Annotated in this window: 220 protein-coding genes and 1 pseudogene (2 of these 221 cut by a window edge); 92 read left to right on the top strand and 129 right to left on the bottom strand. The window is 69.1% G+C overall.

The genetic code is table 11. The annotated features are described in order from the left end of the window. The 7 genes from OG205_RS02720 to OG205_RS02690 all read right to left on the bottom strand — a co-directional run. Positions 1-747, bottom strand: the 5' portion of a protein-coding gene (locus OG205_RS02720) for a hypothetical protein (RefSeq protein ID WP_330274626.1). Its footprint begins 153 nt before the window's first position; 747 of the gene's 900 nt are visible here — the first part of the coding sequence; the start codon lies at positions 745-747; its stop codon lies beyond the left edge, outside the window. Then, complete coding sequence (locus OG205_RS02715) at positions 744-1043, bottom strand: type VII secretion target (protein ID WP_330274625.1); 300 nt, start codon at positions 1041-1043, stop codon at positions 744-746. Before OG205_RS02715 ends, OG205_RS02720 begins: the two co-directional genes overlap by 4 nt. Continuing rightward, the gene (locus OG205_RS02710) at positions 1040-1384 is read right to left on the bottom strand and encodes a YbaB/EbfC family nucleoid-associated protein (RefSeq protein ID WP_330274624.1); all 345 of its coding nucleotides are present in this window, start codon (positions 1382-1384) and stop codon (positions 1040-1042) included. Before OG205_RS02710 ends, OG205_RS02715 begins: the two co-directional genes overlap by 4 nt. 13 nt (positions 1385-1397) lie before the next feature. Next, positions 1398-2015, bottom strand: coding sequence for an ESX secretion-associated protein EspG (locus tag OG205_RS02705; protein WP_330274623.1), 618 nt, complete (start codon positions 2013-2015; stop codon positions 1398-1400). Next, on the bottom strand, positions 2012-2314 hold the full coding sequence (locus tag OG205_RS02700) for a hypothetical protein (RefSeq protein WP_330274622.1): 303 nt from the start codon (positions 2312-2314) through the stop codon (positions 2012-2014). Before OG205_RS02700 ends, OG205_RS02705 begins: the two co-directional genes overlap by 4 nt. Then, a complete protein-coding gene (locus OG205_RS02695) occupies positions 2311-3387 on the bottom strand; it encodes a hypothetical protein (RefSeq protein ID WP_330274621.1) in 1077 nt (358 codons plus the stop codon). The genes OG205_RS02700 and OG205_RS02695 overlap by 4 nt, the downstream gene beginning before the upstream one ends. 93 nt (positions 3388-3480) lie before the next feature. Then, entirely contained in the window at positions 3481-5592 is a 2112-nt protein-coding gene (locus OG205_RS02690; protein ID WP_330274620.1) for an XRE family transcriptional regulator, read from the bottom strand. Between the two features lie 88 nt (positions 5593-5680). Between OG205_RS02690 and OG205_RS02685 the strand changes: the two genes are divergently transcribed. Continuing rightward, positions 5681-6280: a DedA family protein gene (locus OG205_RS02685; RefSeq protein WP_330274619.1), complete on the top strand. Its 600-nt coding sequence runs from the start codon at positions 5681-5683 to the stop codon at positions 6278-6280. Here the strand turns inward: OG205_RS02685 and OG205_RS02680 are convergent. Further along, positions 6243-6962, bottom strand: coding sequence for an SDR family NAD(P)-dependent oxidoreductase (locus OG205_RS02680; protein WP_330274618.1), 720 nt, complete (start codon positions 6960-6962; stop codon positions 6243-6245). The two genes, OG205_RS02685 and OG205_RS02680, sit on opposite strands and share 38 nt — an antisense overlap. Before the next feature lie 109 nt (positions 6963-7071). Here OG205_RS02680 and OG205_RS02675 point away from each other — a divergent pair, with 109 nt between their 5' ends. Beyond that, entirely contained in the window at positions 7072-7914 is an 843-nt protein-coding gene (locus OG205_RS02675) for an alpha/beta fold hydrolase (protein ID WP_330274617.1), read from the top strand. Here the strand turns inward: OG205_RS02675 and OG205_RS02670 are convergent. From OG205_RS02670 to OG205_RS02655, 4 genes are read right to left on the bottom strand one after another with little or no spacing between them, the layout of a single operon-like run. Further along, complete coding sequence (locus tag OG205_RS02670) at positions 7889-8992, bottom strand: macrolide family glycosyltransferase (RefSeq protein WP_330274616.1); 1104 nt, start codon at positions 8990-8992, stop codon at positions 7889-7891. The two genes, OG205_RS02675 and OG205_RS02670, sit on opposite strands and share 26 nt — an antisense overlap. Positions 8993-9024: 32 nt before the next feature. After that, positions 9025-9936, bottom strand: a complete 912-nt coding sequence (locus tag OG205_RS02665) for a Gfo/Idh/MocA family protein (RefSeq protein ID WP_330274615.1) — start codon at positions 9934-9936, stop codon at positions 9025-9027. Positions 9937-9940: 4 nt separating this feature from the next. Then, on the bottom strand, positions 9941-11008 hold the full coding sequence (locus tag OG205_RS02660) for an ABC transporter permease (protein ID WP_330274614.1): 1068 nt from the start codon (positions 11006-11008) through the stop codon (positions 9941-9943). Position 11009: 1 nt separating this feature from the next. Beyond that, positions 11010-11879: an ABC transporter ATP-binding protein gene (locus OG205_RS02655; protein ID WP_330274613.1), complete on the bottom strand. Its 870-nt coding sequence runs from the start codon at positions 11877-11879 to the stop codon at positions 11010-11012. 90 nt (positions 11880-11969) lie between these two features. Between OG205_RS02655 and OG205_RS02650 the strand changes: the two genes are divergently transcribed. Next, on the top strand, positions 11970-12443 hold the full coding sequence (locus OG205_RS02650) for an NUDIX hydrolase (RefSeq protein WP_330274612.1): 474 nt from the start codon (positions 11970-11972) through the stop codon (positions 12441-12443). Here OG205_RS02650 and fdhD read toward each other — a convergent pair. Together fdhD and OG205_RS02640 are read right to left on the bottom strand one after the other, a co-directional pair. Continuing rightward, positions 12440-13279, bottom strand: coding sequence for a formate dehydrogenase accessory sulfurtransferase FdhD (fdhD, locus tag OG205_RS02645; protein ID WP_330274611.1), 840 nt, complete (start codon positions 13277-13279; stop codon positions 12440-12442). The genes OG205_RS02650 and fdhD overlap by 4 nt on opposite strands. Before the next feature lie 390 nt (positions 13280-13669). After that, positions 13670-14911: an MFS transporter gene (locus OG205_RS02640; RefSeq protein ID WP_330274610.1), complete on the bottom strand. Its 1242-nt coding sequence runs from the start codon at positions 14909-14911 to the stop codon at positions 13670-13672. A gap of 62 nt (positions 14912-14973) precedes the next feature. Between OG205_RS02640 and OG205_RS02635 the strand changes: the two genes are divergently transcribed. Continuing rightward, on the top strand, positions 14974-16344 hold the full coding sequence (locus tag OG205_RS02635; protein ID WP_330274609.1) for a molybdopterin molybdotransferase MoeA: 1371 nt from the start codon (positions 14974-14976) through the stop codon (positions 16342-16344). Here OG205_RS02635 and OG205_RS02630 read toward each other — a convergent pair. From OG205_RS02630 to pcaH, 6 genes are read right to left on the bottom strand one after another with little or no spacing between them, the layout of a single operon-like run. After that, positions 16333-17421 (bottom strand): winged helix DNA-binding domain-containing protein, encoded by a 1089-nt coding sequence (locus OG205_RS02630; protein WP_330274608.1) that lies wholly within the window; start codon positions 17419-17421, stop codon positions 16333-16335. The two genes, OG205_RS02635 and OG205_RS02630, sit on opposite strands and share 12 nt — an antisense overlap. A 34-nt stretch (positions 17422-17455) precedes the next feature. After that, on the bottom strand, positions 17456-18625 hold the full coding sequence (locus tag OG205_RS02625) for a 4-hydroxybenzoate 3-monooxygenase (RefSeq protein ID WP_330274607.1): 1170 nt from the start codon (positions 18623-18625) through the stop codon (positions 17456-17458). Between the two features lie 14 nt (positions 18626-18639). Continuing rightward, positions 18640-18999, bottom strand: coding sequence for a 4-carboxymuconolactone decarboxylase (gene pcaC, locus OG205_RS02620; RefSeq protein WP_330274606.1), 360 nt, complete (start codon positions 18997-18999; stop codon positions 18640-18642). 25 nt (positions 19000-19024) lie between these two features. Further along, positions 19025-20140 carry a lyase family protein gene (locus tag OG205_RS02615; protein WP_330274605.1) on the bottom strand — a complete coding sequence of 372 codons (1116 nt, stop codon included), beginning with the start codon at positions 20138-20140 and terminating at the stop codon, positions 19025-19027. A gap of 2 nt (positions 20141-20142) precedes the next feature. Next, a complete protein-coding gene (locus OG205_RS02610; protein ID WP_330274604.1) occupies positions 20143-20637 on the bottom strand; it encodes a dioxygenase family protein in 495 nt (164 codons plus the stop codon). Beyond that, positions 20630-21367, bottom strand: a complete 738-nt coding sequence (pcaH, locus tag OG205_RS02605) for a protocatechuate 3,4-dioxygenase subunit beta (protein ID WP_330274603.1) — start codon at positions 21365-21367, stop codon at positions 20630-20632. The genes OG205_RS02610 and pcaH overlap by 8 nt, the downstream gene beginning before the upstream one ends. Before the next feature lie 108 nt (positions 21368-21475). On the opposite strand from pcaH, the gene OG205_RS02600 reads away from it, so the two are divergent. Both OG205_RS02600 and OG205_RS02595 read left to right on the top strand, forming a co-directional pair. After that, complete coding sequence (locus OG205_RS02600) at positions 21476-22048, top strand: TetR/AcrR family transcriptional regulator (protein WP_330274602.1); 573 nt, start codon at positions 21476-21478, stop codon at positions 22046-22048. 68 nt (positions 22049-22116) lie between these two features. Further along, positions 22117-22929 carry an alpha/beta fold hydrolase gene (locus OG205_RS02595; RefSeq protein WP_330274601.1) on the top strand — a complete coding sequence of 271 codons (813 nt, stop codon included), beginning with the start codon at positions 22117-22119 and terminating at the stop codon, positions 22927-22929. 33 nt (positions 22930-22962) lie between these two features. On the opposite strand, the gene OG205_RS02590 is transcribed toward OG205_RS02595, so the two are convergent. Beyond that, complete coding sequence (locus OG205_RS02590) at positions 22963-23781, bottom strand: cellulose binding domain-containing protein (RefSeq protein ID WP_330274600.1); 819 nt, start codon at positions 23779-23781, stop codon at positions 22963-22965. 223 nt (positions 23782-24004) lie between these two features. On the opposite strand from OG205_RS02590, the gene OG205_RS02585 reads away from it, so the two are divergent. Continuing rightward, positions 24005-24418, top strand: coding sequence for a ribonuclease domain-containing protein (locus tag OG205_RS02585; protein WP_330274599.1), 414 nt, complete (start codon positions 24005-24007; stop codon positions 24416-24418). A gap of 4 nt (positions 24419-24422) precedes the next feature. On the opposite strand, the gene OG205_RS02580 is transcribed toward OG205_RS02585, so the two are convergent. Continuing rightward, positions 24423-25553, bottom strand: coding sequence for a helix-turn-helix domain-containing protein (locus OG205_RS02580; RefSeq protein WP_330278083.1), 1131 nt, complete (start codon positions 25551-25553; stop codon positions 24423-24425). A 162-nt stretch (positions 25554-25715) separates the two neighbouring features. Here OG205_RS02580 and OG205_RS02575 point away from each other — a divergent pair, with 162 nt between their 5' ends. Further along, entirely contained in the window at positions 25716-27497 is a 1782-nt protein-coding gene (locus OG205_RS02575) for an FAD-binding dehydrogenase (RefSeq protein WP_330274598.1), read from the top strand. Here OG205_RS02575 and OG205_RS02570 read toward each other — a convergent pair. Continuing rightward, positions 27494-28096 carry an AAA family ATPase gene (locus OG205_RS02570; protein WP_330274597.1) on the bottom strand — a complete coding sequence of 201 codons (603 nt, stop codon included), beginning with the start codon at positions 28094-28096 and terminating at the stop codon, positions 27494-27496. The genes OG205_RS02575 and OG205_RS02570 overlap by 4 nt on opposite strands. Before the next feature lie 8 nt (positions 28097-28104). Next, complete coding sequence (locus OG205_RS02565) at positions 28105-30039, bottom strand: potassium transporter Kup (RefSeq protein ID WP_330274596.1); 1935 nt, start codon at positions 30037-30039, stop codon at positions 28105-28107. A gap of 650 nt (positions 30040-30689) precedes the next feature. Between OG205_RS02565 and OG205_RS02560 the strand changes: the two genes are divergently transcribed. From OG205_RS02560 to OG205_RS02540, 5 genes are all read left to right on the top strand, one after another. After that, positions 30690-30971, top strand: a complete 282-nt coding sequence (locus tag OG205_RS02560) for a metal-sensitive transcriptional regulator (RefSeq protein ID WP_330274595.1) — start codon at positions 30690-30692, stop codon at positions 30969-30971. A 56-nt stretch (positions 30972-31027) separates the two neighbouring features. Then, positions 31028-31870, top strand: coding sequence for a hypothetical protein (locus OG205_RS02555; RefSeq protein WP_330274594.1), 843 nt, complete (start codon positions 31028-31030; stop codon positions 31868-31870). Next, positions 31860-34067, top strand: coding sequence for a heavy metal translocating P-type ATPase (locus OG205_RS02550; RefSeq protein WP_330274593.1), 2208 nt, complete (start codon positions 31860-31862; stop codon positions 34065-34067). The genes OG205_RS02555 and OG205_RS02550 overlap by 11 nt, the downstream gene beginning before the upstream one ends. A 63-nt stretch (positions 34068-34130) precedes the next feature. Further along, positions 34131-34973: an SGNH/GDSL hydrolase family protein gene (locus tag OG205_RS02545; protein ID WP_330274592.1), complete on the top strand. Its 843-nt coding sequence runs from the start codon at positions 34131-34133 to the stop codon at positions 34971-34973. Positions 34974-35040: 67 nt separating this feature from the next. Beyond that, complete coding sequence (locus OG205_RS02540; protein ID WP_330274591.1) at positions 35041-35871, top strand: SGNH/GDSL hydrolase family protein; 831 nt, start codon at positions 35041-35043, stop codon at positions 35869-35871. Here OG205_RS02540 and OG205_RS02535 read toward each other — a convergent pair. From OG205_RS02535 to OG205_RS02525, 3 genes are read right to left on the bottom strand one after another with little or no spacing between them, the layout of a single operon-like run. Continuing rightward, positions 35852-37429, bottom strand: a complete 1578-nt coding sequence (locus tag OG205_RS02535; protein ID WP_330274590.1) for a sensor histidine kinase — start codon at positions 37427-37429, stop codon at positions 35852-35854. The genes OG205_RS02540 and OG205_RS02535 overlap by 20 nt on opposite strands. After that, positions 37426-38070: a response regulator transcription factor gene (locus tag OG205_RS02530; protein WP_330274589.1), complete on the bottom strand. Its 645-nt coding sequence runs from the start codon at positions 38068-38070 to the stop codon at positions 37426-37428. The genes OG205_RS02535 and OG205_RS02530 overlap by 4 nt, the downstream gene beginning before the upstream one ends. After that, positions 38051-38584, bottom strand: coding sequence for a hypothetical protein (locus OG205_RS02525; RefSeq protein ID WP_330274588.1), 534 nt, complete (start codon positions 38582-38584; stop codon positions 38051-38053). Before OG205_RS02525 ends, OG205_RS02530 begins: the two co-directional genes overlap by 20 nt. A gap of 170 nt (positions 38585-38754) precedes the next feature. Between OG205_RS02525 and OG205_RS02520 the strand changes: the two genes are divergently transcribed. After that, a complete protein-coding gene (locus OG205_RS02520; RefSeq protein ID WP_330274587.1) occupies positions 38755-39711 on the top strand; it encodes a class I SAM-dependent methyltransferase in 957 nt (318 codons plus the stop codon). A 15-nt stretch (positions 39712-39726) separates the two neighbouring features. On the opposite strand, the gene OG205_RS02515 is transcribed toward OG205_RS02520, so the two are convergent. Further along, entirely contained in the window at positions 39727-40338 is a 612-nt protein-coding gene (locus tag OG205_RS02515) for a TetR/AcrR family transcriptional regulator (protein WP_330274586.1), read from the bottom strand. A gap of 71 nt (positions 40339-40409) precedes the next feature. On the opposite strand from OG205_RS02515, the gene OG205_RS02510 reads away from it, so the two are divergent. The 3 genes from OG205_RS02510 to OG205_RS02500 are packed head-to-tail and all read left to right on the top strand — an operon-like array spanning position 40410 to position 43779. Next, the gene (locus tag OG205_RS02510; RefSeq protein WP_330274585.1) at positions 40410-41267 is read left to right on the top strand and encodes a metal-dependent hydrolase; all 858 of its coding nucleotides are present in this window, start codon (positions 40410-40412) and stop codon (positions 41265-41267) included. Then, a complete protein-coding gene (locus OG205_RS02505; RefSeq protein WP_330274584.1) occupies positions 41267-42163 on the top strand; it encodes a PDR/VanB family oxidoreductase in 897 nt (298 codons plus the stop codon). The genes OG205_RS02510 and OG205_RS02505 overlap by 1 nt, the downstream gene beginning before the upstream one ends. 2 nt (positions 42164-42165) lie before the next feature. Then, the gene (locus OG205_RS02500; RefSeq protein WP_330274583.1) at positions 42166-43779 is read left to right on the top strand and encodes an SDR family oxidoreductase; all 1614 of its coding nucleotides are present in this window, start codon (positions 42166-42168) and stop codon (positions 43777-43779) included. Here the strand turns inward: OG205_RS02500 and OG205_RS02495 are convergent. The 7 genes from OG205_RS02495 to OG205_RS02465 all read right to left on the bottom strand — a co-directional run bounded on the left by OG205_RS02495 (position 43765) and on the right by OG205_RS02465 (position 51253). Further along, positions 43765-44205 (bottom strand): tetratricopeptide repeat protein, encoded by a 441-nt coding sequence (locus tag OG205_RS02495; protein WP_330274582.1) that lies wholly within the window; start codon positions 44203-44205, stop codon positions 43765-43767. The two genes, OG205_RS02500 and OG205_RS02495, sit on opposite strands and share 15 nt — an antisense overlap. An 84-nt stretch (positions 44206-44289) precedes the next feature. Further along, a complete protein-coding gene (locus tag OG205_RS02490) occupies positions 44290-45741 on the bottom strand; it encodes a carboxylesterase/lipase family protein (RefSeq protein ID WP_330274581.1) in 1452 nt (483 codons plus the stop codon). 56 nt (positions 45742-45797) lie between these two features. Then, positions 45798-46766, bottom strand: coding sequence for an NAD(P)-dependent alcohol dehydrogenase (locus OG205_RS02485; RefSeq protein ID WP_330274580.1), 969 nt, complete (start codon positions 46764-46766; stop codon positions 45798-45800). A 66-nt stretch (positions 46767-46832) separates the two neighbouring features. Further along, the gene (locus tag OG205_RS02480; RefSeq protein ID WP_330274579.1) at positions 46833-48860 is read right to left on the bottom strand and encodes a hypothetical protein; all 2028 of its coding nucleotides are present in this window, start codon (positions 48858-48860) and stop codon (positions 46833-46835) included. A 10-nt stretch (positions 48861-48870) separates the two neighbouring features. Beyond that, positions 48871-49467: a VOC family protein gene (locus tag OG205_RS02475; protein ID WP_330274578.1), complete on the bottom strand. Its 597-nt coding sequence runs from the start codon at positions 49465-49467 to the stop codon at positions 48871-48873. Then, on the bottom strand, positions 49464-50807 hold the full coding sequence (locus OG205_RS02470; RefSeq protein ID WP_330274577.1) for a dihydrolipoyl dehydrogenase family protein: 1344 nt from the start codon (positions 50805-50807) through the stop codon (positions 49464-49466). The genes OG205_RS02475 and OG205_RS02470 overlap by 4 nt, the downstream gene beginning before the upstream one ends. Beyond that, positions 50807-51253, bottom strand: a complete 447-nt coding sequence (locus tag OG205_RS02465) for a VOC family protein (protein WP_330274576.1) — start codon at positions 51251-51253, stop codon at positions 50807-50809. Before OG205_RS02465 ends, OG205_RS02470 begins: the two co-directional genes overlap by 1 nt. Positions 51254-51360: 107 nt before the next feature. Here OG205_RS02465 and OG205_RS02460 point away from each other — a divergent pair, with 107 nt between their 5' ends. Next, positions 51361-54033, top strand: a complete 2673-nt coding sequence (locus tag OG205_RS02460; RefSeq protein ID WP_330274575.1) for a helix-turn-helix transcriptional regulator — start codon at positions 51361-51363, stop codon at positions 54031-54033. 7 nt (positions 54034-54040) lie between these two features. On the opposite strand, the gene OG205_RS02455 is transcribed toward OG205_RS02460, so the two are convergent. The 6 genes from OG205_RS02455 to OG205_RS02430 all read right to left on the bottom strand — a co-directional run bounded on the left by OG205_RS02455 (position 54041) and on the right by OG205_RS02430 (position 59994). After that, a complete protein-coding gene (locus OG205_RS02455) occupies positions 54041-55033 on the bottom strand; it encodes a hypothetical protein (protein WP_330274574.1) in 993 nt (330 codons plus the stop codon). 105 nt (positions 55034-55138) lie between these two features. After that, positions 55139-56095: a hypothetical protein gene (locus tag OG205_RS02450; protein ID WP_330274573.1), complete on the bottom strand. Its 957-nt coding sequence runs from the start codon at positions 56093-56095 to the stop codon at positions 55139-55141. A gap of 67 nt (positions 56096-56162) precedes the next feature. Next, positions 56163-57158, bottom strand: a complete 996-nt coding sequence (locus OG205_RS02445) for a hypothetical protein (RefSeq protein WP_330274572.1) — start codon at positions 57156-57158, stop codon at positions 56163-56165. Positions 57159-57287: 129 nt separating this feature from the next. Further along, a complete protein-coding gene (locus tag OG205_RS02440) occupies positions 57288-58034 on the bottom strand; it encodes an SDR family oxidoreductase (protein ID WP_330274571.1) in 747 nt (248 codons plus the stop codon). A 79-nt stretch (positions 58035-58113) separates the two neighbouring features. After that, on the bottom strand, positions 58114-58980 hold the full coding sequence (locus OG205_RS02435; protein WP_330274570.1) for an RNA polymerase sigma-70 factor: 867 nt from the start codon (positions 58978-58980) through the stop codon (positions 58114-58116). A 72-nt stretch (positions 58981-59052) separates the two neighbouring features. Next, the gene (locus OG205_RS02430) at positions 59053-59994 is read right to left on the bottom strand and encodes a hypothetical protein (RefSeq protein WP_330274569.1); all 942 of its coding nucleotides are present in this window, start codon (positions 59992-59994) and stop codon (positions 59053-59055) included. Between the two features lie 156 nt (positions 59995-60150). Between OG205_RS02430 and OG205_RS02425 the strand changes: the two genes are divergently transcribed. The 4 genes from OG205_RS02425 to OG205_RS02405 all read left to right on the top strand — a co-directional run bounded on the left by OG205_RS02425 (position 60151) and on the right by OG205_RS02405 (position 62728). Next, positions 60151-60657 carry a DinB family protein gene (locus OG205_RS02425; RefSeq protein WP_330274568.1) on the top strand — a complete coding sequence of 169 codons (507 nt, stop codon included), beginning with the start codon at positions 60151-60153 and terminating at the stop codon, positions 60655-60657. A 401-nt stretch (positions 60658-61058) separates the two neighbouring features. Next, a complete protein-coding gene (gene catC, locus OG205_RS02415; RefSeq protein ID WP_330274567.1) occupies positions 61059-61346 on the top strand; it encodes a muconolactone Delta-isomerase in 288 nt (95 codons plus the stop codon). Positions 61347-61400: 54 nt separating this feature from the next. Further along, positions 61401-61814, top strand: a complete 414-nt coding sequence (locus OG205_RS02410; RefSeq protein WP_330274566.1) for a hypothetical protein — start codon at positions 61401-61403, stop codon at positions 61812-61814. A 17-nt stretch (positions 61815-61831) separates the two neighbouring features. After that, positions 61832-62728: an LLM class flavin-dependent oxidoreductase gene (locus OG205_RS02405; RefSeq protein WP_330274565.1), complete on the top strand. Its 897-nt coding sequence runs from the start codon at positions 61832-61834 to the stop codon at positions 62726-62728. 37 nt (positions 62729-62765) lie between these two features. Here the strand turns inward: OG205_RS02405 and OG205_RS02400 are convergent, their stop codons facing one another. Beyond that, on the bottom strand, positions 62766-63683 hold the full coding sequence (locus OG205_RS02400; protein WP_330274564.1) for a trypsin-like serine peptidase: 918 nt from the start codon (positions 63681-63683) through the stop codon (positions 62766-62768). A gap of 97 nt (positions 63684-63780) precedes the next feature. On the opposite strand from OG205_RS02400, the gene OG205_RS02395 reads away from it, so the two are divergent. From OG205_RS02395 to OG205_RS02350, 10 genes are all read left to right on the top strand, one after another. Next, positions 63781-64461, top strand: coding sequence for a response regulator transcription factor (locus OG205_RS02395; protein ID WP_319981434.1), 681 nt, complete (start codon positions 63781-63783; stop codon positions 64459-64461). Next, positions 64454-66139, top strand: coding sequence for a sensor histidine kinase (locus OG205_RS02390; RefSeq protein ID WP_330274563.1), 1686 nt, complete (start codon positions 64454-64456; stop codon positions 66137-66139). Before OG205_RS02395 ends, OG205_RS02390 begins: the two co-directional genes overlap by 8 nt. Positions 66140-66179: 40 nt before the next feature. After that, positions 66180-66719, top strand: a complete 540-nt coding sequence (locus OG205_RS02385; protein ID WP_330274562.1) for a hypothetical protein — start codon at positions 66180-66182, stop codon at positions 66717-66719. Next, positions 66716-67741, top strand: coding sequence for a peptidoglycan-binding protein (locus OG205_RS02380; protein ID WP_330274561.1), 1026 nt, complete (start codon positions 66716-66718; stop codon positions 67739-67741). Before OG205_RS02385 ends, OG205_RS02380 begins: the two co-directional genes overlap by 4 nt. After that, positions 67738-68412, top strand: a complete 675-nt coding sequence (locus OG205_RS02375; RefSeq protein WP_330274560.1) for an ABC transporter ATP-binding protein — start codon at positions 67738-67740, stop codon at positions 68410-68412. The genes OG205_RS02380 and OG205_RS02375 overlap by 4 nt, the downstream gene beginning before the upstream one ends. Then, positions 68409-69635, top strand: coding sequence for an ABC transporter permease (locus tag OG205_RS02370; protein WP_442916731.1), 1227 nt, complete (start codon positions 68409-68411; stop codon positions 69633-69635). Before OG205_RS02375 ends, OG205_RS02370 begins: the two co-directional genes overlap by 4 nt. A 72-nt stretch (positions 69636-69707) precedes the next feature. Then, positions 69708-70079 carry a YciI family protein gene (locus OG205_RS02365; RefSeq protein WP_330274559.1) on the top strand — a complete coding sequence of 124 codons (372 nt, stop codon included), beginning with the start codon at positions 69708-69710 and terminating at the stop codon, positions 70077-70079. Continuing rightward, positions 70076-71269: an RNA polymerase sigma factor gene (locus OG205_RS02360; protein WP_330274558.1), complete on the top strand. Its 1194-nt coding sequence runs from the start codon at positions 70076-70078 to the stop codon at positions 71267-71269. Before OG205_RS02365 ends, OG205_RS02360 begins: the two co-directional genes overlap by 4 nt. Next, positions 71269-72060 (top strand): hypothetical protein, encoded by a 792-nt coding sequence (locus OG205_RS02355; RefSeq protein ID WP_330274557.1) that lies wholly within the window; start codon positions 71269-71271, stop codon positions 72058-72060. The genes OG205_RS02360 and OG205_RS02355 overlap by 1 nt, the downstream gene beginning before the upstream one ends. Before the next feature lie 66 nt (positions 72061-72126). Further along, the gene (locus tag OG205_RS02350) at positions 72127-72462 is read left to right on the top strand and encodes a VOC family protein (protein WP_330274556.1); all 336 of its coding nucleotides are present in this window, start codon (positions 72127-72129) and stop codon (positions 72460-72462) included. Positions 72463-72904: 442 nt separating this feature from the next. On the opposite strand, the gene OG205_RS02345 is transcribed toward OG205_RS02350, so the two are convergent. From OG205_RS02345 to OG205_RS02335, 3 genes are all read right to left on the bottom strand, one after another. Then, positions 72905-73837, bottom strand: a complete 933-nt coding sequence (locus tag OG205_RS02345) for a hypothetical protein (protein WP_330274555.1) — start codon at positions 73835-73837, stop codon at positions 72905-72907. 277 nt (positions 73838-74114) lie between these two features. Further along, positions 74115-74447, bottom strand: coding sequence for a hypothetical protein (locus OG205_RS02340; protein ID WP_330274554.1), 333 nt, complete (start codon positions 74445-74447; stop codon positions 74115-74117). Between the two features lie 338 nt (positions 74448-74785). Further along, positions 74786-75163, bottom strand: a complete 378-nt coding sequence (locus OG205_RS02335) for a winged helix-turn-helix transcriptional regulator (protein WP_330274553.1) — start codon at positions 75161-75163, stop codon at positions 74786-74788. Positions 75164-75249: 86 nt separating this feature from the next. On the opposite strand from OG205_RS02335, the gene OG205_RS02330 reads away from it, so the two are divergent. Together OG205_RS02330 and OG205_RS02325 are read left to right on the top strand one after the other, a co-directional pair. Next, a complete protein-coding gene (locus OG205_RS02330; RefSeq protein WP_330274552.1) occupies positions 75250-75639 on the top strand; it encodes a RidA family protein in 390 nt (129 codons plus the stop codon). Positions 75640-75698: 59 nt separating this feature from the next. Continuing rightward, on the top strand, positions 75699-76115 hold the full coding sequence (locus OG205_RS02325) for a hypothetical protein (RefSeq protein ID WP_330274551.1): 417 nt from the start codon (positions 75699-75701) through the stop codon (positions 76113-76115). Here the strand turns inward: OG205_RS02325 and OG205_RS02320 are convergent. Genes OG205_RS02320 through OG205_RS02310 form a run of 3 tightly spaced genes read right to left on the bottom strand, consistent with a single transcriptional unit; the run spans position 76112 to position 77724 of the window. Continuing rightward, positions 76112-76543, bottom strand: coding sequence for a hypothetical protein (locus OG205_RS02320; RefSeq protein WP_330274550.1), 432 nt, complete (start codon positions 76541-76543; stop codon positions 76112-76114). The genes OG205_RS02325 and OG205_RS02320 overlap by 4 nt on opposite strands. Further along, entirely contained in the window at positions 76540-76905 is a 366-nt protein-coding gene (locus tag OG205_RS02315; RefSeq protein WP_330274549.1) for a hypothetical protein, read from the bottom strand. The genes OG205_RS02320 and OG205_RS02315 overlap by 4 nt, the downstream gene beginning before the upstream one ends. A 42-nt stretch (positions 76906-76947) precedes the next feature. Further along, positions 76948-77724 carry a Tat pathway signal sequence domain protein gene (locus OG205_RS02310; protein ID WP_330274548.1) on the bottom strand — a complete coding sequence of 259 codons (777 nt, stop codon included), beginning with the start codon at positions 77722-77724 and terminating at the stop codon, positions 76948-76950. Between the two features lie 169 nt (positions 77725-77893). Between OG205_RS02310 and OG205_RS02305 the strand changes: the two genes are divergently transcribed. Continuing rightward, on the top strand, positions 77894-78925 hold the full coding sequence (locus OG205_RS02305; protein ID WP_330274547.1) for an NAD(P)/FAD-dependent oxidoreductase: 1032 nt from the start codon (positions 77894-77896) through the stop codon (positions 78923-78925). On the opposite strand, the gene OG205_RS02300 is transcribed toward OG205_RS02305, so the two are convergent. Next, positions 78922-79488, bottom strand: coding sequence for a TetR/AcrR family transcriptional regulator (locus OG205_RS02300; protein WP_330274546.1), 567 nt, complete (start codon positions 79486-79488; stop codon positions 78922-78924). The genes OG205_RS02305 and OG205_RS02300 overlap by 4 nt on opposite strands. A 104-nt stretch (positions 79489-79592) precedes the next feature. Here OG205_RS02300 and OG205_RS02295 point away from each other — a divergent pair, with 104 nt between their 5' ends. Continuing rightward, a complete protein-coding gene (locus tag OG205_RS02295) occupies positions 79593-80498 on the top strand; it encodes a TIGR03564 family F420-dependent LLM class oxidoreductase (protein ID WP_330274545.1) in 906 nt (301 codons plus the stop codon). Positions 80499-80505: 7 nt separating this feature from the next. Here the strand turns inward: OG205_RS02295 and OG205_RS02290 are convergent, their stop codons facing one another. The 7 genes from OG205_RS02290 to OG205_RS02260 form a co-directional block, all read right to left on the bottom strand. Beyond that, positions 80506-81009 carry an SRPBCC domain-containing protein gene (locus tag OG205_RS02290; protein WP_330274544.1) on the bottom strand — a complete coding sequence of 168 codons (504 nt, stop codon included), beginning with the start codon at positions 81007-81009 and terminating at the stop codon, positions 80506-80508. 80 nt (positions 81010-81089) lie between these two features. Beyond that, on the bottom strand, positions 81090-82163 hold the full coding sequence (locus tag OG205_RS02285) for a S1 family peptidase (protein ID WP_330274543.1): 1074 nt from the start codon (positions 82161-82163) through the stop codon (positions 81090-81092). A gap of 8 nt (positions 82164-82171) precedes the next feature. After that, complete coding sequence (locus OG205_RS02280; RefSeq protein ID WP_330274542.1) at positions 82172-84760, bottom strand: AbfB domain-containing protein; 2589 nt, start codon at positions 84758-84760, stop codon at positions 82172-82174. A gap of 133 nt (positions 84761-84893) precedes the next feature. Continuing rightward, on the bottom strand, positions 84894-85862 hold the full coding sequence (locus OG205_RS02275) for an ABC transporter permease (protein WP_330274541.1): 969 nt from the start codon (positions 85860-85862) through the stop codon (positions 84894-84896). Then, entirely contained in the window at positions 85859-86803 is a 945-nt protein-coding gene (locus OG205_RS02270; protein ID WP_330274540.1) for an ABC transporter permease, read from the bottom strand. The genes OG205_RS02275 and OG205_RS02270 overlap by 4 nt, the downstream gene beginning before the upstream one ends. Continuing rightward, positions 86784-88274, bottom strand: a complete 1491-nt coding sequence (locus OG205_RS02265) for a sugar ABC transporter ATP-binding protein (protein ID WP_330274539.1) — start codon at positions 88272-88274, stop codon at positions 86784-86786. Before OG205_RS02265 ends, OG205_RS02270 begins: the two co-directional genes overlap by 20 nt. After that, positions 88264-89304 carry an ABC transporter substrate-binding protein gene (locus tag OG205_RS02260; protein ID WP_330274538.1) on the bottom strand — a complete coding sequence of 347 codons (1041 nt, stop codon included), beginning with the start codon at positions 89302-89304 and terminating at the stop codon, positions 88264-88266. The genes OG205_RS02265 and OG205_RS02260 overlap by 11 nt, the downstream gene beginning before the upstream one ends. Positions 89305-89428: 124 nt before the next feature. Here OG205_RS02260 and OG205_RS02255 point away from each other — a divergent pair, with 124 nt between their 5' ends. Further along, positions 89429-90421: a LacI family DNA-binding transcriptional regulator gene (locus OG205_RS02255; RefSeq protein WP_330274537.1), complete on the top strand. Its 993-nt coding sequence runs from the start codon at positions 89429-89431 to the stop codon at positions 90419-90421. Continuing rightward, entirely contained in the window at positions 90418-90975 is a 558-nt protein-coding gene (locus OG205_RS02250) for a hypothetical protein (RefSeq protein WP_330274536.1), read from the top strand. The genes OG205_RS02255 and OG205_RS02250 overlap by 4 nt, the downstream gene beginning before the upstream one ends. Here the strand turns inward: OG205_RS02250 and OG205_RS02245 are convergent. From OG205_RS02245 to OG205_RS02220, 6 genes are all read right to left on the bottom strand, one after another. Further along, positions 90951-91490 carry an O-acetyl-ADP-ribose deacetylase gene (locus tag OG205_RS02245; RefSeq protein WP_330274535.1) on the bottom strand — a complete coding sequence of 180 codons (540 nt, stop codon included), beginning with the start codon at positions 91488-91490 and terminating at the stop codon, positions 90951-90953. The genes OG205_RS02250 and OG205_RS02245 overlap by 25 nt on opposite strands. Before the next feature lie 31 nt (positions 91491-91521). After that, positions 91522-92004, bottom strand: coding sequence for an NUDIX hydrolase (locus OG205_RS02240; protein WP_330274534.1), 483 nt, complete (start codon positions 92002-92004; stop codon positions 91522-91524). A gap of 160 nt (positions 92005-92164) precedes the next feature. Continuing rightward, a complete protein-coding gene (locus OG205_RS02235) occupies positions 92165-93430 on the bottom strand; it encodes a tannase/feruloyl esterase family alpha/beta hydrolase (RefSeq protein ID WP_330274533.1) in 1266 nt (421 codons plus the stop codon). 11 nt (positions 93431-93441) lie between these two features. Next, positions 93442-93810: an STAS domain-containing protein gene (locus OG205_RS02230; RefSeq protein WP_330274532.1), complete on the bottom strand. Its 369-nt coding sequence runs from the start codon at positions 93808-93810 to the stop codon at positions 93442-93444. Positions 93811-93905: 95 nt separating this feature from the next. Then, complete coding sequence (locus OG205_RS02225) at positions 93906-94823, bottom strand: helix-turn-helix transcriptional regulator (RefSeq protein WP_330274531.1); 918 nt, start codon at positions 94821-94823, stop codon at positions 93906-93908. A gap of 84 nt (positions 94824-94907) precedes the next feature. Then, positions 94908-95777 (bottom strand): SGNH/GDSL hydrolase family protein, encoded by an 870-nt coding sequence (locus OG205_RS02220; RefSeq protein ID WP_330274530.1) that lies wholly within the window; start codon positions 95775-95777, stop codon positions 94908-94910. Between the two features lie 186 nt (positions 95778-95963). Between OG205_RS02220 and OG205_RS02215 the strand changes: the two genes are divergently transcribed. Continuing rightward, positions 95964-98288, top strand: a complete 2325-nt coding sequence (locus tag OG205_RS02215; protein ID WP_330274529.1) for a hypothetical protein — start codon at positions 95964-95966, stop codon at positions 98286-98288. Between the two features lie 43 nt (positions 98289-98331). On the opposite strand, the gene add is transcribed toward OG205_RS02215, so the two are convergent. Continuing rightward, positions 98332-99336, bottom strand: coding sequence for an adenosine deaminase (gene add, locus OG205_RS02210; protein WP_330274528.1), 1005 nt, complete (start codon positions 99334-99336; stop codon positions 98332-98334). A gap of 189 nt (positions 99337-99525) precedes the next feature. Here add and OG205_RS02205 point away from each other — a divergent pair, with 189 nt between their 5' ends. Continuing rightward, positions 99526-99996 (top strand): nucleotidyltransferase domain-containing protein, encoded by a 471-nt coding sequence (locus OG205_RS02205; protein WP_330274527.1) that lies wholly within the window; start codon positions 99526-99528, stop codon positions 99994-99996. Positions 99997-100027: 31 nt separating this feature from the next. After that, positions 100028-100747, top strand: coding sequence for a class I SAM-dependent DNA methyltransferase (locus tag OG205_RS02200; RefSeq protein ID WP_330274526.1), 720 nt, complete (start codon positions 100028-100030; stop codon positions 100745-100747). Here OG205_RS02200 and OG205_RS02195 read toward each other — a convergent pair. Beyond that, positions 100744-101136 carry a nuclear transport factor 2 family protein gene (locus OG205_RS02195; RefSeq protein ID WP_330274525.1) on the bottom strand — a complete coding sequence of 131 codons (393 nt, stop codon included), beginning with the start codon at positions 101134-101136 and terminating at the stop codon, positions 100744-100746. The genes OG205_RS02200 and OG205_RS02195 overlap by 4 nt on opposite strands. 56 nt (positions 101137-101192) lie before the next feature. Between OG205_RS02195 and OG205_RS02190 the strand changes: the two genes are divergently transcribed. Then, entirely contained in the window at positions 101193-101765 is a 573-nt protein-coding gene (locus OG205_RS02190; protein ID WP_330274524.1) for a PadR family transcriptional regulator, read from the top strand. 15 nt (positions 101766-101780) lie between these two features. Further along, the gene (locus OG205_RS02185; protein WP_330274523.1) at positions 101781-102089 is read left to right on the top strand and encodes a hypothetical protein; all 309 of its coding nucleotides are present in this window, start codon (positions 101781-101783) and stop codon (positions 102087-102089) included. Here OG205_RS02185 and OG205_RS02180 read toward each other — a convergent pair. After that, positions 102086-102478 (bottom strand): GNAT family N-acetyltransferase, encoded by a 393-nt coding sequence (locus OG205_RS02180; RefSeq protein WP_330274522.1) that lies wholly within the window; start codon positions 102476-102478, stop codon positions 102086-102088. The genes OG205_RS02185 and OG205_RS02180 overlap by 4 nt on opposite strands. 73 nt (positions 102479-102551) lie before the next feature. Between OG205_RS02180 and OG205_RS02175 the strand changes: the two genes are divergently transcribed. The 3 genes from OG205_RS02175 (at position 102552) to OG205_RS02165 (ending at position 105572) form a co-directional block, all read left to right on the top strand. Then, complete coding sequence (locus tag OG205_RS02175) at positions 102552-103064, top strand: hypothetical protein (protein ID WP_330274521.1); 513 nt, start codon at positions 102552-102554, stop codon at positions 103062-103064. Between the two features lie 63 nt (positions 103065-103127). Then, on the top strand, positions 103128-104423 hold the full coding sequence (locus OG205_RS02170) for a PepSY-associated TM helix domain-containing protein (RefSeq protein WP_330274520.1): 1296 nt from the start codon (positions 103128-103130) through the stop codon (positions 104421-104423). A 129-nt stretch (positions 104424-104552) separates the two neighbouring features. Next, positions 104553-105572, top strand: a complete 1020-nt coding sequence (locus tag OG205_RS02165) for a YbaB/EbfC family nucleoid-associated protein (protein ID WP_330274519.1) — start codon at positions 104553-104555, stop codon at positions 105570-105572. Here the strand turns inward: OG205_RS02165 and OG205_RS02160 are convergent. Continuing rightward, entirely contained in the window at positions 105569-106657 is a 1089-nt protein-coding gene (locus OG205_RS02160) for an IS630 family transposase (protein ID WP_442916586.1), read from the bottom strand. The genes OG205_RS02165 and OG205_RS02160 overlap by 4 nt on opposite strands. Positions 106658-106756: 99 nt before the next feature. On the opposite strand from OG205_RS02160, the gene OG205_RS02155 reads away from it, so the two are divergent. Further along, positions 106757-108091 carry a M28 family peptidase gene (locus OG205_RS02155; protein WP_330274518.1) on the top strand — a complete coding sequence of 445 codons (1335 nt, stop codon included), beginning with the start codon at positions 106757-106759 and terminating at the stop codon, positions 108089-108091. A 30-nt stretch (positions 108092-108121) separates the two neighbouring features. Here OG205_RS02155 and OG205_RS02150 read toward each other — a convergent pair whose 3' ends face one another. Further along, positions 108122-110086, bottom strand: coding sequence for a putative bifunctional diguanylate cyclase/phosphodiesterase (locus OG205_RS02150; protein WP_330274517.1), 1965 nt, complete (start codon positions 110084-110086; stop codon positions 108122-108124). 240 nt (positions 110087-110326) lie between these two features. Here OG205_RS02150 and OG205_RS02145 point away from each other — a divergent pair, with 240 nt between their 5' ends. Next, a complete protein-coding gene (locus OG205_RS02145) occupies positions 110327-111274 on the top strand; it encodes a sugar ABC transporter substrate-binding protein (RefSeq protein ID WP_330274516.1) in 948 nt (315 codons plus the stop codon). 73 nt (positions 111275-111347) lie between these two features. Then, entirely contained in the window at positions 111348-112772 is a 1425-nt protein-coding gene (locus tag OG205_RS02140) for an amidohydrolase family protein (RefSeq protein ID WP_330274515.1), read from the top strand. Here OG205_RS02140 and OG205_RS02135 read toward each other — a convergent pair. The 4 genes from OG205_RS02135 to OG205_RS02120 all read right to left on the bottom strand — a co-directional run bounded on the left by OG205_RS02135 (position 112756) and on the right by OG205_RS02120 (position 118631). Further along, positions 112756-113739, bottom strand: a complete 984-nt coding sequence (locus OG205_RS02135; protein WP_330274514.1) for an alpha/beta fold hydrolase — start codon at positions 113737-113739, stop codon at positions 112756-112758. The genes OG205_RS02140 and OG205_RS02135 overlap by 17 nt on opposite strands. A gap of 40 nt (positions 113740-113779) precedes the next feature. Further along, entirely contained in the window at positions 113780-116350 is a 2571-nt protein-coding gene (locus OG205_RS02130) for a LuxR family transcriptional regulator (RefSeq protein WP_330274513.1), read from the bottom strand. A gap of 65 nt (positions 116351-116415) precedes the next feature. After that, positions 116416-117579 carry an RNA-guided endonuclease InsQ/TnpB family protein gene (locus tag OG205_RS02125; RefSeq protein WP_330274512.1) on the bottom strand — a complete coding sequence of 388 codons (1164 nt, stop codon included), beginning with the start codon at positions 117577-117579 and terminating at the stop codon, positions 116416-116418. 167 nt (positions 117580-117746) lie between these two features. Next, positions 117747-118631, bottom strand: a complete 885-nt coding sequence (locus tag OG205_RS02120; protein WP_330274511.1) for a DUF5829 family protein — start codon at positions 118629-118631, stop codon at positions 117747-117749. A gap of 59 nt (positions 118632-118690) precedes the next feature. Here OG205_RS02120 and OG205_RS02115 point away from each other — a divergent pair, with 59 nt between their 5' ends. Then, complete coding sequence (locus OG205_RS02115) at positions 118691-119755, top strand: class I SAM-dependent methyltransferase (protein WP_330274510.1); 1065 nt, start codon at positions 118691-118693, stop codon at positions 119753-119755. A gap of 131 nt (positions 119756-119886) precedes the next feature. Here the strand turns inward: OG205_RS02115 and OG205_RS02110 are convergent, their stop codons facing one another. The 6 genes from OG205_RS02110 to OG205_RS02085 form a co-directional block, all read right to left on the bottom strand. Next, entirely contained in the window at positions 119887-120594 is a 708-nt protein-coding gene (locus OG205_RS02110) for a MerR family transcriptional regulator (protein ID WP_330274509.1), read from the bottom strand. Positions 120595-120601: 7 nt separating this feature from the next. After that, a complete protein-coding gene (locus OG205_RS02105; RefSeq protein WP_330274508.1) occupies positions 120602-121906 on the bottom strand; it encodes a serine hydrolase domain-containing protein in 1305 nt (434 codons plus the stop codon). Positions 121907-121929: 23 nt separating this feature from the next. Beyond that, positions 121930-123567, bottom strand: coding sequence for a HEAT repeat domain-containing protein (locus tag OG205_RS02100; RefSeq protein ID WP_330274507.1), 1638 nt, complete (start codon positions 123565-123567; stop codon positions 121930-121932). A 24-nt stretch (positions 123568-123591) separates the two neighbouring features. Continuing rightward, positions 123592-125283 (bottom strand): glycosyl hydrolase family 8, encoded by a 1692-nt coding sequence (locus OG205_RS02095; protein ID WP_330274506.1) that lies wholly within the window; start codon positions 125281-125283, stop codon positions 123592-123594. A 117-nt stretch (positions 125284-125400) separates the two neighbouring features. Beyond that, positions 125401-127032 (bottom strand): glycosyl hydrolase family 8, encoded by a 1632-nt coding sequence (locus tag OG205_RS02090; RefSeq protein ID WP_330274505.1) that lies wholly within the window; start codon positions 127030-127032, stop codon positions 125401-125403. A 169-nt stretch (positions 127033-127201) separates the two neighbouring features. Next, positions 127202-128032: a patatin-like phospholipase family protein gene (locus OG205_RS02085; protein ID WP_330274504.1), complete on the bottom strand. Its 831-nt coding sequence runs from the start codon at positions 128030-128032 to the stop codon at positions 127202-127204. A gap of 158 nt (positions 128033-128190) precedes the next feature. On the opposite strand from OG205_RS02085, the gene metH reads away from it, so the two are divergent. From metH to OG205_RS02070, 3 genes are all read left to right on the top strand, one after another. Continuing rightward, positions 128191-131763 carry a methionine synthase gene (metH, locus tag OG205_RS02080; RefSeq protein WP_330274503.1) on the top strand — a complete coding sequence of 1191 codons (3573 nt, stop codon included), beginning with the start codon at positions 128191-128193 and terminating at the stop codon, positions 131761-131763. Positions 131764-131886: 123 nt separating this feature from the next. Then, positions 131887-132921 carry a sugar ABC transporter substrate-binding protein gene (locus OG205_RS02075; RefSeq protein ID WP_330274502.1) on the top strand — a complete coding sequence of 345 codons (1035 nt, stop codon included), beginning with the start codon at positions 131887-131889 and terminating at the stop codon, positions 132919-132921. Next, entirely contained in the window at positions 132918-134840 is a 1923-nt protein-coding gene (locus OG205_RS02070) for a putative bifunctional diguanylate cyclase/phosphodiesterase (RefSeq protein WP_330274501.1), read from the top strand. Before OG205_RS02075 ends, OG205_RS02070 begins: the two co-directional genes overlap by 4 nt. On the opposite strand, the gene OG205_RS02065 is transcribed toward OG205_RS02070, so the two are convergent. Next, positions 134831-135766 carry a phosphotransferase gene (locus OG205_RS02065; protein ID WP_330274500.1) on the bottom strand — a complete coding sequence of 312 codons (936 nt, stop codon included), beginning with the start codon at positions 135764-135766 and terminating at the stop codon, positions 134831-134833. The genes OG205_RS02070 and OG205_RS02065 overlap by 10 nt on opposite strands. 54 nt (positions 135767-135820) lie before the next feature. On the opposite strand from OG205_RS02065, the gene OG205_RS02060 reads away from it, so the two are divergent. From OG205_RS02060 to OG205_RS02035, 6 genes and pseudogenes are all read left to right on the top strand, one after another. After that, positions 135821-136264, top strand: a complete 444-nt coding sequence (locus tag OG205_RS02060; protein WP_330274499.1) for an NUDIX hydrolase — start codon at positions 135821-135823, stop codon at positions 136262-136264. A gap of 35 nt (positions 136265-136299) precedes the next feature. Continuing rightward, positions 136300-136515 (top strand): annotated as a pseudogene (locus tag OG205_RS02055) (ketopantoate reductase family protein); the annotation flags it as partial. Positions 136516-136535: 20 nt separating this feature from the next. Further along, a complete protein-coding gene (locus OG205_RS02050) occupies positions 136536-137423 on the top strand; it encodes a helix-turn-helix transcriptional regulator (protein ID WP_330274498.1) in 888 nt (295 codons plus the stop codon). A gap of 70 nt (positions 137424-137493) precedes the next feature. Further along, the gene (locus OG205_RS02045; protein WP_330274497.1) at positions 137494-139296 is read left to right on the top strand and encodes an FAD-dependent oxidoreductase; all 1803 of its coding nucleotides are present in this window, start codon (positions 137494-137496) and stop codon (positions 139294-139296) included. Further along, positions 139293-140300, top strand: coding sequence for a maleylacetate reductase (locus OG205_RS02040; RefSeq protein ID WP_330274496.1), 1008 nt, complete (start codon positions 139293-139295; stop codon positions 140298-140300). The genes OG205_RS02045 and OG205_RS02040 overlap by 4 nt, the downstream gene beginning before the upstream one ends. Next, complete coding sequence (locus tag OG205_RS02035) at positions 140297-141172, top strand: dioxygenase family protein (RefSeq protein WP_330274495.1); 876 nt, start codon at positions 140297-140299, stop codon at positions 141170-141172. The genes OG205_RS02040 and OG205_RS02035 overlap by 4 nt, the downstream gene beginning before the upstream one ends. Here OG205_RS02035 and OG205_RS02030 read toward each other — a convergent pair. Then, positions 141166-144177 carry an amidohydrolase family protein gene (locus OG205_RS02030; protein WP_330274494.1) on the bottom strand — a complete coding sequence of 1004 codons (3012 nt, stop codon included), beginning with the start codon at positions 144175-144177 and terminating at the stop codon, positions 141166-141168. The genes OG205_RS02035 and OG205_RS02030 overlap by 7 nt on opposite strands. Before the next feature lie 142 nt (positions 144178-144319). On the opposite strand from OG205_RS02030, the gene OG205_RS02025 reads away from it, so the two are divergent. Further along, positions 144320-144619: a hypothetical protein gene (locus OG205_RS02025; protein WP_330274493.1), complete on the top strand. Its 300-nt coding sequence runs from the start codon at positions 144320-144322 to the stop codon at positions 144617-144619. A 21-nt stretch (positions 144620-144640) separates the two neighbouring features. Here the strand turns inward: OG205_RS02025 and OG205_RS02020 are convergent, their stop codons facing one another. Further along, positions 144641-145030, bottom strand: coding sequence for a hypothetical protein (locus tag OG205_RS02020; RefSeq protein WP_319981050.1), 390 nt, complete (start codon positions 145028-145030; stop codon positions 144641-144643). Positions 145031-145219: 189 nt separating this feature from the next. Between OG205_RS02020 and OG205_RS02015 the strand changes: the two genes are divergently transcribed. Continuing rightward, on the top strand, positions 145220-146374 hold the full coding sequence (locus tag OG205_RS02015; RefSeq protein ID WP_330274492.1) for a metallophosphoesterase: 1155 nt from the start codon (positions 145220-145222) through the stop codon (positions 146372-146374). On the opposite strand, the gene OG205_RS02010 is transcribed toward OG205_RS02015, so the two are convergent. From OG205_RS02010 to OG205_RS02000, 3 genes are all read right to left on the bottom strand, one after another. Beyond that, positions 146361-146891, bottom strand: a complete 531-nt coding sequence (locus tag OG205_RS02010; RefSeq protein ID WP_330274491.1) for a histidine phosphatase family protein — start codon at positions 146889-146891, stop codon at positions 146361-146363. The two genes, OG205_RS02015 and OG205_RS02010, sit on opposite strands and share 14 nt — an antisense overlap. Continuing rightward, positions 146888-147802 carry a hypothetical protein gene (locus OG205_RS02005; protein WP_330274490.1) on the bottom strand — a complete coding sequence of 305 codons (915 nt, stop codon included), beginning with the start codon at positions 147800-147802 and terminating at the stop codon, positions 146888-146890. The genes OG205_RS02010 and OG205_RS02005 overlap by 4 nt, the downstream gene beginning before the upstream one ends. Before the next feature lie 322 nt (positions 147803-148124). After that, positions 148125-148877, bottom strand: a complete 753-nt coding sequence (locus tag OG205_RS02000; protein ID WP_330274489.1) for an FHA domain-containing protein — start codon at positions 148875-148877, stop codon at positions 148125-148127. A gap of 52 nt (positions 148878-148929) precedes the next feature. On the opposite strand from OG205_RS02000, the gene OG205_RS01995 reads away from it, so the two are divergent. From OG205_RS01995 to OG205_RS01985, 3 genes are read left to right on the top strand one after another with little or no spacing between them, the layout of a single operon-like run. Next, positions 148930-150621, top strand: coding sequence for a serine/threonine-protein kinase (locus tag OG205_RS01995; RefSeq protein ID WP_330274488.1), 1692 nt, complete (start codon positions 148930-148932; stop codon positions 150619-150621). Between the two features lie 42 nt (positions 150622-150663). Continuing rightward, complete coding sequence (locus OG205_RS01990; RefSeq protein ID WP_442916586.1) at positions 150664-151752, top strand: IS630 family transposase; 1089 nt, start codon at positions 150664-150666, stop codon at positions 151750-151752. A gap of 33 nt (positions 151753-151785) precedes the next feature. After that, on the top strand, positions 151786-152898 hold the full coding sequence (locus tag OG205_RS01985; protein WP_330274487.1) for a hypothetical protein: 1113 nt from the start codon (positions 151786-151788) through the stop codon (positions 152896-152898). On the opposite strand, the gene OG205_RS01980 is transcribed toward OG205_RS01985, so the two are convergent. The 6 genes from OG205_RS01980 to OG205_RS01955 all read right to left on the bottom strand — a co-directional run bounded on the left by OG205_RS01980 (position 152876) and on the right by OG205_RS01955 (position 158618). Further along, entirely contained in the window at positions 152876-154057 is a 1182-nt protein-coding gene (locus OG205_RS01980) for a sugar efflux transporter (RefSeq protein ID WP_330274486.1), read from the bottom strand. The two genes, OG205_RS01985 and OG205_RS01980, sit on opposite strands and share 23 nt — an antisense overlap. A gap of 64 nt (positions 154058-154121) precedes the next feature. Further along, positions 154122-155474, bottom strand: coding sequence for a gamma-glutamyltransferase (locus OG205_RS01975; RefSeq protein ID WP_330274485.1), 1353 nt, complete (start codon positions 155472-155474; stop codon positions 154122-154124). Between the two features lie 72 nt (positions 155475-155546). Then, positions 155547-156311 carry a hypothetical protein gene (locus OG205_RS01970; RefSeq protein ID WP_330274484.1) on the bottom strand — a complete coding sequence of 255 codons (765 nt, stop codon included), beginning with the start codon at positions 156309-156311 and terminating at the stop codon, positions 155547-155549. A 92-nt stretch (positions 156312-156403) separates the two neighbouring features. Beyond that, entirely contained in the window at positions 156404-157027 is a 624-nt protein-coding gene (locus OG205_RS01965) for a response regulator transcription factor (RefSeq protein WP_330274483.1), read from the bottom strand. Beyond that, entirely contained in the window at positions 157024-158076 is a 1053-nt protein-coding gene (locus OG205_RS01960; protein ID WP_330274482.1) for a sensor histidine kinase, read from the bottom strand. The genes OG205_RS01965 and OG205_RS01960 overlap by 4 nt, the downstream gene beginning before the upstream one ends. Further along, the gene (locus tag OG205_RS01955) at positions 158073-158618 is read right to left on the bottom strand and encodes a DUF1453 domain-containing protein (RefSeq protein ID WP_330274481.1); all 546 of its coding nucleotides are present in this window, start codon (positions 158616-158618) and stop codon (positions 158073-158075) included. The genes OG205_RS01960 and OG205_RS01955 overlap by 4 nt, the downstream gene beginning before the upstream one ends. A gap of 117 nt (positions 158619-158735) precedes the next feature. On the opposite strand from OG205_RS01955, the gene OG205_RS01950 reads away from it, so the two are divergent. Further along, positions 158736-159329 carry a DedA family protein gene (locus OG205_RS01950; RefSeq protein WP_330274480.1) on the top strand — a complete coding sequence of 198 codons (594 nt, stop codon included), beginning with the start codon at positions 158736-158738 and terminating at the stop codon, positions 159327-159329. On the opposite strand, the gene OG205_RS01945 is transcribed toward OG205_RS01950, so the two are convergent. From OG205_RS01945 to OG205_RS01935, 3 genes are all read right to left on the bottom strand, one after another. Next, positions 159236-160462: an MFS transporter gene (locus OG205_RS01945; protein ID WP_330274479.1), complete on the bottom strand. Its 1227-nt coding sequence runs from the start codon at positions 160460-160462 to the stop codon at positions 159236-159238. The genes OG205_RS01950 and OG205_RS01945 overlap by 94 nt on opposite strands. 29 nt (positions 160463-160491) lie before the next feature. Then, positions 160492-161703 (bottom strand): MFS transporter, encoded by a 1212-nt coding sequence (locus OG205_RS01940; RefSeq protein ID WP_330274478.1) that lies wholly within the window; start codon positions 161701-161703, stop codon positions 160492-160494. A 156-nt stretch (positions 161704-161859) separates the two neighbouring features. Then, a complete protein-coding gene (locus tag OG205_RS01935; protein ID WP_330274477.1) occupies positions 161860-162594 on the bottom strand; it encodes a carbonic anhydrase family protein in 735 nt (244 codons plus the stop codon). Positions 162595-162920: 326 nt separating this feature from the next. Here OG205_RS01935 and OG205_RS01930 point away from each other — a divergent pair, with 326 nt between their 5' ends. Then, complete coding sequence (locus OG205_RS01930; RefSeq protein WP_330274476.1) at positions 162921-163271, top strand: MmcQ/YjbR family DNA-binding protein; 351 nt, start codon at positions 162921-162923, stop codon at positions 163269-163271. On the opposite strand, the gene OG205_RS01925 is transcribed toward OG205_RS01930, so the two are convergent. Continuing rightward, on the bottom strand, positions 163268-164416 hold the full coding sequence (locus OG205_RS01925; protein WP_330274475.1) for a hypothetical protein: 1149 nt from the start codon (positions 164414-164416) through the stop codon (positions 163268-163270). The genes OG205_RS01930 and OG205_RS01925 overlap by 4 nt on opposite strands. Positions 164417-164426: 10 nt before the next feature. After that, positions 164427-165296, bottom strand: a complete 870-nt coding sequence (locus OG205_RS01920; RefSeq protein ID WP_330274474.1) for an MBL fold metallo-hydrolase — start codon at positions 165294-165296, stop codon at positions 164427-164429. A gap of 82 nt (positions 165297-165378) precedes the next feature. Between OG205_RS01920 and OG205_RS01915 the strand changes: the two genes are divergently transcribed. Continuing rightward, the gene (locus OG205_RS01915; RefSeq protein ID WP_330274473.1) at positions 165379-166203 is read left to right on the top strand and encodes a LysR family transcriptional regulator; all 825 of its coding nucleotides are present in this window, start codon (positions 165379-165381) and stop codon (positions 166201-166203) included. Here the strand turns inward: OG205_RS01915 and OG205_RS01910 are convergent. Beyond that, positions 166188-167885 (bottom strand): hypothetical protein, encoded by a 1698-nt coding sequence (locus OG205_RS01910; protein ID WP_330274472.1) that lies wholly within the window; start codon positions 167883-167885, stop codon positions 166188-166190. The two genes, OG205_RS01915 and OG205_RS01910, sit on opposite strands and share 16 nt — an antisense overlap. Before the next feature lie 70 nt (positions 167886-167955). Next, a complete protein-coding gene (locus OG205_RS01905; RefSeq protein WP_330274471.1) occupies positions 167956-168486 on the bottom strand; it encodes a class I SAM-dependent methyltransferase in 531 nt (176 codons plus the stop codon). Positions 168487-168553: 67 nt separating this feature from the next. Here OG205_RS01905 and OG205_RS01900 point away from each other — a divergent pair, with 67 nt between their 5' ends. Next, a complete protein-coding gene (locus tag OG205_RS01900; RefSeq protein WP_330274470.1) occupies positions 168554-169729 on the top strand; it encodes an SGNH/GDSL hydrolase family protein in 1176 nt (391 codons plus the stop codon). A gap of 9 nt (positions 169730-169738) precedes the next feature. Here the strand turns inward: OG205_RS01900 and OG205_RS01895 are convergent, their stop codons facing one another. Together OG205_RS01895 and OG205_RS01890 are read right to left on the bottom strand one after the other, a co-directional pair. Then, entirely contained in the window at positions 169739-171871 is a 2133-nt protein-coding gene (locus tag OG205_RS01895; RefSeq protein ID WP_330274469.1) for a TOMM precursor leader peptide-binding protein, read from the bottom strand. Beyond that, a complete protein-coding gene (locus OG205_RS01890) occupies positions 171868-172056 on the bottom strand; it encodes a hypothetical protein (protein ID WP_330274468.1) in 189 nt (62 codons plus the stop codon). Before OG205_RS01890 ends, OG205_RS01895 begins: the two co-directional genes overlap by 4 nt. 112 nt (positions 172057-172168) lie before the next feature. Here OG205_RS01890 and OG205_RS01885 point away from each other — a divergent pair, with 112 nt between their 5' ends. Further along, positions 172169-172726: a DUF4232 domain-containing protein gene (locus tag OG205_RS01885; protein ID WP_330274467.1), complete on the top strand. Its 558-nt coding sequence runs from the start codon at positions 172169-172171 to the stop codon at positions 172724-172726. Here OG205_RS01885 and OG205_RS01880 read toward each other — a convergent pair. The 5 genes from OG205_RS01880 to OG205_RS01860 form a co-directional block, all read right to left on the bottom strand. Continuing rightward, a complete protein-coding gene (locus OG205_RS01880) occupies positions 172723-173652 on the bottom strand; it encodes a hypothetical protein (RefSeq protein ID WP_330274466.1) in 930 nt (309 codons plus the stop codon). The two genes, OG205_RS01885 and OG205_RS01880, sit on opposite strands and share 4 nt — an antisense overlap. Beyond that, complete coding sequence (locus tag OG205_RS01875; RefSeq protein ID WP_330274465.1) at positions 173649-175685, bottom strand: PQQ-dependent sugar dehydrogenase; 2037 nt, start codon at positions 175683-175685, stop codon at positions 173649-173651. Before OG205_RS01875 ends, OG205_RS01880 begins: the two co-directional genes overlap by 4 nt. A gap of 126 nt (positions 175686-175811) precedes the next feature. Next, the gene (locus tag OG205_RS01870; RefSeq protein ID WP_330274464.1) at positions 175812-178718 is read right to left on the bottom strand and encodes a PQQ-dependent sugar dehydrogenase; all 2907 of its coding nucleotides are present in this window, start codon (positions 178716-178718) and stop codon (positions 175812-175814) included. 68 nt (positions 178719-178786) lie between these two features. After that, positions 178787-179581 (bottom strand): ABC transporter ATP-binding protein, encoded by a 795-nt coding sequence (locus OG205_RS01865; protein ID WP_330274463.1) that lies wholly within the window; start codon positions 179579-179581, stop codon positions 178787-178789. 11 nt (positions 179582-179592) lie between these two features. Beyond that, a complete protein-coding gene (locus OG205_RS01860; RefSeq protein ID WP_330274462.1) occupies positions 179593-180600 on the bottom strand; it encodes an ABC transporter substrate-binding protein in 1008 nt (335 codons plus the stop codon). Positions 180601-180674: 74 nt separating this feature from the next. Here OG205_RS01860 and OG205_RS01855 point away from each other — a divergent pair, with 74 nt between their 5' ends. Beyond that, a complete protein-coding gene (locus OG205_RS01855; RefSeq protein WP_330274461.1) occupies positions 180675-181808 on the top strand; it encodes an RNA-guided endonuclease InsQ/TnpB family protein in 1134 nt (377 codons plus the stop codon). 76 nt (positions 181809-181884) lie between these two features. On the opposite strand, the gene OG205_RS01850 is transcribed toward OG205_RS01855, so the two are convergent. From OG205_RS01850 to OG205_RS01825, 6 genes are all read right to left on the bottom strand, one after another. Further along, positions 181885-182706 (bottom strand): ABC transporter permease, encoded by an 822-nt coding sequence (locus tag OG205_RS01850; RefSeq protein ID WP_330274460.1) that lies wholly within the window; start codon positions 182704-182706, stop codon positions 181885-181887. Positions 182707-182822: 116 nt separating this feature from the next. Next, a complete protein-coding gene (locus tag OG205_RS01845; protein ID WP_330274459.1) occupies positions 182823-183500 on the bottom strand; it encodes a phytanoyl-CoA dioxygenase family protein in 678 nt (225 codons plus the stop codon). A 2-nt stretch (positions 183501-183502) separates the two neighbouring features. Further along, positions 183503-184486: an ABC transporter ATP-binding protein gene (locus OG205_RS01840; protein WP_330274458.1), complete on the bottom strand. Its 984-nt coding sequence runs from the start codon at positions 184484-184486 to the stop codon at positions 183503-183505. Then, on the bottom strand, positions 184486-185307 hold the full coding sequence (locus tag OG205_RS01835; RefSeq protein WP_330274457.1) for a carbohydrate ABC transporter permease: 822 nt from the start codon (positions 185305-185307) through the stop codon (positions 184486-184488). The genes OG205_RS01840 and OG205_RS01835 overlap by 1 nt, the downstream gene beginning before the upstream one ends. After that, positions 185304-186170 (bottom strand): carbohydrate ABC transporter permease, encoded by an 867-nt coding sequence (locus tag OG205_RS01830; RefSeq protein ID WP_330274456.1) that lies wholly within the window; start codon positions 186168-186170, stop codon positions 185304-185306. The genes OG205_RS01835 and OG205_RS01830 overlap by 4 nt, the downstream gene beginning before the upstream one ends. Then, positions 186163-187542, bottom strand: a complete 1380-nt coding sequence (locus tag OG205_RS01825) for an extracellular solute-binding protein (protein WP_330274455.1) — start codon at positions 187540-187542, stop codon at positions 186163-186165. Before OG205_RS01825 ends, OG205_RS01830 begins: the two co-directional genes overlap by 8 nt. A gap of 96 nt (positions 187543-187638) precedes the next feature. On the opposite strand from OG205_RS01825, the gene OG205_RS01820 reads away from it, so the two are divergent. The 6 genes from OG205_RS01820 to bla all read left to right on the top strand — a co-directional run bounded on the left by OG205_RS01820 (position 187639) and on the right by bla (position 197470). Next, entirely contained in the window at positions 187639-188037 is a 399-nt protein-coding gene (locus OG205_RS01820) for a hypothetical protein (protein WP_330274454.1), read from the top strand. Next, entirely contained in the window at positions 188022-188282 is a 261-nt protein-coding gene (locus OG205_RS01815; protein WP_330274453.1) for a prolyl oligopeptidase family serine peptidase, read from the top strand. Before OG205_RS01820 ends, OG205_RS01815 begins: the two co-directional genes overlap by 16 nt. Before the next feature lie 197 nt (positions 188283-188479). Continuing rightward, positions 188480-191956 (top strand): BTAD domain-containing putative transcriptional regulator, encoded by a 3477-nt coding sequence (locus OG205_RS01810; RefSeq protein ID WP_330274452.1) that lies wholly within the window; start codon positions 188480-188482, stop codon positions 191954-191956. 10 nt (positions 191957-191966) lie between these two features. Next, positions 191967-192614, top strand: a complete 648-nt coding sequence (locus tag OG205_RS01805) for a GntR family transcriptional regulator (RefSeq protein WP_330274451.1) — start codon at positions 191967-191969, stop codon at positions 192612-192614. Between the two features lie 31 nt (positions 192615-192645). After that, positions 192646-196569 carry an amino acid adenylation domain-containing protein gene (locus OG205_RS01800; protein ID WP_330274450.1) on the top strand — a complete coding sequence of 1308 codons (3924 nt, stop codon included), beginning with the start codon at positions 192646-192648 and terminating at the stop codon, positions 196567-196569. 4 nt (positions 196570-196573) lie between these two features. Further along, entirely contained in the window at positions 196574-197470 is an 897-nt protein-coding gene (gene bla / locus OG205_RS01795; RefSeq protein WP_330274449.1) for a class A beta-lactamase, read from the top strand. Here bla and OG205_RS01790 read toward each other — a convergent pair. After that, positions 197463-197864, bottom strand: a complete 402-nt coding sequence (locus tag OG205_RS01790; RefSeq protein WP_330274448.1) for an ATP-binding protein — start codon at positions 197862-197864, stop codon at positions 197463-197465. The genes bla and OG205_RS01790 overlap by 8 nt on opposite strands. A gap of 83 nt (positions 197865-197947) precedes the next feature. Next, a complete protein-coding gene (locus tag OG205_RS01785; protein WP_319981091.1) occupies positions 197948-198343 on the bottom strand; it encodes an ATP-binding protein in 396 nt (131 codons plus the stop codon). Positions 198344-198464: 121 nt separating this feature from the next. Between OG205_RS01785 and OG205_RS01780 the strand changes: the two genes are divergently transcribed. Further along, positions 198465-199634: an MFS transporter gene (locus OG205_RS01780; protein WP_330274447.1), complete on the top strand. Its 1170-nt coding sequence runs from the start codon at positions 198465-198467 to the stop codon at positions 199632-199634. Between the two features lie 31 nt (positions 199635-199665). Next, positions 199666-200232 carry a copper resistance CopC family protein gene (locus tag OG205_RS01775; RefSeq protein WP_330274446.1) on the top strand — a complete coding sequence of 189 codons (567 nt, stop codon included), beginning with the start codon at positions 199666-199668 and terminating at the stop codon, positions 200230-200232. Here the strand turns inward: OG205_RS01775 and OG205_RS01770 are convergent. The 5 genes from OG205_RS01770 to OG205_RS01750 form a co-directional block, all read right to left on the bottom strand. Beyond that, positions 200167-201354 carry an RNA polymerase sigma factor gene (locus tag OG205_RS01770; RefSeq protein WP_330274445.1) on the bottom strand — a complete coding sequence of 396 codons (1188 nt, stop codon included), beginning with the start codon at positions 201352-201354 and terminating at the stop codon, positions 200167-200169. The genes OG205_RS01775 and OG205_RS01770 overlap by 66 nt on opposite strands. Continuing rightward, the gene (locus OG205_RS01765; protein WP_319981095.1) at positions 201354-201701 is read right to left on the bottom strand and encodes a YciI family protein; all 348 of its coding nucleotides are present in this window, start codon (positions 201699-201701) and stop codon (positions 201354-201356) included. The genes OG205_RS01770 and OG205_RS01765 overlap by 1 nt, the downstream gene beginning before the upstream one ends. A 140-nt stretch (positions 201702-201841) precedes the next feature. Continuing rightward, on the bottom strand, positions 201842-202132 hold the full coding sequence (locus OG205_RS01760) for an HPF/RaiA family ribosome-associated protein (protein WP_330274444.1): 291 nt from the start codon (positions 202130-202132) through the stop codon (positions 201842-201844). 155 nt (positions 202133-202287) lie between these two features. Further along, positions 202288-202761 carry a redoxin domain-containing protein gene (locus OG205_RS01755; protein WP_330274443.1) on the bottom strand — a complete coding sequence of 158 codons (474 nt, stop codon included), beginning with the start codon at positions 202759-202761 and terminating at the stop codon, positions 202288-202290. An 8-nt stretch (positions 202762-202769) separates the two neighbouring features. After that, complete coding sequence (locus OG205_RS01750; protein WP_330274442.1) at positions 202770-203561, bottom strand: cytochrome c biogenesis CcdA family protein; 792 nt, start codon at positions 203559-203561, stop codon at positions 202770-202772. A 23-nt stretch (positions 203562-203584) separates the two neighbouring features. Here OG205_RS01750 and OG205_RS01745 point away from each other — a divergent pair, with 23 nt between their 5' ends. Then, the gene (locus OG205_RS01745; protein WP_330274441.1) at positions 203585-204214 is read left to right on the top strand and encodes a DedA family protein; all 630 of its coding nucleotides are present in this window, start codon (positions 203585-203587) and stop codon (positions 204212-204214) included. On the opposite strand, the gene OG205_RS01740 is transcribed toward OG205_RS01745, so the two are convergent. After that, a complete protein-coding gene (locus tag OG205_RS01740; RefSeq protein WP_330274440.1) occupies positions 204201-205328 on the bottom strand; it encodes a helix-turn-helix transcriptional regulator in 1128 nt (375 codons plus the stop codon). The two genes, OG205_RS01745 and OG205_RS01740, sit on opposite strands and share 14 nt — an antisense overlap. A 2-nt stretch (positions 205329-205330) precedes the next feature. Then, positions 205331-207355: an ATP-binding protein gene (locus OG205_RS01735; protein ID WP_330274439.1), complete on the bottom strand. Its 2025-nt coding sequence runs from the start codon at positions 207353-207355 to the stop codon at positions 205331-205333. A 447-nt stretch (positions 207356-207802) separates the two neighbouring features. On the opposite strand from OG205_RS01735, the gene OG205_RS01730 reads away from it, so the two are divergent. Beyond that, positions 207803-208321: a lytic polysaccharide monooxygenase auxiliary activity family 9 protein gene (locus tag OG205_RS01730; RefSeq protein ID WP_330274438.1), complete on the top strand. Its 519-nt coding sequence runs from the start codon at positions 207803-207805 to the stop codon at positions 208319-208321. Here OG205_RS01730 and OG205_RS01725 read toward each other — a convergent pair whose 3' ends face one another. From OG205_RS01725 to OG205_RS01705, 5 genes are read right to left on the bottom strand one after another with little or no spacing between them, the layout of a single operon-like run. Then, positions 208322-208729, bottom strand: coding sequence for a J-domain-containing protein (locus tag OG205_RS01725; RefSeq protein WP_330274437.1), 408 nt, complete (start codon positions 208727-208729; stop codon positions 208322-208324). Then, a complete protein-coding gene (gene pip / locus OG205_RS01720; protein ID WP_330274436.1) occupies positions 208726-209643 on the bottom strand; it encodes a prolyl aminopeptidase in 918 nt (305 codons plus the stop codon). The genes OG205_RS01725 and pip overlap by 4 nt, the downstream gene beginning before the upstream one ends. A gap of 18 nt (positions 209644-209661) precedes the next feature. Next, positions 209662-210669, bottom strand: a complete 1008-nt coding sequence (locus OG205_RS01715; protein WP_330274435.1) for a hypothetical protein — start codon at positions 210667-210669, stop codon at positions 209662-209664. A 12-nt stretch (positions 210670-210681) separates the two neighbouring features. Beyond that, positions 210682-211881 (bottom strand): MFS transporter, encoded by a 1200-nt coding sequence (locus OG205_RS01710; protein WP_330274434.1) that lies wholly within the window; start codon positions 211879-211881, stop codon positions 210682-210684. A 4-nt stretch (positions 211882-211885) separates the two neighbouring features. Beyond that, positions 211886-212878 carry an ABC transporter substrate-binding protein gene (locus OG205_RS01705; RefSeq protein ID WP_330274433.1) on the bottom strand — a complete coding sequence of 331 codons (993 nt, stop codon included), beginning with the start codon at positions 212876-212878 and terminating at the stop codon, positions 211886-211888. A 143-nt stretch (positions 212879-213021) separates the two neighbouring features. Between OG205_RS01705 and OG205_RS01700 the strand changes: the two genes are divergently transcribed. From OG205_RS01700 to OG205_RS01680, 5 genes are all read left to right on the top strand, one after another. After that, the gene (locus OG205_RS01700; protein WP_330274432.1) at positions 213022-213339 is read left to right on the top strand and encodes a hypothetical protein; all 318 of its coding nucleotides are present in this window, start codon (positions 213022-213024) and stop codon (positions 213337-213339) included. Positions 213340-213388: 49 nt separating this feature from the next. After that, on the top strand, positions 213389-213541 hold the full coding sequence (locus OG205_RS01695; protein ID WP_330274431.1) for a hypothetical protein: 153 nt from the start codon (positions 213389-213391) through the stop codon (positions 213539-213541). Positions 213542-213604: 63 nt separating this feature from the next. Then, positions 213605-214582, top strand: coding sequence for a C40 family peptidase (locus OG205_RS01690; protein ID WP_330274430.1), 978 nt, complete (start codon positions 213605-213607; stop codon positions 214580-214582). Positions 214583-214846: 264 nt separating this feature from the next. Next, the gene (locus OG205_RS01685; RefSeq protein WP_330274429.1) at positions 214847-215791 is read left to right on the top strand and encodes a C40 family peptidase; all 945 of its coding nucleotides are present in this window, start codon (positions 214847-214849) and stop codon (positions 215789-215791) included. A gap of 164 nt (positions 215792-215955) precedes the next feature. Then, complete coding sequence (locus tag OG205_RS01680) at positions 215956-216522, top strand: LysM peptidoglycan-binding domain-containing protein (RefSeq protein ID WP_330274428.1); 567 nt, start codon at positions 215956-215958, stop codon at positions 216520-216522. 113 nt (positions 216523-216635) lie between these two features. Here OG205_RS01680 and OG205_RS01675 read toward each other — a convergent pair whose 3' ends face one another. Beyond that, positions 216636-216938, bottom strand: a complete 303-nt coding sequence (locus tag OG205_RS01675) for an iron-sulfur cluster biosynthesis protein (protein WP_319981116.1) — start codon at positions 216936-216938, stop codon at positions 216636-216638. 141 nt (positions 216939-217079) lie between these two features. Continuing rightward, positions 217080-217724, bottom strand: a complete 645-nt coding sequence (locus OG205_RS01670; protein WP_330274427.1) for a hypothetical protein — start codon at positions 217722-217724, stop codon at positions 217080-217082. 179 nt (positions 217725-217903) lie between these two features. Here OG205_RS01670 and OG205_RS01665 point away from each other — a divergent pair, with 179 nt between their 5' ends. Genes OG205_RS01665 through OG205_RS01650 form a run of 4 tightly spaced genes read left to right on the top strand, consistent with a single transcriptional unit; the run spans position 217904 to position 221840 of the window. After that, a complete protein-coding gene (locus tag OG205_RS01665) occupies positions 217904-218605 on the top strand; it encodes a VIT1/CCC1 transporter family protein (protein WP_330274426.1) in 702 nt (233 codons plus the stop codon). 25 nt (positions 218606-218630) lie between these two features. Continuing rightward, complete coding sequence (locus tag OG205_RS01660) at positions 218631-218843, top strand: hypothetical protein (RefSeq protein ID WP_330274425.1); 213 nt, start codon at positions 218631-218633, stop codon at positions 218841-218843. 7 nt (positions 218844-218850) lie between these two features. Next, positions 218851-219528, top strand: coding sequence for an HAD family hydrolase (locus OG205_RS01655; protein ID WP_330274424.1), 678 nt, complete (start codon positions 218851-218853; stop codon positions 219526-219528). Then, complete coding sequence (locus tag OG205_RS01650; protein ID WP_330274423.1) at positions 219525-221840, top strand: glycoside hydrolase family 65 protein; 2316 nt, start codon at positions 219525-219527, stop codon at positions 221838-221840. The genes OG205_RS01655 and OG205_RS01650 overlap by 4 nt, the downstream gene beginning before the upstream one ends. Positions 221841-222215: 375 nt before the next feature. Here the strand turns inward: OG205_RS01650 and OG205_RS01645 are convergent, their stop codons facing one another. The 3 genes from OG205_RS01645 to OG205_RS01635 form a co-directional block, all read right to left on the bottom strand. After that, entirely contained in the window at positions 222216-222533 is a 318-nt protein-coding gene (locus tag OG205_RS01645; protein WP_330274422.1) for a hypothetical protein, read from the bottom strand. Between the two features lie 19 nt (positions 222534-222552). Continuing rightward, a complete protein-coding gene (locus OG205_RS01640) occupies positions 222553-223254 on the bottom strand; it encodes an SDR family NAD(P)-dependent oxidoreductase (RefSeq protein WP_330274421.1) in 702 nt (233 codons plus the stop codon). Positions 223255-223361: 107 nt separating this feature from the next. Next, positions 223362-224288: a LysR family transcriptional regulator gene (locus OG205_RS01635; protein WP_330274420.1), complete on the bottom strand. Its 927-nt coding sequence runs from the start codon at positions 224286-224288 to the stop codon at positions 223362-223364. A 75-nt stretch (positions 224289-224363) separates the two neighbouring features. Here OG205_RS01635 and OG205_RS01630 point away from each other — a divergent pair, with 75 nt between their 5' ends. Both OG205_RS01630 and OG205_RS01625 read left to right on the top strand, forming a co-directional pair. Further along, complete coding sequence (locus tag OG205_RS01630) at positions 224364-224654, top strand: muconolactone Delta-isomerase family protein (RefSeq protein WP_330274419.1); 291 nt, start codon at positions 224364-224366, stop codon at positions 224652-224654. Beyond that, on the top strand, positions 224651-225799 hold the full coding sequence (locus OG205_RS01625; RefSeq protein WP_330274418.1) for a YbfB/YjiJ family MFS transporter: 1149 nt from the start codon (positions 224651-224653) through the stop codon (positions 225797-225799). Before OG205_RS01630 ends, OG205_RS01625 begins: the two co-directional genes overlap by 4 nt. Here the strand turns inward: OG205_RS01625 and OG205_RS01620 are convergent. Continuing rightward, complete coding sequence (locus OG205_RS01620) at positions 225717-226688, bottom strand: alcohol dehydrogenase catalytic domain-containing protein (RefSeq protein WP_330274417.1); 972 nt, start codon at positions 226686-226688, stop codon at positions 225717-225719. The genes OG205_RS01625 and OG205_RS01620 overlap by 83 nt on opposite strands. A gap of 97 nt (positions 226689-226785) precedes the next feature. Between OG205_RS01620 and OG205_RS01615 the strand changes: the two genes are divergently transcribed. Further along, positions 226786-227532, top strand: the 5' portion of a protein-coding gene (locus OG205_RS01615) for a beta-1,3-glucanase family protein (protein ID WP_330274416.1). Its footprint extends 423 nt past the window's final position; 747 of the gene's 1170 nt are visible here — the first part of the coding sequence; it begins with the start codon at positions 226786-226788; its stop codon lies beyond the right edge, outside the window.

The raw sequence follows: 227532 nt of genomic DNA, 5'->3' as shown, positions 1-227532 counted from the left end.
GTCCCCGATCACCGACATCGCCTGCTTCACGATCTTCAGCACTGCCTGCGCGCCCTCGACCAGCTTGATCAGGTTCTCGCCGCTGGCCAGCAGTTCACCGAGCTTGGCCGCGATCTGCGCACCGCACTCCACGGCGATCTGCACGCACTGCGGGATCGCCACGGCGATGCTCTGCCCGAACGTCGCGGCCGCCGCGGCGATCGCCTGCGTCATGATCGGCACGATCTTGCCGACCGCCTCGGTGATCAGCCGCGTCACCTCGGCGACGACCTGCGCGACGACCTCGCCCGCCTTGATCAGCGCGGTGGCGTTGGTCAGCGCGGTCTCGGCGACGGACAGCACCCCGTCGACGAGTTCCTTGCCGGTCTTGGCGTACTCGGCCGCGCTGTCCCCGGTCCACTCGCTGGTCTCGCTGCCCGCCTTCGCGCCGTACTCGTCGGCCAGGGTGGTCGCGGCCTTGCCGGCGTTCTGGAACTCGCCCGCGCCCTGCCGCACACCGTCCGGGTTGCCGCGCAACTGGTTCAGCGGCTCCTCGAGGAACGAGATCATCGGCGTGAGGAAGCCGACGCCCGCGCTGTCCAGTGCCTGCAACGGTTTCCCGTTCGAACCCAGTTCGCTCATCTGGGCCTTGGGCGTGGCGGCGAGGTCGGACGACAGCCACTCGTCGCCCGCGATGGCGCTCGTGGTGGTGCGGAGTTCGTTCAGCAGCGCGGCGATCGTGCCCGCGTCCGCCGCGGTGGCGGTCATCGGCCGGCTCCCGTGATGCTCTCGGCGTTGCGCTCGTCGGTGCGCTGGTAGTTCTCCGCGGTGCGCCGCATGCCCTCCCCGACCTTGTCCATTGTGGACGCGACGTGCGCGAAGGCGCCCATCGTCTCCCCCATCGGGCCGCTCAGGCCCGTGGCGAGGAACTGGGCGAACGAGCCGAGCGACTCCTGGCCGAGCTGGTCGGGCAGCCGGGTTCCGGTCTCGGACAGCTGGTCGGCGTACCCGGTCAACGTCGTGGCGTGGCGCCGCAACTGCTCGTGGTCGGCGGTGAAGCTCATCGCACGGCCTCCGGCAGGTGCCTCGTGATCTGGTGCAGTGCGTCGCTCTCGCCGAGGTAGTCCGCCATCACCTCGGTCATTCGCGCGCTCGCCAGCCGTTGCGCCTCCCGCGCGGTGCTGACGATCAGCATGGCGAGCGTGTCGACGTCGAGCTTGCGTGCTGTCGGCGTCAGCACGACGTCGCCGAGCACTCCGCCCGCGTTCACGGTCACGGTGACCTCACCGCGTGGCGACGTCGCCTTGGCTCCGACCTCGGCCAGGCTCGCGCTCGCCGACCGTGCGCTGTAGGCGACGCGCTCCAGGCGTTCCTGGTAGTCCGCCAGCCACTGTGCTGGATCCACTTCTCCCCCTCTTCTAGGCTCGCGCGACCGCGGCGAGCTCACCGATCAGCCGGACCAGGTCGTGGTGCCGCAACGGGTTGACGCTGACCCAGCCGTCCTCGCCCACGTCGACCCTGACCCGTCCGCCCGCACTGTCCAACCAGGACACTTCCTGGCGCTGCCCGCCCCTGATCACGCCCGCCTGGCCCTGCCCGGTGACCTCCAGGTCGAGTCCGGCGCCGGGCGGCAGGGTGATCGGCATCAGTTGCGCGGGCCTCGACTCCGGGATCAACGCCACGAGCTCGTCGCCGAGCGTCTCCGCCTCGACGTGCGTGACCCGGACCGTGCTCTCGGACTGCGTGCACACCAGCGCGTCGTCGCCGTAGACCATCGCGACCGCACCCGTTCCCGGCACGACGAGGTCGACCACGGCGGTGTGCTCGTGCAGCGCGGTCACCAGTTCGGCGGCCATGCCCGTCGGGCCGTGCGGTGCCGCCAGTCCGCGTGCCTGCAACCCGTGGCCCGCCTCGGCGAGCAGCGTCGCGCGTTCGTCCGCGAGCCTGCCGAACGACGGCACCCGCAACGGGAACGGCCAGCGCACCCCGGCGTGCGTGGCGAGCAGGTCCATCTCCACGAGGTCGAAGGCGATCATCGCCCCGCCTTCCGCGCCTGGTCGTCGTCGGTCTCGGTGTAGGTGGTTCTGATCTCCGCGAGCATCTGCCGGAACTCGCGCACCTCGCGTTCGGCCGCGCTCACCTCGCCCGCGAGCCCCGACCCGGCGTCCTTGAGGCGACGCGACAGGTCCTGGGCTGGCGGGGCGGTTCCGAGCAACGGCGTCCGCTCCGCCAGCCTGCTCGCCGTCGAGACCAGGTCGCCGGTCAGCTCGGCCAGCCTCGTCAGCGTCTTCACCCGGTCCTGCAGCTGGTCGGGCGAGACTTCGTAGCCGGTCACCGGTCCTCCCCGATGACCGCCGGAGACACGCGCTCGGTCACCGCGAACAGGTCGTGGTCGAGCGTCGGCATCTGGTTCTCGTGGTGTTCGTCCTCGTCCTTGCGGGCGCCTCCCGGCGGCGGTGCACCCATCGCGTTGTTCTGGGCCGCCGTTCTCGGGTCGGCGGTGAGCGTTCCGGTCGCGGCGATCCCGCCGTGCTGCCCGAACATCACCCCCGCCCGCATGCCAGGGGTGAGCTGCTGGCTGACCGGGGTGGCGGCGCCGATCACCGGCCCACGGGTCGTCGCCACCGAGCCACCGCCACCGCCTCCTCCCACGAGGCGTTGCCACGGCACGCCACCTGAACTGGGTGTTTTGACCTGCGCCACGGCCGCCGCACGAGGCGTGGGAGCGGCCTGCGGGATGTTGCCGCGGGCGTCGTCGATGAGGCGGCCGCTGCCGTTGAGGCTGGACTCGTAGGTCTGCATCGCCCGGACCGCCTGAGCCTTCTGCTGGTCGGCCGAGGCGGCGCCGAAGTAGAAGTAGAAGCCCGAGGCGGCTCCGGCGGGCATGGTCGGAGCGCTCGGCAGGGCCATCGGTGCAGGTGCGCTGGGCAGCGAGAACGGCGCGGGAGCCGTCGGGAGCGCGAACGGGGCGGGCGCGAACGGCGCCGGTGCGCTGGGCAGCGCGAACGACGCCGGCGCGGTGGGCAGCCCCGGCACCGTCGGCAGCCCCGCGAACGCCGGCATCGTCGTCCCGGGAGCCGGTGGCGGCGGCATCGCGGCACGGGCCGCGGCCAACGCGTCGGCCGAGTCCTGCGCGGCCTTCTGCCCGGCCACCGCCAGTTCACTGATCTTCTCGACCCGCTCGGCCAGCGCCCCCAGCCGAGCCGAGGCCTCCTCCGCCGCGGCCCCCGCCCACCCGTCGAGCAACGCGGTCCGCTGCTCCCGGAGCACCTCGGCGTGCGCGTCCAACGCGGCGCGGTGCCGCGTCCACTCCTCGGCGACGGTGCTCACGTCCGCGACATCAGCGTCCTGCCACAGCATCCGGTGCAACTCTTCATGGCTGTACGCCTCCCAGTTGATGCCTGACACCCCTGGTTCCCCCTTCGTCCCGGCAAACGATCACACCGGGACCAAACGAGGGAACAGGCCAGACGACCGGCCACTTGTGGCCGGTCCACCTGATCAGCGCAAACGCGCGAAATGCTCCTGCAGGCGCGCGTGCCGGAACTGGTAGACCGCACCGGCCCGCCGCAGCACGCCACGCCGATAGGCGTCGTCCAGGAACGCCGGCAACCCCCACGGCAGCTTCCCGGTCAACGGCAACCAGACGCGCGCGAACACCACCCACTGCCCCCACGCGGTCAGGCTCAGCACGTACGCGAGCCCACCCCCGACGCCGCCGACGAGCCCGAGCGCCAGCGCCGTCGTCGGGCTCCACAGCACCTCGAACCGCAACGCCGTCAGCCCGCTCGCGACGACCCCGGTGGCTCCTGCGACGAACACCGCGAACACCGGCACCATCGCCGCCACGAGTCCGAGCACCGCGCGCCGGTTCGCCTCCAGCAACCCGTCGGGACTGCCCGCCGACCGCACGTCCAGCGGCGCCTCCATCGCGGCGACCACGGCGAACACCAGCGCGGCACCGAGCCCGAACACCAGGCCGAACACCCCGATGTCGACCAGCACCCCGGCAGACCACGGAACATCAGGCGTGACCAGCCAGAACGCCATCGCGCGCACCAGCCCGTAGGCGGCACCGACCGCCCCGCCGAACGCCAGCCCGAGCAATCCGCGCGACCACACCCGCCGCCCGGCCCTGCCACGCAACCGCAGCCGCGTCCGCACGGGTTCGAGCGGGGTCCTGCGCACCACGAACCGGTGCGCCACGCCGAACAACAACCCGGTGACCAGCCCGATCATCGCCGCGAACAGCAGTCCCCTGGCGGTCAGCCCGCCGACCAGGACCGTCTCCAGCCCCAGGTCGGCCACTCCGACCGTGATCCCGACGGTCAGCCCGGTCACCACCGAGGAGGTGCCGAACTGCCACCACGCCACGTCGTGCGTCCCGAGTCTGGTCAGGTGATCGGCGAGATGACCCAGCCAGGGCTGCACACGATCTGCATGCACCCCGTATACAGCCGGTACGAAGCTGCTGAGCAGGTGCCGTTCGATCTCGTCGGGCGCGTGCAGGTCCAGCAACGCGGCCGGATCGTGGTCAGGGGTGTCGCTGTAGATCCGCCGCGCGAGCGCCACCATCAACGGCGTCGTCAGCACCTCGGCGAGCGGGCCACCGTTGCGCACCTCGTCGAGAACGGGCTTCCAGACGTTGCCGCCCGGCCCGGTCTTGCGCGTGGTGCGCGGCAGGTAGTCGGCGAGGTCGTCGCACGTCAGATCGGCCAGCACGACCGCGACGGCCGACGTCAGCACGTCCGTGCCCTCGACCACGTCGCGATACTCGTCCACCCGGCTGGTCAGCAGCAACGGCAGAGTGGTGGTGTTCAACGCGGTGAGCGCCGGCCGATGCAGTCCGGTCGCGATCTCGTCGAAGCCGTCCAGCACCGGCAGCACCCGCTGCGAGTCGACCAGCGCCGCCGCCAGCGTCCCGCCGCTCGGGCCGGGAGCCGCGAGGAACGGGTGGTCGCGCGTGAGCTGGTCGGCGAGCCAGTCGCGCAAGCCGGCCCGTTCGGGATGCCACGCCCCGAGGCTGAAGATCACCGGCACCGGATCGGCCGGGTTGCGCGCGGCGAGCAGATCCAGCACGAACCGCGTGGTCAGCACCGTCTTGCCGGAACCCGCCCTGCCCAGCACCACCAGCCGCCGGGACCCGACCCCGCGATATACCTCGACGACCTGGTCCAGCCGTCCTCCGAGCGCGGCCTCGCCGCCGATGTTGAGCCAGCTGTCCATCAACGACGCGGGTGCCGCGTCCCACCGCACCGGCAGCGGCACCGGGTCGTGGATCTGCCGCTGCTCCTCTTCGCGCCGCCACCGCGCCTCGATGGCGACCTTCAACGTCTCGACGGCCTCGTGCAGCGGATCGAACCTCACGGGCTCCACGGCGGCCACGGGTTCATCGCGCCCAGCGGCGGAGAACAACTCGGTGCGCTCAGCGCCGGTGAGCTCCAGAGCATCGGCCAACGCGCGCACGGTGCCCATGCGTGGATCGGTCCGTTCGCCGGTCTCCAGCCCCCGCACCGTGCGAATGCCCACGGCAGCGCGTTGAGCGAGCGCCTCCTGGCTCAAGCCCGCTCGCTGCCGCCACTGACGCAGCAGTAAGCCGAACTGGCTCGCCACAACCGCCCCCTCGTCCTGATGATCAGCAGGGTACCGAGACGGCCGTGTCTCGTGGCCGATCCCATCCGGTTGGAGGAAGATCGCGGATGTGCTGACCGAGTGGCTCCACACCGTTCCACCGCTGCTGGTCTACGTCGTCGTAGGCCTGGTGGTCGGTGTCGAGAGCATGGGGATCCCGCTGCCGGGCGAGGTCGTGCTCGTCGCGGCGGCGCTGATGGCCTCGCACCACGACGGCATCTCACCGCTGTGGGTCGGCATCGCCGCGTCGTCCGGGGCGATCATCGGCGACAGCATCGGGTACGCGCTGGGCAAGCGGTTCGGGCAGCGGATCTTCGGCTGGGCCGGCGAGAAGTTCCCCAGCCACTTCAGTCCGGACAAGGTCGGCCGCGCCCAAGCGCTGTTCGAGCGCTACGGCGCCTGGGCGGTCTTCTTCGGCCGGTTCGTGGCGTTGCTGCGGATCCTGTCCGGTCCGCTCGCGGCCACGATGGGCATGCACTACGGGAAGTTCCTGCTGGCCAACGCAGCTGGCGGCATCGCGTGGGCCGGCGGCACGACGGCGGCTGTCTACTTCGTGGGAGAAGCCGCCGAGCACTACCTCGCGGAGTTCTCCTGGATCGCGCTCGTCGTCGTGCTGCTGGTGGTCATCGGGTTCAGCGTCCGAGGCCGGCTCCGCCGTTCACCCCGATGACCTGCGCGGTGATGTGCCCTGCCTCCGGTGAGGTCAGGAACGCGATCGTCGCGGCGACGTCCGCCGGGGTGCCCGCACGGCCGTTCGCCGGGTTGCCCACGAGCTTCTTGCGCCGTTCCTCACTCAGGGTGCCGCCGAAGAACTCGGTGTCCTCGACGACACCCGGCGACACGACGTTGACCGTGATCCCCCTCGCCCCCAATGCGAACGCGAGGTCCGCCGTCCACGCCTCCACCGCGGACTTGGCCGCGCCGTAGGCACCGGAACCCCGCCTGCCCGCGATCGAGCCGAGCGTCACCACCCGCGCGTTGTCGGCCAGCCGCGGTTCCAGCGCGGTCGTCACGAGGACGGCGCTGACCACGTTGGACTCGTAGTTCGCGAGCCACAGGTTCCGCACGTCGGTGAGGTTCTGCGGCGCGGGCAAGCGGCGGGTCATGTTGCCGCCCGCGTTGTTCACGAGGACGTCCACTGAGGACGGCAGGTCGTTCAGCGCGGCCTCGACCGACTCCGGGTCCGCCGCGTCGAACACGACCGCCCGTGCGCCGATCTCCCCCGCCGCCGCCTTGAGCACGTCCTCGCGCCTGCCCGTGATCACCACGTCCAGGCCCTGCTCGGCGAGCCGGGCGGCCACCGCCCTGCCGATGCCGGTGCCGCCGCCGGTCACCACTGCTGTTCGTGTCATGCGACCTTTGATAACAGGGGAATACATGCAGGTCGATCGGCCTGTTAGCCCATCGGGGTTCACGTCTGTGACTAGGCTGCTCAGACCCGACTCCACTGGGGAGAACCTCATGAAATCCCACGTTCTGGAAACCGACAAAGCAGCCATCACCTACGACGTCAGCGGCGAAGGTGGCCGTCCGTTGATGATGATCGGCCAGCCGATGGACGCGAGCGGCTTCGTGGCGTTGCGCGAGCAGTTCCCCGACCGCACGGTGATCACCTACGACCCGCGCGGTCTCGGTCGCAGCACCCGTTCGGACGGTCGCACCGACAACACCCCCGAAATCCAGGCGGCGGACGTGCACGCGGTGATCGAGGCCGTGGGCGGTCCGGTCGACCTGTTCGCGTCCAGCGGCGGCGCGATCACGGCTCTCGAACTGGTGGCGGCCTACCCGGACGACGTCGTCACGCTCGTCGCACACGAGCCGCCACTCATCGACGTGCTGCCCGACGCTCCCGCCGCGCGCCGGGCCCGTGACGGGTTCATGAACGCGTACCAGGCCAACGGCCAGGGCGCGGGCATGGCGGCGTTCATCCAGATGACCTCGTGGCAGGGCGAGTTCACCGACGAGTACTTCGCGCTGCCGCTGCCGGACCCCGCGCAGTTCGGGATGTCCGCCGAGGACGACGGCAAGCGCGACGACCCGTTGCTCGGGGCCGCCTCGCTCGCCATCACCGACTACTACCCGCGCGTGCAGGAGCTGGCGGCCGCGCCCACTCGCATCGTGATCGCCGTGGGCGAGGAGACGGGCGACGCGTTCACCGGGCGCACGGCCGTCCACACGGCACGCCTGCTCGGCCAGGAAGCCACCGTGTTCCCCAGCCACCACGGCGGTTTCATCGGCGGCGAGTTCGGCTACGCGGGCAAGCCGGAGGAGTTCGGCGTCAAGCTGCGCGAGGTGCTCGGCTGAGGATGATCTCGGCGGCCTTCGCGGCGCCGCCGCCGTGAGCGATGGCGGCACGCATCCGGTCGAGGTTCCGCCGGATCGTGCCGCTGGCCGCCACCCGTTCGACCGCCGCTCGCAGGTCCGCGTGGTCGTCGACCCGTTCGCCCAGGCCGAGTTCGGTCACGCGGTCGGCGTTCGCGGCCTGTTCCGGCGTCTGCGGGACGATGACCAGCGGCACGCCCTGATGCAGTGCCTCCATCGTGGAGTTCATGCCGCCGTGGCTGATGAACGCCTTGGCGTGCTTCAGCACCGCGGGCTGCGGGAACCAAGGTTGGACGTCGATGTCGTCCGTGCCCTCCACGTCTTTGGCGGTCATCGCGACCTGCCAGGCGCCGTCGCCGAACTGCGCGGCACAGGCCCGGTAGAAGCCGGCGTCGCTCATGATCGAGCCGAGCGAGACGAACAGCAGCGGCACGTCGTCACGGCGCGGTGACCACTCCTCGTCCAGCCTGCTGCCCAGCACCGGGCCGACGAAGTGGAACGACTCGTCGAACGTCTCCTCGTACGGCTGGAACTCCCGCGGCACGAACACGATGCTGCACGCCTCGGGTGCCTCGATCGTGCTCGGGATGTCGAGCTCCACGTCGTAACGGCTGGTGAACTTCGCCAGGTCGGCGGCGATATATCGCGCCAGGCTCGCGTCCATGAGGTTGTAATGCGCGTTGGATGCGGTGTGCGGCACCGTGCGCACAGCCTGTATACCGAGTGCGTGCGCGACCAGCCTGGCGGGCCAGCTCGTGGAGTCGTAGCAGATCAGGTCGGGTTCGGCGGTCCGGCAGTGGTCGAGCAGGACCGGGTAGGTCGCGCTCATCGCCCGGAAGTAGTGCGGAAACCACTCGTCGATCGGGTTGGCGGTGACGGGCCGGAAGTCGGGCAGCGCGGGGAGTTCCACCCATCGCGCGCCCGCTCCGATCACCGCCTCGGCGTGCTCGGCGCCGGTCGCGTAGTCGACCTCGGCGCCGCGTCTGGTCAGCTCCTCGACGACCGCGAGGGTCGGCGTGACGTGTCCATGTCCTGCGAGCGTGACGAACAAGATCCCCATTGGCCCGATCCTGCCGAACGGGGTCAAGCGGTTTATCGCAGGAAGGCCTCGATCACCTCGGCCACGCGCAGCCCGCTGGCGAAGTCCGCCAGGTCACGCGGGTGCTCGCCGCGCACGGCCTGTGCGAACAGCGTGAGCCGCGAGTAGTCGGACCCGGTCTGCTCCAGCGGCACGGGTTCCCACGCTCCACCGTCCGAAGTGGACAGCAGGGCCCACTGGTCGAGGCGCAGCGACCGTTCGGTGCCCCACGCGGTCCACTCGTAGATCTCGGGCCCGGCCAGTCCGGAGAACGCCGACACGTGCACCGGCGCGCCACTGCCCCGCAGCACACCGCGGGCCGCCACCTCGGCCGCGCCGGGTTCGGGGAAGTCCGACGACACCGACTCGACCGTGAGCGGCCCGAGCATCCGGTCCGTCAGGTAGACGAAGTGCGACAACACCTCGCGGACGAACCCGCCCTGCTCCGACCGCGACAGCCAGGTCGCCTCCGCCTGGAACGCCCTGGGCCAGCGCGGGAACTGCAGCCGGATCTCCACGCCCCGCAGCGTGCCCAGTTCGGGCAGCCGGCGTTCGATCTCGACCGTCGCGACCATGTCGGACAACGCGAAGTTCACCGCGTTCGGCCGGCCCTGGGCGGCTTCGGCCATCGTGCGGGCCTCGGCGAGGTCGACGGCGAGGGGCTTCTCGCAGAACACCGCCTTGCCGGCCTGGAACGCCTTCGTCGTCAGCTCGGCGTGCGAGGCGGGCGGCGTCGAGACGTACACCGCGTCCACATCGGACAGCACGTCGTCCAGGTTCGTGACGACCGGGACGTCGAGCGTGCGAGGTGCGACGTCGACGCCCGCGACCACGGTGAAGTCGGGATGTGCCAGCGCCGCCGTCAGCATCCGGGTGCCCATGGCTCCCAGGCCGACGACGGCGAGGCGAATCGGATCAGCGATCATGCGCCTATTCTGCAGGTGCCCAGGCCTTGGAGAGCTTCACCCGGCCGCCGGTCTGCAGCAACGAACCGGTGTAGAGCCGTGACGCGACCAGCAGGATCACCACGACGGTCACCGCGAGGATGCCGAGGGAGAGGATCGCCTCCCACGCCGCGGCCTGTTCGGAGAACAACCGGACCGGCATCGCGACGCCGGCCGTGAAGGGCACGAACGACATCCACTTGAGCACGACGGGGTTCTCGTAGAAGAACTGCACGCCGAAGTACGGTCCCATGACCGCGATCATGACCAGGCCCATCGTCGAGCCGAGGTCCTCCTGACGGCTGACGAGCGCGCCCGCCACGGCCCACATGGACGAGATCAGCACGAACCCGAGCATCAGGAACGGGATGAACCAGCCGAGCGCGGGCGCCACCACCCCCAGCAGTTCGCCGAGTCCCGCGACCCGCAACGCGATCGGTGCCGCGAGCGCCAGGACGACGACCTGGAGGAGCGTCAGGATCGTGTGCCCGAGGATCTTGCCGGCGAGCAGTGCCCGCACCGGCACGGTCGACACGAGGATCTCCACGATCCGCGTCTGCTTCTCGGTCACGGTGCTCTGCGCGATGGCCGCGCCGCCCATGCCGAACATCAGGAACACCAGCCCGAACACGATCACCGTGACGGACCGCTGTCCGGACGTCACCGCCGAGGCCTCGAGCAACTCCACCGGGGGCGACTCGACGAGCCGGCGGATCACGCTGTTGGGCGGGCTGTTGAGCGCGAGGACCTTGATCCCGGCGCCGTCCGGCACGATCGCGGCGTCGACGTCGTCAGCCCTGACCAGGTCGGCGGCCTCCTGCACGCTGCCGACCTCCTGCACGTCGAGTGCCTTGCCCTGCACCGCTTGCACGGCCGACCCGACCGCGGCGACCTTGGGGTCGTCGCCCCCGAACACCGTCGGCAGGATCGTGAGCGCGAACAACCCGACGACCGTGAAGAGGAAGCCGATCCAGAAGCCCTTGGTGCCGACCAGGGTCTTCATCTCACGTTCGGCGACGAGCCACGTCGCCTGGCTGAAGGAGGCGCGAGCCATGTCAGATCACTTCCCTGAAGATCTCGTCCAGCGTGGGCACGACCGGCGTGAACGAGCGGACCTCGCCGCGGTCCAGAGCCGCCCTGAGCACCTGCTGGGGTTCCGCCTCGAACACCGCGCGCGGCCCGTCGAGCTCCAGGATCCTGGCGCCGGGCACGTCGCGCACCCAGCCCGCGTCCTCCTGCACGACGATCTCGTACCGCTCCCCCGCGTGCCGGGCGCGCAGTTCCTCGCGTGACCCGTTGGCCACGATCCGTCCCTTTGAGATGATCACGACGTCGTCGCAGAGCCGTTCCACGATCGCCAGCTGGTGGCTGGAGAACAGCACCGGCACCCCGTTGGCGGCCCGCTTGCGCAGCACGTCGAGCACGGTCTCGACGGCGATCGGGTCGAGGCCGGAGAACGGCTCGTCCAGGATCAGCAAGGCCGGGTCGTGCACCAGCGCCGCAGCGATCTGCACGCGCTGCTGGTTGCCGAGCGACAACTCCTCGAGCCGGTCCCCGGCCCGTTCGGTCAGCTCCAGGTCCGCCAGCAGCGCGTCGGTGTTGCGCTGCGCGGTCTCGCGGTCCATGCCGTGCAACCGCGCCAGCCACGTGATCTGGTCGCGCACCTTCATCTTCGGGTAGAGCCCGCGCTCCTCCGGCATGTAACCGAAGTCGGGCCGGTTCTGCGGCCCGACCTCGGTCCCCTGCCAGCTCACCGTTCCCCCGTGAGCGGCGAGCACGCCCAGCACGATCCGCATCGTGGTCGTCTTGCCCGACCCGTTGGCGCCCAGGAAGCCCGTCATCCGGCCGGGCCGGACGTCGAAGCTCACCTCGTCGAGCACCCTGTGATCGCCGAAGCTCCGGCCGATCCCCCTGACAGTCAACATGGGGAGAACGGTAGGTCGTGGCGTTCAAGATCGCGTCCGCCGCGCGGCATCATCCTCGCGGAGGACCCCTTACGGGCTAACGTCGTCCGCATGACGACCTTTCGGCTGGCCGCCTACGCCGTGAGCATCGAGAACGACCGCGTACTGCTCGTTCGTTGTACATCAGCGTTCGACGAAGGCCATTGGTCGCTGCCCGGTGGTGCGGTGGAGCACGGCGAGGACCCGTTCGACGCCGTGGTCAGGGAGGTCGCCGAGGAGACCGGGTGCGACGGCGAGGTCGAACGTCTGCTGGGCGTGGACTCCCGGTTCATCCCCGCGGCCGAGCGGCACATGCCGGAGAAGGGGCCGCACCAGAACATCGGCGTCTTCTACCGCGTCCGGATCACCGGCGAGCCGCGGCCGGAGCCGAACGGGGCGACCGTCGATCCTGTGTGGACACCGCTGGCCGACGTCGCGGGTCTGCGCCGGGCGGCGCTGGTCGACGTCGGTCTCGCGCTCGCCCTGGGGAGGCCGCCGACCGGGCATGTCGCTGCGGTCCCGGTCGGCGGCCTGGTCATCCACTAACGTGCCCCGGCGGTGACCCCCAGCCGGTGCCCGCCGGTGTAGACGTTCATGGAGGTGCCCCTCAGGAAGCCGACCAGGGTCACGCCCATCTCCTCCGCCAGGTCGGCGGCGAGCGAGGACGGCGCGGACACCGCCGTGAGCACCGGAATCCCGGCCATGACCGCTTTCTGCACCAGTTCGAACGACGCCCGGCCGCTCACCATCAGCACGGTGCTCGTCAGCGGCAGCCGTCCGCCGCGCGTGGCCCAGCCGACGACCTTGTCGACCGCGTTGTGCCGGCCGACGTCCTCGCGCAGGCACAACAGGTTGCCTTGGGCGTCGAACAGCCCGGCCGCGTGCAGGCCGCCGGTGCGGTCGAAGACCCGTTGCGCGGCACGGAGTTTTGTCGGGAACTCGGTGACCATCTTCGGGTCGAGGCGGATCGGGTCGGCCGCGACCTGCCAGGACGCGGTGGTGCGCACGGCGTCCAGGCTCGCCTTGCCGCACAGGCCGCACGACGAGGTGGTGTAGAAGTTCCGTTCGATCGACGGGTCCGGTGGCGCGACGCCGTCCGCGAGCCCGACGTCGAGGACGTTGTAGGTGTTGCTCCCGTCCGCCGTGGCGCCCGCGCAGTAGCGGATCGACGCGATGTCGGACGGCGCGCGCACCACGCCCTCGCTGACCAGGAAGCCCGCGGCGAGGTCGAAGTCGTCACCCGGCGTGCGCATGGTCACGGCGAGGGACTTGCCACGCACGCGGATCTCCAGTGGTTCCTCGACCGCCAGCGTGTCCGGCCGCACGGTGACCGCGTCGTCCACCAGCCGCACCACACGCCGCCTGCTCGTCACTCGCCCCATGCCTTGCCTCCCAGCAGATCGCGACGCACTCGTCGAGCAGCCGCCGCAACACCTCGTCCCCGGACAGCGCCCTGACGGCCCTGGCCACGACCCAGTCGCGCGGCCACCACTTCGGCGCGACGATCCCGGCTCTCCTCGCGCAATGCGCGACCAGACGTTCGCCGGGCGCCTTCCGCGTCCCGATCACCTTGGTGGCGAACGGCAGGAGCTTCCTGCGTCCATCCTCTGTGGACTGATCGTTGACGCACCTCGCCACGCACGCCAGCACCGGGTGCACGCAGGCGGGCCGGTCCGACCAGACCTCGCCCGCGAGCACCGACGTCAGTTCCATCAGGCAACAGCCGTCCGCGGGCGTCTGGTGCCAGCCTGCCGAGAGCCGCGGCAGGCGGCTCACAGGCGCGGCCTGCCCGGTTGTGACAGGTGCCCGGTGAGCACCGCGCCCGCCAGCCCGAGCACACCCGCCGCGATGAACGCGAACGCAGGTCCCTGTGACGCAAGGACAATCGCGGCGATCAACGCCCCCGCCGCTTTGGCGGTGTAGAGGACGCCGAAGTTCCGCGCGCCGTTCGTCTCGCCGAAGTACTCCCTGGTGACGCCGACCAGCAACGAGTAGCAGCACCCGGTGCCGAGGCCCGCGAGCGTGGCGCCGATGAGCAGCCCCGTGACGTTCTGGGAGTACAGCAACACGAACTGCGCCAGCCCGCCCGTCGCCAGCGTCCAGACCAGTGCCTTCCGCCGCCCGACCCGGTCGGAGATCCACCCGACCAGCACGCGTCCGGTGCCCGTCGCCGCGGCCAGCGTTGCCAGCGCGACGGCCCCGAGCACCTCGTCGCCGACGAACAGCGGCAGATACGCGAGGTCGTAAAGGGACACGGCCGCCGCGAACGCCACGCCGCCGTACAGCCACCAGAACGTGCCGCACCGCATGGCCTCGTAGGTCCGGAACTCCTTGAGAGCAGACCGGTTCGGCACGCGCGCCCGGTCGAGCGCCCACTCGCGCGGCGGGATGTGCGGCGGCCACCAGTGCTCGGGCGGGTCCTTCATGACCGCGCCCGCCACCGCGACGACCACGGCGATCGCGATCCCGGCCTGCGCGAGGAACCCGCCGCCGAAGAAGATCCCGGCGGCCAGCACGAACGGCACCGACCCGTACGCGAACGCGCCGCTGACGAAGGCGACCTTCCTGGTCACGCGCTCCGGATACCAGCGGACGACCGTGCCGAGACACGTCGCGTAGACCAGCCCCGCGCCGATGCCGCCGAGAATGGCGTACCCGACCAGTTGCCCCTGCCCGAGCGTCAGAAGCCCGGCGCCGCAAAGGATCGCGCCGATCCACATCGCGCCGGTGGACGTCAGTCTCTTCTGCTCCCTGAGCCAGGCCACCGGAAACGCCGTGCCCGCCTGACAGACGGTCCACAACGCCAGTGCCCAGAACAACTCCGGCACACTCCACCGGTCCTGCAATTGAGGGATCAGCGCCCCGAACCCGTACTGCCCGATGCCGGCCGCGAGCATCGCCGCCCAAGCGGCCCACAGCACCGTGCGGCGCGAGCGCCCCGACGCCTCGACGTCGGTCTCCCCCACCCGGTAGAGCCTGCCGACGTGATCACGGACGTAAGTCGCGACCGACATGCCCTTCACCCCGTCCCGAGGATTGCATACAGTATTCGGTAGGCTATACCACGGGAGCCCTGATGAACATGCCCTGGACGCTCGCCCGCCAGACGGCACGCGACGCCGCGAAGCCACTGGACGCGGCCGAACTCGCCCTGCCCGACGCGCTGGGCCTCGCACTCGCCTCGGCCGTGCGGGCCCTCACCAGCCAGCCGACCTGTGACACCTCGGCCATGGACGGCTACGCGGTGGCGGGCCCCGGCCCGTGGACCGTCGTGGGACGCGTGGCCGCCGGGGACCCGGTGCCTGCTCTGTCGCTGGGGCCCGGGGAGGCGTTCGGGGTGGCGACGGGCGCGCCGGTGCCGGACGGCTCGGATTCGGTGCTCCCGGTGGAGCGCTGCGCCATCGACGGCACACAACTCAGGGAAGCCCACGCCCCTGACAGACGCGGCCGCCTGGACGACCCCAGACCTCGCAGCCACCAACGCCACGGCGCGTCAGCCGATCTTCACGTCCACCAGGACGCCGACCCGCCACCAGACAACCGCGAGACCCCGCCACCCGGCCCGGAGGCCGACCCGTCCGGCAACCACGCCGACCGACGGGACGGCACTCCACTCGACGGCCACGTCCACAGCCGCGAGGCCTCCCCACCCGACGGCCACCACGAGCCCCCGCCCCCAGGCAGACACATCCGCCGCCGAGGCGAGGACTGGTCAGCGGGCGACGAGCTGATCCCCGCCGGTTCCCTCGTCTCCCCTGCCGTCCTTGGCCTGGCCGCCGCGGCAGGCCACGACACCCTCTTGGCCCACCGCCGCCCGCGAGTGGCCGTGATCGTCACCGGCGACGAACTCCTCCACACCGGCCTGCCCAGGCCAGGCCGAGTCCGCGACGCCATCGGCCCGATGCTCCCCGGCCTGCTCACCAGAGCGGACCTGATCGGCACCACCCACCTGCGCGACGACCCGTCCGCCCTCGCCGACGCCCTCAGGTCCGGCGAGGCCGACGTCCTCGTCACCTGCGGCGCCACCTCGGTGGGCCCGGCCGACCACCTGCGCACAGTGCTGACGGGCCTCGACGCCGAGATCCTGGTCAGCGGCGTCGCCTGCCGCCCCGGCCACCCGATGTTGCTCGCCGTCCTACCCGACGGACGCTGCGTCGTCGGCCTGCCCGGCAACCCGTTCGCCGCACTGGCAGCGGTCCTGACCCTGCTCCACCCGCTGCTCGACACCCTCGGCGGCCACACCGCGCGCCCGCCGATCACGGCGTGGTTGGGCGATGTGAACGCTCACCCCCGCGACACCCGGCTGATCCCGGTCACCAGGTCCGGCAACGCGGCCGTCCCCGTCGGCCACGACCGGCCCGGTTCGCTCTGGGGCGCGGCACTGGCGGACGCCCTAGCGGTCGTCCCGCCCGGTCACCGGGGCGGCGAGGTGGAGCTACTTGCGTGAACGCCAGCTGACCTTCGACGAACCGGTCTCGGGCGCGTCCTTCACGACGGTCCGCACCGGCAGTCCGAGGAAGTCGCCGAACCGGGCGATGTGCTCGGCGAGCCGGTCGACGTCGAAGCCCGGCAGCGGCCGCAGTTCCACGTCCACCGAGGTCTTCTTCATGACCCGCCGCCACAGCCCCGCGATCTGGCCGTCCTCGATGATCGTCGCGTAGAACATGCCGTTGTACGTGGAGATCGGGATCTCGTCGTACCGGGTGAAGTGCGCGCTCCGGTCCTTGTACCCGATCACCAGCTCGTCGTAGGCGGGCAGCACGAACGCGCCCGAGGCCGGCTTGAGGTCCGGCGGCAGCCAGTACTCCTTGCCGTCGAACGTCTCGCACACCAGCTCGTGCTTCACCTCATCGAGTCCGCGGGAAGCCTCACGCATGCCGATGCCGCACCAGTTCGCGAAGTCCGCGAGCGTCGCCGGGCCGTGGCTGTCGAAGAACCGCGACGCCAGCACGGCCAACACCTCGTCGCCCTCCAGGGAACGCTGCCGGGGCGCCCATTCGTCCAGCAGCACGAACGTCTGCTCCTTGCCGCGCGGCGGTCCCGGCACCACCAGGCCCTCGTGGGCGAGGTGGATGAACGTGAAGTAGCTCTGCTGGCGGTCGTCCGGGATGCCGACGCCCGCCATCAGGTCGATCATCTCTCGGCGGGTGAGGCAGCCGCCACCGGTGAGCGCCTTCACGAACGTCTTGCGCGCCAACGACATCAGCTCTGGCGTCATGTGGTGGTACTGCCAGGCCTTGGGGGTGAGCCTGGCGAGGTAGCGGGCGCCGAACACGCCCAGCATCCACCGGACGTCCTCGGCCAGGACGTAGTGGATCGTGCCGCGCATCAGCCACGTGCGGATGACTCGTCCGGTCTGCAGCGCTTCCTCGACGTCGGCGATCCTGGCACCCGCCGTGCGCAGGCCGATCGCCCACAGCGACTGGCCGTAGTCCTGGCCCTGCAGGGCTCCGAGCGAGCCGACGACGTCCTCCGCCGACTTGAGCCGTCCGATGTTGCCGAGGCGCAGCGCCGCGATGTCCATCAGGACAGTCTCGCGGACCGCGCTCCAGTTTCACTCAAGCGGGCCAGCAGCCCGTGTACCCCTCGGCCAGGAACCTCGATCCCGCCTCCGACCCGACCACCGAACGCAGTTCGCCGAGTTGCCTGCGCACGTCGAAGTCCGTCGCGCCGGGCAGGGCGTGCAGCATCGTGGTCATCCAGTACGAGAAGTGCTGCGCCTTCCACACCCTGTCCAGCGCACGCGGCCCGTACTCGTCCAGCGCGTCGTCGTCGTTCTTGAGCAACGCGCGTTCGATGACCTCGGCGAGCACCCGGACGTCCTGCAGTGCCAGGTTCAGGCCTTTCGCGCCGGTCGGCGGCACGGTGTGAGCGGCGTCGCCGGCGAGCAGCAACTTGCCGTGGCGCATGGGTTCCGCGACGAACGACCGGAAGCGCAGCACGGTCTTCTCGGTGATCGGCCCTTCCCTGAGCGTGAACCCGTCCGGCCCGGCGACCCGTGCCTGCAGCTCCTCCCAGATCTGGCCGGCGGACCACGCCGCGGGATCGGTCTCCGGGTCGCACTGGAAGTACATGCGCTGATGCGTCTCGGTGCGCTGGCTGATCAACGCGAACCCGCGCGGCGAGTGCGCGTAGATCAGCTCGGGGGCGCTGCGCGGCGCCTCGGTGATGATGCCGAACCAGGCGAACGGGTACTCGCGGAAGCTGTGCGTGCGCAGGGCTTCCGGCACCTGGGCGCGGCAGATCGAACGGGAGCCGTCCGCGCCGACGAGCAGGTCGCAGCGCACCTCCTGCCGCACGCCGTCGCTGTCGACGAACCGGATCGCGGGCTCGGTGATGTCGACCGACGTGTCGCTGACGCCGAACCGCACGTCGCCGCCGTCGCGTTCGCGGGCGTTCGCCAGGTCCACGAACACGTCGGTCTGCGGGTAGAGCCAGACCGACTCGCCGACCAGCGCGCGGAAGTCGACGCGATGGCTCTCGCCGCCGAACCGCAGGTCGATGCCCTCGTGCGGATGCCCGTCGCGCAGCACCCGGTCCGACACCCCGGTCTCGGCCAGCAACCGCGCGCTGTCGGCTTCCAGAATCCCGGCGCGGACCGTGTTCTCGATCTCCACGCGCGTCCTGTTGTCGACAACGACGCTGTCGATCCCGTTGAGGGACAACAGATGCGAGAGCATCAGCCCGGCCGGTCCCGCTCCGACGATGCCGACCTGGGTGCGCGTCATGACAGCTCCTTCGTTCACACGTCCTCCTTCAGCACCGACCGCGCCACCGAGAACGCGTGATTGGCCGCGGGAACGCCGCAGTAGATCGCGCTCTGCAGGATCACCTCGCCGATCTCGTCCTTCGTCAACCCGTTGCGCACCGCCGCCGCGACGTGCAGCTTCAACTCGTCCCAATGCCCGCGCGCGATCAACGCCGTGAGCGTGATCGCACTGCGCGTCCTGCGGTCGAGTCCGGGCCGCGTCCACACCTCGCCCCACGCGTACTTGGTGATGAACTCCTGGAAGTCGCGCGTGAACTCGTCCGGCTCCGCCCGGTCCACGTGCGCGTCCCCGAGCACCTCACGCCGAACCTTCATGCCGTCGTCGTAGGACATCGCATCTCCTCCAGCCCCCGCCCATTCAACGGACATCGCGCCCCTCCCACCGCTTCAGCGCCTCGTCCACGAACACCTCGGCCGCCCCGAGATACGAGCCGGGATCATCACCACCACCGCGCTCCGCCAGCAACTCCCCGGCAACCTCACGAGCCCGCCGCGCCATCACATCGGCGTGCACCTCCAGTCCCTCCACCAACTCCGCGGCCTGCGAAGCCGCCACCACCGCCAGCTCCAGCAACGCCCGCAAGGCAGGCCACTCCGCGTGCCACGCCCCGTCCGGCCGCTCGTCCACCGCCCGCGCCGCACAGAGGTGCAACTGCGCTCCCAGCCCGGGAGCCTGCAGCGCCGCGCTGTTCACCAGCACCGACAGCACCGGGTTCCGCTTGTGCGGCATGGTCGACGAGCCACCCCGCCCCTCCACGAACCCCTCGCGGACCTCGCCGATCTCCGGCCGCCCCAGCGTCAGCAGGTCCGCCGCCATCACCCCGAGCGCGTCGCAACACCGCACCACCGCGTCGCCGAGCCGGGTGACCGGCGCGCGATACGTGTGCCAGGGCATCCCCGGCCACACGAGCCCCAAATGCCCGGCGAAGGCCGATGCCGAAGCAACCGGGTCCGCGACCCGCGACAACGTCCCCGCCGCGCCGCCGCACTGCACCGGCAGGTTCCGCGCCACGACGTCCAGCTCGTCCACCGAGTCCAGCACCCCGACCAGCCACCGCGCGGCCTTGAGCCCGAACGTGATCGGCACGGCGTACTGCGTCAACGTCCGGCCGGCCATCACGCTCGACCGATGCTCGCCGGCCAGCCGGGCCAGCGCGACGCCAACCCGTCGCAGATCCGCCGACACCCGCTCCAAAGCCCCGCGCGCCAGCAACATCAGCGCGGAGTCGAGCACGTCCTGACTGGTCAGTCCGGTGTGGACAGGCGAGGAAACCCTTGCGCGCAAAGCGGACACCAGCGGCAACACCGGATTTCCTGCCGCCTCGACCTCGACCGGGTCCAGCACAGGAACCCAGTCGCCCAACGAGAGCGAAGTCCCGAGCACGCGCGCCCAGGCGACCTCGACCTCCAGCATCGCGCGCACCAGCGCGGCATCGTCGACGAGGCCCGCGGCGCGATGAGAACCTGGAAGCACGATCACGTCCGCGGGAACTTGAAGAACACCGTCTCGGACGGCCCCTGCAGATGAAGGTCGAACCGCAACCGGCCGTCCTCCTCCCGCTCCGCTACCAGTCCCTCCACGGCGTCCGCGGCTCCGGGCAGGTAGATGCGCGTGAACAACCGGTCGAGCAGCCCACGCGCGAACACCGTCACCGCGAAGAACGGCAGCCCGGGCTCGACGGTGCTGAACCAGTAGTGCCCGGCGCCGTCGGTGCAGGACCGGCCCCAGCCCGTGAACCCCGCCCCGCGCCGCCGCAACGACCCGCCGACCCGCGGCACGACACCGGCGGCGTCGGACTGGCGGATCTCGATCATCGCGTCCGGCACGGGATCGCCCGCGCCGTCGTGGACGTAGCCGTGCAGCACCACGGATCCGGCCGAGCCGAACGGCACCAGTTCGGAGTCGCCGGGAAACGCCAGCGCGTGGTGGAAGAACGGGCCGACGGTCTGGCCGGGCGTCGAGTCAGTCATCGGACGGCTCCAGGTAGGTCGCGTGGCTGCCGGTCAGCACGATGTCCCAGCGGTACCCGAGCAACCACTCGTGCTCGGACTGCGCGTGGTCGTACGACGCGATGAGCCGGGCCAGGGCGGCGGGGTCGGTGATCGACTGCGCGATCGGGTCCAGCGCCAGCAACTGGTCGCCGGGGAAGTACATCTGCGTGATCAGCCGCTGGGTGAAGTCCGTGCCGAACAGCGAGAAGTGGATGTGCGCGGGCCGCCAGGCGTTGTGGTGGTTGCGCCACGGGTACGGGCCCGGCTTGATCGAGGTGAACGAGTACCAGCCGTCGTCGTCGGTCAGGCAACGGCCGACGCCGGTGAAGTTCGGGTCCAGCGGCGCGGGATGCTGGTCGCCCTGGTGCGAGTAGCGGCCGGCGGCGTTGGCCTGCCAGACCTCGACGAGCTGCCGGCGCACCGGACGGCCGTCACCGTCGAGCACGCGGCCGTGCACCCGGATGCGTTCGCCGATCGGCTCGCCGCCGCGCTGCAGGGTCAGGTCCGCTTCGACGGTGTCGACGTCCGAGTGGCCGAAAACCGGCGCGAGCAGCTCGGCGCCCTCGGGGTCGACGTGCAGCGGTTCCTTGGTGGGGTGGCGCAACGTCGTGCTGCGGTACGGCGCGAAGTCCAGCAGCGGCGCACCCCCCGGTGAGTCGGCCTGGATCTTCGCGATCTCGTCGCTGATCTCGTGCTGGCTGGTCGTCACGTCATCGAACGCTAGGCAAGCGCCTCGCCGGAGTCGACCGCGGCTTTCCACTGAACGGAAGCCTCGCACCAACTTGACGACTCCGAGACGACCGCTCATATTGGTGGTATGCCCAGGGCAAGTGTGCGAGAGCAGATCGTCGACGCCGCGTTCGAACAGTTCCACAGGCACGGCTACAACGCGTGCGGCGTCAAGCTGATCACCGACAGCGCGGGCGTGCCCAAGGGCTCGTTCTACAACCACTTCGAGAGCAAGGAAGCGCTCGCCCTCGTCGTGATGGACCGCTACGGCCAGACACGCCACTTGGACAAGCTCCAAACCCCGAAGACCGCACCGCTCGCCCGGCTGCGCGACCACTTCGACGCGCTGGCGCGGGACATCGTCGACTTCGGCTACGAACGCGGCTGCGTCTACGGCAACTTCAGCGTCGAGGCCGCAGACCACATCCCCGCCATCCGCGACGGGGTCAGGACCGCCTTCGACCTCTGGGGAAACGCGATCGCCGCCGTGATCCACGAGGCGCAGGACGCCGGCGACGTGGCGAGCACCCAGAGCCCGGAGACCCTGGCCAGGTTCCTGCTCAACTCCTGGGAAGGTGCCATCGTCGGCGAACGGGCGGCCAAGGACGGGTCGGCGTTCGCCGCCTTCTTCACGGTCGCCTTCGAGGTCGTCCTGCACTGAGACCCAGGTCAATATGACCGACCGTCTTACCTCTTGACGAACTCAAGACGACCGGTCATATTGGATTCATGAGCGACATCCAACCGAGGTTCCGCACCATCGACGGCCTGTCCATCCGCTACGCCGTGAGCGCCAACAGCAAACCGGCCGCGCTGCTGCTCAGCCCGTGGCCCGAGAGCGTCTACGCCTACGACCCGACCTGGACGAGACTCGCCGAGCACGCGAGCCTGATCGCGGTCGACCTGCCCGGATTCGGGCACTCCGACCTGCGCGAGGACCTGCTGTCCCCCAAGGCCATGGGCGACTTCCTCGTGCGCATCGCCGACGCGTTCGACCTCGAACAGCCCCACGTCGTCGGCCCTGACATCGGCACCAGCGCGGCCCTGTTCGCCGCGGCGAAGGCGCCGGAGAGGTTCCGCAGCATCGTGATCGGCAGCGGCGGCGCGGTGTCACCGACGGAGCTGGGCACCCCGCTGCACGAGTGGGTGCACGACGAGGACCTCTCGCCGTACCGGGCACTCGGTCCCAAGGACATCGTGAACGTCGCCATGGACGCCATCCAGGGCTACGAACTGCCGGACGTGGTGCGGCAGGACTACCTCGCCGGCTACCAGGGCCAGCGGTTCGTCGAACAGATGGCGTACGTCCGCGCGTATCCGGCAGAGCTGCAGGAACTGAGCAAGCTCCTGCCGAGCATCACCACGCCCGTCCAGCTGATCAACGGCAAGCACGACACGGTGGTGCCGGTCTCCAACGCGGAGTACCTGCACGAGCGGTTGCCGAACAGCAGGCTGGACGTCGTGGACGCGGCGCACTTCGTGTGGGAGGAGAACGCGGACGAGTACGCCCGCATCGTCACCACCTGGTGGCAGAAGAACTAGTGGTGTCGCCCGGCAACGTTCCGGGCCACACCACTAACCCGTGGTGCAGGCCGCGCCGTTGACGCTGAACGAGGTCGGCGGCGAACTGGGACCGGTGATGGAGCCGTTGAAACCGAACGACACCGAGCCGTCCGTGACGATCAGCGCGTTGTAGTCGGCGTTGGTCACGCTCACATCCGCGCCGGACTGGGCGACCGTGCCGTTCCACAGCTGCGTCACGGTCTCCCCGCCGGCGAACCGCCAGCGCACCGTCCAGCCCTGGACCAACGCGCCGCTGACGTTGCGGATGGTCACCTCCCCCTGGAACGCACCGGGCCACTGGCCGGTGATCCGGTAGACCACGACGCAGGGCGCCGCGGGCGTGGCGGCGGTCGAAGAAGGCGGCGGGACGGCCGACGCGGGACAGTCCTGCGCCCACAGACCGAGTTTCGCCTTCGAGGCCTTGCTCTCCGCCTCGACCAGCGGGCCGCCGTCCACGCCCGCGGTGCGCAGGATGCCGTACTGCACGGCCAGCAACGCGTAGTCGGTGCCGTCGGGCAGCGTCAGCGAGACCTCGCCGGGAGTGATGCTGCTCACCCGGACTTCCTTGTCCAGCAACGCCTTCGTGGCGAAGTCGAGGGCGGCCGGTGCGGCGCATGCCGGAGGTTCGGCCAGGCGCGCGATGCGGGCGCGCGTGCCGTCGGCCAGCTCGACGGTGCGGCCGTCCACAACGGCACGCACCTTTGTGGACGGCTCTTTCTCCACTGTGGAAGAAGAAACGCGTGGTGCGGGGAAAGGTCTGCCGTCCTGTGTGGCCGTGCACCCGGCCACGAGCAAGGTCAACAGCACCACCAAGTGCTTCCGTGCCGCCATTGGACAAACTTATCGCCGGTGGCAGCGTGCGCAATCCACTGTTCGGCGTTGATCAACTCCGGCGTTCAGAGTCGTCAGCGGTCCAAGCCTCGCGGGACGACGCCGTGTGTGCGAACGTGGAGAGGCCACAGTTGCGCGGATGGTTCCCTGCCGTTCATCGGCTCGTGGTGATCAACAGCCAGGATCAGGACGTTCCCTCGTTCCCTGCCGATGGAGGTCTGAAGTGCAAACCCTGCAACCGCACCGGACACGTCGTTTGTTCGCCGCTCTCGCGATCGTCGCGTCCACGCTCGGTGTGACCACGGCCGTCGCACCCGCCGCCGACGCCGCGGTCTACAACTCCTGCACTCAGTCTCGCTGTTCCGCGGCCGTCTCGGCCAACAAGACGTGGCAACAGAAGGGTTACCCGAGCACGCGCGGCTGGGTCAGCAACTGGTCGGGCAGCCAGTGCAACTACGCCGGCGGTGTCCACCAGAACCGCGAGGGCCAGCTGCCCGCCGGCCACAGCTACCTGGAGTTCGACGTCTACCCGCGTGCCTGTGGCGCGTCCCGGGACGCGTACCGGATCATCGTCGACCGCACCGCCGGCACGGTCTACTTCTCCCCGGACCACTACGCGAACTTCTACCGTCTCTAAAGCCTCACCTGGCGCTGCGGTCGATCCACGACCGCAGCGCCCACCAGGTGTGCAGCGTCGTCAGCACGTGTGAACGTCCCGTGACCGGGTTCTCGCCGAGATCGACCATCGTCAGCTCCACCAGCCGGTCGAGCCGGTACCGCACGGTGTTCGCGTGGATGTGCAACGCCGATGCCGTCGCGCTGAGCCGACCACCGTTGTCCAGGTAGCACAACGCCGTCACGACCATCTCGTGGTGGAACGTGCTCTTCGGATCCAGCTGGCCGAGCAGCGAGTCGGCGAGCGTGTCCGCCAGCGCCGGGACCGCCGCGAGAGCGGTCTCACCAGCGAGATCGGTCAGCAGCCGCACTCCCAGAGAAGCTCCTGCGGCCGCCAGTGCCCGCGCGCACAGGGAGTACGTGCCCCGCAACGACTTCAGCGCGGTCGCCGGTGACACCACGAGCAGGTCGTCCGACCACGACGGCGGCACGTGCGTCAGTCCCGCGAGCCGCCCCTCAACCAGTCCGTACACGCCGCCGAACGTGTGCAGCCGCTGTTCCAGCGTCCGCGCATGGCTCGGATCGGTCACCCCGGACACCACGCAGTGATAACGACCGTCGGGACGCAGACCGGTGCGTGCGAGCTCGGACGCGTCCGGGAACTCACCGGACACCAGCAGCCGCCGCAGCACCTGGGCGTTCAGATCGCGGGCCGTGCGGGACAGCTGCAGTTCGGCGGTGTGATAACCGCTGATGATGTGCCGCTCGACCGCGCCGACGTAGTGGTCCAGGTCGATCATGAAGTCCAGGATCGTGCCGTCGGCGACCCCCAGCGACCGCGCGAGCTCGACGCTCGCCCTGATCAGCTCGGTGCGCCCGGCGTGCACGCCGCGCAGCAGTCCCGCCATCGACACGCCCTGAGCGGCGCGGTCCGCACCCAGCGACAACGCGGCGGAGAAGTCGCCGTCGTCGGGCGAACCGCCGCGTTCGAGGTGCGAGATCCCTTCGGCCAGCAGGAAGGCGATGTGTCTGCGGTTCTCCTCCGCGGGCAGCCTGGCGACCTCCGGCGAGTTGCCGCGGGCGGCGTCGACGACCCGTTCGACCACCTTCTCGTCGGCGGCGACGGCCTCGAGCACCCGGCGGACCATCGCGGACATACCCGGCACAGCGCCTCCCAAACACCACGTTGTGTGACGGCCACAACACAGCCGTCGCCGTTTGGTGACGGGCCCCTATCCCCCGCTCTCCGGTTACTGGTTAGTTGCTTTACGCGAGAGTAATTCGCGTTGGCACCACCCTTCAACGAGGAAGGCCCTGGGATGTCGGACCGGAACATCAGCCGCCGCAACCTGCTTGCCGCCAGCGGCGCGATCGGGGCGATCGCCGCGAGCGGGACACTGGGGCAGGCAGTCGCCGGGGCGGCGCCGCGAGTCGACGCGGACGTGATCGTCATCGGGCACGGCCTGGCCGGTCTCGTGGCGACCTCCGAACTGGCCGCGGCGGGCCGCAAGGTCCTCCTGCTGGACCAGGAACCCGAGGCCAGCCTGGGTGGACAGGCGTTCTGGTCGCTCGGCGGCCTCTTCTTCGTGAACTCGTCCGAGCAGCGCACCGCCGGCATCAAGGACTCGCTGGAACTGGCCCGCGCCGACTGGTTCAACACCGCCGGGTTCGACCGCGGTGTGAGCGATCCCCTGGGCGAGGACTACTGGGCGGCGAAGTGGGCGGAGGCCTACCTGAACTTCGCGGCCGGGGAGAAGCGCGACTGGCTGTACGGCCTGGGCGTGCGCTGGGTGCCGATCGTCGGCTGGGCCGAACGCGGTGGCCAGCTCGCGGACGGACCCGGCAACTCGGTGCCGCGCTTCCACATGACGCTGGGCACCGGTCCCGGCGTGATGGAGCCGTTCGAGAAGAAGGTGCGCGACTCCGTCCGCGACGGCAAGGTCACCTTCAAGTTCCGCCACCAGGTCGACGGGCTGATCGTCAGCAACGGCGCCGTGACGGGCGTGCGCGGCACCGTCCTCGAGCCGAGCAGCGCCGCGCGCGGCACACCCAGCTCCCGCACCAAGGTCGGCGACTTCGAGCTGTACGCGCCGATGGTGGTCGTCACGTCGGGCGGCATCGGCGCGAACCACGACCTGGTGCGCCGCAACTGGCCTGCTCGCCTCGGCCCTGCACCGCGGCGGCTCGTCACCGGCGTTCCCGCGCACGTCGACGGCCGGATGCTGGCGATCACCGAACTGGCCGGCGGCCGGATCGTGAACCGCGACCGCATGTGGCACTACACCGAGGGCATGATCAACCACACGCCGATCTGGCCGGACCACGGCATCCGCGTGCTGGCCGCGCCGTCGTCGCTGTGGCTCGACGCGCGGGGCAAACGCTTCCCCAACCCCGGCATCCCGTCCCTGGACACGCTCGGCACGCTGGAGCTGATCGGCAAGTCCGGCTACGACTACTCGTGGTTCGTGCTCAACAAGAAGATCATCGACAAGGAGTTCGTGCTCTCCGGTTCCGAGCAGAACCCGGAAATCACTCGCAAGGACCTCGCCGCCTACATCGCGATGCGGATCTTCAACAGCACGCCGCCGCCGGTGAAGGCGTTCATGGACAAGGGCGTCGACTTCGTCATCAAGAACAACCTGCCCGACCTCGTCGCCGGGATGAACGCGCTGACCGGGCAGAACCTGATCAACCTCGACGACCTGCGCCGCCAGATCACCATCCGCGACCAGCAGGTCGACAACCCCTTCTCCAAGGACGTCCAGGTGATGGGGATCCGCAACTCCCTGGCCTACAGCGGAGACAGCCTCGCCCGCACGGCGGGACTGCACAAGCTCCTCGATGCCGGAGCCGGCCCGCTGATCGCGATCAGGATGAACATCCTGACCCGCAAGACGCTGGGCGGTCTGCAAACGGACCTGCAGGGCCGGGTGCTCGGCTCGAACGGCCAGCCGGTCCGCGGCCTGTACGCGGCGGGCGAGGTCGCCGGCTTCGGCGGCGGCGGCGTGCACGGCTACCGCGCGCTGGAAGGCACGTTCCTCGGCGGCTGCCTGTTCTCCGGACGCTCGGCAGGCCGTGCGGCAGCAGCGGAAAGCGCCTAACGGCCCACAATCACGGGGTCTGCGGTCTCCCCTGTTGACCGCAGGCCCCGCACCACCTCCAGGACGCGCTCCAGAGAGCTGTCCGGAGTCTCGACGGCCGAGTCGAGCACCAGGTGGTCGTCCTCCCACGGCTCCCACAGGCCACGCATGCGCTGGACGTGCTCCCACGGAACCGTTGCGTGCCAACCAGGAATCCCCCGGTCGCGACCGTCGATCCGTTCCCGGTGCAGGGCTTCGTCCGAACAAACGCACTCGACGCCGACGAACACACCCCCAAGCCGTTCGGTGAGCTCACGCCACCGGCCACGCTCCTCGCGGGTGTGCCCGGTGGCGTCCACGACAACATCGATCCCCAACTGGACGTGCCGGGCCACGGAGGCGCGGAGCTGCAGATCGCCCACCTCGTACGCGTTCTCCTCGGTGATCGCGCGCCCCAGGACCAGCGCCCCCATCACCCAGTCCATGGAGAAGATCGGCGTGCGCAGGCGACGGGCCAGCAACTCCGCGAGCGTGCTCTTTCCCGCCCCGGGAATCCCGGCGACCAGCACGACCACGGGCCTCTCGGCCGTCGGTTCCAGTTCCAGGTAGAGGTCCGTCATGGCTCTACCTAAACATCGATGTGCGCTCCCATGATCACTGTTCGCTCTCGGGGCAATCCGAAGTGCTCGGCCGCGTCGGCCGTGATGTAGGACGTCGCCACGAACAACCGCTTGCGCCACCCGGCCATGGTCCGCTTCGACCCGCGCTGCAGCTCGATCTTCGACAGGAAGTACCGCGCCTGCCCGAGGTCCAGCGCCCCTTCGGTCTGCGCCGGATCCAGCAACGCGAGCGCCGCGGGCACGTCCGGCGTCTCCATGTACCCGAAGCGAGCGCTCACGTAGACAATGCCGTCGTCGACGTACCCGAGCTCGTCAACCTGAACGCGCCGCTCCAGCGGCACCCGCGGCACAGGTTCGGTCTCGATGGACACGATCACCACCCGCTCGTGCAACACGTGGTTGTGCTCAACGTTCGCCCGCATCGCCAACGGCGCGGTCTCTTTGCCACGGTTGAGAAACACAGCACACCCCGGCACCCGCGTCGGCTGCTGCTCATGGAGCTCCTCGACAAACGCCTGCAACGACCCCTCAGCATCCCGGCGAGCCTTGGTGACGATCGCCCGCCCACGCTGCCAGGTCGTCATGACGGTGAACGCGGTCAGCCCGATCAACAACGGCAACCAAGCGCCATGCAGCAACTTCGTCATGTTGGCCGCGAGGAACAACAGATCCACACCCAGCAACAGAACGCAGCCGAGCCCGATCGCCCACGCCGGAGCACCGAACTTCAAGCGCGCGATGAACAGGAACAACGTCGTGGTGATCGTGATGGTCCCGGTAACGGCCATCCCGAACGCGAACGCCAGCGCAGCCGACGTCTGAAACGCGAACACGAGCGTCAACACCGAGATCATCAACATCCAGTTGATCCACGGCACGTAGATCTGCCCGATCGTCGACTCCGACGTGTGCGCGATCCTCAACCGCGGCAAATACCCGAGCTGCGCAGCCTGCGACGCCACCGAGTAGGCCCCAGTGATCACGGCTTGCGAAGCGATCACGGTCGCCGCCGTGGCCAGCACGACCATCGGCCACCGAGCCCACTCAGGCACCAGCAGGAAGAACGGCCCGCTGACGTTGGCAGGGTCGTCCAGAATCAACGCCCCTTGCCCCATATAACTGAGCACACAGGCGGGAAACACCAGAAACAACCACCCACGGGCAATGGCGGGCCGCCCAAAGTGCCCCATGTCCGCGTACAACGCCTCGGCACCAGTCACAGCCAGCACCACAGCCGCCAGCGCAAAGAACGCGATGTCAAAGTGCCCGAACAAAAACCCGACCGCATACGTGGGCAACAACGCCTTGAGGATCTCCGGATGCCCAGCGATCCCAACGACCCCAGCCACCCCGATCACACCGAACCACAGGATCATCACCGGCCCGAAGAACCGCCCGACCACCCCACTCCCCCGCCGCTGCACCAAAAACAGCCCAACGATGATCACGGCAGTGATCGGCACGACGAACCGCTCCAACTCCGGCTCGACGACCTTCAACCCCTCCACCGCAGACAACACGGAGATAGCAGGCGTGATCATGCTGTCGCCAAAGAACAACGCAGCGCCAAACACCCCCAGCGCAGCCAACGTAGCCGCAGCCTTCCGCCCCTGCTTGGCCTTCCACCGCCGCAACAGCGTGATGAGGGCCATGATGCCGCCCTCACCATCGTTGTGAACGCGCATGGCCAGCAACACGTAGGTGATGGTCACGATGATCATGACCGACCAGAAGATCAACGACACAACGCCATAAACGTTGTCCACGCTAACCGGCACAGGATGCGGATCAGCGGGGTTGAACACAGTCTGAATCGTGTAGATCGGACTAGTACCGATGTCACCGAACACAACCCCGAGCGCCCCAACAACCACAGCCAGCCGAACGCCATCATGAGCAAGCTTCCGCCGAGCCGGCGCGTCGGAAACCTGCTGATCAGCCACGAACAACCCCCTAAACCACCTGGTGCCCGCAAGATAACCGCACCCCAGGACAACCGCAGAGCGCTACCGGGTGATCTTTACGCGTTCCTGACGCACCACAGACCACGCGAAGCCGAAGGCGAGCAGTCCTTACCGCGCGGTCAGGGCGGTGGGGTCCCGTCACGAGTCGCGCCATAGCTCTTGCTGCATCAGAGAGGTCAGGTCAAGTCGACACGCTTTTCGTCGACTTGACCTGACCTCTCTGATGTGGCCCGCTCTTGGCTCGGCTCGTGACGGGACCCCACCGCCAACGCACCCCTCAAAGCAACAGGCAGCCGCCCAACGCAACAGGCGTGCCATCAACCCGCCCACGGCGCCACCCCCCGATCAGATTGCCGGGGGTCTGGGGGCAGAGCCCCCAGGGGAAGCACCCAACGCAAGCCGGCCGCCCGCAAGGTGACCACCCGCCCGGTCGCAACCCGCCAGCCCGCCGCCCGCAAGGTCGCCACCCGCAAGCCCGCCGCCCACCCGGTCGCAACCCGCCAGCCAGGGGGAGCACAACCGGCACCCTTTGACATACCCATACCCCCCTAGGGTATAAATAAGGCCAGAGCCCACCGCTCCCCCGGCATGACCACCCGGCCGCGCGGTGGCCGGAGAAGGAGCGAGACATGCACGGCTACGCCCAAACAAAGGCCTCCCACCTACGCCGCCTCCGGAGAATCGAAGGCCAGGTCCGCGGCTTGCAACGGATGATCGAAACAGACGAGTACTGCATCGACGTGCTCACTCAGATCTCCGCGGCCACCAGGGCGTTGCAGGCGGTCTCACTGGGGCTGCTCGACGAGCACCTCAAGCACTGCGTGAGCCAGGCCATCACAGCAGGCGGCACCGAAGCCGACGCGAAGATCGCGGAAGCCAGTGACGCAATCGCCCGCCTGGTCCGCTCCTAAACCGCGAGGAGAAGGCCCATGAGCAAGGCAACGATCACCAGCATCTCCCCGGTCCGATGAAGACCGGATACAAGGTAGCCCTCTACGCCGCAACGCTGGCGGCGATCTTCACCGGCACCTGGGCAGCAGGCGCGGCAACCGGCCCACCCGAAACACCGCCGACACACACCGAAGAAGCCTCACACGGCAGCGGCACCCACGACGAGACACAGTCCAAGCTCCCACCAGGACTGTCCGTTTCGGACAACGGCTACACGCTACGGCTGAACGAGAACAAGTCACTGGCCTTCCAAATCGAAGGCCCAGACGGACGACCGGTCACGAAGTTCGCCGTAGAACACGAAAAACGCCTGCACCTGATCATCGTCCGCCGAGACGGCTCGAACTTCCAGCACGTCCACCCGACCATGGCCCCGGACGGCACCTGGTCGATCCCTCTCACCCTCCCACAAGCTGGCAGCTACCGAGTGTTCGCCGACTTCAAACCAGAGGACGGCCCCAAGACCACACTGGGCGCGGACATCCAGATACCGGGCGACTACCGCCCCCAGAACCACATCAACAGCAGCACGTTCACCGTGGACGGCTACGAGGTATCCCTCACCGGAGAACTCAACGCGGGCAAGGCATCGACCGTCACGATAGAAATCACCAAGAACGGCAAGAAGGTGACAGACCTCCAGAACTACCTGGGCGCCAAGGGCCACCTGGTAGCGCTGCGGGCATCCGACCTGGCCTACCTGCACGTGCACCCCGAACAAAGCGACCAGGTGAAGTTCGCGGTCGAGGTGCCGACAGCCGGAAAGTACCGCCTGTTCCTGGACTTCCAGCACGACAACGTGGTCCGCACGGCGGAGTTCACGCTCACGACCCACGGGGAGGGCGGTCATGGCCACTGACACCATCGAACTCTCGATCGGCGGCATGACCTGCGCTTCCTGCGCGGCGCGGATCGAGCGCAAGCTCAACAAGCTGGACGGCGTCGAGGCCTCGGTCAACTACGCCACCGAGAAGGCACGCGTCAGCTACGCGGGAGACCTCACGCCCGCCGACCTGGTGAAGGTCGTCGAGGACACCGGCTACACCGCCGAACTCCCGGCCGCGCCGACTCAAGCCGCGCCGGCTCAGAACACCGAGGACGCCACGACGAAGACGTTGCGGCAGCGGCTGATCACGTCCGCCGTGCTGTCGATCCCGGTGATCGCACTGGCGATGATCCCGGCGCTGCAGTTCACGTACTGGCAGTGGTTGTCGCTGGCTCTCGCCGGCCCGGTCGTCACGTATGCCGCGTGGCCGTTCCACAAGGCGGCGTGGACGAACTTCAAGCACGGCGCCGCCACGATGGACACGCTGATCTCCATCGGCGTGGGCTCGGCGTTCCTTTGGTCGCTCTACGCGCTGTTCCTGGGCACCGCGGGCACTCCCGGCATGACGCACGGGTTCACGTTCACCGTCGAACGGATGGCCGGGACCGGCAACATCTACCTCGAGGTCGCGGCGGGCGTCACGACGTTCATCCTGGCCGGGCGGTACTTCGAGGCGCGGTCCAAGCGGCGCGCGGGTGCGGCGTTGACGGCGTTGCTCGAACTCGGCGCCAAGGACGTCGCGGTCATCAGGAACGACCGCGAAGTCCGCATCCCGACCAGCGAACTCGAGGTCGGCGACAGGTTCGTCGTCCGGCCGGGCGAGAAGATCGCCACCGACGGCGTCATCGAGGAAGGCAGCTCCGCGGTCGACGCGAGCATGCTCACCGGCGAGTCGGTGCCGGTCGAGGTCCGGCCCGGTGACGCGGTGGCGGGCGCGACGGTCAACGCGGGCGGACGGCTCGTCGTGCGGGCGACACGGATCGGGTCGGACACGCAGCTCGCGCAGATGGCGAGGCTAGTCGAGGAGGCGCAGAACGGCAAGGCCGAGGTGCAACGCCTCGCGGACCGGATCTCCGCCGTGTTCGTGCCGATCGTGATCGCACTCGCCGTGGGCACGCTGGGCTTCTGGCTCGGCACGGGCGGCGGTGCGGGGGCGGCGTTCACGGCCGCGGTGGCGGTGCTGATCATCGCCTGCCCGTGCGCGCTGGGCCTGGCCACGCCGACCGCGCTGCTCGTCGGCACCGGGCGGGGCGCCCAGCTCGGCATCCTGATCAAGGGGCCGGAGGTGCTGGAGTCCACCCGCCGAGTCGACACCGTGGTGCTCGACAAGACCGGCACCGTGACGACCGGGCAGATGAGCCTGGTGAGCGTTCACACCGCGGAAGGCGAGGACGAGGACGAGGTCCTGAAGCTCGCCGGAGCGCTGGAGAACGCGTCCGAGCACCCGATCGCCAGGGCCGTCACCCAGGCAGCGGGTGACGTGCCTCCTGTCGAGGACTTCCAGAACGTCGAAGGCCTTGGCGTGCAAGGGGTGGTGAACGCTCACGCGGTGCTCGTCGGCCGGGAACGCCTGCTGAACGACTGGAGCGTCAAGCTCGACGCGCGCCTCACCGAGGCCAAGCAAGCGGCCGAACGGCAGGGACGCACGGCAGTCCTGGTCGCGTGGGACGGCAAGGCCCGTGGCGTGCTGGTGGTCGCGGACACGATGAAGCCCACGTCGAAGGAAGCCGTCGAGGGTCTCCGCGGGCTCGGGCTGCGTCCGGTGCTGCTGACCGGCGACAACAGGGCGGCGGCGGAAGCCGTGGCCGCCGAGGTCGGCATCGACGAGGTCATCGCCGAGGTGCTGCCGGCCGACAAGGTCGACGTCGTGAAGCGCCTGCAGGACGAGGGGCGCGTCGTGGCGATGATCGGCGATGGCGTGAACGACGCCGCCGCGCTCGCCCAGGCCGACCTGGGCCTCGCGATGGGCACCGGCACGGACGTCGCGATCGAGGCCAGCGACCTCACGCTGGTGCGCGGCGACCTGAGGGCCGCCGTGGACGCGATCAGGCTGGCGCGGCGCACGCTCACAACGATCAAGGGCAACCTGTTCTGGGCGTTCGCGTACAACGTCGCCGCGCTGCCGTTGGCGGCGTTGGGCCTGCTCAACCCGATGATCGCGGGCGCGGCGATGGCGTTCTCGTCGGTGTTCGTGGTGAGCAACAGCCTGCGGTTGCGCGGCTTCCGCTGACAGGACCCACACGGGCGGTTCCGTAGCCTCGGTACATCAGCCTCCGAAGAACAGGAGTCAGGTGTGCCGAGGTTCGCCCTGGTCGCGGCGTTGCTCGTAACGCTGACGGCGTGCACCTCGACGCCGCCCGCGAACACTCCGGCGCCCACGTCCGGCAGCAGCGCCCCACCACCGGCCGAGCAGGTCTACGTGTCGATCGGTGACTCCTACGCGACCGGCTTCGGGCCGGGCGGCGCGAGCGAGAGCTTCGCGCAGATCGTCGCGAAGCAGTCCGGCCTCAAGCTGATCAACCTGGCCTGCAACGGCGCCACGTCCGCCGATCTCGCCTCCAAACCGGCCTGCGGGCCCGACGCCGGCGGCAAGACCCAGCTCGACGCCGCGGTGGAGGCGTTGCGCGGCAAGAAGGCGGGCCTGGTCACGGTGGTGATCGGCGGCAACGACCTGGCGCCGTGCGCGCTGTCGCAGGAACCGCTGGAGTGCGCGACCAGGACCGTCGCCGACATCCAGACCAACGTCGCCGGCACGCTCACCGAGCTGCGGGAGGCCGCGCCGGACGTCAAGATCGTCGGGCTGACCTACCCGGACGTGTTCCTCGGCGCGTGGGTGAACCCGTCGTTCCCCAACGGCAAGAACCTCGCCCGGTTGTCGGTCACGATGTTCCAGGACTTCAACACCAAGATCGCGGCCCAGTACGGCAGGTTCGGTGCCGAGTTCGCGGACGTCACGGACTCGACCGGCGGCTACGGCGCGCTGACCGAGCTGACCCAGGACCCGAAGTACGGCCAGATCCCCGCCTCCGTGGCCAAGGTGTGCACGCTCACCTACTTCTGCGACCGCACCGACGTGCACCCGACGCCCGCCGGTCACCAGGCGATCGCGGAGGCCGTCACCGCCGCGGGACGTTGATCACGACGGCCTCACGGGCGATCTCGTACCCTCGGCAGGTCGGTTCGCACGGGGACGAGGAGCAGGTGTGCAGAGGTTCTCGCTGGTCCTGACCTCTGCGTTGACGCTGCTGGTGGCCTCGTGTTCCGCGAGCGCACCTCCTGCGACCAGCACCGTCGAGGCCGGGCAACGGCTGTACGTATCGCTCGGCGACTCCTACGCCACCGGACTCGGGCCGAACGGCACCGGCGAGAGCTTCGCCCAGATCGTCGCCAGGCAGTCCGGTCTCGGGCTGGTCAGCGTCGCCTGCAACGGAGCCACCTCCGCCGACCTGCTCTCCTCGCAGGCGTGCGAACCGGAGGCAGGCGACCGGACCCAGGTCGACGTCACCGTCGACACGTTGCGCACCGGCCAGGTAGACCTGGTCACGATGGTGATCGGCAGCAACGACCTGCTGGAACCGTGCGCGGTGGCCCAGGACCCGGCCGAGTGCGCGACGTCGGCGATCACCGACACCAGGATCAACATCGCCACCGCGCTGACCAGGTTCCGCGAGGTGGCGCCGGACGTGCGGATCGTCGGGCTGGGCTACCCGGACGTGTTCCTCGGCGCGTGGGTGAACCCCGCGCTCCCGAACGGCGAGGACCTCGCGCGCACGTCGGTCACGTTGTACGAGGACTTCAACAGCGAGATCGCGGCGGAGTACGCGAAGTTCGGCGCGAAGTTCATCGACGTCACCGGCACGACCGGCGGCTACGGGGCGTTGACCGACCTGACCGAGGACCCGAAGTACGGCCAGATCCCGGTCTCGGTCGCCGAGGTGTGCACGCTCACCTACATCTGCGAGGACACCGACGTGCACCCGACGCCGGCAGGCCACCAGGCGATCGCGGACGCCATCACCGCCGCGGGTCGCTGAACTCCGCCCGCACCGAGGTCCCTTCACCCGCGACGGAGCGCACGGTCAGCCGTCCGCCGACCGCCGCCACCCGGTCGTCCAGCCCGCGCAGCCCGGAGCCGGACGTGTCGGCGCCACCGGTTCCGTTGTCGCTCACATCGACTGTGACCATGCCGTCCACGCAGGTGACCTCGATCAGCACCTCGCCGGCCCTGGCGTGCTTTGCCGCGTTGGTGAGCGCTTCGGCGACCACGAAGTAGCAGGTGCGTTCGGCGACGGCGGAGAGCCTGGCCGACGGGACGCCGGTGAGCACCGCCGGAACAGCCGACCGCTCGGCCAGCGAGAGCAGCGCGGGACCTAGTCCGGCGTCGCTGAGCAGCACCGGGTAGATGCCGCGGGCGAGTTCGCGCAATTCGTCCAGCGCCCTGGCCAGCTCCTCACGGGCGGCGGCGAGAAGCTCGGGCGAGTTCTCGGCCAGCCGCAAGGTGAGCAGCACCGACACCAGTCGCTGCTGGGCGCCGTCGTGCAGGTCGCGTTCGACCTGGCGGCGTGCTTCGTCGGCGGCCTCCACGATCCGCCGCGCCCGCGACTCGTTCTGCACGGCCAAAGCCGCACTCGCCGCGACCGCCCGCACGAACGACGGGTCCAGCGCCGGATCGTGCACGAGCGCCGCCAGCCGTGTCCCTCCCGCTTCGAGGTACGTGACGCCACGAGAGGTCGGCGCCATCTCGCCGTACACGATCTCCAACGACGGATCGTGCAACGTGCGCGCCAGCACCGAACGCAGGTCGTCGGGCACCCCGGCGCCGAGAGAGACCGCGAGTTCGCCCACCGCCGACCGGTCGAGCCGCGCCCGCACCAACCCGTAGAGCAACGCCAACGGCCACCCGACCAGCACGATCTCGGTCGACCACTGCAACGGCACCTGCACCGCGGCCGGCAGCCCGAGCAACGCCGCCGCGTACGTGACGACCAGCGTGAGCACGATCGCCGCACCGCCCCACACCACCGGCCCGAGATCACGCCGGGCCGCGCTCCCCGCACGCAGCCAGCGCGTGATCATGCGTGCCAGCAACGCGACGAACAACGCGATCCCGCCGACGAGCACGACCACCGCGACGGCCGGGATCCCCGGCGACGACACCTCACGGATCACCACGATGTTCTGCGGCCCGTCGAACGGTGTGAGCAGCAGGTAACCCACGTTGACCGGCACCGTCAGCAGATAGGCGACGCTCACGACCACGCGCTGCCAACGACTCGCGATCCGTCCGGTCGGATAGGTGACCAGCAGATGCCCGAGCACCGCCAGGTAGAGCGTCTTCGTCGAGACCCCGACGGCGTAGGCCCAGGAGGTCTCGACGGCCCCGGCCAGCCGCACGAACCACGCCAGGCCGACAGCGATCATCAGCCGGCCGGCGAGGCTGTCCGGACGCCGGTCCGCGGCCTCGATGCCGGCGCCGATGAACGCCAGCCCGACCGCGAGGTTCAGCACCACGGCGGGGACCGGGACCTCGTAGCCGCCCCACACCAGCGCGGCCAGGGCCAGGAACCCGGTGCCCAGCCAGAGGATCCTCATCGGCGCAGGTAGGCGAGCACGGCCAGCACCCGCCGGTTGTCGTCGGGTCCCTGGTGCAGCCCGAGCTTCGTGAACACCGACCGCACGTACGCCTCGACCGTCTTGGGACTGAGGAACAGCCGCTCGCAGATCGCCTGGTTCGACCGGCCCTCTGCCATCACGGCGAGCACCTCGCGTTCCCGTTCCGACAACGACTCCAGCGGATCGCCGGCCCGCCGCCTGCCCACCAGCGTCGCCACCACGCCGGGATCGATCACCAGCCCGCCCGCCACGACCCGCCGCACCGCGTCGGCCAGCTCCGCCGTGTCCGCGACGCGATCCTTGAGCAGGTAGCCGGCTCCTCGGGCGTCCGAGTCGAGCAGCTGCACCGCGTAGTGCGGCTCGACGTGCGCCGACAGCACCAGGATCCCGATCTCCGGGTGCGTCCCGCGGATCTTCCGCGCGGCGTCGAGGCCTTCGGTCGTGAAGCCCGGCGGCATCCGGATGTCCACGACCACGACGTCCGGCGGGTCGGCCTGCACGCGAGCCAGGAGTTCGGCCGCGTCGCCGACCTTCGCCACCACCTCGAACCCCGCGTCCGTCAGCAACCGCGCGACACCTTCGCGGAACAACGCAGAGTCGTCAGCTACTACTACGCGCATGCGCTGATGCAACCACGTGTCCCGCCTGCCGTCGCCGCCACACGACCACCATGACCACGTTCACCACGGTCAGCCCGGCCACCGCCGGCCACAGGTGCTGCAGCGCACCTGCGGTGTCGCTCACGACGAACGTCCACGCGATCTTGAACAGGCCGCCGCCGTTGATCGCGACCAGCGCCCACGGCAGCGAACGCCGCCACAAGGCCACGGCGAGACCGCCGAACGTCAGCGGCACGAGCAGGCCGACGGCGAGCTTCGCAGGCGTCCACTCGCCTAGCAGGTACTCGCGTTCTGCGGCGAGCATCTCGATCGCGCCGGCGGTCGGGTGCTCCGGCGCGGGGAACCACGCCATGCTCGTGGCGAGCGCCAACAACGTCGCCACAAGTCCCCAACCACTGCGTTTGTAGCTGAAGTACGCGAACGGCAGCAGGAACAACGGCCGGATGTACCAGCTGAGCTCGTTGTGATGCCGTGCCCACGCCCACGCGGCGAGCTCGTTCAGCCACTCCGTCATCTTCTGGCTCCTCTCGAGTGGCCTCCAGAGTTCGCTCTCCCGCACAGCGGGACCACGAGGCCAACCCGCGAACCGGAGCAGGGTTGTCCCCGTATTACCCGAAAGACTCTGTTGATCAGCGTCCGCGCCTGACAAGCTCTCGAACCGTTGCCGCACCGAGGAAGTGTTCGATGACCGTGCTCCCGCACACCACAGACGTCCTGCACCGGCTCAGCGACGCCGTTGACGGTTTCCTGCGCAGTGAGAGGGAGTTCAACCTCACCGACCCGTCGACGCACATGCTGGTCGGAGGCCGGTTGCGCACGCTCGGCGCGCAGATCGGCACCAGCGTGGCCGCGGGCATCCCGGACGAGGACATCGCCGCCATCGTCCAGCCCGCCCGGTCGGCGTGTTCACGCTCACCCTTCATGCGCGACGAGAACGAGTGGGCACGCGGCTACCCCAGCGACTTCAAGCTGGTGGAACACGTGATGGCGCAGGCCAACGAGGCCGCGCCGGGCACGCTCGGCTGGCACGTCGAGACGAACCTGCAGAACTCCGCGATCACCCAGCAGCAGCGCAACCGGGTGATGCACCAGGCCCGGCTGATCAGCGACACTCTCACCGCACCGCGCAACGGCCCGCGTTCGATCCTGGTGATCGCCGCCGGCGCAGCCCCCGACCTGCGGCTCATCCCGCCCGGCATCCTGCGGCCCGGCGACAGGTTCGTGCTCACCGACGTCGACCCGGACGCGCTGGAACTGGCCGAGAAGCGGCTCGGGCCGCTCAACGACGTCACGACCTCGGTCTCCGGCAACGTGTTCCGCGCGCTCCCGAAGCTCATCGAGCTCGGCCCGTTCGACCTCGTGCTCGTCAACGGCCTGTACGACTACCTCAACGACCGCGCGGCCGTGCGGCTGACCGAGGCCGTGCTGACCCGGCTCTGTCGTCCGGGTGGCACGTTCTACTTCTCCAGCATCACGTCCGGGAACCCGTTCCGGTGGTCACTGGAGTACCTGATGGACTGGTCGGTGATCGAACGCGACGAGCCCGCCGTGCGCGCGTTGCTGCCGGGCTGCGACGTGTCCGTCGGCCACGACCCGACCGGGCTGGCGCTGCTCACGCACGTCCGGACGCGGCGCGGCTGACGTCCCGGCCGCGACTCAGCGCAGGCCGTGCGCGATCCGGGTCACGAAGGCCGCCAGCCGGTCCGGCGTGAACTTGTCCGGGTCGGTGAGCACCAGGCGGCCCGACATCTCGGCCAGGGCGAGCATCGCGTGGCCGAGCAGGGCCGAGTCCAGATCGTCCAGGCGGCCCAGTTCCTTGAGGCCCAGCGCGGCCAGGTCCTCGATCTGGGCCAGCACGCCCGCTCTCACCAGCTCCACCTGAGCGCGGAACTCGTTCGGGGTGCCCTCGGGCGGGAGGAGCACGAGGCGCCAGCGGTCGGGGGCCTCCACGACCGCGTTCACGAAGACGCGGACGGCGTCGGCGAAGGCGTCGTCCGGGGACCGCGTGGCGAAGTCGGTGGGCAGGGCGGCGATGACCTGTTCGGTCGCGCGGCCCGCCTCGCGGTCGAGCAGGGCGCTGATGAGTTCGCCCCTGTTCGCGAACAGGTCGTACAACACGGGCTTGGTGACCTGGGCTTCTTTGGCGACCGACTCCATCGTGACCGTGTCGAAGCCGGCCGGAATGAGGCTCAGCGCGGCGTCCAGCAGCTGCTCGCGGCGCTGCTCGGGCGGCAGGCGGCGGGCGTACTTGCGACGCGTTGTGTTCACGGGACCATATTGCTACGGTGGCGTAGCTTTCACAAAGCTACGCTGGCGTAGTAATTGGCGGAGGTACTGCGATGGAGCCGGACAACCTCGTTCTGCAGCCGCGTGACGTGCAGTTCGACTGGTCGACCCTGCCGATGCACTGGGTCCCGGACGAGCCGGTGACCACGCACGTCATGAACGTCCTGCACCTGCTGCTGCCCGAGGGCGAGCGGTGGTTCGTGCGGACGTTCCAGCAGGCGGTGCCGCTGATCACCGACGACACGTTGCGCGAGGACGTGCTCGGGTTCATCGGGCAGGAGGCCATGCACGCCGAGGCGCACAGCGAGGTCCTCGACCACCTGCTGGCGAACGGGCTGGACCCGCGGCCGTACACGCGGCAGATGGAGCACGTGTTCCAGCGGATCCTCGCGCCCACACCGGGACTGAGCGAGGGACGGGCGCGGGACCAGTTGCTCGAACGGGTCGCGATCGTCGCCGCCATCGAACACTTCACCGCCTACCTGGGCGACTGGATGCTGAACGCCGACGCGCTCGACAAGGCCGGCATCCACCCGGTGATGCTGGACCTGTTGCGCTGGCACGCGGCCGAGGAGGTCGAGCACCGCAGCGTCGCGTACGACCTGATGTGCCACCTCGACCGCCGATACGTGCGCCGTGCGCGCACGATGTTGCTCGTCGCGCCGGTGTTGTTCGGGCTGTGGGTGCGCGGAGCGCGGTTCATGGTGCGCGCGGACAAGACCACGAGGGTGCGGCTCACCTGGCGCGAGTTCATGCGGGCGTCCCGGCGCGGACTGCTGCCGAAGCTGTCGGAGATCCTTCGCGCGTTCCTGCGGTACTTCCACCCGGCGTACCACCCGAAGCAGGAAGGCTCGACGACGCAGGCGATCGCGTACCTCGCCTCCTCCCCCGCCGCTCGCGAGGCGCACTGATGCTGAACGGCCTCACGCGGTTCGGCGCCCTCTACGACGCCGCGGTCACCCGGTTCGGTGGCCGGGCGCGGCCTGGCATCGCGCGGGATGCCTTGTGGCTCAACGTTGTCGAACGCTCACAAGTAGCGGACGGGGTGGTGAGCCTCCGGTTCGGCGGGACCGCGCTGCCCGCCTGGCAGCCGGGGTGCCACCTCGACCTGCACCTGCCGTCCGGGCTGCGCCGCCAGTACTCGCTGTGCGGCGATCCGGGCGAGAACACCTACCGGATCGCGGTGCGCGAGGTCGGCGCCGGTTCGCGCGAGGTGCAGGCTTTGCAGGTGGGCGACCGGATCCAGGTGCGCGGGCCGCGCAACGCCTTCCCGTTCGCCGGGCTCGGGCCCGTCGTGTTCGTGGCGGGCGGCATCGGGATCACCGCGATCCTGCCGATGGTGCACGCGGCCGCGCGGGCGGGCCTCGACTGGCGGCTCGTGTACTGCGGGCGGTCGATGGCGGCGATGCCGTTCCTGGACGAGCTACCCGTCGGACGCGTCGACGTGCGGATCGGACGGGGCGATGCACTGCTCGGCGACGCTTCTCCCCGTGGCGCGGTGTACTGCTGCGGGCCGGCGTCGATGCTCGAACAGGTGCGGGCCGAGTTCTCGTCGCGCTGGCTGCACTTCGAACGCTTCAGCCCGCCGCCGATCGTCGACGGGCGGCCGTTCACGGTCGAACTGCGCCGCAGCGGGGTGTCCCTCGACGTGCCGGCCGACCGGTCGGCGCTGGACGTGATCAGGGACTTCCGCCCGTCGGTCGCCTACTCGTGCCGGCAGGGGTTCTGCGGCACGTGCGACGTCGGCGGTGTGCGGATCTGCGTGGACCGGCCAACCGGTGATCGACTCGTCTTGGAGGAACTGTGAGGGTGCGTTCCGGGGAAGTCGAACTCGCCGTGCAGGTGCGCGGCACGTCCGGGCCGACCGTGGTCCTGGTACACGGGTATCCGGACACGCACGAGGTCTGGGATCGCGTGGCCGCGTTGTTGGAGAAGGACTTCCGCGTCGTCACGTACGACGTGCGCGGCGCCGGCGAGTCGACGCCGCCGTCCACTGAGGACGGTTACCGGCTCGAACGGCTGGCGGCCGACCTGTTCGCGGTGATCGACGCGGTCAGCCCTGACGAGCCGGTGCACGTCGTCGGCCACGACTGGGGTTCGATCCAGTCCTGGGAGGCCGTGACGACACCCGGCGCGCGGATCGCCACGTTCACCTCGATCTCCGGGCCGTGCCTCGACCACATGGGGCACTGGTCGCGGAAGGGCCTGTCGATCGCTCACATCAGGCAGTTCTTCCGGTCCTGGTACATCGGCGCGTTCCACCTGCCGGTGCTCGCGCCGCTGTTCTGGCGGCTGTACCTCGGCCCGCGCTGGGGCGGCGTGCTGCAACGGCTGGAGGGCGTGCAGGTCAAGCCCTCGCGCACGATCACATCGGACGCGGTGCGCGGAATCTCGTTGTACCGGGCCAACATCCGGCAGGTCATGCGCGCGCCGCGGCAACGCCTCGCACCCATGCCGGTACAGGTGATCCAGCCGACTCGCGACCGGTACATCCGCACCGAACCGCTCGATCTCGAACGCTGGGTGCCGTCACTGACGCGCAGGAAGATCGCCGCTGGACACTGGGCACCCCTGAGCCACCCGGCACCGCTCGCCCGGATGATCAGCGAGTTCGTCACCGACTCCACTCCCCCGCGCGAGCTCGTCGTGATCACGGGCGGTGGCAGCGGGATCGGCCGGGCGACGGCGGTGGCGTTCGCGAAGACCGGCGCGAAGGTCGTGGTGTCCGATGTGGACTTCACTGCGGCCAAGGAGACCGCCGGCATGATCGACGGCCACGCCTACGAGGTCGACGTGCGCTCCGAGGAGGCGGTACGGGCCTGGGCGCGGCAGGTCGCGGACGAGCACGGCGTGCCCGATGTCGTCGTGAACAACGCCGGTATCGGCCATTCCGGGTCGTTCATGTCGACGTCCACGGAGCAGTGGCAGCGGGTGCTGGACGTCAACCTGTGGGGCGTCATGCACGGCTGCCGGGCGTTCGGCGAGCTGATGGTGGAACGCGGAGAGGGCGGCCACATCGTGAACCTGTCCTCGGCGGCGGCCTATCTGCCGTCGAAGATCCTCTCCGCATACGCCACCAGCAAGGCGGCGGTGTTCATGCTCTCGGACTGCCTGCGGGCCGAGCTCGCGCCGCACGCCATCGGCGTCAGCGCCATCTGCCCTGGGGTCGTGAACACGAACATCACCGCGACCACGACGTTCTCCGGCGTCAGCTCCGAGGAGGAACGCCGCAAGCAGGACCGCGCGTCCCGGATCTACGCCCGGCGCGGCTTCGGCCCGGAGGGCGTGGCCACCCAGATCGTGCGTGCCGTGCGGCGCAACAAGCCCGTCGTGCCGGTGACGGCCGAAGCCAAGGCGGCCCGGCTCGCCAGCCGGGTCGCACCAGGCCTGTTGCGCGCCTTCGCCAAGCTAGACGTCGGCTAGTTCGCCACCGAACGCGGCGGCGAGCCGGAGCCAGGGCGCGGCCTCCTCAGGCCGGCCCTGCCGCTCCAGGGTGCGTCCGAGGAGCAGGTGGGCGTAGTGCTCGACCGGGTCGCGGTCCACGATCACGCGGAGCTGCGCCTCGGCCTTGCCGAGCTGTGCCGAGTGGTAGTAGGCGCGGGACAGCAGCAGGTGCAGGTCCGTCTGGAACGGCACCTCGCCGACGACCTCCGCCAACAACTGCGCGGCCTTGACGTAGTCGTGGGACTCGAACAGCAGCTGTGCGCGCTCCCACTTGTCAGCGGGAGTCTCGACGTAGCCGGCGTCGAACAGGTGCCTCACGGTCGCCCAGCGATCTGCCGCCACCTCACCGTTGGGCTGGTAGCTGTTGAAGCCGGCGCTGTCGTGCACCGAGAACTCGTTGTTCATCGATCCTCCCTTCCGGCGCGTACAACGCCTTCCGGGAGCAGGTATTCCCCACCGGCCCAGGACCGGCCGACTCGCAACGCGGGATCACTGTCGCGGATCGAGCGAAAGCGAGCGGAAAGCGTGGTTCCGCCAGATCATCCGCGAGACCTCCTCCGGATAGGCGGTCACCTCGTCCTCCACTCCGAACACTCGCGTGAGCCGGTTCGTCGTGTCGTAGGCGGGCCAGGGATCGCCGTGGATCGCGAACCCGCTCCACGCCGTCCGCATCCGCGCCGACACCTCCTCCGTCTCCGCCGTGACGTCACCCAGGATCGCGGCGGTCCCCCCGACCCCGAGGTTGCCGAACACCAGCGGAACGTCCAGCCCGTGGCACGCCCCGAACCGGTCGGCCGGCGCCCACGTCAGCTCGAAGACGTGCGCGCGACCGCCACCCGCGACCTGGGCCTCCGCGAGGTGCAGCGACGGCATGCGGAACAGCCAGTCCGAGCACACCACCTCGAACAGCTCCTCCGGCGCCAGTTCCGGATAGGTGAGACCGGGCGCGAACACCTCCAACGCCCACGCGGCCTGTTCCGCGGTCACCTGGCCGAGCATTCCTTCCAGCGCGGTGAGCAGTCGTTGCTCGTCCCGCGTGTGCCCGGCGATCAGCTCGACATCGCGCCCCGCACCCGACTCCAACGCCTCCCACGGCGTCATCGGCAGGACGTCGCCGTCCACCACGGCCGCGAACGGGATCTTCTTGTGCGCGGCCTGCCCCCACCGGAAGAACTGGCCGATCTTGGTCATGACCTCGTCGCCCGCGACCGTCAGCATCTCCGGATCCACAGTGGACAGATCGGCGACGGTGGGGCGCAGCCCGAGTTCGGCGGCGCACGCGACGGCGATGTCCGCGGCCAGGTCCGGCGCGAAGAACGCCACCGGCACGCTGCTCGCGATCGCGCGGTGGAACAGGCCCTTGGCGCGCGGCATGGCGAGCAACGCCGCCACCGAACCTCCGCCCGCCGACTCACCGAAGATCGTCACGCGGGCCGGATCACCGCCGAACGCGCGGATGTTGGCGCTCACCCACTCCAGCGCGGCGACCTGGTCGAGCAGGCCGCGGTTCGCCGGAGCACCCTCGATCAGCGCGAACCCCTCGACGCCGACGCGGTAGTTGAACGTCACCACGACGACGCCGTCCGACGCCAGCCGCGTGCCGTCGTACTCGGGCAGTCCGGACATGCCGATCATGTAGGCGCCACCCTGGATCCACACCATCACCGGCAGGTCCCCTGCCAGGCCGGGCGACCAGACGTTCACGGTCAGCCACTCGTCGCCGGCGACTCCGACGCCGTCCACGCCGAACACCCCGGCCTGCGGTGGCGGCGGCCCGAACGCCAACGCCTCCCGCACGCCGTCCCACGCCACCACGGGTCGCGGTGCGGCGAAACGTGCCGCACCGACCGGTGGCGCGGCGAACGGGATGCCGCGGAACACCGCCATTCCCGCCTCGGAAGCGCCCCGAACCGTTCCACCGCTGACTCGAACCTCGACCATGGCCGAATCGTCGGCGCACCGCTGCCGAAATAGCCAGGGATTTACCGCTGAGCGGTTCAGGCCGTGACGACGACCTTCGCCCGCGCGTGCTCCGACTCGACGTGCCGGATGGCGTCCGGCGCGTCGGTCAGCGGGTAGGTCCGCTCGATCACCGGCACCAGCTGCCCCGACTCGGCCAGTTCCCGCAACGCGGCCAGGTTCTCCTTGCTGGGCTTGGCCTCCAGCACCACGAGCCGCTGCCGGGAGAACGACGCGAGCAGCCTGCCCTGGATGATCAGCCGGTACGGGCCGAACAACGCCCCACCGCTGAAGCTGCCACCCCCGGACAGCACCAGCACGCCGTCCGGGGTGAGCAGCGCCCGCAACTCCCCCATCGACCTGTTCCCCACCAGGTCGAAGACGACATCGTAGTGCTGCCCGGTGCGGGTGAAGTCCGTGGTCTTGTAGTCGATGACGTGGTCGGCGCCGACCGAGCGCACCTGCTCGACGTTGCGCGTGCTGCACACGGCGGTCACGGTCGCCTTGCGCGCCTTGGCGATCTGCACCGCCATCAGCCCGACCCCGCCGGACGCGCCGTTGATCAGCACCTTCTGCCCCGCCCGCAGGTCCCGCAACCCCATCCACGCGGTGTTGCCCGCCAGCGGCAGCGTCGCCGTCTGCTCGAAGCTGAGGTTGGACGGCTTGTGCTCCACCAGGTTCGCGGGCACCCGGACGTACTCGGCGAAAGACCCCTCGACCTCGCCGAACACCTCGTCCCCGACCTGCACCATGCCGCCCACCCCTGGCCCGACCTCCGCGACCACACCCGCGAAGTCCATCCCCCTGATCCGCGTCTTCGGGCCCTTGAACCCGAGGAACAGCCGCGCGAAGTACGGGTCGCCGCGCATGATGTGCCAGTCGGCGGCGTTCACCGACGACGCCCGCACCCGCACCAGCACCTCGCCGGCCGCGGGCACGGGCCGTTCGACCTCCTGCAGCTCCAACACGTCCGCGGACCCGTATCTGTCCTGCACGATCGCCTTCATCGCGGCCTCCCTGCCTTGCGAAGGAAGGTAAGCGGCGGCGATGTCCCGGCACATCAGGGACGACCCCTAGGGCGGCCACCCGATGTCGTCCGACATCATCCTGGCGGCGAAGTCCTCGGCGTCCGCGAAGTCCTTCGCGTACTTGGCCATGCGTTCGGCGCGGAAGTCCTCCGTGGGCGGATCCGGATCCTGGTCCTCGTCCGGGAGGTACTCGAAGGGCTGGACGTGCGTGAGGAACGCGGCCAGCTCCGGTCGCCCGGTCCTGATCAGTTCCTCGTGCCGCTCAGCGGGAAACCCGCACGAGTAGCGAGCACCGTGGTAGCGGTCGATCACCCCGAGGTACAGCGCGTCCAGGTTCGGGAACGACTCCCGCGCCACGACCTCGGCCGGTAGCGGCACGCTGTCGCGGCGGTGGTGCGCGGTCCAGACGTCCTGTTCCAGGTCGAGTTCCAGCAGCCGTTGCGCCGCACGGGAACGGGCCAGGTCGGTCAGGCCTTCGTCGCCGATCACGTTGTCGTGCAGGCCCAGTTCCCACAACTGGGGCAGCACTGGCCACTCGGCGAGCACGCGGGCGCCGCCGGAGTCGATGTTGTTGTGCGAGAACGAGATGCTCTCCAGCAGCGGCGCTTCCGGCGGCAACGACGTCATGTCGCCGAGGGCGCAGTCGTCCAGGTTCAACGTCCGCAGGGTGCGCCACGCGGGCGCGTCCGGCACGGAAGGCAAGGCGCCCAACGGGTTTGCCGACACGGTCAGGGACTCCAGCGGCAGCTCCAGCACCGCGGTCAACCCGGCGGCGGTGAGTCCGGTCGCGGAGAGGTTCAGCGACCTCAGGCGCTTCGACTCCGCGACGGCCCGTGCGCCCGCGTCCCCGATCGGCTGCACGTCCGACCGGCCGTAGTGCGGCGAACCACCCGTGCCACCGCTCAGGTCGAGGTGTTCGAGCGCGGGCATGCGTGCGGAGAACAACTTCCGCACGCCGTCCGGGCCGAGGTGGTTCTGGTGGAGGTCGAGATGCCGCAGCCGGGGGTACTCCTCGGCGAACGCGCCGGCGGTGCGGTCGGTCGCGACGAGGTTCGTCAACACCATCTTCTCGATGATCGCGGCGTCGACGGCACCCAGCACGCCCGCGATCGTGTCGTCGCCGACGGGCAACGCCGCGAGGGTCAGTTCGGTGAGCTGTCCGAGCACGCCGCCGGCCACGATCGCCGCCACGCCTCGCGCGCCGAGTCCTTCGCGGCCCATGCCCATGGTGGTGCCGTGCACGGTGAGACCGCGCAGGTTCGTGAGCGTCGCGCGGGAGAAGAACTCCTCGCACGCGACGTCGTCCGCCTCGATGACGTTGCCGAAGTACGGTGCCCACAACGGCTGCTTGCCGTCCTTGCCGCAGCGGAACCCGATCTCGAGGTGGTTCAGCGCGGAGATTCCTTGGCACCCGGCCAGATCACGTGCGTCGTCGGCGCTCTCCACGAGCACGACGGCGGACTTCAGGTCCGGCGCGAGGCCGTTCCGCAAGAGGTGGATCAGGTCGGGCGCGAGCAGGGCGGCGTGCCGCAGCCGGGTCGGCCGGTCGATGCGCAGGGGCGGAATCTTGAAGTGCCACAGGTCTTCTGACACCCGCACCGTCGAGAGCGACTCGAGCCGGGTGACCACCTCGCTCGCCGCGAACCGGTCGATCACTTTCCCGTCCGATTCCGACAGACCCGCGAACTCGACCGAGCGCAGGTGTTCCCAGTGATCGGCGGTCTCCGCCAGTGCCGCCACCTGGTCGTGGTCGTACCAGGCGAGCCGCAGGCCGGTCACCGCACGCACCTCGGGACGGACCCGCGGGTCCGGCAGCTCCAGGTCGCGCATCCCGTCGCGGGCGCTGCGCAGGTCGAGCGAACGAACGAGCGGCCAGACCGGTGCGGCGAAACCGGAGTTCAGTGCGGCGATCCAGGAGTACGGCGCCTGACGTGTCTCATCGGGCCAGGAGACGAGCTGTTCCTCGCACCACCCGAGGAGATCCTCGTCAGATCTCGTCACGGCAGCACAAAGCGCGCGGAACGCCAAGGGGCTCGGCGTTCCGCGCAGCGCTCTTGCGATTTCCTCGTTCACCCGCCCGAACCTACTGCGGCAGCTGCTCGCCCGTCTGCGCTTTGACCATGTACTCGGCGTACCAGTCGGGCCAGTTCTCGTCGTACTCGCCGCCGTTGCGCTTCTCGTGCTCGCCGTGGGCGACAGCGGCCCTGCGCAACGCCGCGGCCAGGTCGGCGATCGACGCGTAGGACGTGTCGTCGGCGTCGACGCGGCCGGGCAGGCGGGTCGTGACCTCCTGCAGGATCCACGTGTTGCCGTCCGGATCGGCGAACTCGGCGCGCGTGAAGTAGCTGCGGCGCTCGGGGTCCGCTCCCTCGACGGGACCGTCCGGTCCGCCGTGGAACAGCGGACCGACCTTGACGCCGGCGGCGAGCAGGGCCTCGTGCGTCTCCACGATGTCCGAGACGATCAGGAAGTGCCTGCCGGAACCGGGTTCCGCGGTCGTCGCGCCCTCACCGAAGTGGATGGAGGCGTCCGATCCGCGAGGGGTGAACTGCACGACCCACGGCGGGGTGACGTCCAGGCGCCAGCCGAGGCGCGAGTAGAACTCCTTGGCGCGCTCGACATCGGTGACGGGGATGACGGTGACTTCGAGCAACATGTCGATCTGGTCGAGGTTCTTCACTTCGCTACTTCCTTCGCGAGATCGTGGAGAGCGTTGAGGAACGCCTCCGAAAAGGTGGGGAACGGCTGGATGACGTCGAGCAGCACGGCCAGCGGGACCTTCGCGCGGATCGCGACGGTGGCCTGCTGCAACCACTCGCCCGCCTCCGGGCCGACGGCGTGTGCGCCGGTGAGGACTTCGCCGTCGGACACGAGGGTCAGGAATCCGGGCCGCGTGGCGTACTCACGGGTGTAGGTGGCCGTACGAGCGACCCCGGACAGGTGAGCGGTCGCGGTGTACTTTCCTTCTGCCGCACCGACTGCGGCTACCTGCGGATCGGTGAACACGACCCGTGGCACGGCGTCGTAGTTGACGCTCGCGTGCTGGCCGAGGATGTTCGCGGCGGCCACCCGGCCCTGGTACTTGCCGACGTGGGTCAGGTTCCACTGGCCCGTGACGTCACCGACGGCCCAGATGCCGTCCGCCACGTTCATCCGCTCGTCGGTGGCGAGCCCACGCGGATCCGGTTCGATGCCCACGGTGTCGAGCCCGATGCCGTCGACGCGCGGACGCCGGCCGGTGGCGACGAGCAGCTTGTCGCCGCGCAACCGCGTCCCGTCCGAGAGGTCGAGGACGTACTCGCCGTTCTCGAACGAGGCCTTGTCAGCACGAACACCCAGGTGCAGCTCGACCCCGTCCGCGGTCAACGCCTCGCCCAGTGCGCGGCCGGCCGCTTCAGGTTCACGGGACAGCACCCGGTCGGCGCCGTCGACCAGCGCGACCGAGGCGCCGAGGTGCGTGAACGCCTGGGCCAGCTCGACCCCGGTCGGGCCGCCACCGAGGATCAGCAGCCGGCGCGGGATCTCCTGGACCCCGGTGGCCTCGCGGTTCGTCCACACGTCCAGGTCGCGCAGGCCGGGGATCGGCGGGATGAACGCCGACGAGCCGGTGGCGATCACGACGTGGTCGGCCGTGTAGGTCCGGTCGCCCACCGCGACGGTGCCGGGACCGGCGATCTTGCCGTCGCCCCGCAGCACGTCGATTCCCGCGCTCTCGGCCCATTTCTGGCCGCCCGCGTCGTCGTAGGAGGAGACCATGAAGTCGCGGTAGGCGAGCACGGCCTTCGCGTCGATCTCGCCGGTGACCGCCTCACGGGCGCCCGGCACCTGCCGGGCCGCCGCCACGGCCTCACCGGCACGCAGCAACGTCTTCGAGGGGATGCAGGCGTAGAACGAGCACTCCCCGCCGAGCAACTCGCGCTCGACCAGCGCCACGCGCAGCCCGCCCTCGGCGACGGCGGCGGCGAAGTGCTCGCCGGGTGAACCGCCGCCGATGACGATCACGTCGTAGTGCGAGGTCATCACACACGTCCAGGGAGGCGCGTCGTGACCTCCTGCAGCACCCAGCCGTTGCCGTCCGGGTCGCTGAACGAGGCGAACGAGCCGTAGCTGGTGCGGGCGGCGTCCGGGCCGGCGACGCGGCCGACCGTGCCGGCGTGGTGGAAGACGCCGGTCTTGTCGTGGAAGATCTCGCTGACGTCCACGCCGCGGCCGATCAGGTCCTCGCGGGCGGCCTCGATGTCGTCCACGATCAGGTGCATGCCCTCGGCGCTGCCCGGTTCCGCGTTCGAGACGCCGTTGCCGAAGATGATCGACGCGGGCGAGCCGGTCGGGGTGAACTGGACCAGGCGGTAGCCCTCGTCGTCAGCGAACTCGGCGTCGAAACGCCAGCCCAGCGTCTTGTAGAAGTGCACGGCCCTGTCGATGTCGCTGACCGGGATGACGGTGACCTCGAACCTGTAGTCCATCGGGTCCCACTCCTTCGTTTTGTCGATGACATGAGACTGCTCCCACCAGGGGCCGGTTCGAACCCGTGTAACCCCCTGGTCGATCCCTGGTGACTACGCTCGGACCCGTGTCGGACGAAGGTCTGCTGGGCAGACGCGCTGAGGGCGAGACGCTGGACCGGCTGCTCACGCAGGCGCGGTCCGGCGCAGGTCAGGTGCTGGTCCTGCGGGGTGAGGCCGGGATCGGCAAGACCGCGCTGCTCGACCACGTGTCGACGCGCGCCTCGGGCTTCCGCGTGACGCGGGCCGCGGGCGTCGAGTCCGAGAGCGCGTTCCCGTACGCGGGGCTGCACCAGCTGTGCGTGCCGTTCCTCGACCGGCTCGACAAGCTGCCGCCACCGCAGCGCGAGGCGCTCGGCACGGCGTTCGGCATGGCCACCGGATCCCGGCCGACGCGGTTCATGGTCGGGCTGGCGGTGCTGACGCTGCTCGCCGAGGTCGCCGACGAGCAGCCGCTGGTGTGCCTGGTCGACGACGCGCAGTGGCTCGACTCGATGTCGTCGGCGGTGCTCGGGTTCGTCGCCCGCAGGCTGCTCGCCGAACGGATCGCGCTGGTCTTCGTGCTGCGCGAGGGCAACGACTACCTCGACGGGCTGCCGGAGCTGTTCGTGCGCGGCCTGGACGACGCCGACGCCCGCTCGTTGCTGGAGTCGGTGATCAAGGGGCCGGTGGACGGCCGGGTGCGCGACCGGATCGTCGCGGAGGCCAGGGGCAACCCGCTGGCGCTGCTGGAGCTGCCGCGCGCGTGGACGACCGCCGAACTGGCGGACGGACTGGACGGCGGGCCGCTGACCAGCCGCATCGAGGCCGGTTTCGTCAGGCAGATCGCGCCGCTGCCCGCCGACACCCGGCTCCTGATGCTGATCGCCGCCGCCGAACCGCTCGGTGACGCGACCCTGCTGTGGCAGGCCGCCGGACTGCTCGGGCTGGGCGCGGACCCGGCCGCCGCTGCTCTGGGCACCGGGCTGATCGAGTTCGGCGCCCGCGTCCAGTTCCGGCATCCGCTGGTGCGATCGGCCGTGTACCGGTCGGCGTCCACTGTGGACCGCATGCGGGTGCATCGGGCGCTGGCCGACGTGACCGATCCGGCCATCGACCCGGACCGCCGGGTGTGGCACCGGGCGCAGGGCACCGCCGCGCCGGACGAGGAGGTCGCCGCCGCGCTGGAGCATTCGGCCGGTCGCGCGCAGGCCCGTGGCGGGCTGCTGGCCGCAGCCGCGTTCCTCGAACAGGCCGCCGTGCTCACCCCCGAACCCGGCCGCCGGGCCTCCCGCGAACTCGCCGCCGCGCGGGCCAAGCGTGACGCCGGGGCGCTGGACGCGTCGTTGCGGCTGCTGTCAGCGGTCGAGGCCGGGCCACCGGACGAGCGCCGCAGCGCCGAGATCGAGCACCTGCGCGGCCACATCGCGTTCGACCAGCGCCGGGTCGCCGACGCCGCGCCGCTGCTGTTCAGCGCCGCCCGCCGGCTCACGCCGTTCGACGCCGACCTGGCCCGCGAGACGCACCTGGAAGGCCTCTCGGCCGCGATCTGGGCCGGTGCGCCGCTGGCCGACGCCGCCCGCACCGCTCCCCCGGCGCGCACCCCGGCCTGCGCTTTGGACCAGGTGCTCGACGCTCTGGCGACCCGCATCACGTCGGGGTACGCGGCGGCCGTTCCACACATGGCGCGCGCACTGGACGAGGTGCGGGCGTTGAAGGTCGGCGCCGACGACATCAGCCGTGTGCCGTGGCTGTTCGGCAACCGCGCGGGCGGGATCGTCGCGAGCGAGATGTGGGACTTCGACACGCGCCGCGCGTTCGCCCAGCAGCAGGTCCGCCTGTCCAGGGACGCCGGTGCGCTCGTGCAACTGCAGTTCGCGCTGAACTTCCTGGCGGACAACGAACTCCTCGCCGGCGAGCCAGCGGCCGCGCAGGCGTTGATCGAGGAGGACCAGCGCATCTCCGAGGTCACCGGCATCCCGCCGGTCGGCTACGCGATGCTGCTGCAGGCCGCCTATCGCGGCCAGGACGTGGCCACCACGGCTCGGGCGGAGGCGCTGGCCGCGGGTCAGGGACGGCTGGCCGTGATCGCCGACTGGACCGCCGCGATCCTCCACAACGGACTGGGCCGCCACGACCTCGCCCGGGACGCGGCGCTGCGGGTGTTCGCGTCCGACACCCTCGTCTACAGCTGCCTGATCGCGTCCGAACTGGCCGAGGCCGCCTCCCGCACCGGCGACACGGCTCTGGTCGCGGAGGCCCTGGAACGTTCGGCACCGTGGGTCGACACGCACTGGTCGTCGGGCATCAAGGCCCGGCTGCGCGCGTTGAACGGCGACACCGCCGCGTTCGCCGAGTCGATCTCTTCCTTGGAGCGCACGGCTTTGCGCGGTGAACTGGGCCGCGCCCACCTGCTGTTCGGCGAGTGGCTGCGCCGTGAGGGCCAGCGCGTCGAGGCGCGTGAGCATCTCCGCACCGCGCACGAGATTCTGACGGCCAGTGGCATGACCGCGTTCGCCGACAGGGCTTTCCGCGAACTGCAGGCGACCGGTGAGACGGCCCGCAAGCGCACCGCCGAGCCCACCGACGAGCTGACCGCGCAGGAGTACCAGATCGCCCGGCTGGCCCGCGAGGGCTACTCGAACCCGGAGATCGGCACGCGGCTGTTCATCAGCCCGCGCACCGTGGAATGGCACCTGCGCAAGGTGTTCGGCAAGGTGGGCGTGACCTCGCGCCGCCAGCTGCGCGACGCGAGGTTCTAGCCGACGATCAGCTGACGGTCCACTTGTACGCGGCCACGTCTGCCATTCCGACGATCACGCCGTCGTTGTTGATGTCCCGCGGGTACGCGAACGAGTTGCCGGTGGGGACCCCGAGGTCGAGCTCCTCACCTTCGTTGCTCCAGCGGTACGGGACGTTCCGGTTCGCGGTCATGCTCCACCCGACCGCCACACCGTGGTCGTTGATGCTCCACGGCTTGAGGTTCGGACCGTACTTGGTCATCGACCCGTCAGCGTTCCAACGCACGCCGTAGGTCCCCTCGTTCCAGAAGTCGGCGGTGCCGACCACGTCACCGTTCCGGTTCACCGCCAGAGCCTCGGAGACGGCACCGTCGTCCAGCCTTTGCAGCGTGGTCACGGTGCCGCCGGGGTTCCACCGCACCGCCAGACGGTTCATCCCCGGCCCGGAGACCACCCCGGTCGCGTAGCCGTTCGGCGACGCGCCCGTCACGCGGCCCCAGGTGGCGCCCTCCGGCAACTTCAAGGCGGCGAGAACGCCGTTCAGCCGCCAGCGCACCGGGATCTCGCGATCGTCGCTGCGGCCCGCCGCGGTGCCGTAGACCGTGCCGGAGTCGTCGATCGCGACCGCGGACGCGGACCAGTAGCCGAACGGCACGGACAGCACCGCATACGTTCCGTCCGCGCTGTAGCGGAGGGCCCTGCCGGCGACGTCGGGACTGCTACCGGTGGCGGTACCCGCGGCGACACCGCGGTTGTTGATCGCTTGGAGCTCGGTGTGGCGGTCGGCCGGTCCGGCGAGCTCGGACACGCCGTTGCCGTCGAACTTCACCGGCCGGTTGAAACCGCCCCTGCCGGAGCTCCCGACCGCGACGCCCGAGTCGTTGATCGCCGCCGCCGTGCTGCCGTTGGAGCCCGGCAGGCTGCCCAGTTCGGTGATCGTCGTGGCCGCGTGAGCCTGTGGCGCGACGATGACCGACGCCAGAAGTGCTGTGGACAAAGCAAAGGAGAGTCTTCGACTCATTCCCAATCCCCCAAGTCAGTGAGCCATGCGGGGGTCACGATATAGAGGGAACGATCACGTTGGCCAGGTCACCGGGCAACACCCCGATGACCTGGCCGGTCCGTCTCAGCTGACGATCCACTTGTACGCGGTGCCCCAGACCGATCCCACGATCACGCCGTCGTTGTTGATGGCCAGCTTCTCGATGCTGCCGACGCGCGTGAAGAGGCCCAGATCGAGCTTCTCACCCTCGCGGGTCCAGCGGAACGGGCGCCACTCGTTGTCGACGTTGCCGTACCCGACCACGGTGCCGTGGTCGTTGATACCTGTCGGCTCATCCAGTGGGCCGTACTTGTTCATTGACCCGTCGGCGTTCCAACGCACGCCGTACCCGTCGCCTCTAGCGGTCTCGACGACGCCGACCACGTCACCGTTGCGGTTCACCGCCGATGCGCGGCTCCTGACGCCGTCGGCCGGCAGTGGGAGCACGGTCACGCTGTAGTCGGGGTTCCAGCGCACCGGCACCCAGTCCAGCCCAGGACCGAAAACGAATCCGGCCGCATACCCGTTCGGTGAGGCGCTCACCACGCTCCCGCCAGTGGCACCCGCCGGCAACTTCAGGGCGGCGAGGACGCCGTTCTGCCTCCAGCGCACCGGCGTCGTGCGGTCGTTGCCTTCGGCGACGCCGTAGGTGATCCCGTTGTCGTCGATCCCCACCGCCCTCGTGTAGTTGTGGCCGAACGGAATGCTGAGCACCGAGTAGGTCCCGTCCGGGTCGAACCGGATGGCGTTGTCGCTGACGCCGGGCAAGGTGCTGTTGCCCACGGCTGCCCCGTGGTTGTTGACCGCGGTGAGGCGGACGTCCACGCCGTCCGGCCCGAAGACCTCGGTCACCCGAGAGCCGTCGAACTTCACCGCGCGAGTGACACCCCTGACGATGGAACTTCCCACCGCGAGGCCGGAGTCGTTGATCGACATCGCCCGGTGGCCGACGCCTCCCGGCAGGCCGAAGAGGTTGATGATCGTCGTTTCCGCGTGGGCCGGCGCCGTGACGACCAGCGTCGACAGAAGTGCTGCGGACAAAGCAAAAGAGAGCCTTCGACTCATTTTCTTCCCCCAGTTTTTGTGCAGAACGGTGGCTCGCGACGACTCAGCCGACGACCCACTTCACGGCACGGGCCCCCGCCCATCCCACGATCACGCCGTCGCTGTTGATGTCCAGCGCGGCGGCACTGGTGACACCATCGGGGTGGCCCAGTTCGAGCTTGGTTCCGTACCGGTCCCAGCGGAACGGGTGCTGGTCTGCTCCGACGTAGTAGCTGCCGACGACCACGCCGTGCTCGTTGATGCCCTTCGGCAGGCTGCCCTGGCCGAAGTTCGTCACCGATCCGTCGGTGTTCCAGCGCACGCCGAACGTCTCCTGGTCGTTCGCGGAGTTGGCGTTGCCGGCCACCTCACCGACCTGGTTCACAGCCTGGGCGCTGGTCACCGCGCCGTCCGCCAGCCTGGCGAGCACGGTCACGGTGTTGTCGGGGTTCCAGCGCACCGCCGAGGTCGGGAGACCGGGACCGGAGACGTATCCGGCCACGTACCCGTTCGCCGCCGCGTCCGACACGTAGGCCCAGGTGGCGCCCGTCGGCAGCTTCATCGCGTTGAGGACGCCGTTCGGCCGCCAGCGCACGGGGATCTGCTGGTTGTTCGAGTTGGTGGCGATGCCGTACGTGGTCCCGCGGTCGTCGATCGCGAGCCCGAGCGAGTTCTCGAAACCGAACGGCACGGACAGCACCGCGTACGAACCGTCCTCGTTGAAGCGGATGGCCCTCGTTCCCGTGCTGGGACCGCTGGTGGTGCCGACGGCGACTCCGAAGCGGTTGACCGCCTTCACCGAGGTGCGTCCGTCGGCCGGTCCGGCGAACTCGGTCGCCCCGCCCTGGCCGTCGAACTTCACCGGGCGATCCGTGCGGCCGTCGCTGTAGCCGCTGCCGCCCACCGCCACGCCGAGTTCGTTGACGGCCAAGGCCCAGTTCGAGGTGGCGCCCGGAACGCCGCCGAGGTCGGTGATCGTCGTGTCCGCGCGCGCCGGCGTCGTGACGACAACGGTGGCCAGTAAGGCTGTGGACAGCACAAAAGAGAGTCTTCGACTCATGTCTTCCCCCAGAGTTCGTGAGCCAAGCGATGCCCACGCTACCCAGAGGTCGATCGAGTCGGCCACCCATTCGTACAACTGGCACGCGTGAGAGTGCGGCCGAACGGCCGCACTCTCCACGACGCAGTGTCAGTTCCCGGCGTCCAGCCACTGTTGCAGGCTGGTCGCCTGGAGCTGCGCGCCCGCGTTCGGCACGAGCTGCTTGCCGGTCAGGAGCGTGCCGAAGTACTTGGCCTGCGGGTCGCTCACGACCTCGCGCTCGTCCTTGCGCTGCGTCAGCACCGTGCGGATCCAACCGTCCATTGTGAACTCTTCGGGCCCGCCGATCTCCAGCACGCCGTTCACCGGCTCGGTCGCGGCGGTCCTGGCGACCACCGCGGCGACGTCCGAGGCCGCGATCGGCTGGACGCCACCGTGCGGGAGGTGCACGGCGCCGTCCTGCTCGGCGGAGTTCGCGATGGCACCCGCGAACTCGAAGAACTGGGTGGCGCGGATGATCGAGTACGTGAGGCCCGACTCGGTGATGAGCTTCTCCTGCGCCACCTTCGCGCGCAGGTAGCCGGACTCGGGCAGTTCGTCCGTGCCGACGATCGACAGCGCGACGTAGTGACCGACGCCCGCGTCGGCGGCGGCCTTGGTCAGGTTCGTCGTGGCGGTGGTGAAGAAGTTCATGACGTCGGCGTCGGCGAACGACGGCGAGTTCGACACGTCGATCAGCACGTCGGCGCCCTGCAGCACCTCCTCGACGCCTTCTCCGGTCAGCGTGTTCACGCCGCTGTTCGGGGAGGCGGGCACGGCGTCGTGGCCGTGCTCACCGAGCCGCTTCACGACCTGGCTGCCGATCAACCCGGTGCCGCCGATGACAACGATCCTCATGGGTCCGTCCCTCTCGTGAGCCCGCCGCGTGCGGGTGTTCACGAGCTAAGACAGGACAGCCCCCGAAGTTGTGACAGGCCTACCGGAACGCGGCCAGCTTGTCGGGGTTGACCAGCCACAACACCTGGTCGATGCCCTCGCCGGAGGCCGTCACAGTGATCACGGCGTAGGTGCCGGAGTCCCTGCGCAGCCGGATGGCGGTGAGCCCGTTCGCCTCCACGAACGACGCCTCGGCGCCGGCCCAGAACGACGGCGCCCACCCCGAGATGATCTTCGCCAGGGAGGCCGCGCCGACCAGCGGGCGACCGGCCGCCCGGATCGCGCCGTTGCTGTCGGACCAGCTCACGACGTCCTGCGCGAACAGCTTCTCGAGCCCGGCCAGGTCACCGGCCTGCGCCGCCGCCACGAACGCCTCCAGCAGTTTGCGCTGGTCCGCTCGTTCGACGGGCACGCGGCGTTCGTCCGCGAGGTGTTTGCGCGCCCGGCTGACCAGCTGCCGCGTCGCGACCTCGCTGGTCTGCACGATCTCGGCGATCTCCCGGTACGGGTAGTCGAACGCCTCGCGCAGCACGTACGCGGCTCGTTCGGTCGGGGTCAGCTTCTCCAGCAGCATCAGCACGGCGAGCTCCAGCACCGAGCCCTGTTCCGCACCGACCTGCGGGTCGGCGGAGGTGTCCACAGGCTCGGGCAGCCACGGCCCGACGTAGGTCTCCCGGCGGGCGCGGGCGGTCTGCGACTCGTTGATCGCGAGGCGGGTGATGGCGGTGGCCAGGTACGCCTCGGGGTTCAGCACGGCGGCGCGGTCCGCGAGCTGCCAGCGCACCCACACCTCCTGCACGAGGTCCTCGGCGTCGGCCACGCTGCCGGTCATGCGGTAGGCGATGCCGAACAGCCTCGGCCGGGCCGCCGCGAACACCGACTCGGCCTCGTCCAGCTGCTGCGTCATCCGCCACCCCTTCTCCCACCGGCCACCGTAGCGCCGATGGGAGAAGGCCGTGATGTGGCGCCTCACACGGAGTTACTCGCAGCTCCAGCGCAGGGGGCCGGAACCCGACTTGCTGAAGAGCGTTTCGTCGTCACCCGCCACGAACAGCTCCGACACGCCGGAAACCCCGCTCGGCAGCGGCAGCTCGGTCTTGAAGGTGGTGTCCCGCCAGATCGCCGCCTTGCCCGTCAGCGACGACCGCTGACCGGTGACCAGGCCGCCTCCGGTGATCGTGTACGCGGACGCGGCACCCGCGATGCGCTTCACCACACCGTTGCCGTCCCACAGCAGGGCCTGTGCGTTGGGCCACGAGCCTTCGAGCTGGTAGCCGACCACCTTGCCGCCCCGGATCGCCTGGACGTACTGGGGCTTGCCCTGGTGTTCGAGCGGCGTCACGACACCGTTGCGCCACAACAGTCCGCCGTTGCCGGTCGGGTGGCGCAGCAGCACCGTGCCGTCGTCGTCCAGGTCCTGACCCAGGCCGATGGACCGTTCGATGATCTGAGGCGCGGCCGGGTTCGCGGTCGCGGTCCACAGGACCGTCACCCCCTCGCCGTCGGAGATCCGCGTGGCGCCGCCCAGCACGTCGCCGCGTTCGTAGAGTGCGAGGGCGGGGTTGAGCTGATAGCCCTCCGGAGCGGGGAGCTCGGTGATCGTGCCGGTGGTCTCGTGCGCACCGGAGTACAACAACACCGCCGCACGGTCCGGGAAGCGGCCGAACAGCAGCACGGTGCCCGAACGGTTCTCGTCGGACACGTGCAGGTCCTTGAGGTTCTCCACCTCCCGGAGCGCCCTCGGCTGTCCGCCGGTCCAGATCACGGCGTCGTACGAGTTGTCCGTCGAGCCCTGCCGGAGCGCGTTGCCCGAGTAGTTGCCGTTGCTGTCCGTGCCCTTCACCGTCGTGAAGCGGGCGTCGTAACCGGACGGCACCGGCACGTTCGACACGACCCACTCGCAGGCTGCCTGATCGGCCACCGCCACAGGTGCCGTGAAAGCCGTGCACGCCAAGCCAATTGCAGCGACAAGCGCTGATCGACGCATCATTGATTCCCCCAGAACCACGTAGACGACGTGACTACACATACACCAAATCCGGATGCGCGAGAGCCTCTTTGTGCTCAAACTGACGCCGTGACCACCGAACGTCCGAGCCCGCCGATGCAGGCGGGCGAACGCGAGACCCTGCGCGCGTTCCTCGACTTCCACCGCGCCACGCTCGCGATGAAGTGCGACGGCCTGAACGACGACGACCTGCGCCGCCGCTCGATGCCTCCGTCCACACTGACGTTGCTCAGCCTCGTCCGGCACATGGCCGAAGTGGAGCGCACCTGGTTCCGCAAGGTCATCAACGGCGAGGACATCCCGCTGGTGTGGTCGGACGCGGGTGACTACCAGGTGGCTTACGACGCCTCGGAATCCACGCGGTCAGAGGCGTTCGAGGCGTGGCAGGCCGAGGTCGAGCACTCCCGCCGGATCGAGCGCGAGGCCGAGTCGCTCGACGTCACGGGCTACCAGCCGCGGTGGGAGGAGCACGTGTCGTTGCGGCTGGTGATGAACCACCTCTGCCACGAGTACGCCCGGCACAACGGCCATGCCGACTTCCTGCGCGAGGGAATCGACGGCGTCACAGGGGCATGAGGCTCCGCCGCCACGACTGCCGGGTCGCGCAGTGCACGTTGCAGGGCAAGCAGATCGGCCAGTTCGTCGTCCAAACTGGACGCGGCCGGACAGGTCGAACTGGGCGTCGCGGATCTCGACGGTCCGCCGGTACAGCCGCAGCTCCAGCTGGTCCTCGATGCCGCTGCTGTCGTCGAGGAAGTAGGACGTCGGCACGCCCAAGAACTGCGCGAGACCTTCGAGGTGGCGCTTCGTGGGGTTGTCGCGCTGGCCCTTGCTCAGCTGCCAGACGTAGGTGTGTGCGAGATCGAGATGCCCGCCTCGCGGATGGCGGCGACGGCTCCCTGCGTTCATCCTCCGTCCAAGACGGTTCAGCTCCCGGTCGTGGCGGGTATTCCCCGTCACGACCCCAGGAGGTGACCGTGCTCTTCCACGTGCGGATGGACGTTTCCCTGCCCCACGACATGGACCCCAACGATCGCGCCGAGTTGGTCCGAGCCGAGAAGGACCGGGCGTTGGAACTGCAGAAGCTGGGCGTGTGGCCGCATCTGTGGCGCGTTGTGGGCCAGTACAGCAACATCAGCGTCTTCGACGTGCCGTCCAACGACGAGTTACACGCGTTCCTGTCGTCGTTGCCGCTGTGGGAGTACATGCGGGTCGAGGTGACGCCGCTGGCGACGCATCCCTCCGATCTGGCGGCGCAACCGTGATTCACCGCTGACGTGATTTACCGCTGACTAACCGGCCCGCGGCACCGTCGGGACATGCGCAAAGTGATGTTGCTCCTGCCCGCGGTGGCGCTGACGGCCCTCGCCTCGGTCGGCACGGCCCAGGCCGAGTCGGCCCCCGGATGCGCCGGCACCGTGCAGATCGGCTCCACCGGCTACGTGAAGAAGAACGGCACGATCATCGCCTCGGTGAAGCAGTTCAAGGGCTGCGGCAAGAACTGGGCCTACACCTACGTGTGGGACTCCCACGCCGCGCAGCCCGGCAGCTTCAGCTCCAGCGCCGCCATGGTCGTGAACGGTTCGCGTGACTTCAACAGCAACGTCAACGGGACCAACAAGCAGGACGTCTGGTCCAAGGGCACCAACACGCTCACCAAGTGCACGCGTGCGTACGGCGAGGTGTGGGGCGACGGCAACGTCTACTGGGGACAGACCGACGAACGCTGCTGAGCCGTAACCTCCAGAACATGGGGCTGCGGTTGTCGGTGCTGGACACGTCACCGATCGTGCAGGGGTCGACGCCGCGCGAAGCGTTGCGCAACACGGTCGATCTCGCGGAACTGGCGGAAGAGCTGGGGTTTCACCGGTACTGGGTGCCGGAGCACCACGGCATGCGAGGGGTCGCCAGTTCCGCACCCGCCGTGCTTGTCGCGCACCTGGCGGCCGTGACCTCCCGCCTGCGCGTCGGTTCCGGCGGTGTCCTGCTGCCCAACCACCCGCCGCTCGTGGTGGCCGAGCAGTTCGGCACGCTCGCGGCCCTGCATCCCGGCCGGATCGACCTCGGCGTCGGCCGTGCGCCCGGTGGTCCGCCATCGGTTGTCTCGGCTTTGCGCCGCAGCGACCGGCCGTACCGCGATCAACTCGGTGAGCTGCAGGCGTTGCTGAACCCGTCGGACACCGTCGCCGTACCGGTGAAGGGCGGCAACGTGCCGGAACTGTGGTTGCTGGGCTCGTCTCCGAGCACGGCGACGCTGGCCGCCGAGCTGGGCGTGCCGTTCGCGTTCGCGCGGCACCTCAGCCCGGAGCTGACCTGCGCGGCGGACCTGGTCAGCGTCTCGGTGATCTGCGCAGAGGACGATCAACGGGCCGAGTGGCTCGCCGGACCGATCAGGACCAAGGTGCGCGGCAGGCGGGAAGGCAACCGGATCCTGTTGCCCAGCCCTGAGAACGCGGCCACGCTCCCCGATGACGGCCGCGTCCTCGTCGGTGGCCCCGAGACGATCGTGCGCAAGCTCCAGGCGGTGCTCGACGAGACCGGCACGTCCGAGCTGATGATCACCTCGCCGGTCTACCACCACGCGGACCGGCGCCGGAGTTACGAGCTGATCGCCGCCATCGCCGGCGATCTCGCACCCGCCGGGTGAGGGCCGCGATCCCCCGGCAGGATCGCGGCCGCTCCGGTTAGCCGCGCTGCGCCCGCTGGTACAGCGGAGCCGTGATCCTCCAGCTGAACTGGGCCCCACCGAGGTGCCGCACGCCCTGACCGGACGGGACCCACTGGCCGTTCGCGTCCAGGTTGAAGCTCTGGATGTTCACGCCCACAACGGCGTTTCCGCTGATCCGGGGCCCGCCGCTGGAGCCGCCGCCCATGTCGCACGGCACGCCCCACAGGTTCTCGTCCACCTGCTGCTCGGGATGGCCGGGGTTGTGGGCAGGCGTGCCCCAGCACTGCGCCAGCCGCTGACCGGTGAACTCCGGCCTGCCCTGGTGGCCGGGCTGCCCGGCGGCGCGCGGGTAACCGTACTCCCGTGCGAACCGGTCGGCTGGCCGGTCGAAGGCGATGTTCTCGCTCGCACCGGCAGGCTTGTCCAGCACCAGGAACGCCTGGTCGTACTCGGACTGCTGGTCGTCGGTGATCCAGGTCCTGTTCACGATCGCCTTGCGCACCACGAACTCGCCGAACGGCCGGGCCCCGTCGCGGAAGCCCGGCACGAAGAGCATCTTCGAATGCCACCGCGGGTCCTGGCCGATCAGGTTCGCCGTGTGGACGCAGTGCCCGCCGGTCACCGCTGTGCGCTTGTCAGCGCTCACCACGACGGTCGCCGTGCAGCTCGAGTCCTCGCCGTCGCGGTCGACGAAGAACAGGCGGCCGATGGACCTGCTGTTCGGTGCCGGTGCGCCGGTCGGGTCGTCGACGGCGGGCGTTCCGGGTGGCGCGGACGGCCCGGTCGGCATCGCCGCGATCCGATCCGGCGTCCAGTAGGCCGCCACGCCGTCCGTGCCGAGATCGTGCACGACCACGTCGGAGTCCGAAGGAGAAGCCGCCGCCAGGCCCGGCACACCGAGGAGCAGCAGCGCGACCACGCTGAGTATTCGCATGCAGCCGACCGTGGCAGCCAGTTGTGAGGATCCTGTGCGGAACGAGTCCTCATCCCGTGCGGCGGCGGCACGAGTGACTATCTTGCGACGCATGGGCATGTGCGTGCTGGTGGCCGAGGACAACGTGATGCAGGCCGACATGCTCGGGAGATACCTGCGCCAGGAGGGCTACCGGGTGCGGATCGTCCACGACGGATCCGCCGCGCTCGACGAGATCCGCCGCGATCCGCCGGATCTGCTCATCCTCGACGTGATGATGCCGAAGGTCGACGGGCTCGAAGTCGTGCGGACGTTGCGCAACGAGACGGAGATCCCGGTGCTCATGCTCACCGCGAAGTCCACAGAGGACGATCTGCTGCACGGCCTCGACCTCGGCGCCGACGACTACGTCACGAAGCCCTACAGTCCGCGCGAGCTGATGGCCCGCGTGCGCACGTTGCTCAGGCGCGTCCAGCGCACGGCCGCGAACGACATCGCGCTCGGCGACCTCGTCATCGACCCCGACCGCCACGAGGTGCGGGTGCGCGGTGACGCGGCCGAGTGCACCGCGTCGGAGTTCCGGATCCTGCACACGATGGCGGCGAGCCCCGGCAGGGTGTTCAGCCGCGCGCAGTTGCTCAGCGCGGTGCACGGGCTCGACGGGTACATCACCTCCCGCACCATCGACGCCCACGTCATGAACCTGCGCAAGAAGATCGAGGTCCTGCCGCGTAAGCCCGCGTACCTGCTGACCGTGCACGGCGTCGGCTACAAGCTGGTGGACGGATCCGGTGCATAGCGTCCTGGCGCGGCTGCTGGCCGCGTCGGTGCTCGTCGCGCTCTGCTCGATCACCGCGACCGCGTGGCTCGCCGCCCAGAGCACGTCGACGTCGATCAGGCAGGAGCTCGGCAACGCGCTGGCGGGCGACGCCGCCACGTACCGGGAACTGATCACGTTCGCCGTCGAGCACCGCGACTGGAACGGCGTCGCGCTCAAGCCGGGCAAGGGCCGGCTGATCCTCACCACGGCCGATCGCAAGGTCATCTCCGACACCGGCACGAACCTCGACCCGAGCCAGTTGCCCGCCGTGCCGTCCGCGGTGATCGACTCGCTGGAGCTCGACCTCGCGCAGGCACCGGACTCCCCCGCCGACCGGGTCGACGCCCGGATCTCCGGCCCGTTCCAGCTCACCGACCGCGAGAAGGGCAGCCTGACCCAGGACGCGGAGATCTACCAGACGCGCTGCCGGAATCCGAGCGAGGCGGCGCAGGCGGAGACGACGCCGACGACCGCCTGGGGCCGCCCGATCGTGAACGTGAACAGGACGACCGCCGCCCCGGCCACGCCGTCCTGCACCGAGATCCAGACCCGGCTGACCACGCTCACCCTCGGGGAGTCCGCGGCGTTCAACGAGCTCGACCTCCTCGTCAACGACTGCCTGAAGCAGCGCGGCCTGCCCGCCGAGCGGATCAAGATGAACGCGTCGTGGCAGCCCACCGCCACGAACACCGAGTGCCTGGTGAACGCGCGCCGGACCCAGCTGCGGCCCTACGTGGCGCCGCCCGCGTTGCTGTTCGTCACCGACCCCGCCGGCAAAACGACCCAGGCGACTGTCGTGAAGTTCGACGTCGGCCGGATCGTGCTGGTCGCCGCGATCGTGCTGGTGCTGACCGTCGGGCTCAGCATGGTCGTCGCACTGCGCATGACCAGGCCGTTGCGCACGCTCACAGCCGCCGCCGAGCGGTTGCGGCACGGCGACGACGCCCAGGTCGACATCCGGTCCCGCAGCGAGATCGGCCAGCTCGCGCGGGCGTTCAACGACATGGCCGCGCACCGCGCCCGCACCGACGCCCAGCGCAAGGCCATGACCAGCGACATCTCGCACGAGCTGCGCAACCCGCTCGGCACGATCCGCAGCTGGCTCGAGGGTGCCCGCGACGGCATGGTCGAGCTGGACCGCACGACGCTCACGTCGTTGCTCGACGAGGCCCTGGTGCTGCAGCGGCTCATCGACGACCTGCAGGACCTCGCGCTGGCCGACGCCGGTGAGCTGCGGCTGCATCCCGAGCCCGTCGACCTGCGGGACCTGTTCGACCAGCTGGTCGCCGCACATCCTGGTCTCGTCGCGGAGGGTGGCGGGGTGGTGCACGCGGATCCGGTGCGGCTGCGGCAGGTTCTCACCAACCTCGTCACGAACGCCTTCCGCTACACGCCTTCGACCGGCACGGTCCGGTTGTCCGCTCACGGAGGCCGGATCACCGTGAGCGACACGGGTTCCGGCATCTCCGCCGAGGACCTGCCGCACGTGTTCGACCGGTTCTGGCGCGCGGACCGCTCCCGCACCCGCGACACCGGCGGCAGCGGGCTCGGCCTGGCGATCGTGCACGCGATTGTGAGCGCTCACGGTGGCACGATCACCGTGGACAGCGCGGTCGGACGCGGGACGACGTTCACGATCACGCTGCCGGCACGCTGAGCGCATATTTTCCTCACAACCGCCCGGCAGCATCGCCGCCATGAATCCCAGGCTGTTGATCGGCGCCGCCGTGCTGCTGCTCTCCGCGTGCGGCCAGGCCGCGCCTCCGCCGTCCTCGAACGTCGCGTCCCTGCAGTCCTCCGGCGTCGCCGTGCCCTCCTCCACCGCCGCGACGCCCAAAGACGACGGTCAGCCGCGGTTGCGCATGGACATGACCGAGGAGGAGAAGCAGCGGTTGTACAACGCTCACACCGCCTGCCTCGCCGAGAAGGACCCGAACGCGACGGGAACCGGCCCCGGTCCCGCCGGCACCCTCCGGCCCGCGCAGTACAGCGACGAGGCGTGGAAGTTGTGCGCGAAGACGTGGCCGCTGCCTCCGTGGGAGATGGACTCGAAGAACCCGACGTTCGCGGACAACTGGCACAAGAACGTCCAGTGCCTCAACAGCCGTGGCATGAAGGTCATCGAGACCGAGCCCGGCAGCTGGACCTACGACGGCGAACAGACCCTGCCGGAGGACCAGCGCCGCAAGATCGAGGAGGACTGCGAGCAGGAAGTGTTCGGCGGAGGACGTAAGTGAAGCGGTGGATCATCGCCGGCGTCGTCGCTCTCGTACTGGTCAGCGGCGTGTTAGCGCTCACCTGGACGCGCCGCGCGCCCGCCCAGTCCTCGCCACCACCGGCACCGCGGACCGTCGCCGTGGTGAAGACCGACCTGACCGACGTCCGGGAGTTCAAGGCCACCCTCGGTTTCGGCGCCTCGCAGGAGGTGACGGGACGACGGGCGGGCACGCTCACCTGGCTCCCCGCTCCCGGCGCGGCCGTCGATCGCGGCGCCGCCGTGTACAAAGTGGACAACCGCCCGGTCTGGTTGTTCTTCGGCGACACCCCGTTGTGGCGCAAGCTCGACAAGGCCGGCACCAAGGGCCCGGACGTGAAGATCGTGAAGGACAACCTGGGCGCTCTCGGCTACAAGCTCGGCGGGGCCCCGGACGAACTGACGCCGGCCACGATCGACGCGGTCAAGCGGTGGCAGAAGGCCGAGAAGGTCGAGGAGAGCGGCGCTCTGGATCCCGGTGACGTCGTGGTGCTGTCCGGGAAGGTGCGCGTCGAGTCGGTCACCGCGAAGCTGTCGGCGTCCGGCGAGGGCCCGCTGATGAGCGTGACCGCGACCGGCAAGGCCGTCGACGCCTCGATCGACGCGCGGCAGGCCGAAGTGTTCAAAAAGGACCTGAAGGTCACCGTCGTGCTGCCGAACGGCACCGAGACCGCCGGCACCGTGCGGTCGGTCAGCACTGAAGCCAAGTCCGAGAAGAACGGCAACGGCGAGGAGACCCCGGTGATCGCCGTGGACATCGGCCTCGACGCCGAGGTCGGCGAGTTCGACTCGGGTCCGGTGCGGATCCGGCTGACCAGCACCGCGAGGCAGGGCGTGCTGGCGGTGCCGGTGACGGCGCTGCTGGCGTTGCGCGAGGGCGGTTACGCGGTGCAGACCGAGGAAGGCGGGCTCGTCGCGGTGAAGACCGGCCTGTTCGCCGGTGGGCTCGTCGAGATCAGCGGCGGTGGCCTCAGCGAGGGCATGCGGGTGGTGACGACGTCGTGACCCCGGTTCTCCAGATCATGGACGCCGTCAAGGAGTACGCGGGCGGTGTGCGCGCCCTCGACGGTGTTTCGCTGACGCTGCACGAAGGTGAGGCCGTCGCGATCGTCGGCCCGTCGGGTTCGGGCAAGTCGACGCTGCTCAACCTGCTCGGCACGCTGGACCGTCCGTCCAGCGGCACGGTGAGGCTGGACGGGCACGACATCTCCACGCTGTCCGACCGGCAGCTCTCAGCGTTGCGCGGGCGGCGGATCGGGTTCGTGTTCCAGCAGTTCCACCTCGCGGACGGCCTCACGGCCATCGACAACGTCGCGACCGGCCTGCTCTACGCGGGCACCCCGCGCAAATGGCGGGCCGCGATGGCGACCGAAGCACTGACCCGCGTGGGACTGGGTCATCGACTTCGGCACCGGCCGCACGAGCTGTCCGGTGGTGAACGCCAACGCGTCGCCATCGCCCGTGCCGTGGTGAACCGGCCCGCGCTGGTGCTGGCCGACGAACCGACTGGTGCGCTGGACACGGCGACCGGGCGCGCGGTGCTGGACCTGCTGCTCGACCTGAACAGCGAGGGCACGACGCTCGCGGTGATCACCCACGACCGGGAGGTGGCGGCGAGGCTGCCGCGCCAGGTGGAGATCAGGGACGGCCGCATCCGCGCGGAGGTGACGACGTGAGCGTTCACACCGCACGCCGAGCCAGGTCCGCGAACCCTCGTGACGTCAAACCCACCCGCCTCAGCCTGACCGACCTCCTGCTGCTCGGCCTGTCCCCGTTGCGGACCAGGCCGATGCGGGCCGTACTGTCCGCGCTCGGCATCTCCATCGGCATCGCCACGCTCGTCGTGGTCACCGGCATCCCGGCGTCGAGCCGCGCCGCACTGATGGAGGAGTTCGCCACGCTGGGCACCAACCTGCTGCGCGCCGAGGCCGCCACCGGTTCCGGCAACGAGGCCGCGTCGCTGCCACCGGACTCCGTCGCGATGGTCGAGCGCATCGGACCGGCCGACCAGGTCAGCGCGGTCGCGAACACGCACGCCGTGATCCGCCGTTCCGACCGGATCCCGGACTCGGAGACGTCAGGACTGACCGTGCTGGCCACGAAGCTCAACCTCCTCGACACGATCAACGGCCGCGTGCGGACCGGCTCGTTCCTCACCGAGGCCACCGAGAAGTTCCCGACCGTCGTGCTGGGCGACATCGCCGCGACCCGGCTCGGCATCACCGCGCCGGACGCCCAGGTCAGGATCAACGACACGTGGTTCACGGTGATCGGGATCCTCGCTCCCCTGCCGCTAGCGCCGGAGATCGAACGGTCGGCGCTGGTCGGCTGGGAGTCGGCGAAGGACCTCGGCTTCGACCAGCGGCCCACCGTGCTCTACCTGAGGGCGCAGGAGCCGTCGATCGACGACGTGCGGGCGGTGCTGCCGCAGACCGTCTACCCGGAGCAGCCGTCGCAGGTGCGGGTCAGCCGCCCGTCCGACGCGCTCACGGCCAAGCGGCTCACCGAGAACACCTTCTCGGCGCTGATGCTGGGCCTCGCCGGCGTGGCGCTGCTGGTCGGCGGCATCGGGGTCGCGAACACGATGGTGATCTCCGTGCTGGAACGCAAGCGCGAGATCGGCCTGCGCCGGGCTCTGGGCGCGAACCGCGGTCAGGTCAGGACGCAGTTCCTCACGGAGTCGGTCGTGTTGTGCCTGCTCGGCGGCATCGCGGGCGTGTTGTTGGGGCTGACAGGAACCGCCGGCTACGCGTTCGCGCACAACTGGCCCGCGGTGATCCCGATCGAGATGGTCCTGGCCGGACTCGGCGCGGCGGTCGTGACGGGCGTGGTCGCCGGGGTCTATCCGGCCGTGCGGGCGTCGCGGCTCACCCCGACGGAGGCGCTCGCCGCGCCGTGAGAAACACCGCGTGCTCGAATGTCGACTTCCAGGGATCTCGTTCGTCCTCGGAACGACGACTGGAGGGCACGCATGCACTACATGTTCCTGATCTACAACTGCGAGGACCGCCCGCACCCCGGCGACCCGCGGTTCGAGGAGATCCTCACGCGGGTCAACGCGTTCGCCGACGAGTGCCGGCGCCGGAACGCGTTCGTGTCCGGTGACCCGCTGAAACCCGTCACCACCGCGACCACGGTGCGGGTGCGGGACGGCAAGGCGCTGCTCACCGACGGCCCGTTCGCGGAGACCCACGAACACCTCGGCGGCTACTACCTGCTCGACTGCCGCGACCTGGACGAGGCGCTCGAGCTGGCGGAGATGATCCCGCAGGCGCACTTCGGCGCGACGATCGAGGTGCGCCCCGTCGACCACATCCCCGGCCTGAACCACGGGGTGACATGAGCGACCTCGCCTCGGCAGCGGTCGAACGGGTGTACCGCCAGCACCGGAGCCGGATGCTCGCGGCGCTGGTGCGGGCGCTGGGCGACTTCGAGCTGGCCGAGGACGCGCTGCAGGAGGCGTGCTCGCAGGCGTTGCGGAAATGGCCACGTTCACAAGTTCCGGACGATCCGTTCGCCTGGCTGCTCACCGTCGCCCGCAACCACGCCCTGGACCGGATCCGGCACGCCAAGATGGCCCGCACCAAGCTGCCGTCCGTGCCGGAGCCGGTCGCGATGACCGAGAAGCAGCTCGTCGACCTCGGCGACGAACGCCTGAGCCTGATCTTCACCTGCTGCCATCCCGCTCTGGGAGAGGATGCGCGGTTAGCGCTCACACTCCAGGCGGTGGCGGGATTCACGGCGGCGCAGATCGCGCGGACGTTCCTCGTCGCCGAGCCCGCGCTGGCCCAGCGGCTGGTCAGGGCCAAGCGCAAGATCCGTGACGCCGGCATCACGTTCGAGGTGCCGGCCGACCACCTGCTGCCCGAACGGCTGCAGGGCGTGCTCGGGGTGCTCTACCTGATCTTCACGCGCGGCTACACCACCGCGGACGCCTCACTGCGGCTCGAAGCGTTGCGACTGGGCAAGCTCGTCGCGACGCTCATGCCCGACGAACCGGAAGCGCACGGTCTGGTGGCGTTGATGCTGCTGCACAACTCGCGCAGTGCGGCCCGGATCTCGTCCGACGGTGACCTCGTGCTGTTCGAGGACCAGGACCGTTCGCTCTGGAACGTCGAGGAGATCTCGGAGGGCATGACGCTGCTCGACCGGGCGCTGCGGTTCGGTTCGCCCGGCCCGTACGTGCTGCACGCCGTGATCGCCGCCCTGCACGTGCAGGACCCGGTCGACTGGGCCCGCGTGGCGGCCCTGTACGCCGAACTCCTCGTGGTGGCACCGACTCCGGTGATCGAACTCAACCACGCGGTCGCCGTCGCGATGGTCGACGGCCCCGCGGCCGGGCTCTCGTTGATCGAAGGGATCAGCGGCCTGGACTCCTACCACCTGCTGCACTCCGCCCGCGCCGACCTGCTGCGGCGCCTGGACCGGCGCTCCGAGGCCGTTGCCGCGTACCGGCTCGCCCACGACCTGGCGGTCACCCCGGCCGATCGCCGGTTCCTCGCCGCCCGCCTGCGTTCCCTGGAGGTCCCCTGATGCGGCTGCGCGTGCTCGACCACGGCCACCGCCTGCCGGCCCGGATGTTCTTCGGTCTGACCGGGCTGGTGTCGCGCGTCCCGATGTCCGACGTGCCGAAGACCCTGTTGTACCGCCCGGACTTCTTCGGCGCGGTGTTCCTCGACCTGAGCGCGGAGGCGATGCGCGGGCCGTCGTTCTGGACGGCGGGCGAACGCGAGTACATGGCACAACGCACTGCCGAACGACTGCAGTGCCCGTACTGCGCCGTCACGCACACCGAACTGGTCAAGATCGCCGGTGATCCCTCGCCGTTGCGCCCGGAACTCGTTGCAGCGCTTGCATTCGTGGAGAACCTGACACTTTCCGGGCACGTACCTACCGACGCGATGGCGGACGCGTTGAACGTCAGCCTGATCTGGCAGGTGGTGAACAGGCTCGCGAACGCGTTCGGGTTCGCGCTGCTGCCCGGCCAGCTGGAGTCAGGCACGCGGTCGCTGCACCGGTTCGGCTACCGGTTCCCGCGCTTCCTCACCGGCCCCGGTTCCGGCTCCCCCGCCGAACTCCGCCGTGCCGTGCTGGAGGCTCCTGCCCGCACGCCGCCCGAGCTCAGGCAGGCGGCAGCCGCCGGTGACGCCTGGGGTTCTTACGCGGCAACGATTCGCACCGCCTCCTACCGCCTCACCGACGACGACATCGCCCGCCTCAAGCAGGACCACACCGAGGACGAGATCTTCGAGGTCACCGTCGCCGCTGCCGTCGGCGCCGCACTCGACCACCACGAAAGCGGCCTCGAAATTCTTCGCGGCTGATGTCGAGTGCGGTCCCGCTCGCTCGTCCTTCGCTCGTCAGTCCCGACAACCGAAGGAGCGATCGACATGTCCGGACAGGTCAACTGGTTCGAGCTGCCCGCCGAGGACACCGCGCGGGCAAGGGCGTTCTACGCGGGCGTGTTCGGCTGGGAAACCAGCCAGATGGGCGAGGACTACCACTTCATCACGAACGGCGCGTCCGGCGCGATCGCGGTCAAGGACGCCCAGCTCACCCAGCCGCGGATCTACTTCCACACCACGGACATCGACGCGTCCGTGCGCAAGGTCGCCGACCTCGGCGGCAAGAGCGACGACGTGCAGACCGTGCCGGACGTAGGCCGCATCGCCCACTGCTCGGACGACCAGGGCACCCCGTTCAGCCTGTACGAGCCGCGGGCCTGACTTCTGCCCACGAGGCGTGCCGAGTTCGTCCGTCCTCTTCGGACTCGGCCGCCGCCGGGTTAACCTCCTCCCCTGCCAGACGTCGGCGTCCTTTCCGCACACCTGCTCTCGGGCTTCCAGAAGGAACTGGTCCAGGCGCAAAGGATCATCGCCGAGATCGAGGCGCGGCTGGCCGAACTCGTGGGCGGCGAACGGTTCGCCGAGTTCAAGAAGGTGTTCGGCGAGATCGTGCGCTCCCACAGCAGAACCTGAGCCGTGGCGACTGGGCGCAGGGCGGGGACGGGCAGGGCACTCACCGCGAGGCCACGCCGGAGGCGTCGCCTACCGCTTTCATTTCGGAAGTCCTTTTCTCGCCGCCCTCCACCCGAAAAGCCGTGTCCTAAGTGGATCGTCTGGCCACCGTGCCGCCCGGCACCGCGACAAGATCGGCTGTGCGGCGGAACTAGCGCATGGTGCCGCGGAGAGCGTTGGTGGCTTTGGTCAGCGCGGCGCTCACCGTCGCCCAGTCGGCGTCCTGGCGCCAAGAGCTCATCAGTGTCACGGCATAGGTGTCGCCGAACTTGACCAACCCCGTGCTGTTGAGCACACGGCGGCCGCCTGAGCTGCCCCAGCCCTGCTTGATCGCCCACGTCGCGCCCGGCAGGCCGCTGGGAATGCCGAAGTGCTGGTCGAATCCGTCCGCTGCGGCGCGCGGCGCCTCGGCCATCGCCGACGTCAGCAGTTCACGGTCCTCAGCCTCGAGGGCACCGGCGATGTGGCGGTAGACGGTCGAGATGTCCGAGGCCGACATCGCCGTGCTCCCCCATTGACCCGCGACCGCCGGCGGCCGCGTGTTGCGCAGGTTGAGCGCCTTGACCTGGCGAGTGACGATCGCCGACCCTCCGCCCTCCTGCCACAACCGGCTCGCCACGCCATCATCGCTACGAGTGAGCATCGCGATGACGTCGTTCTCCACAGCACCGGAGTTCGTGGAGGTTCTCTGCAACAAGTCCAGCACGATGAGCAGTTTCACCACCGAGGCAGCGGGTTGAGCAAGGTCGCCCTTCCAGGACACGGCCGTCGCACAGGTGTCCAGGTCGACGATCTCCATCGAAAGCACTGGCTCATGTCCGACGCTCAAAAGCGCCTGGCGCGCCTTCTCCAAGGCGGGCACCACATCCGCGACCGGCGTGAACTCGGTGCAGTCGGTGCGCCAGTCGTCCGAGCCGACCTGGAACGCCACGACGAGGACCGCGACCAGCGCGGTCACCAGTCCCGCCGAAACGGCCCACTTGACCCGGCCACGCCGCTTCGGCGGCTGCTTCGGCAGCCGCTGCGTGACCAGATTCAGGGTTACTTCTCGGGAGAGCCGACTCGCATCATCCGAAATGACCATTGATCCTATCCAACCGAGCGAGGAGGAACTCTTCACGACGAGTTGCGCCATCTGTTGCTCGACGCCGCCGAGTGATTCCAGGTGTCCGGAAATCAGTGGAAGGGAGACGACGACGCCCTGCGCACGCCTTTGTGGCCGGTCGTGCGGGACCGCCTGGCAGAGCACGAGGTGACGTCCAGGACTACTCGGCCCCCAGGCCAAGCACTCCGGTCACCGTTACCGGGAACCGGATTCGGACACGACGAAGCGCTGTGCCGCAGCATCTCCGCGGCACCACTCAGCCTTCGCGGACCATGGACTCGCGCCGGGGTGTGGAAGCCTTTCCCTCCACAACGGACTCGTCGGCGACAGAGTCGACCAGGATGCGATGCAGCGCGGGGACTTCTCGATGCCGCCGTCGAACCGGACTCGGCCGTCCTCGATCACGCGCATGCGGTCGTACACCTCGCACCGGTTCACGAGCCGGCGCATCGAGGTCGGTCACCAGCTCACCCAGGAGAAGCAGCCGGCCCGGCGGTGGCGCGATGGCCACCCGGACGCGGGCGCCCGCGGACACGGTGCTGAACCAGCGGTCGTTCATGGCCGCGGCGAGGCGCACCAGTTCGCACACCGCGAGGCTGCAACAGAACGGCTGGTCCTGCTCCGGGGGCGACAACCCGGTTGTTCGGGATCCCCAGGAACGTCCGGCCCAGCGCCCAGCTCGTGCGGTGTCTCTTGCCCACACCTTCGGCGAGGACCGGAAGCTCGGACTCAGGATGCCTTCGCGTGTTCACGGCCACCTCCTTTCGCTGCCACCACAGCAAGGTAGCAACTTTCACTAGCCTCGTAGTGAATGTCGTGAAGTTCGCCTCGCGAAGGCAACCCACCGGCGGGACACGGCGTCCCAAGAAGGTACGGCGGCGGCCGGGCCCAGGCCCGCGATGCCCTGACACAGAAGGGGTAGCGCTCCTAACGATCGAAGCGGCCGCGAGCCTCCTCGATGTCCCCCAGGTACCGCGTCGTCCAAGCGCACATCGCGTCCACGGTCGCCCGCAACGCCTGCCCCGGCTCGGTGAGCGTGTAGTCGACACGCGGCGGCACCGTCGGATGCACGACGCGCGACACGAGCCCGTTGCGCTCCAGCAGCCGCAGGTTCTGGGTCAGCATCTTGTGGCTGATGCCGTCCACCTCCGTCTTGAGCTCGGTGAAGCGCTTCGTCGAGTCGCCGATGGTCTCGACGATCAGCAGCGCCCACTTGTTGGCGATGTCGGAGAAGATCTCGCGGGCCAGCGAATCCGCGCGGGCCAGATCGCCGCTGAGCTGCTTGCTCACCTTGTGGTGCCCCACTCTCGAAAAAGTGCGTTCTTCCAGGTCAGTGCTCACTCTCCTACGGTTACCGAGTAACCACAAGAGAGCGACTAGGGAGACCCGCAATGGCCGTCACGCTCATCAACTCCGACGAGCTGCCGCAGTTGGACGTCTACCACCACGTGGCCGTCGCGAGCGGCGCGAAGACGATCTACCTGGCCGGACAGGTCGCCTGGGACACCGAGCCCGACCTCGCCCTGCAGACCGAGCAGGCCTATGTGAACGTTCACACCGCGCTCAAGGCCGCGGGAGCGTCGTTCAAGGACCTGGTCAGGGTCCGGATGTACGTCGTCGGGTGGACGCAGGACCTGATGCCGGAGCTCCTCAAGGGCATCGAGAACGCCAGGGCGAGGGTCGGTGAGACCGCGAAACCGCCGGCCACGTTGATCGGGGTGGCCTCGCTGGACGTGCCGGAGCACCTCGTCGAGATCGAGGCCACCGCCGTGATCGACTGATTTACCGGCGGCTAACCGGACAAGCGCAGGCTCCGAACCAAACCCAGGAGGAGCTACCCATGCGCAAGATTCTGGCTGTGGCGGCGATCGCGGCAGCGGCGGCCACCGTGCTGACCGGTACCGCCCAGGCCGAGACCAACCCCGCGTGCCCTGGCGCCGGCCAGATCGGGTCGACCGCCTACGTGAACAACGGCAGCACGACGGTCGCCTCGGTCAAGCAGTACGCGGGCTGCGGCAAGAACTACTCCTACATCTACGTGTGGGACTCGTGGATTGCCAGTCATGGCAGGGATTTCACGCTCCGCACGTACGTTCAGACGCGGCCGAACAACTCGAACGGCTACAAGACCGGCGCTCGCGGGCAGCAGGAGTTGTGGTCGGGCGGGGCGGACACGCTGGACGTGTGCACGCGCGCTCACGGTGAGGTCGACGGGAGCAGCTACTTCCTGTTCGCCAAGACCAGCGAGCGCTGCTAGGACACCGAGCGGAACTCCACCAGTCCGTCCACCAACTCCACAACAGCGGTGGTGCGCCCGGCCGGACTGTGCCGGTCGGGCCCGTGCTCCGGCAGCCGTGTCTTGTTCACACGAAGACTCGTGTCGTAAGCCCGGACGTGGTGGCGACATTCGCAGTTGCCCGCCAGCGGGGTCGGGCAGGTGAAGACCGAGCGCAGCGAGTCGACGTCAGCAGCGGAGAGGACCGAGGACCAGACCATGACCTCGTCCTCCTCGCCGAACACCACGAAACCGTCGTAGCTGAACGACCGCAGCTCACCGACCGAGCACGCACGACAGAAGAGCACGCGGGTGTAGTCGTGCATCTGCTCGTAGGGCCCGCGTTCGCGGACGTTGACCACGAGTTCCTGCTGACCCGAGCAGATCAGGCAGTGGTCCGACCACCTCATCGACGCATGCTGATCAGCAACGCGAGCGCGGCCGACAGGGCGATGAGAGCGCCGACAACCAGTTGGTTGAGCCAAACGGCCGCCGCGCCACCGTCCGTTCGGAACAGTGCGACGACGATCAGGCCTACCGCCAGACCGATCGTGATCGGTTGCGCCAGCGGCACGTCCAGCGGCGCCATCGCCCGCACCATGCCGAGCAGCATCACGACCACGGCCAGGCCCATCGACCACCAGTAGGGCCGGAAAGCGTGTAGTGACGCGCCGAAGTGCAGGACCGGTGGTGCGGCGATGAGCCACACGCCCGCCAGGAACGCGGCGACACCGGCCCTGCTCTCGACAGTTCGTCCGTGAAGATCCCCCACGCGAGTAATTCTCACCTCTCGACGGCTTCCTGGGAACACCCACTATTCGTTTCGATACGCCTTCATGTTGCGGAGCAACAGGTAGGTGTCCTGCAGTTGCGCGGAGTCGTTGATGCTCCGGTAGATGCCCCACTTCGGATGCGCCTGGTCACCGCCCAGCCACGTGTCGAAGCCGGACCGCGAGGCGTTGACGACAGTCGTGCCGCCGTCCTTCAGCGAATAGCGCAGGCTGCCGGAGTCGGCGACCTTGATCTCGATCTCGACGTCGATCCACTTGTTGCGCAACGGTGCCAGCGGCGTGCTGCCGAGTTTCGCCTGGCCCGCGCCGAACAGTCGCATCTCGACGGTCTCGGTGGAGCCGGAGCGGAACAGCGACATGGTGACCACCGGCGAGTCCACGCCGGTGTGCTTGACCTGGAAGATGTGCGAGAAGCTGGTGGTGCCCTTCAACGACGCCGGGATGTACATCTGGTAGTTGAAACGCCAGGTCTCGCCCTTCTTCATGTCATGGCGGGTGCTGCCGGTCTGGATCGCGCGCACCTCGTTGCGCTGCCGGTCGGAACCGTCCCGATCGGACTTGTGCATCACGAACCGGTACTGGTCGCTCTCGGCGAAGATGTGCGTGGCCGAGGGATGCGAGTTCGAGCGGTCGTCCTCGATGCCGACGAACGCCTTCAGCCCGGCCGAGCCGGGGTTCGGGGCCCACTTCTGCACGAACGCCATCGCACCCACGTCAGCGGAGGCCACACCGGCGGCCAGTGGCGTGGCCGCGACGGCGAGAGCCCCTCGCAGCGCGGTGCGGCGGTTGAACAACTGCATGCGGTTCCTCCTCGAACCAGGGCGGCGGTCCGAGGCAGCGGTACCCACACGATCTGGGACAGACCTCCGACGTGTCAAGGGCTCACATTCGTGGAGAAACGGTGCAGATCCGGTGAAGGTGTTGCCGGGAAACGGGAACCGGTCCGGTGATCGGACCTAGCGTCGGGACATGGACACCGTGGACGTGCTCGTCGTCGGCGCCGGGCTGGCCGGTCTCAACACCGCGCGCCTGCTCGCGGAAGCAGGTCTCGACGTGGCCGTTTGTGAACGTAGGACAAGCCTGGAGACCGGAATTCGCACGACCGGGATCTTCGTCCGGCGCACGCTCGACGACTACGAGCTTCCCCACCTGGGGCCGGCGGTCCGGCGAGTGCTGCTCTACCCGCCGTCGCTGAAGGAACCGGTGGAGTTCGTGAGCGCTCGCGATGAGTTCCGCGTCGGCGACATGGAGGGCATCTACGCAGCGGCGGTCGAGGACGCCGAACGTGCGGGTGCGCACGTTCACCTGAACTCCAGCTATCCGGCGAAGTCCACGAAAGCCCGCTTCACGATCGGCGCGGACGGCGCCCGGTCCACGGTCGCGAAGAACCTCGGCCTGGACGTCAACCGGCAGCTGATCACCGGCATCGAGGAGGTCTACCCGGTCGCAACCGGCTCGACGCCGACGTTCCACTGCGTGGTCGACCCGCGGATCGCGCCCGGCTACATCGCCTGGGTCATCGACGACGGCGAGCACGCTCACATCGGGCTGGCCGGCCGCGCCGACCGGTTCACCGCACCGCTCCCCCAGCTGCTGCAACGCTTCCGCGACAGTTTCCCGGTGCCGGAGCCCGCCGGGCCGGTGAAGCGCCGGGGCGGGCCGATTCCGGTCGGCGGGCTGCTGCGCCGGATCGTGTCGCCGCAGGGTCTGCTGGTCGGTGACGCGGCGGGCGCGGTCTCACCGCTCACCGCGGGCGGGCTAGATCCGTGCATGCGGATGTCGGAGCTCGCGGCCTCGGTCACGTTCGACTACCTGCGCAGCGGCAACAGGTATGTGCTGGAGCACTACGACGGGGCGGCCATGCGGCGGCGCTACCGCACCAGGTCACTGCTGCGGCGTGGCCTGTCGCTCGTCAGGAGTCCGAACCTCGCCGAGTTCGCGTTCACAACGCTGCGCACACCGCCAGGAAAGGCCGTGGCCAAGCGGATTCTGTTCAACTAGACCGCCAGGAGACCGCCGGCGACCAGAGCCACCAGCACGTCCGCGCGTTGCGCCGGGTCGGGGAGGGACTCGACCGCCAGGGAGATCCCGTTCGCGAGTTGCAGGACGTCGTCCACGGTGACGTTCGGGCCGACCGAACCCTCTGCGTGCGCACGAGCCAGGAGCTGCTGTGCGGCTTCCCGGATCATGGTGTGGGGCGAGAACTCCGGATCGGACTGGTATCCCGTCAGCGCCGGCCCCAGCCCCCGCGCTGTGGCCGCGTGCGTCACCACAGCACGCAGCCAGGTCACCAGCGCAGCCCCCGCGTCCGGCGCCGTCAGCAGGTCCTCCGCTTGATCGCACAAGGCCTGCACGCGATCGCGGAGCACCGCTTCCAACAGCTCCGCACGGCGCGGGAAGTGCCGATGCAGAGTGGCCGATCCGACTCCGGCGCGGCGGGCGATCTCCTCCAGGGACGCTTCGGCTCCGGACTCGGCGATCACCACACTGGCCGCGGCCACCACTCGGTCGCGGTTGCGCTGTGCGTCGGCACGCCGACCTGACGAGCCGGGGGTTTCTCCCATGGTTCCGCAACCTTGTTGCTAAGTGGGGTGGGTCCCCCATATCGTACCGGACCACAAGTGGGGTGGTCCCTCCACTTAGATTCCTGGACAGGTGGAGACGAAGAATGAAGATCGGATTAGCGGTCGGCGACGTGCGCGGTCCCGCGACCTTGGACGCGGTCGTCGACCAGGTGAGGGTGGCGGCCGACGCCGGATTCGCCACCGCGTGGGCAAGTCAGGCGCTGGGCTGGGACGCGTTGACCGCCATCGCGGTGGCCGGTGCCACCGTCCCCGGCATCGCCGTGGGCACGGCCGTGGTTCCGGTTCCCCAGCGGCACCCGATGATGCTGGCAGGGCAGGCGCTGACGGCGCAGGCCGCCGTGACGGGACGCCTGACGCTGGGCGTCGGCGTAGGTGTCGCCGCGATGGTCTCGGGGATGTTCGGACTGCCCACCGACCGGCCCGTGCAGCGCATGCGCGACTACCTGACGGTGCTCGGACCGTTGCTGCAAGGGGAAAGTGTCGAGTACCGCGGCGATACGCTCACCGCGATGGGGGCAGTGACCGTCCCAGGCGACGTGCCGGCGCCCTCGGTGATCGTCGCGGCGATGGGACCGCGCATGGTGCGCCTGGCGGGAGAACTCGCCGACGGGACCGTGACCTGGATGACGGGGCCGAAAGCCCTGGGAGAGCACATCGTTCCCGCCATCACCAAGGCGGCGGCCGGAAGACAGGCACCGCGAGTCGTCGCCGGACTGCCCGTGTGCGTCACGAGCACCCCCGACGACGTCCGCGCCCGGATCGCCGAGCAGTTCGCGCTCGCCGCGCAGGTGCCCGAGTACCGCGCGACGCTCGACCGGGAAGGCGTGGCCGGACCGCAGGACGTCGCGATCGTCGGCACGGAAACCCAGGTGGCACAGGCACTCGCCCGGCTTCGCGATGCCGGCGTCACCGAGTTCATGGCCGCGCCCTACGGAACCGCCGACGAGCAGAACCGCACCATCGACCTGCTCGCCGAACTGGCCCGCTGACAGGTGATCAGAGTTCGGCGGCCCGCTTCAGAGCGGCGTTCTCGGCCTGCATGCCGTCCTTCATGGCCTTGCCGATGAACAGGTCCGCTCCCCCGGACAGCACGCCGTCGACCAGCAGTTCGTTGGTGACCAGCACGGTGCCGTCAGGCTGCGGTGTGAGCGTCCGACAACGCTGGCCGTAGACGAACCACGCGTTCCAGCCCGCGTCCTTCCAGCAGAAGCGCCGGCCCGGAACGCCGTTGAGCACGGTGTGCTTCGCGGCCATCTTCACCGAGCCGAGGAGCACGTCCACGCGAACCTCGTCGCCCGGCGCGGTGCCACCCGCCGCCTTGACGACCCACGGATTCCAGCGCGCATAGCCCGGGAAGTCGGTGATGAGGCCGTAGATGCGTTCCTGCGGCGCGGAGATGACGGTCTCGGCGCGATAGACCACCGAGTGCTCGCCGGGCTCCCTGGGATCGAGCGGAGAGCCGCTCGCCAGCATCGCGAACACCAGACCGGCTGCCAGCACGTGACCACCTCGACCAAGAGATCCACCGGGACGCAGACGTGAAGAAAATACGCGTTCGCGTCCCGGTGGACATCGGCCGATCAGGCGGTGAGGAGGGTCAACCCGTACGTGCGCAGGATCTCGTTGACGGGCTGGAACCAGGTGCGGCCGCCGCCGGAGCAGTTGCCGTAGCCGCCGGACGTCACGCCCTGCGCCTGGTCACCGGTGATGAACGAGCCGCCGGAGTCGCCAGGCTCGGCGCACACGCTGGTGCCGACCATCTCGTAGACCGCGCCCTGCTGGTAGTTCACGGTCTCGTTGCGGCCCTGGACCACGCCGCAGTGCCAGTGCGTGGTCGAGCCCGAGCGGCACACCGAGGTGCCGGGCGGGGCCTCCCACGAACCGCGCACGAGGGCGTCACCGACCTGACCCCAGCCGAGCACGACCGGCACGTTCCACCAGCCGCCACCGGTGCGCACCCAGCCGTAGTCGTTGGTGGGGAACGAAGAGCCGACGAACTCGCCCTGCCACGAACGGTCCCAGCCGTAGACGTTCCAGGCGCCGACGTTGCAGTGTCCGGCGGTGACGTAGCCGCCGTGCACCGAGAAGCCGATCGAGCAGCGGACGTTGCCCGTGTAGAACGGGTCACCGCCCACGGTGCCGGCCGCGAAGGTCTGCGGCCGCTGGACGCCTTCCGTGTTGACGACAACATCCTTGGGCAGGCCCGAGACATCGGCTCCCGGCAGGGCGTCGACCACCACGGTGCCGCGCTCGACGTCGACCCGCCACCCGGCGACGTCCTTCGACACCGATCCGGCCTTCGACAGTCTGTCGATGCCCGTCTTCACCGCGTTCAGGGACGCGAGTGTCTTCGTGCGCAACACCGGTTGCGCACCCGCGGCCTTGACCGCCTCGACCTTCGCCGGGTCGGTCACCGCGACCTGAAGCTTGCCGTCGGCGTACCAGCTGCCGCCGAACGCGTCGGCGGCGGCCTGCTCGGCGGCCGGAGCGATCTTCAGCGCCACCTTCTCGGCGCGGATCCTCGTCAGAGCCTGCGCCTGGGTGATCCCGAGGTCGCGGCTCATCGCGTCGACGACGTCCGCCGACGCCGTCACGGCAGGGATGGTGATCGTGCTCAGCACGATCGCGGACACGGAAACTATGCGTAGCAGCATGTTCTCTCCTACGGTGTCCAAGGTGAGCTCACGGCCCAGCTCACGTCCTGGTTGTACGAAGCAGGGTTGTCGTACACGTGCGCGCCGCCGTTCGAGGCGACCCAGACCTCCTCCGTGTAGTGCCGGATGTTGGTGCCGAGCTCGTTGACCGATTCGAGCCGGACGCCGCCAGTGCCCTGTTGCGCGCAGAACGTCGCGTCCCGGCGGAACAGGTCGGTGTTGTCGTTGGTGCCGAGGCGGACGCGGAAGTCCGCGTGCCGCAGGAACTGCCCGGAGATGTTGCGGGATTCGAACGAGTAGCAGGTCGGGTCGGCGAGCCCGCGCCGGACGACGAACGTCGCGTCCGCCTTGGTCAAGCTGTCGCTCGTGCTGGTCACGACGTCCGTGCGCGCCAACGACTCCCGGTGCCGCAGGTAGCGGTCCGTGAAGCCGGGCGAGGTGACGCGGAACGAACGGGCCTGGTCCAGCGGCAGTTCCGCGCCGCTGCGCCACAGCCCGGTCCCGATCGCCCACGTCGTGTCGGCGGCGAAGGAGTTCGCGGTGTCCCAGGGGTTCGGGCCACCGGAGCGTGCCAGGTAGACGCCCTCGTTGTAGTGCCGGACGAACGAACCGCGCACGTTGAACGACTCCAGAGCGGTACCACCAGAGCCTTCACGAGCGCAGAACGTGGCATCGGCGGCGATCGTGCCGTTGTTCACGTCTGTGCGGATGCGTCCGTTGCTGTGCCTGAGGAACTGGCCGGGGAAGTTCCGCGACTCGAACGAAAGGCAGGCAGCGTCGGCGAGTCCGGGCCGCGGGTGGAACGTGGCGTCGAGCTTGCCCAGGTCCGTGCTGATCACGTCGGTGCGGGCCAGCGATTCCTGGTGGCGCAGGTAGCGGTTGGTGTAACCGGAAGTGGTGACGCGCAACGACACCACGTCGTCCGGACTGACCGCCGTGCCACGCGCGACCGCGAGCACCCTCTGGTTGACGTCCCGCACCCGCGACTCGGTCATCTTCAGCACGCGCCGGTCGTAGGTGTAGAAGCCGTTGACCTCGTTCTCCACGTCGTACGGCTCGGTGTAGACCATCGCGGACAGCCCACGCGTGTGGACGAGCCGCTGCACCTGCTTGATGACCTCCTCGTACCGCTTGGTCAGCGACTGCTCGTCCGGATACAGGGCCCCGTAGGCGAATCCTGCTCCCGGCTGGTACTCGTGGCCGACGACCCGGCGGCCGAGACCACCGAACTCGCCGAGCATCGCGACCCGGTTGGCGTCGGGCTGACGGGTGTCGGCCGAGATCTGGTAGTGGTGGTCGTCGATCACGTCACCGTTGCCGGGGTCGGGATCCGAGACGCAGCAGTTGGATCCCGAGTTGTGGTTGACCAGGCGGGTGTTGTCGATCGAGCGCACCAGGTTCACGATCCGGCCGGCGTCGTACTCGCCCCAGCCCTCGTTGAACGGCACCCACTGCACGATCGACGTGATGCCCTTGAGCTGGTCGAGGATCCGGCGCAGCTCGGACTCGTAGTTCGCGTGCGAGTTCGGTGCCTCGTCGATCGAGTCGACGGACGGCATGTCCTGCCAGACCATCAGACCGAGCCGGTCCGCGTGGTAGAACCAGCGCGCCGGTTCGACCTTGATGTGCTTGCGGACCATGTTGAACCCCAGCGCCTTCTGGCGTTCGAGGTCGAAGCGCAACGCCTCGTCGGTCGGCGCGGTGTAGATGCCGTCCGGCCAATAGCCCTGGTCCAGCGTGCCGCTCTGGAAGACGAACTTCCCGTTCAGCAACGGCCGCATGACGCCGCCGACCATCGCCTTGCCCAGCGAGCGCATGCCGAAGTAGCCCGTCACGACGTCCCCACCGGCCAGCGTCACGCGCAGGTCGTAGAGGAACGGGTCGTCCGGCGACCACAGCCTGGCGTTCGGCACCGGCACCCGCAGCGAGCCACCGGTCGTGCCGGTCTGCCTGCCGACCACCTGCCCGCCGCTGAGCACCTCTGCCGTGACCGACTGGCCCGCGGTGCCCTGCACGACCAGGTCGAGAGCGCCCGCGCCGACGTTCGGCGTGGTGTCGAGACGCGTGATGTTCGCTGCCCGCACCGGTTCCAGCCACACCGTCTGCCAGATGCCGGACGCCGCGGTGTAGAAGATCCCGCTCGGGTTCCTGCGTTGCTTGCCGATCGGATAGCGGCTGCCGTCGACCGTCGAGCTCACACCGACGATGATCTCGTTCGCACCGGTGGTGAGTGCCGAGGTGATGTCGAACGAGAACGCGTCGAAGCCGCCGGTGTGCGTGCCGACCTGCCTGCCGTTGACCCAGACCCGCGTCTCCCAGGTCACCGCGCCGAAGTTCAGCTTGACGTTGCGACCGTTCCAGGTGGACGGAACGGTGAAGGTGCGGCGGTAGAACATGTTGTCCTCGTGCCGCTTGATGCCCGACAGAGCGGACTCGATCGGGTACGGCACGAGGACGCCTTCGGCCAGCGGGCGGCCGATGGGCGGACTGTTCAGGTTCGGTGCTCCGGCGAACTCCCAGACACCGTTGAGGTTCTGCCACTCGGTGCGCACCAGCTGCGGTCGCGGGTACTCGGGCAGGGCGTTCGTCGGCGACACCTGGGAGGTCCAGGGTGTCGAGAGCGGAGGGACTTTCGGTACCCACTCCGCCGCGTGCGCTGTCGGCGTTAAGAACGTTGCTGTGATCAGGATCGAGACCAATACGCCCAGGACGCGTCTGGTCATGGCTCTCCTATCTTCGCAATATTCGCTGCAGGACTACGACGATGAGCAAGAACACGCCGCTGACCACCGACTGGTAGTTGCTGTCGAGCGTGCCGATCTGGTTGATGACGTTCTGGATGACCTTGATCAGGCCGACGCCGATGACGGTGCCGAGGATCGTGCCCATGCCACCGGTCAGCAGGGTTCCGCCGATGACGACGACCGAGATGGCGTCCAGTTCGAGGCCGACGCCGATGACCGTGACGCCCGACTGCAGATAAGCGGCGGTCAGGGCGCCGGCGAGACCCGCCAGCGTGCCGCTCATCGTGTAGACGAGGATCTTGGTCTTCGCGACGGGAACGCCCAGCAGGACAGCCGACTGCTCGGCGCCACCGGTCGCGAACACGTTCTGGCCGAAGCTGGTGCGGTTCAGGATCATCCCGCCGAGGACGGCGAGGACGGCCGCGATGAAGATCGGATAGCCGAAGCCGAGCACGGTGCCGCGGCCCAGTTCGACGAACGCGCTGTCCGCCGGGATCTTGTAGGTGTTGGCGCCCTCGTCGGTGATCGCGAGCAGGAGTCCGCGGGCGAACAGCAGCGACGCCAGCGTGACGATGAACGGCGCCATGTTCGTGCGGGCTATGAGCAGTCCGTTGATCAGGCCGATCAACCCGCAGACCACCAGCGGCAGTGCGAGCGCCGCCAGGAACCCGTACTGCGAGCCCCAGGCCGCGAGCACGCCGCCGAGCGCGTAGAGGGAGCCGACGGACAGGTCGATGCCGCCCGTGATGATCACGAACGTCATGCCGATCGCGATCACCGCGAGGAACGAGCCCTGCAGGGCCAGGTCGCGCAGGTTGTCGAGGCTGCCGAAACGCGGGAAGACCAGCCAGGACACCGCGACCATCAGCACGAGCGCGACGGCGGCGCCCTGGCGTTGCAGGACCTTGGTCCGCGCGGCCGCCTTCGGAACGGCGGGAGTGGTTGTGGTGATCATCGGCGCTCCCGTGCCACGTACACGGCGGCGATGATGATCGCGGCCTGGATCATCTGCGCGATCGAGTCCGGCAGGTTGTGCTTGATCAACGTGGCCCTGACGAGCTGCATCAGGATCACGCCGAACACCGTGCCGAGCACCCGGACCTTGCCTCCGGTCAACGGGGTTCCGCCGACGACCACGGCGGTGATCGCGGACAGTTCCATGAGCAGGCCCATGTCGGCCGGGTCGCTGGCGGCGAGCCTGGAGGTGGCCAGCACGCCGGCGATCGCCGCGAGCACGCCGCAGATCGCGTAGACGCCGACCAGCACCCGGTTGACCGGGAGCCCCGCCAGCGTGGCCGCCTTGCGGTTGCCGCCGATCGCGACGAGCTGACGCCCGAACGTCGTGCGGTTCGTCAGGCCGGCGATTGTGAGCGCCAACAATCCCGCGATCAGCACGCTGATCGGGATTCCGAGCACGTCGCCGGTGCCGAGTTCCAGGAACGTCGGGTCGTGCAACTGGACGAGCTGGCCCTCGGCGATGACCAGTGCCAGTCCGCGCCCACCGACCAGCAGCGCGAGGGTGGCGACGATCGGCTGGATGCCGACCTTGGCGACCAGGAAACCGTTGAACGCTCCCGCGAGCACGCCGACGACGAGCGCCATCACGATCGCGACGAGCGGGCCGGCGCCCAGGTAGAGCGGGATGATCGCGGCGGCGAGCGCCATGACCGCGCCGACGCTCAGGTCGACGCCTTCCGTGCCGATCACCAGCGCCATGCCGAGCGCGACGATCAGCACCGGTGCGGCCTGGACGAGCTGGGTGGTGAAGTTGCCCAGCGTCAGGAAGTTGCTCGTGAACAGGGCGTTGAACAGCAGCAGCACGCCAACGGCGACATAGACACCGTTGTCCTGCAACCAGCGTGTCCTCGTGGCTGTTCTAGTGGCTGTCGACGTCATCAATCACCTCCGCCGCGATGGCCTCGAGCACGTGCTCACTCGTCAGCTGGTCGCCTTCCAGCTCGCCGACGACCGATCCGTCGCGCAGCACGATCAGACGGTCCGCGCCGTCGAGCAGTTCGTCCAGCTCGGAACTGATCAGCAGCACCGCCAGGCCTTCCCGCGCGAGTTCGTCGATCAGCTCCTGCACTTCCGCCTTGGCACCGACGTCGATGCCGCGCGTCGGTTCGTCGAGCAGCAGGATCCTGGGTTCCGTGCACAGCCACCTGGCCAGCAGGACCTTCTGCTGGTTGCCGCCCGACAGCTCCGCGACCTTCTGCTCGGGGCTGGACACCTTGATGCGCAGGCGTTTGACGAACGTGTCCACGATCCGGTCCTGGGTGGACCTGCTGACCACACCGAACCGGCTGAGCCGCGGCAGCGCGGCCAGCACGATGTTCTCGCGCACGGACAGGTTCGGGATGATCCCCTCGGTCTTGCGGTCCTCGGCGAGCATGCTGATGCCCGCCCGCATCGCCGATTTCACGTTGTGCGACACCGGTTTGCCCGCGACGATCACCGTGCCGCCGTCGAGCGGAAGCGCGCCGATGATCGCCTTCGCGGTCTCGGTCCGGCCCGACCCGAGCAGGCCGGCGAGGCCGACGACCTCGCCGGGCCTGATCGACACGTTGACGCCGTTGATGCGCGGCTTGCTGGTCAGGTCCCGCGCTTCGAGCACCGGCTGGGTGTCGGCGTGGTGACCTTCGCCGAACGCCGTGGTGCCGTGCTTCTCGATCTCCTTGACCGACCTGCCGAGCATCAGCGAGACCAGCTCGATGCGCGGAAGTTCCTTGAGAGGACCACTGTGAACGTTTCGCCCGTCTCTCAGGACCGTGACCGTGTCGCAGATCCGGTACAGCTCGTCCATGCGGTGGCTGACGTAGATGATCGAGATGCCCGCCTCGTGCAGTTTCCGCACGACGCCGAGCAACGTCTCGACCTCGCGTGGTTCCAGCGACGACGTGGGCTCGTCCATGATCACGACGTCCGCGTTCGCCTCGACCGCCCTGGCGAGCGCGACCATCTGCTGCTCGCCGACCGCGAGTGTCCCGAGTGGACTGCTCACGTCCGCGGTGATGCCGTAGCCACGGAGGAGTTCCGAGGCGTCGGCGTTGCGGCGGGCGCGGTCGATCAGGCCGAACCGGTTGCGCGGCTCGCGGCCCAGGAACAGGTTGGCGGCCACGCTCATCAGCGGAACGAGGTTCACCTCCTGGTAGATCGTGGAGATGTGCCCGTTCCGGGTGATCCGACCGGCATCCGGGGTGTGGATGCCGGTCAGCACCTTGATCAGCGTGGACTTGCCGGCGCCGTTCTCCCCGACCAGCGCGTGGATCTCGCCGCGCTGGAGCGTGAAGTCGACATCGCCGAGTGCCTGGACGCCGGCGAACGTCTTGGTGACGCCGGCGACCTCGATGACCGGATCAGTAGGCATTGCCGAGCTTCTGCGCCGCGTTCGTCGTGTCGTACTCGTCGTCGGAGATCACGATGTTCTGCGGGATCTCGTCGCCCTTGCCGAACTTCTCCAGCGTGTCGAACGCGAGCGGGCCGAAGCGCGGGTTGGACTCGACCACGGCGGTGTAGCTGCCGTCCGCGATCAGCTGCACGGCGTTGCGCGTGCCGTCGATGGACACGACCTTGACGTCCTTGCCCGGCACCTTGTTGGCGGCCTTGAGCGCGGTGACGGCGCCGACGCCCATCTCGTCGTTCTCGGCGTAGACGGCGGTGATGTCCGGGTTGCTCTGGATGAGCTGCTCCATCACGGCCTGGCCCTTGGACCTGTCGAACTCGCCGGTCTGCTCGGCGACGACGGTGAGGCCGGGGGTGCCGGCGATGCCGTCCTTGAAGCCCTTGGTGCGGTCGACCGTGACGTTGTTGCCCGACGCGCCGAGCAGGATCGCGACCTTGCCGGTGCCGCCGGTCGCCTTGATCATCTGCTGGGCGGCGCGTTCGCCCTGCTTGACGAAGTCGGAACCGATGAAGGTCAGGTAGTCCGTGCACGGCTGCGCGGTGACCTTGCGGTCGATCGTCACGACCGGCACCTGCTTGGCCTTGGCCGCGTCGAACGCGGGCTGCAGGCCGTCGGAGTTGAGCGGCGCCACGATGAGCAGCTTCGCGCCGCGGTCGATCATCGACTTGATGTCGCTGATCTGCTTGTTCAGGTCGCTCTGCGCGTTCGTGTACAGCAGTTCCACCCCGCGCTTCGCAGCCTCGTCCCTGATCGACTGCGTCTCGGCGGTGCGGAACGGGTTCGCTTCCTTCTCCGACTGGGAGAAGCCGACCATCGCACCCTTGAGATCGACTTGCGGGTATCCGGTCTTGCTGCGCGCACAGCCGGGACCAGCGCTTTGGTTCTGCGCGGCAGATGCGGCGGGGCCTCCACTGGTCGCGGTCGTCGAGGTTTCTCTGCTGGTGCACCCCGTCACGAGCAAGGCGGTGACGGCGATGAGCAGGATGCGAGACATCGTTGGCTCCTACACGGGCGGGCTGTGCGTGGACGCGCTCTCAGGCGCTAGATTTGCATCGTTGTTCCAACGTTGTAAAGACTGAGAACTTCCCGGTACTTTTCCCGGTACTTTTCTGGAGGCTGTGTTGGCCACGCTGAAGGACGTCGCCCGCCTGGCGGGCGTCTCGGTCAAGACCGTGTCGAACGTGGTCAACGGCTACTCGTTCGTGAAGGCGGACAACCGCCGCCGCGTCGAGGAGGCGTTGGAGGCCACCGGCTACCGCCCCAACCTCGGCGCCCGCAACCTGCGCCGCGGCCGCACCGGCTTCATCGCCCTGGTCCTGCCGGAACTCTCGATCCCGTACTTCGCCGAGCTCGCGGGCCTCGTCATCGCCGCCGCCCAGGAGCACGAGTGGAACGTGCTCATCGAGCAGACGTTCGGCACCCTGGCCGGCGAACGTTCGGCGCTGGCGTCGCTGGGCCCGCATCTGGTCGATGCCGCGATCCTGAGCCCGGAAGCGTTGCAGGTGGACGACTTCCAGTTGTCCGTCCCCGCCGTCCTGCTGGGCGAGCACGCCATCGACGTCCCGATCTCCCGCGTGGGCATCGACAACGTGGCCGCCGCGCAGGCCGCCGTCCGCCACCTGATCTCGCTGGGTCACCGGCGAATCGCCGCAATCGGCGCCCACCCCCACCGTGGCACTGCTTTTTTGCGATTGGAGGGCTACCGCGCGGCGCTGGCCGAGGCCTCGCTGCCGTTCGTCGACGAACTGGTCGTGCCAGCACTGAACTACCACCGCGCGGACGGCGCCGCCGCGATGAAGACGTTGCTGGACCTGCGCAACCCACCGGACGCCGTGTTCTGCTTCAACGACCTCCTGGCCATCGGCGCCATGCGAGCGGCAGCCGAACGCTTCGTGCGCGTGCCCCAGGACCTGGCGGTGGTGGGCTTCGACAACAACGAGGAGAGCGTCTACAGCTCCCCGTCCCTGACCTCCGTCGCCCCCGACAAGGGCGCCATCGCCCGCGCCGCCGTCGACCTGCTGCACCGCCGCGCCGAATCCCGCGACTCGGCGCTGGAGGACGTCGAAACCCCGTTCTCGTTGCAGGTGAGGGAAAGTACCGTGGCCCGATGACGGTGACGTTCGGCCCGGACCACATCGTCTTCGCGGGCTACGAGTTCCCGTGGGCCAGCGTGCACCCCCACAGCATCCTGCCCGCGTCCGCTGTTCGGGACGCGTCCACCCAGGTGGGTCCGCCGGAGATCCGCACCGTGTCCGGCGAGACCTTGTTCCTGTCGTGGGACGACTCGGACGGGCTGGCTGGGTTTTGTCAGCGTCACGGGATCTCGGTCGCGGGGCGTCTCGACGTGTGGGGCAACCTGTTCGAGCCGTTCCTCGACACGTCGTTCAGCGCCGCGCACATCGCGGCCACCGATGCCCGGTTGCACGCCGTGGGGCTCTCTCAGTCGTCGATCGATTCAATCCGTGCGCGGCTCACGCCTTTGATGCGTGCCTACAACTTCGACAGCATGTTGTGGGATTGGACCCATCTCGGGCTGTACGACCTGCTTCGGGCGTTGAACGGGACTTTGGTTCATCCTTCGCTGCCCGCGACTTTGGGCGATCCGTTCGAGGTCTACCGGTGGGCGATGGAGATCGCGGACTACGGGCGGGCGAAGGCGTCGTAGGTTCGCTGGTCGAACAGGACGAACCTGATCACGGGGACTGGGGAGTCCTTGGTGGCGGCGTGGGCGATTCTCGCGGCGTCCTCCGGGGGCCAGCGGTAGATGCCGGTGGAGATGGCCGGGAACGCGATCGTCTGCGCTTCCAGTTCGGCTGCCACGCGGAGTGCGTTGCGGTGGCAGTCGGCCAGGAGTTCGGAGCGGTCTTCGGTGGCCGACCAGACCGGGCCGACGGTGTGCACGACCCACTTGGCACGCAGGCGGCCCGCGGTGGTGGCGACGGCCTGGCCGGTCTTGAGGCCGCCGCCGTAGTGGCCGGCGCGCAGCTTGCGGCAGTCGGCGAGGATGTCCGGGCCGCCCTTGCGGTGGATCGCGCCGTCCACTCCCCCGCCGCCCAGCAGGGAGGAGTTGGCGGCGTTCACGATCACGTCGGCTTCCTGCTCGGTGATGTCGCCGAGGACGTACTCGATGGTGGCCACGTCCCCGATTGGATCACGACAAAGGACAGGTGGCCACGTCATTTGGCCGCGGCAGAGTCACCGGAAAGCTGTGTCAGTCGACCAGACTCAGCGGCGTGGTGCTGAGGGCACCCGCGAGAAGCTCGTCGAGCAAACCGGGGAGCTGAGCGGGGAGCAGTTCGTCCGTGCACTCGTGCAGTTCGGCCGCGGACCACCAGCGTCGTTCGATCAGCCCGGCCTTCTCGTTCTCGGTGAGGTTGAGGGCCACCTTCGGCTCGATGTCGTCGATGCGACCGAGGAAGACGTGGTCTTCGCGATGGTGGTCGCGTCCCTTGTAGTGGAAGCGGGATTCGCGGATCCACAGTTTGCGGCCCAGCGACGGAACGATGAGTCCGGTCTCCTCCGCGACCTCGCGCAGGGCGGCGTCTTCCGCCTTCTCGTCCTCGTCGAGGCCGCCGCCGGGCAGTTCCCACCAGTGATGGCCGCGGTCGTCCGGGTCGCAGGCGTGGACGAGCAGCACGCGGTCGTTGGCGTCGAGTAGCAGCACCCGAGCGCCGATGCGTGGGGTGGTGGACATCCGGCGGGCGTTCCTCGCGATCGGGCTGACTGGGCGGCAGGGTCAGACGCTAGCAGCGTCCGCTTTGTGCAAAGCGACAACCGGACGGCGAGTCCCGAATGATCGGTCGGACGCGATCCGGTGTCCGCGATCTCCCCACTCAACCTGCTGGGGCAGGCGATCACGACAAAGGGCAGGTGGCCACGTCGGCCGGCCGTGGCAGGGTCGCCGACCGAGGCGGCTCCACCCCGTCCAGCCACCGCTCCAACGCCACGAACGCCGCCCGATGACAGGGCGCGAGGGGCCGCAACCGATCCGGATAGGCGTCCACCAGCCCGTCCACGTGCGTGCCCTGCTCCACCCGGTAGTACCGGTGCAGCCGATCAGGCGTCATCCGCGCGTACACGTCCGAATCCTGACTGATCGGCAGCAACACGTCGTATGTCCCGTGCACCGTCAGCAAAGGCCGCTTCACCTTGCCCGTCAACGCGACCCGGGACACCGCGGGACCGGCGATGCGACGTCGAGAAACGTACGAGTAGTCAGCATCGCAAGCAGCACTACCAGGAGTGCAGAACGGCACGCCGGCCTCCAACTCCCCGTCGAACCGCGGGTCGAACTCCTCGCGGTAGATCCGTTGGGTCAGATCCCAGTAGTACCGATAGTGGTAGTCCCACAGGAATTCCGTGCCGGCCGGAAAGCCTGCCGCGACCATCGCCTCGTGCGCGCCCGGTTCGCCTGCCAGGTAGGCCGGGTAGGCGCGGAGGACGGCTGGCAGGAACGTCAGCGGGTTCGGGCCCGCGACTGTCCACAGTGTCCCCTCCCAGTCGACGCCTCCGTCGTAGAGGTGCGGGCGGTTCTCCAGTTGCCAGCGGACGAGGTAGCCGCCGTTGGAGATGCCGGTGGCGATCGTCCGGCGTGGGGCTCGGCCGTAGCGTTGGGAGACAACGGACTTCGCCGCGATGGTGAGCTGGGTGAAGCGGTGGTTCCACTCCTCCATGGCCCGGCCGTCGCGGTAGAACTGGGCGCCGGTGTTGCCCTTGTCGGTGGCGGCGAAGGCGTAGCCGCGGGAGAGGACCCAGTCGGAGATGGCCCGGTCGTTCGCGTACTGCTCGCGCACGCCGGGGGCGCCGGTCACGACCAGGCCGCCGTTCCAGTGGTCGGGCAGTCTGACCACGAACTGGGAGTCGTGCCAGCCGTGGTTGGTGTTGGTGCGGGAGGTGTCGGGGAAGTAGCCGTCTATCTGGATTCCCGGCACGGCGGCGGGGACGGGCAGGGCGGTGCTGGTGAGGCCCGCCCAGTCGGCCGGGTCGGTGTGGCCGGTGGTGACCAGGCCGGTCGTGGTGAGGTCGGCGAGGTGGGTCAGTTGCTGATGTTCGGCGCCGGGGACCGTTGTCGCGGACGTCGGCGGGGTGAGCGCGAGTACGAGTACCAGCGAGAGCAACATAGCTGGTCAAGCTAGTTGTGGCGGGTCCTCGGCGACATGGTTTCCTCCCACACAAGGCCCGCTTTGAAGGTGGTGAAGCCGAACAGGTCCAGCACTCGGCGGACCTGGGGCTGGGTGTGGCGCAGGGTGAACGACTTGCCGCTGTGGTGCGCGGCGCAGAGCAGGAGCAGCAGGGTGCGCAGGCCGCTCGCGGACAGGAACGTCACCTCCGCCAGGTCCACCGAGACGCGGTCGGTGGTGGTGTCGGTGATGCCGGGCAGCACGGCGGCGAAGAGCAGGTCGCACGTCGTCATGTCCATCTCGCCTCGGCAGGTGGCCGTGAAGCGGGTGCCGGAGCGTTCGGTTCGCACGGCGAACGGGCTGGTCTCACAGGCGGTCATCGGGCCTCACCTCGAAGACGGGCCACCACTTCACCGCACTGCGAGGCCCGAACGATAGCAGCGGAAACGAAGCCGTGGCCCGGAAAACGAAGCTCTCAACGCGACCGCAAGGTCTGTGACGGCGGGATGTCGTAGGCGGCGCGGTAGTGCGCGGCGAAGACACTCGGGCGGGCGTAACCCCATCGGGCCGCGATCTCGGTGACGGAACCGTTGCCCGCCCTCAGGTCCTCATGGGCGCACGACAGACGCACGCCCCGCAGATAGGCCATCGGCGTCGTGCCGAGGTAACGGCGGAAAGCGAGTTGCAGCGCCCGGATGGACACGCGAGCCGCACGCGCTATGTCAGCCGCAGAGATGTCCATCGCAGCGTTGTCCTCGATGAACGCGACCGCACGGCGCAGGCTTCTCGGGTGCGCGTCACGCCGGTCGGCAGACGTCGGCGCGGCGTGTGTGGTGTTCGGGAACGCGGCGAGGGTGGTGGACACCAGCAGACGAATCGCGTTCGCCGCAACCAGCGGGTTGTCCTCGAAGTGCGGCAGCACCACATCGCGCAGATGCACGCAGGTGGACCACCACGCTGCCGCGACCTGGGGCGAGACCGCCCGGAAACCGGTGAACCGCACGCCGTCGACCACCTGGTCGATCACCGACTGGGGCAGCGTGACCGTCGACAACCTCGGGTCGGCGATCGCCCCGACGAAGGAACTTTCGGGCGGTGCGCTCAGGAACACCTCGCCGGGCAGCCAGAACCGGTCCTCGCCGCCCGAACCGTAGTAGACGACACCGGCGCCGTTGTGCCCGAAGACGTAGTTCTGCATCGGGTCGACGCTGACCTCGAGCGAGATGTGGCCGTGCAACTCGTCGAACCGGATGTCCCCGTGTATCCGCGACGACATCCGCATGTGAGGGTGCTCGATACCGGCGTTGAGACGCATCTGGCCGTAAGCCGCATTCAACACCTCGTGCGCCGCGTCCAAGTCCGCCACCTCGACGACCTGTTCCACGTGCTGCACGATCCTCGTCCGACTCGCCGGTGTCCATCGCCAAGACGGTTGCTTCCGCTCACCCGATGAGCGGGCGGAAGCAACCGTCACCGGCTAGGCCCGGACGAGCGAGGCCAGGGCGGTCTGTCCCTGCTGGTTCGGGTGGAACACGGCTTCCGGCCCCTCCTGGCCCGGTGCCAGCGCGTCGAACCCGCGCAGGAACGGGGTGCCCGACTCGCACAGCGCGTGGCCGTCGAACGTGCCGGGGCGGGAGAACGGGCTGGCGAACGTGGCCTTGACGCCCTGGCGGGCCGCCTTGGTCACGGCGGAACGCAGGGTGGCGTCGATGCCGTCGGCCACCTGGTTGCCCTGGGCGCGTTCCGCGGTGGTGAAGATTCCCTCGCCGCAGATCGGGTCCAGAGTGGCGCCGTCCGGGTTGTCCGAAGTGGACACCTGGCGGCCGTAGCCCACGACGACGACCCGCGCGTGCGGGCTGCGCTTGTCGATCTCGGTCAGCAGAGCGGTGACGTTGAGCCCCATCTGCGGCAACCTCGCCAGGATCGCCTCGGTCGGCGCACCCGTGCAGTCGGCCTGGATGCAGATGCCGCCGTACGTCGCGTAGTCGATGTCGTTGGTGCCGACGGTGAGCAGCACCAGGTTCGTGTCGCGCTTCAGGGCGTCCAACTGGGCCGGACGGTCCTTGAAGGGACGGGAGAAGTCCGCGGTGGCGGCGCCACTGCAGCTCACGTTCGCGAACGAGCCGAGCCTGCCGGCCGCGCGCAGGCGGGCGGCCACCTGCTCACCGTAGGAGTTGTTGCTGCGCCAGCAGTTCCCGGCCGTTCCGTCTTGGTAGGAACCTGCTCCCGTGCCCGACGCGTACGAGTCACCGAGCACTACAAGCGAGGTGGAATAGCTCGCGTTGGCCGTGGGAGCGATCCCCAGAGCGGCCAGAACCGCTGTGAGGACGACGATCGTTCTTTTCACAGGACCCCCGATATCGATGTCGTTCCGTCGCCATAGTGCCCGAGACACCACCTCGTGCGCCGCCAAACGAGATGCGGTGGCCCTCCCCCGTGCGCTGATCAGCGAGGACCATCTTTCGGAACTTCCATGACAAACGCCCAGAGCGGATGCCACCATCCGCCGGACTGTTCGTCTCTAGGGGGATCGTTGAGAACATCTGACAGACCCTGGCGTGGTGCCGGGGCACTCGTTGCCGCGCTCGTCGCGGGTCTCGTGGTGGCCGTGCCCGGCGCCGCGCACGCCGCCCAGCAACCGAACTGGGCCATGTCCAACCCGGCCAAGCGGGTCACGACCGACTCCAAGCAGCCGCACCAGGAGATCACGACGGGCGACGCGAAAATCGGCGCCTGGCGGGACGACAAGCACCACATCGGCAAGTCGTACTTCACGTTCGACATCACGCGGTTCAAGGGCACACAGCTGTTCACGGCGAACCTGCGCACGCCGGAGAAGGCCGCGAACGACTGCGCCAAGCCGCGTACCACGCAGCTGTGGGTCGTGCAGCCGCCGAAGAAGATCACCTGGGCGCACCAGCCCTGGGAGAGCTCGAAGATCGAGCCGAGCCCGAACCAGGACTGCGTGTCGCCCGCGGTCACCTGGAACGTCGCCGAGCCCATCAGGAAGGCTCTGGAGAAGGGCCGGACGGAGATCACGTTCGTGCTCCGGATCGCCGAGCAGTTCCAGGGCAAGGTCGAGTACGGCCGCACCTACGACCCGGCCGCGGTGCTGAGCACGACGTTCAACACGCCGCCGGGGACGCCGACCGATCTGAAGATCGACATCCACGACTGCGACGGCACCACGCGCTTCGTCCCCAGCCTCACGCCGCGCGTCAAGGCCACCCTGCACGACGCCGACCCCGGCAGCGGCCTCACCGGGCGCCTGGCGTTCTGGCCGGTGGACGCACCAGAACAACGCGTCGAGGTCGAGGCTCCCTTCCCCGGCGCCGGCGTGGTGGACACCCTGTTCCCCGAGGGCATGGTCAAGGACGGCGGCACCTACGCCTTCGCCGTGCGCACCGAGGACGGGTTCGCGAACTCCGACTGGTCCGCACCGTGCCAGTTCACTGCCGACGTGACGGCTCCGGCCGCTCCGAAGATCTCCTCCACCACCTACCAGGAGAACGGCGGGCCGCCCGGTGACGGCGGCCAGGGTCTGCCGGGTGAGTTCACCTTCGACGCCAACGGCGCGCAGGACGTCGTCGCGTTCACGTATGAAGGCATCGGCGTCCCGTACGGCCGGGTGAACGCGGACGCTCCCGGCGGCAAGGCAACGATCACGGTCACGCCCGACCGGGACGGCCCCTTGTACGTCCAGGTCCAGAGCATCGACCGCGCCGGAATCCGTTCGGACAGCACTACCTACCGCTTCTGGGTCCGCACCACCTCTCCACGGGTGCAGACGCCTCTGATGTCGCTCGGGACGCCCGGCGCGTTCGTGCTCACCGCCACTCAGGACGGTGCCACGCGGTTCGTGTACCAGATCGACGGCGGCGCTGAGCAGACCGTGCCGGTCGGCGAGGACCAGAAGGGGCGCTTCACCCTCACGTACACCGACCCCGGTCCCGAACGGCACGCCCTCAAGGTCTGGACGGTCAACGCGGCCGGTGTCCGCTCGGGCGTCGCGAACAGCTCGTTCACCGTCGACCAACTGCGACCCGAGGTCGAGACCGACCCGTGGTCGGGCATCGTCGGCCAGAAGCGCACGATCACCGTGACGCCTCGGCAAAACGGGGTCGTGTCCTATGTGTACAAGATCGGAGATGATCCCGAGCAGCACCTGCCCGCCGCGCAGGACGGATCACTGACGTTCGAGCACACGCCGACGGCCAAGGGTTTTTACGACGTGCTGGTGGCGAGCGTCAACGGGGCCGGAGTCCGCTCCGGCTGGGGTGAGAGCGCGATCGAGGCCGACGCACCGGCGCCGACGGTGACGAGCACCGACTACAGGTACGAACCGGGCGGCGCTCCCGGCCAGGCCGGCACGTTCACGTTCTCGTCGCCACGGCTCCCCGTCGTGTCGTACAGGTACAGGTTCGACGACGAGCCGTGGCAGACCACCACGGGCACGCAGGTCCAGTGGGCGCCCAAGAAGCCGGGTTACCACTACCTGTACGTCCGCGGCGTCATGGACACGGGCCTGGAGAGCGACGAGCAGTCGTACATGTTCCAGGTGAAGCCGGCGCTTCCTGCCGTGACGAGCCCGCAGTTCCCGGACGGTGGTCCGGTGACGGCACGGCCGAACGTGCCGATCGAGTTCGTCGTGACGCCCGCGCTGGCCGGGTCGCACGAGGTCCTGTGGTACGTCGCCTTCAACACGCCGCAGGTGGTTCCTGTGGGTGCGGACGGCAAGGCGCGGTTCACCGTCACCATGCCGTCCAGCGGGACGTTCTACCTGACCGTGTCGAGCCGGACGCCTGACGGCGTCGTGTCCGGCAACCTCGAGCGGTCGTACTCCGTTCCACAGCAGTGAGTTCACGGTGGCCCGCGGGCGAACGCCCCGCGGGCCACCGGTCTCAGACCTGGGCGAGCACGTCCGCGATCTCCTCCAGCAACGCCGTCTTGCGGCCACCGGGGAGGAACGAGGCCAGCACGGCGTTCTCCGCCAGCGTCGCCACCTGCACGGGCGTGAGATCGAGCGCGGTCGCCACCGCCAGATACTCGCCTTCCAGCGTGGCGCCGAAGAATGGCGGGTCGTCGGTGTTCAGCGTGACCACGACACCGGCGTCGAGCATTTGCCGCACGGGATGCGTCTCGATCGACGCGACCTGTCGCGTGCGGACGTTGGACGTCGGGCAGACCTCCAGCGGAATCCCCTTGAGCACCAGGTGTTCCATCAACGCCGGGTCCTCGACGCAGCTCGTGCCGTGGCCGATCCGTTCGGCCCGCAGGTCCCGCACCGCGGACCAGATGGTCTCCGGGCCGGTGGTCTCCCCCGCGTGCGGCACGCTGTGCAGGCCCGCATCCCTTGCCGCGTCGAAGAAGGGCGCGAACTGGGCGCGGCCGACGCCCGCCTCGGGGCCGGCCAGGCCGAAGGAGACCAGGCCGTCAGGACGTTCGGACAGCGCGAACGCCAGCGTCTCCCGCCCGGCCACCAGGCCCTTCTCGCCCGGGATGTCGAAGCACCAGGCCAGATCGACGCCCAGCGCCGCCGCTTCCGCGCGACCGGACTCGAGGCCCGCGAGGAGTTCGTTGCCCGGCATGCCGTCCGTGACGTGGTTGTACGGCGTGACGGTGACCTCGGCGTACCGGACGTTCTGCCGGGCCAGTTCGCGCGCCAGGCCGACGACGAGGGTGTGGATGTCGGCGCGGCCCTTCAGCATCGACTGGACCGCCCAGTACACCTTCAGGAAGTGGTCGAAGTCCCGGAACGTGTAGAAGCGCTCCAGTTCGGCGCGGTCGGTGGGCACGCCGGCCTCCGGGTGGCGCCGGGCGAGTTCCAGGACGGTGTCGATGCCGGCCGATCCGACGAGGTGGACGTGCAACTCGACCTTGGGCAGCGCGTGGACGAACGAACGCATGGCAAAGCTCCCTGTGCAGGACAAAGGTGAGAGTGGTGGCGGAGGAGCGAGGCGACTCAGGGAGCGAGGTCGCCACGTTCGGTGTCAGCGCCGTAGAGCGGCAGCTTGAAGTCCGGCACGACCTTCAACCTAGCAGCGCCGGACGAAACTCGGTGGCGCCTCGGCCGCCTCACTTGCACGCTGTAGCGCGTGACCGGGGAAGAGGTGCTGGAAGTCCTGGCGGCGCTCGACGGCTTCGACGTCTGCGTCGGCGGCGGCTGGGGCATCGACGCGCTGGTGGGCAGGCAGACCCGCCCGCACGGCGACCTCGACCTCATGCACCGCGAGGAGCAGGAGCCGCGGATCCTCGAAGTCTTGGCGGCGCAGGGGTTCGAAGAAACACTGTCGTGGCGCCCAGTGCGATTCGTGGTCACGGACCACAAGGGCCGCGAGATCGACCTGCATCCCTTGCGGTACGCGGAGGACGGCAGCGCCGAACAGTCCTCACCGACGCCGGGCGAACCGTTCCGCTACCCCGCCTCGTGCTTCGTCACCGGGACGATCCTCGGTACCACCGTGCGGTGTCTTTCGGCCGAGCAGCAGGTGTTCTTCCATCAGGGATACGAGCCGCGCGAACGGGACCTGCACGATCTGGCTCTGCTGCGCGGCCTGGTCCGATAAACCGGTTGGCAACGTGGCTAGCGTGGGACGGGTGAAGGGATTCAACCCGAGTTTCGGCCCTGAAACAGCAAGCACCTACGACAACGAGCCCCGCGGGGACGAGGCCGACACCGTGCGGTTCCTCGCCGCGTTCGGCGGCTCCGCGCTGGAGTTCGCGATCGGCACCGGCCGCGTCGCGTTGCCGCTCAGAGACGCCGGTGTCGAGGTGGACGGCATCGAGCTGTCGCCGGACATGGTGGCGCGCATGCGGGAAAAGCCCGGCGGCCAGGACGTCGACGTGACGATGGGCGACATGTCCACGGTCGGCACCGGCCGCACGTACGACCTGGTGTACCTCGTCTACAACACGATCACGAACCTGCTCACCCAGGACGACCAGGTCCGCTGCTTCGAGAACGCGGCACGGCATCTCACCCCGGACGGCGTGTTCGTGGTCGAGTGCGGCCTGCCCAGCTGGGTGGCGCGCCCGCGTCACCAGTTCATCGACGTGGAGGCCGTGGAGGTCGACCACGTCCGGCTCGACGTCAACCGCTTCGACCCGGTCACCCAGATCCTCGACGAGAACCACGTGAGCATCAGCGCGGACGGCATCCGGTTCGGCCCGATCAAGACCCGGCAGGCCTACCCCTCCGAGTTCGACCTCATGGCACGAATCGCGGGGTTGCGGCTGCGTGAACGCCACGGTGGCTGGAACGGCGAGCCGTTCGTCGCGGACAGCAAGCGGCACGTGAGCGTGTACGAACGCGCCTAGCTCATCGCTTCCAGCGCCTCGGCCTTGATCTGGTCGAACTGGGCCGCCATCGCCTCGGACAGGGCCTGGGCGCCGGACAGCGGGCGCACCATGACGGTGAACTCGTCGATCAGGCCGTTCTCGTCGAGGTGCAGGAAGTCGCAGCCCTGGATCTCCTTGCCGCCCACCTCGGTCCGGAACACCAGCGCGTGGTTCCGGCCGTCGATGATCTCGCGCTCGTAGCGGAAGTTCTCGAACACCCGCATCACACCGCGCAGGATCGCGGCGGTGAGCGGCTTGCCGGGGTAGGGCGCGAACGCGACAGGGCTGGTGAACACGACGTTGTCTGCCAGACACGCCGCCATCGCCTCGGTGTCGCGTGCCTCGACCGCCTTGCGGAATGCGTTCACGTGGACCCTCGCATACTCAACTTGTTGACTAGGTCGAAGCACCGTAACCTGCTGCTATGTCGCTGCGCAACGCCGTGATGGCCGCTCTGCTCGACGGGGAGTCGTCCGGCTACGACCTGGCCAAGGCGTTCGACGCGTCCGTGGCGAACTTCTGGATCTGCACGCCGCAGCAGCTCTACCGGGAGCTCGACCGGATGGAGACCGACGGGCTGATCACGGCCAGGACGGTCGAGCAGGAACGCCGGCCGAACAAGCGCCTCTTCTCGCTGACGGCAACAGGGCGCGAGGAGCTGACGAGGTTCACGGCCGCACAGCACAAGCCCACCGCGATCCGGGACGAGCTGCTGGTCGCGGTACTGGCGGCGGACTCCGGTGACGTCGAGGCGGTGAAGGCCTCGATCCGCGAACGCAAGCAGTGGGCCGAGGCGAAGATCCAGCGCTACGAACGACTGCGCGCCAAGTTGCTCGGCGGACTGGACGAGGAGGAGTTCCTGGCCACCGCCGAACGGGTCGGGCCGTACCTGACCTTGTTGCGCGGCTTGTCCTTCGAGCGGGACAACGTGCGGTGGTGTGCCAGGAGCCTCACCGTGCTGGAGCGGCGTGGTGCACGGCTCGACACGTCCCCTTGAGGTTGAATCGGGTTCATGAACGGCATTTCGCTCTTGCAGGAGGCACTCAGCGCGCCCGCGGCAGAGGCGCGCCACCGGTTCGCGGGGCGGCTCAACGGCTACCTCGACGGATCGGACGTCGTGCACGCCGTGCGGTTGCAGGGCTGGCTCGGGCTGGAGGTGCCCGGCCCCGGCTGCCACGTCGGCACGGGCAGCTGGGACTTCACCCGGTTCAAGGCGACGACGTCACCGGTGACGTGCGGGCGGTGCCGAAGTGCGGGCCTGCTCACCAGCTCGTTCACCGGCGGCCCGCACCAGCAGACCCTGGATCTCGAAGGGATCTAGAGCACAGAGCGGTTGCGCAGCCCCATCCCGGTCAGCGCGGACATGCCGAGGCGCTCGTAGTACGGACGCAGTGAGTCGTCGCACGTGAGGTCCACCGAGTACAGGTGCGCGGCCTCGGCCACGATCCGGCGCATCAGCTCGGTGCCGATGCCCTGGCCCTGAAACGAAGGCCGCACCTCCAGCCACGGGACGAACGCCGTCAGCACGCCGTCGCTGATCATGTTCACGAAGCCGGCGACCTCGTCCTGTGAGCGCGCGATCACCACGCGGTAGCTCCCGCGCAGCACGGCGAGGTGCTGGGCGGGCGACGGCGGCGTGGGCCAGCCCACGAAGAAACCGGCGAGATCGGCCTCGGTCAGGCCGCTGAGATCGGTGCTGTACGAAATCACCCGCACATTGAACCAAGTTCCCACATCTTGCGTAGGGCTGGTTTCGCCCAATTCGGCCGCTAAGCTGCTGGTCGTGACCCTGCCGACCGCTCCGCTGCGCCGTGCGCGCTGTGCTGCTGTCGGCATCGTCAACGGCACGCTCGCGGTTCTCGCGCACTCCACTGCGGACGGTCAGTTACCCGACGCGGGACTGCTCTTCTCGCTGGTCGCGCTGCTGACGTGGGCGACGACCGGGTTCGCCCGGCACGAGCTGACCTGGCAGCGGCTGCTCCTGCTGATCGGCGGCGGGCAGCTCGCGATGCACGTCCTGGTGTCGCTCGCCGCGTTCCGGCACGCGCACGAGGCCGAGCCGTCGCGCATGATCGTCTCGCACGTCGTGGCCACGGCACTGACGGTCGTCGTGCTCGCCGCGGCCGAACGCTCGATCCTCACGCTGGCCCGTGCGGTCACAGCAACTCTCCCCCGCAGGCTCGCCGTCCTGCCCGCCACCGCTCCCCTGGTCGTCGCCACGCCCTCGCTCGCGCCGACCGCGATCGTCTTCCTGGACGTGCTGTCGTGGCGCGGTCCTCCGGCTGAACAGGTCTGAATCCCCTTCACAGGTCCGCTCATCGAGCGGTCCTGCCCCTGTTCACGCCCATCCAGGAGCGTCATGACCACCACAGCCGCTCCGTCACGCACATCTTTCGCGTGGCGGGGACTCTTCCTGCGCCTGCACTTCTACGCCGGCGTGCTCGTCGCCCCGTTCATCCTCATCGCCTCGCTGACCGGCGTGCTCTACGCCCTGACGCCGCAACTGGAGTCGTGGGTCTACTCCGATCAGCTCCGCGTTCCCGCTTCCACGCAACAACTTCCGCTGTCCAAGCAGGTCGACGCCGCGCTCGCGACCTCACCCCAGGGCTCGCTCGTCGCGGTCCGGCCCGCCCCGGAACCCGGTGCCACGACGAGGGTTCTGTTCTCTGAGAAGGGTCTGGGCGAGTCCGAACGCCGGGCAGTCTTCGTCGATCCCGGCACCGGACGCGTCACCGGTGATCTCGTCGTCTACGGGTCGAGCGGCGTGCTACCCCTGCGCACGACGCTGGATCAGTTGCACCGCAACCTGATGCTCGGCGAGCCCGGCCGCCTCTACAGCGAACTCGCCGCCTCCTGGTTGTGGGTCGTCGCACTGGGCGGGCTGGTCCTGTGGATCTCCCGGGCACGCAACAGCAAACGCATCAAGACGCACGGACTGATCGGCGTCTGGGTGCTGGCCGGTGCGTTGTTCCTGTCCGCCACGGGTCTCACGTGGTCGGCCTACGCCGGTGAGAACGTCGCCATGCTGCGCACGGCCATCGGCTGGTCCACGCCGACGTTGACGATGCCCGGCGCCGGCGAGAGCCACGGCGACCACGGTTCGAGCAGCTCGTCCGCCGGTGGTCACAGCGAGATCGACACCGTGTTCGGCGTCGCGAAGCTGTCGGGCATCGACGCGAAGGCGGTCGAGGTGAGCCTGCCCGCGGAGTCCGGCGGCGCGTGGAAGGTGGCCGAGATCGAGAAGGGCCTGCCCAGCCAGGGTGACGCCGTCGCGGTCCACGGCGGCGAGGTGGTCAGCACGCTCAAGTTCGCCGACTTCCCGCTGGGCGCGAAGCTCACGAGGTGGGGCATCGACGCGCACATGGGCGTGCTGTTCGGGTGGCCCAACCAGCTCCTGCTGCTGCTCGTCGGCGGCGGACTGGTCGCGTTGGTCGTACTCGGCTACCGCATGTGGTGGAAGCGCAGGCCCACCAGCGGGTTCGGTCGTCCGACGCCGCGCGGCCAGTGGCGCAAGGCACCGCGCGGCGCGTTGATCGGACTCGGCCTCGCGACGCTGCTCGTCGGGTGGTTCGTGCCGTTGCTCGGCGTCAGCCTGGTCGCCTTCCTGGCCATCGACGTTCTGCTCGGAAGGCGGTCGAAAACCGCGGCCTCCTGACCGTCCATTGTGGACAAGGCTTGCCTGATCTGGACATTTACGGCATATTAATGCCCAGGTGAGCCGGGAAGTCTGGTCGGCCCGCACGTCACACGAGGTGGCGGCGGAGAGCTGACGAGGGGTGCCCGAATGACTCTCATTCCCCACGCCATCCCCCTGATCAACGATCCTCAGGTCGTGCACGCGCTCGCCGCGCGATGGCGCCGCACGAGGACGTTGCTCCTGCTCTCCGCCGGCGTCCTGCCGGTCGCCATCGGCATCGTCTGCATCGTGCTCGCCGGGATGACCTCGGCCGGGCAGCGGATCATGCCGTGGTGGTCGGCGATTCCGGCCGTCGCCGCGGCGGCGTGCGCGTGGGCGTTGCTGACCTGGTTGCGGCGCAACGGGTTGAGCGACCCGCACTCGTGGCTGCCCGCCACCACCCTGATGACCTCGGCACAGCTCGTGCTCGGTGTGCTGCCGGGCTCGGGCATCGCGTTGCGGCTCAGTCCCGGCGCGGCGATCGCGGTGAAGGCGTTGTGCGCGGCCGGAGTGCTCGGCGCGGGGTCCGCGAGCGCGCTCGCCCGCCTGGCCCATCGCTCACTGCTCTCGGCGCCCGTCCTCGAACTCGGCTCGACCGCGTTCCCGCTCGTGCTGGTCGGCGACGGGACGCGGGTGATGATCGGCACCGACCGCGTCGACTGGACCACCCGGCACGGTTCCCGGGTCGACGCCGGGGTCTCGTTCGCCCGCGTCCTCCGCGTGACAGCGCAGTCCAACGCCATCGTGCTGCACACCGCGTCCGGTTCGTGGACGGTTCCCGTGTCCGACCCGGCGACCGCGCAGGCGTTGCTGCGCCGCCGGATCACGTGGTGGGAGGAGCGCAGGGACGCCACCGCCGAACGCGAGCAGCGCCGCTACCTCGACCTGGTCGGGCTGCTCGCGGCGGTCAGCGGCGAGGCCACCCGTGGCGGCATCAGCGTCACCGTCGACTCGAACGGCCTCACGACGGGCATCATGCTCAACCCCGAAGTGCGCGAACTAGAACCGGAAGTGCTCGCGGCGCAACTGATGGCGTGCGTCCAGAAGGCGCGGGCGGACGCGCGCAAACAGGTGCAGGACCTGGTCATCGACCACTCCGAGGACCACATGGTGAAAGCCAGCCACTAGTGTCCTGAGTCGTTAATTCTCTGACAGTAGGCGGCTAGGGACTCGAGGATCTGGTCTGCTGTGCGGGTCCAGACGTAGGGCTTGGGGTTGGTGTTCCACTGCTCGATCCAGCCGCGGATGTCTTTCTCCAGTGCGGTGACCGAGCGGTGGACGCCCCGGCGAAGAAGCTTGACGGTGATCTCGGCGAAGAAGCGTTCGACCAGGTTGAGCCAGCTTGAGCTGGTCGGGGTGAAGTGCAAGTGGAAGCGTGGGTGCTTGAGCAGCCACGTCTTCACCGCGGGTGTCTTGTGGGTACTGAGGTTGTCGAGGATGACGTGGACATCCAGGCCGGTGGGCACGTTCTTGTCGATAGTGCGAAGAAACGCCAGGAACTCCTGGTGCCGGTGACGGCGTTTCACCGCGCTGATCACCTGTCCGGTGGCGATCTCCAGCGCTGCGAACAGGCTCGTGGTGCCGTGCCGGATGTAGTCGAAACTCTGTCGCTCGGGCACGCCGGGCAGCATCGGCAACACCGGCGCCGAGCGGTCCAGTGCCTGAATTCCGGTCTTCTCGTCCACGCACAACACCACGGCTTTCGCGGGCGGGTCGAGATAGAGGCCGACGACATCGCGGACCTTGTCCACGAACAACGGATCCTTGCTGATCTTGAAGGTGTCGACCTTGTGCGGCTTGAGGCCGAACGCCCGCCAGATCCGCGAGACCGCCGACTGCGACATCCCGACCTGCGTGGCCAGTGACCGGGTCGACCAGTGCGTCGCGCCGACCGGCTTGGTCTCCAGTGTCGTGACCACGATCTGCTCGACCTGATCGTCGGTGATCGTGCGCGGCCGGCCTGGGCGAGGCTCGTCCGACAACCCGTCCAGCCGGTCGCGCAGGAACCGTGCCCGCCAGGTCGCCACCGTCTGACGGCCCAGGCTCAACTGTTGCGCCACAACGGTGTTCGACTCACCAGTCTCAGCACATGCCAGCACGATCCGGGCTCGCAACGCCAACGCCTGCGCAGTTGTCCGCCGACGCGTCCAGCTCTCCAGGACTCGGCGTTCGTCATCGGACAGGGTCAGCGGCACCAGTTTCGGGTTCGGCACCGACACAATCTAGTGCTGATGCCGAATTAACGACTCAGGACACTAGTCGCTTGTCCCGCCCCCGTCGCCCTGCCTACGTTCGGCCTGGGAACTTCGGAGATGGGGGACGACTTGCGCAGACGTGACTTCTTCGCGGCGGCGGCCGGGGTGGCCGCCGTGGTGGCCAATCCCGCGAGCGCGATCGCGGCCACCGGGCAGCGGCCGGGCGCCTCGCACGTGCCGGACCTGAACCTCGGCGATTTCCCCGTCGTGGCAAGGGTTCGGGCACGCCACGCACTCGAACACCTCAAGGTCTTGAGCGACAGGATCGGGCCGCGCATCGGCGGCACCGCGTCCGAGCACCGGGCGCGCGACTACCTCGTTCGCGAGCTCAAGGCGTTGCGGTACCAGGTGACGACGCAGCCGTTCACCGTGCCGGACAAGTACCTCGCCGACGTCAACGGCCAGTGGCAGGCCGGCGCCTCCCGGTTCGGCAGCCTCGGCGTCACCGTCAAGGCTCCGTTCGTCGAGGTCGCCGACGGCCAGTTGCCGGATCTGACCGGCAAGATCGCGTTCTACGTCAACGCTCCCGCCGGATCCGCGCCCACGCACGCGGCGATCGAACGCGGTGCGGTGGCGGTGGTGCTCGGCCGCATCTCCGCCACGGCGAGCAAGTCCAGCGCCTTCTCCCCCGCCCTCGACCGCGACGTCGCCGTGCCCGTGATCGGCCTCGCCCAGGTGCACACGGAGAAACTGCGCGCCCAGGGTTCCGGTGAGCTGACGATCAGCACCGTCCACCACCCGAACCTCACGTCCTACAACGTGATCGCGGACCGGCCGTCGACGTTCCCGTGGCGCGACAACGGGGTCGTGATGGTCACCGCGCACTACGACACCGTGCCGGGCTCGCCGGGCGCCAACGACGACGGCAGCGGCACGGTCCTGTGCCTGGAGCTGGCGCGCGTTCTGCGTTATCTGCCAACGAACAAGGCGTTGCGGTTCGCGTTGTGGGGCTCGGAGGAACAGGGACTGCTCGGGTCACGGCACTACGTCTCGCAGCTGCCGCCCGAGGAGATCACCCGGATCAAGGGCGTGTTCCAGAACGACATGGTCGCCACCAGCCACGACCCGGCGACGGCCTACTGGCTGCTGTCCGTGGACGGCGCCGACAACGCGACGACGGCCAACGTTCGTGCTGCGGCACAACGCCTCGGCTACGACCCGCGGGTGCACGGACCGGTGGCGCGCGGGTCGAGCGACCACGTGCCGTTCCACGAGAAGGGCCTGGCGTCGGCGAACTTCAGCTGGCGCGGCGAGGGCGGGCCGGCACAGCTGGAGCCGATCTACCACACGCCGGAGGACACGATCCGCGACAACATCAGCCTGGAACGGCTGCAGGTATCGCTGGAGCTGATCGGGGCGGCGGCCTACAAGCTGGCCAGCGGCGCGGTCTGAAACGTTGCGGCAACGTTTCAGGCCGCGCCGCTAGTCAGCGGTGACGACCAGCTCGGCGAGCGTCCGGCCGCGCAGCCACGTGACGAACTCGTCCGCCGGCAACGGTTTGCTCAGACAGTAGCCCTGCACGATGTCGCAGCCCAGGGCGGCGAGGACGGCCCACGTCTCCTCGTCCTCGACGCCCTCGGCCACGACCTCCAGCTCCAGGTTGTGCGCGAGCCCGAGCAACGAGCGGGTGATCGCGCCGCTGGACGCGTCCGTGCGCATGTTCGTGGTGAACGAGCGGTCGATCTTCATCTCGTGCACCGGCATCGTGCGCAGGTAGGCGATGGACGAGTAGCCGGTGCCGAAGTCGTCGATGGACAGCCGCACGCCCAGTTCCCGCAGGCGCGTCAGCACGTCGGTCGCGCGGTGCGGGTCGGCGATGATCGCGCTTTCGGTGATCTCCAGCGTGAGCACGGCGGCGTCGAGGCCGTGGTGTTTCAGCGCGGCGGCGACCTGCTCGGGGAACGTCATGTCGTGCAGGCACTGTGCGCCGACGTTGACCGAGATCGGGACGTCCCAGCCGGCGAGGTGCCAGGCCTGGCACTGGGCCAGCGCGTGGTCGAGCACGTACTGCGTGAGCGGTTCGATCAGGCCGGTCTCCTCGGCGGCCGGGATGAACCTGTCCGGGCCCAGCAGGCCGTGGACCGGGTGCTGCCAGCGGCACAGGACCTCGGCGCCGCAGACCTCGCCGCTGCGCAGGTCGGCTTTCGGCTGGTAGTGCAGGACGAGCTCGCACTGGTCGAGGGCGCGGCGCAGGTCGCTGATCACGGTGAGCTGCGCGGCGTGGTGCTCGTCGAGGCACGGCTCGTAGACGGACGTGCCGAGGCGGCCGCGCTTGGCCGCGTACATCGCGATGTCCGCGTGCTTGAGCAGTTCGTGCGCGTCGGCGGAGTTGGTCGGGTACAGCGCGACGCCGATGCTGCAGCCGACGTCGACCGACAGTCCGTCCAGGTCGACGGCCTCGTCCAGCGCGCGGTGCACGCGTTCGGCGACGATCAGCGCGTTCTCGGAGGTGCTCACCGACGGCAGCAGGACCGCGAACTCGTCGCCGCCCAGCCTGGCCACGGTGTCGACGTCGCGGACGGCGCCGGTCAGCCGGTTGGCGACCAGTTGCAGCAGCTTGTCGCCGAACGCGTGGCCGAGGGTGTCGTTGATCGGCTTGAAGCGGTTGAGGTCGATCAGGAACAGGCCGAGCGGGTCGCCCGTCTGGTTGCTGCGGCGGATCGCCTGCGCGGTGCGCTGGGTCAGCAGCGTGCGGTTGGCCAGGCCGGTCAACGCGTCGTGCATCGCCTCGTGCTCGCTCCTGGCGGCCTGGCGGAGGATCTTGCGGCGGTGGCCGAGCAGCACGACGCCGCACAGCCCCACCAGTCCCAGGTCGATGACGAACGCGACGAGAGCGGCGATGCGGAGGTTGCCGTTCTGCATCTCCGCGGCACGCAGGTAGTCGGTCGTCTCCAGACGTTTGAGCTGCACGACCGTGGAGAGCTGTTTGCGCAACGACGCCAGCGTCAGCTCGGCCTGGTCCGCGTTCTGCAACGCGGCCGTGGCGTCACCGCGATCGCCCGCCGCGACCGTCTCGCGCAGCAGACCGCTGTAGTCACCGTAAAGATCGCCGACGATCCTGGCGGCACGGACGTCGGCCGGCGCGCCGTGGTCGCGCAGCCAGCGCAGGCTCTCGTCGGCGGCACCGGCGGCGGTCGCGACGGGCTGGCTCATCACCGGCGTGCCGGACCTGACGTAGTCGGTGAGCGCGTGATCGGCGACGTCGACGTTCTGGACGACCAGCCCCCAGTGGTCACTGGTCTCGTTCAGTTCGTGCAGGTGCGTGGCGGCGCGCTGCATGCTGAGGTTCGTCCACAGCGCGAGGCCCGCCAACGCGGCGAGGCCGATCGTCAGGCTGACGACGGTCGTCTGCACGGTCGTGCGAGTCTCGACCCAGTTGGACAGCATCTACAAAGCCTCACGTCGCGTCCTTGCGAAGGTGCTATTGGTACGCAGCCAAAGGATCGCACGCAAGCCGACACCTCGTTCCACCGTGCACTAGCCTTCTCGCCTTCTACCGGCCAACGGACAGGACGCCCCGTGGTTCGCTTCACCCACATAGCTCTACCTGCTGTTTTGCTGCTGACGGCAGGGGTGGGCGGATGCGGTGGCGAGCAGACGTCCGATGACCCGCCCATCATCGGATTCGTGTCCCAGAACACCAGCCGCGACTTCTCCCGGGAGATGAGCGAAGGTTTCCGGGCGGGCGCGACCATCGCCGGCGGGGTCAGAACCGAGACGACCGGTCCGGACACGCACGACGGTCTCAAGCAGGCCGAACTGCTGCGCGACCTCTCGACGCGGGCCAAGGGCGGCATCGGGGTGTCCGCGGTGGCGCCCGAACTGGTGGCCGAGCCGATGGCGCAGGTGATCGACGAGGGAATCCCCCTGATCGCGGTCGCGGGAGGTCAGGTCGCCCCCGGCAGCGGGGCGAAGCTGATGATCGAGAACGACAACTACGAACTCGGCAGGGTGCTCGCCGACGCGACGGCGGAGCGGTTGCCACCGGACAGCGCGGGCAAGATCGTCATCGGCAGCAACTCCCCCGCGATGCCCGCCCTGGACCTGCGGGCGCTGGGCCTGCGCGAACGGCTCGCGGAACGGTTGCCGAAGATGCAGGTCATCGGCCCGCTCGACACCGGGCGCGACCAGACGGCGAACCTCGCGACGTGGCAACGGCTCGCCGACGCGAACTCCGACGCCGTCGCGTTGCTGGGCGCGGGTGACGTGGACGCGATCAACCTCGCCGCCGTGCACGCGGAGAAGAACGCGAAGTGGCTGGCCGCGGCGTTCAGCCTGGACCCGAAGGCGTTGCAGGGCGTCAAGGACGGGCACCTGTTCGCGTCGGTGTCGGCCGAGCACTTCCTCAAGGGCGCGGTGGGCGGGTGGCTGCTCGCGAAGCAGGCCACGCAGGGCCGGGCGCTGCCGGAGGGCTGGCTCGTCGCCCCCGGACTGCTCGTGCAGGCGTCCAACGTGGACGAGATCATCCGCCGTCAGTCGAGCGAGAAGAACCGCCTGGACGCCGCACGGCCGCAGATCGACGCCCTGACCACCGCGCCGGACAAGCACATGCGTCCACTCGACCAGACGCGCTGAGCCGGGCGGCGCAACTCCCGTGACAGGCCTCTGACGGTCGGCGAGCATCGGCTCTCCCTGCCTTGGAGGCCGCATGATCAACCGAAGGACACTCACCAAATCCCTGGGCGCGGCACTGGCCGTGTCGGCCGCCGGCGGCGTGGCGAGCGCTGACACGTCGGACACGCGGCGCGGGCGGTACCTGATCCGCGGCGGCGCCGTCGTCACCGTCGACAGGGCACTCGGGGTGCTGCCCCGCGCGGACGTCCTGATCGACGACGGCCGGATCACCGGCGTCGGGCCGAACCTGGACGCGCGCGGCGCGAAGGTCGTCGACGCGACCGACATGATCGTCCTGCCCGGCTTCGTCAACACCCACCACCACATGTGGAGCGCGCTGGGCCGCAACTTCGTGGCCGACGGCTTCCCGTACTTCGCCGCGAAACGGGCGACCTCCACTCTGTACGAGGCGAAGGACGTCCACCGCAGCGTCCTGCTCGGGCTCGCGGAACTGGCGAACGCGGGCGTGACCACCGTGCACAACTGGTCCAACAACACCCGCTCCCCCGCGCACGCCGACGCCGAACTGCGCGCTCACCGCGACGGACTGCTGCGCGCCCGGTTCTCCTACGGCCACGTCGACCAGATGCCGCGCGACGTACCGATGGACCTGACGGACGTGGACCGCGTGCGGCAGCAGTACTTCGCGCACGGCACGGCGTTCGACGGGCTGGTGCACCTGGGCGTATGCGTGCGCGGGCTGTCGCAGAGCACCGAACCGGCGTTCTTCGCGGACATGGACGCCGTGCTGGCACGCGGTCTGCCGGTCGCGATCCACGCCGGTCAGGCACCGCCGCGAACCGTGGACGCGGCGGACTACGAACGCCGGGGCTGGCTCGGCCCGAAGACGTTGCTGTGCCACTACGTCACGGCTCTGGACAGCGACATGGAGATCATGGCGCGGACCGGCACGCCGCTGTCGTGGGCGCCGCATTCGGAGTTCCGGCTGGGCACCGCGGGTGATCCACGGGACGCGCTGCTGCGGTTCCGCAGGGCCGGGGTGCCGGTGTCGCTGTCCTCGGACGCCACGTCGATCGCGCCGTCGGACGTGTTCGAGGCGATGAGGCTCGTCTGGAACACCGGAATCCCCTGGTCTGGAACGCCTTCCGCGGGTCTGCCCGAGGTCGGGTTCCGGGACGTGCTGGAGATGGCGACCCTCAACGGCGCCCGTGCGCTGGGACTCGGTGACGTCACCGGGTCGATCACCGTCGGCAAGCGCGCGGACGTGATCCTGGTGCGCACCAACGACATCAACCTCGCGCCGGGCGGGTTGTTCGAGACGACGCTCGTGCAGGCGGCGACCGCCGCCAACGTCGACACGGTGTTCTCGGACGGCCGGATCATCAAGCGCGGCGGGAGGCTGGTGGCCTACGACGTCGACCGGATCGTGCGGGACGCGCGGGCTTCCTCGTTGCGCATCCGCACGACCGCGGGTGGGATCCTCACGCCCCCGAGCTGATGTCGAGCACGGCCTTCGTGAACGCCTCGGGTGCCTCCTGCGGCACGTTGTGCCCGATGCCGTCGAGGATCCGGTGCTCGTAGCGGCCGCTGAACTGCTTGCGGTACGCCATGCCGTCCTTGTTGGGGCCGTCGAAGTCGCTGGCGATGGTGATCGCCGGCACGCTGATCACCGGCCTGGCCTGCAGCTTGCGTTCGAACCCGTCGTAGCGGTGCTCACCCTGCGCGAGCTGCAGCCGCCAGCGGTAGTTGTGGATGACGATCGCGACGTGGTCGGGGTTCTTCCACGCCGTGGCGCTCTGGGCGTAGGTGGCCTCGTCGAAGTTCCACTGGGGCGAGGCGAGCTTCCAGATGAGCTTGTTGAACTCGTAGGAGTTCTGCTCGTAGCCCTTCACGCCGCGGTCGGTCGCGAAATAATACTGGTACCACCAGCCCAGTTCGGCCTGCGGGGACAGCGGTTCCTGGTTCTGCTGGAGGTTGACGACCAGGTAGCCGCTGACCGACACGAGCGCCTTGACCCGGTCCGGCCACAGCGCCGCAACGATGCACGCCGTTCGTGCGCCCCAGTCGAACCCGGCCACCGTCGCCTTGCGGATCTTCAGGGCGTCCATGAACGCGATGACGTCCGCGGCCAGCGCCGACTGCTGGCCGTTGCGGGTCGTGCGCGCGTGCAGGAACCGGGTGGGGCCGTAGCCGCGCAGGTACGGGATGAGGACGCGGTGTCCCCGCGCGGCCAGGGCCGGTGCCACGTCGACGTAGCTGTGGATGTCGTACGGCCAGCCGTGCAGCAGGATCGTGACCGGGCCGTCCGCCGGGCCCATCTCCGCGTAGCCGATGTCGAGCAGGCCTGCCCTGACCTGCTTGATCGGGCCCCAGGACGGCTGCGAGGCGTGCGCGGTCGCGGTGACCAGGGGTGCCGCGAGACCGGCCACGGCCAGAGCCTGGGAGAACTGTCGCCTGCTGATCATGGCGTCGACGGTAGGGGCGTCGGGCGGGGGCTCGCGAGCGTCAGGTGACGGTGTCGGAGTACGTCATGAGCGCCTCCTTCAGTTCGGCGCGTGCCGTGACCCCGAGTTTCGGGAAGATCCGGTGCAGGTGCGTGCTGACCGTGCGATGCGACAGGTGCAGCCGCTCGCCGATCTCCTTGTTCGTCAGCCCGTCCGCCGCCATCCGCGCGATGGTCAGCTCGTGCTCGGTCAGCTCGCCGTTGCCGCCGCGCGACTCGCCGGACGCCCGCAGCTCCTCGCGGGCCCGTTCCGCCCAGTCCCTGGTGCCGAACGCCTCGAACGCCTCCGCGGCCGCCTTGAGGTGCGGCCGGGCCTGGGCCGCCCGGCGCTGCCTGCGCAGCCACGCGCCGAACGCCAGCTGCACGCGCGCCCGGTCCCACGGCGAGCTGCCGCTGTCGAGCGCCGCTTCGAACAACGCCTCGGCCTCGTCGTCCGCGGCCAAAAGTGCCCGCGCGTACCTCAGCCCGGCCGCCGGCGCGGGCGAACTCGTGGCGGTGTCGAGCTCCTCCACGATCTTGGCGGCCTCGTCGGCGTTGCCGCTGCGGGTCGCGGCCTCGGCCAGTTCGGGCAGCACGTACCGGCGCAACGCGAGCTGGTAGGCGGGGTCGGAGGGGTCGTGAACGCGGCGGACGGCGGCGAACGCGTCGGCGTAGCGGCCCTCCCCGAGCGCGGCCAGGCTCCTGGCCAACTGCACGGTGGCGAGAACGGGTCGTGCGCCCGCCGCAAGCCCGATGCGTTCGGCGTTGGCCGCCAGTTCGGCCGACCGCTCGTACTCGCCGCGCAGGGCGGCGATCTCGGCCTGGACGGCGGCGGCCAGTCCGCGCATGTACGGCTGGCCGGTCTCCTCGGCGAGTCGGGCGGCCTCCTCGGCGGCGGGTTCGGCGGCGGCGATGTCGCCCAGGCGCGTCCGGCTCCAGGCCTCGACGGCGAGGGCTCTGGCAAGGAGTCCGAACTGGCCCTGCGCGCGGAAATCCCGTTGGGCGGCAAGGGAGAACCGGACCGAGTCGGCGAAGGCACCGACCTGGAGGGCGGCACTGCCGAGCAACCGGAGAGTGGCCGGGTCGTCGCATTCGCCGCGGACCGCACGCAGCCCGGCCACCACCGCGTCCCCCTGCTGTACCGGGCACACATAAGCCGTCATCGCGAGCATGCGCGGGTCGCACGGGTCGATCGGCAGCCTGCGCGCCACCGCCGCGATCCGCTCCCGCACAGCCGCGCCCGGCTCCACCCAGAAGCACCGCATCGCGACGCTCCAGAAGATCCGCATGCCCAGTTCGACGTCGCCGCCGGCCACCACGGACTCGGCCAGCCCGACCAGTTCGCCGGGGCCTGCCACACCTTCGCTCACGCCGTCGTCGAACGCCGTGGGCAGCCACGTCACGAGTGCGCGCTCCCGTGCCGTGAGGTCCAGGCCGCGCACATCCAGCAGGATTCGCTCGACGTCGTCGCGCCGTCCCGCCTCCGCCGCCAGCTCGGCCGCCCGCAACAACCGCCGGGCACGCTCACCGCCGTCGCCCAGGGCGGCAGCGCGTTCCAGAGCGCGAACAGCGGCCACCGCGCCGCCACGCCGGAGCGCCCGGTCGGCGGTCTTCTCCAGCAGGCAGGCCACGTTCTCGTCGGCACCGGTCGCGGCTCCGGCCAGGTGCCATGCCCGCCGGTCGGGCTCGTCGGTCGCCCAGGCGAGCCGGCGATGGGCCTCCTGGCGTTCGGAAAGGCCTGCGGCACCGGCGATCGCCGACCTGATCAACGGGTGCCGGAACGCCCCGTCCCGGTCGACCAGCCTGGCCTCGACGGCCGGGCCGAGGTCCGCGGAGGGAGCACCGCCGAGCGCCAAGGCGAGCAACGACGCCCGCACGTCGGCAGGCAGGATCGAGGCACGGGCGGCGAAGGACTCCTCCAGGGAGTTGCCGCCGAGCGGGAGTTCGGTGAGCGCCAACGGGTTCCCGGCCGCCTGGGCGAGCACCCACGAGCGGCGTTCGGGATCCAGGCCGGGCGCGACCGCGTCGAGCACCGCGACGGACTCCGGGGAATCCAGTGGTGCCAAGGAGAGCGTCGGCACGCCCTCGAAGACCGGCGTCCGGGCCGCGAGAACCAGAACGGCACCGGTGAGGCGGCGCGCCACGAACCCGAGAACGTCCTGGCTCGCCTGGTCCAGCCAGTGCGCGTCGTCGACCAGGACGACGGGCCGTGCCGCGCTCAGCACCTCCAGCGCGGCGAGCCCGACGAGGTGCACGGGTGGCGCGGGGCCGTCGGCGAGTCCCAGAACGACTTCCAGCGCGCCCCGCCGCGCACCGGACAACGTGGTCAGATCGAGGAACGGGTGCAGGACCTGGTGCAGTCCGGCGTAGGGCAGGTCCTGCTCGGCCTCGACGCCCGCGACCAGGTGACCGTCGAGGCAGGACAGCAGCGCCGACTTGCCCACGCCGGGCTCACCGACGATCAGCAGCGACCCGCCGGCCTCCGCCAGCGCCACCAGCCGTTCCCGTTCCCGATCCCGCCCGATCAGCGACACCCGCCCGACACCCCGTTCGTTGGTCCGTCCGGACCAGGGTTTGACGTACTTCCCGATCATGAGTTCGGGATTCCTGCGCGGCTGTGCCGCGTCCGGAACGCTTCCTGTTTCATCGCCCTGAGCCCCTAGAAGTGGGGTCTTACAAGGACTCCGCAGGCGTTTAGCCTCTCCGCACGCCCTGCGGCGAGGATGTTGACAGCGGCGTTGTGGTCCCGGTCATGTCCCACACCACACTCTGGGCAGGCCCACGCCCTGATGTTCAGCGGCATTGAGTCCATAACGTATCCACAACCCGAACAGGTTTTTGAGCTGGGCAGCCAGCGGGACACCTTGACCACAGCTCGACCGTACCGGTCAGCCTTCTCCTCGAGAAGCCGGACGAACTGTGCCCATCCTGCGTCAGCGATGGCACGCGCCAACCGCTGGTTGCGGAGCATTCCTGCGATGTTCAGGCTCTCAACGTGGACCGCTTGGTTATCGCGGATCAGAAGCAGAGCCTGCTTGTGATGATTGTCCCGTCGTGCACGACTGATCTTGCTGTGCACGGCCGCGACCTTGCGCCGAATCTTGGCTCTGTTCGCGCTGGCCTTGGCACAGCGTGCATGTTCGCGTTGCAACCGAGCGAGCTTGCGCAGGCCACGCTGCAGGTGCCGCGGATTCGGAATATCCATCCGGGCGCCGTCTGTGGTGGCGACGGTGGCCAGCCGCGTGATACCGAGGTCCACCGCTGCCTCTCGTTCCACGACAGGCAACGGCGTCCGTGCGACTTCAACCACGAACGAGGCGTAGTAATGCCCATCTGATTCGCGGATGATCGTTACCGAAGATGGTTCGGACGGTAGTTCACGTGACCAACGCACCCTCACATCACCGATTTTCGCGATGTGCAGCCGCCCGTTCGGCCGGAGTGTGAAGCCGTTGCGTGTGAGTCGGAACGACTGCCGGTTGTCCTTGCGGGACTTGAACCGCGGCCTGCCGATCTTGCGACCGGCGCGGCGACCGGCAGCCGAGCTGAAGAAGTTCCGGTAGGCGCGGTCGGCGTCGCGCACCGACTGCACCAGCGCAACAGATGCCACCTCCGACAACCAAGCACGTTCGTCGACGGCCTTCGCCGCGGTGATCACGCGACTCTGAACCTCGGCCGGCGAAAGTTTCACCCCTGCACGATAGGCCTCATCACGGCAGCGGATCGCATCGTTGAACACGACCCGGGCACACCCGAACGTGCGCGCCAACATCCCGCGTTGAACCTCGGCAGGCTCAATTCGAAAGCTATACCTGGCGTGCACAAGCTAACAGTATCGTGTTGGTCCACGCCGCGTGGACAAGACAGGCCACGTCGACAATGGCTTTTGTGCCGCAGGACGCACAAGTGGGATCGGCGCAATCGCGACCTGAAGTACGGAGATGGCGCCGATCCAATCTTGGCCAGAGAAGCGGCAGCTGGAAAGGATCCTCAGAAAGTCCAGACCGCGCGCTTGCCCGGACCCACGACCAGCGTGGACGTGCCCAGCTTCTCGACGTGCCGCGCGACCGGGCGGTTCAGGTCGAACTCGACGCGCTTGAGCCCGGTCTGTCCCATCGGCGCCTCGTCGAACCGCATCGTGGTGCCGCCGCGCGAGGCCACGACGGTGCCCGGTCCGGTCCTCAGCGAGAACCCGCCCGCCCGCAGCAACGGCATGGTGGCGGCCAGGTCCGAGGCGGTGACGGCGACGCGGATGAGCGTGATGTCGCGCATCACCTTGTCCTTGTAGGCGTCCGGCAGGTACCGCTCACGCGTGACGTCGCCGGGGAACTTCGCGGGACCCACGTTGCTGCGCGGGTCGGTCAGGTACTCGTCGCGGTACTCCATGGCCCAGGCGCCGAACCTGTCATACCTCTCGATCAGGAACACCGAGTCGAACCACGGCACGGGCTTGCCGTCGCCGAAGTCGCGGGTCTGCGTGAAGTCGATCGGCTTCTCGCCCGCGGCGCGCAGCCGGGTCTTGAGCTTCTCGACGTCACCGTCGTGCTCGGTCGAGAGCCCGAGGCCGGCGGAGCCCAGTTCACCGTCCTGGCCCGGCACGTCACCGATGCCGAAGATCTCCAGGTAGGTCTCGCGGCCCCGCAGGTAGCGGCCTGTCCAGACCTTGCCGTCCGCGCCGGTCGTGGTGCGGACCTCGACGCTCGCGAAGTCCTTGAGATAACGCGAGTGCTCGACCGCGTCCGCGGTGACGCGATCAAGCGTTCCCCATGCGTGGTTGTAGTACAACAACTGCCGCTCTCCCGCTTGTGCCGATCCAGCACCGGACACAACCAGACCCACGGCCAAGATCACGCTCAACACTCGTCGGAGCCCCATGCGTTCGATCCTAAAACGGACATGCTCAAGCCGGACTCAAGCCAGACGAAGGGACCTCCGTGTTCGACACCTCCCGATGGACGGTTCTCGCCCCGCTATTGCAGGCCGCCACCGCCGGCCGCGACCTGCTGGACGACACGATCCGCAGGCTGACCCCCGAGGCCGTCACCGGGGAGGTCCTGCGGGAGATCGGTGAGCACGACGTCCGGCTCGACCTCGGCTTCGACGGCCGCACCACCCGCCACCTGTGCGCGGACGCGGAGGTCGTGATCACGCTCGACCTCGCCGACGCCGTGCGCGGCCTCTACGGCACCGACGAACGCCCGTGGCCGAGCCTCGCCGTCACGACCCCGGATCCCGGCCTCGACGAGCGCGGGATCGGCGGGTGGTTCCAGGACCGCAAGGGCCTTGCGGAGTCGGTTCAGGAGCTGCTGTCCGCGCTCAGGCCCGCCCACCGGGACCTGGGCGAGCTGGCCGTGGAGCACGGCTCGGACAAGTGGGGCGACCTGCACTGGTACACGCAGCACTACGACCGCCACTTCGCCCGCCTGCGCACCGAACCCGTGCGGGTGCTGGAGATCGGCATCGGCGGCTACGACGACCCCGACCGCGGCGGTGGCTCGTTGCGGATGTGGCAGCGGTACTTCCGGCGCGGCCTCGTGCACGGCCTGGACATCGCGCGCAAGAACGTCGCCGGACCGCGGATCATGACCGTGCTGGGCGACCAGTCCGACGCGGAGTTCCTCGACCGGCTGGGTCGCGAGCTCGGCCCGTTCGACGTGGTCATCGACGACGGCAGCCACCTCAACGAGCACGTGCGGACCTCGTTCCACGCGCTGTTCCCGCACGTCCGGGCGGGCGGGCTCTACGTCGTGGAGGACCTGCAGACCGCGTACTGGCCGAGCTGGGGCGGCCATCCCGAGGCGACCGCCGGCACGTCGATGGGGATGCTCAAGTCCTTTGTGGATGGTCTGAACCAGGCCGAGGTGCGCGACCCGCGCGGCGAGGGTTCCTATCTGGAGCGCAACATCAGCGGGATCTCGTTCCACCACAACATCGCGTTCGTCGAGAAAGGCCTGAACGCCGAGGAGGGCGGACCGGCCTTCCTGCGCACGTTGTTCTAGGCAGGGCGGCGCCGGCCTGGTCCGCCGGCCGGCGCCCTTGGCCCAGCCCCAGCCGAATTCCCGCACGGACGACTCGTGGATGGACGAGCTGCAGGCCGTGGCCAGGCACGTGACCGAGGGGCATCTGGTCGCTAAACCAGCGCGCTCAGCGCGGCCATCCGGTCCCAGGCCGGCGACGACGCACCGGCCGCCGCCATGGCCAGCGCGGAGACCTCCGGATCCGCCATCGGCAGGACGGGCCGCCGTGCCAGCCAGTCCGCCGCCCGCCGGGCCAGCGCGGGCAACCGCGGATCGTCGGCCGGGAACCCGAAGGCCTCGTCGTAGGCCAGGTAGATCCGCCGGAACTCGGGGTCGGCGAGCGAGTCGGTCTTGTCCGCGAGCCAGACCGCCGCCTCGTCCGGTGCGACGGCCTGCATGAGCACCCAGACCTCGCGTTCCATCCGGACGCCGCGCTCGCTGACTCCCAGTTCCCGCAACAGGTCCAGCATCGCGGCGGCCTCCGTGCTCACGAACAGCGCGTTGCCCGCCCGCAGCCGCACCACCCGTTCGCGAGCTTGCCGGATCTCCTCTTCCCTGCGGCGCAGCGCCTCGTCGATCTCGGTGATCGACGAGGCGAACTCCTCCTCCCCCGCCGCGAGCAGTTCTTTCACGCGGGCGAGCGGCACACCGGCCTCGGCGAGCGTGCGGATCTTGACCAGGCCGACCGCGTCCTGGGCGGTGTAGCGCCGGTAGCCGGAGTGGTCGCGCTCGGGTTCCGGCAGCAGCCCCACCTTGTGGTAGTGCCGCACCGCCTTGATCGTCACGCCCGCGTACCGGGCGAGCTGGCCAATCGTGATCACCGCGGCATCATCGCACCCGGCCGAACATCCGACCGGCGAGATCGACGCCGACGATCTCGCCGGAAGCGTTGCGGCTGAAGAACCCTCGCTGACCGGCGAACGCGCCGTCCGTGATCATGTACTCATCGCGCGGCAGCAGCCCCATCGGGAACGGCGCGTGGTCGGCCGGCAGGTCCATCTCGGCGGACGCCCGGATCTCCGGCCGGATCAGCACCTCCAGCACCAACCCGGACCCGGTGTCCTCAATGGTCATGACCATTGCGTCGTTGTCGTACCCACCCGCGACCTCGGCGGCCTTCGAAGCGTTGTACGGCAACGGTTCCGGGTCTCGATCGAGCAGTCCGACGCAGTCCTCCAACGCGCGGCGCACCATCGCCTGGTTGAACGGGATGCCGTCCGGCCCCTGGTTCGCGATCGACACCACCGCGAAGCCGCGTTCGGGAACGATCAGCAGCTCGGCGAACTGCCCGTTGGACGAACCACCGTGCCCGATCGCCTGCACGCCGTCGATCTCGCGCAGGAACCAGCCGACCCCGATGGCGTCGCCGAGGTTGCTGCCACGCAACAAGGCGGTGGGCTTCCGCATCTCGGCGAAGTCGATCCCGTCACCGTCACTCAGGTGAAAACGGGCCCAGGCAAGGAGATCCGCGACGGAGGCCGCGATGCCACCGCCGGGATTGTTGGCCCTCCAATGCCGCCACGGCCGGGCGATCTCGCCCTTCTCGTGCCCGACGGCGAACCGCCGGGTCATCACCGCGTCCCGGTCGAAGTGCGTGTTGCCGAACCCCAACGGCTCCAGCAGCAACGCCATCAGCGCCTGCTCGTAGGTCTGCCCGGTGACGTTCTCGATGATCCGCCCGGCCAGGTTGAAGCCGGACTGGCTGTAGGACGGCCGCTCGCCGACCGCCCCGACCAGCGTCAACGTGGCGAGCGTGTCGACGTGGCGCCGCAACGAGTCGTCACCCTCACCGGTGTCCACCAGCGTGCCCCAGTCGAGCCCGGACGTGTGGTTGAGCAGCTGCCGGACGGTGAACTCGCGGTCGTCCAGCAACCGGAGTTCCGGCACGTACTCGCGGACCGGGGCATCCAGCGACACCCGGCCCTGGGCCACCAGCCGCATGATCGCCGTGGCGGTGTAGGTCTTGGTGACCGAGCCGAGCAGGAAGAGCGTGTCCTCGTCGACCGGCAACGGGTTCTCGACGCTGGTCACGCCGTGGCAGAAGAAGTGCTCCCGCCCGTCGTGGAAGACGCCGACGGCGGCGCCGGGGATGTCTAAGCGGGCGGCGGTCCTGGCGATGAAGTCGTTGTCCATGCCCCTACCCTCGGACCTTGACCCTAGGGCAAGGTCAACCCCGGATTCTCGAGAACCCGCAGCACGTTCCTCGCAGCCGACCTGACCCGCGGATCGGGGTCGGCGAGCAGCGGACGGACGTGCTCGGCGCCGGCGCGGTCACGCAGGCGACCGAAGGCCTCCACGGCACGAACCCGCACCATCGCCTTGGAGTGCTTGGTCCCGTCCACCAGGCGGCTACGGCTCCACTCCGGCTTGTGGCCGAGCAACCACATGTGCGCGCGCTGGACCCACTCATCGTCCGAGGCGTGCCACCACGACCACTGATCGCATTCGATGCGCGCCAGGCCCCGTCCCGCCGCATGGCGTGCCGCCCTGTCGGAGTGGTTCACGAACAGGTTCCACAGCGTCGGCAACGCACGAGGGTCACCGATGCGAGCCAGCGCGGCCGCCGCCTCGGCCGCGTGCCAGGTGTCGCAGAGTCGGATCAGCGTCGTCACCGCGCGGCCGTCCGCATGCCGGGCGAGCACCGTCGCCGCTCGGTCCCGCACCTGCACATCAGGATCGTCACAAGCCGCCATCGCCACGTCGGCCACGTCCGCGCCACCGGTCCGGCTGAGGGCCTGCAGGGCTTCCGCACGCACCTCCGCACTCTCGTGCCCGAGCAACCACACCAGCGTCGGCCCCGCTTCGGCGGAACCTATCGCGCCCAGAGCCTGGATCATCGGAATCGGGTACTCGGCGACCCGGACGCTCTCGCAGATCGGGCCGACCGCCTCGACTGCCCTGAGCGAGGCCAGCGCGACGGGAGCCTCGTGCCACCAGTCAGGGTCGGAGAGCAGCTCGATCAGCCGGGGGATCACGGTCGCCGCGTTCCGGTGCAACCAGGCCCGGTCGTGGCGCCACGGCAGGTCCGCCAGTTCGACGGCGAACTCCATTACCAGTGCTTCCGCCTCGGGTCCTCCGATCGCGGCCAGCCGTTCCTTGGCGCGGGAACGCGCCGACTGCCACACGGGCTCCTGCCTGGTCAGGACTGCGCGCAGCAGCTCGATCTCCTGCTGGTCACCCTCACCACTCAGCACGCTGATCGCGGTGCCGACAGCGTAAGGACCCCCGTCGACCACCTTGCGCAGCAGGCGTTCCCTGTCCAGCAGACCTGCTCCGCGAGCCGCCAGCACCGCCATCTGTGCTTCCCAGTCGTCGGCGGAGTCCCACCACTGTTCGGCCAGCTCGGCCGCACCAGGGGTGTTCGGTTCGCCGAGCAGCCCGCTGATCGCCCACTGGAGCCGGTAGTCCTGCTTTTCCCGGTACGCCGCGAGCAGCTCGGGCAGCGTGCGCGCATCGGGCGGGCTCTCAGGCTGCGGAACGTGGCGGCGGTCCGCGAGCAGCGCCGCGCGCAGCAGTTCCGCGTCACGCCTCACTCGGGCAGGCGCCGACCGCGATCCCGACCGGAATGCCCGCACCACCTGGAGGACCCGCGTGGGGACGCCCTCACGCACCAGGTCCTCAACGGACACCGGAACCTCGTGCAACCACACCGCCTGGACGGCCACCCAGTCACCGCCCCGCTCCGCGACGGCGGCGGCGACCCGTTCCAACCGGTCCAGGAGCAGCTCACCGTTGTACGTGAGCTGCCCCTGGTGTGCCCGCCTCGCGATGCGGCGTGCTCTAGCTGTCCCCATCACTCCATTGAAGCCCTCGAAGATCTACGGGATCCAGTGATTTCCGGACACCGTGATCATCACCTGCAGCTGGATGCTCGCGCCGAAGTACGTGTCCGTGGCGATCGGCGTGTTCACCATCTTGGTCCACAACGCGTCCAGCCACGCCTGACTACCCGGATCCGTGGAAGCCGCAACCGCGAACGGGGCCACGAACGCCGCGTCACTGCCGCCGTCGATCTGCGTGCCGTTGAGCTGGTAGCCGACCGCGATCTTGTTCGGGTCGCCGCCGGTCTTGCTCTTGATCCACGAGTTCATCTTGCGGGCGGCGGCGAGTGACTTGCTGTCGCCGGTCACCGCCGCGTCCGCGCCGATGCGCCACGGGTCGCGGCACGCGTTGTACCAGTACTTGCCGTCGGTGGCGTCCTCCTCGAGCAGCTTGCCGACGGCGGGCTTGGCCGTGGAGTTGGTGTCCTGCACGAAGTCCGGCAGCAGGCCGGTGCTCGCCGCGTACTTCGACTGCAGCGTGGCGATGAGGTCCTGGTGCTTGGCGCGGATCGTGTCCCAGGCCGAGTCGCCGGTCGCGGTGCGGAACGCCCTGAAGTGGTCGGCCATCCAGTCCGACGACCGGGAGCCGTAGTACTTCCTGCTGTCGTCCGGGCCGGACCAGTCGCCCATCAGGAGCAGGTTCGTGCTGGGGTTGATCAGGCTCTTCTTGATCGCGTTGACGTTCTTCACCGCGAGCTGCTTGTAGTTGTATGTGCCGCTGCTGCCCCACTGCCTGTCGGCGAGCAGCAGGCCGTAGGCGGTGTCCATGTCGCCGTCGGTGGCGCTGTCACTGCCGTTGACGCTCTTGCAGGCGGTGTCCTGCTCGGCGGCCAGCAGGTCGGGGTTGTTGACCGACGGGTGGGCGAGCTTGTACTTCAGCAGGCCGTCGAAGATCTTCTTCGCGTCCGGGTCGGCGCCCGCCATCTGCGCGGTGATCACCATGCCGTAGCCCTGCGCCTCGGCCACGTACGGGAACTTCGCGTCCGGCGAGATGACCTGGTACCAGCCGTTGCCGCAGTTCTGCTTGACGAACGCGGACTTCCAGCGCTGGTAGTAGTCGACGATCTTGGCGTCCAAAGTGGACGTGCTGCCCGACGGCCGCAGGACGCCCGCCGCGTACGGGGTCTGCCTGCTGCCGAACGGATAGCCGAGGCCGCTCGAGGGCGGAGTCGTCGTGGTCGTGGGCGGAGTGGTCGTCGTCGGCGGGTTGCCACCGCCCACGCCGTACACCTCGAGCTCCCACAGCGAGTAGCCGTAGGCGGTGCCGCGCGCAGTGCCGTAGACACGGACATATCGTCCGGAACCGGACAGCGTCAAGTCATCGGTGCCGCCGTCACCGGCGCTGGTCGAGTACACGTCGGTCCACGCCGAGCCGTCCGGCGAGGTCTGCACGCGGTACGACTTGGCGTACGCGGCCTCCCAGCTCAGCTTCACCCGGCTGATCGCGTGCGCCGAGCCGAGGTCGACCCGCAGCCACTCCGGGTCGCGCCCCTCCACCGAGGCCCAGCGGGTCGACGTGCTGCCGTCGACCGCCTTCGCGGCCTCGAATCCCGACCCCTCAACAGAAGAGGCCGTCACCGCCTTGCCGCGGGAGACCAGAGGGTCCGCCGCCGATGCGATGGTCGTTCCCGCGACGAGGAGGCCGAGCACGAGCCCGGCCGCCCCGAACGCCATTGTTCTGCCGCCCACGACCGCCTCCAGCAATTAGTTAACAAAGCTGTCAATGCGAGTGGTTGGCGACGCTATGCAGGTCAGACCCCCTGAACAAGAGGTACAGACCGTTGTTGCGCGATCGGACAGTGCCGGTCAGGGCACCCAGTGGTTGCCGGTCACCGTGATCATCACCTGGAGCTGGATGCTCGCCGAGAAGTAGCTGCTGCCGTCGATCGGCGTCTGCAGCATCTTGCTCCACAACGCGTCCAGCCACGCCTGACCGCCCGGATCGGTCGCGGCCACCACGGCGAACGGCGCGAAGAACGCGGCGGCACTGCCACCGGAGATCTGCGTGCCGTTGAGCTGGTAGCCCATGCCGATGTTGTTCGGGTTGTTGCCCGCCTTGGACTTCACCCACGTGTTGAGCTTGCGGGCCGCCGCCAGGGACTGGGAGTCGCCACTGGTCACCGCGTCCGCACCGATCCGCCACGGCACGCGGCAGGCGTTCCACCAGTACTTGCCGTCGTTGACGTCCTCCAGCACCTGGCCCGCGGGCGGGCGCGGCGAAGAGTTCGTGTTCTCCACGAAGTCCGGCAGCAGGCCGGTGTTCGGCGCGAAGTTCTGCTGCAACGTCGAGATCAGGTTCTGGTGGGCGGACCGGATCGTGTCCCACGCCGCGTCACCCGTCGCCTTCCGGAACGCCCGGAAGTGGTCGGCCATCCAGTCCGACGACCTCGAGAGGTAGTAGTACTGGTCGCCCGAACTGGTCCAGTCGCCGAGCTTGAGCAGGTTCGTCGACGGGTTGACCTCGCTGGCCTTGATCGCGTTGACGTGCCGGATCGCCAGCTGCTTGTAGTTGTGGGTGCCCGCGCTGCCCCACTGCCGGTCGGCGAGCAGCAGCCCGTAGGCCACGTCCATGTCGCCGTCCGTGGCGCCGTCGCCGCCGTTGACGCTGCGGCAGTTCACGTCCTGTTCGGCCGCGAGCAGATCGCGGTTGATCGAGGACGGGTGGTCGATCTTCCACTTCACCAGGCCGTCGAAGATCTTCTTCGCGTCCGGGTCGGCGCCGGCCATCGTGGCGACGACGACCATGCCGTAGCCCTGCGCCTCGGCGACGTACGGGTGGTCGGCGTCGGGCGAGATCACCTGATACCAGCCGTTGCCGCAGTTCTGCCGGACGAACGCGGACTTCCAGCGCTGGTAGTAGTCCACGACCGCGGCGTCCAAAGTGGACGTCGAACCCGATGGACGCAGGACGCCCGCCGCGTACGGGGTCTGCCGGCTGCCGAACGCGTAGCCGAGACCGTTCGAGGGCGGAGTGGTCGTGGTCGTCGTCGGCGGGGTGCCGCCCGCCACGCCGTAGACCTCGACCTCCCACAGCGAGTAACCCCACGCAGTGCCACGCGCCGTGCCGAGAACCCGCACGTACCGACCGGCACCGGACACGGTCAGGTCGTCGACGCCACCGTCACCGGCGCTGGTCGAGAACACGTCCGTCCACGCGGAACCCTCCGGGGAGGTCTGCACGCGGTAGCCCCTGGCGTACGCGTCCTCCCAGGTCAGCCGCACCCGGCTGACCGCGTGCGACGTACCGAGGTCGACCCGCAGCCACTCTGAGTCGCTGCCCTCCGCCGACGCCCACCTCGTCGTCGTGCTGCCGTCCACGGCCTTCGCCGCCTCCAGCCCTGCGCCCTCGACGGAGGACGCCGTGACCGCCTTGCCCTGCGAGACCAGTGGATCCGCCGCCGTCGCACTGGTCGTCCCCGCCACCAGGAGACCAATCACGAGCCCGACCGCACTGACCGCAGCTAACGCCGCTCGTCTGTCCACAACCACCTCAGTCAATTGGTTAACAAACCTGCCTAAAGGGGCAATTGCGGCGACCTTAGGCGGGTCGGTCAACTTTGGACAAGAGGTGTGGACCGGTCATCGGGACCGAAACCGGTTGCGGAAACTACTGCCAGACCTTCCGGACGTCCTCCGCGATCGAGACGGCCTGCGCGTACCCCGCCTCAGCAGCGGGTTTGCGCTTGGCCGGGTCCAGCAGGTTCGTGCCGATGGCGGCCAGGGCCGCGCTGTCGGGACTCACCACGATCGACGGCACCCCGAGCTTCGCGGCCTGCGCGCCGGGCGCCGCGGCCGGACTGGCCGAGCGCGTCAGCGGCGCGATGACCACGACCCGTTCGTAGCCCGCCGCGAGGTCGACGTTCGCCACGGACCGCATGCCGCCGTCCATGTACCGACTGCCGTTGATGCTGACCGGCGGCCACACCAGCGGCACCGCGCAACTCGACGCCACCGCCTTCACCAGCGGCACTCCGCTGTCCCGGTCGAAAGCCACGAACTTCCCGTTCGCCACGTCCACGGCGGTGACCTTGAGCGCGCGCTCCGGCCAGTCCTTAGTGGACAGTCGAGAGTCGAACACCGCGAGCCGCGACTCCTCCGACGGCGTGCGGGCCTTCAGGGCGGCACGACCGAGACGGGCCCGCTTCTGCGCGGGCGACCCCGGCATCACGTAGGAAAGCGCGTACCTGGCGACCATCCACGACGTGAGCCGGGCGGGAATCTCCCCGTCCGGCGGCAACAACTGACCCGCGTACAGGTCGGCGAGCACACCACCGCCGGCCAGTTCGGCGGCCACCACCGATCCGGCCGACGTCCCCACGAAGAGGTCGGCGTCCGTCAGGTCGACGCCCTGTTCGGCAAGTCCGTGCAGAATCCCGGTCTCCCAGGCGATTCCGGTGACACCACCGCCACCCAGCACCAACGCGCGTTCTCCGGTCACAGCGGCCATCCTATGGAGTGAGACGAGTTCCTGGTGAATGAGCTAGGTTGGTAGCCTTTAAAGTGAAACCGAGAAGCGCTGCAACGGGCCGAGCGCCTGCCACGCTCGGCTTCGTTCTACCACGGACAAGGGCGCTTCCGAACCTTTCGGGAGCGCGCGTGAGTGGACTCAAATCCCTGCTGGACCAGCGAATCGCAGTGCTGGACGGCGCATGGGGCACGATGTTCCAGCAAGCCAGGCTCTCGCCGCAGGACTACTACGGTGACGAGTACGAGGGCCACGTGCCCGACGTCGCCGGCGACCCGGACCTGCTCAACCTCACCCGCCCGGACCTGGTGCTCGACGTGCACCGGCAGTACCTCGCGGCGGGCGCGGACATCACGACCACCAACACGTTCACCGCCACCTCGATCGGCCAGGCCGACTACGGGCTGGAGAACCGCGTCCGCGAGATGAACATCGCCGGCGCACGGCTCGCCCGCCAGGCCGCGGACGAGTTCGGCGGCCGGTTCGTCGCAGGATCGGTCGGCCCGCTCAACGTCACGCTCTCCCTGTCGCCCAAGGTCGAGGACCCCGCGTTCCGCGCCGTCACGTTCGAGCAGGTCAAGGCCTCCTACGCGGAGCAGATCTCGGCGCTGCACGAAGGCGGCGTCGACCTGCTGCTGATCGAGACGATCTTCGACACGCTGAACTGCAAGGCCGCCATCGCCGCGGCCCGCGAGGTCGCGCCCGACCTGCCGCTGTGGATCTCGGTGACGATCGTCGACCTGTCCGGCCGCACGCTGTCGGGCCAGACCGTCGAGGCGTTCTGGGACTCGGTCGCGCACGCCGAACCGCTGATCGTCGGCGTCAACTGCTCGCTGGGCGCAGAGGAGATGCGCCCGCACGTCGCCGACCTGGCGCGACTCGCGAACACCTACGTGGCCTGCCACCCGAACGCCGGTCTGCCCAACGCGTTCGGCGGCTACGACGAGACGCCGGACGAGACCGCCGCCCTGCTGAAGGACTTCGCGGGCAAGGGCATCGTCAACGTCGTCGGCGGCTGCTGCGGCACCACTCCCGAGCACATCAAGGCCATCGCCGACGCCGTGCGCGGCACCGACTCGCGCGAGGTGGTCAAGCCACGGCACACCACCCGCTACAGCGGCCTGGAGACGTTCGAGATCGGCCCCGACACCGGGTTCGTGATGATCGGTGAGCGCACCAACGTCACCGGCTCGGCGAAGTTCCGCAGGCTGATCGAGTCCGACGACCACAACGCCGCGCTCACCGTGGCGCTGGACCAGGTGCGCGGCGGCGCGAACCTGCTGGACGTCAACATGGACGCCGACCTGCTCGACGGCGAGCAGGCGATGACGACGTTCCTGAACCTCATCGCGACCGAGCCGGAGATCGCCCGCATCCCGGTGATGATCGACAGCTCCCGGTGGACCGTGCTCGAAGCGGGCCTGCGGTGCGTGCAGGGCAAGGGCGTGGTCAACTCGATCAGCCTCAAGGAGGGCGAGGAGCCGTTCCTGCGGCAGGCCCGCACGATCCGCGACTACGGCGCCGGTGTCGTCGTGATGGCGTTCGACGAGCAGGGCCAGGCCGACACGACCGACCGCAAGGTCGAGATCTGCGGCCGCGCCTACGACCTGCTGACGCAGAAGGTCGGCTTCCCGGCCGAGGACATCATCTTCGACCCGAACGTGCTCGCCGTCGCGACCGGCATCGAGGAGCACAACGGGTACGCCAGGGCGTTCATCGACGCCCTGCCGCGGATCAAGGAGCGATGTCCCGGTGTCCGCATCAGCGGCGGCATCTCGAACCTGTCGTTCTCCTTCCGCGGCAACGACGTCGTCCGCGAGGCCATGCACTCGGCGTTCCTGTTCCACGCCGTCCAGGCAGGCCTCGACATGGGCATCGTCAACGCCGGTCAGCTCGTCGTCTACCAGGACATCAAGGCCGACCTGCTGGAACTGGTCGAGGACGTCATCTTCAACCGCCGCGAGGACGCGACGGACCGGCTCGTCACGCACGCCGAGACCGTCAAGGGCCCCGGCCAGAAGCGCGTCGTCGACCTGTCGTGGCGCGAGGCCCCGGTCGGCAAGCGACTCGAGCACGCGATCCTGCACGGCGTCGTCGACTTCATCGAAGAGGACACCGAGGAAGCGCGCGCGTCCCTCCCCCGTCCGCTGGACGTCATCGAGGGTCCGCTGATGGACGGCATGAAGATCGTCGGCGACCTGTTCGGCGCGGGCAAGATGTTCCTGCCGCAGGTCGTGAAGAGCGCCCGCGTGATGAAGCGCGCGGTCGCCTATCTGGAGCCGTTCATGGACGCCGAGCCCAAGGCCACGGCCGGCGGCAACGGCAAGGTCGTGCTCGCCACGGTCAAGGGCGACGTCCACGACATCGGCAAGAACATCGTCGGCGTCGTGCTGGGCTGCAACAACTACGAGGTGATCGACCTCGGCGTGATGGTGCCCGCCGCGAAGATCCTCGACACGGCGATCAAGGAGCAGGCCGACGTCATCGGCCTGTCCGGGCTGATCACGCCGTCGCTCGACGAGATGGTCTCGGTCGCCGAGGAGATGCAGCGGCGCGGCATGAAGCTGCCGTTGCTGATCGGCGGGGCGACGACCTCGAAGCAGCACAACGCCGTGAAGATCGCGCCGGTCTACGAAGAGCCGGTCATCCACGTCCTCGACGCGTCCCGGGTCGTCGGCGTCGTCTCCGACCTGCTCGACGGCCGTCGAGCCCACGAGCTGAACCTCACGAACCGCGCGGAGCAGGCCCGGTTGCGCGAACAGCACGAGAACCGCAAGTCGGTGCCGTTGCTCAAGCTCGAAACGGCGCGGGCGAATCGGGAGGAGGTCGATTTCTCCGATCTGCCGACTCCGCAGTTCACCGGCACTCGCCTGATGACGCCTTCTCTCGCCGAACTGCGCGAGTTCATCGACTGGACGTTCCTGTTCCTCGCCTGGGAGCTGAAAGGCAAGTTCCCGGCGATTCTCGACCAGCCGGTGGCACGCGAACTGTACGACGACGCGACCGAGTTGCTCGAGGAAATCGTCGCCGGCGAATTGTTCGAGGCAAAGGGCGTGTACGGGTACTGGCCCGCGCATTCCGACGGTGACGACATCCTGCTCGACAACGGCGTGCGGATCCCGATGCTGCGCCAGCAGACCAAGAAGCCGTTGTCGCGCCCGAACCGCTGCCTGTCCGACTACGTGGCTCCCGAGGGCGACCACATCGGCGGGTTCGCGGTGACGATCCTCGGCGCGGGCAAGCTGGCCGCGAAGTACGAGGCCCAGAACGACGACTACCGCGCCATCATGGTGAAGGCGCTGGCAGACCGGCTCGCCGAGGCGTTCGCCGAGTGGATCCACCTGCGGGCCAGGCGCGACTGGTTCGAGCCGGACTCCCAGCCGGAACTCACCGACCTGCACGCGGAGAAGTTCCGCGGCATCCGGCCCGCCCTGGGCTACCCGGCCTGTCCCGACCACACCGTGAAACGGGAACTGTTCGACCTGCTGGGCGCGGAGGAAATCGGGATCTCGCTCACTGAATCGTTCGCGATGAACCCGGCGGCGAGCGTGAGCGGCCTGATCTTCCAGCACCCCGGCGCGAAGTACTTCACCGTGGGGCGGCTGGGCCGCGACCAGGTGCAGGACTACGCGACGCGGTACGGCAAGCCGCTCGCCGAAGTCGAGCAGTGGCTGCGCCCGAACCTCGGGTACGAACCCGCCTGACGGTCGCCCAACGTGAAAGCGCTTGCCGGTATTGGCAGGCGTTATCCCGGTTGGGCCCAAGCGATGTAGCATCGGCCGCTCTGGAGATCAATCACCCTAGGTCGAGCGAGCCCGAGGTCATCCATGCGAGCTGCGGCGCTGGTGCTGGGTCTGGTGCTGTTGGCAAGCTGTGGTGCGGCAGCGGAGTCGGAGGCGTTGCCGCACGTCGGTTTCGTGGTCAAGCGCACGGGTGGCTCCTTCGCCCAGGAGATGACCAGCGGCTTTCACGAGGGCGTCGGCCGCATCGGCGGGGTCAGCGCGACGGTGACGGGACCTCCCGGACAGGACGGGCACAAGGAAGTCGAGTTGTTCCGGGATTTGACGATGGCGGCAACAGGCGGAATCGCCGTGGCGACGTCCGAACCCGCGCTGATGGCGCCGTCCATCGGTGAGGCGCTCACGCAGCACGTGGCCGTGGTCGGGGTGGACATGCGGCTCACCGCGAGTTCCGGCGTGAAACTCCACATCGGTAACGACGACTACGAACTCGGCGAAAAGCTGGCTGACGAGTTGATGCGCCGATTGCCTTCGGCCGCGACCGGAACAGTGGTGCTGGGAAACACGGCTCCTGGACTCGCCGGGTTCGACGACCGGGCTGAGGGAATCCGGGGCCGATTCGCCGAAAAGCTACCGGGGGTAGTGGTGCTGGGCCCGTTCGACACGCAACGTGACGACGTCGCGAATCGGGACGCGTGGAAACGTCTCGTGGCAGCGAACCCCGACGCGCTCGCGTTCGTTGGTACGGGCGACTGCGACGGAGTGAGCCTCGCGGCGCTGAAGACGGAGAAGTCGGCGAGGTGGCTGGTGGGCGGTTTCGGGGTCGACCCGAGAACGTTGCAGGCGGTGCGGGACGGCGCGATGGTCGCGACGATCTCCCCGGAGCACTATCTCAAGGGCGCCGTCGCCGGCTGGCTGCTCGCCAGGCACGCGAAGGACGGCGCGACACTGCCGGAGGGCTGGATCGAGACGCCGGGGTTGACGGTGACCACCGGGAACCTGGACCAGATCCTGCACCGGCAGGAGTCGGAGAAGGCGCGCAGGGACTACTTCCAGCCTCAGATCGACAGCTTCGTCGAGGATCCGGCGAGCTGGGTGCGACCGTTGGAGCAGGCACGGTGAGCTTTTGGGAAGGCCGCGGCACCGCACGGGTGGCGACGGCAGGGCTGACGGTCGGGTTGCTCGCCCTGGCGGGACTGTCGCTGTGGAGCAGCGTCAGCGCGCAGGACACGACCGCGTACGTGCGAGAGCTCAACGACACCAGCGAGCGGTGGAGCCGCGTGCTGGAACACATCGAGGTCGCCGACAACGCGTTGCGCGATCTCCAGGTCCAGCGGACCGAGCAGACCGTCCAGCCGTTGGAGAACTCCGTCGGCTCGGCGCGCGCCGACCTGGAGTGGCTGCGCACCAGCGGCACCCCGTCGGACGCCGCCGTGGCGTCCCGGTTGCTGCCGTTCTACGACCAGACCTCGGACATCCTGCGCAGGGTGATCGCCGGCCCCGACCCGCTGCAGTCCGACCAGGCCCTGCTCGCGCACTCTTCGTTGCGGCGCCAGATCTCCTCGACGGTCGGGGCCAAGCGCCTCGACACCACCGAGTACATGCGTGCCGCGGACGAGAAGAACTCCTGGCTGCGGATCGCCCAGATCGTGGCGTTCGTGCTGGACGCGATCCTGGTGGTGCTGTTCGGCGGGGTGCTGCTGGGCTACCGCCGCAAAATACTGCGCCAGGCGGCCAAGAACGAGCACGAGGCGCACCACGACGCCCTGACCGGGCTGGCCAACCGCACGCTGCTCGCGCGCCGGATGGACCTGGCCGTGGAGCAGGCGCGCAAGAAGGACGAGCCGCTGGCGTTGCTGATCGTGGACCTCGACAGGTTCAAGGAGGTCAACGACTCGCTCGGGCACCACACCGGCGACCTGTTGCTGCGTCAGGTGGCGAACCGCCTGTCGTGGGCGGTGCGCGACACGGACCTGGTGGCACGGCTGGGCGGCGACGAGTTCGCCGTGCTGCTGCCCGCCGTCGGCTCGGCGGAGAACGCCGGCATGGTCGCGGAGAAGATCCTGCAGGCACTGGCGATGCCGGTGACCCTGGAGGGCCTGGAGCTCGAGATAGCGGGCAGTGTCGGCGTGGCGCTGTGCCCGTCCGACTCGGGTGACGGGCACGAACTGCTGCGGCACGCGGACATCGCGATGTACGCGGCCAAGCGCGAGAAGTCCGGCGTGGCCGTGTACGACGCACGCCTGCACGAACGCGGCGCCGCGCACCTCACCGCCGTGACGGAGCTTCGGCACGCGATCGACCGCGGCGAGCTGTTCCTGCACTACCAGCCCAAAGCACTGGCCGACACGGGCGCGGTGTGCGGCGTCGAGGCCCTGGCCCGCTGGCAGCACCCGACGCGCGGGCTCGTGCGTCCCGACGAGTTCATCCCGATCGCCGAGGAGAACGGGCTCATCGAGCCGTTGACCCGCTACGTGATCGACGCGGCGCTGCGCCAGTGCCGCACGTGGCAGGACGCAGGCTGGGAGGTGCCGGTCTCGGTGAACGTGGGCGCGGCCTGCCTGCACCACACCGAGTTCCCCGGCGACGTGGCCGACCTGATCAAGCGCCACGGCCTGCCGGCCAGGTTGCTGACGCTGGAGATCACCGAGTCCGCGATCATCTCGGACCCGGACCGCGCGGTGGAGGTGTTGCGCGGCCTGACCGAACTGGGCGTGCGACTGTCCATCGACGACTTCGGCACCGGCTACTCGTCCATTTCGTACCTGCGCAGCATGCGGGTGCACGAGATGAAGCTCGACCGGTCGTTCGTCACGCACATGTGCACCGACGCCGGCGACAGCGCGATCGTGCACGCCCTGGTGGCGCTGGCCCAGAACTTCGGGCTGCAGGCCGTCGCGGAGGGCGTGGAGGACCAGGACACCTGGACCGCGCTGGCCAAGGCCGGATGTGACGTGGTGCAGGGGTATTTCCTCAGCGAGCCGTTGCCCGCCGAGGAAATCGTTGCCTGGCTAGGAGATCGGGCGGCCGCTCACGCGTAGAAATCGGTGTCCCGCCACTGGTTGATGAAGGGCTGCATGAAGTCGACCATGGCGGGCAACTGGTCCGCGACCGACAGGTAGGCGATCACCCGGATCGCGCCGACGGCGTTGACGAACCTGAGCACCTCCTTGTCGATCGTGCGCAGGCCGTTCTTCGTGGCGCCCCGGTCGTAGGCGGCGTGGTGTTCCGGGCCGAGACCGCCCAGGTCCCACTCGACCGGGCCGTACGTGATCAGTTCGAAGTCGGAGAACAGCGGGCCTTCGGTGCTCGCGAAGATGTTCGCGGGCGGCGAGTCGCCGTGGACGGGCTGCAGTTCGATGCCGGGGAACTTCGCCTGGAACGCGGCCTGGGAGCTGACGAGCGGCTCCAGCACCTCCCACTCGGCGCGTGCCCTCCGCAGATCCTCCGCGGTGACGATGTCCAGGCCCTCAAGCCTTTCCAGTCCCTCCCGGACGAACTGCGGTTCCGCCGACGACAGGAAGTCCAGCTCGCCCGGATAGTCCCTGAGGGCCTTGTGCAGGTCGGCGGTGAGCTCGGAGTTCCTGACGTAGTCCGGTTCCTGGGACTTGTCCTCGTCGGTGAACGGCCAGAACGTGATGGAGAAACCGTCGCGCTGCACGGGCTTGCGTTCGACGAGCGGGCTCGGCGGGATGACCGGCGTGCCCTGGTCGTGCAGCCACTGCGCCACGTCGAGTTCTTGTTGCTGGCGCCTGGCCAGGCTTTCCAGCGTCGTGGTGTGCGGCAGGACAGTCGGGATGCGGGCCACGACCGGCGACGGCGCGAGGTGCACGACGACGGAGAACAGTTCGTAGAGGACCTTGCCCTCGGTGATCTCCAGGCCGAGTTCGCGACCGGCTGCGACGGCGGCTTCGGTGGCAGCGGCGGTGCGGCCGGCGATGTCTTCGGGGGTCGCGAAGGCTGTCATGGCACGATCGTGCCACGACCTCTGTGCCGAACGCAGATCATTTACGGTGGGCGCATGGCCGACCGGCACCTGATCGACGCCCACGTTCTGCTCGTCCGCGACGGCGAGGTGCTGCTCACCCGGCGCCGCGACCCGGACCCGCGGTTCGACGGCCTCTGGCACCTGCCGTCCGGCAAGCTCGACGCGGGCGAGTCCGTGCTCGCCGCCGCCGTGCGCGAGGCTTCGGAGGAGGTCGGGGTGCGGATCGATCCCGGCGACCTGCGGCTCGTGCACACGTCACACGCCAACGGGTTCGGCGTGGAACCGCGCCTCGGGCTGTACTTCGAGGTGCGGCGCTGGAGTGGCGAACCGGAGAACCGCGAGCCGGAGAAGTGTTCGGAGGTGCGGTGGTTCGGGCTCGACGCGCTGCCCGCCGACTTCATCCCCTACCCCGCCGCCGGGATCGCCGGCTACCTGGCCGGGGAGTCGTTCAGCGTGCTCGGCTGGGACCCGCGGTAGGTCGTTCTCACCTGCGCAGCCCGTCCAGGACGAGACTGTTCCTCCGCGCGCCGGCCTGGCTGACGGCGTCCGTGTTCGCCTCGCTGACCGCTCGTTTCCCGCCGGCCCGCTTGAGCTTCCAGGCGCACTCCGACCCTGACGCCGAGGAGCCGCGGGCGATCTGCCGGGACACCCTGGCGGAGACGCGCCGGCTGGGAATCCCCGCACCCCGGCTGGCCGCGGCGGAACCGCACTTCGCGGTCCGGGCCTGAACTCGGGTTACCGTGAACGGATGGCACTCGTGCACCCGCCCGGCCTGACCAGGTTCCGGACGCACGACCTGCCCGGTTCACGCAGGCTGACCGGGTGGGAGGAGCACAACGCCCGCGCCCTGGTGGGGCTGCGCGTCACGACCGACCGTCCGTTCGACGGCACCGAGGTGAACCTGACGCTGCCCCGCCTGCAGGTGGCGCGGGTGAGCGGGTCGCCGCACGCCGTCGAACGGGACGTCCGGCAGATCGCCGAGCACCCGGCCGACGGTGTGGTCGTCTACTTCTCACTGGCCGGGGAAAGCCACTTCGAGCACCGGGGCGGTCGTGAGCTGGTCGTCCCCGGTCAAGCGCTCGTGCTGGACGGGGACCAGCCGTTCCGGCGCGAGTTCTCGGACGGCCTCACCGAGCTCGTGCTGAAGGCACCGCGGCGGGGACCCGTGCGGCCTCAGGTGTTCAGCTTCCGGGACAACGCGCACGCACAAGCGTTGGTGAGCGCCTTGTCGGGTGCGTTGCGCGGCCCCGCCGACTGGGACGGGCTGGAGCACACCGCCACGGACCTGCTCGACACGCTGCTCGGCGCCCGCACCCCGACCGCGGACCTGGCTGCTGCCCACGCCTTCATCGCCGCCCACCTGCACGAACAGGAGCTGTGCGCGCTCCGGATCGCCGCCGCCATCGGGTACTCCGAACGTCACCTGTCGCGCCTGTTCGCGAAGTCCGGGCAGAGCGTGCCGCAGGCGATCCTGAACGCACGGCTCGACGCGGCCAGAAGCGTGTTGATCGAACCGGTGTCGCTCGCCGAGGTCGCGGCACGCACCGGTTTCGTGTCGCAGGCGCACTTCTCCCGCACCTACCGGGCGCGGTTCGGGGTGACGCCCCGGCAGGACCGGGCGGCGCTGCGGTCCTGAGTTTTTGCCTGTTTCCGCCACGTGCGGGCGCACGGCCCTCGTGGCGACACAGGACTGTCACCGTTCCGTCATGGTGACTTTCCACGACGGTCTCACCGACACGTCCCCGCCGGCGAGCACAGTGGTCGAGACCGATGTGCTGATCGTGGGATCGGGTCCGGCCGGGGCCTCCGCAGCGCTGTTCCTGTCCACTCTGGGCGTTCCGAACATCATGATCACGAAGTACCGGTGGACCGCGAACACCCCTCGCGCGCACATCACCAACCAGCGCACGATGGAGATCTTCCGCGACGTCGGCATCGAGGACCAGGTGCTCGCCGACGCCACGCCGCACCACCTGATCGGCGACACGGTGTTCTGCACCTCGATCACCGGCGAGGAGATCGGCCGCATCCTCACCTGGGGCAACCACCCCGCCCGGCACGCCGACCACGTGCTCGCGTCGCCGTCGCTCAACTGCGACATCCCGCAGACCTACCTGGAGCCGATCCTCGTCCGCAACGCCACCGCACGCGGCACGCAGACGCAGTTCAGCACCGAGTACCTGGGGCACACGCAGGACTCCGACGGCGTGACCGTGCGGGTGCTCAACCGGCTGACCGGGACCGAGTACACGATCCGTGCCAAGTACCTGATCGGCGCGGACGGCGCGCGGTCCGCCGTGGCCGCCGACCTGGACCTGCCGTACGAGGGCCAGATGGACGTCGCCGGGTCCATGAACATCACCTTCAAGGCCGACCTCTCCGAACTCTGCCGGCACCGGCCTTCGGTGCTGTACTGGGTGATCCAGCCCGGTGCGAACGTCGGCGGGATCGGCGCCGGGCTCGTGCGGATGGTGCGGCCGTGGAACGAGTGGCTGATCGTCTGGGGCTTCGACCTCGCGCAGGGCGTGCCCGAGGTGAGCGACGACGACGCGTTGCAGATCGTGCGCAACCTCGTCGGTGATCCGGCACTCGACGCGGAGATCACCGGAATCTCGTTGTGGGGCAACAACGAGCAGTACGCCACACGGTTGCAGCACGGGCGGGTGTTCTGTGCGGGGGACGCCGTGCACAAGCATCCGCCGAGCAACGGGCTCGGTTCCAACACCTCGATCCAGGACTCCTACAACCTGGCGTGGAAGCTCGCTCTCGTCCTCAACGGACAGGCCGGCTCTTCGTTGCTGGAGACCTATTCCGACGAACGCGCTCCGGTGGCGCGGCAGATCGTGACGCGGGCCAACAAGTCCGCTCGCGAGTTCGGTGCTCTCTTCGAGGCGCTCGGGCTCGACGCTTCGCAGTCCGCCGCCGAGATGGACGCGCGCATCGAGGAGCGCAAGTCCGCCAGCCTCGCGGGTGCCGCCAAGCGCGCGGCCGTGCGGGAAGCCATGGAGCTGAAGAACTACGAGTTCAACGCGCACGGCGTGGAGATGGGCCAGTCTTACGTGTCCAGCGCGGTGGTCGCGGACGGCGGTGAGCAGCCCTCCCCCTCACGGGATCCCGAGCTGTACTACGAGCCGTCGACCTGGCCCGGAACACGGCTGCCGCACGCCTGGGTCGGTGACAGCAGGAGCAAGCTCTCCACTCACGACCTGGTGCCGTACGGGCAGTTCACGCTGCTGACGGGGATCACCGGCGAGGCGTGGGCCGACGCGGCGCAGAAGGCCGCCGACCGGCTCGGCGTGCCGCTGCGCACCGTGGTCATCGGGCCAGGACGCGCGGTCACCGACCTCTACTTCGACTGGTCGCGACTGTCCGGTGTGGACGAAGATGGAGCCGTGCTGGTGCGGCCGGACAAGCACGTCGCCTGGCGCGGCACGTCGTTGCCCGCGGACCCGGAGGCGGAGCTGATGTCCGTCCTGACCACGGTCCTGAGCCGGGAGGAGACCGCGTGACCTGGCAGTTCGAGCACGTCACGCTCGGCCAGCGGGTGCGGTTCGGCACCGGCACGGCGGCGGACGACGTGGCCGCGGAGGTCGCCCGCCTCGGTGCGCGGCGAGTGCTGCTGATCTCCTCCAAGCCCGTTCCCGAGGTGACGGCGAAGATCGACGTGGCCGCGCACTGCACGGACGTGGCTCCGCACGTCCCGGTGGAGAACGCCGAACGTGCCCGCGCACTGGCCGCCGAGTCCGGCGCGGACCTGCTGGTGAGCGTCGGCGGCGGCTCCACGACCGGGCTGGCCAAGGCGGTCGCGCTGACCACCGGACTGCCGATCGTCGCCGTGCCCACCACGTACGCGGGCTCGGAGGCGACCAACGTGTGGGGCCTGACCGAGGCGTCCCGCAAGACCACCGGCGTCGACGACCGCGTGCTTCCAGTGACCGTCGTCTACGACGCGGCGCTCACGTCGTCGCTGCCGCTGGAGCTGTCGATCGCCTCGGGCTGCAACGCGCTGGCGCACTGCGTGGACTCGATGTGGGCCCCGCGCGCCGACCCGATCAACCAGGCGCTGGCCCTGGAAGGCATTCGCACGTTGAGCCGTGGTCTTCGCCTGATCGGCGACGTCGAGGGTCGCGAGCTGCTGCTCTACGGCGCCTACCTGGCCGCCGTGGCGTTCGCGTCGGCGGGTTCCGGCCTGCACCACAAGATCTGCCACGTGCTCGGCGGCGCCTACAACCTCCCGCACGCCCAGACGCACACGGCGATCCTGCCGTACGTGCTGGCTTTCAACGCCCCCGCGGTCCCCGAGGCGGCCGCCAGGATCACGGAGGCGCTCGGCGGCGGGCTCATCGACCTGTACGACGAAATCGGTGCCTCACATGAGCTTCATGGCGTGCCCGATGTCCGCGAGGCCGCACGTCTCGTGCTGCCGTCCGTGCCTCCGTCGAACCCACGCCCCGTCACCGAGGACGACCTGATCTCCCTGCTCACCGCCGCCCAGAAGGGGCTCGACGCATGACCGCCCAGCACCGCATCGAGGAACAGCTCACCGACGAGGTCATCGCGTCGTTCGCGCGCACCCCGGACCCGCGGCTCAAGGAGCTGATGGAGGCGCTCACCCGGCACCTGCACGCGTTCATCCGCGAAACCCGCTTGACCGAGGGCGAGTGGACGCGGGCCATCGAGTTCCTGACCGCCGCCGGGCACATCACCGACGAGAAGCGGCAGGAGTTCATCCTGCTGTCGGACGTGCTGGGCGCCTCGATGCAGACCATCGCGGTGAACAACGAGGCCTACGAGAACGCCACGGAGGCAACGGTCTTCGGCCCGTTCTTCGTGGAGGAGTCGCCGCTGGTCGGTGCCGGCGGCGACATCGCCGGTGGTGCCAGCGGGACCCCGTGCTGGGTTTCCGGAACGGTTCGCGACACAGCTGGGAACCCGGTGCCGAACGCGCGGATCGAGGTGTGGGAGGCCGACGAGGACGGCTTCTACGACGTGCAGTACACCGACTCACGGGTGGCGGGCCGAGGGCACCTGTTCTCCGGCGAGGACGGCGGTTTCGCGTTCTGGTGCACGACGCCGACCCCGTACCCGATCCCGCACGACGGACCGGTGGGCGCCCTGCTCGACGCCGTGGACCGCTCCCCCGTGCGTGCCGCCCACCTGCACTTCATGGTGTCAGCGCAGGACTTCCGCACGCTCGTCACGCACATCTTCGTCGAAGGTGATCCGCAGCTGGAGATCGGCGACTCGGTGTTCGGGGTGAAGGAGTCGCTGATCAAGCGGTTCGAGGAGCAGCCGGCCGGTGCGCCGACGCCGGACGGGAGGGCGCTGGGCGACAAGCCCTGGGCGCGCTCCCGTTTCGACATCGTGCTTGCCCCGAGTCAGTGATCGCAGCAGACGCGCTCGGCCCACTCCGGTTCGTGCCACCAGTGCCTGTTCTCCGCTGACGGCAACGCCGGCAGCACGGTGGCGTGGGCGGTGAGCGTCTGCTGGTTCCGGTACGGCGCCAGCAATTCCGGGATGTCGTGGACCTGCCCGCCGACCGCGACCAGCTTGACGTTCGCGGCCGCCTTGATGTCGGTGAGCGGGTCGCCCTCCACGAACGCGATGTCGGCCGGTGCGCCCGGCTTGATCGTGCCGAGCGGCAGGCCCAGCCACTTCGCCGGGTTGCGGGTCGCGGTGATGAGCGCTTCCCTCGGGGTGAAGCCGAACTCGACCAGCGCGCGAAGGTTCGTGTGAGTGGCGGTGGCCGGGCTGTCGAGCGGCGCGTCGGTGCCGGTGATGACGAAACCGCCGCCCCGGTGGACCTTCAGGGCGAACTCGACCCAGCCGCGCAGGACGTCCAGCGACGACGTGCCGGCCGGGGTGCCCTGGTTGTTGGCGTCGGCGACGAACCGCTCGTACTCCCACAGCGGGTACAGCACGCGGGTGCGTTCGTCGGTGACGATCGACTTGTCCTTGGCGTACAACGCGCGTGACTGGAAGAGCGTGGGCGTGATCGACATGCCGGACGCCGTGAAGAGCGCGATCACGTCCTGGTAGGCGTGGCCCTGGCGGGTGACGGTGTGGGAGTAGCCGAGGCGGTTGGTGGCGCCGACGTGCTCCATGCCGTCCATGCCGAGGTTGGCGGCCGGGTAGAGGTAGTGGCTGGAGAGCGGGACCCGGGACCGTTGCACGGCGGCGCGCTGCAGCTCGACGGGCAGCCGGACGTAGGTCTTGATCAGGTCGTAGCCGAGCTCGTGGGCTCGGCGCAGTTCGAGGTCGAGCTGGGCCTTGCTGAGCGTCGGGCGCATGAAGTTGTAGTAGACGCGCGAGCCGTCCACTGCCTCGCCGGTCGCGTAGAACCGCGGCCCGGTGAGGGTTCCGGCCGCCAGCGCCTCGCGGGTCTCGACCATCTGGTAGACCGGGTCGCCGGGCGAGCGAACCGTCGTGATGCCGTACGCGAGCCACGTCAGGCCTTGCCTCGCACCCCATTGGCGCCCGCGCAGGTGCCAGTGGTTGTGGGCGTCGATCAGGCCGGGGATGGCGGTCAGTCCTGACGCGTCGACGTCGGCTTTGCCGCGCTGTGGCCGGATCTCCTTGACCTTGCCGTCCTCGACGACGATGTCGACGTTCCGCTTGAGCGCGTGCGCCTCGCCGTCCCAGTAGGCGCCGACGCGGATCACCTCGCGCTCGGGTGCCTTCGGCCTGCGCCACGTGAGGTCGTGCCGGATCGTCGTGACCCTGCCGTCCAGAGTGGACTTCCGGATGCGGCCGTTGTTCAGGTACACCAGCGAGTCGTTGCCGCTCCAGGCCAGCGAGTCGGTGACCTCGCGGGTGACCTGACGCGGTTCGGCGAGGAACTTGCCCCGGGCGTCGACCGGGACGACCCAGGCGACGCTCTCGACGACGAACGCGATGTTCCTGCCGTCCGGCGACCACACCGGGCCGTCGTCGCCCCGCGTCGCGATCGACCGGAACGGCAGCGGCTCGGTGTAGGTGAGGGCGCCGCCGACGAGGTCGACGAACAGCAACTGGCTGGTGCCTTCGCGGAACCGGCGTGAGAACGGCTTCACGGCGGCCAGTGCGACCGTGTTGCCGTCCTTCGACCAGGTCGGCCGGCCCGGCTGGAACAACGTCGGCGTGACCTGGCGCAGCCCGGCGGGTTCGGCCATCCAGACCTGCCCGTCGTGGTCCAGGTAGGCGACCTTCGTGCCGTCCGGAGAGAACCTGGGAATCGTCTGCGCGTGGGGTGCGGGCGCGAACGCCTTGTCGTCACCGGTTTTCAGGTCGCGGACCCGCAACTGCGGGATGCCGCCGCGGTCGCTGGTGTAGAGCAGTTTCGTGCCGTCCGGCGAGAAGTCCGGGTCGGAGTCGAAGTACCTGTTGTCGGTCAGCTTCGTCGCTTTGCCGCCGCTCAGCACGTAAAGGGCGTTGAGCGCGCGGAACGCGATCTTCGTGCCGTCGGGCGACACGACAGGGCTCGCGATGCCCTTCACCGCACCGCCGGTGAGGTTCTTCGTGCGGTGCTGGCGCCTGGTCGTGCGCACCGGAACCGTTGCCTCGAAAGGAATGTCCTTGACGGCACTGCCGCTGCGCGACCTGAGCTTGCCGTCCGCGGTGTAGAGGACGCTGTCGCCGTTCCAGATCGGCGCGAACCCGAACACGTCCTCCTTCGACGTGATCGCCGTCGTGCCGAGGATCAGATCGGCCTGACCGGGCCGCATCTGCGTGTAGCTGGCCTGGTCACCGGGTCCGAACGCGGCGCCGAACAGCTGCGTACCGGCCGGAGCCGTGACGAGCCGCTCGCGCTTGCCGTCCACCGTCACGGTGTCCACGGCAGCGTTGCCGACGGTGAAGATGATCCGCTTGCCGTCCGCGGACCACTGCGGCGCCGCGGCCTCGTCCGGCACCCCGGTCAGCTGTGTGATGGCGTTCGTGGCCAGGTCGAGCACGTGCACGCCGTAGCTGCCCGCCCGGTCGCTGACGAACGCGATCCGCTTGCCGTCCGGCGAGAACGCGGGCTCGCGATGGTCGTACTTACCTCGCGTGAGCTGCCTCAAGCCGTTGCCGTCGAGCCCGATCACGTAGAGGTGGTAGTTCCCGTCCCGATAGGACTGGAACGCGATCTGGTCGCCCGGTCCGAACGACGGCAGCGTGGCGTCCTGCAGCTCGTCGGTGAGTTTGCGCGCTTCCCCACCGGCGGAAGGCAGAACCCAGATGGCCGTGACGAGGTCGATGGCGAGCCACTTGCCGTCCCGCGACCGCGACACGGAGATGTTGGTGCCCTGCGTCAGTTTCACGCGTTCGCCCGGTTCCGCCCCCGCGGTCCCGATCGTGAGCGTGGACGCGGCGGTGGCGACAGCGGCGGCCTGGCCGGTGCGGGTCAGCAGTTCGCGGCGGGACAGTTCCATAGCGGCACACTCCCCAGTGTTGATCCCCTAGGAGATCCACCCTGGCACCGCCAAAGCCTTGCGCCATCGGCCATTCGGCCCAGCATCCACCTGATGGGACGATGCACGCTGACGGTTTCCCGTTCGACCGAAGGACCGAGCCGTGCCCGACCGACCTGAGATCGTCTGCATCTGCGGCTCTGCCCGGTTCGTGGACGAGATGCGTGCGGCGAACCGTGACCTGACCTTCGCCGGTGTCATCGTCGTCGCGCCGGGCGAAGCAGACGAGTTGGTCACCGACGAGCAGAAGACCGCGCTGGACGCCCTCCACCTGCGCAAGATCGACCTGGCCGACCGGGTCCTGGTCGTCAACCCCGGCGGGTACGTCGGCGAGTCCACGAGCAGGGAGATCGGCTACGCCCGCGCCACCGGCAAGCCGATCTCCTTCACCGATCCCGTCTGACCGGCAGACAGGGCCACAGCGCTAGAGGGCGAGCGCGCCCTCGATGCGAGCGACCATCGCGTCCTCGGCGTCGACGACCACGCCGTCGGCCTCGGCGACCTCGCGGCAGATCGCCAGCACACCGCGCGGGAAGTCGGCGGCGTCCTCGGGCGACTTGGCCGCCAGGGTCTTCATCGAGGAGCGCAGAGCCTCCAGGACGACCGGCTCGATCTCCTCGTCGGTGCCGGCGGGCACGGACGGGCGGGCGGCGCCCAGGACGCCGCGCAGGTCGGGCGACAGGTTCGCGAGCGCGCGCAGGCCGGCGAAGCGCTCCTCCAGCACGGGGCCGGGGTCGGCGTGGGAAACCAGCAGCATCGCGCCGTACACGGCGGTGCGCAGCGTGCGGCTCTCCTCGTCGGTGTAGAAGATCATGTGGCCCACTCTAGGTCGTCGGGTCAGGCGGGTGTTCCGGTCCTGATATGAGGATGCGCGGTCGGCCTGGCGGTTGCTCCCGAACTGGGAAAACGCCTGTGATGGACGTCTATCGGCCGCCAGGCGAACAAACTGACCGGTCTGTGCGTTGAGATGGTTTGAGAAAGCTCACCCCTGGAGGATTCGCGCATGACGACCACCGCTACCCGGCCCCGCATCACGGTTCGGCGGGTGGTGTTCACGCTCGTCCTCTTCACCGTGACGACGCTGCTGTTCTGGGTGCCGTTCGAAGGGCTGTTCGCGGCCAGCGCCGAGTGGCCCGACCCGGTCCGCCCGATCGCCGCCGTCGTGTTCGTCGCGGGTGCCATCGCGATGATCGTGCTGTTCACCCAGCGCGGCAGTGACCGCGCCGCCCGGATCTCCCAGTTCCTGCTCGGCTTCGTGTGGATCGCGTTCGTGTGGACGCTGATCTCCGACGTCGTCAGGCTCGGCATGGCGATGGCGGGCGTCGAGAACCCGTTCCGCTCCCGTTTCATCGCCGTGCTGCTCGCGGTCCTCATCGTCACCGTGACGGTGTACGGCGTGTACGAGGCGATGCGCGTGCCGCGGATCAAGCGGCAAGACGTGACGATTCCCCGGCTCGACCCCGCGTTCGACGGGCTGACGGTCGCCGTCATCACCGACACCCACTACGGCGCCATCAACCGCGCGAAGTGGTCGCGGGGCATGGTCGACGCGGTCAACAAGCTCGACGCGGACGTCGCCGTGCACGTCGGTGACATCGCGGACGGCACCGCCGACCAACGCCTGGAGCAGGCCACCCCGCTCGGCGACGTGAACACGCCGCACCGCTTCTACATCACCGGCAACCACGAGTACTACTCGAACGCGCAGGGCTGGATCGACCTCATGACCCGCCTGGGCTGGAAGGCGCTGCGCAACGAGCACGTGGCGCTCGAACGCGGCGACGCCAAGCTGGTGTTCGCGGGCATCGACGACGTCACGGCCGACCACTCCGGCGAGCCCGGCCACGCCGCCGACCTCACGCGCGCCTTGCGCGACGCCGACTCCACCGCGCCGGTCGTGCTGCTCGCGCACCAGCCGTCGGAGATCAAGAAGGCCGTGGACGCGGGCGTGGACCTGCAGCTGTCCGGGCACACGCACGGCGGCCAGATCTGGCCGTTCCACTACCTGGTGCGGCTGCAGCAGCCGGTGGTCGCCGGCCTGAGCAGGCACAGCGACCGCACCCAGCTCTACACCAGCCGCGGCGCCGGTTTCTGGGGCCCGCCGATGCGCGTGTTCGCGCCCAGTGAGATCACGCTCCTCACGCTCAAAGCGAGCTGAGGTGGCCTGAGTCGTTGAACCTGATCAGACGGGGTGACTCGCCGGTCGTGTAGCGGATGACCGTCAGGGCCGCGTTGTCGTGGTTCAGCGTCAGCCACCGCTCGGGCGGGGCGTCCAGCGCGTCCCGCACGAGCCAGCTGATCAGGAACGAGTGCGTCACGACCAGCACGGGACCGTCGCCGGGCCGGGCGAACCGCGTCTCGGCCTCGTGCGCCAACGCGGGCCCGCGGGTGCGTTCCGACTCGGGGAACTGCTCGAAGAACTCGTCGTGATCAGGAACGAAGTGCGGCATGTAGTCGCCCGCCGCGGCCTCGACCCTGCAGGGCACGTGCAGCACTTCGGCGATGATCGCCGCGGTCTCGGTGGCCCGGGGCAACGGACCGTGGTGCACGGCGGCGAAACCCGTGCCCCGCAACCGTTCCGCGAGCGCCTCGGCCTGCTTGCGGCCCCGTGCCGTCAGCCGGGACTCGTCCTTCGTCGCCTCGCCGTGCCGAACCAGATGCAGATCTCGTGTCACGCCGTGCAGTCTGCCTTGATGGCACTGGCGGCGTGATGGGCGTAGGTCGGTCCGGAGCCGGTCCAGTCCTGACCTCGGGTGAGCAGCTGCACGGTCAGGTTTCCGCTGGCCTTGAACTTCCCGGCGCTGACCCACTGACCGCGCTTCTCGACCTGCTTGATCGCGAACGACGCCAGCGGGGTGCCGCCGACACTCGCCCGGTCGAAGACGTAGTACACGGTCGGGTTACCCCCGACCTCCTCCAGGCTGCCGTTCGGGACGTGCACGGAGACGTCGCACGTACCGGTGACCGCGAACGTCCACTGCCCGTAGGCGGAGCTGTCGTCCTTGCGGGAGTCGCCGGACATCGGGATCGACACGAACGTCGAGCCGCACTTGCCGTCGCCGTGGTCGACCCAGCCCTTGCGGCCGTCGCGGTACGAGCCGACGTTGCTGTAGCCGCCGCAGCCAGGACCGGTCGTGAACGACTTGGCACCGCCGGGAGCCCTGCCCGTGTCCCCCGCGGGCGGCGGGGCGACGTTCTGCGTGGTCGTCGGCACCAGGCCCAGCGCGGACGAGGCCAGCGACGGGTCCATGCCGTTCGACGGCGACTCCGCCGGCAGTTCCTCCGGCGGGGTGATCAGGCCGGGGATGTAGCTGTGCGAGGGCTGCGCGATGTCCGTGCCGCCGTTGCCGGAGCCCCCGTTGAACGTGACGATCGCGATCCCGCCGAGAACGAGGAGCGCGGCGATGGCGGCGATCGCGGCGGCGCGCGGCTTGAGCGGACCGGCCGGCGGTTTCTGCTCCTGCTCCGGAAAGTCACCGGCCGCGGCCCACCGGGCGGCTCCCCTGGCGCGTGCGGCCTCCATCAACGCGGGGTCGGGCGCCAGATGACGCTCGGTCGGTGGTTCGTCGGGGAACTGGGTCGGCACGGAGCGCAGTGTGCCAGGGACACAGGGCCACCTGAACGTGTGGTTCTTTCACGAACGGGTTGTTTGAACTCAATGGACCGCACGCTGTGCAGTTCGTTAGCCCGTTTCGTCTACGTACCGTCACGAACACTGGTCCGTCCGGCCCCTCATTCCTGACTCGTGAGTCAGGCTAAGCACCGTCTCGCACCTGCGCACACCCGCCGCGCCGCCCCCGAAAAACCGGATCTTGTCCCGGTTTCCGTGTCACGGGACGGAAACGCCTGAAGAACGCCTTGATCTCGTTGCGTTTCAGGGCAACAGAACCGGTCAAGTGCCGCCAGGTTCAGGACAGGGCGTCGATCAACGCAAGATCTGGCGGCACCAGGGTCGTCGACAGGACGAGTTCCCGCATCAGGTTGTCGTTCAACGCGTTCCCGACCGGCTCGCCGACCTCCTCGCGGACCAGTCCCGGCACTCCCTCGCGTGACAGCCGGGCCCTGACCGCGGCCACCATGTGTTCGACCTTCTTGTGGCTCCACTGCTCCGTTGGCCGCAGTTCGGACATCACCACGGCGACGTGCTGGCGCGCCAGCGGCTGAGGGTTCGCCTCGTGCATCAGGTAGCGCTGGCCGAGCACGACCAGAAGCAGCCGTTCGTCGTCGGTCAGCCGCCATCGGCGCGGAGGTTCGGTCATGGCGCCGTGCGGCACGGAAGGCTGGCCGCCGTCCGGTCCCGCCACGTACAGCTCCAGCAGGTGCTCGCGGTCGCGGGTGCCGCGGATGAACAACGGCGTGTAGCCGCCCACCAGCGGCACCGGGTCCTCTTCCGGGAACAGCCACCGCGACTTCGGCAACCGGATCGGCAGCCGGCCGAGGTTGCTGACCCACCACGACCCGTCGCGGCAGGTCAGGGCGCCGTGCCGGCGGGACACCCGCAGGTCGCTCTCCCCGACGCAGATGTCGACCTCTGGCCGGTTGCGGCCGAACACCACGGTGTGACCGTCGACGGGAGCGCTGTTCACGCGTCCGGCGAGTGCCAGCGCCACGATCCCGCCGGGCACCGTCTGCGGCACTTGCCGCGCGAGGCTTTCGTACATTCTTCGCAGTCTGCACCCGCCGTTCGGGGACCTGTCCCTAAGATCCTCGTTCGTGGGTGAGCGGACTGTCGCGGACCGTTACCGGCTGGAGGAGCACCTCGGCTCGGGCGGCATGGGTGAGGTCTGGCGTGCGACCGACCTGGAACTGCACGAGACGGTCGCGCTGAAACGGACGGACGACGCCGCTCGTGAGGCGCGCATCGGCACCGAGCTCAGCCACCCGAACGTGATCACGGTCCACGGCACGGTGGTCGACGGCGCCGAGCAGTGGCTGGTGATGGAGTACCTGCCGTCCCGCACGCTGGCGGAGATCATCGAGACGGACGGCCCGATCTCGCCGGAGCGCGCCGCGAAGATCGGCGCGCAGCTCGCGGACGCGCTGACCGCCATGCACACCAAGGGAATGGTCCACCGCGACGTCAAGCCCGGCAACGTCCTGGTCGCCGAGAACGACGTGGCGAAGCTCAGCGACTTCGGCATCTCCCGGTGGTCGGAGGGCACCCGCGTCGGCGGCGGTGACGTGGCCGGCACGCCCGCCTACCTCGCGCCCGAGGTCGCGGACGGCCATGAGGCGCGGCCCGCGTCCGACGTCTTCGCGCTGGGCGCCACGCTGTTCGCCGCCGTCGAGGGCACCTCGCCGTGGGGTTCGCCGGACGCGGGCGCGCAGGAACAACTCCGGCGTGCCAAGGCCTACGACATCACGCCCGCGCGGAACTCCGGCCCGTTCGGCGACGTGCTCGCCCAGCTGATGCGGCGCGATCCGCAGGACCGCCCGGCCACCGAGAACGTCCGGCCGCTGCTGGAGGGTGTCAGGCTGCCGAAACCGTGGCGCCGCAAGGCGACCGTAGTCGGCGCCGCCACCCTGGTGGCCGTGCTCGTGACCGGCGCGGTGATCTACGCGAACCTCCCGGCGGCCGGCACCGTCGGCGACCCGGCCACGATGGACGTCTGCGGACTCGCCGCAGGCAAGGACGACTACCAGCGGTTCAACGCCCGCGACGCCGGCACGGGCGCGGAGAAGTCGTACTGGTTCAACGGGTGTGCCACCTGGGTCTCGTTCGACGAGAAGGGCGACGACGGCGTGGTCGTCGAGTACTCCGTCAAGCAGTTCGCCCCGTACGGCGCCGCGAAGCCGACCGGAGCCCTGGGCCAGATCGAGCAGGGCACCTCCACCAAGGACATCTGCACGAAGACCATCAGGATGGTGGACGGCAACCTCCTGCAGATCGACGTCAAGACGGGCGGGACCTCGGATCGTCCCTTGTGCGAGATCGCCGACGTCGCCGGTGCGCACGCACGGACCGTGCTCAGCGAAGGCCAGATCCCGCGTCGCTCGCAGCCGTGGCCGCAGGACTCGCTCGGCGCGCTCAACGCCTGCGGTCTGCTGGGCAAGGACGAGATCCGGGCCCAGCTGGAGGCCGAGGCGACGCCTTATCCGTGGAACGAGCTCGGCAACTGGGGCTGTGGCTGGGACTACCGGCGGCGCACGGCGTCCATCGAGTTCAGCCGGCAGGGCCCGTTCGAGCCTGACGACGGCACTCGGGTCGATGTCGGCCGCGGGCTGGGGGCCGTCTACGAGCCCGAGGACGGCGCCTGCGAGGTGTCGATCCTGCACAAGGCCGTTCAGGAAGAGCGGTTCGAGGTCGTCGTCGTGATCCTGGCGGACGAGAACGCCAAGGACTCCGCCGCGCTGTGCCCGGGAGCGATCTTCCTGGCGAAAGCGGTAGTGGCCAAGCTTCCCTAGTGTCCTGAGTCGTTAATTCGGCATCAGCACTAGATTGTGTCGGTGCCGAACCCGAAACTGGTGCCGCTGACCCTGTCCGATGACGAACGCCGAGTCCTGGAGAGCTGGACGCGTCGGCGGACAACTGCGCAGGCGTTGGCGTTGCGAGCCCGGATCGTGCTGGCATGTGCTGAGACTGGTGAGTCGAACACCGTTGTGGCGCAACAGTTGAGCCTGGGCCGTCAGACGGTGGCGACCTGGCGGGCACGGTTCCTGCGCGACCGGCTGGACGGGTTGTCGGACGAGCCTCGCCCAGGCCGGCCGCGCACGATCACCGACGATCAGGTCGAGCAGATCGTGGTCACGACACTGGAGACCAAGCCGGTCGGCGCGACGCACTGGTCGACCCGGTCACTGGCCACGCAGGTCGGGATGTCGCAGTCGGCGGTCTCGCGGATCTGGCGGGCGTTCGGCCTCAAGCCGCACAAGGTCGACACCTTCAAGATCAGCAAGGATCCGTTGTTCGTGGACAAGGTCCGCGATGTCGTCGGCCTCTATCTCGACCCGCCCGCGAAAGCCGTGGTGTTGTGCGTGGACGAGAAGACCGGAATTCAGGCACTGGACCGCTCGGCGCCGGTGTTGCCGATGCTGCCCGGCGTGCCCGAGCGACAGAGTTTCGACTACATCCGGCACGGCACCACGAGCCTGTTCGCAGCGCTGGAGATCGCCACCGGACAGGTGATCAGCGCGGTGAAACGCCGTCACCGGCACCAGGAGTTCCTGGCGTTTCTGCGCACTATCGACAAGAACGTGCCCACCGGCCTGGATGTCCACGTCATCCTCGACAACCTCAGTACCCACAAGACACCCGCGGTGAAGACGTGGCTGCTCAAGCACCCACGCTTCCACTTGCACTTCACCCCGACCAGCTCAAGCTGGCTCAACCTGGTCGAACGCTTCTTCGCCGAGATCACCGTCAAGCTTCTTCGCCGGGGCGTCCACCGCTCGGTCACCGCACTGGAGAAAGACATCCGCGGCTGGATCGAGCAGTGGAACACCAACCCCAAGCCCTACGTCTGGACCCGCACAGCAGACCAGATCCTCGAGTCCCTAGCCGCCTACTGTCAGAGAATTAACGACTCAGGACACTAGCGCCGTGGCGCTAGCCCGTTTAGGGTGCCCGCCATGCCCTCAGGTAGACAGGCCGTCGTGCTGCTTGCCGCCCTCGTGGCGGGTTGCGGCACGGCGATCCCCGGTTCCCCCGTCGCGGGACCCCAGTTACCTCTGACATCGACGTCCCAGACCGTCACCGTCGTGACGACGGCGCCACCTTCGAGCAGCAGCAGTGCCGTTCCCCCGCCTGCTCCTCCGCCACCGCCTCCTCCTGTCGCGAAGTTCGGCAACCCGGCCGGCACCGCCGCCGTGCCGGCCGAAGCCGCCGCCGAGGACACCTCCAAGCCCACCCGCGTGATCGGCACCGGCACGCCCGCGTCCTGCACGTCGCAGGCCGTGGTCGACGCGGTCGCCGCCGGCGGGGTCGTCACGTTCGACTGCGGTGCCCAGCCGCACGTCATCCCGATGGCCGCGACCGCGAAGGTCCGGACGAGGACCGTGCTCGACGGCGGTGGCCGGATCACGTTGAGCGGCCAGGGACAGCGCCGGGTGCTCGACCAGAACGGGCCGAGGCTGGTGGTCCAGAACATCACCCTCGCCGACGGCAACTCGACCGGTGACAAGACCGAGGGCGGTGGCGGCGGCGCGATCATGGTGCTCGGCGGTCAGCTCAAGGTCGTGAACTCCCGCTTCGCGAACAACAGGTGCGACGCCAACGGTCCCGATCTCGGCGGCGCCGCGATCCGCGTGACCGACTGGGCCCAGAAGGCGCCGATCTACGTCGTGAACAGCACCTTCGAGGGCGGGGTGTGCTCCAACGGCGGAGCGCTGAGCAGCATCGGCGCGTCGTTCGTGGTGCTCAACAGCCTCATGAAGAACAACAAGGCCATCGGCCGCGGCGCCAACCCCGCGCGCGGTGGCACGCCGGGTGGCGGCAGCGGTGGCGCGATCTACAACGACGGCAACACGTTCACGCTGCGTCTCGCCGGCACGCTGATCGAGGACAACCAGGCCAACGAGGGTGGCGGGGCGGTGTTCTTCGTCAGCAACGACAAGTCGGGCTCGATGTCGGTCGAGGGCTCCACGTTGCGCCGCAACCCGAGCCTCGGTTTCGAGACCATCAAGGGGATCTTCTACCTCGGCGTCGGGGAGAAGCCGAAGGTCACCGCCTCGACGGTGCAGTGAGCCTGCCCGCGACCACAAGCAGCGCGAGGCCGAACACGGACATCGCGAGGCTGAAGCCGTAGACCCAGCGGAACCCCAGCTGCTGGGACACGCCGAGCAACGCGCCCGCGACCATGCCGCCGACGATCTGGGTGTTGCTGAACATCGTCGTGGCGTGGCCGGGACGGCCGGGGTCGAGGCTCTGGAAGTACGTGATGCCCACGCCCATGATCAACGAGATGACGGTGGCGTGCAGCAGCTGCGCGGCCATCACCTGCCAGATCGAGTCGGTGAACACCATCAGGCCGTGATAGCTCAACGCGATCACCGCGCCGATGAGCACGAGTTTGTGCTGCGACATCCGGTTCGCGAGCGACCCGAACCACAGCATCATCGGGATCTCCAGCGCCGCGCACAGCCCCATCGCGAGTCCGGCGTCACCGGCCGTTCCCCCGAGCTCGGTCGTGACGAACAACGGCAGGCCGCTCACCGCGAGCGCCACGGCCCCCTGCAGGAACAGGAAAGCGGCGGACACGACCATCATGTTGCCGCGCGCCGGTCCTGCCGCTTCTTCTTCCTCGGCCTGCTCCTCGGTCTGAGCGGGCGGCACCGGAAGCGTGAGCGCGAGCACCGCGACACCGAGTTGCAGCACGGCGGTGGAGGCGAAGAGCCCGATCCACCCGGTCTTCGCGACGAGCAGCGCGGCCACCGGCGGTCCGGCGACCCACGCGACCGAGAGCAACGTGCGCAGCACGCTGACGACCATCGACGGTCCTCGGGAGACCTGACGGCCGTACGCGAAGAGCTGCGGCAGCAACGACGACGTGATCGCGATGAACACCACGGACGTGCCGAGCAGGAACCAGTAGTCGCGCGACACGGCGAACAGCCCGTAGCCGATCGCGCCGGCGATACCGCCCACGGCGAGCAAGTACCGGCGTTGCACGCGACCGTCGGACAGCCTGCCCATGATCGTGCTGGCGACCACCGACGCGAGCGGGCTCACGATCAGGAAGAAGCCGAGCTGGAACGGCGAGACCTTGATCTCGCTCGTGAGGAACAGCGAGCCGAACGGCAGCGCGAACGCCATCGACACGCCCGACACGACGCTGATGACGGAGAGTTGGAGGAAAGTACGGGACAGGAGCGGCGAGGATGTTCTCTCGCGTAGTGCCGTCACCCCGTAATCGTGCTCTTTGACCGGTCAATCAGGAAACTTGATATCCCATGATGCGGTCAATCTCTCACACGACGACGATCGCACCGTCGCGACGGTGATCTGCACCACCCCTGAGCAGGCCTGATCCGGTCATTTCGACCACCTGGCAGCCACCGAAGAACATGTTCGGAGCGCGGAATCGAGTGACCGGGAGTTCACTTTCCGGTCGAATTCCCGGTTCGACGTGGAGGTGGTCTCCGCTCAGGTGCATACGGGGCGCGTCGACGGCGTCCTGGGCGGGCATGCCGCGGTCCAGGACGTTCACGAGCACCTGCAGGATCGCGCCGCAGATCCGGCTCGACCCGGCGCTGCCGAGCACGAGTTCGGCCTGACCGTGCCTGGTGACCACGGTCGGCGCCATCATCGACGGCAACCGGTCGCCGGGCGCGTGGCTGAAGAACCCGTCCGGCGACAGGTCCTCCTCCCCCATCATGTTGTTCAGGTGCACGCCGGCGATCGAGATCCCGGAGCCCGCGCCGTTCGTCGTCGTGACCGAGCAGGCCGTGCCGTCCGCGTCGAGCACGGAGATGTGCGTGGTGGAGCCCAGGCGGTTCAGGTGCGTCTTCGGGGTGGCGAGCGCGCGGATGAGGTCCTGCTGCGACGGGTTGTCCGGCAACGCTTCCAGCATCTGCGTGAGCAACGCACCGCCCGCCGCGGGTGGCGGGTTCGTGTGGATGTCACGGCCGCGATGCCTCACGTGCAACGGCTCGCGTTGCACGGCTTCGTACGCGTTGAGGTCCGCCTTGCCGAGGTCACCGCCGTGGGAGGTGATCCAGTCGGCGACCGCGCCCGCGATGTCGCCGGTGTAGAACGGCGCCGCGCCGTCGCTGCCCAGCCGGTCCAGCGCCTCGGCGAGTTCGGGCTGGACGAGCAGTTCGCCTTCCTCGAAGGCGTTGAGGCCCGCGCTGTGGGCGAGCGGCAGCAGCAACGACGTCACGTAGGCCTGGTACCGGTTGACGCGATGACCTTCACGGGCGTGCATCGCCGCCGTGGCCACGAGTTCGTGCAACGGCGCGCGACCGTAGGTGGCGGCTTTCGCGGCACCGGCGGGCATCCCGTACGCGGCCACCGAGGACGGTCCCACGTGGAATTCCTGCTGCGCGTCGCCGAAGTGGACGGTGATGGGGGTGAGCGGCGCGCGTTCGCCGGTCTGCCCGCGTCCCGGCGCCACGGCCGAGAAGTCCAGCAGCACAGGGGTTTCCCCTGCCGGCGCGATCATCATGTACCCCGCGGAACCGAGCCCGGTCAGCAACGGCTCGGTGACGCACGACGTCAGCATCGCCGCGACGGCCGCGTCCACGGCGTTCCCACCGGCGCGCAGCAGCGCCGCGCCCGCCTGTGCGGTGAGCGGGTGGCCCGCCGCGATCGCGCCTCGCACCGTCTGACCTCCAGAAGTGAAGGCAGTCAACGGTAGACCTGGTCGCGTTCAGCGGGCCACCGGGACTACGTCCTACTTCTTGGTAGCCGAAAATTTCCGGAAGTTGATGTAGGTGTCGAGGATGTCCGACGACGCGCTCTCGACCGAGCGGTAGATGCCCCACTTGGGCCGCACGTAGTCGCCCTCGTCCGGGATCTTCACGCCGGAACGCTTGCCCTGCACCGCGATCGGCGCGTTCGCCCCCGTGCCGCCCCGCAGCACGAAACCGACCGTGCCGTTGGAACCGGGCGTGATCGTCCACTCGACGGTGACCCACTTGTCGCGCAGCGGGGCCAGGTTCGTGGCGGCGATGTCCGGGGCGCCGGACGTGCTGAACGCGCGCGCTCGGATCGTCTCGGTGCTACCGCTGCGACTCAGGGACAGCGTCGTCCACGGGCCGCCGTTGGTGCTGGGCGTCTTGGTTTGGAAGATGTGCGTGAACTTGCTCGTGCCGTGCAGCGATGACGGCATGTACATCTCGTACGAGATGACCCACGTCTCGCCGTTCTTCATCTTGAGCGCGTTGCCGCCCGACACCATGCCCTTGGACTCGGTGCGCTGACGGTCGCCGCCGCCGGTGGTGTCGCGGTCGTTCTTCCAGATGTTGAACCGGTAGGCGTCGCCCTGGACGACGATGTACTTGCCCTTGCGGTCGGGGAACTTGTTGCCCCGGTCGACCTCGATGCCCTCGAACGCCTTGAGGCCGTCGGTCGCGGGGTTCGGGCTCCACGCGGGTGCCGCGTGGGCGGGAGAGACGGTGACCAGCATCAGCGCGGCGGCCGTCAGTGCGATTTTCATCGAGCTTCCTTCCTGGCGGCAGCACCGAAGGTAGGAGGTCTCGACCTGCGTTGTCAACAAAAGTGACTAGAATTGCCTACGATTGACAAGATTCATCGGAGCTTGAGGGCCAGCCGGACCGCGTCGGCGCGCGAGTGCAGGCCGGCTTTGGCGAACAGGTTGTTGATGTGCGTCTTCACGGTGGCCTCGCTGATGAACAGCCGCCGGGCGATCTCGCCGTTGCGCAGGCCTTCGCCGATCAGGTCGAGCACCTCGCGCTCGCGCACCGTGAGGTCGATGCCGGGCTGTTCGACGGGCCTGCGGCTCGCGAGGTCGAGCAGCCGCATCTGCACCGAGGGGTCGAGGATCGCGTTGCCGGCGTGAGCACCGCGCACGGCCTGGATGATCGTGGCCCGGTCGGCGTCCTTGGTCAGGTAGCCACGAGCACCCGCGCGCAACGCCTCCAGGATCGACTCGTCGTCGTCGAACGTCGTCAGCACGACGACCGGCAGCTCGGGATGCGACTGCCGCAGCACGCGGGTGGCCTCGGCGCCGCCCACAACCGGCATGTTCAGGTCCATCAGCACCACCTCGGGAGCCAGTTCTCCCACGGCCGCAACGGCTTCCTGGCCGTTGGACGCGGTGCCGACGACCGTGATGTCCGGGTCGAGGTCGAGCATGACCGCGAGCCCGTCGCGCAAGGCGGCCTGGTCGTCCACGATCAACAGCCTGATCATCGGGGCAGCTCCATCCTGACCGTCCATCCCGGACCGTCCGGCCCGGCGAACAGCGTCCCGCCCAGCAAAGCAGCCCGCTCCCGCATGCCGTTCAGCCCCATCCCGCTCCCCTGCCGGCGTTCCGTGCCGTCGTCGGTCACGGTCAGCCTGATCGCCGAGGATTCGTACTCCAGCAGCAGTGTCACGTCGGCCCCTGGCGCGTGCTTGTGGGCGTTGGTCAGTGCTTCCTGAGCGGCACGGATGACGGCCTGCGCGATCTCCACGCTCACCGAGCCCTCGCCGGAGACGTGGAACACCGCGCCGTGCGACTCCGCAAGCCGTGCGATGGACTCGGACAGCGGCAAAGTGCTCTCCCGCAACGCGTGCACCGCGCGACGAGTCTCCTTCAGCCCGGACACGGCCAACGCCCGTGCGCGCAGCACGGCCTCGTTCGCCTCGGTGGTCTTACCGGCGCCGTGCAGGGCGTCGGCCATGTCCAGTTGCACGGCGATGCCGGACAACGAATGTCCGACGACGTCGTGGATCTCGCGGGCGATGCGGCCGCGTTCCTCCAGCACCGCCGTGTACTCGGCGGCCGCGGCCACCGCGAGGCGTTCCCGACGTATCAAGCCGAAGAACACCGGCAGCCCCGCGGTGAGACACAGCCACCACGGCGGGACGTCAGCTACACCCAACGCCTCCGCCACCCAGGTCGACACCATCGCCAGTACGGACCCGGATACTGCGAGGGCGACAGCGACCTGACGGGACTCGAGCCCACGCCCTGCGGTGCCGGTCGCGAGGAAGACGAACGCCACGCCCGCAGTGGCCGGCGCCAACGCGAACAACGGGGCGCTCACCAGCACGAACACCGCTGCCAACGCGACCGGCACGCGCTGCGACACCTGGTCCGGCACGAACACGGACGCGATAGCCGCGATGATCGCGACGACGGTCAGCGCCCAGGTCAGCTCTGGCAGTTGTGGTGGGCGCACGATCAGCTGGACCACCGTGATCACGGCGATCACCAGCGTGACCAACGGCCGGAACAGCTCTTCGGCGAACCTCATCGGGATGAATCATGCCGGGTTCCGTGGACCTTCTCCTGCCAGGAGTCGAGGAACGCCGAAGTGCGGTGTGGAGCACCGTTGCGACCCTTCGACCACACGACCTGCCCGCGCACCCTCAAAGCCTTGTTCATGACGACCAGCCCCTCGGCCAGCAGGCCGGCACCGACCACGAGCATCAGGCCGTTGCCCGCCTGCGCCCCGCCGGGCGCCATTAAGAACCCGACAGCGATCCTCGCGGCGATGCTCACCACCCAGAGCGCGATCGTCATGGCCGTGTAGCGCAGCATCACGATGCCGTTCCGCTCGTACGTGCGGATGGTCAGTCCACGCAGCAGCCCGAACACGACACTGAGCGCGGCGCTGACGAGCAGGAACGCCAGCGCGCTGACCGAGCCCACCGACGTCTGCGTCAGTCCGATCACGCCCAGGATCGCCGGGAGCAGCAACAGGCGTTTGCCGACGGCGGGTTCTCCCAGCAGCCTGCGGGCCATCACGAAGATGATCGCGGCGGCGATGAGGACGATCTCCACGGTTGTGTTCATGCCGTCAACGCTAGGAATTCGCGCAGGTCAGCGCGTGGACCCAGCGCTGTAGCCAGGGTGGAGATCCGTCTCCACCCGAGGGTTGAGGGCCGGGGCAAAACGGGTAATTCGACAACCATGGAGTGGATCACCCGGTTGATGGAGGCGCTGGGCTCGCCCGGAGCGGGTCTCGCGGTCGCGCTGGAGAACGTCTTCCCGCCCGTGCCGAGCGAGGTGATCCTGCCGCTGGCCGGGTTCACCGCCGGTCAGGGCAGGATCTCGCTGGTCGCCGCGATCCTGTGGACGACGGCGGGATCGGTCGTCGGCGCTCTCGTGCTGTACGGCCTGGGCGCGTGGCTCGGGCTGGAACGGCTGCGCAAGGTCGCGGACAAGATCCCGTTCGTCACCTCGTCCGATGTGGACAAGGCCGACGCGTGGTTCGACAAGCACGGCAACAAGGCCGTGTTCATCGGGCGGATGGTGCCGGTCGTGCGGAGCCTGGTCTCCATCCCCGCCGGGGTGTCCGGGATGCCGATCGTGAAGTTCACGCTCTACACCGCGGCGGGCAGCCTCGTGTGGAACACCGCGCTGATCCTCGCCGGGTACGCGCTGGGCGACAACTACGAGCTCGTCGACCGCTACCTGGGCTGGGTCTCGACGGTGGTGCTGGCCGCGCTGGCCATCGCCATCGTCTGGTTCGTGGTCTCGCGCCGGAAGGCGCGCCGTTCGTAGAGCACCGACGCCACCGCGATCGCCAGACCGGCCACCGACAGCGCCACGCCGACCCACGCCGTCGAGGTGTAGCCCCAGCCCGCCGCGATGGCCAGGCCACCGAGCCACGCGCCCGCGCCGTTCGCGACGTTGAGCGAGGAGTGGTTGGACGAGGCCGCGAGCGACGGCGCGTCCGGGGAGGTGTCCATCAACCGGACCTGCAGGGCCGCCGCGAGGATCTGGATGGTGAAACCCAGCAGGAACAGCAAGACGAACAGGAACACCGGGATGCTCGCGGTGAGCCCGAACAGCACCAGGATCACGGTGACCGTGATCAGGCCGCCGAACACCGAGCGCGTCACGGACCTGTCCACGAACCGGCCGCCGAACGTCGCGCCGAGGGTCATGCCGAGCCCGAACACCGCGAGGATCCACGGCACCGCGCTCGAGGACAGCCCGGCGACCTCGGTGGTCAGTGGGGCGACGTAGGAGTAGACGGCGAACATGCCGCCGAAGCCGATCATGCCGGTGAAGATCGCGAACCACACCGTCGGGCGGCCGAACGCGCGGACCTCGCCCTTCATCGACGCGCCCTCGACCTTGGGCACCAGCGGCACCCACGCCGCGATCGCCGCCGCCGTGATGAGCGCGATGACCGCCACCGCCAGGTACGCCGTGCGCCAGCCGATCTGCTGGCCCGCGGCCGTTGCGAGCGGCACGCCGACGAGGTTCGCCACGGTCAGTCCGACCATCACGCGTGCGACGGCCGTGCCGCGCCGTTCGGGAGCAACGAGCGTGGCGGCGACAACGGCCGCGATGCCGAAGAACGCGCCGTGCGGCAGTCCGGCGACGAACCGCGCGAGGAGCAGCAGCGTCTCGTTCTGCGCGGCGGCCGACAGCCCGTTGCCCAGGGCGACCGCGAGCATCAGGCTGATCAGCATGCCCTTGCGCGGGAGCTTGGCGCCGAGCACCGCGATCAGCGGCGCGCCGACGACGACACCGGCGGCGTACAGGCTGATCGCGTGGCCGGCCTGGTAGTCGGGGATGCCGAACGTCTCCGCGATCTGCGGCAGCAGTCCCATGGTCGCAAACTCGGTCGTACCGATGCCGAACCCGCCGAGCGCGAGAGCGGTCATGGCGCGGGTGGTGTTCAAGGCTTCCCCATGGCTCGTGAGCAGCGGACTTAGTTAGCTACCGCATCGATTTTACGGGTCTTCTGAAGCGCTTCAAAAGACTCAGAGCCGGTGCCACTCCTCACACGCCGATCGAGGAATACCGACACGATCGCGACCGCGAGACCGCCGACCGCGAGCAGCGCCCCGATCCAGTTCGGCGCGGTGTAGCCGAGGCCACGCTCGATGGCGAGACCCCCGAGCCACGCACCACCTGCGTTGCCGAGGTTGAACGCCGCGATGTTCGCCGCGCTGGCGAGGGCCGGCGCACCTTCCGCGGTCTGCATGACGCGCATCTGCAACGGCGGCACCGTGGCGAACCCGGCAGCGCCGAACAGCACGATGGTGATCGCGGCCAGCACGGGCGAGTGCGCGGTGAACACGAACGCGGTGAGGATCGCGGCCAGCGCGATCAGGATGAAGATGGTGCTCTTCATGACCGAACGGTCCGCCGCCTTGCCGCCCAGCAGGTTGCCCGCGAACAGGCCGACCCCGAACAGCACCAGCAGCCACGTCACGGCGCCCGACGAGAAGCCCGCGACCTCGGTCATCATCGGCGCGATGTAGGTGAACGACGCGAAGACACCCGCGAAACCGAACGTGGTCATCAGCAGTGCGAGCCACACCTGCGGGTTGCGGAACACGGCGAGTTCGCTGCGGAGGTTGCCGCCCTGGGCCTGTTGCCGCGGCACGAGGAACACGATGCCGAGCAGCCCGATCACGCCGAGCACCGTCACGGCCCAGAACGTCGAACGCCAGCCCAGCGCCTGACCGAGCGCCGTGCCCATCGGCACGCCCAGAACGTTCGCCACGGTCAGACCGGTGAACATCAACGCGATGGCGCTCGCCCTGCGCTGCGGCGCCACGAGGTCAGCGGCGACGACCGAGCCGACGCCGAAGAACGCGCCGTGCGCCAGCGCCGCAATCACGCGCCCGCTCATCAGCACGCCGTAGGTGTCGGCCATCGCTGAGACCAGGTTGCCCGCGATGAACAGCACCATCAGGCCGAGCAGCATCTTCTTGCGCGGCAGGCGTCCGCCGAGAACGGTCAGCAACGGCGCGCCGATCACGACACCGAGCGCGTAACCGGAGATCAGCAGCCCCGCGCCCGGAATGGAAACGCCGAGGTCAGTGGCCACCTCCGGCAGCAGTCCCATGATCACGAACTCGGTCGTGCCGATGGCGAAGGCGCTGATCGCGAGGGCGAGCAGAGCGACAGGCATGTCACACAGTCCTTGAAGTCGTAGGTTGTCCGCGCGAGCAATAGTTGCATACGCGGGCAATTGCAGGCGACTTCTGTATCGGTGAAGCTCGTCACGCGCCCCGGACGCGCCGAAGGCCGGCCCCACCAGGGACCGGCCTTCAGGTTCAGAACCGACTCAGATGCGCGGGACGTCCACGATCGTCCGGCCGTTGAGCGGCTGCGTCGCACGGGCGTTGCCCGCGGTGAACAGGCCCTTGAAGCGCGCGATGGTCGCGGCCGACACGTGCTGCTCGCCGGTCAGGTACCACTCGACGCCCTCGGTGAACGGCGCCGTGGTGAGCGAACCGGTGTAGTGCAGCGTGTGGTGACCCGAGGGCAGCAACCGGTTGAGGTCGATGGGCGCGATGTCGACCGGCGCACCGCACTCGGGCGAGAGCCTGGCCAGCACGTCGTCCACGACGGAGTGCGAGCCGACGACCAGCGGCACGCCGACCACCAGCAGCTTGCCCTCGGCGCTGCGGTGCACGAGGTGCATCTCGAGCGGGGTGTTGCGGCCGCCGAACTGGTGCTCGGACGGCGTGTGGAAGTGGAACTGCACCAGGTCGTATCTGGTGCCGGCGACGGTGACGTGGCCCGCCCCTGGCTCGACCTCCGCCTCCTCCGTCTCCTCGTGGTCGCGGGTCGTGCACCCGGCGGGGTTGGCCGCGTCCTTCTGGATGTACTTCAGCTCCAGCGCGGAGTGCCCGTAGGACACGTCGAGCTTGGGCGCGTGCGGGTCGAACCGGATCGCGTGGGGCGTGACGTTCACCGGGCTCTGCTTCGGTGTCGCCGACTCGGCCGCGCCACTCGCGAAGAAGGTCGCGGTGAGCACGAGCGGAAGAAGAGCCGGAAGGGACCGCTTGATGTTCATGACGCCACTTTTCACCCGATCGGGTGAAATGGGGAAGTGGAGTGTGTTCGCGCTCTCATCGGCCGGAAATGTTCCCGTCACCACAATCAGGGCGGCACTGAAGTGCTTCAGCTTCCGGAAGTGCGTCAATGCAGGTCAAAGCGCCTGCAAGTCCATTGCAACAAGGGCTTTCGAGGGAGTTTTGTTGTGCTTGCAAATTCGAATTGAGACGGCCGCAAGAATTGAAGAACGAGGTCGTTCTTGATCACTATTGTCCGATTGGCGGCGGTTTGCCGAATTTGCCTGAAGTGACTCCATTCACCGAGCGTGTCCGGCAGAATGGACCGATGGTCACCGTCGCCGACATTCGCGCCGTGGCACTGACGCTGCCGCGCACCACCGAACACCTCATCCGCGACCGCGTGAAGTTCCGCGTGGGCCAGATCGTCTACGCCGCCCTCTCCCGCGACGAGACGGTGCTGGGCTTCGGCTACCCGCGCGAGGAACGGGAGGCGCTCGTCGCGAGCGACCCCGTGAAGTTCGCGTTCCCGAGCGAGTCCGACATGCGCTTCCAGTGGGCGCACGCCTCGATGGCCGAGCTGGACGTCGAGGAGATGACGGAGCTCGTCATCGGCGCTTGGACGATGTGCGTGCCGAAGAAGGTCATCCGCGCGCGCCTCGGCGAGGACTTCATTTAGTCAACACTGAAGCTATCGAGCACACCATCGTTGATGGAGACGAACGTGCCGTCGCGGTGCGCGATGGGCCGGAACCCTTGCACCAGGCCGATTCGCGCGCCGCGTTCGGAGTCCCAGACCTCCAGCCCTTCCGCGCCAACGACGTACAGCAGTCCTTTGTGGCCCCACATCAGGCCGGCGGGTCCAGCGAACGCACCGACGCGCCGTCCGGCCGGCATTGCGTAGAGGCCGACGCCGTCGATCATCAACTCGTCGTCCTCGCCGAGCCGCTGGACGGCCACGACGTCGTCCGACACCCAGGCGACCGGCTGATCCCAGGCGTACCAGCGCTGGGCCAGCTGCACACCGCCGTCTCGCAGTCCCGCCTCCAGGTCCACGACGTGCGGCAGACCGGCAGGACCCCACACCCAGCGATCGTTGAGCACCCACCGGCCGCCGGGACTCGGGGTGAGGCGTCCGTGGAAGAACGGCCCCTCCGACTCCCGGTCCGTCAGCAGCTCACCGGACGGCAGTGCGAAGACGTCGAGCCGGTTCCACTTCGTCGCCGCGACCACCCTGTCTCCCGGCAGGAACGCGATCGGATACGGCGTCCACTCGACGTGATAAGCACCGCGGTCCACCTCCAGCACCACGGCCTTGGTGCTCAGGTCGAGGACGATGGCCTGAGACCCGTAGTCCACGCCCACGGCGGCATAGCGGCCGTCAGCCGACGTGTGCAGTGCGAGCAGAGGCTTCTTGCCGTGGGCGACCGGCAACACCACCTCGCACGTGAACCCGGCCTGATCCACCAATCCCGACTCGGTCAGTGCGAGCCAGCCGCGTGGCAGTGGCGCCAGGCAGCGACCATTGAGCGGCTGCACGTCCCAGGACTCCGAGCGCACGGTGCCCGCCACGAAGCGGTCCTCCAGCCGGATCTCGGGAGTTCCCTTCCAGCCGAGGCTGTCACCCCAGTCCTCCGCTCGCTCCGCACACCCCTCGCAGACGGTCAGCAGCGGCTTCTCGACGCACTCCGCGCACACCACGTCGTACCGCACACCGGAACCCGTGAGCACGCGGTAGAAGTCCGGAGACTCCTCCACGAGCATGTGTTCGCAGACGCGTGATGGACCGGTGACGGCCGCGTGACCGCACTCGAGCAGCTCCACAAGATCGAGACTACTCAGCGCAGAGGCAGCCCACCCCGGGTTCGATCCATTCCTGCCCGGCCCAGTCCGGGTGCCGTTCGATCAGCACCGCCCGCACCTCGGCCACGATGTCGTCGAGTGCCATCGCGGAGTCGCGGCGCCGCCACGTCTCGTCCCGCAACTCCCCCAAGTAGTCCCGGACTCCTTGCAGCACCTGGATGTCACCGACCGATCCGTGTCCTGGCACGACGACCCGCGGCTCACCGGCGATCAGCCCGTCCATCACGTCGATCCACGCGAGGCCGGAGACGTCGGTGTCGTGCGGCGGGAACCACGGGAAGATCGCGAACTGCCCGGTCTCGGCCAGGTCGCCGGTGAAGAGCACGCCCGCGTCCGGCACCTCGATCACCTGGTCCCCCAGCGTGTGGCCGCGTCCGGTCGGCCTGAGCAGCACCGTCCGGCCGCCGAGGTCGAGCGCTCGGGTGCCGTCGAACACCTCGTCCGGCACCGGCACCTCGACGCCGGCCAGCCGTTCGGCGATCGTCCCGCCGAACCCGCGGAACTGCTCCAGGTATCCGGATCCCTTGCGCCGCAGGTCATCCGCCTGTGCCCGGTTCACCAGGTAGGAGCTTTCGAACACGGACGCGCCGAACGCGTGCTCGGGGTGGAAGTGGGTCGTCGTCAGGTGGATCCGCCGTCCGTTCGCGATCTTGTCCGCGAACGTGAGCACCTCGGTGGCGTTGACGAGGCCGAGGCCGGTGTCCACGACGAGGATCGCCTCGGTGCCGCCGATGATCCCGATGTTGGGCACCAGGCTGACGTGCTCGTTGGGGATCACCAGCACGTCGGCGGCCACCTCGACGGCACCGGAGACGTGGACGGCGGGGTCAGGAAGGTTCATGCCCCCACTCCACCCGCGGAGTGGGGCGCGCGTCCAAGACCGTCTGCGCACACCCGATACCGCGCGAGTATCGTGCCTGATCATGGAGCTGCGGACCCTGCGGTACTTCGTCGCGGTCGCCGAGGAGTTGCACTTCGGCCGCGCCGCGCAGCGACTCCACCTGAGCCAGCCGCCGCTGAGCCGGGCGATCAAGCACCTGGAGCACGACCTCGGCGTCACCCTGCTGGACCGCTCCCCCGCCGGCGTCACGCTGACCGACGCGGGCCACGTCCTGCTGGCCGAGGCGAAGATCCTGCTCGACCACGCCGGCCGCATCCGCGCCAAGCTCGCGCGGACCACCATCACCGTCGGCATGATGGGCGACCACGGCGCCGCCAGGCTCGCCGAGGCGTTCCGGCGCAAGCACCCGCACGTCGAGATCCGCGTCCGCGAGACGGACCTGACCGACCCGACCTGCGGCCTGCGCACCGGCCAGGTCGACGTCGCACTGACGCGCGGCCCGTTCGACGAGAGCGGCCTGAAAACACTTGTCCTGCGTGAGGATCCGGTCGGCGCGGTGCTGCGTGCCGATGATCCGCTCGCCGCTCGCGACCGGATCACCACCGCGGATCTGGCCGAGCGCGACTGGTTCCAGTTCCCGGACGGCACCGACGAGATCTGGCGGAACTACTGGAACGGCGGCGAACCGCGCAGCGGCCCGACGGTCCGCGCCGTCCAGGAGTGCGTGCAATCCGTGCTGTGGAACGGTTCCGTGGGGCTGGCGCCGCTCGGTCACGACCTGGGCGAGCTGGTCGTGGTGCCGTTGACCGACATGCCGCCCAGTCCCGTCGTGATCGCGTGGATCAAGGACGATCCGCTCACCCTCGACTTCGTCGAGGCGGCATCTCAGGCCTACCCCCGGCTGTAGCCCCACTTCGTGCGCGTCGCCGCGTCCTCGATGCCGGTGAAGCCCTCGTTCGGCACGAACACGTCCTCGCCGAAGTCGATGTCCGTGTCGTCGGCGTTGCCACCGACGGCGTCGGCGCCGACGGCGAACATCGCCTTCGGGTTGCCGCCCTGGTCCATGAGGGTGTCGTGCTCGTTGAACTGGTGCTGGTGCCACGAACCGGAGAGGTGTCCCAGCTCGTGCGCCGCAATGTTGCCCAGCGCGCGGCCGACGAACAGGACCTTGTCGCTCTGCGGCGTGATGTAGGTGTTGAGCGAGACTGGCGGGCCCGCGGGAGCGCTCAGCAGGTCGAGCTGGACCATCGCGGTCTCCTCGTGCCCGAAGTTGCCGGGGTCGATGGACTGCGCGATCGCCACCGTCTCCACCCCGGACTCCGCGATCGTGCCGCCGATGACGAGCCTGCTGACGTTCTTCCGGCCCCACGGGTCGGCGTGGTCGCGGCTGTTGAGCAGCTTCACGCCGAAGTTGCCGTGCAGCGCCAGGTTCTCGCGGATCGTGTCGACCGCGACGGTCACGACGCGCTTCTCGTCGGCCGCGGTCAGGCCCCAGTTCGCGAGGAACTTCGACAACGGCGACAGCTGCTTCTCCCCCGGCGGGCCCCACACCGTCGTGTCGACGAGAGCGCCGTCGAAGTCCACGAACACGGTCTGCGGTCCGGCTTTCTCGCTGCCGGGCCGGAACGCCTGGACCGTCAGCTGGTAGCGGCCGGTGCCGTCCTCGACGCCGACGTGGTAACGGCCGTCGCGCGGTGCCAGGAAGTCGGCGACCGCGTTTCCGCCGCCGGGCAACGGGTTCTCCTTCGGGTAGACGCCGGAGAAGTCCTGCCGGGAGCCCATCACCTCGCGGCCCCTGCTGTCGTGCACGGCGACCTTGCGCGCGGCACCCGCGACGGACGCGCCGATCACGTCGCCCGCTTTCAGGTCGACGGCGAAGAAGTCCTCGTCCCCCTTGCCTTCGCCCGCCGCGATCGTCAGTTCGTAGGCGCCGGAGGTGTTCAGGCCGCCGGTGACGCGGACGAAGAAGTCCACGCCCGCGGCCAGCTCGACCTCCAGGCGGGCATCGGTGCTGACGCCGACCGTGTCGTTGGCCGCGATCTCCTTGCCCGCCGCGTCGAACACCGTCAGCACCGTGTCGAGGTCGCTGCCCTCGGTGCGGGTGTCGAAGGTCGTGTGACCGTTGCCGCGCAACCGGTAGAAGTCCTGGTCCGCACCGGTGATCTTGCCGGTCGTCCTGATCGCGCGGTGGGTCGTACCGACGCCCGAGTCGCTCGCGGTCTGCGCGCTGTCGTTGGGTTCGGCGAACTCGGCGACGACCGGCATGGTCGGGTCCGCGGCCAGCGAGCCCGTGAACAGCGCGGCGCGGTGCCGGCGGAAGTCCGTGGACTCGGCGGTCCACGGACTGTCGTTGCGTCCCCGTGCCGATGCCGGCTCACGTTCGGCGTAGGTGTAGCCCGGCGCAGCAGCCGTGAGGACCCGTGCCCTGGTCTTCGCCTCACGGGCCTTGGCCGCCTTGGCCAGGTCGACCGCGCCCGGATCCGCCAGGAAGGCCAGCAACGGGTCGGGCTGCACCACCGCCGGCGCCGCCACAGCGGTCTGCCCGCTCAGCACCAGCGCGGTGACGGCGATCGCTCCCAGTAAACGCATGCATCCCCCTGGTAGTAGATCAACCAGACCTACACCGTGAGGCGGACGCAAGAGAAGAGTTCTGGCCCAATCAAGACATGTGCACCGATACCGCGTAGTCGCCGCCGCGGAACTCCTCCCGGTCCCAGGTGGCGAACCGCTCGGCCAGCGTCAGTCCGGCCTGGGCGCAGTGCTCGTCGTACTGCTCGACCGTGTACCCGCGGTTCAGGCTGAACCCGGCGACCAGGAACCGGCCGACGTGCCGCGCCACCCCCGCGACGAGCGCGTCCTGGGTGCCAGGCGCGGTGAACAGCGGCACGTTGCCCGCCATGACGACCACGTCGAACGTGCGCCCGAGGTCGAGTTCGGCCAGGTCGGACCGCACCCACGTGATGTCCGGCGCCAGTTCGCGCGCGTGGGCCAGCATCGACTCGTCGACGTCCGCCCCGACCACCTCGATGCCGTGCCGGGCGAGCTCGATCGCGACCCGTCCCGTGCCACATCCGGCGTCCAGCACGGCGGTCGGTCCGAACGCGCGCACGAAAGTTGCCTCGCCGTGCACGTCCATCCCCGCCTCGGCCAGTGCGTCGAATCTCTGCTGGTACTCCGCCCCGTTCCACACGAGACGCAGCCTAGACCCGCAGATCGGCGGATACCGTCTTGGTGAGAGCGCTGCCAAGGTCGAGGACATGACGCGCTTTCTGCTGGCAGTGGCGTTGCTCGTGGCCGTGGCCTCTCCCGCACAGGCCGCACCGCTCAGATGGGTCGGCACGTGGGCGACCGCGCCGTCCTCCGCGGTCCCCGGCACCGAGAACGGCTATCCGAACTTCTCGTTGCGCAACATCGTGCACGTCAGCGCCGGAGGCAAGGAGATCCGCGTGCGGCTCTCCAACGCCTACGGCCGCACCCCGGCCGTCTTCGGGCAGGTCACGGTCGCCCGCGCGGCCGGTCCGGACACGCCGCTGGCGTTGGCCGGAACCATGCGCACGCTGACGTTCGGTGGCTCCCAGTCGATCACGGCCCCGCCCGGCGCCGACGTGATCAGCGACGGCGTGGCGCTCAACGTCCCCGCCGACTCGGACCTGCTGGTGAGCGTCTACACGCCCGAGCCCGGCGGCCCGGTCACGCACCACCAGCTCACGATGCAGAACTCGTACTTCACCCGCGACGGCAACCACACGGCCGACGAGTCCGCCGCCGCCTACCGCGAACGCACCACGAACTGGCACTACGTCTCCGGCGTCGACGTGCGGACCTCCACGTTGCAGGGCAGCGTCGTGGCACTCGGCGACTCGATCACCGACGGCGCGAACTCGACCTGGGGCGCGAACCTGCGCTGGCCGGACCAGCTCGCCGACCGCGTGAACACCCGCCTGGGCGTGCTGAACGCGGGCATCAGCGGCAACCGCCTCCTGCTCGACGGCGGTTCGGCCGGCCCCAACGCCCTGGCCAGGCTGAACCGCGACGTGCTCACCCAGTCCGGCGTCCGCTCGGTGATCGTGTTCGAGGGCATCAACGACATCCAGCAAACCCCGCACGAGACCGACCCCGCCAAGATCATCGCCGCGCTGAAGCAGATCGCACAGCGTTCGCACGACCGCGGCTTGCGGGTGATCGGCGCGACGATCACGCCGTTCAAGGGCTGGAACAGCTACACCGAGGAACTGGAACAGGTCCGGCAGAGCGTGAACTCGTTCATCCGCACCAGTTCCGACTTCGACGCGGTCGTGGACTTCGACAAGGTGATCCGTGACCCTGCCGACCCGCAGCGGATCAAGCCGGAGTACGACCAGGGCGACCACCTGCACCCCGGTGACAAGGGGTTCGAGGCGATGGCGAAGGCGGTGAAGATCGCCACACTCTGACGCGGTCTCCTACAGGAACATCGGGATCGGGTTCAGCTCCGCGTACGGGGTGGGTGCGGTGAGCCTGCCGAGCCGGACCGGCACGTCGAACAGCCGTCCGGGGGCGTACCGCGCCCAGAAGCCGCGCAGCCCGGGCACGATCACCTTCACCGCGGGCAAGCCGATGTCCGGGCGGGTCTGGTCGAGCACGAACACCTCCAGGCCCGCCTTCTCCAGCCGTGCCTGGACGTCCAGCACGTCGATCAGCAGATCGCCGGAGGCGGTGTACGGGTGGAGCACCGGCGAACCCGAGGGAAGCAGGTAGGGCTGGTTCGCCACGGTGGCCGTGGCGAGCCAGTGCAGCAGGTCGGGGTCCTCGGCGGTGTGGCCCGCCAGCACGGCGGGCATCATCTGGTTCATCTCGGTCAGCGCGCGGCGCGTCGCCAGCGCCGGGTCGAGGTGGGCGCCGAAGCCCATCACGACCTCGTCGCGTTCACCGGAGACCAGTCTGGACAACGCGACCACGACGGGCACGCCGATGTCGGAGGTCAGGTCGAGTGCCCACACCTCGCGGCCGAGTCCGGCGTACGCGGACCGGAGCTCGTCGATCCACGGATCCCCGCCCAGGTGGACGGGTGGCTGTGAAGTCCGGTTGTACCACCACAAGGCGACAGCATCGCGTTCGACGAGCTCCAGCATTCCCTGCAGGACGGCGTCTTCCAACGAGGACCCGGCCGCGTTGCCGTTCGAGTCTGCGATGAGCTGTTCGTCCGCGCCGGTGCCGAAATAGAGCAGACCTGTTGGCAGCAGGCGGTGTTCGCCGCGCGTGAGGGACCACATCGGGGACCAGTCGATCTCCGCGTCGTCGTCGAACGGAGCGCAGACGTGCTGGAAGCCCGAGTGCGCGGCGTTCCAGGTCGCCCGGCCGTCGAACTGGCGCTGGTCGTACAGGTGGACCTGATCCGGGTGGATCGCCCGCGCGCCGAGCGAACGGAGGCTGCCGCGCACGCGCGCCTCATCGCCGTCGACCTGGGCGCTGTGCCGTTCCAGCGCCTCGCACAACGCGCCCACCTCGGCGTCCAGGGCGGTGACACCCTTGCCGCCGTTCTCGGAGCGCAGGGCGGAACGGAGGTGGGCCGCGCCCCGGTGGCCGAGGGCGACGTTCGGGCCGGAGCGGAAGGCGTTGAAGAACGCCGGGGCGCGGTCGTCGCGCACGACGTCCTTCACCACCCCGGTGATCGGGCTGATCAGGTGGCGGTAGGCCGACAGCACCTCCTCCGGCGTCGAGGAACGGTGTCCACCTCCCGACGTGTGCACCGCCGGGCGTGAGGACAGTTCCACCGGACGCCAGGCGCGTTCCCGCACCAGGGACGGATCGCCGCAGGAAGGGCACTGGGGACGGGCGGAGACGGCATGCCGCCTGCCGGTGAGGTCGCGGCTGTCGAACGTCCACAGGTCGCGCTGGCCGTCGTAGCGGTGACCGGCGACCCACTTCGCCGCCTCCAGGGCCACCAGGTTCAGCGCGACGGCTCGCAGCGGCTCGAAGTCGACACGAGACCGCGGCACCGCCCCTGGCAGGCCGAGCGCGGAGCGGACGTGGGCCTCGGCAGCGCGGTTCGCCCACAACCGATGGGAAAGGCAGTGGTAGCAGGGACCCGAGCCCGGCGTGAAGAACGGGCCGATGGACACCTTGGCGCCCACCGGTTTGGCGAGCAGCCACGACCGGCCGGCGGCACGCAGCTTCGCGTCCACCTCGGCCAGACCGTCGACGAGGTGGTCGGACACCAGAACGACGGTCAGCGCGCCGTCGCCCTCGGCGATCGGCGGGAGTTCGGCCTCGACACCGAGACAGATCACGTCGACGTCGGGCGTCCCCGCGGGTTCGACGCCCAGCGCGTCCCAATAGGCGGAGCCGGACGTGCTCATGCCGACGAGTCCCGCCTGCGCGAGCTGGGTCAGCAGACCGGCGGCGTGCTCGGGAGACGCGTCGAACTCACGGCGCACCGCGGCGAGGTCCCGGCTGCCGTCGAGCAGCGGGGCGAGCGCGTCGACTCCGGCACCGCGCAACGCGGTGGTGTCCTCCTCGGAGAACACGTACACCGCGTCGCCCGGAACCACTTCGGCACGCAGGTGCCGCTTGAAGCCGATGTGCCGTGAAGTCACTCCGGAACGGCGACGCGAGTGGACCCACAGGCACGACAGGGACTGACGGACTGGGTGCAGAAGCAGAGGGCGGCCTCTGCTCCCGTGCCCAGTCCGGCGCCGTCGAACGTGTCGAGAACCAGTCCGGTCTCCAGGCTCGGTGCGACACCGAACACCTGCTTGACCCCAGCCGTGAACTCCTCCATGCCAGCCTCCCCAAACGAGATGTGGGCCACACTATCGGGCGATCGGGGTTTGCGGACCCCGATCGCCCGGCTATTCGTCGGAGATCAAAACGAACCGGTAAGGGGTCCACGCATGCGTCTCACGATCCTCGCCGCCGTGCTCGCGGTCGGCGCCACGGCCTGCGGGTCACCGACCCCGGCGTCCCAGGGTCAGGCTCCCTCCACGACCTCGAACGCGCCCACGTCCGCCTCGTCGAGCGACAAGCAGAAGCCCGCGGTGAAGGCCGAGCTGACGATGCAGGGCAAGCCCGGCCTGGGCCTGCTGACCGCGACGAACCAGGGCACCGGGCCGATCACGTTCCAGGGCTGGCCGAAGCTCGCCTTCACCAACCCCGCGAACCAGCCCGCCGCGATCCCGGTGGAGCAGAAGCTGGTGCCCGGCGAGGGGCCGTCGATCACGCTGCAGCCAGGGCAGACCGCGTTCGCCGGGGTGCTGCTCGACGTCGACGACGACGCCAACTCGTTCGCCATCAACGAGATGACCGCCGAGCTGCCGGGCATGGTGCCGGTGAAGGTGTCGTTCGTCGGGACGGACGGCCAGCCGATCGCCGACATGACCAAGCTGAAGGTCAGCGAGGCCAAGGTGGGGACGATGCAGCCGGCCGCCCAGGGCGTCACGGTCTTCGACTAACCCTTCATCCAGCGGTACTGCAGGTACACCTCCCACGGATGGGCAGCGCGGTCGAGGAACATGAGGCTGTCCATCCGGCAGTTGCAGGCGTTGCCCTCGCGGGTGTTCTGCGGATAGCTGCCGCCGATCTTGTAGCCGCGCGGGTCGGTGGCCGACGCGAGGTCGGGTTCCGGTTCGCCTTCGAGCTTCCACGGGTCACCGGCGGTGACGTACCTGCCCGCCAGTGGATCTCCGTTGCGGTACAGGGCCATCGCGCCGGTGTCGAAGTCGAACGTGGCCGTTAGGAACACCCATTCGTTCTGCGGCAACAGCTTCTGCCACGGCTCGGCGGCGGCGAACGTCTGCGACTCGCCTCCGTCGATCCTGCGGGCCAGGGTGACCAGTTTCAGTTCGCCGTCGACCTGGATCAGTTCCAGCAGCGCGCGCACCGCGTGGCCGTTGGAGTCGCCGGTCAGGACGCCCGCCAGGCCGATCGCGCCGTAGAGGTCGTCCGGGTTGGCGGAGTTCGAGTTCGGGGCCGGGTTCTGGCCCGTCATCTTCACCCAGCCCATGATCGACGCCTGGCGCGCGCCGTTGAACGACTTCAGCGTCGGAACGCCGGTTTCGCTGTACAGGCCTGCTTTCCAGTCGTCGTTGCCGGCTGCCTCTGGGTTGATCTGCTTGAGCTGCACCGAGTTGCGGCTGCGCCGGAACGCTCCGTCGCGCACGCGCATGTCGGCGCCGCCGTTGATCAGCTGCAACGACGTGCCTGAACGGCCGCCGTCCTGTTCCAGGGTCTTGTTGCCGCGCGCCGGGTGTTCGAAGTCGTAGTACGACACCAGGTTGCGGGACAACGTGGGCAGCACCGTGCCGAACGTGGCCTGGGCCGGTGCGGCCAGGCCGACGCTGAACGTCGCGACCAGGCCAATAACCAGAAGGCGCTTCATCGGACTCCCCTGCCCTGTACGCGCAGGTCGCGGAGCCTGCCGATGTTGTCGAACGAGCCGAAGCCGACGCGGCCCGAGGAGAACGTCCTGTCCACGGCGGTCATCAGCGGATACGGAGAACCGTCCACGTAGACGGCGATCTCCCCCGAGTCGGCGCAGTGCTTGACCCGCACGCGATGCCAGGCCGTGTCGCTGACCGCCGGCGCAGCGCCAACGGAACGCACGGCGTCCCACTGGTGGTCGAGGCGCAGGCGGTCGGCGTTGTTCACCACGAAGATGCCGTTGTGCGGGTAGATCTTGTTGTCCGACGAGAGATGCGCGTAGTAGAACTCGGTGTCCGAGCGGTAGCCGAACACGATGATCACGTCCCGGTTGGACTCGGCGACCGGCGTGTCCAGTCGCACCGACGCGTCGACCTGCACAGAGCCGAACGCGGGTCCCTTCTGCAGCACCGCGTACTCGAACGGGCGGCGCGGACCCGGCCGGGCCACACCGGGTTCGGCCAGCACGACCTCACGGCCGGGGAACTGCCACAAGTCGGGAGTCACCGGCTGCCACGAACGCGCCGAGGTGGCACCGGAGACGAAGTCGTGGCCCGAGCGGCAGGAGGCGAAGGTGCGCGCACCCGTCACCTTCCAGATCTTGCCGTTCGCCTTGGCCAGCACGTAAAGCTCGCCAGAAGCGTCCTGACCGAAGCGCAGGTCGACCCGGTTCGGGTCGTTGACCAGCGCCTTCATCGTCGTCAGCTCGCCGTTGACGTAGACCATCAACTCGCGTGAGACGGCCATCGGCCTGCCTGCGCGCATCTCGCGTTCGTCGGCGTAGTAGAGCAGGCCCTTCACGCCTTCGCCGTAGATGTACTTGCCGCGCAACGAAGGGATCTTCGAGCCGCGGTAGACGAAGCCGCCCATCAACGCGTTGCCGCTGTCGGCGCACGGCCGTTGGGTGGAGAGGCGGTTGTGGTCGAACGCCGTGACCGGGTAGGTGAAGCCGTACTTGGCGTCGTCGGCGGGCAGCGGGAACACGCCGCACGACGGGTCGCCGCGCCGGTACTCCCAGATGCCCTCGCGCTCGCTCCAGCCCAGGTTGGCGCCCTTGCGGACCTCGTAGACGGAGTCGACGGCCTTCTCGCCGATGTGGCCCATGTACATCCGGTGCGTGCCGGGGTCCCAGCTGAAGCGGTACGGGTCACGCATGCCGTACGCGTAGATCTCGCCCAGCGCGCCTGCCTTGCGCACGAACGGGTTCGCGCGCGGGATGCCGTACTCGCCGTTCACGCCGTCGTGCCCGGCCGGGTCGATGCGCAGGATCTTGCCCTGCGGCAGCGCCAGGTCCTGCGGCACAGTGGTCGAGAAGCCGATGCCGCCGTCACCGGAGGCGATGTAGAGCAGCTTGTGGTCCTCGTCCCACCAGCGCGCCGTCGGGTTGAAGCCGATCTCCTGGAAGCCGTGGATGAACGACGCGAAGCCGACCCGCAGCAGTTCGCGGCGTGTGCCGGAGAAGACGTCCGCGCTCGGGTCCGAGGCGGTCCACTCGGTGATCACGCCGTGCACCTGGGTGTCCGCGGGCGACGGCAGATCAGGCTTCTTGGTGGTGAGGGCGGAACCGGTCTCGGTGTGCACGGTGTAGAACTTGCCGTTGCGCCTGAAGTCCGGGTGGAACGCGGCGAACCCGAAACCGCTGCCCAGCCCGCGGTGGGTGTGGAAGTCGGGGCCGACCGCCACGCCCAGGTCGAGGAACGCGTGCTGAACACCCTTGTCCAGCAGGTAGAGCTTGCCGTTCATGTCGGGCACGAACATCCGTCCGGAGCCGTCGGGCACCTCGCCCAGGTAGTTGATCCTGTTGTAGCGCACCAGTCTGGTGTCGGTCGGTGGTGGCACGGGCTGCGACTTCGGCAGCTGCGCGACCTCCGTCAGCTCCAGGCCGGCACCGGACGCACCCGGTGTCGGCAACGGGTCGGCGATCGGCACGTCCTGCTGTGCCGAAGCGATCGGCACGAACAACGCCGAGAGCACGAATGTTGTGACAGCCAAACGACACAAGCGTCTGTACATCCCCCACCACCCTGTGGGCCAGGCCGTGCCAGCACGGCAGCGGAAAGCGCTTTCCAATGCAGCGGCACCCGGAATCTACCTAGCTAATAAGGTGGTTACAACCCCTCACCGGCGGCCTGCGGTCACCCACTCGTACTGTCCGCGCACCTCGTCGGCGCTCACCGCGCGGTCCAGGAACATGAGTCCGTCGAGACGGCAGTTGCAGGCGTTCGCCTCGCGGTTGTTCTGCGGGTGACTGCCGCCGATCTTGATGCCACGCGGGTTCGTGGCCGAGGTGACGTCCGGTTCGGGTGCTCCGACGAGCTTCCACGGATCACCCTTGACCGCGTAGGTGCCCTCCACCGGCTTGCCGTCGACGTAGAGGCCGATCGTGCCGTTGTCGAAGTCGAACGTCCCGGTGAGGAACACCCACTTGTTCAACGGCAGCAGCGTCTTCCAGTCGGCGTTGGCCACGAAGAACTGCTTGTCACCGCCGTCGGCACGGCGTCCCAGAGCGATCAGCCGCATCGCGCCGTCGTGGTTCTCCATCTCCAGCAACGCCCGCGCGGCGTGACCGTCGGAGTCACCCGAGAGCACGCCCGCGATGCCGATCGCGCCGTAGAAGTCCGAATTTCCGGAGGAGTTGGAGTTCCGCGCGGGCGCCTCACCGGTGATCTTCACCCAGGTCATGATCGACATGCCGCGCGCCTTGCTGAACGCCTTCATCGACGCGACCCCGGACGAGCCGTAGACGCCCGCTTTCCAGTCGTCGTTGGTCTTGTCGTTCGGCCGCACCTGTTTGAGCTGCAGCGACGTTCTGGAGGCCAGGAACGCGCCGTCCTGGACCCGCATGGCCGCGCCGCCGTTGACCAGCGAGATCGGCGTCCGCGAGTCGGTACGCCCGAGGTCGTCCTCCTTCCTGGGGTCAGTGGCGGGATGCTCGAAGTCGTAGTGGTGCACGACCGCGGACGCGATGCCCGGTGACACCTCAGGAGACGCCTCCGCCTGCAAGGACGCGGCTTTGCCGGTGATCCGCAGGTCAGCGACACGGCCGACGTTGTCGAACGAGCCGAACCCGACCCTGCCGGACTTCAGCACGGTGTTCGTCGCCGTCATCAACGGCTGCGACGAGCCGTCCACGTACACCGCGATGGCTCCGGTGTCCGCGCAGTGCGTGACTCGGACGCGGTGCCACTTCATATCCGTTACGGCAGGTGGAGCGCCTACCGAGCCGTTCCACTGGTCGTCGATGCGCACGCGATCCGCGTTGTCCACCAGGAAGATCCCGTTGTGCGGATAGATCTTGTTGTCCGACGACAGGTGCGCGTAGTAGAAGCGGGTGTCGGACTGGTGCCCGAACACGATGACGACGTCGCGATCCTTCTGCGAAACCGGTGTGTCAAGCCGCACCTGCGCGTCCACCGTCACGTTGCCGAAAGCCGGCCCCTTGGTGACGACGGCGTACTCGTTGGGACGCTTCGGGCCAGGCCGCACCGCGCCGGCCTTGGACAGCACGACCTCATTGCCCGGGAACCGCCAGCGCGACGGCGAGACGGGCCTCCAGTCGCCCGCACCCGTGACGTCGCTGACCACGTCGCCGCCGGAGTCGCAGGCCTGCTGGGTCTGGACGGTGCCGGTGACCTTCCAGATCCTGCCGTTCGCCTTGGCCAGCACGTAGAGCTCACCGGCCGCGTCCGTGCCGAACCGCAGGTCGACGCGGCTCTTGCCGGCCAGAGACTGCATGGTCGTGCGCTTGCCCGCCGAGTCGTACACCGCGAGTTCGAACGTCTTCGCGATCGGCGCTCCGGCCCGCATGTCCTTCTCTTCGGCGTAGTACAGCAGGCCCTTCACGCCTTCGCCGTAGACGTACTTGCCCTGCAACGACGGAATCGCCGTGCCGCGGTAGACGAAACCGCCGATCAACGCGTTGCCGCTGTCCCCGCAGCCACCGCCCGGCCGGTTGTGGTCGAAGCCCGCGACCGGATAGGTGTAGCCGAACTTCGCGTCGTCGGCGGGCAACGGGTAGAGCTGGCACTTCGGGTCGTCGCGGCGGTAGGTCAGGTGGCCTTCCCGTTGCCCCCAGCCGAGATTGGCGCCGGGCTTGACCTCGTAGACCGACTCCACGACCTTCTCGCCGATGTGGCCGAGGAGCATCTTGCGCGTGCCACCGGAGTCCCAGCTGAACCGGTACGGGTCGCGCATGCCGATCGCGTACAGCTCGGCCAGCGCGCCCGGCGTGCCCAGGAACGGGTTCGACGGCGGGATGCCGTACTTCCTGTTGCCGCTGTTGGTTCCCGCGGGATCGATGCGCAGGATCTTGCCCTGTGGCACCTTCACGTCCTGCGGCACGTCAGAGCGGTAGCCGACGCCACCGTCGCCGACCGCCAGGTACAGCAGGTCGTCCGGTCCGAAGCCGATCTCCTGGAAACCGTGCAGGTACATGGCGAACCCGATGCGCAGCAGCTCTCGGCGAGTGCCCGCGAAGGTCGTCGCGCGCGGATTCGACGCCGTCCACTCGGTGATCACGCCGTGCACCACCGAGTTCGGTGAGGGCAGGTCGGGTGTTCGGTTCTTCAGCGCGTCCTTGGCCTCGGTGTGCGCGGTGTAGAACTTGCCGTTCGTCGCGAACCGCGGGTGGAACGCGACGAACCCGAACCCGCTGCCGAGTCCCTGGTGGTTGTGGAAGTTCGCGCCGATGGCCGAGCGGACGTCCAGGTACGTCCGCTGCCCGCCGCCGTCGTGGTTCAGCGTGTACATCTTGCCGTTCATGTCCGGCACGAAGAACCTTCCGGAGCCGTCCGGAATTTCGCCGAGGTAGTTGACCCGGTTGTACTGCTTTAGTCTGCTGTCCCCGGCGGCGGGCGTGGTCGACGACTGCGGCAGTCTCGCGATCTCCTGCAGTCGCACGCCCACGCCCGACGGCGCCGGTGCGGGGAGTGGGTCCGTGACCGGACCTGCCTGGGCGGCCGCCTGTGGCACCAGGGTGGCCGCCGCGACAGCCAGCGCGGCAACGATTGAGAGCGATCTGAACATCGCGCACCACCTCGTGGATCGGCTTGGGAAAGCGCTTACCACGCGGCGGCGAGCCAGACTCTACGCGCTCAGTCGTGCCCTGTCACGGCTCCCAGCAGGTCGCGGATGTGCGCGGTCGCCGACGCGAACTCTGGACGGGCCATCGTCGCCGAGTAGTCCCTGTCGCCGGGCAGGTCGACCTCGATGATCTCGTTGACCACCGCGGGACGTCGCGTCAGCACGATCACCCGGTTCGCCAGGTACACCGACTCCGCGATCGAGTGCGTCACGAGCAGCACCGTCGTGCCGGTCTCCCGCCACACCCGGTGCAGCTCGACGTTCATCTGCTCGCGGGTCAACGCGTCCAGGGCGCCGAACGGCTCGTCCATCAACAGCACACGCGGCTGGTGCAACAACGCACGGCACAACGCCACACGCTGCTGCATGCCACCGGACAACTCGTGCGGCAGCGCGTTCTCGAACCCGGACAGCCCGGTCATCTCGATGAGCTCGTCCGCCCGCTTGCCCGCCTCGGCCGAGTTCATCCCACGCATCTCGGCCTGCAGCAGGATGTTCCTACGCGCCGACCGCCACTCCAGCAACGCCGCCCGCTGGAACACGAACCCGATGTCGTGCCGCGGCCCGCGCACCTGCTCGCCGAGCAACGTCACCGTGCCCGACGACGGCGTCAGCAAGCCGGACACCAGCTTCAGCAGCGTCGACTTGCCGCAGCCGGACGGCCCGACGATGGACACGAACTCGCCCGGCGCGACGTCGAGCGAGACCTGTTGGATCGCCGTCACCTCCGTGCGCTTCGACTGGAAGCGCACGGAGACGTCGTTGATCGCGACAGCCGAGCTGGTAACAGTCACATCAGTGCTCATCCCTGCGGTGCTCATCCTTTCGGGGCAACGCTTTCTTCCCAGTACGCCGAAGGCTCGGACGCTTCCTTGATGATGCCGGTCTTCTGGAAGGTCTCGATCGTCTTCTTCCAGTCGTCCACGGTGTTGACGCCCGGCGCCTTGCCCTTCGTCGCATCGGTGTGCAGCAACGTCAGCGTCGTCCTGAACTGCTCCAGCACCACCGTCGCCGACGGCAGCTGCTCGGCGGCGCCCTTCATCGACTCGGCCGCGGCCTCCGGCGCCTTCTCCGACTCCGCCCACGCCTCCTGCGTCGCCGCGACCATCTTCTTCACCAGCTCGGGATCCTTCTGCAGCATGGTCTTCGACGTCAGCAGCCCGTTGCTGAAGTAGTTCAGCCCGAACTCGGAGAACCGCAGGTAGCCGACGTCCTTGCCGGACTTCTCCTTGATCGTCGGCCCCTGGTCGGACGCGAACCCGAGCAGCACGTCGGTGCGGTTGGAGATGACCGCGGCCATCTTGCCCGCCGGGTCGATGTTCTGGATCGAGACGTCGGACTCCTGCATGCCGTTCTGCTTCAGGAAAGCCGGGAACGTCTTCGTCAGCGCGTCCCCCGCCGTCGTCGCGACGGACTTGCCCTTGAGGTCCTCGGGCTTCTTGATGTTCTTGTCGGTGAAGAACTGCACGGAGGCCGGCGTGGTCTGCAGGAACACCCCGATGCTCTTGGCCGGCACGCCCTGCTCGACGGCCGTGGCGAGCGCGGACGTGTCGGCCCAGCCGAAGTCCGTCTGACCCGCGCCGGTCGCGGTGACGGTCTTGCCGGAACCCTGGCCGGCCTGGATCTTCAGCTTGATGCCGTGCTTTTCGTAGATGCCTTGCTTGACGCCGTAGTAGAACGGCGCGTGCTCGCCGTACGGGTACCAGTTGAGGGTCAGCGTGACCTCCTTGGCCTCGCCGCCGGACTCGGACGTCGTGCCGCCGCCCCCACCGCAGGCGGCAACCACCAGCAACGCGGGAAGTAAGCCTGCGAGCAGTTTCTTCATCGAGACTCCAATCGCGTACCCCGAAGATCGGCACGATGTGCTGGACTGCCAACATGTGAGATGTGGCGGCGACAATGGCGAAGCGGGCGTTCAGGTACCGCTTCTATCCGACGGAGCCGCAGGCGCAGGAGTTGCTGCGCACCTTCGGTTGCGTGCGGCTCGTCTACAACAAGGCCTTGCAAACACGTTTCGATCTCTGGCGGGCCGAGCAACGCCGGCTGGACTACGCCGCGACCTCGGCGATGCTGACCGACTGGAAGCGTGACCCGGACCTGTCGTTCTTGGCCGAGGTATCCAGTGTTCCGCTGCAACAGACTTTGAGACACCTGCAGGCCGCGTTCACGAACTTCTTCGCCAAGCGCGCCAGACACCCCAGGTTCAAGTCTCGCAGGAGGTCTCGCGCTTCGGCCGAGTACACCCGATCGGGGTTCCGCTGGCGCGATGGAACTCTCAAGCTGGCGAAGATGATCACACCACTGAACATCGTCTGGTCCCGTCCGCTGCCTGCGGGCGCAGTTCCGTCCACGGTCACGGTGACGCGTGACCCGGCGGGACGTTGGTTCGTGTCGTTCCGAGTGGAGACTGCGGTCGTCCACCACCCGCAAAGCACGCGAACGATCGGCGTCGATGCTGGGATCACAGCGCTGCTGACCTTCTCCACCGGCGAGAAGATCACCAACCCTCGGCACGAGCGACGCGAACGCGCCGCACTCGCGAGAGCCCAACGACGCCATTCCCGCAAAATCTTGGGATCGGCCAACCGGGACAAAGCCAGACGCAAGGTCGCTCGTGTCCACGCCCGCATCACCGATCGGCGACGAGACTTCCTGCACAAACTCACCACTCGACTCGTTCGTGAGAACCAAACGATCGTGATCGAGGACCTCAACGTGTCGGGCATGGTGCGCAACCACTGCCTGGCGCGTGCCATCTCCGACGCGAGCTGGTCGCAGTTCAGATCTCTGCTGGAGTACAAGGCGGCCTGGTACGGCCGCAGCCTGATCACCGTCGACCGCTGGTTCCCGTCGAGCAAGACCTGCTCCACCTGTGGACAGCTCGTCGACAGCCTGCAGCTGAACGTGCGTGAGTGGACATGTCGCGGTTGCGGATGTCTTCACGACCGTGACGTCAACGCGGCGCAGAACATCCTGGCCGCCGGGCTGGCGGCGACGGCCTGTGGAGACGGGGTCAGACCAAACCGGCTCTAGTCGGTGAGGCACCTGTCGCAACCTCCCTTCACGGAGACAGAAGCAGGAACCATCGGCCGCGAGACCGATGGACAGGTCAAGACCCACCTTTCGCGAGAAGGGTTGTGACGGCGGCGCCGCGCCGGCTGGCGTGCCACGGCAGCATCAGCTTCTCGGCGAGATCGAGCAGGAGGAAGAGCAGGACGCCCACCAGCGAGATGACGATCAGGCCCGCGAACAGCATCGGGGTGTCCATGTTGCCGTTGGCCTGCAGGATCACGTATCCGAGGCCTTCGTTGGAGCCGACGAACTCGCCGACCACGGCACCGGTCACGGCGAGCGTGACCGCGACCTTCAGGCCCGCGAACAGGTGCGGCAGCGCGGCGGGGAAGCGGATCTTCACGAACGTCTTGACCGGGCCGCCGCCCATCGTCGCCGCGAGTTCGAGCATCTCGGTGTCGACCGATTTGAGGCCGGTGACGGTGGAGATGACGACGGGGAAGAAGGCCATCAGCACGGCCACGATCACCTTGGGCTCGAAGCCGAAACCGAGCCACACCACGAACAGCGGCGCGATGGCGATCTTCGGGATGACCTGCGCGAACAGCAGGATCGGGTACGCGGTGCTCTCGACGGTCCTGGAGTAGACCATCGCGACGGCCATGAGCACGCCGAGGACGCCCGCGATGGCGAAGCCGAGGATCGTCTCGTAGGTGGTCACCCAGGTGTGACCCCAGAGGTAGGACCACTTGTCGACGAGCAGGCCGAAGGTCTTGGCCGGTGACGGCACGAGGTAGGCCTCGACCAGGCCGGTGACGGTGACGAGGTGCCAGATCGCGAGGCAGGCGGCGAGCAACGCGACCGGACGCCAGGTCCGCTCCACGACGCCGCGCCAGCGGTCCGCCTGAACCGTGTTCACAAAGCTCCTTCGGGTCGGAAAGCGCTTTCCGTACGCTATGTCCGACCCACTGAACGGTCAAGAAGGTAGACGGATGAAGCCGTGACGACTGAATCGATTTTCCCGGCTATTAGCGATTAGCTGTAGGTGTTGCCCGCATGATCACGTCCTCGCGCGAGATAGATCTTGTGGCTGTCCTGCTTCAGGAACCGGACGGTCGTCGGCATGTATCTCATCGTGTAGCCACAACGGCGCAACGTGCTGCGGTTCGGTGGGCTGCCGTGCACCAGCATGGCCGAGTGCACGCTGCACGCCCCGCGCTCCAGTTCCACGTTGACGGCGCGTGACTCGTCCACGGCCGTTTCCTGGTTGAAGAACGAGTCGGCGGTGCCGGTGTGCTCGGCGGCGGCGAGATGACTGCCCGGAATTACGCGCAGGCAGCCGTTCTCGACGGTCGAGGGGTCGATCGCCAGCCACACGGTGATGGCGTCGCCCGCAGGTGAGATGCTGTCACGCCAGAAATGCGCGTCCTGGTGCCACGGAACGGGTTTGCCGTCGCCGGCGGGCTTGCAGATGAAGTGCGACGAGAACAACGCGATGTCCGGGCCGATCAGCGACTCGACGAGGTCCAGCACGTCCGGGTCGAGCAGCCACTCGAACAGCGCCGGGTCGGTCAGGTGCGGCACGTCCATGTGCTCGGGGCGCTGTCCCTCCGGCAGCGCCGCCAGCTTGGCCTCGAAGTGCGCGGCCAGCGCCTCGAACTTCGCCGGTGCCAGCACGCTCGCGTGCGTCTCGTAACCATCCTTCTCGAACATCGTCACCTCACGAGTAGGCCGGTCTCCTTGTCATAGCGCAGAACGCGCGCGGGCGCGGCGTCCACGGTCACCGTCGTGCCGATGGCGGGTTCGTCGTCCTCGGGCACGATGTAGCCGATCTGCTCCTCGCCGCAGTCCAGCGTCACCAGCGACGTCACGCCGAGGTTCTCCACAATGGACACCTCGCCGCTGAACAGGCCGTCGGCCGCGGGCGACAGGTATTCGGGGCGCACGCCGATGATCTCCGCGCCGCGCGGCACGAGGTTCATGGGCGTGGAGCCGATGAAGTTGGCCACGAACGTGTCCGCGGGTCGCTGGAACACCTCGCGTGGTGTGCCGAGCTGCCGGATCCGGCCCGCGTCCATCACGGCGATCCGATCGGCGAGCGCCAGCGCCTCGGCCTGGTCGTGCGTGACGAACACCGTCGTCAGCGCCAGCTCTCGTTGCAGTTTCTTGAGGAACGTGCGCGCTTCCAGTCGCAACCGGGCGTCCAGATTGGACAGAGGCTCGTCCAGCAGCAGCACTTCGGCGGACGCGGCGACCGCGCGGGCGAGCGCCGCCCGTTGCTGCTGGCCGCCCGAGAGCTGGCCGGGCCGCCGGTCCAGCAACTCCCCCAGGCTCAGGCCCTGAGCGGTCCGGACGGCTGTCTCCTGCTGAACGGACTTCGCGACGCCCCGCACCCGCAGCGGGTAGGCGATGTTCTCCGCCACCGTCATGTGCGGGAACAACGCGTAGTCCTGGAACACCATCGCCACCCGGCGGTCTCCAGGCTGCAGCCTCGTGACATCCCTCGAGCCGATCGCCACGGCCCCGTCGGAGGCGCCTTCCAGGCCCGCGATCGTGCGCAGCAACGTGGTCTTGCCGCACCCGGACGGACCGAGCAGGGCGAACAGCTCGCCGTCGGCGATCTCGAGGTCCAGTTCGTCCACCGCCCGCACCCCGTTGGGGTACACGGTGGACAGACCCTCGACAGTGATACCCGCCATCAGCTCTTGATGCCTCCGTGGAATCGGAACCCGTACCGCTTGTTCACGAACAGGTACAGCACGACCACCGGGATCGAGTACAGCAGCGAGAACACCGGGATCACCGTCAGGTTGGCGCTGCCGCCCTCGTCGTACAAGGTGCGCAACAGCACCGCCGCCGGCTGCTGGCCGACGTCGCGCAGCAGCAGGAACGGCAGCAGGAAGTTGCCCCAGGCGTTGACGAACGCCCACACGAAGATCGTCGCGACGCCGGGCCGCGCGACGGGCAGCACGACGTGGCTCAGGACCTGCCGGGGAGAGGCCCCGAACACCCGTGCCGACTCCTCGTACGAGCGCGGCACGGCGTCCATGAAGTCCTTGAGGATGAAGATGGCCGCGGGCAGCATGCCGCCCGCGATCACCAGTGCCGTGCCGAACTGCGAGTTGATCAGGCCGAGCTGCAGCATCATCACGAAGATCGGCACCATCGCGGCCGTACCCGTGACCACGCTCGACAACAACAGCAACAGGTACAGCAGCAGATCCCGCCCGGGAATCCGCACCCGCGACAACGCGTAGGCCGCCAGCGCCGCGAGCACCGTCGTCACCACGGTCGCGACCACGCACAGCACCAACGAGTTGAGCAACGACGTCAGCGCGTACGGGTGCTCGAAGGTCGCCACGACGTTGCGCAACGTCCAGTCGGGCCAGCGCAACCCCAGCCCGGGCTTCGCGTCGAACGGCGCGGACGCGAGCCACAGCATCGGCACCGCGAAGAACGCCAGCACCAGCGTGACCAGCACGTAGAAGCCAATCCGCCGGACGATCCACAGAGGACTCATGCCCGCCTCCGCAGCAACCGCAGGTACACCAGTGCGATGGCGAGGTTGCCCACCAGCAGCAGCATCGACATCGCGGACGCGTACCCGAGCTGACCGCCCTCCAGCGCCTGCCGGTAGATCAGCACCGGCAGCACCTCGGACTGGTGGTTCGGACCGCCCGCGGTCAGCAGGAACGGCGTGAAGTCGTTGGCCGTCCACAGGCTGATCAGCAGGGTGTTCGTCAGCACGTGCCCGCGGATGTGCGGGAACACCACGTCCCGCACGGTCTGCCAGCCGGACGCGCCCATCAGCCGCGCGGTCTCCAGTTGCGACGGCGGCACCGCGGCCAGGGCCGAGGTGTAGAGCAGCATCGAGAACGCCGTGCCGCGCCAGATGTTGAAGATGATCAGGCTCGTCATCGGGTACTGCACCAGCCACGCCGTCTGCGGCGAGCCGAGCAGCAGGCCCAGCGTGCCGGTGTCGCGGCTGAGCACCGCGAACCACAGGTACGCCACCACCGTGCTCGGCAGGATCCACGACAGCAGTACGAGGCCTTCGACGGTCCGCCGCAACCCGGGTCGAACCGTGCGCAGCAACCACGCGAGCCCGAACCCGAGCACGTTCTGCCCGATCACCGCCGAGCCGAGCACGAACAACGCCGTGAGCCACAGCGAGTTCGTGAACAACGGGTCGCGCACGGCCTCGACGACGTTGTCCAGCCCGACGACCTGCGGGTTGGCCGCCGCGGGCCCGGTGAGCTGGTAGTTCGTGACGCCGATGTAGAGCGTCCACAACGCGGGGAAGACCAGGAAGACCCCGATCAGCACCAGCGCGGGCGTGACGAACCCCAGGGCGCGCCGGACGCCCAGCCCGGAGCTATCCAACGTTGGCCTCTCCGACGGCCTTGACCAGTGCCGCGCGGTAGGCCGTCGCCACCTCGTCCGGACTCTTGCCCGCCACCACGTCCGCCGTGGCCTGCTGCAGCGCCGCCGACACCTTGGGGTAGTCGGCGAGCCCCGGCCGGTACCGGGTGATCGGCAGGACCTTCTCCGCGATGAACGTCAGCATCGGGTCGCCCTTGAGCACCTCGTCGTTGACGTCCTGCCGCTGCGTGAGCTGCGCCGTGCCCGCCAGCGACTCCTTCACGGCCTCCGCGGAGTTGAGGAACTGCATGAACTCCCACGCCTGCCTGGGGTACTGGCTGTTCGGGTTGATCACCCGCACGCCACCGCCCGACATGCTGACGAAGTCCTGTCCGCCCACACCGGCCTTCGCCTGCTTGGCGGGCACCAGCGCCCAGCCCACGGCCGTGTCGCGGTCGGCCATCTTCGCCACGCCGTTCTTGGGTTCCACCACCGAACGCCAGAAGTAGTCGCTCTCCAGCAGGATGCCGATCTTGTTCTCGCCGAACAGCTGGAACGACCGATCGCGTCCCTTGGCCTCCTGTTGCAGCACGGGATCGCCGAGCCCGCCGCCGTAGACCTTCTGGTACAGCCCCAGAACGTCCTTCAGCTGGGCCGAATCCCCCTGCCACTTCCCGTTCTCGTAGATGGGCTTGCCGGTGCCGGCCAACGCGGGCAGCACGCCCTGCATGGTCGTGGCCTCGCCCATCGCGCTGCCGGCGTTGAGCTGGATCGGCGTCACACCGGGCAGCGCCTTCAGCTTCGCCCCCGCGTCGAGCACGTCCTGCCACGACTTCGGCTGCCAGTCCGCGGACAACCCGGCCTGCGCGAAGAGGTTCTTGTTGAAGAACAGCACGCGCCCGTCCGTGCCCATCGGCACGCCGTACCGCTTGCCGTCGAACTCGCCGAGCCCCTGCACGGCCTTGGGAATCTGGTCCCAGCCGTCCCAGTCGGTGTTGCCGACGACGTCACCGAGGGGCTTGATCTGCCCTGCCTGCGCGAACTCGCCGAGCCAGATGCCGTCGATCTCGATGATGTCGCCACCACCACCGGTCTTCAGGTCCAGCGCGACCTTGGTCTTGAAGTCCTCGTCGCCCGCGCCGTTCTGCTCGAACTTGATCGTCGCGGTGACGCCCTTGGCCTTCTGCAGCTCGGTGAACTTCGGGATCACCCAGTTCTGGATCCAGTTCGCCCCGCGCGCGTTCTTCCCGCCGACCGCCGAGTTGGCGACGATCGTCAGGGTGATCTCCTTGGCGTCGGCGTTGCGCGCCTGATCACCGCTCTGCGTCTGTCCCAGGCAGCCCGCCAGCAGCCCGCACACCGCCACCAGCCCGAACATCTTTGTTCGCCCCATCGGTCCAACATGGCACTGGATCACGACGTCCACAAGCTCTCAGCACCCGCTCAGTGGGTGGCTGCGAGGCTGACGCGCGAAGGGAGTTGATCAACTGTGCAGCTACTGCCGGCGGCCGTCCTGGCCGCATCGACACTGGTGACGCCGCAGCTCACGGGCCCGTTCGCGGTCGGCACGTTCGACGCTCACCTCACCGATTCCACCCGCGCGGACCCGTGGCAGCCGACGAAGAACCGAGAGCTGATGGTGACCATCAGCTACCCGGCCAGGCGCACCGGGCAGCAGGCGCCGTGGCTCGACGCGACCCTCGCGACGGCGCTGGACCCGATCATCTCCAGCCCGGCCTACCTGGACATCCCCGCCGGAACCGTCGACTGGGCCGGCACCAGGCGACAGGCACGAGACGCCCGGCCGCTACCGGGCAAGTGGCCGGTCGTGCTGTTCTCGCCGGGCCTGCAGTCGCCGCACGGGTCGCCGACATGCGGTTCGTGCTGAACGAGCTTCCGAAACTCCACCACGGGGCGGACACCACCAAAGTCGGCATCGCCGGGCACTCGTACGGCGGTTACACGGCGGCCGAGATGATGGCGAACGACCGCAGGTTCAACGCGGGCATCAACATCGACGGCGCCATGGAGCACACCGGCGACGACGGCCCTACGCACCGGGCAAAGCGGTCACCGAGGGGCTCGACCGGCCGTTCCTGCTGTTCGGCGGGGACCTGGGCGAGCGCGAACTGAGCCACGTCGACACGAGTCTGACCAGGACGTGGCCGCACCAGCGCGGGTGGAAACGGGACGTGCACCTGGACGACGGCGCGCACCTCGGGTTCAGCGACCTGCAGTGGCCGGTGCCGCAGATCGCCGCTGTACCAACGGAACGGGCACGACACGTTGGGATCCGTCTGGTGCCTTGATCGGCGGTATGGTCCCGGGCGATGTCTGTCGAGTTCGCCGTTCTCGGTCCCCTGCAGGTCCGCGTGGACGGCAGGGAACACCGGGTCGGCGGGTTCACCCGCCGGGCGACGCTGGGTTTCCTGCTGCTCAACGCGGGCCGGGTGGTGTCGATCAGCGAGCTCACCGAGGCGTTGTGGCCGGACGGGCACCCGCCGACGGCGCGCGGGATTCTCCTCAACGTCGTGTCGGCGCTGCGCAAGGCCGGGCTCGACATCGTCACCCGCAAGCCCGGCTACCTGCTGCGCGTGGAACCGGACCGCGTTGACCTGCACCGGTTCCGCGCCGCCCTCACCAGGGCTTCCACCGCACCGAGTCCCGAACAGGCGGCGAACGTGCTGCGGGACGCGCTGGCGTTGTGGCGCGGGCCGGTGCTGGCGGACCTGGTGGCGGACGGCGTCACGTGGCCGGCGCTGGTGGAGATCACGCACCTGCGGGACGTGGCGGTGGAGGACAGGTTCGACGCCGAACTGGCGTGCGGCCGCCATCGCGAGGTGATCGCGGAGATCGAGGCGCTGGCGAGCGATCAGCCGTTGCGCGAACGGGTGCAGGGGCAGCTGATGCTCGCGCTCTACCGGTCAGGCAGGCAGGCCGACGCGCTCGCGGTGTTCCGCACGGCACGCGCGCGGTTCGCCGCCGAGTTCGGCATCGATCCAGGGCCCGATCTGGTCCGGCTGGAACAGGCGATCCTCACGCAGGACCCGGCGCTCGCGACGAGCCCCGGGCAGGCGCCGACCATGCTGGAACGCAAGAAGGTCAGCGTGCTCGTCGTCCGGCTGGAGCTGCCGGGCGTGGACGAGGCCGCCGACGAGCAGCTCGAGACCTCGGTCGCGAAGGTGCTCCGGCACGTCGAAGCCCTGGGTGGCGTCACGGTCTCGACGCTCGGTTCGACGGTCTGCGCGGCCTTCGGCGCCCCGGTCAACCGCGAGGACGACGCCGCACGGGCGGTGCGCGCCGCTTTCGAGATCACCGGTGATCATCCGGCGGCCGCCGCGGTGTCCACCGGGCCCGCGCTCGTCACGTCCGGCGATCACGTCGAGGTCAGCGGCACGGTGCTCGACGCCGGCCTGCGGTTGCTCGCCCAGGCCTCGCCAGGCGAGGTCAGGACGTGCCCGGTGACCGACAGGACGCTCACGCCGGCCGAGGACGACGCGCCGTTCGTGGGACGCTCGGCCGAGATGACACTGCTCGTCGAGACCTACGAGCAGGTCAGAACCACGAACCGGCCGAGGGTGATCACGGTGGCCGGCGAGCCCGGCGCGGGCAAGAGCAGGCTCGTCAGGGAGTTCGCCAGGGGCCGCCGGACGCTCACCGGCCGCACTCCCCCGTTCGCGCGCGACGACGTCTTCGCCCCGCTGGCCGAGATCGTGCGAAGTCACGCGGGCATCTTCGACACCGACGACGCCGCCGCGGTCACCGCCAAGATCCAGGCGATCAGCGACGACCCGTGGCTCGTCACGCAACTCTCCGCGCTCGTGGGAGTCAGCCCGCAGGGCAGCGACGTGCTGATGGCGTGGCGCAGGCTGGTCGAGCACCTCGCCCAGGAACCGCTGGTGGTGATCGTCGAGGACGTGCACTGGGCCGACGACCTGCTGCTCGGCTTCCTGCACGGACTCGCCGACACCGCGGACGACGTGCCGTTGCTCGTGCTCCTCACCACACGGCAGGAGCCACGGGGTGAGGCGATCACGCTCGGCGCACTGTCCGAAGAGGACACCAGGCTGCTGCTGGAAGCGCTGATGACCCGTCACGACGTGACCGCCGACCTGCCGGCGCTGCTGCACCGCTCGGCCGGCAACCCGCTCTTCGCCGGTGAGTACGTCCGCATGCTCCGCGACGGCGCCCCGGACGCCCTCCCCGAGACGGTGCGGAACGTCATCGGCGCGAGGCTCGATTCGCTGCCGCGGAACGAGAGAGCGGTGCTGCAGGACGCGGCGGTCATCGGCCCGACGGTCTGGCCCGGCGCGGTCGCGGTGGTCGCGGAACGCGATGTCGCCGAGATCGCACGCTGCCTGGAGATGTTGCGGCAGCGGGACTTCCTGAAACGCCAGAGCACCAGCAACGTCGTGGGCGAGATCGAGTACGCCTTCAGCCACGTGCTGGTCCGCGACGCCGCCTACGACCGGGTTCCGCGCGGCACCAAGGCGATGAAGCACTACCACGCGGCCGAGTGGGTGCAGGCGCTGCCGCTGGAGCACGTTCCCCTGCTGGCATACCACTTCCAGGAAGCGGTGTGGATCGCGGAAGCCTCTGGAAGACCGTGCGACATCATGGGCCGCAAGGCGAGAGCAGCCCTCACGGACGCAGGTCGCAGAGCGACCGCCCTGGCTGCCAGGGACACCGCGATCCGTTGCTACCGCGCCGCTCTGGCCGTCTGCCCGCCGGGCCACCCCGACCGGGCCGAGCTGCTGACGTTGCTGGGATCGAGCCTGGCCCTGAGCGGTGCGGGGCTCGACGAACTGGCCGAGGCGGCCGACCTCCACCGCGAAGCCGGGAACTTCGCGGGCGCGGCGGCGGCCGCCAGAGCCTCCTGGCGCGCCGCCTGGCACCAGGGCGACCACTCCGCGGCCGGACGACACCTCGACCGCACGATCGAGTTCCTCGCGCTGACCGAGCACGCGTACGGCGTGCGGGCGTACCTCGCGCACTCCCTGACACTCGCGGACAGGCTGACCGAGGCCACCAGCGCGGCGAAGACGGCGTTGACCGGCGCCACCGGCATCGAACGGGCCATCGCGCTGGAAGCCCTGGGCCTCGCGCGGGTCAAGCAGGGCGACCCCGACGGCATCGCGGACATGCGCCAGGCCGTGAGCGAACGCACGACGGCCGGGATCTCGCCCGGACTGTGCCTGGTCAACCTGAGCACCGCCTACACCGTGCTCGGCGACGCCAAGGCACGTCTCGCGGTGCGCGCGGAGGCACGAGCGGCCGCCCGGCGCCATGGCGACCACGACACGCTCGCCTGGCTCGACGCGTCCCGGTACCTGGAGTTGTTCTGGGACGGCAGGTACGCCGAGGCGCTGGCCGCCCTGGACGAGTCGGGCCAGGCTCACGTCCTCGCTCTTCGCGGCCGCGTCCTCCTGCTGACCGGGGATCTGGCCGGTGCCACCGAATGCGCGGACCGGGCGCTCGAACTCGCCAGGAGCAAAGGAAATCCCGGCGACCTGCAACACCCGCTGGTCCTCAGGGCCCACCTCGCACTGCTGACCGGCGAACCGGTGGACGTCGGCGACCTGCTGCCCTGCCACCAGATCACCGGCACGATCGGCGTCAGCCTGCCGATCGTCCTCGCCGCCACCGGTCACGGCCCCGAGTGCCTCGCCGAGGCGCCCTGGTCCCGGTGGAAGGACGCCGCCGTCGCCTTCCTCGGCGGCGACCGGCAGGAGGCTCGCCGGATCTACCAGGAGATCGGGTCGAGGCCGGACGCCGACGATGAGTCGCTGGTTATCGGACGGCGCTAGCGTCCGGGCGGTGCCCGCGATCCCCCGCTACTACCAGGCCAAGGCCCGGCTGCTCGACCTGCTGGGCGACCTGCCCGGCAACACCCCGTTCCCACCGGAACGCGAGCTCTCGGACGTGCTCGGCATGTCCCGCACCACGATCCGCAAGGCGATGAACGAACTCGTGCTGGAGGGCAGGCTCATCCGCGGAACGGGCCGCCAGGGCACGACCGTCGCCCCACCCAAACAGGTCCACCGCCTCAGCCTCGACGCGTTGGTGCAGGACCTCGCCACCCGCGAGCAGGCCGCCGTGAGGATCAGCAGGGACGTGCTCACCGTCGAGTCGGTCCTCGTCCGCGGCGACGAACCGATCGGCGTGCGCTCGACCTGCCTGTGCGCCGCCCGGTTCCCGGGCTTCGCCGAGCGCTACGACGACACGCCGCTGCGGAGGTTCCTCTCGACCACCTACCGGGTCCGGTTCGGCGACCTGCGTGCCTGGTGCACCACCACGCTCGCCACACCGCGCCTCGCCAGGCTCCTCGGCGTCCGCCCCGCCACGCCAGTGCTGTCGATCTCGTGGCTGGACCTGGTCGAACGGTCGTGGGTCGTGCTGAGAGGCGATCGCGCGCACCTCACGATGGCCCAAGTCCAGGGATCCGCCCAGTTCCACGCGAGTTAGCGTCGAAGCCCGACTCGCAGCGGGAGGCACCGTGACCGACCACACCCGGCGCCGCATGTGGTTCCTCGACCGGCTCGACCCCGGCAACCCCAGCCACCACGTCACGCTGATCACCACCCCCGCTGCCGTCCGTGTGCCGGACACCCTCCTGGTCCGGTTCGACGACGACGGGCGGCCCGTTCCCGGCGGGCCACCCGTCGTCGTGAGGTCGGCGCAGGTCCCCGACGTGCGGGCAGCGGTGCGCGCGGAGCTCACGCAGCCGTTCGACCTGCGCGAAGGCCCGCTGGTGCGCGCGTTGGAGCTCAACTCGTCGTTGCTCGTCCTGACGATGCACGGGATTCTCGGCGACATCCGCGTGCTGGAGACGGTGCTCGGCGGACCGACTCCCCCGGCCGCCCAGGGTTCTCCCGACTTCTGGCTCGATCACCTGCGTGACCTGCCGGTGCTGGAACTGCCGACCGATCGGCCTCGGCCGCCGTTGCACCGGCCGGAAGCCGGTGTGGTGCCGTGGTCGGCCGACGTCGACTCCGACGCGTTGCTCGCGGCGCTGCAGGTGGTGCTCGGCCGCTGCACGCGGTCTGTCGACGTGCCCATCGGTGTCGTCGTCGCGGACGAACTCGTCGTACTGCGCGGAGATCTGTCCGGCGATCCGACGTTCGGCGAGCTGTGCGGGCTGACGGCCGAGCAGCTGACCACGGCCGCGACGCAACTCGTCGGGTTCGACCAGGTCGTGGATCTGCTGGCGCCGGAACGGGATCTGTCGCGGCATCCGCTCGTGCAGGTGCAGGTCGACCTGCGGCCGCGACGGGACCTCTACGACCCCGAGGTCGCGTTCACCAGCTTCGACGTCGAGATCCAGAACGGCCGCGTGCTCTACAACCGGGCGCTGTTCGACCGCCCGCGGATCACCCGGCTGCTGGCCCATCTCGCGAAGGTGCTGGACGCGCCGACCGACGAGCGTCTCTCGCGGATCTCGATGATCGACCAGGACGAGGCCGCGCTGCTGGAGAAGTGGAACTCCACCACCGAGTACCTGCCGGACGTGAGCATCCCCGAACTGTTCGCCGAGCAGGTGCTGACCACGCCGGACGCCGTCGCCGTCGAGCACGGGTCCGAGGCGCTGACGTACACCGAGCTGGACCGCCGATCCAACCGGATGGCGAACCTGTTGCGGTCCAGGGGAATCGGGACCGGCGACCTGGTCGGGCTGTGCCTGGACCGGGGCGCGGACCTGATCGTCACGATCCTGGGCGTGCTGAAGGCCGGTGCGGCGTACGTGCCGATCGATCCGGAACACCCGTTGGACCGCATCCAGTTCATGGTCGACGACGCGCGGCTGTCCGTGGTGGTGAGCCGGAACCGCGTGCTGTTCCACCGGCCGCTGTCACCCTCCGAAATGGACTCCCACCCGGATTCCGCACCACCGAGGACCGATCCGGACGCTCCGGCCTACATGATCTACACGTCCGGCTCGACCGGACGACCCAAGGGCGTGCTCATGCCTGGGCGCTGCGTGGTGAACCTCGCGCGCTGGCAGGAGAAAGCCCTCGAACGGGAGGAGGACAGCCGCACCGCGCAGTTCACCACCGCCACCTTCGACGTGTCCGTGCAGGAGATCTTCTCCGCACTGCTGTTCGGCGGCACGCTCGTCATCCCGTCCGACGAGGTACGCCGCGACCCCGCCGCGTTCGCCGCCTGGCTGGACGTCGAACGGATCACGCGGCTGTTCGTGCCGGACTCGGTGCTGCGGGCGTTGCTGGACGAGGAACCGTCGTTCGCCTCGATGCGGCACGTCTCGCAGGCCGGCGAACCGCTGACGCTCGACGTGAAGCTGCGCAACTTCTGCGCTGTGAGGCCGTGGCTGCGCGTGCACAACCACTACGGCCCGGCCGAGTCGCACGTGATCACGTCCTGCTCGTTGCCCGCCGACGTGGTGGACTGGCCCGCCGTCGCCCCGATCGGCGGGCCGATCGACAACACCCGGGTCCACCTGCTCGACGCCACCCTGCTGCCGGTCGGCGTGGGCGTCGCGGGCCAGTTGTGCGTGTCGGGCGCCGGACTCGCGTCGGGCTATCACGGTCGTCCCGAGCTGAGCGAACGGAAGTTCGTCACGAAAGACGGCGAGCTGATGTACCTGACAGGAGACCTCGCGTCGTGGAACGACGACGGCCAACTGGAGTTCCACGGCCGCGTCGACGACCAGGTGAAGATCCGCGGCGTGCGGGTCGAGCCGGGCGAGATCGAAGCGGTGCTCAACGCCCATCCGAAGGTGACGCGGACCGTCGTCGTGTTGCGGGACAAGCAACTCATCGCCTACTACACCGGCGAGGCCGACGACCTGCTGGAACACTGCGCCGCGCTGCTGCCGGTCCAGTTGGTGCCGTCCATCTTCCTGCCGGTGACCACGTTCCCGCTACTGGCGAACGGCAAGATCGACCGCCGCGCGCTGCCCGTGCCGTCGCCGCGCTCGCCGCACGTCCGGCCGAGCACCACCGAGGAAGCCGCGCTGTGCCAGGTGTTCGCGGACGTGCTCGGCATCGAGGACGTCGGCGCGACCGACGACTTCTTCGCGCTGGGCGGGCATTCCCTGCTCGCCACCCGCGTGATCACCCGCGTCCGGGCGGAACTGGGCGCCGAACTCCCGTTGCCCGCGCTGTTCCACCACCGCACACCCCAACGGCTCGCGCGGATCCTGTCCGGCGAACGGTCGTGGACCAAGCCGGTCACGCCACGCGCGCACGGCCCAGTGCCGTTGTCGATCGCGCAGAACCAGGGCAACCGGTGGTTCGGCTCGGTGCTGGCCGCGGGCTTCTGGACCGTGCCGCTGGCGTTGCGCCTGCACGGGCCGCTCGACCTCGATCACCTCCAGTCCGGACTGGACCGCGTGATCCGCAGGCACGAGGCGTTGCGCACGGCGTTCGTCGAACGTGATGGCGTTGTCCTGCAAGAAGTCCGGCCTGCTCAGGCCGTTCCGCTGAAGGTCGTCGAGGTGTCCTCCGTGGAGGAAGCGGCGTTCATCGCCGGCGACGAGATGACCGTGCCGTTCGACCTGGCAAGCGGAATGTTGCTGCGGGCACGGGTCTTGACGCTCGCGGACGAGGACCACGTGCTGCTGCTGACCATGCACCACCTCGTCAGCGACGGATGGTCGCAGGCACTGCTGATCGAGGAACTGAACGGCACCGCGGCCGCACCGGCCGTGCAGTACGCCGACTTCACGTTGTGGGAGCAGGACACGCTGTCCCCCGAGCACGCGAAGTACTGGCAGCAGCACCTGGACGGCATGCGCCCGATCGAGCTGCCGACGAAGGCCGACCGGGACGTCAACCCGCTCGGCCCCGGCGAGCTGCTGCCGTGGTCGCCGTCGAAGGACCTGCTCTCCCAGGTCTCCGCACTGGCCGGTCAGGAGCAGGCCACGCCGTACGAGGTGCTGCTGGCCGCGTTCAAGGTCCTGCTGTCCCAGACCACCAGGGCCACGGACGTCGTGGTCGGCACGCCGATGGCGAACCGCGTCCGGCCGGAACTGGAGCAGGTGATCGGCCTGTTCGCGAAGGTCGTGGCGCTGCGCACCGACCTGTCCGGCGACCCGGACTTCCGCGAGGTGCTGCGGCGCGTCAAGGAGACCACGGCGGCCGCCCACGAACACCAGGAGGTGCCGTTTCACGAGGTGGTGGAAGGAATTCCGCTGCGACTGACGTTCGCGCTCGTGCCTCCGGTCCCCGAACTCCACCTCCCCGGTGTGCGAGCGACGGCGTTCGAGGCGCGGCAACGCGGACCGGTCATCGTGAAGTCCGAGGTGACGTTCCACCTGCACGACACCGGCGGGCACGTCGTCTACAACTCGTTGCTGTTCACCCGACAGCAGGCGGTCGAGCTCCTCGCCCGGTTCGCGGACGTCCTGCGGGCCGTCACGGCGGACCCGTCGCTGCGCCTCTCGGAGATCGAAATAGTGTGACCGGGTGATCGATCGACGCACCGCCCTGAAATCCCTCGCCCTGCTCCCGCTCGCCGGCTGCGCCGCCACCCCTGCGGCTCAGACCACCACAACGCCACCGGCGACGACCACGAGCGCGGCTCCCGTGCGGCACGACGCGTTGTTCGAGCTGGAGAAGAAGTTCGACGCACGGCTGGGCGTCTACGCGATGAGCGACAACGGCAGCACGATCGAGCACCGGGCGGACGAGCGGTTCGCGTTCTGCTCGACGTTCAAGGGCCTTGCCGCGGCGGCGATCCTGCACCGCAACCCGATGTCGCATCTGGACACCGTCGTCACCTACACCGACGCCGACCTGATGAAGAGTTCGACCATCACGAAGCAACACGTCCACACGGGAATGACGATGCGCGACCTGTGCGACGCCGCGGTCCGCTACAGCGACGGCACGGCGGGCAACCTGCTGCTGCGCGACGTCGGCGGCCCCGCGGAACTCACGAAGTACCTGCGCGAACTCGGCGACACCGAGACCAGAATGGACCGGATCGAGCCCGACCTCACCTCGGCCACGCCCGGCGACCCGCGCGACACCGCCACCCCGCGTTCGCTCGGCACGGACTACCAGCGGATCGTGCTGGGCGACGCCCTCGAACCGGAGAAGCGCGACTTCCTGAAGGACCTGCTGGAACGGTCGACCACCGGCGCCAAGCGAGTCCGGGCGGGCGTTCCGGAGGGCAGCAGGGTCGCGAACAAGACCGGCACCGGCGAGTACGGCACGGTCAACGACATCGCCGTCGTGTGGCCGCCGAACCGGGAGCCGGTCCTGATCGCGATCATGTCCAGCAGGTCCGCGGCGGACGCCGAGTACGACGAGGCTCTCGTCGCCGAAGCCGCCGCCTACGTCGTGAAGACCCTCACCTGACGGTGGACACGTCCGCCCACACGGTCTTGGAGTCGGGGAACCGGTTGTGCCCCCACACCTGAGCCAAGCCGTTGACCAGCAACAAACCCCGCTGCCGACGCCCGATGAACCCCATCCGCCCGAGCTGAGGGAAGCGGCCGGGCGTTCCGTCGTCGACCTCGACCCGCACCACCTCTCGCTCCGGCAGGCGAAGAATGCGGGCACGCCTCCCCGGGGCGGCGTGGTGGTAAGCGTTGCTCACGAGTTCGGTGGCCACGACCATCACGTCGACCACGACGTTCTCGTGCATTCCCTTCAGGAGGCGACGCACCTCCGCCCGCACGTCGGCGAGCGGCAGAACACCTTCCGGTAGGACGAGGTCCAGTCGTTCGCTGGACCGTCCTGCGATACCCATCAGCATCTCCCCGCGCCCTGTTCGTTCAAGGCAGGGGGTTCCATACCCCAGAGCGCGTACATCGAAACCCATCGAACTTGAACTCATGACGTCCTCGGCAGATCGGCCCAGACCACGGTGCCACCGAGAGCTCTGTCCACGCCCCAGCGATCGGACAGCCGGGCCACCAGGACCAGGCCGTACCCCCGCTGTGGACGGGACACCTTGCGCAACGGCGGATGGGCGTTGGCGTTGTGCTCGATCTCGATGCGGATCCTCTGCTTTTCCACGACGACGCGCAAGAACGACGGCTCGGACGTGTACCGGTACGCGTTGCTGACCAGTTCGTTCACCACCAGCAGCACATCGGCGACCGCGTCGGTGTCCTCGCCCATCAGCTCCAGCCGCACCCAGCGCCGGACGGCCGCGAGTGACGGCCGTTGCCTGCCCAAAGGCAGATTGGCCGCCTCGCCCGTCCTCGCTGCCTGGTCGCGCGCCAAACCGCTCCTCGGTCCGTTGATCAGTTGGAACGCGGGTTACCCGGGTACATCAGCCGCCAAACCAACCGTTCATGTGGTTGAACTACTCTCACGGCTCCGCCGCAACTCCAGGGGGAATCGCGTGCCCAGATCCTTGACGCCCTTGCTGGCCGCACTGCTGGTCATCTACTCGCTGCACCAGCTGCTGACCTCGGTCGTCGCTCCGCTGGCCCGCGAACTGTCGCTGACCACGACCCAGCTGAGCCTGGTGTTCACCGCCGCGTCCGTGGCGACGACGCTGGCGAGCCCGCTCTGGGGCCTGCTGCTCGACGCCGCCGGAGTGCGTCCCGTGCTGGTCGCCGGGCTCGCCCTGTGCGTGGCCGGGCCGGCCGGTTTCGCCGCCGCGGTGGCGTTCGCCGTCGACGAGACCCTGACGCCCGACCTCGCGTTCGTGATGGTGCTGGTGTTCCGCGGCCTGCTGTTCGGCGCGGGACTCGCCTCGGTGCTCGTCGCCGCACTCGCCGTCGCGGGCCTCTCGACCCACAGCGTCGTCGAACGCACCCGAGCCATCGGCTTCGTCGGTGCCGCACAGGGACTGGGCATCGTGCTCGGCCCGGTCGTCGTCGGTGTGCTCGCGGTGGCGTCCCTGTGGCTGCCGCTGTACGTGGCGCCCGTGGTCGCGCTGCTGGTCGCGGTTCTGGTGCTGGTGACCGTCAAACCGGTCGAACGGTCGCAGGAGCCGGTCCAGGTGCGGCCGCTGGAACTGGTGCCTGCCTTCGGCGCCGGATTCCTGCTGTACCTGTCGCTCGCGATCCTGCAGACCGTCGTCGTGTACCTCGCCGCGGACCGGGTGCGGGGCACCTCGGGCGCGCTCGAAGGCCTGCTGTTCGCTTCCGGCATCGGGCTTCTGCTGGCGCAGGGCCTGCTCGTGCCGTTGCTGAAGTGGTCTCCCGCCAGGCTGGTGCGGATCGGGTCGCCGGTCGCGGTGGCCGGGTGCGCGCTGCTCGCGGTCTCGCCGTCGTCCGCGCTGATGTCGCTCGCGTTCCTGGTGGTGTCGCTGGGAATCGGTCTCGCGATCACCGGGTTCGGCGCGACGGCCTCACTCTGGGTCGGTTCCGGCCGGCAGGGTCTGATGGCCGGACTGGTCACCGCGACGGGCGGGCTGACGTTCATCATCGGGCCGATGCTGAGCGCACTGCTGTACGAGGTGGAGCCGATCGCGCCGGTGATCGCCGCCGGGCTGGCCGCGGCGCTCGCGACCGGGCTGTCGCTGGTGCCGGCCGCACAGCACGTCCCGCGTCCGGTGGGGTGAGACTGATCGACAGAGCCATTACGCTGCGCACGTGACGCGTTACTTCAGCGCGCTCGTGCTGGCACTGCTCGCCGCGACGGCCATGGTCGTCCCCGCACAGGCCCACGCCGAGCTCAAGAGCAGCACCCCTGCGTCCGGCGCGGCCCTCGACGCCCCGCCCCGACACGTCGAGCTGGTGTTCAGCGAGACGATCGGTCTGCCGGACGGCGACGCGGTCACCATCACGGGACCGGACGGCGCCAGGGTGCCGGTCACCCAGGTGCACGCCGTCGACAAGACCATCACGGCGACGGTCGACGCGTCCGCGGCCAAGACCGGCGCGCACACGATCGCCTGGTCGGCCAAGTCCGACGACGGCGACACCGTGTCCGGCACGATCGCCTTCACGATGACGGTCGCGGCGCCGCCCTCCTCGTCCGCCGCCCCGCCCTCTTCGGTGACGGCGAGCGCGACGGTGTCGAACGCTCCCCCGTCGACCTCGACCGCGGAGGACTCCGGTGGCGTGCCGATCTGGGTGTGGCTCCTGATCGGGCTAGTGGTCGTCGTCGGCGCGATCCTGCTGGTCCGCCGCCGCAAGGAGCAGCCGCCCGCGGAGTAGGTCGCGTTCGGCCGGGTGTTCGGCCCGGTCCAGCGCGGCCTCCAGTGCCGCGGTCGGGTCTTCGCCGAGCCGTTGCAACAGATCCGCGCGCACGGCGTGGAACAGGTGGTAGCGGTCGAGGTCCAGCACCTCGACTTCCAGCAACGCTGCCGCGGGGCCGTGCGTTTCGGCGACCGCCACGGCGCGATGCAGTGCCACGACAGGGCTCGGCGTGATCGCCATCAGTTGGTCGTAGAGAGCGACGACCTGGTGCCAGTCGGTCGGCGGGTCGCTGTGCACGGCGTTGATCGCGGCCTGGATCTGGTACCGGCCGGGCCGGTTCCAGCGCAGGCAGCGGCGCACGACGTCCTGGCCCTCCGCCACGAGATCCGCGTTCCACAACGCCCTGTCCTGGTCTTCGAGCAGGACGATCTCGCCGTCGCGCAGCCGTGCGTCCCGGCGTGACGCGACGAGCAGCATCAACGCGAGCAGTCCCCACACCTCCGGTTCGTCCGGCATCAACTGGGCGAGCACGCGACCGAGCCGGATCGCCTCGTCCGCCAGTTCGGCCTTGTCGAGCCAGCCCTCGTTGAAGATGAGGTAGACGACGGCGAGCACGGCGTCGAGTCGTTCGGGCAGATCGGCGTCGCGTGGCACCCGGTACGGGATGCGGGCCGCGCGGATCTTGCCCTTCGCGCGCACGATCCGTTGCGCCATCGTGGGTTCGGGCACCAGGAACGCCCTGGCGATCTCCGCCGTCGTCAGTCCGCCGAGCAGTTTCAGCGTCAGCGCGACCTGGGCCTGCGGCGCCAGCGACGGGTGGCAGCAGGTGAAGATCAGCCGCAACCGGTCGTCCGCCACGTCCCCCGCCTCCTGGGTTTCCGGGCCGTGCCGAAGCCGTGCCGCCTCCGCGTACTTCTCCGAGCCCTTGACCTCACGCCGCAACCGGTCGATCGCGCGGTTGCGGGCCGTCGTGATGATCCAGCCCGCGGGAGCCGGTGGAACACCGTCCACCGGCCACCGCAGGACGGCCGTGGCGAAGGCGTCCTGCACCGCCTCCTCGGCGAGGTCGATGTCGCCGAGGACGCGGGTCAGGACGGCCACCGCACGGCCGTACTCGGCCCGGAAGATCTCCTCGATCATCAGAACGCGATCGGCCTGACCTCGATCGACAACGGGCTGAGCACGCCGGCGAGTCGCCGGCCCCAGTCGAGCGCCTCGTCGAGGTCGGCGGCCTGGATGATCGTGAAGCCGCCGATGTGCTCCTTGCCCTCGGCGAACGGACCGTCCGTCATGAGCACGTCGTCGTCCTTCGCCCTGAGCACGGTCGCGGTCGACGGCGGGTGCAGGCCGACGGCGAACACCCACGCGCCCTTCGCCTGCATCTCCTCGTTCAACGCGTTCAGGTTCGCCATGATCGGTTCGAGAACCTCGGGCGGAGGGGTCTCACCGTCGGGCTGATAGATGCTGAGCAGGTACTTCTGCGTCATGGTGGTCTCCTTTCACCCCTTGTACGAACGAGGGCGACCCGTTTCGACAACCACGACGACATGATTCCGTCGATCCGTGCGGAAGGCACGGCGAACCCACCACCCGTCCGCCGCCGAGTGGTGGGTTCAGTTCGGTGAGGTCAGTTGTGCGCGGGCACGCCGTGCATCGAGACGAGCTGACGACGCATGCGTTCCCGCACCAGGTCGATCACCTCGGTGACCGTGCCCGCCTCCGCGTACGCCTGCACCTCGACCCACTGCAGGTCGAGCCGGGCGTGCGCGTGGATCACGGACTTGTCCGAGGTCAGGTTGACCCACGCGAAGTCGACCCTGGCCGGCGCGTACCGGTCCAGCGAGCCGATTCGCGCGGACGCGTAGTCCCTGGCCTGCTCGGGAATGGCCTCCGCGAGCGAGACCTGGATGTAGTCCATCGACACCTGCCTCCTCAAGGCCGCGCGGCACCGCCACGAGGCCAGTTCGACGATACGAATCCGATCGCAACGCCGAACCGGGCGTTGGTCCCGACAGCGCAGGGCCTTTCTGCTGAGAGAATGGTGCGGCTGCCGGACCTAGTGATGTCACTCGATCAAACCTTTGGCATCAAAGCAGAAACGCGCTGGTCGAGCTGCTCCTCGGTGGGCGATCCGGTGAGCAGTTCCACGGAGCCGTCGGTGCCCACGAACGCGAACGTCGGCTGCGCGGTGACGCCGAATCGCTTCCACACCGCACCGTCCAGATCGGCCAGGTGCGGGAAGCTGGTCATCCTGTGGTCGCTCACGAACTTCTTCATCGCGTCGAGCTGGTCCTCGGCCGCGACGCCGACGAACTGAATCTTGTTGTGCCGCTTGGCCATCGCCTCGACCGTCTCCGCCTCGGCGTTGCAGGACGGGCACCACGGCGTCCAGAACCACAGCACGGCGGGCTGCCCGACGAGCTTGTCGCCGCGGAACTCCGCGCCGTCCAGCGTCTGGGCGGTGAACTGGAACTTCTCCGGCGGCGGTGTCCTCTCCGCGCAGCCGGTGAGCAGCAGGATCCCTAGCAGCAGTCCGAGGATGCGCATTCGGCTCCTCACCTCCTGTCTGGGCGTACGGCCTTGCGCCTCCTCCGGTTCAGCCACCAGGCACCGGTGATCGCCAGCACGACCACGAACGGCCACGGCCCGAGCGCCGCCACGATCTGCACGAGCGTGTTCTGGAACCGCCCCGCGCCCCGCACGACCGGGTCGATCGCGCTGCCCCCGGCCAGGAACAACCGCAGTTCGTAGACGCCGTAGTAAGTCACGTACGCACCGACCGCCACCAGCACCGCACCGCCGATGCGACCGACGTGGGGCAGCAGCTTCCTGATGTGCGGTGCGAGCGCCGAACCCGCGACCGCCAGCACGGTGACGATGAGACCCATGCCGAGTGCGTAGGCGAGGAACGCCGTGATGCCCGTCTGCAGCGATGCGCCCACCAAGGCGAGGAACGGGCCGATCGCACACGAGAGAGAGGCGATGGCGAACGCGATGCCGTAGCCGTACATGGACCAGAGGCTCTTGGGTGCTGCTTGGAGTTTCGGCAGCCGGACGTAGAGGTCCTTGCCGAGCAGCAGAAGCACGCCGACGACGACCATCACCAGCCCGATCACGACCGTCACGAACGGCAGGTAGCGCTTGAGCGTCGCGGCAACCGGACTGACCAGAACACCGAAAGCGCCGAAGAACGTGACAAATCCGGCCGTCATTACCAAACCGGACATAAAGGCTCGCACCGGGCTGTCCCGCGCCACCAACACCAAATAGGCGGGCAGCATCGCGAATCCGCACGGGTTGACGGTGGCCACCATTCCCGCGACTACCGCGAGTGCGAGCTCGTTCACAGGCGTGAGGTTAGAGTTGCGAGGTGCCGATCGAACAGTGGCTCGAAGCCATCCCACCTCTGCTCGTGTACGTGATCGTCGGCCTGGTGATCGGCTTCGAGTCGCTCGGCATCCCGCTGCCAGGCGAGATCGTGCTGGTCACGGCCTCGCTGATGGCGTCGCAACACGACCACCTGAGCCCGTTGTGGATCGGCGTGTGGGCGAGCGCGGGCGCCATCATCGGCGACAACTTCGGCTACCTCATCGGGCGGCGCGGCGGGCCGCGGTTGTTCGCGTGGATGGGCCGGAAATTCCCCAAGCACTTCGGGGAAACGCAGCTCGAACACGCTCGCAGGGTGTTCCAGAAACGTGGCGCGTGGGCCGTGTTCTTCGGCCGGTTCGTGGCACTGCTGCGCATTCTCGCCGGGCCGCTGGCCGGTTCGATGCACATGAACTACGGCAAGTTCCTGGCGGCGAACGCCTTGGGCGGCGTCGTGTGGGCGGGCGGCACGGCGGCGGCCGTCTACTACCTCGGCGTGGTGGCCGAGAAGTGGCTGAAGGGCTTCTCCTACGCGAGCCTGGCGATCGCGGTGGTGTTCGGCATCGCCGGCGTCTTCATCGTGAAGCGCAAGCTCGCGAAAGCGGCCGAGGAAGAAGAAGTCACGCCTGTGTAGTCCAGGCGGCGATCTGGGCGCGCGATCGCACGCCCAGCACGGACTTGAGGTCGCGCACGTCCGCCTCCACGGTGCGCAGCGACACGTGCAGCCCGTCCGCGATCTGCTTGTTCGTCAGCCCCTCCGCGACCATCGCCGCGACGCGCAGCAGCCGTTCGTTGCGCCACGACGGCGCGGCCTGCTCCGGTTCGGCCCGCGGGCGTGGCGTGGTGATCCGCACTCCCGGCAGGGCGAACTGCCGCACCGACTCGAGCATGGTGAAGTCGGACTCGAGCAGTGACCGCGCCTGAAGTCGCTGCGCCATAACGGGTTCGACGGTGCCGGGGCTCAGCGCGAACGCGTGCAGCGCGACCTTCTCGTCCGAGGTCAGCAACTCGTAGCTGCGGTCGATCGCCGCGTGCAACGACCGGTGGTGCGCCGGGGCGTCGCGCGGTCCGGTGGTGAGGACGGCGAACCGGTCGTCCAGCCGTGCCACGATCTCCTCCAGCGTCAGCACGCGCACCAGCCGCGCCGCGAGTTCGAGCGCCAGCGGCAACCGGTCCAGCCGCTCGCACACGGTCTCCAGCAGTGCGGCGTTCTCGTCGAACTCGCTGTCGAGCGCCATCGCCCGATCGCTGAACAGCCGCTTCGCGTCGTGCTGACCGAGGGGCCCCACCCGGTACTCCTGCTCGCCCGGCACGTTCAGCGGTTCGCGGCTCGTCGCGAGGACGCGGAGCGCGGGGTGCCTGGCGATGAAGTTCGCGCAGCCGGCCAGCACGGGCTCGCAGCCGTCCAGCACGAGCAGCCCGGGTTCGGGGCCGTTCGCGAGCAGGTCCGGGACCCTGGTGACGTCCGCGAGCTCGATCACCATGACGTGCCGCCGGTGCGCGACCGCCTCGTGCACCAGCCGGGACTTGCCGACGCCGGGCGGTCCGGTGACGGTGACGATCCTGTTGCGTGCCAGCAGTTTGGTGAGCTCGGTCAGTTCCGTTCCGCGCCCGACGAAGGTGTCCAGGCGCAGCGAGGCCGGGACGACGTCGCGGGCGGCGCGGCGGCGGTACGCGCGCTGCCGGCAGGCGCTGGAGCAGTACTTGGCGGAGGTGGTGAGAGCGGCTCCGCAGATCTCACACGTCACGGTCACCGTGCCCGCGCCGTCCGTGCCGCCAGCTGGGTGCGCGAGCTCAAACCCAGCCGCGACAACATCTGCGTCACGTGCGACCGCACGGTCCCGGTCGAGATCCCCAGCCGCACCGCGATCTCCGGGTTGGTCAGCCCCTCCACCACGAGGTCGGCGATCTGTTGCTGCCGCACGGTCAGCGGTTCGTCCCGCCGGCCCGAGTTGACGTACGCCGTCAGCCCCGCCTGGTCGAGCCGCTCCCCCAGCCGCCATGCCTGCGACGCCCGCCGGGACCCCGCCGACGACAGCGCGAGCTCGCGGGCGTCCGACACCATGTGGTTCCACGGTTCCTCCTGCCGGGAACCACCGGACCTGCGGGTGGCGGCCGCGGCGGCCATCAGCACCACGGCGCGGTCGGCGTCTCCCCTGCGGGCCGCCACCACGCCCAGTCCTTCCAGGACACCGGCCTGTGCCAGGGATTCGGAAGCGCCCACCCGCAGGGCGATCGCGAAGTGGTGCTCGGCCTGGTCGACGTCGTCGACCGCCAACGCGATCACTCCGGCGGTGTGCCGGGAGGCCATCAGGCGGAAGCCGTCCAGGACTCCCAGCGAGAGCGATTCCAGGGCGGCGGCGAGCGCGCCGGGCAGATCGCCCACTCGCATCAGCAGCCAGGCGTGGTTGTTGAGGAACGTCATCAGCAGGCTCGGATCACCGAGGCTCCGCGCGACCGCCACCGACCGTTCGTTGGCCGCGCGCGCACCCGCGAGATCGGAGTTGGCCCCGCGCGCGTACCCCAGCGTGTTCCACCCCCGCGCCTCCCACACCGGCCGGCTCATGGCGGGGTGCGCCACCAGTGCCTCCGCGAACCGCAGCGCGGCCACCTCGTCGCCGGTGAACCCCGCCAGCCACGCCGCGCGGAAGAGCAACATCTCCGAGTGCGACGTCAACGGGCCGTGCGCCAGGGCGGCGCGGGCCATCCGCATCGCCTCGCTGTACGAGCCGCGCAGGTACCAGACGTGCACGACACCCGCGACGAGCCACGTGTGGCGCGGGTCCGTACGCGGAACACGTTCCACGGCGTGCAGCAACTGGTGTTCCTGGCTCGCCAGCCACGTGGTCGTGTTGTTCTCGATCATCGGCGCCGCCGCGATCTCGCGGATCGCCCGGATCAGGTGCTCGACGAGCCGCTCGAACGTCACCGCGGCCTCGCCGTTCTCCTCCAGCCGCGCCAGGCCGAACAGGCGGATCGACTCGAGCATCCGGAACCGCGCACCCGAGGACGACGGCGTGCGCACCACCAATGACTTGGCGCGCAACGAGGCCATCAACTGCACGACGTGCTCCGGGTCGCCGCACACCGCGGCGGCCAGGTCGAGGTCGAAGTCGCCGATCAGCGAGGAGAGCCTGCGCAACGCCGACTGCTCTGCCGGTGCCAGCAGGTCGTAGCTCCACCTGATCACGGCGTCGAGCGTGCGGTGACGCGCGGGCACGTCGGTGCGGGCGGCGGCCAGTTCGATCGCCAGCGGCAGGTGGTCGTGCACCGCGCCGGCGAGTTCCGGGGCGCCGCCGCACTCCACGAACATCTGCCGGGCGTCCGCGGGAGACAGCGGACCGACCTCGACGCACATCTCGCCGGCCAGGTCGAGGGGTTCACGGCTCGTCACCAGCACGCGCAGGCGCGGGCACCGGGCCAGCAACTCGGCCACCGCCGAGGCGGCCTCGCGGATCAGGTGCTCGCAGTTGTCCAGCACCAGCAACCGATGCCCGGCCAGCGCGCGCACGACGGTCGCGTGCAGTGGCGAACCCGGCTCCTCCCACACGTTCAGCGAGAACGCGATCACGTGCCACAGCAGGTCCGGCCGGTACACGGACTCCAGTTCGACGACAGGGCCGGACGGGCACAGTTCGGCCGCCAGCCGCGACTTCCCCGCCCCACCGGGCCCGGCGAGCGTCACCAGCCGATGCCGCCGCAACAGCCGCCGCACGGTGGTCAGCTCGCGTTCCCGTCCCACCAGACGAGTTCGCGAGTTCACCGACCACCACATGCGCGCGATTCTAAGTGCGAATGCAATCCGAAGAAATGACGGCCGACAATTGCAGTTCAGCTCACAAACCAGCGTGAACTGCGCAAACACCTTCCCGAACCGGACGTGCCCGGCCGCGTGCTGAGACGGCGACTTCACGCTCCGTCGAGCCGCCACCGAGATTCCGGTCCACGTCCCGGTCCACGCCGCGCGAACCGGGAACCCGCACAAGCCCACGGCCGCACGCGCGAAGCACCCCAGACCGAGCGTCAAGTCCTACAGAACCCAACGACTTCGCTCACCGATGACCGATGTTTCGCACTTGTGCGAAGTTGAGCGGTGATCACTTACCTGACTGATCTATCGGACACACCTTGTGGCACCGCGATTACGCGCGGTATGGTCTAGACCTTCAATCGCCGCCGCGATGTAACGGGAGTACGCACACATCAAGGCAAAGGAAGTCACATGAAGATTGGACGCAAGGTTACGGCCGCCATGGCCGGCGTTCTCGCTGCACCGTTGATCGTCGTGGCACTCCCCTCCGGCACGGCGCTCGCACATGGCTACATCAACTCACCTGCCAGCCGTCAGGCGCAGTGCGCCAGTGGCGTCGTGAAGGACTGCGGTGCCATCCAGTGGGAGCCGCAGTCCGTCGAGGGCCCGAAGGGGCTGCAGAGCTGCCACGCGAACCTGTCGCAGTTCTCGGTGCTCAGCAACGACAACAAGGGCTGGAAGGTCACCAACACCGGCCGTTCGGTGACGTTCAACTGGACGTTCACCGCCCGCCACCGCACGCGTGACTACGACTACTTCGTCGACGGCCGCAAGGTCGCGACCTTCAGCGGCAACAACCAGCAGCCGCCGGCCACCGTGTCGCACACCGTCAACGTCGGCTCGGCCGGCCGCCACAAGGTCCTGGCCGTGTGGAACATCGGTGACACCGCGATGGCGTTCTACTCCTGCATCGACATCAACGCGAGCTGATCACTGACCGCGTGAGGTCCCCTTCCTCTCACGCAGCAGCTCGTCGACGTCGAACGGCATCAGGTTCAACGGCGGGCCGGACAACGGTTTCCGCAGCGCGTCGAGGATCTCCGCGTTCAACTGCTCGATGATCGAGCGCGCTTCTTCGTCGGTCGTGGCCGCCAGGGCGCGGGCCCTGGCGGTCTCGGCCTGCTTGCGCAGCACGAGGGAAGGGGGCAACCCTGCAGTGCCCTCTTCCTCCCGGACCTTCCTCTTGATCCACCAGTCCTCGTCGAGCGCCTCTCCCGCGCCGGGCAACGGTTTGCCGGCGCTCGGCAGGTCGTCGAACTCACCGCGTTCCTGGGCTTCGCGGATCTGCCTGTCGATCCACGACTCGAAGCCCATGCCTGGCGGTTTCCGTTGTGTCATGGGGAGAACCTCCTGACCGCGGCCCCGATCGCCTCTCGGAGGGCGGGGCTGCCCTTGTGGCCACTGTCGTCCACGAGGGTCAGCTCGGCGTCCGGCCACGCCTGCGCCAGCGCGTAGGCCGTGTCCGCCGGGCAGCTCAGGTCACGCCGGCCGTGGATCAACGCGGCCGGGATGCCGGCGAGCTTGCCGATGTTTCCCAGCAGGTCGTCCACGAAGCCGTGGTTCGCGTAGTAGTGCGCGATGATCCGCACGAGCGCGATCACCTCGGCCGACGCCCGATCGGCGAACACGTCCGGCTTGCCGAAGTTCTCCAGCGACAACACGGTGTCCTCCCACCGGCACCACTCGAGCGCGGCCTGCTCCCGCACGGCCGGATCCTGGCTCTCCATCAGGTCCGCGTACGCCCGCACGACGTCCGGCGCGTCACCGGCGTGCGCGCTGAACCTCGCCCAAGCCTCTGGGAAGAACCGGGAAACGCCCTTGTAGAGCCAGTCCACCTCGCGCTGCGACGACATCGTCACCGCGATCAGGATCAGCTCGGAGACGCGCCCGGGATGCCGTTGCGCGTAGGCGACCGCGAGCGTCGTTCCCCAGGAACCGCCGTACAGCAGCCACTTCTCGATGCCGAGGTGCTCGCGGAGCTTCTCCATGTCCGCGATCAGGTGCTCGGTGGTGTTGACGCTCATGTCCGCCGCCGGGTCGCCGGCGTGCGGCGTGCTCTGACCACAGCCCCGCTGGTGGAAGATCACGATCCGGAACTTCTCGGCGTCGAGCGACTTCCGCGCGCCCTTCGCCGGTCCGCCCGGTCCGCCGTGGAGGAACACGGCAGGCTTGCCGTCAGGATTGCCGACGGTCTCCCAGTAGACCTGGTTGCCGTCACCGACGTCGAGCATGCCGTGTTCGTAAGGCTCCATGATCCCGAGCGTACCGATCTACACGGTAAGTGCCTTCCAGGTCAGACCGGCGTCATCCGACCGGTAGACCTCGGCGAACTCCTGGCCAGGACCACCGCGCACCAGCGTGGCGTGCCGCGAGTCCGAGAACGCCAGGTCCTCGAACGGCGGCCCTCCGAGCGTGAGCGGCGTGTCCCACTTCGCGCCGAGGCCGCGGTGCACGAACGACCAGTCGCGCCCGGTCGCGGCCACCAGCGCCGCCTCCGGCGACACCGCGAAGCCCGTCGTGATGCCCTCGCGCGGTGGCACGCTGACGGTCTTGAACGGCCCACCGCCCGTGGCCTGGCGCAGTTCCTTCGTCATGTTCCCGAAGCCGGGATCGAAGCTGCACAACGCATAGCGGTCGGCGCCGACCGTGCCGAGCCGCGTGGCCGAGAACTCGGTGCAGGGCGCCGGTTCCTCCAGCCAGCCCGCGAGAGACCGGGTCCAGTACCGGTTCTCCACGCCGATCGTCGACAGCGAGACCTGACCGGCGGCGATCTCCCCGCGCGACTGGCCCTTGACCTCGACGCCCGGCACCGGCTGCCACGAGTCGAGCCACAGCTCGCGGTGGAACAGCCGCGACGACGTGCCGTCGTAGATCACCGCGAGGAACCCGGAGCTGTCGAAGCCCAGCGCGCCAACGGTTCCCTTGATGCCGGACGGTTCCCAGCGCGTGCCGCCGTTGCTGGTGACGAACAGCTGCTCGCCGTCGGTGACCATGCCCGCCGCGTCGTTCGCGAAGAGCACGCGCAGGCGACCGGTCTCCGGCACGGACAGCGCCGGGGTCGTCACCCGCGTCCACGACGCCCCGCCGTCGAACGTGCGGACGAGCTGCGGGCAGTTCGCGGTCTGGCACAGCGTGTCGAGGCCCAGCACCCAGCCGCGGTCAGCGGCGGGCCAGGAGGTCGACGCGGGCACGACACCGGTGCCCGCCTGCGCGACGGAAGCGGTCAATCCGGTCAGCAGCAACGAGACAGCAAGAACAGCAATGCGTTTCCCCCACATCGCCTTCTCCCCTCAAGAGGCTGATTCCCACTCAACACCTCTTGCCCGTGAAGCGGCAACCACCCACAACGTCACCAAAACCCCGGCCCCGCCCGCCAGAACGAGAATCAGCTGGGGACCGAGTGTGTCGATGAGCAGACCACCGACGATGTACGAAATCGCCGCAGCCACACCGATCCCGCCGTAGAAGTTGCCGAACACCCTGCCCGTTCGATCACCGGGCACGAGCCGTTGGATCAACGTGCTGTGCGCGACGTCCATCGCCGCGATTCCCAGTCCCCGCACGGCTTGCAGCGCGAACGCCGACGCGACGCCCCACGCCAGACCGGTGAACAGGTTGCCGGCGCTGCTGATCAGGAACCCGGTGACGAGCAGTGTGACCATGCTCCACCGCGCCGATCCCCTAGCCAGCAACGCATAGCCGATGAGCAGACCAATGCCGACCGCGCCGAGGACGACCCCGGCCACGCTCTCCGACTCGCCGAACACGCCCATCGTCAGCTGCAGCACCGCGACGTCGTCGATGGCTGTGCACGCGACGACACCGCAGAAGCCCAGGAAGACGATCCGCAACGCCCGGTTGCGCCAGATCTCGCTCACGCCGGCCTTCACGTCGGTGAACACCGTCTCCCCCGGCTCGGCCGGCACGACGAGTTTCGGCAGGCGCAGCAACAACAACGCCGACAGACCGAACGAGACCGCGTCCACGAGCAGCACGCCGCGGGTGTCCATGAACTGCAGCAGCACGGCCGCGAGGAACGGCCCGATGACGTCGGCGCTGTTGGATCCCAGGCCCAGCGCGGTGTTCGCCTGCGCGAGGTCCTTCTCCGCGACCAGGCTGGGCACCGCCGCCCGCGACGCCGGGATGAAGATCTGCCCGATCACGGCCCGCACCCCCACCAGGGCGAGCAGGATCGGCAACGGCGGCAGCGTGAACGCGATGACCGCCAGCAGCACGCCCTGCGCGACCTCGCAGACGATCATGACGGTGCGCCGGTCGAACCTGTCGCTGATGACCCCGGTCAGCGGACTGAGCAACGACGGCGCGAAGTCGCCCACGAGCAGCAGCGCCGCCACCGCGATCGCCTTCCCCAGCACGGACTGCACGTGCACCATCAGCGTGACGAGACTGAGTGCGTCCCCCACAACAGAAACGACCCGTGCGGTGCTGAGCACGCGCAACGGGCCGTTTTCCTTCAGAAGCGTCAGCACATGGCTACTTTGCCAACACCTGGTCGAGCTGGTCAGCCAATTTGTTCATGATCCCGGCGTAGGAGGAGTAGCTCAGCGGGGCGACCGCGTTCCACTCGACGAACCGGCCGGCCTGCACGGCGGGCAGGCCCTGGAAGACCGGGTGGCCCTCCTTCATCTGCTCCGGGGTGAGCACGTGCTGGCGGGTGTCCCACATGATCACGTGCTCTTTGTACGTGCCGGAGTTCTCCCACGACAGCGACTGGAAGTAGCCGCCGCCCTCGGTGTCGGGCTTGTCCGGCGTGAGCAGCGGCAGGCCCAGTTCCTTGACGTACCAGTCGAGGTCCGGGTTGCGGGCGGGCACGGCGACGTAGAAGAGCTTCGGGTCCGCGCCGATGACCTGGATCTTCTGGTTCGCGGCCGTCATCTTCGTGCCGATGGCCTTGAGCCGGTCGGCGGCCTTGGTGAACGCCTCCTCGTCGGCCTTCACCTTCGCCGAGTCGACGTCGGCGCCGAGCGACTGGGCGAGCTCCTTGAAGCGCTTCACGCCGTCGGGCAGCTGGATCTTCGACTGGCCGATGCCGACGGTCGGGGCGATCTTGGTGACCTTCTCCTCGAACTCGGCGGTGAGGTGCCAGAGCCCGGAGACCTCGGGGTAGTAGCCGGCGACGACCAGGTCGGCGTTCAGCGCGGCGAACTTCTCGAAGTCGATCTCGCCGTAGCCGGGGCCGGTGATGTCGGTGACCTGGCTCGGGTCGATGCTGCCGGCCTCCGGGTCGGTCGTGCCGTCCGCGCGCTTGAGCGGGCCGAACGTGCCGACGACGTTGATGCCGTAGTCCTTAAGGGCGCCCGCGGCGGACACCTGCGCGACGACGCGTTCCGGACGCTTGGGCGCGGTGACCTCCTTACCGCGATCGTCCTTGAAGGACCACTGGCCACTTCCCTGCTCCGTGGGAGCGTTTCCACCGCACCCGGCCACTAGGCCGAGCAGCAGAACCGCGGCGACTGTCCTGCGCACCTGTCCACCTCCTGATTTAGGCTTGCCTAACCTATCAAGCGGGTTCACGGATCGGAATTTGGACCGACGGACAGTGCGTGTCGATTCCGCGAGCGCCGGTTCGACGTACCTGCAGAAGGAAGGTTCCGGATTGGAGGGTCGCCATGATCGCCACGCTCATCGCCACACTGGTCGACGAAGACCACGCGGAGGACGACGGCGTCCTGGCGCCCGACGACCGCCTGACCTGCCACGTGCACGGGAGGTGGATCCACCAGTGCGTCTCGTCGCCGGTGCACGTCAACCCGGTCACGCGGCACCGCTGGTGCCGCGGCTGCGACTCGCCGCTGGGCGTCGTGGTCGACGAGCTCGCCGGTGCCGTCGCGATGCGCTGCCCCCGCTGTGGGCACGGGGGCAGCGCCGCCACCGCCCGTCTGCTCGCCGCGTGCCGTTCCTCGATCGAGGCACACCGGGCCGCCTGATCGGGTGACACCGCCCGACTTGCCCCTTTAGTCCATTATGTTGCTCTTCGTGTCTATTTCTTCACGCATCGCAACCGTTCTGGCCACCACCGCCGGGATCGCCCTCGTGAGCGCGTCACCCGCGCTCGCCGACGAACTCGTGGACGTCGAGTTCGACGCACCGGTGCTCGTGGTGGACGGACCGCTCGTCGACCTCGACTGAACCCCTGCGCCCGTTCGGCCGTACGCCTCCTCAGTAGCCGATTCCGACTCCTGAGGAGGCCGCGTGCCCGGCCGTGCTGCAAGGACTACCGCTTTGGCCGCCGTGATCGCCGCGACGGTGGTGTCGATGCCTTCGGCGCACGCGCAACCCGCCGACGACGCGCTCAAGGTCTACAACGACCTGACGCGAGAGGCCGAGACGCTCAGCCAGGACCACCTCAAGGCGCAGAGCGACCTGTCGAGGGCGAACGGGATCGTGGTCGCCGCCACCGAGGCGGAGAAGAAGGCGCTGGCCGAGTCGGAGCAGTTCCGCGGCCAGGTCGACACGCTGACCGAGGCGACCTTCGAGGGCGCCCGGCTCAACGACCTGTCGGCGTTCCTGACCTCGACGTCCCAGCAGGACTTCCTGGAACGCATGCAGGCGATGAACATCATCGCCGCCGACCAGAACGAGGCGGTGTCGCGCATGAGCGCCACGCTGGCCGCTGCCACGAAGGCGCGCACCGACGCCGCCACCGCGGCCTCGGCGGCGGACAAGCTCGCCGGTGAGGTGTCCACCCGCAAGGTCGCCATGGACCAGCAGGTGACGGTCGCGCGGAACAAGCTCCAGTCGCTGACCGCGCCGCAGCGGCAGACGCTGGCCAATCCCGGCACCAAGGTGCCCGTGGGCTCCGTGAACGTGCCGGCGGGCGCGGCCGGGGCCGCCCTGAACTTCGCGCTGGGCGAGCAGGGCAAGCCGTACGTGTTCGGCTCGAACGGACCCAACTCGTGGGACTGCTCGTCGCTGATGCAGGCCGCCTACCGCGCCGCGGGGGTGTCCATTCCGCGCGTCACGTACGACCAGGCGAAGGTCGGCCGCGGCGTGGGTCGCGGCGAGGTCGCGGCCGGAGACCTCATCATCTACTACGCAGGTCAGTCGCATGTGGCCATGGCCGTGGACGGCACCCGCGCGGTGCACGCGTCCACTGAGGGCATTCCGGTGAAGATCGCGAACATCGACTCGATCGGACCCATTTCGGTGATTCGCCGGGTTGTCGGGTGACGCTTCTCTCCCACCCCGCGATAAACCCATGTGGGCCACTGTGAGAGCGTGCTGGCAGGTGAACTGCTGAGGACCCGGTGCTGGACGAGGGCAAGGTCATTCCGTAACCTGTCCGAGACCTTCGGCTCAGCAGTTAACCCACTCGGGGCACACGCCAAGGTTGTCGCCTGACGCGGAGTAGTTCTCGCGGGGTGACCGCCAGGAAAAAGGAGGACCCGCGACGTGGTGTCGCAACCCTCACGCCGCATCGTGCGTGGAGCACTCGTGGCGACGGCAGCAGTCGTCGCGGCAGCACTCCCCACGGCGCCGGCCACCGCACAGCCCAACGCCCAGGACGCGCTCAAGAAGTTCAACGAGCTGTCCGAGCAGGCGTCCAAGCTCAACCAGGACCACCTCAAGGCCCAGGACGACCTGAAGGCCAAGCAGGGCGAGCTGGACAAGGCCAAGGGTGACCTGGCCGAGGCCCAGAAGGCCGAGGAGGCCCTCCGCGGTCAGGTCGACCTCCTCACCGAGGCCACCAACTCGGGCGCGAACTTCAGCCAGATCTCCGCGCTGCTGGTGAGCGACTCGCAGCAGGACTTCCTCAACCGCATGTCGGCCATCAACATCCTCGCGGCCGACAACGCGGACGCCCTGCAGAAGCTGACCGACGCGGTCGGCAAGGCCGACGCGGCGACGAAGTCGGCCAACGAGGCGACCGAGACGTCGAAGAAGCTCCTCGCCGAGATGGACCAGAAGAAGGCCGATCTCGACAAGCAGCTCGCGGAGGCGACGACCGCGTACCGCGCGCTGAGCACGTCGGTGCGCAACAACCTGGCGCAGTCCGGCGACATGTCGAACATCAACGTCCCGGCGGGCACCGCGGGCCGCGCACTGCAGTTCGCGCTCGACCAGCGCGGCGAGCAGTACGTCTACGGCTCCAACGGCCCGGACACCTGGGACTGCTCCTCGCTGATCCAGAAGGCGTACGCCTCGGCAGGCGTGTCCATCGGTCGCACCAGCTACGCCCAGGCGGCAGCCGGTCGTTCGGTCAGCCGCGGCGAGGTCAAGGCCGGCGACATCATCGTCTACTACTCGAGTCAGTCCCACGTGGCGATGGCGGTGGACGGCATTCGCGCCGTGCACGCGTCGACCGAGGGTCAGCCGGTGAAGATCGCCGACATCGACTCGATCGGCCCGATCTCGGTCATCCGCCGCATCGAGGGCTGACCACCAGTTCTGGTCGAACGCCCCCTGCCTTCTGGCAGGGGGCGTTTTTCACTCCCTCGGGTGCACGTGCCGCGGTGATCCGGCGGAACGGGTGCACCTTGACTAGGTTCCGCTTCGGGCGCCGCCGTTCCAGGCGGCCGTCGTCGTCCGAAGTGGAGTTTTGAGTGGACACCTTGCAAGCCGGGCAGGAAATCACCCGCGGCCAGCAGTTGACGAGCGTCAACGGGTACATGCTGACCCTGCAGTCCGACGGGAACCTGGTGCTCTCGGAGGACACCGGCACGGTGTGGGCCAGCGGCACCGACGGCACGGGCGCGGTGCGCGCCAAGCTGCAGGACGACGGCAACTTCGTGCTCTACACGAGCGACGAGAACGCCGTGTGGTCCACCGGCACCCAGGGCAACGAGGGCTCGCGCCTGGTCCTGCAGGACGACAGGAACCTGGTCGTGTTCGCCGCCGACGGCAGCGCGCGGTGGGCCAGCAACACCAACACCGACACGCCGCAGCCCACTCCCGAGGCGGCCGCTCCGGCTCCGGCCCCGGTCGAGGAGGCCCCGGCCGCGCCCGCCGCTCCGGCCGTGCAGACCTACACCGTCGAGGGTGGCGACTCGCTGTGGGCGATCGCCGAGCGCTTCTACGGTGACGGCAACCGCTACGGCGACATCGCGTCCGCCAACGGGATCTCGAACCCGGACCTCATCCACCCCGGTCAGGTGCTGACCATTCCCTGATCCCGGGGGTGTCACGAAACGGGCCGGATCCCCTCATGTCCTGAGGGGTCCGGCCCGTTTCGCACGTCAGGCGTGATCGACGCTGATCCCACCCGAGCAAGAATTCCGCGCGCTCAGCCAGGCTGGTCCTGGCGTGCGATCGCGAAAGCCGGGTTGCCCTCGTCGTCCTGGCGCACGTCGAGGACCTTGTCCTCCAGGTACTCGGCGGCGGCCGGCTCGAGGATGACCTTGGCCCCCGCGGGTGCCGCCACCACCTCGTCCCCGTCGACGGGCTGGCTCAGCGACAGCTCCAGGGCGGCCTGGCTGTTCTGTTCGGTGGCCAGGGCAAAGCGCAGGCCGGTGTCGTCGGTGGTGCCATCGGACTGTGAGGTCAACTCGTTGATGACCTCGGCAGCCATCGGCGTCACTTCGAGCATGTCGGCCCCTAACATCGGAAACAAGAAACTCGTTCCGTGTTCCCGGCCTGAGCCGTTCTCAATCACCGCACGCCGAAGTCCCAGGTAGAAGGCGCGTTCGACGGGCCGTGGCCATCTGCGGGCCCGGTGGCCGGCCCCTGATCACGCGACGCGGTGCGCCTGCCGTGACACCTCGTTCCGCACGTGCCCGCAGGCCGAGCACACCCGCGGCACCGGCACCAGTTCGGCGACCAGCTTCCACGAGTCGGCGAACGACGGCACCTCCTGCCCCGGCGTGAGCAGGCTGTCGAGCACCTCCTGGCGGCGCCGCCCCTTCTCGCGGCTGCGCTCCACCGGGTCGCGGCGGTGGGCCAGGGCGCGCGACTCCGCCCGTGCGCGCTCGCCGTCCGACGTGAGGCCGGTCGCGCGCCGCGGGGCGTGCAGAGCGGTGTTGCGGCGGTTCACCCGGTACCACTCGCCGAGCGAGACGCCGGACAGCGGCGGCTTGGCGAGGCCCGCGCCGTCCGCCGTCCAGGTGCGCAGGCGGGCGCGCAGGAACTCGTGCGCCACCTGGGCACGCGAACGAGGGCGGCCCTGACGGGTGCCGTCCGGCTTCTTGTCGATGGCCGCGAGCAGGGCGTCGACGCACCAGCCCGCCGTGAACCACGGTTCGAGCAGGCGCCGGACCCAGCGGCGGTCGGCGTCCGGCCACGAGGCGCGGACGCACAGGGACTCGACGGCGACGTCCACGTCGGCGTCGGTGGACGGCACCACTCGGCCTGGCCAGCGACGGGGTTCGATCTGCATCGGGAACTGACCTCCTCTAGCACGCCTGACGAACACCTGTTCGACAGGATGCCACGGGGGTCTGACAAAAAATGAACCCACAGCCTCTGACCAGGGGAAACTCACCCGTTCAGCAGAGTCCGACCGGGGTCGCGGCGTGGTCACCGGGCACGCGGAGACCCCAGCGCTAACCTGCGGAAATGACCCACCACGAGCCCCACGACGAGGTCAGCGGCGACCGGATGAACTGGTTGCGCGCGGGAGTCCTCGGCGCGAACGACGGCATCGTCTCGACCGCCAGCCTCGTGGTGGGCGTCGCCGGGGCCACCACGGACCGCGCCCAGATCCTCGTCGCGGGCCTCGCCGGCCTCTTCGCGGGCGCGATGTCCATGGCCAGCGGCGAGTACGTGTCCGTCAGCAGCCAGCGCGACGCCGAACGCGCCCTCCTCGCCCAGGAACGCGCGGAGCTGCGGGACATGCCGGAACAGGAGCTCGAAGAGCTCAAGGAGATCTACGAGAGCAAGGGCCTCGACGCGGACACCGCGGAAGAGGTCGCCAAACAGCTCACCGAGCACGACGCCCTGGGCGCCCACGCCGAGGCCGAGCTGCACATCGACCCGGACGAGCTGACGAACCCGTGGGGCGCCGCCATCGCGAGCTTCGTCTCGTTCACCATCGGCGCCCTGCTCCCGCTCGCCGCGATCGCGTTCACGAGCACCACCCTGCGCGTGCCGGTCACCGTCGTCGCCGCGATCTTCGCCCTGGCCCTCACCGGCTTCGTCAGCGCCAGGCTCAGCGGCGCGGACAAGAGGCGTGCCGTCGTCCGCAACGTCGTGGGCGGCCTGATCGCCATGGGCGTCACCTATGCGATCGGTTCGCTCGTGGGCCAAAGCATTGGATGACGCCGAACTGGGTATTGCGGTGGGCATGAGCGAAGAACGCGGTGCGTACATCCAGGAGAGCGACGTCGAGGGTCTGGACGAGGACAACCTCGGTCACGACCCGCTGGAGACCGAGCCCGAGGAAGGCTGGGCCGAGTCCAACAGGTACGGAACGACCGAGTACGAGCAGGCGCACCCGCGGCCGCTCGATGAACGCCTCAAAGAAGAACGCAGCGATGTCGGCGAGACGGGTGCATGATCGAACCATGAGCCTCGGCCTCCCGGACAAGATCACAGCACTGCTGTTCGACCTCGACGGCGTGCTCACCAGCACCGCCGTGCTGCACCGGCAGGCCTGGCGGCAGACGTTCGAAGCCATGGGCCAGTCGTTCAGCGAGCAGGACTACCTCGCCTACGTGGACGGAAAGCCGCGCTACGACGGTGTCCGCAGCTTCCTGACCTCCCGCGACCTCACGCCGTCGGAGGACGAGATCCGCCGCATCGGCGACCAGAAGAACGATCTGGTCAACGAGATCATCGACAAGGAGGGCATCACGCCCTACCCCGCGTCGGTCAGCTATCTCAAGGCCGCGCGCGAAGCCGGCCTGCCCATCGGCGTCGTCACGTCCTCCGCCAACGCCATGCGCGTGCTGCGTTCCGGCAACCTGCTCGACTACGTCGACGCGCTGGTGGACGGCAACGTGATCACCGCGTCGGACCTGCGGGGCAAGCCGGCGCCGGACTCGTTCGTCGAGGGCGCCAGAAGACTGAAGACGGCACCGGAGAACGCCGCGGTCTTCGAGGACGCGCTCGCGGGCGTGCAGGCGGGGCACGACGGCGGCTTCGGGTTCGTCGTGGGCGTCGACCGCGGCCACCAGCGTGACGCGCTGAAGTCGCACGGCGCCGACGTGGTCGTCGACGAGCTCGACGAGCTGCTCTCATGAGCTACGCCGTCGAACCGTGGCAGCTGCGCTGGCAGGGCCTGTCGGTGGACGACCTGCATCAGACCGAGTCGACGTTCGCGCTGGCCAACGGCCACATCGGGCTGCGCGGCACCCTCGACGAGGGCGAGCCGCGCGGTCTGCCCGGCACGTACCTCAACGGCTTCTACGAAGAGCACCAGCTGCCGTACGGCGAGGGTGGCTACGGCTATCCGGAGGCGGGCCAGACCGTCGTCAACGTCACCGACGGCAAGATCATCCGGCTGCTGGTCGAGGACGAGCCGCTGGACATGCGCTACGGCAACGCCATCGAGCACGAACGCACGCTCGACTTCCGCTCCGGCACGTTGCGCCGCCGCACGGTCTGGGAGTCGCCGACGGGCAGGCGTGTGACCGTGCGCAGCGAACGGCTCGTGTCGTTCACTCAGCGCGCGGTCGTCGCCATCCGCTACGAGGTCGAGCCGATGGACGACCTGCAGCTCGTCGTCCAGTCCGACCTGCTGGCCAACGAGCCGACCGTGAGTCGCAGCAACGATCCCCGCGTCGCCGCCGCGCTGGACTCCCCGCTGGTCAACGACTTCAAGATGGCGGAGAAGACGCGGGCCGTGCTGTGCCACCACACCAAGGTGTCCGGTCTGCGCATGGCCGCCGCGATGGACCACGAGGTCGACGTCGACGGCGTCGACGTCCGCACCGAGATCCGTGCCGAGGACGACCTGGCCCGGTTCACCACGGCCGTCGACGTGCCGGCGGGCGGGTGCCTGAAGCTGACCAAGTACCTGGCCTACGGCTGGTCGGGGCAGCGTTCGACGCCCGCGCTGAGGGCGCAGGTCGAGGCGGCTCTGGCCGGTGCGTGCCAGACCGGCTGGGACGGGCTCGTCGAGGAGCAGAAGGAGTTCCTGGACGACTTCTGGGAGGTCGCCGACATCGAGATCGACGGCGACGACCAGCTGCAGCAGGCGATCAGATTCGCGCTGTTCCACATCCTGCAGGCCGGGGCGCGCGGTGAATCCCGGGCCATTCCTGGAAAAGGTCTCACCGGACCGGGTTACGACGGCCATGCCTTCTGGGACACCGAGATGTTCGTGCTCCCGGTGCTCACCTACACGCTGCCCGACGCCGCCCGCGACGCGCTGCGGTGGCGTCACGCCACTTTGGACAAGGCCCGCGACCGCGCGAAGGTGCTGGGGCTCAAGGGAGCCGCGTTCCCGTGGCGTTCGATCAACGGCGCAGAGTGCAGCGCGTACTGGCCTGCGGGCACGGCCGCGTTCCACGTCTCCGGCGACGTCGCCTACGCCACCCAGCAGTACCTGAACGCCACCGGTGACGAGGACTTCGACCGAGACGAAGCCACCGAGATCCTCGTGGAGACCGCACGGCTGTGGTGCTCGCTGGGCCACCACGACCGGCACGACGGGTTCCGCATCGACGGCGTGACGGGCCCGGACGAGTACTCGGCGATCGTCGACAACAACGTCTACACGAACCTGATCGCGCAGCAGAACCTGCGGGCGGCCGCCGACGCCGCCGAGCGGAACCCCTGCGACGCGACGGAAGAGGAGATCGCGGCCTGGCGCAGGGCCGCGGACGCGATGGCGATCCCGTACGACGAGATGCTCGAGGTGCATCCGCAGGCGGACAACTTCACCAAGCACGCCGAGTGGGACTTCGAGAACACCCCGGAGGAGAAGTACCCGCTGCTGCTGCACTTCCCGTACTTCGACCTGTACCGCCGCCAGGTGGTGAAGCAGGCGGACCTGGTGCTCGCGATGCACGTGCGCGGCGACGTGTTCACCGACGACGAGAAGGCCCGCAACTTCGCCTACTACGAAGCCCGCACGGTGCGCGACTCGTCGTTGTCGGCGGGCACGCAGGCGGTGCTGGCGGCCGAGGTCGGGCACCTCGGGCTGGCGTTCGACTACCTCGTCGAGGCCGCGTTCACCGATCTGCACGACCTGCACAGCAACGTCACCAACGGCCTGCACATGGCGTCGCTGGCGGGTGCGTGGACGGCGCTGGTGGCCGGGTTCGGCGGCATGCGCGACCACGGCGGCGAGCTGACGTTCGCGCCGCGGATGCCGGCCGAGCTGACCCGCTTCTCGTTCCGGATGTCCTTCCAGGGCACGAGAATCTCCGTGGACGTGTGCGAGAGCGAGGCCACCTACCGGATCGTGGACGGCACGTCGCTGACCACGAAGCACCACGGCGAGACGATCACGATCACGGCGGACGCCCCGGTGACCATGCCGATCCCGAAGGCCCCCGACCTCGAGCGACCTCCGTCGCCGTTCGGCCGGGAGCCTCGTCGGCACTAGTGGTGTCGACCAGGTGGGTGGACCACCGCTGATCGTCGGCGGTCCACCCGGTCCACCCGGTCCACCCGGTCCACCGGTGCCAGGCCATCCGAGGCCAGCCGCCGTCGATCACGGCCTCGGGCAGGTGCCGGGGGTTCCTGGCGTGCTCGCGGTGCCGGGCGCTGGGAGCGGCCGGCACCTCTCCCAGCGGGGATTGCCCGGTGAGCAGGAGATCGACCCCTCGGTCCTGGTACTCCAGCGCGCGACGCACCCACATCTCGGTCTCGCGGTGGCGCCAACGGCGATCGGCGCTGTCGGGTACGCCGCAGCATCGCACCAGGGTGGCAGGCCGGGGTGGTGTCCTCGAAAGGTTTCCCGGCCTGCGGGGCCGCGCCCCTAGCCCAGTCGGGAGACCTGGTAATGCGCGATCAGGTCTCCCTTCACCAGCACGCTCAGGTTGACGGTGATGGTCGGCCGGTCGACGAACGAGAAATCGACGGTCAAATAGCCGAGAACCAGATCGTCGGCGAGCCTGCGGGTTTCCAGAATCTTGTACTCGGCCTTCAGACCGATGGGCTGGGAATCGTAGTAGGCCGCGACCGCCTGCCGTCCGACTCCGTACGGGTGCAGCCCCTGGAAAATGGCGTCCTCGGTGAAGTTCGACGCCACGCGCTCGGGATCGTGCGCGTCGACGGCGTCCTTCCACCGGTCCATGACGTCTTCGAGGACCATGTCAGTGCCCCGCGCTCTGGCCGCCGTCGACGTGCAGGATCTCGCCCGTCACGAAGCCGGCCTGCTCGAGGAACGTGATCGCGTCGACGACCTCGGAGATCTCGCCGATCCGGCCGACGGGGTGCAGCCCGGCGAGCGCCTCGTGGGTCTCCGGGGCGTGCATCGGCGTCTTGATGATGCCGAGCGCGACGGTGTTGAAGCGGATGTTCCTCGCGGCGTACTCGACGGCGAGCGACTTCGTGACGGCGTTCAGACCGCCCTTGGTCAGCGACGCGAGCGCGGAGGGCACCGCGGACAGCGCGTGGTCGACCAGGGTCGTGGACACGTTCACGACGTGGCCGCCGTTGTCGCCGATCGCCGCAACGGCGGCACGCGTGATGTCGAAGAACCCGACGAGGTTGGTGCCGGTGACGGCGGCGAAGTCCTCGTCGGTGTACTCGGTGAACGGCTTGGCGACGAAGATGCCGGCGTTGTTCACGAGCGAGTCGACGCGGCCGAACCGCGCCAGCGTCTCCTGGACGACCCGTGCGCCCTCCCCCGTCTTGCTGAGGTCGGCGCGAATCGCGAGCACCTCGGGGTCGTCGGAAGCGCCGATGGAACGCGAGACCGCGACAACCGAATAGCCGAGCTTGCGATAGGCCGGAACGAGTGCCGCGCCAATTCCCTGCGACGCTCCCGTGACGATTGCCACCTTGCTGGTCATTTTCCTGCTCGCTTTCGAAGGAGGAGTAGCGGATCTGACAGCCACAACGGCCCGCGAACCGGGTTCATTTCGCGGAATTGCGACCCGTTTCCTCCCTCGTGCGAGTCTCAGCCTCTCAACGCACGGTAGGGGTCGTCCGAGGGCAGCCACGCGCGGTCCAGACCGAGGTCGCCGACGTCCCGCACGATCGCGTCGGCGGCGGCGATGACGTCCGCGCGTTCCTCGTCCTCGCGGCGCACCAGCGACCAGGTCCACACGACCTCGGGATCGACGACGGGCCGTTGCACGAGATCCGGCGGCAATGGCGTGGTCTGCCCCTTCGGCGAGTTGAGCACCGGCGTCGTGCACACCCGCACGTGGTCGAAGAACGCCGGTCCGGTGATGGCGCCGTTGTGGATGCGCCGGACGGCACAGCCGGTGTCCCGCGCGAACTCCTCGGCGTAGTCGTTCCAGGACTGCCACGACGTCACGTCGTCGTCCACCAGCACCGCGATGTCCTTGGCCCGGACGGGACTCGTGTCCGTGCCCACCGCCACCGCGTACAGCCGATCCGCGCCGAGCAGTTGTGCTTGAAGGCCCAACTGGGCCGCCTCGGACCTGCGGATCCAGCACACGGCCAGGTCGAGGCTGCCGTCCGCCACCCGTGCCGCCTGCTGGTGCGACGGCACGACCCAGGCGTCCACGTAGAGCTGCGCGACCCCGGCCGTGCGAGCGGTCAGGTCCGGCGGCAGCCAGTTCACGTACCCGATCCGCACCGGCCGCGACCCGGACAACTGCCGCGCGTGCCGTTGCAGCTCATCGGCCCGTTCGAGCAGCGCCCGCACCTCGGGGACCAGCGCGGCACCGGCGGACGTCAGCGCGACGGTGCGGCGGTCGCGGGCGAACAGCGGCACGCCGAGGTCGCGTTCGAGCGCCTTGATCTGTTGCGACAACGACGGCCCGGCGATCAGCAGGCGCGCCGCCGCCCGACCGAAGTGCAGTTCTTCGGCGACCGCGAGGAAGTACCGGAGTTGACGCAGTTCCACATCACGCATCCTAGGAGGCTCAGGCTCCCACGCAGGAGAAAGCCGGTCGTGGCGTCCGTCGCCGCGGGGTCGCACGATGAGGTCATGAGAGAGTTCATCGTCGAGATCATCACCACGATCCCGGACGGCACACCCCAGTCCGAAGTGGACTCGCGCCGGGCGGCCGAAGCGGTGCGGGCCAAGGAACTCACCACGAGCGGCAAACTCGTCCGGCTGTGGCGGCCGATCGGCGAGATGCGCAGCATCGGCCTGTGGCGGGCCGACGACGAGGCCGACCTCCACGCGCACGTGCTCGGCACGCTGCCGTTGAGCCCGTGGATGGCGTTCACCGTCACGGCCGTGCAGCCTCACCCGAACGACCCCGGCCGGCTGTGAGCGCCCGCCAGGCCGCCGCGGCGCTGGCGGCGGCCATGGGCATCGGACGGTTCGTCTACACGCCGATCCTGCCGCTGATGACCGCGCAGGCAGGCCTGTCGGCCGCCTCGGCCGCGTCGCTGGCCACCGCCAACTACCTGGGCTACTTCGTCGGAGCGCTCGCCACGATCGTCCGTGCGCCGTCGCGGACCACGAACCGTGTCGCGCTCGTGCTGCTCGTGGCCACCCTCGCCGGAATGCCGCTGGTGCACGGCATGGCCGCGTGGTTCGTGCTGCGGCTGGTGGCCGGGGTGGCGAGCGCGGTGGTGTTCGTGGCGGCGGTGAACGCGCGGCCAGGGTGGGGCATGAGCGGCGTCGGGGCCGGGATCGCGTTGTCGGGGCTGCTGGGCTGGAGCGGCTGGGAAACGGCCTGGTGGCTGGCGGCCGGCATGGCGGCGGTGCTGACGGCCGTGGCGTGGGGTCTGGAGCCCGGCGCACCGAAACTGTCAGACCCGCTTGAGATGATGGGAGTGGGGGCTCGACGCCCCCTGGGGGCCGGTGAGTCGGGATCGATCCAGGAGCCGCGCAAGCCGCGCGTGAGCCGTTCCACCCGGCGCGCGTTCGCCACCCTCTTCGCCGCCTACACCCTCGAAGGCGTCGGCTACATCATCGCCGCAACGTTCCTGGTCGCGGCGATCAGCGGCCCGCTCGGCAGCACCTCGTGGATCCTGGTCGGAGTCTCCGCAGCCCTCTCCCCCGCCCTGATGGCCCGGCTCGGCAACGGCCGCCCGGTGCTGGTCGCCGCACTGGCCGTGCAGGCCGTGGCCATCGCGCTCCCCGCACTCGTCAGCACGACCGCCGCTGCTCTGATCGCGGTCGTCCTGTTCGGCGGCACGTTCATCGGTATCGCCGCCACCGCCCTCAAGCTGGGCGCCGACCTCGGCTTCCCGCGAGCCGCGGCCACCCTCACGGCCGGCTACTCGGCGGGCCAGATCGTCGGCCCGCTCGTCGCCACCCCGTTGCTGCACAACGGCTACCACCAGGCGTTGCTGCTGGCGGCCGCGATCGTCGGGCTGGCCGCGATCACAGCTCTAGCACCACTTTCACGTCACCGGGCCGCGACTCGAACGCCTCCGCGAAGGATTCCAGCGGCACCCGCCGAGTGATCATCGCCGACAGCCACGCGTCGTCCGCGCGGTCCAGCACGGCGGAGGCCTCCCGGTAGTGCCGCACGTTCGCGTTGACCGTGCCGAACACGATCCCGTTGCGCAGCACCATGTCCCGGTTGATCTGCCCGATGTCGGCCGGGATCACCTCGGTCGACGGCACCCCGGTCAGGCACACCAGGTCCCGCCCGAGCAGTCGCGCGACCAGCGACGGCGCCCCGGTCGCCTCGATCACGACCGGGCAGTCCGGCAGCGTCCGGTGGTAGGTGGCGCCGAGCGACTCGACGAGCGCGGGCTTCGGGCCGTCGACGGCCAGGTCGAACACGTGCACGTCCAGCCCTCGCTGCACCCCGATCAACGCCGCCAGCAGGCCGATCGGCCCGGCTCCCGTCACCAGCACGCTCTCGAACGGGAAGGGCGCCAGCCGGTCCAGCCGCTCCCACGCCTTCACGACCACCGACGCGGGTTCGACCAGAACACCTGTCGAAGAACCGACACCGACGGCATAAGCGGCAGGCACTGTCCACAAAGTCGAGCCGTAGCCGTCGAGGCCCGTGATCCCGCGCTCGGTGTACTGCCCGTTCCGGCACATGTCGAACTCCCCGCGCGCACACGCCACGCACGGCACCGGATCGGGTCTGCGGACCACCCCGGCGACCAGCGACCCCGGCTCGAACCCCGGTCCGCTGATCACCCGTCCGAGCGACTCGTGCCCGATCACGAGAGTTCCGCCGACGCCGAACTCGCCGCGCACGATCTCGCGGTCCGTCCCGCAGATGCCGATCGCCACGCCCTCGACCAGCAGGTCCTCCGGGCCCGGCTCCGGATCGGGCAGTTCGGTCAGGGACAACGACCCGGCCCGTGCAAGATCAACCGTCAGTGCGCGCATGAAGACCATTCTTGACATATCAACAGCGACGCGCTGGTATGAGAGCGCTCTCACCGCCGCTGAAATGGTCCTGCCTGTCTCAGTGAGGAGATAGTCGATGCGCAAGCTCCTGCTGCTCGCGACATCGGCCCTACTAGGGCTGACAACGATGTCCGCACCTGCTGTTCAAGCCGCTCCACCGAATCTGCTCCCGCTCACCGTCACGAACAACTCTGGCCGCGGCGACGCGACCCACCTGTACGTGTTCGGCGAGATGGGCGGCCGGCTCGGCTACGTGAACGCGAACGGCCAGTTCACGGCCTGGTCCGGAGGCGGAATCCCGCCGACCCCGGCACCGGACGTCTCGATCCCCGGCCCCGGGAACGGCGCCAGCCGGACCCTGCAGATCCCGCTCAACCTCGCCGGTGGCCGGCTCTACATGTCCTTCCGGGACAAGCTGAAGTTCTCCCTGGTCCCGAACGGCCTGGTGCAGCCGGCGCCGTGGGCCGCGGGTGACCCGAACCGCGACATCCTGTTCGACTGGAGCGAGTTCACCTACAACGGCGGCGGGTTGTGGTTGAACAGCTCGCAGGTGGACATGTTCTCGGTGCCGCACGCGGTCGAGGCGACCTCGCAGAGCGGCGTCACCAAGAAGACCGGCCAGCTGGTCTCCAACGGGCGCAACCGCATCTTCGACCAGCACCAGCAGCTCGGCGGCGACTGGGCGCGACTGGTCTACACCCGCTCGGACGGCACGCGGCTGCGCGTGCTGAACCCGAGCAAGGGCCTCGACGCGGGCGTGTTCTCCGCCTCGTACTTCGCGAACTACGTCAGCAGCGCCTGGTCGACGTACCAGAACACGCCG

Origin of the sequence: Lentzea sp. NBC_00516, from assembly GCF_036346835.1 — a bacterium.
Lineage (GTDB): Bacteria > Actinomycetota > Actinomycetes > Mycobacteriales > Pseudonocardiaceae > Lentzea > Lentzea sokolovensis.
The sequence above is the reverse complement of the archived record's forward strand: the minus strand, read 5'-3'. Positions and strand labels throughout refer to the sequence as shown.

Coding starts and splice junctions, on each gene's coding strand:
- OG205_RS01960 (WP_330274482.1), bottom strand. CDS start 158,076: ATGAGGTTCGCCGAAGAGCTGTTCCGGCCGTTGGTCACGCTGGTGATC.
- OG205_RS02670 (WP_330274616.1), bottom strand. CDS start 8,992: ATGGGGATCTTGTTCGTCACGCTCGCAGGACATGGACACGTCACGCCG.
- OG205_RS02270 (WP_330274540.1), bottom strand. CDS start 86,803: ATGACGTCGACAGCCACTAGAACAGCCACGAGGACACGCTGGTTGCAG.
- OG205_RS01790 (WP_330274448.1), bottom strand. CDS start 197,864: ATGGGTATCGCAGGACGGTCCAGCGAACGACTGGACCTCGTCCTACCG.
- OG205_RS02660 (WP_330274614.1), bottom strand. CDS start 11,008: ATGGCTCGCGCCTCCTTCAGCCAGGCGACGTGGCTCGTCGCCGAACGT.
- OG205_RS01660 (WP_330274425.1), top strand. CDS start 218,631: ATGAGCGAAGAACGCGGTGCGTACATCCAGGAGAGCGACGTCGAGGGT.
- OG205_RS02675 (WP_330274617.1), top strand. CDS start 7,072: ATGAAATCCCACGTTCTGGAAACCGACAAAGCAGCCATCACCTACGAC.
- OG205_RS02300 (WP_330274546.1), bottom strand. CDS start 79,488: ATGGGAGAAACCCCCGGCTCGTCAGGTCGGCGTGCCGACGCACAGCGC.
- OG205_RS01840 (WP_330274458.1), bottom strand. CDS start 184,486: ATGGCGGGTATCACTGTCGAGGGTCTGTCCACCGTGTACCCCAACGGG.
- OG205_RS02265 (WP_330274539.1), bottom strand. CDS start 88,274: ATGCCTACTGATCCGGTCATCGAGGTCGCCGGCGTCACCAAGACGTTC.
- OG205_RS02485 (WP_330274580.1), bottom strand. CDS start 46,766: ATGAAGGCGATCGTGCAGGACAGATACGGGTCCGCGGACGTGTTGGAG.
- OG205_RS02075 (WP_330274502.1), top strand. CDS start 131,887: ATGCGAGCTGCGGCGCTGGTGCTGGGTCTGGTGCTGTTGGCAAGCTGT.
- OG205_RS02120 (WP_330274511.1), bottom strand. CDS start 118,631: ATGGGGCTCCGACGAGTGTTGAGCGTGATCTTGGCCGTGGGTCTGGTT.
- OG205_RS02030 (WP_330274494.1), bottom strand. CDS start 144,177: ATGGAACTGTCCCGCCGCGAACTGCTGACCCGCACCGGCCAGGCCGCC.
- OG205_RS01910 (WP_330274472.1), bottom strand. CDS start 167,885: ATGCGTTTACTGGGAGCGATCGCCGTCACCGCGCTGGTGCTGAGCGGG.
- OG205_RS02600 (WP_330274602.1), top strand. CDS start 21,476: ATGCCCAGGGCAAGTGTGCGAGAGCAGATCGTCGACGCCGCGTTCGAA.
- OG205_RS02360 (WP_330274558.1), top strand. CDS start 70,076: ATGAGCGACCTCGCCTCGGCAGCGGTCGAACGGGTGTACCGCCAGCAC.
- OG205_RS01835 (WP_330274457.1), bottom strand. CDS start 185,307: ATGAGTCCTCTGTGGATCGTCCGGCGGATTGGCTTCTACGTGCTGGTC.
- OG205_RS01635 (WP_330274420.1), bottom strand. CDS start 224,288: ATGCGTGATGTGGAACTGCGTCAACTCCGGTACTTCCTCGCGGTCGCC.
- OG205_RS01915 (WP_330274473.1), top strand. CDS start 165,379: ATGGAGCTGCGGACCCTGCGGTACTTCGTCGCGGTCGCCGAGGAGTTG.
- OG205_RS01865 (WP_330274463.1), bottom strand. CDS start 179,581: ATGAGCACTGATGTGACTGTTACCAGCTCGGCTGTCGCGATCAACGAC.
- OG205_RS02705 (WP_330274623.1), bottom strand. CDS start 2,015: ATGATCGCCTTCGACCTCGTGGAGATGGACCTGCTCGCCACGCACGCC.
- OG205_RS02310 (WP_330274548.1), bottom strand. CDS start 77,724: ATGCAGTTGTTCAACCGCCGCACCGCGCTGCGAGGGGCTCTCGCCGTC.
- OG205_RS02510 (WP_330274585.1), top strand. CDS start 40,410: ATGGAGCCGGACAACCTCGTTCTGCAGCCGCGTGACGTGCAGTTCGAC.
- add (WP_330274528.1), bottom strand. CDS start 99,336: ATGCGTTCGTTCGTCCACGCGCTGCCCAAGGTCGAGTTGCACGTCCAC.
- OG205_RS01900 (WP_330274470.1), top strand. CDS start 168,554: ATGACGCGCTTTCTGCTGGCAGTGGCGTTGCTCGTGGCCGTGGCCTCT.
- OG205_RS02535 (WP_330274590.1), bottom strand. CDS start 37,429: ATGAGGATCCTCTGGCTGGGCACCGGGTTCCTGGCCCTGGCCGCGCTG.
- OG205_RS01870 (WP_330274464.1), bottom strand. CDS start 178,718: ATGTTCAGATCGCTCTCAATCGTTGCCGCGCTGGCTGTCGCGGCGGCC.
- OG205_RS02140 (WP_330274515.1), top strand. CDS start 111,348: ATGATCAACCGAAGGACACTCACCAAATCCCTGGGCGCGGCACTGGCC.
- OG205_RS02505 (WP_330274584.1), top strand. CDS start 41,267: ATGCTGAACGGCCTCACGCGGTTCGGCGCCCTCTACGACGCCGCGGTC.
- OG205_RS02045 (WP_330274497.1), top strand. CDS start 137,494: ATGGTGACTTTCCACGACGGTCTCACCGACACGTCCCCGCCGGCGAGC.
- OG205_RS01730 (WP_330274438.1), top strand. CDS start 207,803: ATGAAGATTGGACGCAAGGTTACGGCCGCCATGGCCGGCGTTCTCGCT.
- OG205_RS01855 (WP_330274461.1), top strand. CDS start 180,675: ATGGCGAAGCGGGCGTTCAGGTACCGCTTCTATCCGACGGAGCCGCAG.
- OG205_RS01935 (WP_330274477.1), bottom strand. CDS start 162,594: ATGAACATCAAGCGGTCCCTTCCGGCTCTTCTTCCGCTCGTGCTCACC.
- OG205_RS02235 (WP_330274533.1), bottom strand. CDS start 93,430: ATGTTGCTCTCGCTGGTACTCGTACTCGCGCTCACCCCGCCGACGTCC.
- OG205_RS02640 (WP_330274610.1), bottom strand. CDS start 14,911: ATGTCGGTCGCGACTTACGTCCGTGATCACGTCGGCAGGCTCTACCGG.
- pcaC (WP_330274606.1), bottom strand. CDS start 18,999: ATGTCCTACGACGACGGCATGAAGGTTCGGCGTGAGGTGCTCGGGGAC.
- OG205_RS02580 (WP_330278083.1), bottom strand. CDS start 25,553: ATGTCCGCGATGGTCCGCCGGGTGCTCGAGGCCGTCGCCGCCGACGAG.
- OG205_RS02285 (WP_330274543.1), bottom strand. CDS start 82,163: ATGCTGCTACGCATAGTTTCCGTGTCCGCGATCGTGCTGAGCACGATC.
- OG205_RS02190 (WP_330274524.1), top strand. CDS start 101,193: ATGTCGCTGCGCAACGCCGTGATGGCCGCTCTGCTCGACGGGGAGTCG.
- OG205_RS02295 (WP_330274545.1), top strand. CDS start 79,593: ATGAAGATCGGATTAGCGGTCGGCGACGTGCGCGGTCCCGCGACCTTG.
- OG205_RS02575 (WP_330274598.1), top strand. CDS start 25,716: ATGTCGGACCGGAACATCAGCCGCCGCAACCTGCTTGCCGCCAGCGGC.
- OG205_RS02065 (WP_330274500.1), bottom strand. CDS start 135,766: ATGACAGCCTTCGCGACCCCCGAAGACATCGCCGGCCGCACCGCCGCT.
- OG205_RS02715 (WP_330274625.1), bottom strand. CDS start 1,043: ATGAGCTTCACCGCCGACCACGAGCAGTTGCGGCGCCACGCCACGACG.
- OG205_RS02135 (WP_330274514.1), bottom strand. CDS start 113,739: ATGATCAGCAGGCGACAGTTCTCCCAGGCTCTGGCCGTGGCCGGTCTC.
- OG205_RS02490 (WP_330274581.1), bottom strand. CDS start 45,741: ATGGTCGAGGTTCGAGTCAGCGGTGGAACGGTTCGGGGCGCTTCCGAG.
- OG205_RS01950 (WP_330274480.1), top strand. CDS start 158,736: ATGGAGTGGATCACCCGGTTGATGGAGGCGCTGGGCTCGCCCGGAGCG.
- fdhD (WP_330274611.1), bottom strand. CDS start 13,279: ATGGGGCGAGTGACGAGCAGGCGGCGTGTGGTGCGGCTGGTGGACGAC.
- OG205_RS01655 (WP_330274424.1), top strand. CDS start 218,851: ATGAGCCTCGGCCTCCCGGACAAGATCACAGCACTGCTGTTCGACCTC.
- OG205_RS01715 (WP_330274435.1), bottom strand. CDS start 210,669: ATGTGGGGGAAACGCATTGCTGTTCTTGCTGTCTCGTTGCTGCTGACC.
- OG205_RS02260 (WP_330274538.1), bottom strand. CDS start 89,304: ATGTCTCGCATCCTGCTCATCGCCGTCACCGCCTTGCTCGTGACGGGG.
- OG205_RS02665 (WP_330274615.1), bottom strand. CDS start 9,936: ATGATCGCTGATCCGATTCGCCTCGCCGTCGTCGGCCTGGGAGCCATG.
- OG205_RS01940 (WP_330274478.1), bottom strand. CDS start 161,703: ATGCCTGTCGCTCTGCTCGCCCTCGCGATCAGCGCCTTCGCCATCGGC.
- OG205_RS01725 (WP_330274437.1), bottom strand. CDS start 208,729: ATGACACAACGGAAACCGCCAGGCATGGGCTTCGAGTCGTGGATCGAC.
- OG205_RS02350 (WP_330274556.1), top strand. CDS start 72,127: ATGTCCGGACAGGTCAACTGGTTCGAGCTGCCCGCCGAGGACACCGCG.
- OG205_RS02465 (WP_330274576.1), bottom strand. CDS start 51,253: ATGGACTACAGGTTCGAGGTCACCGTCATCCCGGTCAGCGACATCGAC.
- OG205_RS02345 (WP_330274555.1), bottom strand. CDS start 73,837: ATGGTCATTTCGGATGATGCGAGTCGGCTCTCCCGAGAAGTAACCCTG.
- OG205_RS01675 (WP_319981116.1), bottom strand. CDS start 216,938: ATGCTCGAAGTGACGCCGATGGCTGCCGAGGTCATCAACGAGTTGACC.
- OG205_RS01770 (WP_330274445.1), bottom strand. CDS start 201,354: ATGATCGAGGAGATCTTCCGGGCCGAGTACGGCCGTGCGGTGGCCGTC.
- OG205_RS02355 (WP_330274557.1), top strand. CDS start 71,269: ATGCGGCTGCGCGTGCTCGACCACGGCCACCGCCTGCCGGCCCGGATG.
- OG205_RS02130 (WP_330274513.1), bottom strand. CDS start 116,350: ATGATCGGGAAGTACGTCAAACCCTGGTCCGGACGGACCAACGAACGG.
- OG205_RS02635 (WP_330274609.1), top strand. CDS start 14,974: ATGAACATGCCCTGGACGCTCGCCCGCCAGACGGCACGCGACGCCGCG.
- OG205_RS02470 (WP_330274577.1), bottom strand. CDS start 50,807: ATGACCTCGCACTACGACGTGATCGTCATCGGCGGCGGTTCACCCGGC.
- OG205_RS02275 (WP_330274541.1), bottom strand. CDS start 85,862: ATGATCACCACAACCACTCCCGCCGTTCCGAAGGCGGCCGCGCGGACC.
- OG205_RS01985 (WP_330274487.1), top strand. CDS start 151,786: ATGCCCTCAGGTAGACAGGCCGTCGTGCTGCTTGCCGCCCTCGTGGCG.
- OG205_RS02495 (WP_330274582.1), bottom strand. CDS start 44,205: ATGAACAACGAGTTCTCGGTGCACGACAGCGCCGGCTTCAACAGCTAC.
- OG205_RS01755 (WP_330274443.1), bottom strand. CDS start 202,761: ATGCGCATCCTCGGACTGCTGCTAGGGATCCTGCTGCTCACCGGCTGC.
- OG205_RS02105 (WP_330274508.1), bottom strand. CDS start 121,906: ATGGACAACGACTTCATCGCCAGGACCGCCGCCCGCTTAGACATCCCC.
- OG205_RS02530 (WP_330274589.1), bottom strand. CDS start 38,070: ATGCGCGTAGTAGTAGCTGACGACTCTGCGTTGTTCCGCGAAGGTGTC.
- OG205_RS02000 (WP_330274489.1), bottom strand. CDS start 148,877: ATGTACGAAAGCCTCGCGCGGCAAGTGCCGCAGACGGTGCCCGGCGGG.
- OG205_RS02155 (WP_330274518.1), top strand. CDS start 106,757: ATGGGGGACGACTTGCGCAGACGTGACTTCTTCGCGGCGGCGGCCGGG.
- OG205_RS02170 (WP_330274520.1), top strand. CDS start 103,128: ATGACCACCACAGCCGCTCCGTCACGCACATCTTTCGCGTGGCGGGGA.
- OG205_RS01825 (WP_330274455.1), bottom strand. CDS start 187,542: ATGGGGCGAACAAAGATGTTCGGGCTGGTGGCGGTGTGCGGGCTGCTG.
- OG205_RS02165 (WP_330274519.1), top strand. CDS start 104,553: ATGACTCTCATTCCCCACGCCATCCCCCTGATCAACGATCCTCAGGTC.
- OG205_RS02395 (WP_319981434.1), top strand. CDS start 63,781: ATGTGCGTGCTGGTGGCCGAGGACAACGTGATGCAGGCCGACATGCTC.
- OG205_RS01930 (WP_330274476.1), top strand. CDS start 162,921: ATGGTCACCGTCGCCGACATTCGCGCCGTGGCACTGACGCTGCCGCGC.
- OG205_RS02560 (WP_330274595.1), top strand. CDS start 30,690: ATGCACGGCTACGCCCAAACAAAGGCCTCCCACCTACGCCGCCTCCGG.
- OG205_RS02445 (WP_330274572.1), bottom strand. CDS start 57,158: ATGAGTCGAAGACTCTCTTTTGTGCTGTCCACAGCCTTACTGGCCACC.
- OG205_RS01885 (WP_330274467.1), top strand. CDS start 172,169: ATGCGTCTCACGATCCTCGCCGCCGTGCTCGCGGTCGGCGCCACGGCC.
- OG205_RS01620 (WP_330274417.1), bottom strand. CDS start 226,688: ATGCGCGCACTGACGGTTGATCTTGCACGGGCCGGGTCGTTGTCCCTG.
- OG205_RS02455 (WP_330274574.1), bottom strand. CDS start 55,033: ATGAGTCGAAGACTCTCCTTTGCTTTGTCCACAGCACTTCTGGCGTCG.
- OG205_RS02385 (WP_330274562.1), top strand. CDS start 66,180: ATGAATCCCAGGCTGTTGATCGGCGCCGCCGTGCTGCTGCTCTCCGCG.
- OG205_RS02240 (WP_330274534.1), bottom strand. CDS start 92,004: ATGTCCACCACCCCACGCATCGGCGCTCGGGTGCTGCTACTCGACGCC.
- OG205_RS02550 (WP_330274593.1), top strand. CDS start 31,860: ATGGCCACTGACACCATCGAACTCTCGATCGGCGGCATGACCTGCGCT.
- OG205_RS02150 (WP_330274517.1), bottom strand. CDS start 110,086: ATGCTGTCCAACTGGGTCGAGACTCGCACGACCGTGCAGACGACCGTC.
- OG205_RS01845 (WP_330274459.1), bottom strand. CDS start 183,500: ATGTTCGAGAAGGATGGTTACGAGACGCACGCGAGCGTGCTGGCACCG.
- OG205_RS01810 (WP_330274452.1), top strand. CDS start 188,480: ATGTCTGTCGAGTTCGCCGTTCTCGGTCCCCTGCAGGTCCGCGTGGAC.
- OG205_RS01630 (WP_330274419.1), top strand. CDS start 224,364: ATGAGAGAGTTCATCGTCGAGATCATCACCACGATCCCGGACGGCACA.
- OG205_RS02060 (WP_330274499.1), top strand. CDS start 135,821: ATGGCCGACCGGCACCTGATCGACGCCCACGTTCTGCTCGTCCGCGAC.
- OG205_RS01735 (WP_330274439.1), bottom strand. CDS start 207,355: ATGTGGTGGTCGGTGAACTCGCGAACTCGTCTGGTGGGACGGGAACGC.
- OG205_RS01970 (WP_330274484.1), bottom strand. CDS start 156,311: ATGAAAATCGCACTGACGGCCGCCGCGCTGATGCTGGTCACCGTCTCT.
- OG205_RS02650 (WP_330274612.1), top strand. CDS start 11,970: ATGACGACCTTTCGGCTGGCCGCCTACGCCGTGAGCATCGAGAACGAC.
- OG205_RS01760 (WP_330274444.1), bottom strand. CDS start 202,132: ATGGACTACATCCAGGTCTCGCTCGCGGAGGCCATTCCCGAGCAGGCC.
- OG205_RS02320 (WP_330274550.1), bottom strand. CDS start 76,543: ATGAGGTGGTCGGACCACTGCCTGATCTGCTCGGGTCAGCAGGAACTC.
- OG205_RS02625 (WP_330274607.1), bottom strand. CDS start 18,625: ATGACGCGCACCCAGGTCGGCATCGTCGGAGCGGGACCGGCCGGGCTG.
- OG205_RS02035 (WP_330274495.1), top strand. CDS start 140,297: ATGACCGCCCAGCACCGCATCGAGGAACAGCTCACCGACGAGGTCATC.
- OG205_RS02015 (WP_330274492.1), top strand. CDS start 145,220: ATGACGACCACCGCTACCCGGCCCCGCATCACGGTTCGGCGGGTGGTG.
- OG205_RS02330 (WP_330274552.1), top strand. CDS start 75,250: ATGGCCGTCACGCTCATCAACTCCGACGAGCTGCCGCAGTTGGACGTC.
- OG205_RS01645 (WP_330274422.1), bottom strand. CDS start 222,533: ATGGACCGGTGGAAGGACGCCGTCGACGCGCACGATCCCGAGCGCGTG.
- OG205_RS01670 (WP_330274427.1), bottom strand. CDS start 217,724: ATGCAGATCGAACCCCGTCGCTGGCCAGGCCGAGTGGTGCCGTCCACC.
- OG205_RS02680 (WP_330274618.1), bottom strand. CDS start 6,962: ATGACACGAACAGCAGTGGTGACCGGCGGCGGCACCGGCATCGGCAGG.
- OG205_RS01880 (WP_330274466.1), bottom strand. CDS start 173,652: ATGAAGCGCCTTCTGGTTATTGGCCTGGTCGCGACGTTCAGCGTCGGC.
- OG205_RS02525 (WP_330274588.1), bottom strand. CDS start 38,584: ATGACGGAGTGGCTGAACGAGCTCGCCGCGTGGGCGTGGGCACGGCAT.
- OG205_RS01640 (WP_330274421.1), bottom strand. CDS start 223,254: ATGACCAGCAAGGTGGCAATCGTCACGGGAGCGTCGCAGGGAATTGGC.
- OG205_RS02325 (WP_330274551.1), top strand. CDS start 75,699: ATGCGCAAGATTCTGGCTGTGGCGGCGATCGCGGCAGCGGCGGCCACC.
- OG205_RS01700 (WP_330274432.1), top strand. CDS start 213,022: ATGATCGCCACGCTCATCGCCACACTGGTCGACGAAGACCACGCGGAG.
- OG205_RS01815 (WP_330274453.1), top strand. CDS start 188,022: ATGCGGTTCGTGCTGAACGAGCTTCCGAAACTCCACCACGGGGCGGAC.
- OG205_RS02555 (WP_330274594.1), top strand. CDS start 31,028: ATGAAGACCGGATACAAGGTAGCCCTCTACGCCGCAACGCTGGCGGCG.
- OG205_RS02655 (WP_330274613.1), bottom strand. CDS start 11,879: ATGTTGACTGTCAGGGGGATCGGCCGGAGCTTCGGCGATCACAGGGTG.
- OG205_RS02020 (WP_319981050.1), bottom strand. CDS start 145,030: ATGATCTTCTACACCGACGAGGAGAGCCGCACGCTGCGCACCGCCGTG.
- OG205_RS02405 (WP_330274565.1), top strand. CDS start 61,832: ATGGGGCTGCGGTTGTCGGTGCTGGACACGTCACCGATCGTGCAGGGG.
- OG205_RS01765 (WP_319981095.1), bottom strand. CDS start 201,701: ATGACGCAGAAGTACCTGCTCAGCATCTATCAGCCCGACGGTGAGACC.
- OG205_RS01955 (WP_330274481.1), bottom strand. CDS start 158,618: ATGAACACAACCGTGGAGATCGTCCTCATCGCCGCCGCGATCATCTTC.
- OG205_RS02410 (WP_330274566.1), top strand. CDS start 61,401: ATGCGCAAAGTGATGTTGCTCCTGCCCGCGGTGGCGCTGACGGCCCTC.
- pip (WP_330274436.1), bottom strand. CDS start 209,643: ATGGAGCCTTACGAACACGGCATGCTCGACGTCGGTGACGGCAACCAG.
- OG205_RS02590 (WP_330274600.1), bottom strand. CDS start 23,781: ATGGCGGCACGGAAGCACTTGGTGGTGCTGTTGACCTTGCTCGTGGCC.
- OG205_RS02595 (WP_330274601.1), top strand. CDS start 22,117: ATGAGCGACATCCAACCGAGGTTCCGCACCATCGACGGCCTGTCCATC.
- OG205_RS01920 (WP_330274474.1), bottom strand. CDS start 165,296: ATGAACCTTCCTGACCCCGCCGTCCACGTCTCCGGTGCCGTCGAGGTG.
- OG205_RS02440 (WP_330274571.1), bottom strand. CDS start 58,034: ATGAGGATCGTTGTCATCGGCGGCACCGGGTTGATCGGCAGCCAGGTC.
- OG205_RS02245 (WP_330274535.1), bottom strand. CDS start 91,490: ATGACGTGGCCACCTGTCCTTTGTCGTGATCCAATCGGGGACGTGGCC.
- OG205_RS02610 (WP_330274604.1), bottom strand. CDS start 20,637: ATGACTGACTCGACGCCCGGCCAGACCGTCGGCCCGTTCTTCCACCAC.
- OG205_RS02630 (WP_330274608.1), bottom strand. CDS start 17,421: ATGGACATCGCGGCGCTGCGCCTCGGCAACATCGGACGGCTCAAGTCG.
- OG205_RS02435 (WP_330274570.1), bottom strand. CDS start 58,980: ATGACGCAGCAGCTGGACGAGGCCGAGTCGGTGTTCGCGGCGGCCCGG.
- OG205_RS01965 (WP_330274483.1), bottom strand. CDS start 157,027: ATGATCAGGCTGTTGATCGTGGACGACCAGGCCGCCTTGCGCGACGGG.
- OG205_RS02305 (WP_330274547.1), top strand. CDS start 77,894: ATGGACACCGTGGACGTGCTCGTCGTCGGCGCCGGGCTGGCCGGTCTC.
- OG205_RS02365 (WP_330274559.1), top strand. CDS start 69,708: ATGCACTACATGTTCCTGATCTACAACTGCGAGGACCGCCCGCACCCC.
- OG205_RS02050 (WP_330274498.1), top strand. CDS start 136,536: ATGGCACTCGTGCACCCGCCCGGCCTGACCAGGTTCCGGACGCACGAC.
- OG205_RS01665 (WP_330274426.1), top strand. CDS start 217,904: ATGACCCACCACGAGCCCCACGACGAGGTCAGCGGCGACCGGATGAAC.
- OG205_RS02570 (WP_330274597.1), bottom strand. CDS start 28,096: ATGACGGACCTCTACCTGGAACTGGAACCGACGGCCGAGAGGCCCGTG.
- OG205_RS01890 (WP_330274468.1), bottom strand. CDS start 172,056: ATGGAGGAGTTCACGGCTGGGGTCAAGCAGGTGTTCGGTGTCGCACCG.
- OG205_RS01860 (WP_330274462.1), bottom strand. CDS start 180,600: ATGAAGAAACTGCTCGCAGGCTTACTTCCCGCGTTGCTGGTGGTTGCC.
- OG205_RS02250 (WP_330274536.1), top strand. CDS start 90,418: ATGACGGTGACGTTCGGCCCGGACCACATCGTCTTCGCGGGCTACGAG.
- OG205_RS01650 (WP_330274423.1), top strand. CDS start 219,525: ATGAGCTACGCCGTCGAACCGTGGCAGCTGCGCTGGCAGGGCCTGTCG.
- OG205_RS02100 (WP_330274507.1), bottom strand. CDS start 123,567: ATGGGGACAGCTAGAGCACGCCGCATCGCGAGGCGGGCACACCAGGGG.
- OG205_RS02400 (WP_330274564.1), bottom strand. CDS start 63,683: ATGCGAATACTCAGCGTGGTCGCGCTGCTGCTCCTCGGTGTGCCGGGC.
- OG205_RS02520 (WP_330274587.1), top strand. CDS start 38,755: ATGACCGTGCTCCCGCACACCACAGACGTCCTGCACCGGCTCAGCGAC.
- OG205_RS02185 (WP_330274523.1), top strand. CDS start 101,781: ATGAACGGCATTTCGCTCTTGCAGGAGGCACTCAGCGCGCCCGCGGCA.
- OG205_RS02230 (WP_330274532.1), bottom strand. CDS start 93,810: ATGACCGCCTGTGAGACCAGCCCGTTCGCCGTGCGAACCGAACGCTCC.